This window comes from Streptomyces sp. NPDC007907, from assembly GCF_042959365.1.
GTDB lineage: Bacteria > Actinomycetota > Actinomycetes > Streptomycetales > Streptomycetaceae > Streptomyces > Streptomyces indiaensis.
The window spans coordinates 742,372-950,945 of sequence record NZ_JBIBKR010000004.1; the positions used below are offsets into that span (position 1 = coordinate 742,372).

A 208,574-nucleotide genomic window follows, 5' to 3' on the forward strand; every position below is an offset into this window, starting at 1 on the left:
CGGTGTCGTCGCCCGTCAGGAGGGGGCCGACCTCTCCGGTTCGACCGTGACCGCGAAGGTCGGCCTCGGCAAGAACGGGGACGGCTTCGGGATCATCGTCGAGATCTCGGCGGACATCCCGAAGACGGACCGGGGAACCGCCCGGTCCCTTATCGAGAAGGCCCACGAGGTCTGCCCGTACTCGAAGGCGACCCGCGGCAACATCACCGTGACGCTGGTCTGACCACGCTCGTTGCGTACGCGGAGGCCGCACCCTTGGACGTGGGGTGCGGCCTCCACCCTTGCCCGGGCCCCCGGGGAGCCAGGCGCCCCCGGCCCCCTCACCGGAGAGCCAGCGCCGCCGCGTGCACCGAGCGGGCCAGTCGGTCGTTCTCCGGGGCCGCACCGCCCGGGAAGGCGAACCGCCGGCGCGTGTAGCCGTAGGCGAGGCCGCTCCACGGGTCCGCGAAGGCCTGGGAGCCACCCGCGCCGCTGTGCCCGATCGTCCCGGCCCCGAGGAACGGGTGCCACGTGTCAGCCGTCGTCTGGAAGCCCAGCCCGAACGACTTGTGGGCCCGGGCCACCAGGTCGTAGCCGACCGAGTGGAACTGCCCGAACTCCGCGACGGTGTCCGGTTTCAGCAGCGCCGGCTGTTCGCCCATGCCGCTGATCGCCGCCGCGTACATCCCCGCCAGGCCCCGCGCGGACGCCACCCCGCCCACCGACGCCGGGCCCTTCGCCCGGATCAGCGGCGTGTTGGGGAGACAGGCGAGGTCGGTCGGCTCCGGCGTGTTGCGGTTGAACGCGATGGAGGCCAGCGAGTGCGGGCCTGTGGGCGTGGCGTCGAGCACGGCCCGCTGCTCGGGGGTCGGCTCCATCGGCTGGGTGGTGCGGAAGCGCGGCTCCTCGGACGCGGGCAGACCGAGGTGGAAGTCCAGCCCGTACGGGGCCCTGATCCGCTCCTGGTAGACCTCCTGGAGCGGGCGGCCGGTCGCCCGGCGTACGACCTCGCCGACCAGGGCGCCGGCGACCAGCGCGTGGTAGCCGAAGGCCGTACCGGGGCGCCAGAACGGCCGCTGGTCGGCGAGGCGCTCGGCGAGCTGGCGGTCGTCTGCCAGCTCCGCGAGCGTGAAGCCGGTGTCCGTGCCGACCACCCCCGCCCGGTGCGCCAGCAGGTCCCGCAGCGTCAGGGCGCCCTTGCCCTCGGCCGCGAACTCCGGCCAGTAGTACGTCACCTTGCGGTCCAGTTCGAGCGTGCCGTCCTGGACGAGCAGAGCCACGACCAGGTAGGCGGCGCCCTTCGTGGACGAGAACACACCGTAGAGGGCGTCGGCGTCGGTCCCCGCCCACAGGTCGACGACCTTCCGGCCGCGGACGTAGGCGCACAGCTGCCCCTCGTAGTCGGCCCGCTCTCCCGCGACGAACGCGGCGAACTCCTCGCGCACCGCCTCGAAACCGTCCGCCACACTGCCGTGGATCTCCTGCGTCATCCGCTCTCCTTGACTGAAGCGCTCTGTGCCCCTGCGATCATTTCCCCTGCCACCTGCGGGAATTCCCCCTCGGAAGGGTCCCGGAAGAGTGGTTCGACGCCGCATCGGCGAGGGTGCCGGTGCCGGGGAGGGCGGCGATCGGCGACGGTCTCGCAGGAACGGTTCTCGTGGTGCGCACGCCTACCTCCTCCTGGGGCTTGTCGAGATCGGTACGGCACGGCGCACCGGTTCGACTCAACGGCACGACGAGCGCGTCGGCGTCCCCGGCGACCCGGACGGCCCGCCCCGGCGCGTCCGGCCTGACCTGCGCGGCCTGTGACAGCGGTGTGACCGGAGCGCGTCAAGCACGCGACACGGGCCCGGATAGGGTTTCCCCATGCGCGATCTAGGGACGGGTTTCCGGTACCTCCTGAAGGGCCAGCGATGGGTGGCCCGGCACGGCAGAAGCCTCGGCTTCGGGCTGCTCCCGGGGCTGATCACCCTCGTCCTGTACGCGGCGGCGCTCGTGGCGCTGGCGCTGTGGGGCGAGGACGCCGTCACCTGGGCGACGCCCTTCGCCGACGACTGGTCCAGCCCGTGGCTCGCCCTCTTCCGCGGCTTCCTCACCGCCGTGCTGTTCGCCCTCTCCCTGCTCCTCGCCGTCGTGACCTTCACCGCGGTGACCTTGCTGATCGGGCAGCCCTTCTACGAGAACCTCTCGGAGAGGGTCGACCGGGACGTCTCCCCGGACGGGCACGCCCCCGAGTCGGGGCTGCCGCTCTGGCGCGAACTGTGGATCTCCGCCCGGGACAGCCTCCGGATCGTGGTGCGGGCCGCCCTGTGGGGGGTGCTGCTCTTCGCGTGCGGTTTCCTCCCGGTGGTCGGGCAGACGGCCGTCCCGGTGATCGGGTTCTTCGTCACCGGGTTCTTCCTCACCGAGGAACTGACCGCCGTCGCCCTCCAGCGCCGCAGCGTCGAACTGCGCACCCGCCTCACCCTGCTGCGCTCCCGCAAGACCCTCGTCTGGGGCTTCGGCACGCCGCTCGCCGTGGCGTTCCTGGTGCCGGTCGTCGCGGTGTTCCTGATGCCGGGCGCGGTGGCGGGCGCCACCCTCATGGCACGTGACCTGCTGGGCGAGGACATCCGTGAGGGCGGCGAGGAGGACGACCAGGCGGTCACGACGCTTCCGCAGCCACCCTCAGAATGGCCCTCACCTGGGCGATGATGTCCAGCCGGTTGCGCACGAACTCCGGGTCGGTGACCTCGGTGGTGTTCCCCGCGCCGAATTGCAGCACCGGTGTGTGCACATGCCCGCCCGGCAGCGTGTCGCGCAGCCCCAGCCGGTCGCGCAGCAGCGTCGCCCGGTAGGCGATCTCGTTGGAGAGGTAGTCCCCGCCGCCGCCCGCGCGTGCGGTGGAACCGGGCGTCGGTCCGTCGGGGCGGACGACGGGCTGGGAGCCGCCGGCCGGGATCTCGGTGACGGTGGTGTTGTCGTAGACCGGGAAGCGGCCGGTGCTCGCGGTGACGATCGCCGCGTGGGGCAGCGTGGTCGTCGTCCACTGCGGCTGCGAGGCCGGGTCGGAGACCGGCACGGTCTCGGTGCGGCCGATGTTGTCGTTGTCCCCGAAGCCGCCCCGCCAGGCCCCGTTGGTCCGCTCGATGTCGAACCGCCCTACCCGGCCCTGGCTCACCGTCGTGAACAGGTCGGTCCGCGGCAGGTGCGGCCGCAGTGCCCGCTCCACCGTGCCGTCGGTGAAGTCCTGCCAGCGCACCGGGAACACCACCGTCTCCACCCGGGCCGGGCCGTCCGCCGTGTCGAGCACCGTGCCGTCCAGGGCCAGCGCGGTGGCGCCGGACGGGTTGGAGATGCGGATGTCCCGGTCCAGGGTGAACGGGTCGAATCCGGTGAGCAGGATCCGCTTCAGGTCCTTGCCGTGCGGATACCGGACCGAGTCCTGACCGCGCGAGGTGCGCTCCAACTCGTCGAGCAGCGCGGCCCGCTCCCGGTCCGTCAGGCCGAACCGCGGCTCCCACGTGCGCACTTCACGCGTCATCCCGAGCCGCGCCCAGTACAGCGGCCGGTCGTCGTCCCGGCTCAGGTCGCCGCCGTCCGGGCCACGCCCCTGCGCCCGGTCGACCGCATGCCGCCACAGCCCCGAGCCCTCGCGTGCCACCGCCCGGCGGGCCTCGCCGTAGGAGCGGGCCGAGTCGAGGGCCCGCGCCAACCGCGGGGCCAGGGCGTCGAATCCGGAGCGACGCAGGATCTCCTGGGGCGCTGCCCGGTCGAGCCGCTGCTCCTCGACGGTGGGAGAGGGGGCCGCCGGGGCGGCGCTCGCGGCCGTCGGGGTGGCGAAGCCGGTCAGCAGGGCGAGACCGAGCAGGCCGAGGCGAACGCATATGCGTGTCAAGGGGGTTCAGGCCTTCCGTCGTGGTGGGGGGTCGGTGCCGGACGGCCGCAGTATCGCGTGACGGACGGGGGCCACGCCATGGGTGGGACTCAGCCGGCGATCCCCGCCGCGGCCTCCCGTAGCGCGTCCGGGAATGCGGTGGGGCTCAGCCGGGTATCGCCGCCGCGGCGTCCCTCGTCGAGGTGGAGGTGGTGGTCGCCGTACCGGCCCGCTGGTCGCCCTTCGGTCACGGCCTCGGCTACACCGACTGGACCTACGACTCCGTCGAGGTGGAGGAGACCGCCGGGACGGTCACCGCGACGGTCCGCCTCCGCAACACCGGCGACCGGCCCGGCTGCGAGGTCGTCCAGCTCTACATCGCCCCGGGTGCCCCCGACCCCGCCCGCCCGGCACGCCGGCCGGCCGGCTTCGTGTGTGTCGAGGCCGGTCCCGGCGAGAGCGCCGAGGCCACCGTCGACCTCCCGTGCCGCGCCTTCGAGATCTGGGACGAGGTGACCGGATCATGGTCGTTTGTGAAGGGTTCGTACGAGATCCAGGTCGGACGCTCGATCACGGACCGCAGGATCACGGCGACGATTAACGTCTGATCCGGGACACGTTCCCCACCAGGCAGCCCCGGTCCGGGACCTGACCTCCGGACCGGGGCTCGTGGTCTGTCACGGGGTGGCTCAGCGGGTGCCGAACCGGTACAGCGTCTCCGAGCGGAACACCTCGCCCGGCCGCAGCACGGTCGTCGGGAAGTCCGGCCGGTTCGGCGAGTCGGGAAAGTGCTGGGTCTCCAGCGCGATGCCGTCCCCGGGCGCGAAGGGCTCGCCCAGGTGGTCGGCGGTGTACAGATGGAGACCGGGCTCGGTGGTCGCCACCGTCAGCACCCGCCCGGACGCCGGGTCGTACAGTTCGGCGACCTCGACCGGGGTGTCCGTCACCCCCTTGTCGAGTACGAAGTTGTGGTCGTACCCGGAGCCGGTCTTGCGTGCCTCGCGGAAGTCGAACCGCGTACCGGTCACCTCTTCGGGAGCGCCGGCGGGAATCAGGTCCGCGTCGACCGGCGTGTACCGGGAGGCGGCCAGCCGCAGTTCGTGGCCGCCCGCGTCACCGGAGCCGGCCAGGTTGAAGTAGCTGTGGTGCGTCAGGTTCACCACGGTCGGCGCGTCCGTCACCGCCTGGTACGCGATCCGCAGCGACCCGCTCTCGTCGAGCGTGTACGTCGCCGTGACCTCCAGGCGCCCCGGGAACCCCTCCTCGCCATGCGGGCTGATCCGGGTCAGCCGCACCCCGTGCTCCACGGGCTCCGCCTCCCACCCCCGCTTGTCGAAGCCGTTCGGGCCGCCGTGCAGCGAGTTCGGCCCGTCGTTCGGTTCCAGTGCGTACGTCCGCCCGTCCAGGGTGAAGCGGGCGCCGGCGATCCGGTTGGCGTACCTCCCGACCAGAGCGCCCAGGTACGACTCCGGACGGGCCAGGTACCCGTCGAGGTCCGGGAACCCCAGCACCACGTCACCGGCCCGGCCCTCCCGGTCCGGCACCTCCACGGACTGCACGATCCCGCCGTACGACAGCACCCGCACCCGTACGCCCGCCCTCGCCAGGGTCCAGCGCTGCACCGGGGTCCCGTCGGAAAGTGTTCCGAGGAGTTCGTTCATGTGCGGAACTCTAAGTCAGGGGGCCTTTCGCGGTGACGGTGCGGTACGCGATCTCCGCCAAGCGGGCCTGTCCGTTCACACTGGGGTGGAAGTAGTCCCAACGGCTCAACTGGGCGGTGCCGAAGCGGTAGTCGTACACCGCGCCCCCGTCGTAACGGCAGCGCTCGTCCTCGGCGCAGACCTCCTCCAGGACCTTGTTGTAGTCCTCCACCCGCTTGTGCACCGTCTCCCGCCGCAGGGTCGCCGCCGAGTCCAGGGCGTCCGCGTCACCCAGCATCGACGGGCAGATGCCCAGCTTCCACACCTGCTTGCCCAAGGGACTGGTGCGGCCCTCCGACCACAGCCGCTTCAGGTTCGGCACGCTCGCCACGAACACCTGCGCCTTCGGCAACGCCTTGCGCAGGGATTTCAGGGAGTCCTCGAAGTCGGCCCGGAAGGCGGAGACCGGGGTCATCGCCGAGGGCGTGGACCGGCAGGCGTCGTTGGCCCCCACCATCACCGTCACCAACTGGGGCGCGCGCCGCACCGCCCGGGCCACCTGCCCGGGCAGATCGGCCATCCGCGCCCCGGTCACGGCGTAGTTCCAGCTCCGCTCGGCGGCCCCGGTCCTGCCCAGCAGCCGCACCGCGAGCGAGTCGACCTCGGGACTGGCACCGGTCGCCCAGGACGCCTCCGGGCAGTCCGACAGCACGTCACAGGCGTCGAACCCGCGTGTGATGGAGTCCCCGACGGCCGCGACGGACGCAGGGCTGCGGTCCCACAGGGGAGTGGGCTTCGGCGACGGCTTCGCGCTCTCGGACGGCGCGGCGGAATCACCCCCCACGGCATCACACCCGGCGACGCCCAGCACGGCCGCCGCGACCACGGCCAGAACGCCCCGTGTACGCCGGCCCCGCATCCGCATCCCTGGTCCATCCCCTCGCCACGCCGTGCCTGTCTCCCCAACCCATAACAACGCACGAGGGTTCCCGACCGATCAGGTGCAACGGCTCACACCCGTACAAGCGTCCCCCTGGGTGAATGGCGGGCGTTTCCGGGCCCCTGGACCGACCGTACGTCACACTCCTTGCGCCACCGCACGGTAGCCTCGCCCTCAACGTGACCCGCCCGGTCACAGCCGTTCCGCCCGTTTGCACCATGTCCCGCTCTGCCCGGAGGTTCCGGTGACGACACGTGGAGTTCTGTACGTGCACTCCGCGCCGCGCGCGCTGTGCCCGCACGTCGAGTGGGCCGTCGCCGGGGTGCTCGGCACACGCGTCAGCCTGGACTGGATCCGCCAGCCGGCCGCCCCGGGCACCTGGCGCTCGGAATTCTCCTGGCAGGGCCAGGCGGGTACGGCGTCCAAGCTGGCCTCCGCACTGCGCGGCTGGCACCTGCTGCGCTTCGAGGTCACCGCGGAACCCTGCCCCACCGCCGAGGGCGAGCGCTACAGCTGCACCCCCGACCTCGGCATCTACCACGCCGTCACCGGCATCCACGGCGACATCCTCATCCCCGAGGACCGCCTGCGCGCGGCCCTGCAACGCAGCCGGCTCGGCGAGACCGACCTGGAAGCCGAGATCGGCAAACTCCTGGGCAAGCCCTGGGACGACGAACTGGAACCCTTCAGATACGCCGGCGAAGGCGCCCCGGTCCGCTGGCTGCACCAGGTGGTGTGAACACCCTGAGGGAACGTGCCGTCGGGGGCGCGGGGAACTGCGCGAACGACCCCCACCGGCCGACACCCGGCACACGACGCAACACAAAACGGCGAGTGGCCCGAACTCAAGAAGAGTCCGGGCCACTCGCCGTAAGGCGAAGATCAAACCGTCCGGAACGCCAGCACCACGTTGTGCCCACCGAACCCGAACGAGTCGTTCAGCGCGGCGATACGCCCCTCGACGGGCAGCTTCCGGGCCTCACCCCGCACGACATCCGCGTTGGCCTCGGCCTCGGGGTCGAGGTTCTCCACGTTGATCGTCGGCGGAGCCACCCGGTGGTACAGCGCGAGCACGGTCGCCACCGTCTCCACACCACCCGCACCACCCAGCAGATGCCCGGTCATCGACTTCGTCGCGGACACCGCGAAGTGGTCGGCGTCGTCCCCGAACACCTTCCGCAGCGCCTTCAGCTCGGCGATGTCCCCGGCCGGCGTGGACGTCGCGTGCGCGTTGACGTGCACGATCTCCGCCGGGTCCAGGTCGGTGCCATCCAGCAGGTTCTGCAAGGCGTGCGAGATGCCCCGCCCCTCCGGCTCCGGCTGCACGATGTCGTGCGCGTCGGCGGAGATGCCCTGCCCGACCGCCTCGGCGTACACCCGGGCCCCGCGCCGCGCGGCGTGCTCGGCGGACTCCAGGACGACGACACCGGCGCCCTCACCGAGGACGAAGCCGTCCCGGGCGGTGTCGTAGGGACGCGACGCGCCCTGCGGGTCGTCGTTGTTCTTGGACATCGCCATCATGTTGCCGAACGCGGCGATGGGCAGCGGGTGGATCGCCGCCTCCGTGCCACCCGCGACGACGACGTCGGCGCGGCCGGTGCGGATCATCTCGATGGCGTAGCCGATGGCCTCGGCGCCGGAGGCGCAGGCGGAGACCGGCGTGTGCACGCCCGCCCGGGCGCCCACGGCCAGACCCACGTTGGCCGAGGGGCTGTTGGGCATCAGCATGGGAACGGTGTGCGGGGAGACGCGGCGGACGCCCTTCTCCTTCAGCACGTCGTACTGGTCGAGCAGCGTCGTCACGCCGCCGATGCCGGAGGCGATGACCGCGCCGAGCCGGTCGGGGTCGATGTTCGGGTCCTCGCCGGCCTTCGCTTCGAAACCGGCGTCGGCCCAGGCCTCCTTGGCCGCGATCAGCGCGAACTGCGCCGAGCGGTCCAGTCGGCGGGCCTGCGGCCGCGGGATGACCTCGGTCGGCTCCACGGCGACCGGGGCCGCGATCTTGACGGCCTGGTCGGCCGCCCAGTCCTGCTCCAGGGGCTTGACGCCGGACTTGCCGGCGATCAGGCCCTCCCAGGTAGAGGCTGCGTCGCCACCCAGCGGTGTGGTTGCGCCGATACCGGTGACGACCACGGTGCGATTGGTCGAGTTCACGGGAATTCTTTCTCCAACGGAATCGAGGATTAAGCGGCGCCACCGCCGGGTGGCGGGGCAGTCAGCCCGGAGGGCCGGATCGGCTGCTCAGCCCTGGTGCTTGAGGATGTAGTCGGTCGCGTCGCCGACGGTCTTGAGGTTCTTGACGTCCTCGTCGGGGATCTTGACGTCGAAGCGCTCTTCGGCGGCGACGACGACCTCGACCATGGACAGCGAGTCGACGTCCAGGTCGTCGGTGAAGGACTTGTCCAGCTGGACGTCCTCAACCGGGATGCCGGCGATCTCGTTCACGATCTCGGCGAGACCGGCGACGATCTCTTCCTGAGTGGCGGCCATGTTGGCGCTCCTTCGTAGATATCCAGAGGGTGTGGCGGGTATTTCCTCGCGCACCGGATCGCATGATCCGGCACGGAGTGCCTAGGGGAGGGTAACGACAGTCGCGGCGTAGACGAGACCCGCCCCGAAGCCGATGACGAGCGCGGTGTCGCCGCTCTTCGCCTCGCCGGTCGCCAGGAGCCGCTCCATGGCGAGCGGGATCGAGGCGGCCGAGGTGTTGCCGGTGGTGCGTACGTCACGGGCGACCGTGACGGACTCCGGCAGCTTGAGAGTCTTCACCATCGAGTCGATGATCCGCTCGTTGGCCTGGTGCGGAATGAAGACGTCCAGGTCCTCCGCGGAGATGCCGGCGGCGTCCAGCGCCTCCTTGGCGACCTTCGCCATCTCGAACACGGCCCAGCGGAACACCGCCTGGCCCTCCTGCGTGATGGCGGGGAACTTGGCGACCTCGCCGGAACGGTAGTCCGTCCACGGCACGGTCTGCTTGATCGTCTCGGACTTGTCGCCCTCGGAGCCCCAGACGGTGGGGCCGATCCCGGGCTCCTGGGCCGGGCCGACCACGACCGCGCCGGCACCGTCACCGAACAGGAAGGCCGTCGCGCGGTCCTCCAGGTCGGTCAGGTCGCTCAGCCGCTCCACGCCGATCACCAGGACGTACTCGGCCGAGCCCTCGACGATCATGCCCTTGGCGAGGGTCAGGCCGTATCCGAAGCCCGCGCAGCCGGCCGAGATGTCGAAGGCGGCGGCCTTGGCGGTGCCGAGCTTGTCGGCGATCTCGGTGGCGACGGCCGGGGTCTGCTTGAAGTGCGAGACGGTCGAGACGATCACGCCGCCGATCTGCTCGGCGGAGATCCCGGCGTCGGCGATCGCCTTGCCGGACGCCTCGATCGACATCGCGGCGACCGTCTCCTCGTCGTTCGCCCAGTGCCGGGTCTCGATGCCGGAGCGCGAACGGATCCACTCGTCGGACGAGTCGATCGTCTCGAGGATCACCTCGTTCGGCACGACCCGGGTCGGGCGGTAGCCGCCGACGCCGAGGATGCGTGCGTACGGGGCGCCCTTGCTGGGCTTGATCTTCGCCATGCGGGCGGCTCCTTGGGGGCGGCGGTCAGGCGTGCTCGGCGATGAGCTCGCGAGCCGCGTCGAGGTCGGCGGGGGACTTCAGGGCCAGCGTCTTCACCCCGGGCAGGGCCCGCTTGGCGAGGCCGGTGAGGGTGCCACCGGGGCACAGCTCGAGCAGAGCCGTGACACCGAGCTCCTTGAAGGTCTCCATGCACAGGTCCCAGCGGACCGGGTTGGCGACCTGGCCGACCAGGCGCTCCAGCACCTCGGCGCCGCCGGCGACGGTCCGCCCGTCCTTGTTGGAGACGTAGGCGACCTTCGGGTCGCCGGGAGCCAGGGCCTCGGCGGCCTTCGCCAGCGTCTGGACCGCCGGCGCCATGTGGTGCGTGTGGAACGCGCCGGCGACCTTCAGCGCGACGACCTTGCGCACGCCCTCGGGCTTGTCCGCCTCCAGCGCGGCGAGCTGCTCCTTGGTGCCGGCCGCGACGATCTGGCCCGCGCCGTTGATGTTCGCCGGGGTCAGGCCCAGCTTCTCCAGGTGCGGGACCGTGACGGCGGGGTCGCCGCCCAGCAGCGCCGCCATGCCGGTCTCCGTGACGGCGGCGGCCTCGGCCATGCCGAGCCCGCGGGTGCGGACCAGGCGGAGCGCCTCCTCGTGCGGGAGCACCCCGGCGAGCGACGCGGCGGTGATCTCACCGACGCTGTGACCGGCGATCGCGCCGACCTTCTGCGCCAGCTCGGCCGGGTCGTCGAACAGCAGGTTCGCGGACGCCAGTCCGGCCGCGACCAGCAGCGGCTGCGCCACCGCGGTGTCGCGGATCTCCTCCGCGTCGGCCTCGGTGCCGTAACGGATCAGGTCGATCCCCGCGGCGTCGGACCAGGCCTCGAGGGCACCGCGAACACCGGGGAGGTCGAGCCATTCGGTCAGGAAGCCGGGCGTCTGAGCGCCCTGGCCGGGAGCGACGAGTACGAGCACTCTCACACTCTCTCTTGGGGACGGGCACAACCGCCCGTGGGGACAGGGACGAAGAACACGGAGGGGTTTTGTCGAGCTTCGACAAAACCTTAGGACTGAGGATCTCCATCGACCAGACGCCCCAGGATCAGAGCGATCCGCAGGGTGAACGCAGATCGTACATCGGAGGGTGACCATCCGGTGACGTCAGTCACACGTCGAAGCCGGTAGCGGACGGTGTTGGGATGGACGAAGAGCATCCGGGCCGCCCCCTCGAGGCTGCTCGCCTGTTCGAGGTAGACGCTGAGGGTCTCCAGGAGCGCGGCTCCGGCCTCCTCCAGCGGTCTGTAGATCTCCTCCACCAACTGCTCGCGGGCCGAGGGGTCACCGGCCATTGCCCGCTCCGGGAGCAGATCGTCGGCCAGGACCGGGCGCGGGGCGTCCTGCCAGGCGGAACACGCCTTGAGCCCGGCGGCTGCGGCCTGCGCGGACCGGGTCGCTGCCAGCAGGTCCGGCACGACCGGGCCCGCCACGACCGGCCCGGCCGCGAACGGGCCGATGAGCGACTTGGCGACGGCCAGCGGGTTGTCGCTGCCTCCCGCGATGACCACCAGGCGGTCCCCGAGCACCCCGGTGAGCACCTGGAGCTTGGCGTGCCGGGAGGCCCGCCGGATCGCCTCCACGGTCAGTTCCGAGTCGCCGTCGGGCGCCGTGCCGAGGACCACGCACACGTGCTCGGGCGAGTTCCAGCCGAGCGCGGCGGCCCGCGACACGGCACCCTCGTCGGCCTCGCCGCTGAGCACGGCGTTCACCACCAGGGACTCCAGCCGGGCGTCCCAGGCACCGCGTGCCTCGGCGGCCTGCGCGTACACCTGGGCCGTGGCGAAGGCGATCTCCCGGGCGTAGACGAGCAGTGCCTCGCGCAGCACCCGCTCGTCGCCGGGGGCCGCGACCTCGTCGATCGCGCTCTCCATGACCTCGATGGTGGTGCGCACCATCTCCACGGTCTGGCGCAGGGTGATCGCCCTGGTCAGCTCGCGCGGCGCGGTGCCGAAGACGTCGGTGGAGATGGCCTGCGGGGCGTCCGGATGCCGGAACCACTCGGTGAACGCGGCGATACCCGCCTGTGCGACCAGACCGATCCAGGAACGGTTCTCCGGGGGCATGGCCCGGTACCAGGGCAGCGTCTCGTCCATCCGCGCGATGGCCTGCGCGGCGAGCGACCCGGACGACTTCTCCAGCCGCTTCAGCGTCGCGGCATGCGGATGGACGTCGTGGGCTGCGGCTTCGTTCTTGCTGGTTTCGGGTTCGGGCACAGGGACAAGACTGCCTTATCCGGACGGGAAGCCGGTCCGCAGGGCCTACCGTGGACGTCGTGATGGACGTCAGGCGCGCGGACGAGCGCTACCCCGGAGGGGACGCGGCCGCTGGGATCGAGTCGTGGCACGCCTTCTCCTTCGGGCCGCACTACGACCCGGACAACCTCCGCTTCGGCGCGGTGCTCGCGTGCAACGAGGAGCGGCTGGCGCCCGGGGCCGGCTTCGACGAGCATCCGCACAGCCACACCGAGATCGTGACCTGGGTGGTCGAGGGCGAGCTGACCCACCGGGACTCCACGGGGCGCGAGTCGGTCGTACGCCACGGCGACGTGCAGCGGCTCAGCTCGGCCGGCGGGGTGCGGCACGTGGAGCGCAACGACGGTCCCGGGCCCCTGACCTTCGTCCAGATGTGGCTGGCCCCGCTCGAGCCCGGCGGCGACCCGTCCTACGAGGTCGTCCACGGCATCGCCGATTCGACGCCGTACGCCGTCCCGGAGGCGGGCGCGATGCTGCACGTGCGGCGCCTGGGACCGGGGGAGCGGACAGCGGTGCCGGACGGGCCGTACGCCTACGTCCATGTCGTACGCGGCGAGGTCCGCCTGGACGGCGAGGAACTGGGACCCGGTGACGCGGCCCGGATCACGGACGCCAAGGGCCTGGAGGCCGAGGGCGTGCGTGACGCGGAGCTGCTGATCTGGGAGATGACCCAGGTCGTGTCCGCAACCTAGTGCCGCGGCAGGCAACGTTCGCCCCGTCGCGACGCCCGGCACGCCCTCTCGCCGTACCGGCCGAAAGCCCAAGTATGTCCAGTACGAGGGCTTCCGGCCGGCACTCCCCCAAGCTCTTCGAGCAGGGGGCACCCCCAGAGCACGCACCGGACGCCGCTCCTTCACGGGCAAACGTTGCCTGCCGCGGCACTAGAGCTCGGCCAGCACCGCGTCCGTGAACGCCGGCCATGCCTCGATCGCCCACGGCCCGAACGCCCGGTCCGTCAGCGCCACGCAGGCCGCTCCCGCGTCGGGGTCGATCCACAGGAACGTACCCGACTGACCGAAATGCCCGAAGGTGCGCGGAGAGGACGACGAACCCGTCCAGTGCGGCGACTTGGAGTCGCGGATCTCGAAGCCGAGCCCCCAGTCGTTCGGGTTCTGGTGGCCGTACCCCGGCAGGACGCCCTTGGTGCCCGGGTACTGCACACTCATCGCCTCGGCGACCGTACGGGGGTCCAGCAGTCGCGGCGCCTGCACCTCGGCCGCGAACCGCAGCAGGTCCTCCACCGTCGACACCCCGTCCTTGGCCGGGGAGCCCTCCAGGGTCGTCGAGGTCATGCCCAGCGGCTCCAGCACGGCCTGCCGCAGGTACTCGGCGAAGGGGATGTCGGTGACCTTCGCGACATGGTCGCCCAGCTGCTCGAAGCCGGCGTTGGAGTACAGCCGCCGCTCCCCGGGCGGGGCCGTGACCTTGTGCTCGTCGAAGGCGAGGCCCGAGGTGTGCGCGAGCAGGTGCCGGACCGTCGACCCGGCGGGACCCGCCGGCTCGTCGAACTCGATCGCCCCCTCCTCGTACGCGACGAGCACCGCGTAGGCGGCCAGCGGCTTGGTCACCGACGCGAGCGGGAACCGCTGCCCGGCCGGCCCGTGGAGGCCGAGGACGGTGCCGTCGGCTCGCACGGCACCCGCGGCGGCGGTGGGAACCGGCCAGTTCTCGATCAAGGCGAGGCTCTTCAGCGACATGCGTGCGAGCCTATGCGCTCAGAGGGCGAGCTCCAGCAAAGGGTCGGGCGGGGGGCGGAAACGGAGGGAGACGTGCAACACCAAGCCCACCCTGCCCTGCGGGTCGGACGCCTTGCCGATGCGGTGGTCGATGGTGCCGGCCACCGGCCACCGGACAGGCCAACGCCACCGGCCGCTCCGGATGGTCGACGACGAACGCCGTGAAGTCCCCGCCCGCCTGTGCCGGTTCGGCCCTGAGCGGGGGCAGCGACTCCCCGTGCCAGGCGAGGGAGGGGTCGGAGGCGAACAGCGAGTCGATCAACCTGGCCCAGCCGCAGGACTTCCTCGGCGTCTTCGGGCAGGGCCCGACGTACGACACTCATGAGTCCGTACGCCAGCCAGCCAGCCAGCCAGCCAGCCAGCCAGCCGGATCGGGAGACGTCCTGCCGATTTCTTACCGTCGGCGCTTGCTTGGAGTGCACTCCAAGGTTCTAGCGTGGGGGCCATGACGGTGATGGAGACCACGGCGACCGGGACCGACACCTGTGCCGGCCCGCCGCAGCAGAACCGGCGCCCGGACGGCCAGGACCGCTACACGATCAGCGAGGTCGTCGCCCTGACCGGCCTGACGGCTCACACCCTGCGCTGGTACGAGCGCATCGGTCTGATGCCGCACATCGACCGCTCTCACACCGGTCAGCGCCGCTACACCAACCGCGACCTCGACTGGCTCGACCTGGTCGGCAAACTCCGCCTGACGGGCATGCCGGTGGCGGACATGGTCAGGTACGCGGAACTGGTGCGCGAGGGCGACCACACCTATGTCGAGCGCTTCGAGCTGCTGAAGACGACCCGCGAGGACGTCCTGGCCCGGATCGACGAACTCCGCGGCACGCTCGCCGTGCTCGACCGGAAGATCAGTTTCTACGCGGACGCCGGGCGTGCCCTGGCGTCGGAGAGGTCCCGATGACGGACGGCAGGATCACGACGGCGAAGCTCGGCGACCACGGTCCCGAGGTGAGCGTCCAGGGCCTGGGCTGCATGGGCATGAGCTTCGGCTACGGTCCCGCGGACGCGGACGCGTCCCGGGCCACGCTGGAGCGGGCGCTCGAACTGGGCGTCACCCTCTACGACACGGCCGACGCGTACGGCGCCGGTGAGAACGAGCGGTTCCTGTCGCCGTTCTTCAAGGCCCACCGCGACGAGGTCGTCATCGCCACCAAGTTCGCCCTGTCGATCCCCCCGGACGACCCCACGCGCCGGATCGTCCGCAACGACCCGCCCTACATCCGCGAGGCCGTCGAGGCGAGCCTGAAGCGCCTGGACGTCGACGCCATCGACCTCTACTACATGCACCGGCGCGATGTGAACGTGCCGATCGAGGAGAGCGTCGGCACCATGGCCGACCTGGTCCGCGAGGGCAAGGTCAAGCACCTCGGGCTGAGCGAGGTCACGGCCGGGGAACTGCGCGCCGCCCACGCCGTCCACCCCATCGCCGCCGTGCAGTCGGAGTGGTCGCTGTTCAGCCGGGACATCGAGACGCATGTCGTCCCCGCGGCCCGTGAGCTGGGTGTGGCCCTCGTGGCGTACTCGCCGCTCGGCCGCGGCTTCCTCACCGGCTCCTTCAAGAACGCCGACCAGGACCTGACCGCCGGTGACTTCCGCCGCCAGCAGCCCCGCTTCACGGGCGACAACGCCACGGCGAACGCGACCCTGCTGGAGCTGATCCGCGCGGTGGCCGAGGCACACGACGCGACCCTGGGTCAGATCGCCCTGGCCTGGGCGCAGCAGCAGGCGACGATCCACGGCCTCCCGGTCATTCCGATCCCCGGCACCCGCAAGCCCGCCAGGGTGGAGGAGAACACGGCGGCGACCAGGATCGTCCTGACCGACGAGGAACTGGACCTCCTGGACGGCATAGCGGCCCAGGTGGCAGGCACCCGCTACGCGGACATGGCGTTCACTTCGGCAGGCAGGGAGTAGCGCGGCGCCCCCAGGGGCGCGCCCTCAGGGGCGCGGGGCTGTGTCGAGGTGCGGCTCCGCCGCGTGGCGGGATCAACCACGCACGCACCCGCGCCCGCTGACGGCGAGGTCCCGGCAGACGCTAAAGCTCCGCCAACAACTCGGCCTTTTTGACCGAAAACTCCTCATCCGTCACCAATCCGGCCTGATGCAACTCGCCCAGGTGACGAATCCGCTCGGCGATGTCCGCGGGGTCACGCCGCGGCCCGCCGGTCGGCACGGCCGGCACCGGACTGGACGTCCGCACCGCGGCCAGCACCGCCGCCGCGAACGGCAACGACTCGTGCACGGGGCCGTACCCCAGTCCGAACACCACCGCGGCGGGATCCAGATCGGCCTGGCTCGGCGCCGCCACCGACGTATCCCGGCGCAAAAGCCGCAAATGCCCCTCGAAGACCTCCGGCGACCGCCACTCCACCCCGTTCAGCTCTCCGACGGAGAAGCTCTGGTCGCCCGCCTTCCACTTCGCCGACGACGCCCCCGTCCAGAACCACCGGAAGTTCACGGTCCGTCCGTCGAAGCTCGCCTTCCCGTCGTACGCCTTGAACGACAGCGGCCCCTCGGGCGGCTTCACGAGGAACCGATCGGTCGGCCCGGACTCCGTCAGCAGCGTCCGCAGTTCGTCGGCGTAGTACTCGGCGAGGACCTCGCGGTCGGCGGGCAGCACCAGCCGGTAGGGGTCGCCGCTCTCCTTCAGCTGCCCGGCGGCCGCCTCCATCAACGGGTCCGCTCCGGGACGCGGTTCGACGCGCAGCACGACCGTGCCGCGTTTCCCGCGGGTCAAGGTGACCCCCGCTATCGCCTCCAGGGGCACGCGACGCTCCCCGAGGGCCTGGAAAAGCTTGGGTGTTCGAATCCCCCGTTCGTAACGGATGAGCACGGAGTCGGACTCGAACTCCCAGACGGCATGCAATCCGGCCAGTACGTCACCCATGCGGCTCATCGTATGCGGCACGCGCTCCTCCGTCCCCCTCCCGAGCAGACCGCAATTCTTTCGGCCTCTACGCGCGTCAGGCCGCTGCCGTGCCGGACAAACCGGTGCGGCAGACGCCGTCTTCGTGCGCGCAGTGCACCGAGCGGTATGCGCCGACGCCGATCTCTGCGAAATTGAACAGACTTGCCGTTCCGGGCTCGAAGTAGCCCGCGTGCCCCTTTGCGCCCGCTGCCGACAGCACCCGTGCCCCGAACCCGGAGGACACCGGGTCCGCGCCGTGGCCCAGTCCGCCGACCTCCAGGTAGGGCACGTCCTGGATCCAGTCGTCGGAGTCCCGCATCGCCCACACCCGGGCGCCGGTCTGCAGCTGGGCCGCCTTCTCGACCCGCATGCCGGGGCTGCCCGCGACCGCGATGTCGGACACCCGGCCCGGCAGCGCGTGCGCCGCGACCCCGCACACCACGGAACCGTAGCTGTGGCAGAACAGCGAGACCGGTGAGCCACCCGGCAGCGCACGCACCAGCGCGTTGAGCCGCACGGCACCCTCCTGGGCACGCATCGCCGTGGCCGAGTCGATGCCGAGTCCGCTGGGCGCCGTGTAGTCGGCCCAGGCGATGACGGCCGTACGGGTCGAGGGGCTCACCTGCCGCTCGGCCGCGTACAGGGACTTGGCCATGCCGACGGGCGCGGAGTACTTGCGCTGGGTGCGCTGGAAGGTGAGCAGGTCGGTGTCGACGCCGGGGACGACGACCGAGATCCGCTCCGCCCTGCGCAGGTTGCCGAAGACCTCCGCCACCCGGCCCGAGCCCTCGGGGTCGAAGGCCAGGATGTGCCGGCCCGGCTCCATGAGGTCCTCGAGGCGGTGCATCCTGCGGCCCGCCTCGTGCTGCCCGGACGGGGTGAGGCGCTCGTCGTGCATGCGCTCACGCTCGACCTTGCGCGCCTTCGCGAGGGCGAGATGGTTGGCGCGGTAGCGCAGCTCGACCGGCGCGCCGTTCATGTTGCCCACCGCGAGCGGGTACGTGCGGACCAGGGACGAACGCTCCTGCTCGGTGAGCGAGGAGAAGAAGCGGGCCAGCTTCGTCGGCTCGGACCGCGGGTCCGGCAGCCGGTGCCCGCCGATCCGGCCGTGCTCCCAGGCGGAGAGCGAGGCTTGGAGCGGCGTGTCGCCCCGCTGGTTGCGCAGGGCCGTCCAGCCGGTGGTCGCGAGCATCACGAACACGACGGCCAGAGCGAGCAGTGCGCGCCAGACGTTCAGTTGCGGGGAGGTGTCGAAGGAAGTCACTGAAAGGACACACTAGGAGAACGAGAGGGTCTCGCGTTAACCAAGTGACCGGGATCACGTTTCGGTGGATCTGTTAAGGGGACGGCCTCGCACGCCAGTTCCCGGCCAGTGCGGGGCCCACCTGATCCAGGTATGTGGTGGTGAGTTGGCGCATTCCGTCGAGGGTGACGTCGTCCCCCGCGGACCACAAGCGTTCGGTGACGCGAATCACCCCGCCGAACAGGGCCACGACGATCCTCGGCCGGGGGTCCAGGTCCACGTCGAGCCCCTCGCGCTCGGCGATGATGCACGCGAGCTGTTCCTCCAGCTCCGCCGAGCGCCGCAGATGGGCGGCGAGCAGTGCGGGCGTCGACTCGATCACCCGGTAGACGCGCATGTGGAGTTCGATCGGCACGAGCTCCACCACGGCCTCGTTGATCGCGTCCCAGCTCTCCAGCACGGCCCGGCGCAGCGCCTCCAGCGGCGCCTCGTCCGGCGGGCGGGTGCGCAGGGCCTCGACGACGAGCGTCTCCGCGAGGCGCGGCACGAAGAACGCCGTCTCCTCCTTGCCGGCGAAGTAGCGGAAGAAGGTGCGCTGCGAGACGTCCACGGCGGCGGCGATGTCGTCGACGGTCGTCTCCTCGTACCCGCGCGTGGCGAAGAGCTCCAGCGCGGCCCGCAGCAGTGCGTCCCGGGTGCGCCGCTTCTTGCGTTCGCGCAGGTTCAAGACGTGCCTCTCGTCCTCGGTGTTTTCCCAGTTCAGGCTATACGGAAGAGTCGTGTCAGTTACCGACTGGTGAATTGGTTTGTCAACTGTCAGTGGCTGTCACTAGCCTCCCGGTATGACTAGTCAGACCACCATCGACACGACGGGGTCGGGGGGCAAGGCACCGGCGGGTCCCTCGGACGCGACGCCGGGCAAGGGGCTGCGAGGGCACCCCTGGCTCACCCTCATCACCGTCGCTGTGGGGGTCATGATGGTGGCCCTCGACGGCACCATCGTGGCCATCGCCAACCCGGCGATCCAGAAGGACCTCGGCGCCACGTTCGCCGAGGTCCAGTGGATCACCAACGGATACTTCCTCGCCCTCGCGGTCTCCTTGATCACCGCGGGCAAGCTCGGCGACCGCTTCGGTCACCGGCAGACCTTCCTCATCGGCGTCGTCGGCTTCGCCGCCGCCTCGGGCGCGATCGGCCTGTCCGACAGCATCGCGTTCGTCGTCGTCTTCCGCGTCCTGCAAGGTCTGTTCGGCGCGCTGCTGATGCCGGCCGCGCTCGGCCTGCTGCGGGCCACGTTCCCCGCCGAGAAACTGAACATGGCCATCGGCATCTGGGGCATGGTCATCGGCGCGTCCACCGCGGGCGGCCCGATCCTCGGCGGCGTGCTCGTCGAGCACGTCAACTGGCAGTCGGTGTTCTTCATCAACGTGCCGGTCGGTGTCCTCGCCGTCGTCCTCGGCGTGCTGATCCTGCGCGACCACCGCGCCGAGAACGCCCCGCGCTCCTTCGACCTGCTGGGCATCGCCCTGCTGTCGACCGCGGTGTTCTGCCTGGTGTGGGCGCTCATCAAGGCCCCACCGTCCGAGTGGGGCTGGGGCGACGACAAGACGCTGTCGTTCCTCGGGGCTTCCGTCCTGTGCTTCGCGGCCTTCGCCTTCTGGGAGACGAAGGTGAGGGAGCCGCTGATCCCGCTGGCCCTGTTCCGTTCCGTCGCGCTGTCCGCCGGTGTGGTGCTGATGGTGCTGATGGCCATCGCCTTCATGGGCGGCCTGTTCTTCGTGACGTTCTACCTCCAGAACGTGCACGGGATGAGTCCGATCGACGCCGGTCTGCACCTGCTGCCGCTCACCGGCATGATGATCGTCGGCTCGCCGCTGGCCGGCGCGATGATCACCAAGCTCGGCCCCCGGGTCCCGCTCGCGGGCGGCATGGCGCTCACCGCGATCGCCATGTACGGGATGTCGACGCTGGAGACGGACACCGGCAGCGCCATCATGTCGCTCTGGTTTGCCCTGCTGGGCCTCGGCCTCGCGCCGGTCATGGTCGGTGCGACCGAAGTCATCGTCGGCAACGCCCCGATGGAGCTGTCGGGCGTCGCGGGCGGCCTCCAGCAGGCCGCCATGCAGATCGGCGGCAGCCTCGGTACGGCGGTGCTCGGTGCCGTCATGGCCTCCAAGGTCAACAGCGACCTGGCGGGCAACTGGCAGAAGGCGGGCCTCCCGCCGCTCACGCCGGAACAGGAGCACCAGGCCTCCGAGGCGGTCCAGGTCGGTGTCCCGCCGGTGGCGCCGGGCACGCCGGACGCGATCGCCGCGAAGATCACGGGTGTCGCGCACGACACGTTCATCTCCGGCATGAGCGCGGCCTCGCTCGTCGCCGCCGGTGTCGCCGTCGTGGCCGTGTTCGTCGCCTTCCTCACCAAGCGCGGCGCGAACGCCGAAGCCGGTGCGGGCGCGGCGCACATCTGACGCTCTGCGGCGGCCCGTTCGCTCATCAGGGTGAACGAAGCCGCCGAACCCTCCCCTCCGGCCCATGCCGCAGGTCACAGTGGGTCAAGTCCTCCGCAGGGCATGGAGGACGGACGCTGCGGCGCGCTGCCGGAGGGGGGCAGCGCGCAGGCAGCGGCATTGAAGCGTGCCGACGGGGTACACGCCATCTCATACCCGAACCGAACCCCAACCGACCGAGGGTTTACGGGAGTCGATGATGGCGAGCTTCGGACATGGCACGCGCAGGCACCCCCGCTCACGTGGCCGGACGTGGTCACGGGCCGGGACGGATCGCGCGACACTCGGACTCATCGGAGTCATCTGCGCCGTGGCAGGCTTCTTCGTGCTGGGGATCGTCCTCGGTCCCGCCGCGATGGTCTGCGGCTGGCTCGCCATGGGCCGCACCTGGTCGGGGTCCCGCCCCACCGCGGCCGTGATCGCCCTGGTCCTGGGCGCCATCGACACGCTCCTGGCCGTCATCTGGCTGTCCGGAGCGGCCACACCGGGCATGGGCTTGTTCTGACCCGGGTGAAGCATGTGGGAAGAGCCCCCGGCCGCCCGGCCGGGGGCCCTCTCATGGCTCCACCGAGGTCCCCTTCCATGGCTCCACCGAGGTCCCCTTCAGAGCCGCCAACTCGCCCCGCAGCGCCCGCACCTCCTCCGTCAGCTCCCGTATCGCCTCGGTCTGCCGCCGCTCCTCGATGTCGTCCTTCTCGAAGCGGGCGATGAACCAGGCGGCGATGTTCGCCGTCACCACACCCAGCAGCGCGATCCCGGACAGCATCAGCCCGACCGCCAGCATCCGGCCGAGCCCGGTGGTCGGTGCCATGTCCCCGTACCCCACGGTGGTCATCGTGGTGAACGCCCACCAGACCGCGTCCCCCAGGGTGTGAATGGAGGCGCCGGGCTCGTCCCGTTCCACCTCCAGCACGGCCAGCGCACCGAAGACGAGCAGTCCCAGACATGACCCCGCGACGTATGTGGTGACGTGCACCTGCGACGCCATCCGCGCCCGCTGCCCGGCGAGGAACAGCATCGACACCAGCTTCAGCAACCGCAGCGGCTGGGCCAGGGGCAACACCACGGCCAGCAGCGCCAGCGGATTGCCGCGTACGAACCGCAGCCGGTCCTCGGCCAGCCACAGGCGGACCAGATAGTCGGCGGCGAAAGCGGCCCATACCGCCCAGTTGGTGACATGGCATGTGGTGAGCAGGTCCTGCGGAGCCCTGGGGGCCACGATCGGTATGGCATAGGCGATCGCGAAGAGCACGGCCAGTGCCAGCAGCGGACCCTGGGTGCGCCGTTCCCAACGGGCCAGAGTGGTCGAGGCGGTCATCGGGAGCGTCATGGAAGCATGGTAGGAAACGCGCGGGGCGGCACCCCTCGGGTGCCGCCCCTGCGGATTCGGTCCTCGATGTCCTTACGCGTCGCCGCCCGCGGCTCCCGGGTCGGCGGCCGACACATCGAGCAGCTGGTACCGGTCGATGGCCTGCTTGAGCACGGAGCGGTCGACCTTGCCCTCACGAGCCAGCTCGGTCAGCACACCCACCACGATCGACTGCGCATCGATGTGGAAGAACCGCCGGGCCGCGCCCCGGGTGTCGGCGAAGCCGAAGCCGTCCGCGCCGAGCGACTGGTACGTCTGGGGCACCCAGCGCGCGATCTGGTCCGGCACCGCCCGCATCCAGTCGGACACGGCCACGACCGGCCCCTGCGCGTCCGCGAGCTTGCGCGTCACGTACGGCACCCGCTGCTCCTCCTCGGGGTGCAGCAGGTTGTGCTCCTCGCAGGCCACGGCCTCGCGCCGCAGCTCGTTCCAGGAGGTCGCCGACCAGACGTCCGCCTTGACGTTCCAGTCCTCGGCCAGGATCTTCTGCGCCTCGACGGCCCAGGGGAGCGCGACACCGGACGCCAGGATCTGCGCGGGGATCGAGCCGGCCGTGCCCTCGCTGAACCGGTAGAGGCCCTTGAGGATGCCGTCGACGTCCACGTTCTCGGGCTCGGCGGGGTGCTGGATCGGCTCGTTGTAGACGGTCAGGTAGTAGAAGACGTCCTCGCCGTGCGGGTGCTCCTCGGAGCCGCCGTACATCCGGCGCAGGCCGTCCTTGACGATGTGGGCGATCTCGAAGCCGAACGCCGGGTCGTACGCCACACAGCCCGGGTTCGTGGACGCCAGCAGCTGGGAGTGGCCGTCCGCGTGCTGGAGGCCCTCACCGGTCAGGGTCGTGCGGCCGGCGGTCGCGCCCAGGACGAAGCCGCGCGCCAGCTGGTCGGCCATCTGCCAGAACTGGTCGCCGGTGCGCTGGAAGCCGAACATCGAGTAGAAGACGTAGACCGGGATCAGCGGCTCGCCGTGCGTGGCGTAGGCCGAACCGGCGGCGATCAGCGAGGCGGTGCAGCCCGCCTCCGAGATGCCGTCGTGCAGCATCTGGCCGTTCGGCGACTCCTTGTAGGCGAGCAGCAGGTCACGGTCGACCGACTCGTACTGCTGGCCCAGCGGGTTGTAGATCTTCGCGCTCGGGAAGAACGAGTCCATGCCGAACGTGCGGTACTCGTCCGGCGCGATCAGCACGAAGCGCTTGCCGATCTCCTTGTCCCGCATGAGGTCCTTGAGGAGCCGGACGAACGCCATCGTCGTCGCGATGGACTGGTGGCCCGAGCCCTTCTTCACGGTCGCGTACGTCTTGTCCTCGGGCAGCGCCAGCGGCTTGGAGCGGACCACGCGCGTGGGGACGTAACCGCCGAGACCCTTGCGGCGGTCGTGCATGTACTGGATCTCCTCCGAGTCCCGGCCCGGGTGGTAGTACGGCGGCACGCCGGACTCCAGCTCCTTGTCCGGGATCGGCAGGTGCAGACGGTCGCGGAAGCGCTTGAGGTCGTCGACCGTCAGCTTCTTCATCTGGTGCGTGGCGTTGCGGCCCTCGAAGTTCGGGCCCAGCGTCCAGCCTTTGATCGTCTTGGCGAGGATCACCGTCGGCTGGCCCTTGTGCTCCACGGCCGCCTTGTAGGCCGCGAAGATCTTCCGGTGGTCGTGACCGCCGCGGCCCAGGTGCAGGATCTGGTCGTCGGACATGCCCTCGACCATCGCGCGCAGCCGGTGGTCGTCCCCGAAGAAGTGGTCGCGGATGTACGCGCCGGTCTCCGTGGCGTACGTCTGGAACTGCCCGTCCGGCGTGGTGTTCATCCGGTTGACCAGCACGCCGTCGCGGTCCTGGGCGAGCAGCGGGTCCCAGCTGCGGTCCCACACCAGCTTGATCACGTTCCAGCCGGCGCCGCGGAAGATCGACTCCAGCTCCTGGATGATCTTGCCGTTGCCGCGCACCGGACCGTCGAGGCGCTGCAGGTTGCAGTTGACGACGAACGTGAGGTTGTCCAGGCCCTCGCGGGCGGCGATGGACAGCTGGCCCAGGGACTCCGGCTCGTCCATCTCGCCGTCGCCGAGGAACGCCCAGACGTGCGACTTGGAGGTGTCGGCGATCCCGCGCGCCTCCATGTAGCGGTTCATCCGCGCCTGGTAGATCGCGCCGATCGGGCCGAGGCCCATCGACACCGTCGGGAACTCCCAGAAGTCCGGCATCGACCGCGGGTGCGGGTACGACGACAGCGCGTACGGGGCCTTGGACTTCTCCTGGCGGAAGCCGTCCAGGTGCTGCTCGCTCAGCCGGTCCAGCAGGAACGCGCGGGCGTAGATGCCCGGCGAGGCATGGCCTTGGAAGAAGACCTGGTCGCCGCCGAGGCCGTCGTCCTTGCCGCGGAAGAAGTGGTTGAAGCCCACGTCGTAGAGGGACGCGGAGGACGCGAACGTGGCGATGTGGCCGCCGACGCCGATGCCCGGGCGCTGGGCCCGGGAGACCATCACCGCGGCGTTCCAGCGGGTGGCGTTGAGGACCTTGCGCTCGATGTCCTCGTTGCCCGGGAAGAACGGCTCGCTCTTGGTCGGAATGGTGTTCACGTAGTCCGTGCTGCGCATCTCGGGCACGGCCACGCGCTTCTCACGGGCCCGCTCGATCAGCCGCAGCATCAGATAGCGGGCCCGCTCCCGGCCGCGCTCGTCGACGGCGGCGTCGAGGGAGTCGAGCCACTCCTGGGTCTCTTCGGGATCGAAGTCAGGAACCTGACTCGGAAGGCCGCCAATGATGATCGGGTTGCGATCGGATGCGGAAGCCACGCTGTTCCTTACCTGTCAGAGGGCCTGCGAGGGCCGCTGTTTCGCTGTCGTCGCCGGGGCGTCGTCGCTGGGGGGCGCGCCGCTGTCCATGGTCCACCTCGGGGCCGGGAAACGTCATCTCTACCGACCGGTAACCCAGACGTGAGATCGACTCCGTGACGTAGGGGGCGAATCCCTTCGAGTCTCGTACCCACAGACGATTCCCAAACGCCCAAAGGGGGCAGAAAGGTGTGGTGTGCATCACCTCGGACCATGATGGTGTGCCTGAAGTTGCGGTGACACGGCCAGGAACGTCACCGTTTCGGCGGTCTGAACGGCCGGGTACTTGCGCGATCCGCCCCGCCCGTGTGGACTACGGCCAATGCTTCGCGCACGCGCGTGGCTGAGTTATTCCCAAGACATGATCAGGAGGCAACCCGTGAGCGCGACCGCGGACCACGCGGAGGAGCGGACGAACCCTGCCGCCAGGCTGGGGTTCCAGCCCGGGCAGGTGGTCCAGGAGATCGGCTACGACGACGACGTGGACCAGGAGCTCCGCAAGGCCATCGAGGGCATCATCGAGGCCGACCTGGTGGACGAGGACTACGACGACGTGGCCGATGCCGTTGTGCTGTGGTTCCGTGACGACGACGGCGACCTGACGGATGCGCTGGTGGATGCCACCACGTACATCGAAGAGGGCGGCGCGATCCTGCTCCTGACGCCGAAGACCGGCCGTTCGGGGTACGTCGAGCCGAGCGACATCTCGGAAGCCGCCACCACGGCGGGTCTGACGGCGTCCAAGAGCGTCAGCGTCGGCAAGGACTGGAGCGGCAGCCGGCTGGCGACGCCCAAGGCCGCCAAGTCCAAGCGTTAGCCGTACGGCGGTGCGGCGGGCCGGCGCTGTCGGCCCGCCCACCGGCCTGTACCGGTGCCTGCGTAGGGTGGTCCCACCCGAAAAGCCCCACGAAGGGACACCCACAGCGATGGCGATCCAGGTCGGCGAGAAGGCCCCCGACTTCGAGCTCAAGGACAACCACGGCGCGCCCGTGCGGCTGTCCGACTTCCGGGGCCGGAAGAACGTCGTGCTGCTCTTCTACCCCTTCGCCTTCACCGGCGTGTGCACCGGCGAGCTGTGCGAGCTGCGCGACAACCTGCCGCAGTTCTCCGACCGCGACACCCAGCTGCTCGCCGTCTCCAACGACTCCATCCACACCCTGCGCGTCTTCGCCGAGCAGGAGAACCTGGAGTACCCGCTGCTGTCGGACTTCTGGCCGCACGGCAACGTCTCGCGCGCCTACGGCGTCTTCGACGAGGACAAGGGCTGCGCGGTGCGCGGCACCTTCGTCATCGACAAGGAGGGCGTCGTGCGGTGGACCGTCGTCAACGGCCTGCCGGACGCGCGCGACCTGAACGACTACGTGAAGGCGCTCGACTCCCTGTGACGCCGGTCGGGCGGCACGCGCCCGACACCCGCTGAATTCGGGACCTCAGGGCCTGGGTGAGGCGGGAACCCGTCACTAGGATCGACTCGTTGATCCGACATCCGAGCACAACGGGGCATCCCGCCCCTGGACACCAATGGAGGACTCGTGGGAGTCAGCCTCAGCAAGGGCGGCAACGTATCGCTGACCAAGGAGGCGCCGGGCCTGACCGCGGTCATCATCGGTCTGGGGTGGGACGTCCGCACCACGACCGGCACGGACTTCGACCTGGACGCCAGCGCGCTGCTGCTGAACAACTCCGGCAAGGTCGGCAACGACCAGCACTTCATCTTCTTCAACAACCTCAAGAGCCCGGACGGCTCCGTCGAGCACACCGGTGACAACCTCACCGGTGAGGGCGAGGGCGACGACGAGCAGATCAAGGTCGACCTCGCCGGTGTCCCGGCGGACATCGAGAAGATCGTGTTCCCGGTCTCGATCTACGACGCGGAGACCCGCCAGCAGTCCTTCGGGCAGGTGCGCAACGCGTTCATCCGCGTCGTGAACCAGGCGGGCGGCGCCGAGATCGCCCGGTACGACCTGAGCGAGGACGCCTCCACCGAGACCGCCATGGTCTTCGGCGAGCTCTACCGGCACGGCGCGGAGTGGAAGTTCCGCGCCATCGGCCAGGGCTACGCCTCGGGCCTGCGCGGCATCGCGCAGGACTTCGGTGTGAACGTCTGATCACCTCACGGGCCCCGGCACCGGGGCCCGAAGGTCCTCTCGTCCGGCGCCGCACGGTTTACGTGCGGCGCCGGACGTGCAGGACCACCTCGGTAACACCATCGGGCCTGTGGCCCCAAGGGGAGGGACAGCAACATGGGCGTCACGCTCGCCAAGGGGGGCAACGTCTCCCTGTCCAAGGCCGCACCCAACCTCACCCAGGTGATGGTCGGGCTCGGCTGGGACGCGCGTTCCACCACCGGAGCGCCCTTCGACCTCGACGCCAGCGCGCTGATGTGCAGCAGCGGGCGCGTGCTCGGGGACGAGTGGTTCGTCTTCTACAACCAGCTCAAGAGTCCGGACGGCTCGGTCGAGCACACCGGTGACAACCTCACCGGCGAGGGCGACGGCGACGACGAGTCGCTCCTGATCGACCTCTCCAAGGTGCCGCCGCAGTGCGACAAGATCGTGTTCCCCGTCTCCATCCACATGGCCGACGAGCGGGGCCAGACCTTCGGCCAGGTCAGCAACGCCTTCATCCGCGTGGCCAACCAGGCCGACGGCCAGGAGCTCGCCCGCTACGACCTGAGCGAGGACGCCTCCACGGAGACCGCGATGATCTTCGGGGAGCTCTACCGCTACCAGGGCGAGTGGAAGTTCAGGGCCGTCGGGCAGGGGTACGCGTCGGGCCTGCGCGGCATCGCGCTGGACTTCGGGGTCAACGTCTCCTAACGCGTTATGAGCAAAATCCGGGCCCGATGGGGGTGCGGAGGGGGTCCGACTAGACTTCGGCTTCAAAAGTTCGTAAAGCCGGGTACGGCGCGGGGGAGCCCCGTACACACACGATTGGGTAGCCAGTGGTTCTGAAAACCTTCGGGTGGTCGTTCGCGGTCACCGCGCTCGGCCTGGTCGCGGCGGTGCTGTTCGGCGGGTGGACCGCGCTCGGCATCGTCGCGATCCTCTCCGTCCTCGAGATCTCGCTGTCCTTCGACAACGCGGTGGTCAACGCCGGGATCCTGAAGAAGATGAATGCCTTCTGGCAGAAGATCTTCCTCACCGTCGGCATCCTGATCGCCGTCTTCGGCATGCGGCTGGTCTTCCCCGTCGTGATCGTCGCCATCAGCGCCCAGCTGGGCCCGATCAAGGCTGTCGAACTCGCCCTGAACGACAAGGACCGCTACCAGCAGCTGGTGACCGACGCCCACCCGTCGATCGCCGCCTTCGGTGGCATGTTCCTGCTGATGATCTTCCTGGACTTCATCTTCGAGGACCGGGACATCAAGTGGCTCGGCTGGCTGGAGCGCCCGCTGGCCAAGCTGGGCAAGATCGACATGCTGTCGGTCTGCATCGCGCTGATCGTCCTGCTGATCGCGTCGATGACCGTCGCCACCCACGCCCACCAGCACGGCGGCACCCACGTCGACAAGGCGGAGACCGTCCTGCTCGCCGGCATCGCCGGTCTGATCACGTACATGATCGTCGGTGGTCTCTCCGGCTACTTCGAGGACAAACTCGAAGAGGAGGAGGAGCGCGAGCACGAGGCCGAGGAAGAGGCCGAGCGCACCGGCAAGCCCCGCTCGGCGGTCCAGCTGGCCGGCAAGGCCGCCTTCTTCATGTTCCTCTACCTCGAGGTCCTGGACGCGTCCTTCTCCTTCGACGGCGTCATCGGCGCCTTCGCCATCACCAACGACATCGTCCTGATGGCCCTCGGCCTCGGCATCGGCGCCATGTACGTCCGGTCGCTGACGGTCTACCTGGTCCGCCAGGGCACCCTCGACGACTACGTCTACCTGGAGCACGGCGCGCACTACGCCATCGGCGCCCTCGCCGTGCTCCTGCTGGTCACCATCCAGTACCAGATCAACGAGATCATCACCGGCCTCATCGGCGTCGTCCTGATCGCCGCCTCCTTCTGGTCCTCCGTCCGCCGCAACAAGGCGCTGGCGGCGGCCGAGGGAAAGACCGGTTCGGACGAGAAGACTGAGGTCTCGTCCGGGGTGTGACACCCCTGCGGGTGAGGAACGCTCTGTGCGGGGCGGCCACCGAGGACTCCTCGGTGGCCGCCCCGTCGGTCTTCATGGACCGTGGGTACGGCGGTGACCTGCGGTCTCCGAGTGAAACGTGGGGGGCGGAATGGGCCTGTTCGACGGACTCCGGCGCGGCGAGGCGCAGTTCGACTCGGGCGACGCGGCGACCAACGCGATCGAGCTGACCAGGCGGCGCGCGCAGATATCGCTCACCAAGCAGGGCGCGGCCACCGGCCACCTGCGCGTCAACCTCAGCTGGCGGATGCGCACCTCCGACATCGGCGGCTCCCAGCGCGAGAGCCTGCTGCGCCACCCCTTCCGGGCCCTCAAGCCCCCCGAGGTCGTCGGCCACAGCCAGAGCATGGTCAACGTCGACCTCGACCTCGGCTGCCTCTACGAACTCCAGGACGGCACCAAGGGTGTCGTCCAGCCCCTCGGCGGCTACTACGGCGACGTCAACGCCCCGCCGTACGTCAAGCTCAGCGGTGACGACCGGTTCGGCTCCGGCTCCGGCGAGACGATGTACATCAACCTGGACCACCGCGACGACATCAAGCGGCTCCTGGTCTTCGTCTACATCTACGACCAGACCCCCGCCTTCGACCGCACGCACGCCAGCGTCACGCTCTATCCGAGCAGCGGGCCGCGGATCGAGATCCACCTCGACGAACGCCAGCCTCAGGCCCGCTCCTGCGCCGTCGTCATGATCGAGAAGGTGAAGAACGAGATCGTCGTCCGCCGCGAGGCCAAGTTCGTCTACGGCTTCCAGGCCGAGCTGGACCGGCTGTACGGGTGGGGGCTGCAGTGGGGGCGGGGCTACAAGTCGAAGGTCGACCGCTGACCCCGCGGCCCCGGCGTCCGCCGGGTCCGGGTCCGGCTAGCGTCCGACGAACTGCGGGCCCTGCGGGGGCAACCGGAAGTCCGGGTCGGGGGCCGCGGTGACCGGGGGCGGGTAGCCGTAGCCGGGCTGCGCCCCCGCCGCGTCCGCCGTGGCCGGCGCCGGGGGGTACCCGTACGCGGGCCGGCCCGCGGGCTGTGGGTAGCCGTAGGCCGGCTGCGTCGTCGGCGGCGCTTGCGGATACCCGTAGCCGGGCTGCGTGGGCACCGCGTTCGGCTGCTCCGGGGGCAGCGGCAGGGAGACCTCGGGAGCCTGCTGCGACGGGCCGCCGGTCGTCGGCTGCGCGGGCGTGTTCGTGGTGGGAGGCGCGGGGACCGTCGTGGTCGGCTCCTCCGCCGCCTCCGACTCGTCCACCGAGATGCCGAAGTCGGTCGCGAGGCCCTTCAGCCCGTTCGAGTAGCCCTCGCCCAGCGCCCGGAACTTCCAGCCCTCGCCGCGCCGGTACAGCTCGCCGCAGATCAGCGCGGTCTCCTCGCCCGTCTCCGGCTTGACGTCGAAGTACGCCAGCGCCTCGCTGCCGGTGGCCGCCGCGTCGTACAGCAGGATGCGCAGGGCCTGTACGCGGTCGAACGTCACGCCGTCCGCCGATGCGACCAGCAGAATCCGGCTGACCTCGGACTCGACACCGGTCAGTTCCGTCTGGATCGTGTCGGTGAGGCCCTCGGCGATACGCTTCTTGCCCAGCCGCCACACCTTTCCGGCCGGGTGCCGGGGCTGGTTGTAGAAGACGAAGTCCTCGTCGGAGCGCACACGACCGTCGGGGCCGAGGAGCAGCGCGGAGGCGTCGACGTCCGGAACCCCCTGCCCGGGTGTCCAGCGCAGCACGGCGCGCACCGTGGTGGCTTCCAGCGGGACGTTCGACCCCTTCAGCATCGCGTGCGTCATGCGGTCATCCTGCCTTCTCGGTCCTGCTCACGACAACGCGGGGGCCGCTGTCGCGAGCGGCGCCGACGGCCGCGGCGGACTACCGTCGTCATGGCCGAGCCTGGCTGTGATTGCCCGCGTTACCTGAAATTCATGCCTGATGGGAACCTCCGACATGGACTTCTACGTACTATTACCGGCCACCTATCGTCGATTCGCAGGCCGCACAAACACCACGGGGGAGATCCATGCGTCATTTCGGGCACATCGCCCCTGAGGTGCGGAAGCGTCTCTTCTTCCGCGAGCCCTGCGCGTTCACCCCGGACTCCCCGGCCCGCCTGCTCGCGGCGGCCCTGGGCGCCACGCTGTACAGCCCGGCCACCCGGCCGCGCCTCGCCGACGACGTCCTCAAGCAGGCCGGGCGCGGCGTCGTCTCGATGGTGCTGTGCCTGGAGGACTCGATCGACGACGCGGACGTCGGCCCCGGCGAGGCGAACCTCGTCGGCCAGCTCACCGCCCTGGACGACCTCCCCGACGCCGACCTGCCGCTGCTGTTCATCCGGGTCCGCGCCCCCGAGCAGATACCCGACCTGGTACGACGGCTCGGCCCCGCCGTCCGGCAGCTGTCCGGCTTCGTCCTGCCCAAGTTCACCGAGGAACGCGGCATCCCCTTCCTCGAAGCCCTCGCGACCGCCGAGGCCGAAAGCGGCCGTCGCCTTTTCGCCATGCCCGTGCTGGAGTCCCCGGAACTGCTCTACCGGGAGTCGCGGGTGGAGACCCTGGAGGGCATCTCCCGCGCGGTCGACAAGTACCGCGACCGCGTGCTCGCCCTGCGCCTCGGCGTCACGGACTTCTGCTCCTCCTACGGGCTGCGCAGAGGCCCCGACATGACGGCCTACGACGTGCAGATCGTCGCCTCCGTGATCGCCGACGTGGTGAACATGCTGGGCCGCGCCGACGGCACCGGCTTCACCGTGACGGGGCCGGTGTGGGAGTACTTCAGGGTCCAGGAGCGCATGTTCAAGCCGCTGCTGCGGCAGAGCCCCTTCCTGGAGGTGCAGGCCGCGGAACTGCGCGAGAAGCTGATCGAGCACGCCATGGACGGCCTGCTGAGGGAGATCTCCCTGGACCAGGCCAACGGCCTGCTGGGCAAGACCTGCATCCACCCCTCGCATGTGCTGCCGGTGCACGCCCTGTCGGTCGTCAGCCACGAGGAGTTCTCGGACGCCCAGGACATCCTGCGCCCCGAGCGCGGCGGCGGGGGTGTGCTGAGATCGGCGTACACGAACAAGATGAACGAGGTGAAACCGCACCGGGCCTGGGCTGAGCGGACCCTGCTGCGGGCCGAGGTTTTCGGCGTGGCGAACCAGGACATCGGCTTCGTGGAACTGCTGGCCGCGGGACTGCCCGGCTGACCGTACGGTTTCCGAGAAAATCGAAGGGTTCATGAAGAAAGCCGCGAAGGCCGCGAAGGCCGCGATGGCCGAGATGGCCGAGATGGCGGAGAAGGCGGAGAAGGCAGTGAACGAGGGGGAGCATCCCGAGGTGCGCGCCGACGCGGCGCCCGGGCCGGCCGACGCGGCCGACGGCGTCTGGTCCGGCGACTGGGTCGCCGAGCGGCTCGGCGTCGAGCTCGCCGGCGACGACGCGCTGACCGGCCTGCTGGGGCTGGCGCTGCGCCGCAACCCCAAGCGGGCCCATCTGCTCGTGTCGAACGTGCTGGGCAAGCACGTCCCGCAGTCGCCGTCCGTCGTGTACGGCTACGGGTGGGAGCTCGGGCGCCGGGTGCGTGAGCTGCTGGGCGACGAGGACGCCCGCAGGGCCGTCGTCCTCGGCTACGCGGAGACCGCGACCGGCCTCGGCCACTGTGTCGCCGACGGGCTGGGCCTCGCCCCCTACCTGCACTCCACCCGCCGCCCGGTCGCCGGTGTCGACGCGGCCGGCGGTTTCGAGGAGTCCCACTCCCACGCGACCTCGCACCTGCTGCTGCCCGCGGACCCGGGCCTGCTCGCCGGTGACGGGCCGCTGGTCCTGGTCGACGACGAGTTCTCCACGGGCAACACGGTGCTGAACACCGTCCGTGACCTTCACGGACGGTATCCGCGGCGGCGGTACGTCGTGGTGGCGCTGGTGGACATGCGGTCGCCCGCCGACGCGGGGCGCCTCGCGGAATTCGCCGAGAAGATCGGAGCCCGGGTCGACCTGGTCACGGCGGCTTCGGGGACCGTGCGGCTGCCCGAGGGGGTGCTGGAGAAGGGGCAGAAGCTGGTGGGGCGGTACGAGGCGGAAAGTGCGGCGGAGGGTTCGTCGGCGGGTGCGGCGACGTCGGGACCGTTCGCGCAGTTCCCCGCGCCCCCGAACAGCGGCGTTGCCGAGACGTCCCTTTCAGGGGCGAGGGGAACTGCGCGAACGGCCCCCACCGGCCCGCACCCGCACGACAACGGCACCGCCCCCCACGCCACCCGCATCGACCTGCACTGGCCCGCCGGCCTTCCCGACGGGGGCCGACACGGCTTCACCCCCGCCCATCGGGAACGCCTGGAGGCCGCCCTCCCCGCGATGGCCCGCCGCCTGGCGCACGCGCTGCCCCACGGCGCCCGCCGCGTCCACATCCTCGGCTTCGAGGAGCTGATGTACGCGCCGCTGAGGCTCGCCCGCGAGCTGGAGCGCGACACCGGCCTCGAGGTCCGCTACTCCACCACCACCCGCTCACCCGTCCTGGCCGTCGACGACCCCGGCTACGCCATACGCACCCGCCTCGCCTTCCCCGCCCACGACGACCCCGCCGACGGCCCCGGCGAGCGGTACGCCTACAACGTCGCGGGCGCCGGATTCGACGCCGTCGTCGCCGTCGTCGACTCGGCCGCGGACACGCCCGCCCTGCACGCGCCCGACGGTCTGCTGGCCCGCCTCGCCGCGCACACGCCGCGCGTCCTCCTCGCCGTCGTACCGTCGTACGCCCCCGAAAGGCCCTCCATGCTGCCCGAGCCCCTCCGCGGCCCCGACTTCTCCTCGTACGCGCCCGAGGAGGTCGGCTGGCTGCTCCAGGACCTCTCGGACGTGACCCTGGAGGCGCCGACCGAGGAGCGCGAGGAGGCGATCCAGAGCGGCGGCGCGCACTACGCGGAGTCGCTGCCCGTGGAGTACCAGCCCAGCGAGCAGTACCAGGCGCTGTTCCACGCCGCGCTGGACGACTCGGCGGCCCGCATCGCCCGGGCGGTCGGTGTCGTCACCGAGACCGTCCTCGCGGAGCGCTCCCCGCGTCCCGTCCTGGTCTCGCTGGCCCGCGCCGGCACCCCCGTCGGCATCCTGATGCGCCGCTGGGCCCAGCACCGGCACGGCCTCGACCTGCCGCACTACGCCGTGTCGATCGTCCGCGGCCGGGGCATCGACGCCAACGCCCTGCGCTGGCTCGCCGAGCACCACGACCCCCGGGACGTCGTCTTCGTCGACGGCTGGACCGGCAAGGGCGCCATCACCCGCGAACTCGCCCAGGCCCTGGAGGAGTTCGAGAAGTCCGACGGCATCGGCGGCTTCAGCGCCGAGATCGCGGTGCTGGCCGATCCGGGCTCCTGCGTGCGCACCTACGGCACCCGCGAGGACTTCCTCATCCCCTCCGCCTGCCTCAACTCCACCGTCTCCGGCCTGATCTCGCGGACCGTGCTGCGCGCGGACCTGGTCGGCCCGCACGACTTCCACGGCGCGAAGTTCTACCACGAACTCGCCGCCACGGACGTCTCGGTGGCCTTCCTGGACGCCGTCGCCGCCCGCTTCCCGGAGGTCGCCGACGCGGCCTGCGCGCAGGCCAAGGAACTGCTGGCGACCGACCGCTCGCCCACCTGGGAGGGCTGGGCCGCCGTCGAGCGCATCAGCGAGGAGTACGGCATCCACGACGTGAACCTCGTCAAGCCCGGCGTCGGCGAGACCACCCGGGTCCTGCTGCGCCGCGTGCCCTGGAAGGTCCTGGCACGAGCCGGGGCGGGCAGCGACCTCGACCACGTGCGCCTGCTGGCCGAGCAGCGCGGCGTGCCCGTCGAGGAGGTCGACCGGCTTCCCTACACCTGCGTCGGGTTGATCCACCCGAAGTACACTCGCGGCGCGACCGGCGCCGACGGCAAGGCGGTGACCCTCTGATGCCCGCGCTCGTCGCAAGCGACCTCGACCGCACCCTCATCTACTCCGCCGCGGCCCTGGCGCTCACCATGCCGGACGCGCGGGCGCCCCGGCTGCTGTGCGTGGAGGTGCACGAGAGCAAGCCGCTGTCCTACATGACGGAGACGGCGGCCCGGCTCCTCACCGAGCTGGGCGACGCGGCCGTGTTCGTGCCGACGACCACACGCACGCGCAAGCAGTACCTGCGCATCAACCTGCCGGGCCCCGCGCCAAGGTACGCGATCTGCGCGAACGGCGGCCACCTCCTGGTGGACGGCGTCTCCGACCCCGACTGGCACGCGCAGGTCACCGCCCGGCTGGCCGACCAGTGCGCGCCCCTGGCCGAGGTGCAGGAGCATCTGCTGCGGACCGCCGACCCGGTCTGGGTGCGCAAGCACCGGGTCGCCGACGACCTCTTCGCCTACCTCGTCGTCGAGCGTGAACTGCTGCACGAGGACTGGGTGAAGGAACTCGCGGCGTGGGCGGAGAACCTCGGCTGGACCGTGTCCCTCCAGGGCCGCAAGATCTACGCCGTGCCGAAGCCGCTCACCAAGAGCGCGGCGATGCGGGAGGTCGCCCGGCGGACCGGGGCGGATCTCACCCTCGCCGCGGGTGACTCCCTGCTCGATACCGACCTGCTCCTCGCGGCGGACCGGGGCTGGCGGCCCGGCCACGGGGAGCTGGCCGACACCGGCTTCACGGCTCCCTCGATCAGAGTGCTTCCCGAGCGGGGCGTTCTCGCCGGGGAGCGGATCCTGCGGGAGTTTCTGGAGGCAGTGCGGGGCGCCTGAGGACTCGGGTGTCCTGGTCGTCGTGCGGGTGCGGCGCCGTCGTGGCCGATCGCGCAGTTCCCCGCGCCCCTTCGGGGCGCTTCTCCTTGGGGCGCCGCAGGAGCCGCACCCCGACGAAGACCACCACCGCCAGCGCCGCCACGGCCAGGACCACCTTCGAGTAGGCGGAGACGATGTCCGAGACCTGGTGCCAGTTGGCGCCGAGGAAGTAGCCGGAGAGGACGAACGCCGTGTTCCAGATCGCGCTGCCCAGGGTCGTCAGGCCCAGGAACACCGGCAGGCGCATGCGTTCGACGCCCGCGGGCACGGAGATCAGGCTGCGGAAGATCGGGATCATCCGGCCGAAGAACACGGCCTTGGTGCCGTGCTTCAGGAACCAGGCCTCGGTCTTCTCGATGTCCGAGACCTTCACCAGCGGCAGCCGGGCCGCGATCGCCACCGTCCGGTCACGGCCGAGCAGCGCGCCGACGCCGTACAGCGCGAGCGCGCCGATCACCGAGCCGGCCGTCGTCCACAGCAGCACGGCGAGCAGGCTCATCCGGCCGCTGCTCGCGGCGAACCCGGCGAGCGGCAGGATCACCTCGCTGGGCAGCGGCGGGAACAGGTTCTCCAGGGCGATGGCGAGACCGGCACCCGGCGCGCCCAGCGCGTCCATCAGGTCGTTGACCCACTGCGGCCCGGCGTCCGCTGCGATGGCTGTCATGCCGCCACGCTAGGGAACCGAAGCTGAAGGGTTCCTGAGGAAACGGGACAGCCGCGTCAGCCGCAGCAGCCGCCTCCGCAGCAGCCGCCGCCCGAGCGTGGTGCGGGGGCCGGGGCGGAGCCGCCGACCGCGACGGTGGAGAGGAGCTTCACGGTGTCGTCGTGGCCTGACGGGCAGGCCGCCGGCTCGGAGGACTCGGCCATCGGACGGCTCAGTTCGAAGGTGTCGCCGCAGGTCCGGCAGCGGTACTCGTAGCGAGGCATGAGGACAGGTTAATCCGCGCCGACGTAAATGCCGCCTTTCGCGAATCTTTTGGCCGCCGTTGCCGTACCGGTGTGGAGGACCTGTAAAAGCCGCTGATAACTTTCGAACGCGCGAGGAGCCGAACAGGTGGGGGATGACGAGGGATCGCTGCCGTCGACCACTGCAGCCAAGCCCTTCCGCGCGAGCACCACCGTAAGCGGGGAGGGAGACACAGCCGTGTCGAAGGCTGGGCGGGAACCGGACGAGACCATGCAGTTGAAGGTCCCCGACTCCGTGGCCGCGGACGAGACCATGATGTTGCGCGTCGTCGGGGCGACCGGGAACGACAAGGCGGACACGGCGTCCGGCGCGGCGAAGGACGGGAGCGCACCGGACAGATCGCGCCGGCGGCGCAGGGCCCCGCGGCCCTCCCCCCTGAGCCGTCTCACCGCCACCGCCCCCGGGCTGACCCGGCTCGCCGCCCGCCTCGCGGCCGAGGCCCGCCGCCTCCGGCCCCGCTACCCGCACGCCGACCGCACCGGCTGGCGCCGCTGGGCGCCCTCCTGGCGGCAATGGCTCGGTGCCGCGGCGACGCTCACCGGCCTGATCGTCGTCCTCCTGGGCTCCGCCTACGCCGCCACCGACATCCCGGAGAACCTCAACTCCTACGCGACCCAGCAGGACAACGTCTACTTCTGGTCCGACGGGACGCCCATGGCCCGCACCGGCTGGGTACGGCGGCAGGCGATGCCGCTGAAGGACATACCCGAGGACGTCCGCGGGGCGGTGCTGGCGGCGGAGAACGCGAGCTTCTACAGCGACCCCGGCATATCCTTCAGCGGCCTCACCCGGGCCCTGTGGCGCACGCTGGGCCAGGGGGAGACCCAGGGCGGCTCCACCATCACCCAGCAGTACGTCAAGAACGTCTACCTCAACCAGGACCGCTCGGTCGGCCGCAAGTTCACCGAGGCGATGCTCGCCCTCAAGCTCGACAACGAGATGAGCAAGGACGACATCCTGGAGGGCTACCTCAACACCAGCTGGTTCGGCCGCGGCACCTACGGCATCCAGCGCGCCGCCCAGGCCTACTACGGCAAGGACGTCGGCGAACTCGACGCAGGCGAGGCCGCCTTCCTCGCCTCCCTCCTCAAGGGCGCCTCGCTCTACGACCCGTCCGTGAGCAAGGCCAACCACGACCGGGCGGTGGAGCGCTGGTCCTGGATCCTCGACCGCATGGTCGACACCGGCGCGCTGTCGAAGTCGGAGCGCGCCCGGTACAAGGACTTCCCCGAGCCGCTGAAGCGGGCGCCCGGTTACGACACCGGCAAGCAGAGCGACTACCTGGTGGAACTGGCCGCCCAGTACGCCAAGAAGGCGGCGCACCTGACGGCCAGGGAGTTCGACCTCGGTGGCTACCAGATCTACACGACCTTCGACCGCAAGCAGGAGACCGCGCTCACCGACGCCGTGAACACGGCCCGCAAGAAGGCGCGCAAGGACCATCCGGGCAAGGCGAAGGCCCTGCACTTCGGGGCCTCCTCGGTGGCCGCCGACGGGCGCATCCTCGCCGTCCACGGCGGCCCCGACCACCGCGAGCAGGGCTACAACGAGTCGAACGCGACCACCGTCCCCGCCGGTTCGGCCTTCCAGCCGTTCGTCTACGCCGCCGCCCTGGAGAACGGCGTGCACACGACCCGGGACGGCGCCGCGACCGAGGTCACCCCGCAGACGCTCTACGACGGGGACGACGGCATCGCCGTGCGGACACCCGAGGGCCCCTACTGGGACCGCGGCGGCAAGCAGGTCACCTCCCGCAACGACGGCGGGAAGTCCTACGGCCGGATCGGCCTCGGCCGGGCGCTCGCCCTGTCGGTGAACACGCCGTTCATGCAGCTCGGCATGGACACCGGCCTGGACACGGTGCGGGCGACCGCCCAGCGGGCCGGCCTGCTCCCCTCCAGCTTCGGCCCGCAGGTGCCCGCGATGTCCCTGGGCAGTGCCACGCCCAGCGCGATCCGCATGGCGAGCGGGTACGCCACGTTCGCCGCCGCCGGCAAGCACGTCGAGCCGTACTCGGTGGCCCGGATCACCCGCAACGGCTCCGCGGTCGAGCTGACCAGGCCCGCGTCCCGCCGCGCGGTGAAGGCGTCCGTCGCCGAGGCGGTCCAGTCCGCACTCCGGGACGCCTTCCGCGCCGCCCGCCCGGGCGCGGCCGCGACCGTCCCGGTGGCCGGGAAGGCGGGCACCACGCAGGACGACACCGCCGCCTGGTACGTCGGCACCGCCAACTCCGTGTCGACGGCCGTGGTGGCCTACCGCATCGACCTCACCAAGAGCCTCGAACCACTGCCCCTGGACGGGATCGCGGGGACTCCCGGCGACAGCGTCCCCTACCGCATATGGTCCGGTGCCCGAGGCATCGGCTGACCGAGCCCGATCCCCTCTTGCCCCCTCGCAGAATGAGCCGCGCATGAAACAGCCGTCCGGCCGCCGCCGTCGATCCCCCGCACCCCGCCGCGCCACGCCCCCGCGGGTGCTCACCCTGGCGGCCCTCCTGGTCGTGGCGTCCCTGGTCGGCGGCTACATGGTGCTGACCCGCTCGGACTCCACCACCCCGACCGCCTCGTCCGGCGCCCGCAAGGACACCCCCGCGAAGCGGGACGAGGAGCCCCGGTGGGACGGCAGGACGAAGGTCCTCGGGGACGGCTCGACGTCGTACACCGGCCCGCAGAAAGGGCAGTTGAAGCCGGTACCGCTCAAGCCGGGTGAGAAGCCGCCCCAGTTCGTGGTCTTCTCCTGGGACGGCGCGCTGCAGGGCGACGACGGGCTCTTCTCGCACTACCAGGAGCTGGCGGCGGAATACGACGCCCACATGACCTTCTTCCTCACCGGCATCTACCTGCTGCCCAAGGCCAAGAAGGAGCTCTACGCGCCGCCTCAGCACGCCAAGGGCTCGGCGGCCATCAGCTTCGCCACCGACGAGCACATCCGCACCACGCTGGAGCAGCTCGGCAAGGCGTGGCAGGGCGGGAACGAGATCGGCACCCACTTCAACGGCCACTTCTGCGGCAAGAAGGGCGGCGGCGACTGGAGCGTCGAGGAGTGGAAGAGCGAGATCGACCAGTTCTACGCCTTCACCGAGAAGTGGAAGACCAACACCGGCTTCACGGACCTCGCCCCCCTGCCGTTCGACGTCAGGAAGGAGGTCACGGGCGGCCGCGCGCCCTGTCTGGAGGGCCAGAAGAACCTGCTGACGGCCGCCAAGGACTACAAGTGGCGCTACGACGCCAGCTCCGCGGGCGACTTCCAGATATGGCCCGGCAAGAAGGACGGCATCTGGGACTTCCCGCTGCAGATGCTCCCGTACGAGGGCGGCAAGTACCAGGGCCTCTCGATGGACTTCAACTTCCTCTACAACCAGTCCGAGGGGGAGACCGAGGGCGACCCGGCGAAGTACCCCGAGTGGGAGGAGCAGACCGTCGCCTCCTACATGTCCGGCTTCAACCGCGTGTACTACGGCAGCCGGGCCCCGCTGTTCATCGGCAACCACTTCGAGGACTGGAACGGCGGCATCTACATGCGGGCCGTCGACCGGGTCGTCAAGGACCTCTGCACCAAGAAGGGCGTCAAGTGCGTGTCCTTCCGGGAACTGGCCGACTGGCTCGACGTGCAGAAGCCCGTGACCTTGCAGCGGCTGCGCGGTCTGGACCCGGCGCAGTCGCCCGACTGGTCGACAGTCGTGAAGTGATCACGCCAAAGTAACGGCGGCAGCACCCTTCACAGAAGCCCCACACTCCATGCGAAGATCTCGTACCCCGGCACCTCTTTGGCCGGGGCAAGAGGGGAAAACACCAGTGAAATCAAGGAAATTGCGCGGTACGCGCCGCCGCGTCACGATAGTCGGGGCCGCGGCGACCTCGGTCGTCGCCGGAGTCGCCCTGCTGCCCAACTGGAGCGCGGGCGCGACCGTCGTCGACGATCCCACGGTGGACGCGCGGACCAAGGCCACCTTCCAGCGGCTGGCGGACGCCGTCTTCACCGACCGCACCAACGCCCTGGTCGCCGGCGGACGGGCCGACGCCGGAAAGCCGCTGACCGACGGCTTCTCCGGCGACGTCGCCCTGTCCTCCGGTACGGCCCGCACCGAGGACGCCACCCTGTCCGAGCTCGGGCAGCGGCGGCAGCAGCTGGCGAAGGCCGGCGAGACGTACGGCAAGGCCAGCACCACCGTCACGCTGGACGCGACAAGGGTGACGGGCCGCACGGCCAAGGCGGAGGTCACCGAGACCACGACCCTGACCTACGCCGAAACCCGCGGGAACGCCCCGAAGACCACCGGATTCCAGGCCCGGCACGAGCTGACCTTCAAGGCCGACCGGCACGGCGACTGGCGGCTGACCGGCATCCGCGACACCGACCAGGGCGGTCTCGCGGTGAACACGCTGTCCAAGCCGGCCCCCGTCAAGCCGGCCCCCGCCCCGGACAACACCACCCCGGACGCCCCGCGCGCGGCGATCACCCGCAACCCGGCCGCCGCCCCCAAGACCGCAACGACGTACGACTACAAGGCCATGGCGGCCTATGCCGAGAAGTACTGGAACGTCTACAACAAGGATTACCCGGACTTCAACGGCCACGGCGCCGGCGGCGACTGCACCAACTTCGTCAGCCAGGCCCTGAAGGCGGGCGGCTGGAAGCACGCCCCCGGCTACGTGTACGACTACACCAAGTGGTTCGGCAACGCCGACATCCAGTCGGACTCCTTCGTCGGCGTCAACGAATGGTCCTGGTTCGCCCAGAACTCCAAGCGGACCACGCCGCTCGCCAACGTCTTCCAGCTCGAGGTCGGTGACGTCCTCCAGATGGACTTCGACCGGGACGGGTCCAAGGACCACACGATGATCGTCACGTACAAGAGCGGCGGTGTGCCGTACGTGACCTACCACTCCAACAACACCCTCCGCAGGTCGGTGGCGAGCCTCGTCGCGTCGTACCCGAACGCGTACTACTACGCCTACCGCACCTGAGCACGGTGGGGGCCGGGCTCAGTGTCCGGCCCCTCGCTCCTCGCGGATCGCGGAGACCACACCGGCCACCGCCCGGCGGACCGCTTCCGTCTCCGTGAGGAAGTGCCAGTAGTCGGGGTGGCGGCCCTCGAGGCCGGCGACGGCACGGTCCAGACGGGCCACGGCGTCGTCCAGGGGGCGGGCGTGCCGCGGGTCGGGGGTGTTGCGGCCGGCCATGGCGAGGCGCTGGGCGTCCCGGATGGCGAAGCGCGTGCGGTCGATCTCCTGCTGGGGGTCCTTCTGCACGGCGTTCAGACGGTGCAGCCGGTCGCCCGCGGCCGATACGGCCTCGTCGGTGCTGTTCAGCAGGGCCCGTACGGTCGACAGCAGGGCCGTCGCGTCGGCCCAGCGCTGTGCGCCGCGGGCGGTCTGGGCCTCGGCCAGTTTCGCCTCGGCCCGGCGGACGTTCTCGGCGGCGGAGTCCGGGACGTGCTGCAGGTCCTGCCAGCAGGCCGCGGTGAAGCGGCGGCGCAGCTCGCTCAGGGTCGGTTCGACCTGCTCGGAGCGGGTGGTGAGGGCCTGGGCGCGGGTGCGCAGGGAGACCAGGCGGTGGTCGATCTCCGCGGCGCGGTCCGGCAGCCGCTCGGCCTCCACACGGACCGCCTCCGCCTCACGGCTGACCCGCTCGGCCCGCTCCAGGGTCTGCGGGACGCCGTGCTGTCCGGCGCCCTGGTTCAGCCTGGTCAGCTCCGGGGACAGGGCGGCGAGCCGGGCGGCGAGGTCGTCGGCCCGCAGCCCGGACGCGCGGACGGAATCGAGGGCGTCGGAGGCGGCGAGCAGGGCCTGGCGGGCCCGTTCGACCGCGGGGGCGAGGCGGGCCAGCTGCGTCTCGGCCTTGCCGAGCAGGGGCCCGAGGCCGTCGGTGAACCGGTCCAGCTCCTGCTTGACCCGGCCGAGTTCCTCCCTGGCGGCGGTCAGCTCGGCTCGGGCGCGGGAGGCGGCGGAGGCCTCCAGGTCGTCGCGGTCGAGGTCGTGGGCGTCGACGGCGTCGATGTAGCGGTGGCTGACCTCGTCGATGCGGCGGCCGAGGGCGTCGAAGTCGGCGACGGCGCGACGGGCGGCGGGCGAGTCGTCGACGGCGGTGATCGTCTCGATCGAGATGCGCAGGTCGCGCTGGGCGGTGTCGAGCTCGTAGAACGCGGCCGCGGCGGCGTCCTTCGCCGCCTGGGCCTCGGCCCGCTGGTTCTCGGCCCGGCCGCCGAACCAGCGCCGGGTGCCCCCGCCCGCGAAGGCGGCCGGCAGCGCCAGCGCGGCCACCAGCGGCAACGCCATCAGGGTCAGCGCGTCCCGGAGCGGACGGCCCGGGGTGCGGGAGGAGGCGGGGCGGCGCGGGCGGTGTGCACGCGGCACCGACGGCGAGTCCGGCTGTCCTGGTGTCGCCGTCACATCCTTCTCCCGTGCTGTGGTCCGCCCTGCCCGGTGTCATTCTCCCACCGGTTGAAGACGAACACACGGGCCGTTCAGTTCGCCGTGCGGACCGTCACTTTGCCGTCGCCGTCCTCGGCCTTCACGGTGACGCCGCGGGGCACCTCGATGCGGTGCCTGGCCGAGCAGTGTGCGGCCCCGGAAGGAACGGTGGCCGGGGTCGGTGTCGTCCCCGGCGAGGGCGGTGGCGCGGGCAGGGGCGGTGCGTGCGGTCATGACGATCTCCCCTGGAGGGACGACGGGCACCTCGAAGACGCTCTACGACCGTAGGGATCGGGGCCCCTCGGGGGGACCCGGGCCACTCCCGGATCCGGGGTGGGGCCGGCCCCCGGCGCGGAACCGGAGGCGGCCCCCCGCTACGGGTTTGCCGGACTGTGCCCCGGGCCATGTAGGCTGTCGACTCGACCTGGGCGTGTCCCGGGATCCGGGTGCGTAGCTCAGGGGTAGAGCGCCTGCCTTACAAGCAGGATGTCGGCGGTTCGAAACCGTCCGCGCCCACCACACCGAGTTCCACGACACAGGCCCTCCAGGGATGTTCCCGGGGGGCCTCTGTGACGCCGGGGGCGGATCCGCCGCGGCAGGGGTCAGACCTACGTCCACCCTGGGGCGGTGCCGGGGCGGGGCTGTCCCTACGATGAGCCTGTGAACAGTCCCCGCCGGCGTGCTCCGCGACTCGTCCTGAGGCCGTGGCATGTGCTGGGCGTGCTGGGGCTGTTGGCGGGGTTGCTGGGAATGCACGGGCTGGCGCCCGGTGGGGGGCTGCCCGGGGCCGCGCACGGGCAGCACATGGACGCCCTCACGGTGCGGACGCAGTTTGTGCCCTACGCGCACTGCGGTGACGGGCACGTCCAGCACGCCGACGCGACCTGTGCGTCGGGTGCCGTCAGTGGCGGGCCGGTGCTGCCTCCGCTCGTCCCGGACCCGGTTCCCGCTGCCGTGCGGGAGAGCGCCGTTCGGGCGTATGCCGTCGTGGACACGGAGGGTGCGCGGGCCCCGCCTTCGCTCTCCGAGCTTCAGCTTCTGCGGATCTAGAGAGGGCACGTCACGCCGGCCGGTGCCGACCGGCGGCGGCGTGACGTCTCGTCGTGTCCGCACATCCCAGTTCCTTGCAGAAGCAGGAGTTCACCCATGAGCAACCTTCGTACCCTGGCGCGCCGCGCCACCCTGGTGGCGGCGACGGGTGCCGCGGCCCTCGTCCTCGCGGCCTGTGGCGGTGACGGTGCCGACCGCGCCGCCGGCGGTTCCGGTCACGGCGACGCCGGAAGCCACAGCCCCGCCGCGACCCCCTCGTCCGCCGGCGCCCACAACGCCCAGGACGTCGCCTTCGCGCAGGGCATGATCCCGCATCACCGGCAGGCGCTGGAGATGGCGCGGCTGGCCGGGGACCGGGCCTCCTCGGACACGGTGAAGGACCTCGCCGGGCGGATCGAGAAGGCGCAGGATCCGGAGATCCGGACCATGACCGGCTGGCTGAAGAGCTGGGGCGAGGACGTCCCCGCTTCCTCCGGCGGCGCCATGGACCACTCCGCGTCCGGCCACTCCGGCATGCCCGGCATGATGGGTGCCGAGGACATGGACGCCCTGGCGAAGCTGACGGGCAAGGCGTTCGACGTCCAGTTCCTGACGATGATGGTCGAGCACCACGAAGGGGCCGTGGAGATGGCCCGGACCGAGCAGGGCAAGGGCCGCCACGGCCAGGCCAAGAGCATGGCCGAGGACATCGTCACCGCCCAGAACGCCGAGATCACCGAGATGAACAAGCTCCTCGGCAAGAGCGCGAGCAAGAGCGACAGCAGCCAGGGCTGATCCGACAGCCGGGCCTGATCCGACAGCCGGGGCTGGTCACGAGGCTCCGCCGGTCTCCTCCGGCGGGGCCTCGTGCGCGTGCTTCAGGTCCGAGCGGGCCGTCACCCGGTCCGGGCCCGAGAGTTCGGACCAGTAGCGGTGGGTGCTGACGAACACCGCGAGCTCGTGCTCGCGCCGCCTGAGCTTCTCCACTTCGGCCTGTTCGTCGGCGCTCCAGCCGGGGGAGGCGGGCCGTTCCACCTTGCGCCAGCCGTTGTCGTCACTGAAGCCGTCCAGTGGCTCCACCGACCACGGGAGCCGCTTCAGCAGGGCCGACAGCTCGGCCCGGACCTGATGGAGTTCCTCCTGACCGGCCAGGAGGTCACTCGGAAAGTCGTAGGTCGCAGCCACGCCTCAATGATACGCCTGTTCGAATATGGCAGGCGAGTTCCTTCCTGGGGCTCATGCGAACGGGCGCACCTCGCTCACCACCCGCGCGGTCACCGGAGCGGGGATCCCGTGCCGCTCGGCCGCGCGCAGCAACGCTCCGCCGATGGCGTCCAGTTCGAGGGGCCGGTCCGCCTCCGCGTCGCGCTGCATGGAGGACTTCGTCGCCGGCGGGAAGGCGTCGTAGCGGGCGAGGGCACGGGCCGGGTCCGCCGGGCCGCCGCACGCGTGGCTGATCGCGGCCGTCTCCTCCACCAGGGCGGTCAGCTCCTCACGATGGCGGGTGCGGACCTCGCCGAGGGGGAGGCCGTACCGCGTGGTGAGCAGGGCGAAGGGCGCCAGGAACGACATCTTGGCCCAGAGGGCCGCCGTCTCGTCCTCCAGCACACGGGTGGCCGGACCGGCCTCGGCGAAGGCCCCGGCGAGGGCGTCGAGGCGGGCCCGGGGCACGTCCGTACCGGTCAGGTCGATCTCCGCGAAGGGGCTGCCGTGTTCGATCACGCCCGGAGCGACACGGGTCGACTCGACGCGGATCACGGCCGGGGCCACACGGTCCGCCCGGTACCGGGCACGCAGGGCCGCCGGATGCTCGACACCGTTCAGAAACGGCACGAGGAGACCGTCGGACAGCACCGGCGCGGGCACCCGTGCCAGGGCGGCGTCCAGGGCCGTGTGCTTGACGGTGACCAGGCACGCGTCGACCGGCTCCCGCAGCGCGGTGTCCGCCTCGACGCGGGCCGTGAAGTCGCCGAAGCGGGCGCTGTCGACCCGGATGCCGTCGGTGCGCAGGGTCTCGGCGGTCTTCTCGCCGGACAGGCAGATCACGCGGTGGCCGGTGCGGGAGAGCAGGGCGGCGAGCAGACCGCCCACGCCGCCGGGGCCCAGGACGGCCACGGTGAGTTCGTTCGCCACGAGGGGTTCCTCTCGTCGGTCGGCCCCGGGATGGTGGCCGCCTCGTAGCGATCATGGCAGGAGCCGCTGTCGTGCGAGGGGCGAAGGGGTGAGACTGGGGGCATGTGCCGGAGTATCAAGACGCTGCGCCCGCCCGCGATGCCCGAAGAGGCCACCGAGGCGGACGTGCGCGCTGCCGCCCTGCAGTACGTGCGGAAGGTGTCGGGCTTCCGCGCCCCCGCCGCTCACAACCAGGAGGTGTTCGATCGCGCCGTGGAAGCGATCACGCAGGCGACGGCCGAGTTGCTGGACGGCCTGGAGGTCCGGGGCGCGGGGGCCCGGAAGGCGAGCTAGTGCCGCGGCAGGCGACGTTCGCCCCGTCGCGACGCCCGGCACGCCCTCTCGCCGCACCGGCCGAAAGCCCAAGTACGTCCAGTACGAGGGCTTCCGGCCGGCACGCCGAGAGCACGCACCGGACGCCGCTCCTTCACGGGCAAACGTTGCCTGCCGCGGCACTAGCCGGCCAGCCGGCCCCGCTCCCGGCCGTGCGGGCTCAGACCGCCGGCTCCGGCTGGGGCTCGGGGCGTGGCGCGGGGACGGTCCGCGCCTCCCACAGCCTGGTCGTCCGCCGGTAGCCGTGGACCACCGACGCCATCGCCAGCAGGAGCAGCGGCGCGAAGAGCCACGGGTACGCGGCCATCTCCAGGGGCAGGAAGCGGTAGGACGCCAGCAGCACCGCGAAGACGACCGTCCCGTAGCCGACCAGCCGCAGACCGGCCCGGTCCCAGCCGCGGTCGTACGTGCGCAGCGCCGCCTCGACCGTGTACGCGAACACCACGCCGGCGATGAGGTCCACGCCGTAGTGCCAGCCGAACCCCAGCGTCGCGGCGAGGGTGGCGATCAGCCAGAACGTGCCGGCCAGACGCAGGGCGCGCGGTCCTCTGCGGGAGTGGATGAAGATCGTCGTGGCCCACGCCGTGTGCAGGCTGGGCATGCAGTTGCGCGGCGTGATCCCGTCGAACGGCATCGCGTACGGGGTGGTGACCGGCGGCAGCGTGTCGGGCCAAAGGTCGGCCGCCGCCCAGTGCCCGCCCTCGGGGCCGTAGGCGAACATCGGCCCGACCACGGGATAGATCATGTAGACGGCCGGTCCGAGCACGCCGATCAGCAGGAACGTCCGCACCAGGTGGTGGCGTGGGAAGCGCCGCTCGGCCGCCACGTTGCGCAGCTGGTACAGCGCCACACAGACCGCGGCCACCGCGAGCTGGGCGTAGACGTAGTCGAGGGCGTGCTCGCCGACCGGGCCGCTCGCCCTCAGGAGCCGGCCCGCCAGCCACGACGGGTTGCCGAGCGCGTGATCGGCCATGGCGATGTACGGGTCGAGGACGACCGGGCGGGTCTTCGACGTGATCAGCAGCCAGGTGTCCCCGGTCTTGCGGCCGGTCACCAGCAGCAGGCCGAGCCCTACACCCTTCAGCATCAGGAGGCGTTCCGGGCCGGTGCGGCGGGTGAGGGCGATGATCCCGCAGCCCAGGATCACCCACAGCGCGCCGTTGCCGAACGGGTGGCCTTCGTCGGGATAGGTGCCGGTCGCCCAGCGGACCAGCAGGAACACGACGTCGATGCCGATCGCGGTGCCGAGCGCGAGGAACCGTTGCCGCCAGGTGAGCACCACCATCGTCAGCGCGAGGCTGGCGTACAGCAGGAACCCGGACTTGGGGGCGTAAACGACCTCGCGGGCCTGCGTGGTGATCGGACCGGGTATGCCGAGCCGGTATGCGGCGATCTGGAGCGCGACGAGGAATCCGAGCGTGAGCACGCCGGCCGCGGCCCACAGCACGGTCCGTGGGTGCCGCTTCGCGGCGGAGGCGATCCGTCCAGTGCGAGAGGCTTCCCGCGACGCCGTCGTCGTCAATGTCTCAGCCGCTTCCCGGTCGTGGTGGTCGTGGTGGTGAGCCGGAGCCGGTCTACGAGGTCCGCGGCTCGCGCCGCATCAGGTACGCAGCCCCCGCCCCGGCACCGAACAGTGCCGCCACCGACACCGCCGTCGCCAGCCAGGTCGCCCCCAGCCAGTGGGCGCCGAAGTAGCCGAGGGCGACGCTGTAGACGGCCCAGGTGAAGCCGGCCAGGGCCGACCAGGGCAGGAAGTCGCGGGCGCGGCGGTGGGCGGCGCCCGCGCCGAGGGAGACCACCGAGCGGCCGGCGGGAGCGAAACGGGCCACGACGACGAGGGCGCCGCCGCCGCGGGCGAGTGCCGCGCCGAGACGTTGCTGTGCGGTGGTCAGCCGCCGGGAGCGGGATATCGCCCGGTCCAGCCGGGCGCCGCCGCGCCAGGCGAGGCGGTAGGCGGCCAGGTCCCCGAGGACGGAGGCGGTGGCGGCGCAGAGCGTCAGGGCGAGGATGTCGGGTACGTCGGTCGCGGTGCCCGCTGCCGCCGCCGTGGCCGCCGTGATCACCAGGACGCCGCTGGGCAGCACCGGCAGGAACACGTCGAGCAGGACGGACAAGGCCACCACCGCGTAGATCCACGGGCTGCCGATCGGCAACCCCACTTGCTCCAGCACCGCGACTCCCCGTGACTCCCCCGTGGGCCAGACCGTGCCGCGATGGCGCGGGGGACGGCAGGAGTGGCCATGACAGCCATACAGCGTACGCCCGGGGGGTGACGGGCGGTTCACGGGGGGCTCATACGTTCGGTGCGGACTGTTCACCTCGCGGCGACTTGTCCTGAGTTGCTGCGATATGCAAACAGAACCCGCGAACAGAACGGCGCCGGCCCGCGAAGGGGCAGGCGCCGCTCTCGTGTCCGGCGGTTCGGTCGGCTCAGGCGGCCACGGGGGTCTGGTCGGCGGAGCGCCGCTCCTGCGCCGAGGTGCGCTTGGACAGCAGCCGGTCCAGGCCGAACGCGCCGGAACCGGTGAAGATCAGCAGGAACATGGCCCAGCAGTACATGGCCGCGCCCTCGCCGCTGTTCTCGATCGGCCACAGCCCCTCGGGCTGGTGGACCTTGAAGTACGCGTACGCCATCGCGCCGGAGGAGATGAACGCCGCGATGCGGGTGCCGAGACCCAGCAGCACCAGGATGCCGCCGACGAGTTCGATCACGGCCGCGTACCAGTTGGGCCAGGCGCCGGTCGGGGCGGTGCCGCCCTTGCCGTCCGCGCCGCCGAGGACGCCGAAGAGTGCGACGGCGCCGTGGCAGGCGAACAGCAGGCCGACCACGATCCGGAACAGTCCGAGCGCGTACGGCTGGGCGCCGTTGAGGCGAGCGGTCATGTGGGGGGTCTCTCCTTCGGTTGGCCGGCCCTGGGGAGGCCGGTCGGGGACGGATACCGCGGAGTAGCCCACGTTAGGTGTGCCTAATTGATGCTTGCAAGTTCAACATTTAGCCACGCCTTTGCCCGTCGATGGCACGCAATCCCTGGCGCAGCCGCACGTGGAGCGGCTTTCGCCGCCGCGTCCGCGCCCGAAAGAGTGACCGAATCCACTCCCGGCCGACCTCCCCTGGCGGCCGTCCCGTGCCTGTCTTCTGTCGGCATGCCGACCGTGAACTGTCTTGTGCGTGCAACTCATTGAGGAACCATCAGGCGGCACGAACACGGTTCACGGCGCAACGGGCAGGCGGAGCAGCCGGGTTACGGGGCCAGTTCCGTGTCCAGCAGGGTGGTCAGGCGGGGGCCCGCCCCCTGGCGGGTCTTGGCGTGCTCCAGGCGCAGCCGGGCGGAGCGGCCGCGCATGGTCAGGGTCATGAGCTGGTTGCCGAACCAGGGGCCGCCCGTCTTGCGCCAGTCGACCGGCGGCCGGGGGAGACGGCCGTGCCGGGCGAGGCCGCGTCCGAGACGCCGTGCCAGCCCGCTCCAGCCGATGCGGAAGGCCAACCGCATCGACAGCGGGACCGAGTTGTGCACGGGGGAGCAGACCAGCTGCACCACCCGGGCGTCCGGGCCCGCGCCCGGCCACGAGGGCTCGGCGATGTAGGCGTGGTGCACGTCCCCGGACAGCACGCACACCGTCGCCGGCGCGTCCCGGCCCGAGCCCGCCTCGGCGATCAGCTCCGCCAGCCCGGCGAAGGACGCGGGGAACGCCGACCAGTGCTCCAGGTCGGCCGCGCGCCGCACCTTCTCCCCGAACCGTGCCCAGCGCTCGCCCCGTTCACCGCCGCACAGCGCCGCGTTCCACCCCTCGGCGTCGTGCACCAGGTGCGGAAGCAGCCAGGGCAGCGAGGTGCCGATCAGGAGGTGGTCGTAGGTGTCGGGCCCGTCCAGCACCTGCTCGCGCAGCCACGCCTCCTCGCCCGGGTCGAGCATCGCGCGCTCGTCCTCGGCCAGGACCCGGGCGGCCCTGCTGTCGACCATCACGAGGCGTACGCGCCCGAAGTCGCGCCGGTAGCTCCAGCGGGCCGTGGCCGCGTCGGCGTCGGCCCGGGCGGCGAAGTCGCGCAGCGCGTCGGTGCCGTCGGGGACCTTGCACACCGCCTCGTACACCGGGTCGGCCGCCAGCTCCTCCAGGGAGAGGTTGCCCAGGTGCTGGTGGACCCAGTACGACATCAGGCCGCTCAGCAGCCGCTCCTGCCACCAGTCGGTGGAGCGCATGTCGGCGAGCCAGGAGGCGGAGGTGTTCCAGTCGTCGATCACGTCGTGGTCGTCGAAGATCATGAAACTGGGCACGGTGGACAGCAGCCAGCGGATGCGCGGGTCGAGCCACGACTCGTAGTAGAGGTGGGTGTACTCCTCGTAGTCCGCGACCCCGTTGCCCGGCCCCTCCTTCAGGTCGCGGCGGCCCGCCAGCCAGCGCTGCGTGGAGTCGGAGGTCTCGTCTGCGTACACCTGGTCGCCGAGCAGCAGCAGCACGTGCGGCCGCTCGCCGTCGGGGTCGGCGGCGAGACGGGTGGCGAGGGCGTCCAGGGCGTCCGGGCCGACGGGGTCGTCGCCGCCGGCCGGCGGGGAGGCCCAGCGGCAGGAGCCGAAGGCGACGTTGAAGTCGCCCTCCGGGCCGGGGGCGTGGATCGCCGAGGGCGGGAAGGGGGAACCGTCCAGTGGCCACACCCGGGTGCCGTCGAGGAACACCTCGTAGGTCGTGGTCGTGCCGGCCGTGAGGCCCGTCACCGGGACCAGGGCGTAGTGGTGGCCCGCGATCTGGAAGCTGCCGGCCGTGCCGCCGGCGCCGTCGGCGCAGCGCACCTCGGCGGTGCACGGACGGCTCGTCTCGACCCACACGGTGGCGGACGAGCCGTCGGTGTACCTCAGCAGCGGTCCGAGGCGCAGTGCGCTCATGTCGTTCCCCTCTCCGTCGCCCCGTACGGTACGCAGCGACGGAGGTCAGCGGGGAGGTCCCGGCGTGATTCAGCGTGTCAGCAGCTCGCGAGGTGGTTCGTCAGCGCGGACTTCTCGGCCGAGTCGACGGAGAGGCCGTAGTAGTACTTCACCTGCACCCAGGCGCGCACGTAGGTGCAGCGGTACGCCGTCCGGGACGGCATCCAGGTGGCCGGGTCCTGGTCGCCCTTGGCCTGGTTGACGTTGTCGGTGACCGCGATGAGCTGCGGGCGGGTGAGGTCGTTGGCGAACGACTGGCGGCGGGACGTCGTCCAGGCGTCGGCGCCGGAGTCCCAGGCCTCGGCCAGCGGGACCAGGTGGTCGATGTCCAGGTCGGAGGCGGCGGTCCAGGTGGCGCCGTCGTAGACGGAGTACCAGCTGCCGCTGGTGGCGGCGCAGGAGGAGTCCTGCTGGACGTTCGTGCCGTCGCGCTTGAGGACGACCTCGCGGGTGTTGCAGGCGCCGGACTGGGTGATCCAGTGCGGGAAGAGGTCGCGGTCGTAGCCGGTGCGGTCCTCGGGCGCCACGGTGAGCGAGGCGAGGTAGGTGCGGGCGGTGGCGGCGCTCACGGGGGTGGGGAGGGCAGCGGAGGCCGTGGGGGCGTTGAAGAGGGCCACGGAGGATATGAGCGCGGTGGCCGCCGCGGCGACGCTCAGACGTCGACGCGCGTAGAACCTGGGCATGCGAACTCCCTGGGGAGAGGGGGGCGTTGGCTGCGAGCGAAGGAATGCTCGCGCTGCCGTGTGACGCACAGATGTGCGCCCGGTGAGAAGTTAGTGACGCGGCCATGACATGACAAGATTCAAGGCGGAACTTTTCCCTCCAGGCGCGTCCCGTACCATGGACGGCGCAGAAGGGGAGTAGCTCTTCGCCGGACCGTCGACATACTGCTCAGCCCGCCTGAGCCGGCGCCCGGAGGCCGGTCCTTTCCCGGACCTGCCAGCGAGACCTTCGGCTAAGCAGTGCACACCCGTGCCTCCCGGCACGGGTTCCGAGTGTGCTGCCGTGCCGAGGTGTCGCGTGCGAAGTCCAGCACTCTCGGTGGGGCAGCCCCGACCGATTGAGGCACCCTTGATCAGCCTGACCGTCACGGCCGTCGTCTTCGGCGTCGTCTTCCTCGCGGAACTGCCGGACAAGACCGCTCTCGCCGGCCTCGTCCTGGGCACCCGCTACCGCGCCTCCTACGTCTTCGCCGGTGTCGCCGCCGCCTTCGCGCTGCATGTCGCGCTCGCCGTCGCGGCCGGCAGTGTGCTCACGCTGCTGCCGCAGCAGATCGTGCAGGCCCTCACGGGCGTGCTGTTCCTGGGCGGTGCCGCGGTGCTGCTGCTGAAGAAGGGCGAGGAGGAGGAAGAGGTCCGCAAGCCCGAGAACCAGTCCTTCTGGAAGGTCTCGGGCGCCGGCTTCATGCTCATCCTGGTCGCCGAGTTCGGTGACCTGACCCAGATCATGACCGCGAACCTGGCCGCCCGCTACGACGACCCGCTCTCCGTCGGTCTGGGTGCGGTGCTCGCCCTGTGGGCCGTGGCCGGACTCGGCATCGTCGGCGGGAAGGCGCTGATGAAGAAGGTGCCGCTGCGGCTGATCACGCAGATCGCGGCGCTGGTGATGCTGGCGCTCGGGCTGTGGAGCCTGTGGGAGGCCGTGACCGGCTGAGCCGGGCGGGCTGAACAGTGGGTGAACGTCCGCAGGGGGCCCCTGGCGCGAAGGCACCCTTGTTTTGTACCGTGGGGGAACAAAGTGGCTCCCGCCCGTTTTCCCTGACCGGCGGGCGGGGCCGCCTTGTCCCCCGGGGCGTGCCGGTCGCGATCCGCCGTCAGCCCCTCTGCCGCGCTGGAACGCGCCCCGAGCCTTGGAGCTGCCGATGACGGCCACCGCCGTGCTCACCGCCCGCGCCCTCCTGCTGGACATGGACGGCACCCTCGTCAACTCCGACGCCTCGGTCGAGCGCGTCTGGCGGCGCTGGGCCGAGCGCCACGGGCTGGACGGGGACGAGGTCATGAAGGTCGTCCACGGCCGGCAGGGCTACGCCTCCATGGCGCTGCTGCTGCCCGACCGGCCGATGGAGCAGAACCACGCCGACAACGCCCGGATGCTCGCGGAGGAGACCGCCGACACCGAGGGTGTCGTCGCCATCCCCGGGGCGCCGGAGTTCCTGGCCTCGCTGCGGGGGGTGCCGCACGCGCTGGTGACCTCCGCGGACGTGCCGCTCTCCACGGCGCGGATGGCCGCGGCCGGGCTGGAACTGCCCGGGGTGCGGGTGACGGCGGAGTCCGTCGGCGCGAGCAAGCCCGACCCCGAGGGATTCCTGAAGGGCGCCGCGGAGCTGGGGATCGCCCCCGCGGACTGCGTGGTGTTCGAGGACTCCGGAGCGGGGATAGCGGCCGGCCGCGCCGCCGGGATGACGGTGGTCGGGATCGGGCCCCGGGCCGCGGCGCACGAGCCGGACGTGGTGGTCGAGGACCTCACCCAGGTGCGGGTGGAGCATGCCGCGGGCGACGGGACGATCCGCCTGCACATCGGCTGAGGCCGATGCCTGGCTGAGGCCGACGTCCGGCTGAGGCCGGGCGCTGGGCTCATGGGGGCGTCCCGCTTATCGAGGCGTCCGGCTCATGGGGTCGTCCGGCTCATGGGGTCGTCCCGTCCACGGGGTCGTCCGGCTCATCGAGTCGTCCGGCTCGTCCTTGCTGCGCGTGAGCGTCACGCGAGTGCGAGCGGAAACACTGTCGCCGGTGGCCGTGGCGTCGGTGTGGGAGCCGTGGCGGCCCCGGCCGTCATGGCTCCCGGGTTTCCGACTCCAGCTTGTTCCGGGTCTCCGCGTCGTACACGCCGAGGTCGTCGTCCCGGATGCCGCGTGACCACTGGTAGGTGCGGACCGCGTCCTCGACGCGGTCGTCGAAGGTGCCGTCGGCGTCGTCGATGTACAGGTTCAACTGACGCAGACGCAACTGGAGTTCGGTGACCTCCGGCCCGCGGTCGCCGAGGCGCAGGACGGTGGGGCCGCCCTTCTGCCGGGAGTTCTCCGGGGGAGCCTGGTCGCCACCGGTCGCCGGTGCCGATGTCCGCGGCGCCGACGGGGAGGGCGACTGGGACGGGCTCGCCGAGGCGCTCGGCGCGGACGGCGAGGGTGAGGCGGACGGGCTCGCACTGCGGGAGGGCGACGGCCGGGGTGCCGCCGGGGCCGGCCCGACCGCCGTGGCGCTGCCCGCCGGAGTGGTGGGCGCCGCGCTGCTCGACGGGGCGTCCGGCACGCTCGCCCTGATGTCGTCCGGCAGGGCGGTGTCCCGGGACGGGTTCTCGTAGGAGAACAGCCCGGTCGCGTACCCGGCCGCCGCGACGACGGCGACACAGGCTCCGGCGGCGGCGACCAGAAGGGTGCCGCGGCGGCGCGGCCGACGCTTGCCGCTCTCGCGGGGCTCGGGTGCGCCGCGGTCCGTCCCGCCGGCGCCGTCGAACATCCGCAGGTCGGTGACGCTCGGCTCGGTCGCGACGGAGGCCAGGGGAGCCGGGACCGCGGGGGCGGCGGAGGTGCCGGCGCTGCCGGAGGTGCCGGAAGCGGCCGGCAGTACGGCGGTCGCGCCCGGGTCGACGGCCGGCAGCGGCGCGGTGACGTCGGCGGGGGAGGCCGGCGGGGCGCCGCTCGCGGGGGGTGCGGCCTCGGGGTGCGGGGCGGTGGCCCGGGGAGCCGACCGGTCGGCGCTCCCGCGGTGTACGGCATCGGCGTGCGGGACGGGTGCCGTCACGTCCGCTGCGGCGGCCCGATCCGGAGGGCCGGCGGCCGAGGGCTCGGCGGCCCGGTCGGCAGTGGCCCTCTGCCCCGGCGGGGCGTCGGCGGCGGCTCGTGCCTCCGCGCCGCTTCCGGGCGGCCGGTTGGCGGCGGCACGGGCCTGCGCCGACCTGTCTGCCGCAGCGGAGGGCTGCGGGGGTGCCGTGGGCGAGTCGGCTCGCCCGTCGGAGGCCTGCCCGTCGGCGGCCTGCCCACCGGTGGCCTTCCCCGCGTCGATTTCCACGTACGGGCGAATGCGCAACGGGTCGAAGTCCTCCGCTGCCGCTGCCTGGGTCGTGCGGGCGTCGCGCAGGGCCTCGGCGGCGCGGTGGGTGCAGGCGCAGGTGGGGGTGTTGTCCCGCTGTCTGGGCGCGCCGCACTCCGGGCACGGGTGACCGTTCGGCGGTTCCACGCGTTCCTCCCTCCCCTCGCGAACTCCAGAGATTATCCAGATCTTCTCCACAGCGTCGTGGACGAGCCCCCGGAACCACCGCTTCCAAAAGGTCCCGGCGGGCCATAACAGGTCACAGCGGTCACGATGGAAAATGTCACAGCGGACGCGGGAGGTCGGATGGCCGAGGACGGGAACGCCACCACGCTGACGCCCCAGGGCGTGGCCCTCCGGGAGCAGGTGCCCGGAAACGTCCTGGTCTCCATCGGAGCGCTGCTCCTCGGCATGCTGCTCGCCGCCCTCGACCAGACCATCGTGTCCACCGCGCTGCCCACGATCGTCAGCGATCTCGGCGGGCTGGACCATCTGTCCTGGGTGGTCACCGCGTACCTGCTGGCCGCGACCGCCGCCACCCCCCTGTGGGGCAAGCTCGGCGACCAGTACGGGCGCAAGCGGCTCTTCCAGACGGCGATCGTGATCTTCCTGGTCGGATCCGCGCTGTGCGGCGCCGCACAGGACATGGCCCAGCTGATCGCGTTCCGCGCCCTTCAGGGGCTGGGCGGCGGCGGACTGATCGTGCTGTCGATGGCGATCGTCGGCGACCTGGTGCCCCCGCGCGAACGCGGCCGCTACCAGGGGCTGTTCGGAGCCGTCTTCGGCGCGACCAGCGTGCTCGGACCGCTGCTCGGCGGTCTGTTCACCCAACACCTGAGCTGGCGCTGGGTGTTCTACGTCAATCTGCCCGTCGGCGTCGTCGCGCTCGCCGTGATCGCGACGGTCCTGCACCTCCCGCGCACGTCACAGCGTCACGTCATCGACTACCTCGGCACCCTCCTCATCGCCGCCGTCGCCACCTGCCTGGTGCTGGTCGCCTCGCTCGGCGGGACGACCTGGGCGTGGGGGTCCTGGCAGATCGTCGGACTCGCGGTCCTCGGTGCCGTCCTCGCCGTCGCCTTCGTCGCCGTCGAGCGGCGGGCCGCCGAACCCGTCCTGCCGCTCCGGCTGTTCCGCGTGCGGACCTTCACGCTCGCCGCCGTGATCAGTTTCGTCGTCGGGTTCGCCATGTTCGGTGCCATGACCTACCTGCCGACCTTCCTCCAGGTCGTGCAGGGCATCAGTCCGACCATGTCGGGCGTGCACATGCTGCCGATGGTGCTGGGCCTGCTGCTCGCGTCGACGGCCTCCGGGCAGATCGTCAGCCGGACCGGCCGATGGAAGGTGTTCCCGATCGCCGGAACCGGCATCACCACGCTCGGGCTGCTCCTGCTCCACCAACTCGACGAACACAGCTCCACCGCCGAGTTGAGCGGCTTCTTCTTCGTCTTCGGCCTCGGACTCGGCCTGGTGATGCAGGTCCTCGTGCTCATCGTGCAGAACGCCGTGCCCTACGCGGACCTGGGCGTGGCCACCTCCGGCGCGACCTTCTTCCGCTCGATCGGCGCTGCGTTCGGCGTCTCCGTCTTCGGTACGGTCTTCGCGGGCCGGCTGGGCGACCAGCTCACCGACGCGTTCCGGGGCGCCACGCTGCCGCCCGGCACCTCCGTGGACACGCTGGAGGCGGACCCGCGCGGCATCGCCGCCCTGCCGTCCGAGCTGCGCCCGCCGGCCCTGCACGCCTACTCCGTGTCCATCACGGACGTCTTCCTGTACGCCGCCCCCGTCGCGCTCCTCGGCTTCGTCCTGGCCTGGTTCCTGAAGGAGGACCGGCTGCGCGGCTCGGTCACCGCCCCCGACGCCACCGAGACCCTCGCCAGCAACCCGGTGCAGCGGTCCTCGTACGACGAGGTGTGCCGCGCGCTGTCGGTGCTCGGCACCCGCGCGGGGCGGCGCGAGGTCTACCGCCGGATCACCGTCCGGGCGGGCTACGACCTGCTGCCCGCGACGAGCTGGCTGCTGCTGCGGATGCGGCGCCACGGCTCGGTGGAGCCGGGCGTGCTCGCCGACACCATGCCCGTGCCGCTGACCGTGATCATGGAGGCTGCCCGGCAGGCCGAGGAACGCCGCCTGGCCGTGCGCCGGGGCGTCGACATGGTCCTCACCGACGAGGGACGCGAGGTCGCCGCGCGGTTGGCGGCCGCCCGCGAGGAGTCCCTCGCCGAGCTGCTCGGCGACTGGTGGGGACCGGACCGGCCGGCCGACCTGGAGCATCTCGTACGGGAACTGACCGGCGAACTCTGCGGATCACGACGCGAACGGCCCTACCGCGTGCGGTCCGTGGAGGAGCGCACCTGAGGTCAGGTCAGCTTCTTGCTGAACCAGTGTTCCGCGTAACGGTCGTCGTTGTGCGGCTCGGTCTCCGTGTAGCCGAGGCGGGCGTAGAGGGTGCGGGCCTCGACGAGGTCGCCGCGGGTGTCGAGGATCATCCGGGTGGCGCCGAGCGCGCGGGCGGTGTCCTCGGCGGCGGCGACCAGGAGCGGGGCACCGCCCCGGCCGCGCATCGGCTCGTACAGGAAGACCCGCGTCAGCTCGGCGGTCGTGTCGTCCAGCATGCGCACGCCCGCGCTGCCGGCCGGCTCACCGTCGTACCGGGCGACGAGCAGCCGCCCGCGCGGCGGGGCCAGTTCGGCACCGCTCCGGGCGGCGATCTCCCGCTCCAGCTCGGCCGGGTCGGTCCGGCGCCCGTCGTGCAGCAGGTACCAGCGGTCGCTGACCTCGGTGTAGTACGCCCGCCACAGCGCGGCGGCGGCAGGGGAGTCGAACGGTTCCGGCGTCACGGTCCACATCACGAAACGCATTCTCCGCAGGCGCCCCGTCGGACACGCAACCGAATAGTTCCGGCCACCGTATGCGCCCCGGATACGGCCGAACACCGTTTGGAGACGGACTTCGGGGCTACCCGATGAGTGAACCGGTCCGCGAGGAGGGCCGGTTGGGCCGAGAACCCGGAAGGCATTCATGTCCACTGGCCTGATCATTGCTCTGATCGTGATCGCGGCGGTCGTCATCATCGCGGCCGTCATGACCCTGCGTGCCCGTGGCCCTCGGCAGGGCCCCGGTCTGAAGCGGCGCTTCGGACCCGAGTACGAGCGGGCCGTCGCCCGGCACGACGGTGACGCCAAAGCGGCCGAGCGCGAGCTGACCGAGCGCGTGCAGCGCCACGGCGACCTGCGCCGGCGGCCGCTGGAGCCGGCGCAGCGCGAGCAGTTCGAGGCGCGCTGGACGGCCGCCCAGGAACGGTTCGTCGACTCGCCGCGCGATGCCGTCGCCGAGGCGGACCGGCTGCTCGCCGAGGTCGCCGGCGCCCGGGGCTTCCCGGACGGCGGGCAGTACGAGGAACAGCTGTCCGCGCTGTCCGTGCACCACGCCCACCACGTCGACGGCTACCGGCGCGTGCACCGTGCGGCGCACCTGCGCGCGGAGGACGCCCGTGACGGCGGCCAGGGTACGGAAGACATGCGTGAGGCCTTCGTGGCGGCCCGTGCCCTGTTCGAGGAACTGGTGAAGCCGGCCCGCCACGACGACGGCGGCCGGCACGACAGCGGTCGCGAGCGCGCCGCAGCGAACGGCGGCCGCAAGGCCCCGACCCGCGGCGGGCACCTGCCGTGGGCGATGAACCGACGTCAGGCGAAGGAGAGTTGAGGCAATGACCGACATGACCCGACCGTCCGGCGGCCAGACGCCGGACACCCCTGACGCCCGCGGCGAGAGCGCCCTGGGCACCGGCCGCCACGTCCCGCCCGGCACCGACGCGGACCGCGCCGCGGCGCACGGCACCGATGTGCCCGTCACCGATGTGCCCGGCACCGACCGGCGCGCGGACCGGCCCGACATCGACCGGCACGACGCGGACCGGCGTCTCACCGACCCGTACGACACGGACCGGCATGACACGGACCGGCACCTCACCGACCGGCACGACACGGACCGGCTGGGGTCCGGAGCGCCGCGCGGCGACCACGGCACCGGCTCCGACAAGGCCGGTTCCGCCAAGCACCGGGCCCACCTCCTCGCCGACGAGGAGTGCGACAAGCTCGGCGGGCAGCTGCAGCACGCCGTCGCCGGGTTCGTCGACGGGCCCAGGACCGCCGTCGAGGAGGCCGACCACGTCCTGGAGGAGATCGCGGCCCGCTTCACCGAGGCCGTCACGCAGCGCCGTCGCACCCTGCGCCACTCCTGGCAGTCCGTCGAGGGCGGCGAGAGCAGGGCCGTGTCGTCGGCCGACACCGAGCAGCTGCGGCTGGCCCTGAAGGACTACCGCGAGCTGGCCGAACGGCTGCTGCACGTGTGACCGGGGCGATTGCCCCGGTCGGCGATCCGGTCGGCGAACCGCTCAGCGATCCGCCCGGCGCTCCCGCCACTGCCGTACGACGTCCTCGACGTCGTACGGCTTCTTTTCCAGCGGGGGCCCGGGCGGCGGCTTGAACATCATCTCGCGGATCTTGACGTTGACCTCGTCGATGATCTTCCGCACGATCCGCTCCGACGGGGCCGCGAGCGCGGCCTGAAGCGCGTCCTCCGCCTCCTTGCGCAGGGCCAGCGTCGGCGGGAGGACGGAGAAGCCCTCGCGGGCCATCTTCCGCTTGACCCACCACAGTTCGTCGTAGGTGCTCTCGATGTCGCGGGGGAGCGGTTCGCCCGCGCCCGGCAGCCGGTCGAACTCCCCGCGTGTCTCCGCGTCACGGATCTGCTTGTCGACCCAGGACTCGAAGCCGACGCCCGGTGGCTTTCGCTCGGTCATGAGGCCATTGTGCCGGACACCGCGCAGCCGGGCGTTTTATCATGCGGCGGGCCAGGAACCTGTCTGGCCCCCGGGGACGGCCCGGGACTTCTCAGAAGGAGCGCACGTGCTCGAACTCACCATGGCCACCGTCGCGGAGGCGGAGGCGGGCGCCACGGCCGGCATGCTCATGGCCGACGCGCCCAGCGAGCCGGGCGCGGTGCTGCGGGTGGGCCGCGACAAGTCGGTGTGCCGGCTGAGCACGCCGGACGACTGGCTGTTCGTCTCCCGCGTCCACCTGGAGTTCCTGTGCGGTCCGGACGGCACCTGGCAGCTCACCTGGCTGCGCGGCTCCCAGCCCGACCCGTCCTCCGAGGTGCGGCTGACCATGGGGGAGTACGTCCAGCCGCTCGCCTACGGCGGCACGGTCCCGCTGCCCAGGGGCGGCAGCGGCGAGATCATCATCCAGGACCGCACCGCCCCGCGCAGCGTCAACGTGGGCTTCTACCACGAGGTCTGACAGGTCTCACAAGTCCGGCCGGATCGCGGCGGGCCTCACGCCAGCACGCGTGCCAGCGCGAACCCGTCGTAGCCCTTCATCCCCACCGTCTGGATCGCGGTGCCGCTCAGCCTCGGATGACCGGCGATCAGCTCGATCGCCGCGCGGGTGCCCGTCACGTCCGGGGCGGTGCTGTCCGCGTCGACGACCCGGCCGCCCCGTACGACGTTGTCGAGGACGATCAGGCTGCCCGTGCTGGTGAGCTTGACCGCCCACTCCACGTAGTGCGGGTTGTTGGCCTTGTCGGCGTCGATGAAGACCAGGTCGAACGGGGGCGGGTTCTCGTCGGCCAGCTTGGGCAGCGACTCCAGGGCCGGGCCCACCCGCACTTCGACCTGCTTGTCCAGGCCGGCGCGGGCGATGTTGCGGACGGCGACCTCGGCGTGCCGGGGGTCGTACTCCAGGGAGACCAGCCGCCCGTCGGCGGGCAGGGCCCGCCCCAGCCAGATGGTGCTGTAGCCGCCGAGCGTGCCGATCTCCAGGATGTGCCGGGCGCCCTGGATCTGGGCCAGGAGCTGGAGCAGCTTGCCCTGGTTCCCGGCGACGTTGATGTGCGGAAGCCCGGCGGCGTCGCTGTCCCGCAGGGCGGCCGCCAGGGCTTCGTCGTCGGGGGCGAGGTGGGCGGTGAAGTAGGCGTCGACCTCGTCCCAGACGTGCGACTCGCTCATGCACCTCTACCTTTCGTCGGCATAGTTAGCATCCCTAACTACTGGCGCTGACGAAGATAGTTGGTGCGCGCGACGCTGTCAGCGGGTTTTCACTCGGCGTGTCGACCCGCCACCGAGGGCGCCGAACCGGGCAGCGGACGCCCCGCTGACTCCGCCATGCGCCACACCGCGAATCCGCCGACGACGGCCGCCGCCATCATGTAGTAGGCGGGCATCATCATGTTCCCGGTCGCGCCGATCAGGGCGGTGACCACCAGCGGCGTCGTGCCGCCGAACAGGGACACCGAGACGTTGAAGCCGATCGACAGCGAGCCGTAGCGGACCTTCGTCGGGAACAGCGCCGGCAGTGCCGAGGGCATCGACGCGGTGAAGCAGACCAGCAGCAGGCCGAGGGCGCCCATGCCGAGCGCGACGGCGAGCAGGCTGCCCTCGCGGATCAGCAGCAGGGCCGGGACGGACAGCAGCAGGAAGCCCGCGCACCCGGTGGCGATCACCGGACGGCGGCCGACCCGGTCGGTCAGCGCTCCGACGAACGGCTGGGCGACCATCATCACGGCCATCACGGCGAGGACGACCAGCAGACCGTGCGTCTCGTCGTAGTGGAGCTGGCCGGTCAGGTAGCTCGGCATGTACGACAGCAGCATGTAGTCGGTGACGTTGAAGACCAGCACCAGGCCGACGCAGAGCAGCAGCGCGCGCCACTGGCCCGCGACCATCTCGCGCAGCGGCGTCTTCGGGCGGTTGTTCTCGGCCTTCTCCGCCTCGGCCGCGAACGCCGGGGTCTCCTCCAGGCGCATCCGCAGGTAGAGGCCGATGATGCCCATCGGGCCCGCGATCAGAAACGGGATGCGCCAGCCCCATGAGGTCAGGTCGTCGGCGGAGAGCAGGGCGGTCATGATCGTGACCAGGCCGGCGCCGCCGATGTAACCGGCGAGCGTGCCGAACTCCAGCCAGCTGCCGAGGAAGCCGCGCCGCTTGTCGGGGGCGTACTCGGCGATGAAGGTGGAGGCACCCGCGTACTCACCGCCGGTGGAGAAGCCCTGCACGAGCCGGGCGACCAGGAGCAGGATCGGCGCGCCGACACCGATCGTCGCGTACGACGGGATCAGACCGATCGCGAAGGTGCCCGCCGCCATCATGATCATGGTGAGGGCGAGGACCTTCTGGCGGCCGACGCGGTCGCCGAGCGGGCCGAAGACCATGCCGCCGAGGGGGCGGACCAGGAAGGCCGCGGCAAAGGCGCCGAAGGTGGACAGCAGCTGGGCGGTGGGGTTGCCCGAGGGGAAGAAGACCTTGCCGAGGGTGACGGCGATATAGCTGTAGACGCCGAAGTCGAACCATTCCATCGCGTTGCCCAGCGCGGCCGCCTTCACGGCGCGCCTGACGAGCGCGGGGTCGGTGACGGTGGGGTCGGGGGTCTTCGCTGTGCGGGACTTCACGAGGGAACCGGGGGCGACGACTGAGGCAGTCGACAAGGCTGACTCGCCTACCTTTCGACGGGGACAGGGACGCGGTCCCGCGCGGCGGCGCTGTCGTACGGGCCCGAAAGGGCGACGATAGGCGGCTTTGCTCCGCTTACGGGCGGTACGGAAGTCGTTGCAGGCTGCACGTAAACCGTCGCTGTACTGGCGCTTCCGCCCGCTCGCAACCGCTTCTCATGTGATCTTCCTGTGGCCCTTGTCGCTTCCGTCGCAGGGTGACCATCAGCCGTTCCGTGCCTGTCGTGCCTTCCGTCTCGCGTTTGCCGCGCCTTCTTCCCCGGGGGTGCCCGCTCCCCATAGGGTTCGTGGGAGATATCACCGCATTCTGGACATGTGGGACGTACTGCTGCGGAAGGCCGATGAGGCGTGGCGAATGCGGATCACGGCGGACGACCGGCGGAGGGCGTCGGAGCGACGGCCGCCGACGGGGTCCGCACACGCCTGCGCGCCGCCCGCCTCGGGCTGTGGCTGATCGCCGCCCTCCTCGCCGCCCGGCAGGTGGCCGCCGTCCTCGCCACCCCACGCGGTGAGCGGCTCACGGACCTGGAGACCTGGGTCGGCCCGAACGGCGTGCTGCACGTGAACGGCTCGCTCTACGACTCCACCCGGTTCACGGGCACGCCCTTCGGAGGCCTCGTCCTCAAACCCCTCACCCGTTCGGCCGAACAGGCGCTCGGCTGGGGATGGACCTTCGGCACGCTGCTGCTCGTCGTCGCCCTCGGCCTGATCGTCGCTCGCGCCCTGCCCCAGCCGGTCAGCCGCCGTACGGCCCTTCTGGCCGCCCCGGTCGCCGTCAGCCTGCTGATGCTGTCCTTGCCCGTCCGCAGCACCCTGTCGCTGGGCCAGACCAGCATCATCCCGGTCCTGCTGGTCCTGCTCGGCTGCTTCACCGCTCGCGGCCAGCGGACCAGCGGGCTGCTCATCGGCGTCGCGGCGGCGCTCCAGCCCACCCTGCTGCTGTTCGCGCCGCTGTTGTGGTGCACCGGCCGCAGACGCGCCGCGCTCGCCACGGGCGTCACCTTCGCCGCCGGCACCGGGCTCGCCTGGGCCGCGATGCCGCACGACTCCTCTCGCTACTGGGTCCACCACCTCGCGGGCGCCGGCCTCGGTGGGCGGGCCGACGACCTCGCCAACCAGTCCCTGCACGGCGCCCTGCTCCGGCTCGGCCCGGACGGCCCCGTGGAGATCGCGCTCTTCCTGGTGCTCGGCGCGACCGTCGTCGTCCTGGCGCTGCGCCGGGCCGTGCGGTACTTCGACGACGGCCAGCTGCTGCTCGCCGTCGCGATCACCGGCTGTGCCGCGATCGTCGTCTCGCCCACGGCGTGGGAGCACCAGCTGCTGTGGGTGCTGCTCGCGATCGTCGGCCGGGCCGGCACCCGCGCCTCGGACCGCTACGTCTGGCCGGTCGCCGTCGTCCTGGTCATGACCCTGCCGGCCCGGATGCTGCTGCCGGACATGGCGTTCCTCCGGCCGCTGCGTGACAACCTCGTCCTGCTGGGCGCGCTCGCCGCCGCCACGGCCGTGCCGTTCCTGTCCCGTTCCTCGCCCGCCTACCGGTCACCGGCACCGCCCGCCCCCGCGCCCGTCGCCCCGGCCCGCTTCCGGCACGTGCCGCTGGTGCCGTTCCTGCGGAGGGTCCTCAGCCGGCCCAACCTCCTGCTCGAACTGCTCCTGCTGCGCGTCACCTACGCCGCCTACTCCCAGATCCGGCTCGCCGCCACCGGGGGGAGCAACTCGGCCGGGCGCGCCGAGGCCGAGGAGCACGGCATGCAGGTCTACGACGTCGAACGCGCCCTCCGTATCGACGTCGAGCGCCGGCTCAACCACACCGTCGTCACGGTCGACTGGCTGCGGGACTTCCTCGACTTCTACTACACGTCCCTCCACTTCGTGGTCCCGCTGGCCGTCCTGGCGGTCCTCTATTGGCGCCGCCCCGGCGACTACCGCTGGGCCCGCTCCGCCCTGGGATTCGCCACGCTGCTGGCCCTGGTGGGCTTCTGGCTCTACCCCCTGGCCCCGCCCCGGCTGATGCCGACGCTGGGCTTCATCGACACCGTGCACGGCACGCAGGACTTCTCCCGGCCCGACTACGGCACGCTCACGGCCCTCACCAACCAGTACGCGGCCATGCCGTCCCTGCACTTCGGCTGGGCGCTGTGGTGCGGCCTGGTCATCGCGGTCCTGGCGTCCCGGTGGTGGATCAAGGCGCTGGGCCTGCTGCATCCGCTGCTCACCGCGCTCTCGATCGTCGCGACCGGCAACCACTGGGTGCTGGACGCGGCCGGGGGAGCGGCGGTGGTGGCGGCGGGCTTCGCCCTCACGTACGTCCTTCAGGGGCCACGGGCACGCACGGTGACGACGGCCGCCGTGCTCGGCAGCGGGGCGGAGGACCGGCGGAGGGACCGTACGCCCAGGTGATCCGCTACGGGCGACATGACGGGGCCGGACTTTCACCCCCGGGGTGAACACGCCGAGGTCGTCGCCGAAGGCGCAGGCGGCAGGCCGTCGTCGCTGAAGGAGACGGCGCTGCACGGGCCGGGCAGACGGATGACGTCGAGGGTCGTGCGGTGCTCCGGGTCCCAGATCGGCAGGGCGTGTCGGCGGAGCCGCCACTTCCCCACCCCGTGCACACCGACCATCCGCGCCATCGCACTCGTCCCCCGAGTTCAGCAGCACTGTTCACTTCAAGGAGACGACATCGCCTCCGCATTCGAACCACACGGTCTTCCCGCCCCCGGACCACGGCGACACTCCCCACTTGTCGGTCATCGCGTCCAGCAGGAGGAGGCCGCGGCCGTTCTCCGCCTCCGTGTCCGACACCTGCGGGATGCGCGGCAGTTCATCGCTGCCGTCCGTGACCTCCACGCGTACGCCGGTGCGCTGCCGCAGCAGCAGTAGTGCGCAGCGGCGGTCCGGGACGTGGCGTACGACGTTGGCGAGCAGTTCCGTCACGCCCAGCTCCACGGCGTCCGACAGCTCGGGCATGTGCCACTCGTCCAGGAAGGAGCGGACGATGCGGCGGATGTGCCGGGGGGCGTGCGCGCCGACAGTCAGACGCATCGCGTACTGGGCCGGAATGTATTCGTTCACGAGACGAGGCTGACGTGCGGTGACTACCCTCGGCTACGGAACGAATACAACCGGTTCCGTTGTGGACCGCGTTGCGCGAGAGGGGCTTTCGTCGTGACCCACATCAACTCCCTCGACCCGGGTGCGTCGCCGCTCGACTACTACGGTTTCGAGCTGCGGCGGCACCGGGAGGCCGCCGGGCTGACGCAGCGGCAGCTGGGGGACATCCTCAACTACACCGGCTCCCTGGTGGGCCAGATCGAGACGGCCCGGAAGCTTCCGACGCCGGAGTTCAGCGAACGGGCGGATGCGGCGCTGGGCACGGACGGAATGTTCTCCCGCCTCGTCGAGTTGGTGTTGCGGAGTCGGCTTCCGGCGTGGTTCCAGCAGGTGGCGGAGCTGGAGGGCAGGGCTCTGGAGATCTGCACGTTCCAGACCCACGTGGTGCACGGGCTCCTGCAGGCACGCTCATACGCCCGTGCCGTCCTCGGAGTGCTGGATCAGACCGACCTGGATGATCGCACTGCCGTACGGCTGGCCCGCCAGCGCATCTTCGAGAAGGAGATGCCCCCGGTCCTGTGGATGGTCCTTAGCGAGGCGGCGCTGCACCAGGAAATCGGCGGTGCTGAAACCATGCGGGGTCAACTGGGCCACCTGTTGGCTTTCGAGCGCAACTCCCGGATCAACATCCAGGTGCTCCCGTTCTCGGCCGGTGCGCACGTCGGGCTTGAAGGCGCATTCAACCTCTACCGATTCGAACGCGACCCGGACATTGTCTATACCGAGGGGTATGGCAGCGGGCATCCGACCGCAAACCCGGACACCGTCAAGGACTGCTCGCTCCGTTACGATCATCTTCGTGCCGCCGCGCTTTCCCTCAAGGACTCGGCGGAGTTGATCCGGCGCGTAATGGAGGAACGCTATGGCCAGCACGGCGGGGATCCTGTGGCGTAAGTCCAGCTACAGCGGTGACCAAGGCGGTGATTGTGTAGAGGTCGCCGAAACCTCTGCCATCATCGCTGTGCGCGACTCCAAGACCCCGGCGGGACCGATCCTCACCCTCGATCCCGCCGCCTTCACCGCCTTCGTCAACTGGACGTCTACAACCGCTGAATGATCGTGCCGGTGGCCAAACCGCCCCCCGCACACATGGTGATCAGCGCGAACTCCTTGTCCGCGCGCTCCAGTTCGTGAAGTGCCGTCGTGATGAGCCGGGCCCCGGTCGCTCCCACCGGGTGCCCGAGCGCGATCGCGCCGCCGTTGACGTTGACCTTCGACAGGTCCTGGTCGAAGACCCGCGCCCAGCTCAGCACCACGGACGCGAACGCCTCGTTGATCTCCACGAGGTCGATGTCCTTCAACGACATCCCGGCCTTGCCCAGCACCGCGTTGGTCGCGTCGATCGGGCCGTCGAGGTGGAAGTGCGGGTCGGAGCCCACCAGCGCCTGGGTCACGATCCGGGCCCGGGGCCGCAGCTTCAGCGCCCGGGTCATCCGCTTCGACGCCCACATGATCGCCGCCGCCCCGTCGGAGATCTGGGACGAGTTGCCGGCCGTGTGCACCGCCGTCGGCATGATCGGCTTCAGCGCGGCCAGCGCCTCCGCCGTCGTGTCGCGCAGGCCCTCGTCCTTGTCGACCAGGCGCCACATGCCCTGCCCGGCGTGCTGCTCCTCCTCGGTGGTGGGGACCTGGACTGCGAACGTCTCCCGTTTGAAGCGCTCCTCCGCCCAGGCGTGCGCGGCCCGTTCCTGGGAGGCGAGGCCCAGCGCGTCGACGTCGTCGCGGGTCAGGCCCCGGTGCCGGGCGATCCGCTCGGCCGCCTCGAACTGGTTCGGCAGGTCCACGTTCCACTCGTCGGGGAACGGCTTGCCCGGCCCGTGCTTCGAGCCCGACCCCAGCGGCACCCGGGACATCGACTCCACCCCGCAGGAGATGCCGACGTCGATCACGCCCGCCGCGACCATGTTGGCCACCATGTGCGAGGCCTGCTGGGAGGACCCGCACTGCGCGTCCACGGTCGTCGCGGCCGTCTCGTACGGGAGCCCCATGGCCAGCCAGGCCGTGCGCGCGGGGTTCATGGACTGCTCGCCGGCGTGGGTGACCGTACCGCCGACGATCTGCTCGACGCAGTCGGCGGGGATGCCGGTACGGCCCAGGAGTTCGCGGTAGGTCTCGCCCAGGAGGTAGCCGGGGTGGAGGTTGGCGAGCGCGCCGCCGCGCTTGCCGATGGGGGTGCGTACGGCTTCGACGATCACGGGTTCGGCAGCCATGGGTGCGGGTCCTCTCCGGGAGGCTCAGCGGAACTAGTACGCGTTCTAGTTCTGCATGCAGTGTGCTGAGGGCCACTCGATGACCGCAATAGTCGTGCGGGCAATTGGCAGGCCCGTGCCTCTTGCTACTTGTAGAACCCGTTACTACCGTCGCCGCAACTCCGCACAGCTGATGGGCCGTCAGACCGATGAGTCGGTACGAGTGGTGGGAGCCGCCCATGCCCTGTCCCGCGCTGCCCGAGGGGTTCGACTTCACCGACCCCGACCTGCTGCACCACCGGGTGCCCCTGCCGGAGTTCGCCGAGCTGCGCCGCGCCGAACCCGTCTGCTGGGTGCCGCAGCCGGCCGGTCTCGCCGGCTTCCAGGACGAGGGCTACTGGGCGGTCACCCGGCATTCCGACGTCAAGTACGTCTCCACGCACCCGGAGTTGTTCTCGTCGTCCCTCAACACGGCGATCATCCGCTTCAACGAGCACATCGAGCGCGACGCCATCGACGCGCAGCGGCTGATCCTGCTCAACATGGACCCGCCGGAGCACACCCGGGTCCGGCAGATCGTGCAGCGCGGCTTCACGCCCCGGGCGATCCGGGCGCTGGAGGGCAGGCTGCGGGCGCGGGCCCACTCCATCGTCGACAGCGCCCGCGCGCACACCGGGCCGTTCGACTTCGTCACCCAGGTCGCCTGCGAACTGCCCCTCCAGGCGATCGCCGAGCTGATGGGCGTCCCCCAGGAGGACCGGGACAAGATCTTCGACTGGTCCAACAAGATGATCGCGTATGACGATCCCGAGTACGCCATCACCGAGGAGGTCGGCGCCGAGTCGGCCACGGAGATCATCGCCTACGCGATGAACATGGCCGCCGACCGCAAGCAGTGCCCGGCCCACGACATCGTCACGCAGCTCGTCGCGGCGGAGGACGAGGGCAACCTCAGCTCCGACGAGTTCGGCTTCTTCGTCCTGATGCTGGCCGTCGCCGGCAACGAGACCACCCGCAACGCCATCACCCACGGCATGCACGCCTTCCTCACCCACCCGGACCAGTGGGAGCTGTACAAGAGCGACCGCCCGGACACGGCGGCGGAGGAGATCGTGCGCTGGGCGACGCCCGTCGCGGCCTTCCAGCGCACCGCCACGCAGGACACCGAACTCGGTGGCAAGCGCATCCGCGAGGGCGACCGGCTGGGGCTGTTCTACGCCTCGGCCAACCACGATCCCGAGGTCTTCGACGACCCGGACACCTTCGACGTCACCCGCGACCCCAACCCGCACCTCGGCTTCGGCGGCGGCGGTCCGCACTACTGTCTGGGCAAGTCCCTCGCCGTCCTGGAGATCAACCTCATCTTCAACGCGATCGCCGACGCCATGCCCGGGCTGAGGCTCGTCGGGGATCCACGGCGCCTGCGGTCGGCGTGGATCAACGGGGTGAAGGAGCTGCCGGTGAGCATCGGTTGAGGGAGGACCCCGCCGGTGGGGCCGAGTTCACAGCGGCGTTCTCGCCGAGCACATCCACGGCAGCCGGGAGATCAGCCAGCCGTCGCCCAGGGGGGCTCCTTCGGCGGTGAGCAGGATGCCCGAACGCGCCCGTACGGCGTCCGCCAGTGCCGTTCCGCGCGGTGCGTGATCCTCGGCCACGGCCTGCGCGAGTGCCGTGAGAGCGGCTCTGGCGCGGCGTACCGCGCACGTCTGGGGGTGGACGGCCCACACCTCGCGGTCCGATGCCGCCCGGCGCAGGTGAGCGAACGAGACCAGCCCACAGTCCGTCGGCGTGAGGACGGGACCCGTACCCCTGAGGAAGCGCGCGAACCGGTCCTGCGGCGCCAGCACCGCCAGCGCGCCACCGGGGCCCGGCGCGAGCCCCGCTTTGCCGGCCTCCTCGACGACCGAGCGCCCGAGCGCGCGCCAGCGGGGTTCCTCGTCCGGGGCGACGGCGAGCGCGCTCACGCCGAGGGCCGTCGCCGCCTCCACGATCCGGCGGGCCAGCACGTCCCCGTCCGGTGCCCAGCTCAGCGCGGGCGCCCCGGCCCTGACGAAGGGAAGCAGACAGGGGAGCCGGGCGGCTCGGTACACCGGCAGGGCCCTGCGGGCGCCCTCCGTGTCGCTGTGGCCGACGACCGCCGCGTGTCCGGCGCAGACCACGGTCCGGGCGACCTCCGGCGCCTCGTCGTAGACGTGCCACTCGGCGGCGTCCGGGCGGGCCCTTCGGATCCGTTCCAGCTGGCCGAGGAGGGCCGCTCCCCAGTCCGTGCGCGGCCCGGTCAGCGGTGCGACGACGGCGATGCTCGGTCTGGCCACCCGGTCAGCCCCAGATCAGTGAGTCGCCGCTGGTCACGACGGCCCGGGTCGCGGTCTCGGTGTCCGCGGCGCACTGCACGCCCCCGAGGACGAGGGCGGCGGCGAGAAGTGCGAACAGGCCACGGAGCAGATGAGAAGCGGGCATGAGGGTCCCCCTGGATGATCGTCGCTCGACAGGTGTCGAGTCGCTGGTCGGCCGGTGCGTGGTCGGCGGCGACCGCTGGGCGATCATCATGTTCCGGCGGAGCCGTCCGCGGCCATCCGGAGGGAGTTCCGGCACCGGCCATGGCCAGGGGCGGACGGCCGGCGGAGCAGGGTGCAGTCCATCGCTGTCCGTTCCGCCGTCGGTACGGCGGTCCGAAGGGCGGTCCGAATGGCGGACCACGGGTTTCCCGCTGCGGGGGACCCTTCCTAAGATCCCCGAGGGAGCGCTTCACGGGGGACAGCGCTCGTCACTCAGTAGGGGGACCCATTCCGGTGGACGTGCGTGCCCGAGCCCAGGAGCTCTACCGCTTCGCTCTCGACAACGCGGACTGGAACCCGCAGACCCTCACCGAACACCGCGGCTGGAGCGGGAGCGAGCTCGCCGGCGCTCTCCAGCTGCTCGGCGAACTCGGCCTGTTGGTGCCGTCGTCGGGCCACCACAGCGGCTGGACGGCCCTCGCCCCGGACACCGCACTGCGCAAGCTGCTCCTCGACGAGGAACAGCACACGGACGCCCTGCTGAGCGCCGTCCGACGGACCCGCTCCGCGCTCGCCCAGGTGTTGGCGGACTTCCAGCCTGTGCACGCCCGGGAGTTGGCCTCCGTTCAGATGGAGGTGGTGGATGGTATGGCCAATGTGTCCGCGGTGCTGGAGGACGCCTCACGGCGGGCGGAGGAGGAAGTGCTGTCCCTGCACCCCGGTCGCCCGCTGCCCGCGGAGATGGTGAAGGCGGGGCTCGAACGCGACCGGCTCGTGCTGGGCCGCGGCGTGCGGATGCGGACGATCCATCTGCGCTCGGCGGCCGCCGCCTCCCACATGACGGCGTATCTGCGGCGGCTGAACGGGTCGGGCGCCCAGGTCCGCACTGCGCACACCCTGCCCATGCGGCTCATCGTGGTGGACGGCTCGCTGGCGATCGTGCCGGCGTCCCGGACCGCGGACGGGGAGATCGCCGCCATCGTGCTGCGCGGCGAGACGCTGGTCGGGGTGTTCCGGGGGATCTTCGAGCACAGCTGGGAAAGCGCCGCCGTGCTGACCGAGTCGGCGACCGACAGCCCCGAGGGCGACTGGCGCCCGACCGGCCGCCACCGTGAGCTGGTGCGGATGCTCGGGGGCGGACTCACCGACGAGGCGATGGCCCGCAAGCTCGGGGTCTCCGAGCGCACGGTCCGTCGCCTCGTCTCCGAGCTGACCGAACGGCTAGGAACGGCCAGCCGGTTCCAGGCCGGTGTCTGCGCGGTCCGGCTCGGCTGGCTCGACGACTGACGTCTGCCGCGGGGCGGCCGCGCTGCGGCCCCACGCCGTGCCCGCGAGCACGAGGAGCGCGCCCAGCAGCCCCAGCCAGCCCGGCCGGTCGCCCGCGAGGGTGACCCCCACGACGGCGGCCCACACCGGCTCGGTGCCCAGCAACAGGCTGACCCGGGACGGCGACGTACGGCGTACGGCCCACATCTGCACGAAGAACGCGAACAGCGTGCAGAACACCGACAGGTAGAGCAGCCAGAGCCAGTCTCCGGCGTCCAGTTCCGCCGCGGCGGCCCACGTGGTGCTGCCGGTGCCGGGCAGCGTGGACAGCACCGCGAACACCACGACCGCACCGCCGAGTTGAACCGTGGTCATCGACATCGAGTCCGCGCCCTGCACCGACCGCATGCGCGACATCGCCAGCACGTGCACGGTACGGGCCACGGCCGCGCCCAGCATCAGCAGATCACCGAGGGACGGCGCGGTGAACCCGGCGCCCTGCGTGAGGAGCAGAACACCCAGCACCGAAAGACCCGCCGCTGCCAGGAACGCCCCGGAGGGCCGCCTGCCCGTGATCCGGCTCTCCGCGAGCGGCGTGAAGATCATGGTGAGGCTGATGATGAGCCCGGCGTTGGTCGCCGAGGTGTGCACGACGCCGTACGTCTCCAACAGGAAGATCCCGGACAGGATCAGCCCGAGGACACCGGCCCCCCGCAGCTGCGCCCCGTCCAGCGCCTTGAGCTTGCGCCACCCGGTGCCGACCAGGACCGGCAGCACCACACCGAACCGCAGGACCAGCACGGCGAGTACGGTCTGCGCCGTGGTGACCTCCTTGGCGGCGAGGTAACTGGAGCCCCACACCACCGCCACCAGCAGGACGGGCAGATCGGTCAGCCAGGCGCGGCGGGCCGCTTTGACGGTCATGGGGGGGCTCCTAGGGCAGCGGACGGTGGAAGTCGGGAGAGGGGGGCTCAGCGCGCCGTGTAGGCGATCACCAGGACGTCGCGGTGGGCGGCGCGTTCGGGGTCCACCGGGTGCACCGGGGTCACCGAGTGCAGCGTGCGGCGGTCGTCGCCCAGCAGGAGGTCACCGGGCTCGGACAGGGTAGCTGTGATCAGGTGTTCGCCCGCGTCGGTGTAGACGGCGCTCTCACCGCCGGTGACGTTGCTGCGGCCGATGAGCAGCGAGGTGATGAAGGTGACTCCGTCCCGGTGCCGGCCCTCCGGTGCGGGCCGGCCCTGCTGGTCGGCGGACGCGCTGATGCGGTACGGGTGCAGTTTCACGTTCCACGACGCCGTGCCGTCGACGTCGGTGAAGATCCGGCCGAGTTCGACGATGACGGACCGCAGCAGCGGGTCACCGGTGAAGGACTTCGTCAGCGGGTCGAAGACGCGCTCGATGCCGCCGTTGAGCGGATTGATGTCCGACTCCTGACGGTACGGCGCGTGCGGGAGCAGGGTGAGGGCGCCCGCGGCCGGGTCGAGCTCGAACTGGCCGTAGCGGCGGTACCGGTACGTGCCCCCGTCGGCCATGTACGTGTCGAGGGTGAGTTCGTCCCAGTGCGCGGCGAACCGCGCCCAGTCGGTGGCGCCGACACCGGCGAGCGCGGAGAGCTGCGCCGAGGGCATCAGATGACCGCCGTGGCCGGCGAGGGCGTTGACGGCGGCGTCGGCGGCGGGGTGACGGGTGGCGGCAGTGGTCATGGCGTACTCCGTAGGTGAAACCGCGGGTGGGATCCGCGAAGGAAGGGGAAGGGGCGAGCAGCGGGAGCGGAGGGTCAGACGGTGGCGAGGACCGGGGCGGCCGCAGGGGCGAACGGCGCCGACTCCGCGCTGATCGAACGCTCCTCCCACGCCTCCCGGTCGCGCAGATACAGCGGCGCTCCGACGGTGATGGAGCGCGTGTCGGCACCGCCGCTGCGCAGCCGCCAGGTCACGGACCCGGTGGTGCGGGCGGCACAGGCATCGATGAACACCTGTGTGGCGAGCCGCAGTTCGCCGAACCAGCGGCCTTCGAGGGCCTCGCGGGTCCAGACCTGCTCCAGATGCCGCTTCTCGCGGATGAGTTCGGCGTCCAGGCAGGCGCTCTCGATGTGCCGGTAGCCGCTGAGCAGGAGCCAGGCGGCGGGCATCTCCCGGATCTCGAGGACCTTCTCGCCGTCGTCGAGGTGCTCCAGGCCGGAGTAGCGGCCGAGTCCGTACGCGCCGACCCTCCGGTTGAGGCGGTCGATCAGCCCGGTCAGGGGCAGCGGCTCTCCGTCGAGAGCGACGGGCCGTCCTTGCTCGAAGGTGACGGTGAGGGTGTCGGTGTCACCGGGGAGGGCGGTCGGCCGGCTCCAGGTGTACATCTCCTCGGGGACCTCGTGGAGCTCGGGGTCGTCGAGGATGCCCGACTCGAACTCGCGGCACCACAGGTTGGAATCGCCGCTGACGATCCGACCGGCGAGCAGATCGATGCCGGCGTCGCGCAGTTCGGCCAGCTTGTCGTCGCGCGTGACGGGATCGAGGTCGTAGGGGCTGCCGAACACGCCCTCGTACCCGAGCAGCGTCAGCGCCCCGTTGAGGCGGCGCAGGGTGTTCTGGGAGCGGTTGGCGGTGTGCAGCACGGCCTGCGCGCCGAGCGCACGGGCCAGTTCGACCGCGCTGTGGGCGATCAGCGGACGGCTCAGCGTGGAGCTGACGGGATGGATCCCGAGGTACACGGCCTGGGCGGCGATCGCGGGAGCGACGTATTTCTCGGCGAACTCGGCCCGCCGGTGGAGGATGTGGATCGTCGCGCCGAGCGCCTCGGCGACCTGGCGTTTGTACCCACTGGACTCGTCCTCGCCGATGTCCACGCTCACGGCGTGCACCTCGCGGATGCCCATTCGCCGCAGCCGCAGCAGCAGATACGAACTGTCGAGCCCGCCGCTGAACAGCGTCACGACGGGGAGGCCCGGGTCCAGGGAATCGAGCTGCGAGAAGGAACGAATGAGCGGGGAACGCATGGACTCTCCAACCTCTGCACTGGTCACAGGCAAGGAGACTTCCGTGCGGACCCCCGGCCCGACAATGCGTCGCGGCAGTCCGCGCCCGGCCATGACCGGACCCGGACGCGGATCTCGATGCCGGTCACGGGCGAGGCGCCCCTCGAGATCGCCCCACGGGAAAGGCGGCGGCCCAGGGGATCGGAGGCCGCCGCCTCGGGTCCAGAGGAACAGCTACCGAGGCTGCCCGCAAAGCCCTCTCTTGCTAGAAGTGGCCGTATCCGGGACGAGGGTTCCGGCTGTGACCTGGTGCGCTCTCCACGACCTCGCTTCGTACGTGACCCGGGTCATGTGGGGCGCCTCACCGCCGGGACGCCTCGAACGTGACCGGCGTCTCGAAGGCCGCCCGGCGCGTGGCCCTGCGCAACGCCCTGAGGACCGCCGGCCCGACGGTGAGCGTCAGCACGACCGTGACGACCGCCCGGCCCAGGTCCCAGCCGAGCGAAGTGGCGACGCAGTACGCGACGAAACGGGCCAGATTCGTGGCGACCGGCGCGTGCGGGTCGAAGGCCACGTTCGAGGCGAGAGCACCCATGAACGGCCAGCCCGCCATGTTCATCACCGTGCCGTACGCGAACGCGGCGAGGAAGCCGTAACCGGCGAGCATCACGAGCTCGGCCCGGCCGCGCAGCCGGTCGGGGCCCGGCAGCAGACCGGCCCCCATCGCGAACCAGCCCATCGCCAGCATCTGGAACGGCAGCCACGGCCCGACCCCGCCCGTGAGCAGCGCCGACGCGAACATCGTCACCGAGCCGAGGACGAAGCCGAAACCCGGGCCGAGCACCCGGCCGCTCAGCACCATCAGGAAGAACATCGGCTCGATGCCGGCGGTACCGGCCCCGATCGGCCGCAGGGCCGCTCCCGTGGCGGCCAGCACACCGAGCATCGCGACCGCCTTCGGGCCGAGACCGGCCTCCGCCACGGCCGCGCCCGCCACCGCTACGAGCAGCACCAGCAGGCCCGCGAAGAGCCAGGGCGCGTCCTGGGCGTGCGCGCTGAGCCGCGAGGTCGGCGGGGTGAGGAAGGGCCACGTGAAACCGGCGACGCCCACCGCGCTGACCAGGGCCAGGGCGAGGACGGAGCGCGGGCCGAGGCGCACGGCCCGGGCCTGCCGCACGCGGGTCGTCGGGGCGCCCATCAGCCGGCCTCGGGGTGCAGGGCCGCACGGACCTCGGTGACCGTGAGCCAGCGCTGCGGCGCCAGGATCTTCGTGACCTGCGGGGCGAACGACGGCGACGACACCACGATGTCGGCCGTCGGCCCGTCGGCGATCACTTCGCCCTCCGCCAGCAGCACCACCCGGTGCGCCAGCTCGGCCGCGAGCTCCACGTCGTGCGTGGCCAGGACGATGGCGTGCCCGTCGGCGGCCAGTGCCCGCAGGACCGTCACCAGCCGGGCCTTCGCCGCGTAGTCCAGGCCCCGGGTCGGCTCGTCCAGAAGGAGCAGCGGCGGCCGGGCGGTCAGCACCACGGCCAGGGCGAGCGCGAGCCGCTGCCCCTCCGAGAGGTCGCGCGGGTGGGTGCCGTCGGTGACGTCGGGCAGCAGCTCCGAGACCAGGGCCCGGCAGGTGCCGGGGGCCGCGCCCGCGTCCCGGTCGGCCGCCGCGCACTCGGCGGCGACGGTGTCGGCGTAGAGCAGATCGCGAGGCTCCTGCGGGACCAGGCCGACCTTGCGGACGAGGTCCTTCGGGGCGGTGCGGTGGGGCGTGGCCTCGCCCAGGCGGACGGTTCCGGAGCTGGGCTCGACGAGGCCGACCAGGGCGTTGAGGAGGGTGGACTTTCCGGCGCCGTTGCGGCCCATGAGGGCGATGGTCTCGCCGGGGGTGAGGGTGAGGTCGATGTGGCTGAGGGCCTGGACGCGGCCGCGGGTGACCGAGAGGGCTCGTACCTCGCCCAGGGGGGTGGGAGGTGTCGATCGCTTGCGGGTGCGGGATGTCGGTGGCTTGTCGCGCAGTTCCCCGCGCCCCTCGGGGGCGGCGTTGTGCAGCTCGCGCTTGAGATCTCCTGCCTTGCGGCGGGCGTCGCGGACCGTCAGGGGGAGGGGGGTCCAGGCCGCCAGGCGGCCCAGGGCGACCACCGGGGGGTACACCGGCGACACGGCCATCACCTCGGCCGGGGGGCCCAGGACCGGGGCGGCGCCCGGGGCGGGCAGGAGGACGACCTGGTCGGCGTACTGGATGACGCGTTCCAGCCGGTGCTCGGCCATGAGGACCGTCGTGCCGAGGTCGTGGACGAGCCGCTGGAGGACGGCCAGGACCTCCTCGGCGGCCGCCGGGTCGAGCGCGGAGGTCGGCTCGTCCAGGACGAGGACGCTCGGGTGCGGGGTGAGGACCGAGCCGATCGCGACGCGCTGCTGCTGGCCACCGGAGAGGGTGGCGATCGGGCGGTCCCGCAGGCCGGCGAGGCCGAGCAGGTCGAGCGTCTCCTCGACGCGGCGGCGCATCACGTCCGGGGCGAGGCCCAGCGACTCCATGCCGTAGGCGAGTTCGTCCTCGACGGTGTCGGTGACGAAGTGCGACAGCGGGTCCTGCCCCACCGTGCCCACCACGTCGGCCAGCTCGCGCGGCTTGTGGGTGCGGGTGTCGCGGCCGGCGACCGTGACCCGGCCGCGCAGGGTGCCGCCGGTGAAGTGCGGGACGAGCCCGCCGACCGCACCCAGGACGGTGGACTTGCCCACGCCGGACGGGCCCGCCAGCAGGACGAGTTCGCCTTCCGGCACCTCGAAGTCGACGCCCTGGACGGTGGGTTCGTCCGACCCGTCGTAGGTCACGGAGACATCCTCGAAGCGGATCACGACGGCTCCTGGGGGTCGGGGGCGACGAACGAGGGCAGCAGGCCGAGGAGTACGGCCGCGGTCGGCCAGAGGGGGAGGGCGGGGGCGACCAGGGGGACCACACCCGGGTGCAGGGCCGCGGGGTCGCGGGCCGCGGCGAGGGCCAGCAGGGCCGCGACCGCGACGCCCGAGGCGGCGACCAGCCAGGCGCGCACGTCCCAGCGGTCCGGGCGGTAACGGGTGCGCAGGGACCGGCGGCCGCCGAGCTTGAGGCCCGCGAGGGCGGCGGTGAGACCCGCGAGGAGCACCGGCAGGCCGTACGCGGCGCCCTCGGCCGTGAGCAGGCCGTACGTTCCCGCGCAGACGCCCAGCAGACCGCCGAGGGTGAGGGCGGAGGTGGTACGGCGTACGGCGGGCGGGACCCGGGCGGTACGGCCGTAGCCGCGGGCGTCCATCGCGGCGGCCAGGGAGACGGAGCGCTCCAGCGCGCCCTCCAGGACCGGCAGTCCCACCTGCAGCAGGCCCCTGACGCCCCGGTCCGGACGGCCGCGCAGGCGGCGGGCGGCGCGCAGGCGCCGGACGTCGGCGACGAGGTTCGGCGCGAAGGTGAGGGCGACGACGACCGCGACGCCCAGCTCGTACAGGGCGCCCGGGAGGGACTTCAGGAGGCGGGAGGGGTTGGCGAGGGCGTTCGCGGCGCCGACGCAGATGAGGAGGGCGGCCAGTCTCAGACCGTCGTAGAGGGCGAAGGTGAGGGCCTCCGCGGTCACCTCGCCGCCGAGGCGGATGCCCTGGGCCCAGGCCGGGAGGGGGAGCTCGGGGAGGGTGAGGAGGGTGTGCGTGCCGGGGATGGGGGAGCCGAGCACGGTCGCGAAGAGGAGGCGGACGCCGATCACGGCGAGGGCGAGTTTGACGAAGGCGCCGTAGGAGCGGGACCAGGGGGTGTCGGGGCGGCGGGTCGCCACGACGTACGCGGAGACCGCGATGAGGAGACCGAGGAGGAGGGGGTTGGTGGTGCGGGTGGCCGCGGTCCCGAGACCGAGCGCCCACAGCCACCAGGCACCGGGGTGCAGTTGCGCCCGGCGTCGGCGCCCCGGCGGGGGCGGGGGGTCGCCCCCCAACACCCCGGCGGCACGACTGCCCGCAGGCCGGGAGGGACGGATACCCACGCCCTCGCACTCCTCAGCGGCACGGCTGCCCGCGGGCGGGGTGGGGTGGTCACCCACGGGGGCGTACTCCGCTGCGGCGCGGCTGCTCCCAGGCGGAGCGGGGCGGTCACCCGCGCCGTCGTGCTCCTCTGCGGCGCGGCTGCCCGCGGGCGGGGTGGGGTGGTCACCCGCGCCCTCGTGCTCCTCTGCGGCGCGGCTGCCCGCGGGCGGGGTGAGGTGGTCACCCGCGCCCTCGTGCTCCTCTGCGGCGCGCCTGCCCGCGGGCGGGGTGAGGTGGTCACCCGCGCCCTCGTGCTCCTCTGCGGCGCGCCTGCCCGCGGGCGGGGTGGGGCGGTCACCCGCGCCCTCGTACTCCTCAGCGCCCGGACTGCCCGCGGGCCGGGTGGGGCGGTCACCCACGTCGGCGTACCTGCCAGATCGCCGCGCCGCCCAGGATCGCCACCACGCCGATGCCCGCGACCAGGCCCAGGGACGGGCCCTCGTCCGACGCGGTGTCCTGCTCCGCTGCCGGCTTCCGCTTCTCCTCACCGCTCTGCGCGACCTGTTCGCCGCAGCCCTTCTCCGGGTAGCCGGAGATCGCGCACAGCAGGGCGTTCGTGTCGTAGCGCAGGGGCCCCGCCACCGCTGCCAGAGCGTCGGCCGTCGTCGCGTCGGGGGAGACCCGGGCGCAGGCGGTGCGGGCGGCGGGCGGGGTCTCGCCACCGGGTGCGTCCGAGGGCGTGCCGAAGTCGAGGACCAGGGCCACCCGCTTGCTGCCCTCCCGCGCGGGCGTCTTCGCACAGATCGTCGCGAATCCGGCCTTGCCGCGCGGCTGTGCCGCGTCCGCGGAGTCCTCGCTCACGGCGAAGCGGAACCCCTGGACGTCGCCGTCCGAGGGGCGGGCCAGGGACGGGCCCTGGGTGGCGTAGACCCACTGGCCGCCGTCGCGCTCCCAGAACGACCAGTACCGGTACCCGGCGGCCTCGGCCCGGCCCGTGCCCGCGCACAGCAGGAGCGGGACCAGGAGCAGGAGAAGGGCGCGGCGGATCACAGGTGCTGCTGCTTCTTGCGGCCGGTGAACAGGAAGCCGATGCCGATGCCGGCGACCAGGCAGACACCGACGTACCACCAGACCCCGAAGAAGTCCGAGCCGGAGTCCTCCTTCGCGGCCGAGGCCTCGGTCCTCCCGGTGGCCTGCGGGGCCGGGCCCGTCGCGTTCAGCTGCTTGACGAGGTCCGCGCCGCCGAAGTCACGCGGGTTCGTGCCCGTCGCGTGGGCGGCGAGGATCAGCTGGGCGTAGGCGGCCGGACCGCTCTGCGCGGCCCAGGTCGCGGCGTTCTTCGCCAGCCACCGCACGGACGTCTCCGCCTGCGCGGTGTCGCCCTTTGCGGCGAGCGCGACGACCGCGTCGGCGGTGTTGCCGTAGTCGGGCTGGGGCTCGGCACCGGCCAGGGCGGACATCAGGTGCCCGTCGTCCTCGGCCAGGGCGGCGGTCAGCCAGGCGGCTCCGTTGGCCGCCGCCTGCTCCGGCGTCGAGGCCTTCGCGCAGGCGGCACTGGACGGTCCGGAGGCCTTTGTGCCGGGCTCGACGACCATGCCCTTGCCCAGGGCGCCGAGCACACCGGCGGCGGTGGCGTCCGCGTTGGCGGCGAGCTTGCCCTTCTTGTCCGGCTGGAAGGCGAAGGCACCGTCGCCGTCCCCGCCGCAGGGCAGGGCGAGCTTCAGCAGGGCGTCGTAGGGGGACTTGCCGTCCTTCTCGACCCGGTCCGGCTTCTCGCCGGTGGCGGCGAGCGCGCCCGTCACGACCGACGTCGAGTTGGTGTCGCTGGCCCCGCCGGGCGAGTAACCCCAGCCGCCGTCCTCGTTCTGCACGGACTTCAGCCAGTCGACGGCCTTGCCGGTGACGTCGTCGTGCCCGCCGAGCGCGGCCAGGGCCTGTACGGCGGCGGAGGTGGCGTTGGTGTCCCGCATGGTCTTGGCGTCGCACGCGGCGGTGGGGTCGGGCCGGTACGAGGCGAAGGAGCCGTCCGCGCACTGCTGGCGCTCCAGCCACCGCACGGCCTTCGCGGCGGGCTTCACACCCACCGTGTCCTGCGCGAGCAGCGCGAGCGACTGCCGCCACACCCCGTCGTACTTCGGGTCGGTCGAGCCGTACAGGGCGGAGGGGAACGCCTGGGAGGACGACGGGGACGGGTCGGCGACGGCCGGGGTGGCGGCGCCGATCACGGCGACGGCGGCCAGGACCGCGGCGCTGCGGCGAACGTTCATGATCGGCGGGTGCCTCTCCCTGTGGGGGAGCCGGACAGCACGGGACACCCCGGCGGCTCGGCTCCGTGTACCTCGACGGTGCCGTGCACCGGCACGCTGCCGGGCACGTGAGCCGGTCACGACCCGTACGCGGCGATCCGGCTCACCGCCCTGGTGGGCGGTACACGGTTGCGGGGCCAGCGCCGGAATTGCACCGGCTTCCCCCCGTACGGTGTGATGACGACCCGCTTACTGTACCCGCACGTAGGAATCGGCCCGAGGGGGTCCCGGGCGGGCGCCCGGCGTCGCCAAACGCCGCCCACGCCGCCGGGAAAGCGCCGGGCTGGGGCGCCGTGCCGACGTGTACGAGATCGGCGAGGCGTGGGTGCCGCGCCGTGGGTGCGGGCGCCGAGGCCAGAGTGTGGTGAGAGATGACGGGGAACTCGTGTGCGCTGCAATGGAGTTGATCCTCTCCGGAGGCCGGAGCGGATAACGTGGGGCTTCCTCGACCACATACGCAGGAGCGTCCATGACCGACCACGTGGAGAACTCCGAGCAGGAGCCGTTCCCCAAGATCGACACCTCGGTGCCGCACTCGGCCCGCATCTGGAACTACTGGCTGGGCGGCAAGGACAACTACGAAGTCGACCGGGTGGCCGGTGACGCGTTCCGTGAGGTCTTCCCCGGCATCGAGACCGGGGCCCGCGCGGCCCGCTACTTCCTCGCCCGCGCCGTCCGCCACCTGGCCGCCGAAGAGGGCATCCGCCAGTTCCTGGACATCGGCACCGGCCTGCCCAACGTGGACAACACCCACCAGATCGCCCAGCGGGTGGCCCCGGAGAGCCGGATCGTCTACGTCGACAACGACCCCCTGGTGCTGGCCCACGCCCGCGCCCTGCTCACCAGTACGGCGGAGGGCGTCACCAACTACGTGGACGCCGACCTGCGCGATCCGGACACCATCGTCCGGGAGGCCGGGAAGACACTCGACTTCGACCAGCCCGTCGCCCTCATGCTGATGGGCATCCTGGGCCACATCGAGGACCACGACGAGGCCCGCTCGATCGTGCGCCGGCTGGTGGACGCCCTGCCACCGGGCAGCTACCTCGTGCAGTACGACTCCACCGACACCAGCGAGGACTACGTCCGGGCCATCCAGACGTACAACGACGGCGGGTCGATTCCCTACATTCTGCGCAGCCCCGAGCAGATCACGCGCTACTTCGACGGTCTCGAACTGCTCGAACCGGGCGTGGCGTCCTGCTCGCGCTGGCGTCCCGACGCGGCGGCCCTGGGCCTGCCGGCCGAGGTGCACCAGTACGGCGGCGTCGCCCGCAAGAACTGAGCCCTCACGTCTCCTGAAGGATGCGGTGCAGGATGGTCGGAGTCTCGTCGGGCGACTCGGCTTCGACCACCAGCCGGTTCATCGCGTCCCAGTAGCACTCGATCTCGGCCGGCCGGTCGGGATAGAGGGCACCGGTGAGCTGCTCCAGGTAGACCACGTCCGGCAACTGCCCGCCGGGCAGCCGCAGGATGGTCACCGGACCGCCCTCCGCGGCGTGGGCGCCGACGGCGAACGGCAGGATCTGCACCGTGACGTGCGGCAGCGCGCAGCTCTCGATGAGATGCCTGAGCTGCTCCCGCATCACGCGGCTGCCGCCCACCGGGCGCCGCAGCGCCGCCTCGTCGATCACGGCCCACAGCCGGGTCGCCGGCTGCCGGTGCAGGATCCGCCGGCGGGCCATGCGCAGCTCCACCCGGCGGTCGGTCTCCGCCGCCCCGGCGTCCGGGTGCGCGAGCCGCACGGCGGCCCGCGCGTAGTCGGCGGTCTGCAACAGGCCGGGGACGCGCTGGACGCGGAAGGAACGGATGAGGCTCGCCGCCTGTTCGGCCCCGAGGTAGGTCTGCATCCAGGCGGGCACGACATCGCTGTACGACCGCCACCAGGCGGGGGTGTTGGCCTGCTCGGCCAGCGCCAGCAGGGTGGCGCGCTCGGCCTCGTCGGTGACGCCGTAGAGCGTCAGCAGGTCGGCCACGTCGCGCAGTTTGAAGCCGTGGCGGCCCGCCTCCATGCGGCTGATCTTGGAAGGGGAGGCGCGGATGACGTACCCCGCCTCCGCCCGGCCGATGCCCCGCTCCTCCCGCAGCCCGCGCAGTCGCGCGCCCAGGGCCAGCCGCGGCACCATGGGCCCGGCCGATCTCTCGTCCATGACTCCGCTGAAGGGCGAGGTAGTGGCGGCCTCTTCGGTGCCCATGGGCATGTCTCCTCGCGGTGGAACGCAACTCCGCACGCGCTGAAGCGTCGCGGCACGTCATCCTAGGGGCGATGCCCCGACGCCATCCGGAGTATGCCGAAGGCGCGTGCACGCCCGGGCGGGTGGAGCGCCGGGGCGCGGGCGCGGTGGCCGGTTCTCAGCCCCCGGCGGCCAGCTTGTGTCGGTAATAGCTCTCGGCCGCGTCGGCGAATTTGGAGACGAAGAAAGCGTTGATCCCCGCCCCGGCGAGGGCGCCCAGGACCGGAACGAAGCCCGTCACCGCTTTCGATCCCAGAACCGCGGAGAATTTTATCGCCGCTTTCTGCGCGATCTTGTTGATGAACGGCTTGCTGAGTTTCGCGGCGGCCTTGGCACCCTTCTTCCCGACGATCTTCCCCCCGACCACGGACACACCGCTGCCCGCGCCCAGGGCGAGTGCCTTGGCCATCACGGCGGTTCCGTACGTCGGATACGCGACGTTGAACGCGATGAAGCCCGCCGATGCCGCGGCCCCCGCCGAGGTCACGCTCAACGCGTCCGGCTCCAGGGCGTCGGCCCAGAGGGCGAGGATGACGGCGAGATCGTCCTCGCCGTCCACCGTGGCGCCCATCTTGAAGCCGATGCCCCACGCGCAGACGGACATCTTGTGCAGCAGGAACGCCACATCTCCGACCATGGCCACCGCGTGCGCCCCCGGCACCGCCATCGCGGCCGCACCCGCCGCGGCCACCTGCCCGGTCTGCGAATTGCGCCAACTCCGCACCGATGAATACCCCGCGGCTCCCCGCTGCGCCATCGATGTGTCCCAGCCGAGCCGATGGAACGCGGAGACGAATATCTCCGCGGACATGCTTCCCCCCACGACAAGCCCCCCATGCACTTTCCGGTGATCGCGTGCTGGTGACCGCACCCCGCCGGGCACGCTATCCGGACAGTTGGCCGATGGTCAGGGGCGTGCGAAGGGCGCGTTTTGGTGCTTCAGGGGCGTGCACCGCTGCGCGCGCACCTGCCTGTCACGACCTGCACGCCTCTCCGCGCTCCGTACTCGGATCACCACGTACGTCAGATCACCACGTACGTCAGGCCGCCATGTACGTCAGACCGCCACGTACGTCACCGGCTCGCTCCCCGGGACCGCCTCAGCGCGCCCCAGCTTCACCAGGCGCCGCAGATGCGCCTCGGCCTCGGAGACGGCGATGTTCCGGGAGCCGTAGGGGATCTGGCCCCAGGGGCGGTTCCACTCCATGCGTTCGGCGAGCTGCCAGGGGGTGAGGGGCTCGGCGAGCAGGGCCAGCAGGTCGTTCAGGCGGGACTCGTGGTGGGTGAGCAGCGCGCCGACGCGGGCGGCGGTGTCGGAGAACGGGTGCTGGTGGGCCGGGAGCACCTCGGCCGGGGCCAGGCGGCCGACGCGTTCCAGGGAGTCCAGGTAGTCGCCGAGGGGGTCGGTGACCTCCCCCAAGCTCTCGGTTTCGCTCGCACAGGGGGTACCCCCGTCGTCGTCCGGGTCCTCGTAGAGGCCGATGTGCGGGGTGATGCCGGGCAGGAGGTGGTCGCCGCTGAACAGGCGGCCGTGCCCCGGGAGTTGCGTCGGGTGGGTCTCCTCCAGGTGGAGGCAGACGTGGCCCGGCGTGTGCCCGGGGGTCCAGATCGCGCGCAGCCGGCGGCCGGGCAGCTCCAGGAGCTCGCCCGGGACGATGTCGCGGTCGGGCAGGGCCGGGGAGAAGCCGGGAAGGGCGCGGGGCCGGGCCCGGCGCAGCGGCGCGATGTGCTCCTCGGGCGCACCGGCCGCGGCGAGCTTGTCCGCCATGTATGCGTACCAGCGCTCAGGACGGGCCTCGCGGGTGCGTCGTACGACCGCGATGTCCGCCGCGTGCATCGCGATCCAGGCGCCCGACGCCTCCCGGACCCGGCCGGACAGGCCGTGGTGGTCGGGGTGGTGGTGGGTGATGACCACGCCGTGGATCCCGGCGACCGAGGTGCCGCAGGCGGTGAGGCCCTGCGTGAGGGTGTCCCAGGACTCCGGGTCGTCCCAGCCGGTGTCGATCAGCACCGGACCCCGGTCGGTTTCGACGACGTACACCAGGGTGTGGCCGAGCGGGTTGTCCGGGATCGGGACCCGGAGCGACCGGACGCCTCCGCCGTGGTCGGTCACCTGTGTCATGGGCTCCCCTGTCGCCGGCTCCCGTCACTATAACTAGAACGGGTTCCAGCGAGGAGTCTCCCGTGGTGCGCGGTCCGTGGACTCCTCGGGGCGGGGCTGGTATCAGTGGGCATATCTGATGAGCCGTCAGAGAATGCTCCCGGGGAGGCAGTCGGCCATGACCGAACTCGTGGAACACGGACAGCTGTTCATCGGCGGGGAGTTGACCGACCCCCTGGGCCGGGACGTCATCGAGGTGGTCTCGCCGCACACCGAGGAGGTCATCGGACGCGTCCCGCACGCCTCCACGGCGGATGTGGACCGGGCCGTGGCGGCGGCGCGGCGGGCCTTCGACGAGGGGCCCTGGCCGCGCATGACCCTCGACGAACGGATCGAGGTCGTCGGGCGGATCAAGGACGCCATCGCCACGAGGCACGACGAGATCGCCCGCGTGATCTCCGCCCAGAACGGCTCGCCGTACTCCTGGAGCGTCCTCGCCCAGGCCCTCGGCGCGGTCATGGTCTGGGACTCGGCGATCACCGTCGCCCGGAACTTCACCCACGAGGAGCCGCGGGACGGCGTCCTGGGCAGGATCCTCGTACGCCGCGAGCCCGTCGGGGTCGTGGCCGCCGTGGTCCCCTGGAACGTCCCGCAGTTCGTCGCCGCCGCCAAGCTCGCCCCGGCCCTGCTCACCGGCTGCACGGTCGTCCTCAAGCCCTCGCCCGAGTCGCCGCTCGACGCGTACCTGCTCGGCGAGATCGCCCGCGAGGCCGGGCTGCCGGAGGGCGTGCTGTCGATCCTGCCCGCCGACCGGGAGGTCAGCGAGTACCTGGTCGGGCACCCCGGCATCGACAAGGTGTCCTTCACCGGGTCGGTCGCGGCCGGCAAGCGCGTGATGGAGGTGGCCGCCCGCAACCTCACCCGCGTGACGCTCGAACTGGGCGGCAAGTCCGCGGCGGTCGTCCTGCCCGACGCCGACCTCGAGACGGCCGTGGCGGGCATCGCCCCCGCGGCCTGGATGAACAACGGACAGGCCTGCGTCGCCCAGACCCGCATCCTCCTGCCGCGCTCCCGCTACGACGAGTTCGCCGACGCCCTCGCCGCCGCGGCCGGCGCCCTGACGGTCGGCGACCCGCTCGACCCGGCCACCCAGGTGGGCCCGCTGGTGGCCCGGCGCCAGCAGCAGCGCAACCTCGACTACATCCGCATCGGCCAGGAGGAGGGCGCCAAGATCCTCACCGGCGGCGGACGTCCGGCCGGGCTGGACCGGGGCTGGTACGTCGAACCGACCCTCTTCGGCGACGTCGACAACTCCATGCGCATCGCCCGCGAGGAGATCTTCGGCCCGGTGATCTGCCTGCTGCCCTACGACGACGAGTCCGACGCCGTGAAGATCGCCAACGACTCCGACTACGGGCTGAGCGGCAGCGTCTGGACGGCGGACGTCGAGCACGGCATCGACATCGCACGGCAGGTCCGTACCGGCACGTACTCCGTCAACACCTTCAGCCTGGACATGCTGGGGCCCTTCGGCGGCTACAAGAACTCCGGCCTGGGGCGGGAGTTCGGCCCCGAGGGGTACGGCGAGTACCTGGAGCACAAGATGATCCACCTCCCGGCGCAGGCCTAGCGATGGGCGACCGCTGGCACGTCGAGGTCGACCGCTCCCTGTGCATCGGCTCCGCGCAGTGCCTCCACCACGCGCCGGACGGCTTCCGCCTGGACTCCGCCCGCCAGTCCCGTCCGGCGGCCCCGGACATGGACGCCAGCGAGCGGGTGCTGGAGGCGGCCGAGTGCTGCCCGGCGGAGGCGATCGTGATCACGCTGAGGGACAGCGGGGAGGCGGTGTTCCCGCCGGGGGAGTAGGGCCCGAAGAATCATGATGAGAGGGGTTTCATTCCGCTTTGGGCGTTTCTATGCTGGAAGTCGGCCTACGAGGCGAGTGAGGGAGTCCGACCGGAGTAGCCGACGTCGGCAGGAAGTGCAGTTGAGGCTTCCGCTGGTGCCGACTGCGACGGTAGGGCTGAGAGGCCGGAAGGACGCAGGGCCGCGAGGCCCGGCGACCCGAAGGCGACCCCCATCACCTGATCCGGACCATGCCGGCGAAGGGAACCCGTCTCGTAGGTCCTCGGCGTCCGCGGCGGGCTACGGGGCGGTCAGGTCGATCAGGCGGCACACCGTCTCGATGTCGATCTTCACCTGCGCGATCGAGGCCCGGCCCGACAGCCAGGTGATCAGCGCCGAGTGCCAGGTGTGCTCGATGACCCGGACCGCCGAGAGCTGCTCGGGCGTCGGGTTCTCCTGGCCCATCGCGTCCAGGATGATCGCCGTCGTCTGGCGGGAGACCTGGTCGACCTCCGGGCTCACGCTGCGGTCGGCGAACGTCAGTGCGCGGACCATCGCGTCCGCCAGATGCGGCTCGCGCTGCAAGGCCCGGAAGGCCCGCATCAGCGTCTCGGCGACCCGCTCGGCCGCCGTCTCGCCCTGCGGCGGCTTCTTCCGCAGCGTGCCGTGCATGTGCTCCAACTGGTCCTGCATCGTGGCGACCAGCAGGTGGATCTTGGACGGGAAGTAGCGGTACAGCGTGCCGAGCGCCACCTGGGAGGACTCCGCGACCTCGCGCATCTGCACGGCGTCGAAACCGCCCCGGCTGGCCAACTGCGCACTCGCGTGCAGGATGCGGCGGCGGCGGGCCTCCTGTCGCTCTGTGAGGGGCGGGGAGGCGGGGGCTGCCGCTCTGGCTTCCACCTTGGCCGGCTTGTTCACCTTGGCGCTCACCTTGGCTTCCGCGGGCATGTGTCGGTCCCGTTCCGTGACCGTCCGTGAGGACGAGTGATCGCACAGCATGGCACGGCGCCGGTCGTGGCGTGAATCACCTGATCCACTGCTCACAGCGCCCTTACCTGCCGGTAGATTCAGAGCCTCCGAACGATCAAGTCTGAAACTTGTTCTAGATTAGCGTCCCGGCGTAATCTCGCGGGACAGTGCAGGGAGAAGGGGGCCCAGGGTGACCGCAGAGGCCAGGGAGGCCGGGGCTCCTCAGGCCCCCGCCGCCGACGGCTCGCGACCGCTCCGCATCGCGCTCCTCACCTATAAAGGGAACCCGTTCTGCGGCGGACAGGGAGTCTACGTCCGGCACCTCTCGCGTGAACTGGCCCGCCTGGGCCACCGGGTCGAGGTCATCGGAGCCCAGCCCTACCCCGTCCTCGACGAGGGCCACGACGGACTGAGCCTCACCGAGCTGCCCAGCCTCGACCTGTACCGCCAGCCGGATCCCTTCCGCACGCCGGGGCGCGGCGAGTACCGCGACTGGATCGACGCGCTGGAAGTGGCGACGATGTGGACCGGCGGCTTCCCGGAACCGCTGACGTTCTCCCTGCGCGCCCGCCGCCACCTGCGGGCCCGGCGCGGCGCGTTCGACGTCGTGCACGACAACCAGACCCTCGGCTACGGCCTGCTGGGCGATGTCGGCGCGCCCCTGGTGACGACCATCCACCACCCCATCACCGTCGACCGGCAGCTGGAGCTGGACGCGGCGGACGGCCGGCGGCGGCGTTACTCGGTGCGGCGCTGGTACGCCTTCACGCGCATGCAGAAGCGCGTCGCGCGCCGACTGCCCTCCGTGCTCACCGTGTCCGGCACCTCGCAGCAGGAGATCATCGACCACCTCGGGGTCCGGCAGGACCGCATCCACGTGGTCCACATCGGCGCCGACACCGACCTGTTCTCGCCGGACCCCTCCGTGCCCGTCGTGCCGGGCCGGATCGTGACGACGTCCAGCGCGGACGTGCCGCTGAAGGGCCTGGTGCACCTCGTCGAGGCGCTCGCCAAGGTACGCACCGAGCAGCCCGCCGCGCACCTCGTCGTCGTCGGCAAGCGGCCCACCGAGGGGCCGGTCGCCCAGGCGATGGAGCGCTACGGCCTCGAAGGCGCCGTGGAGTTCGTCAAGGGCATCACCGACGCGGAGCTCGTCGACCTCGTGCGCTCGGCGCAGGTCGCGTGCGTGCCGTCGCTCTACGAGGGTTTCTCGCTGCCGGCCGCGGAGGCCATGGCGACCGGGACACCGCTGCTCGCCACGACCGGGGGCGCGATCCCCGAGGTCGCCGGGCGGGACGGCGAGACGTGCCTGGCGGTGCCGCCGGGGGACTCCGGGGCCCTGGCCGCGGGGCTGGGCCGGCTGCTGTCCGACCCGGACCTGCGCGCCCGCCTCGGCGCGGCCGGGCGGGAACGGGTGCTGCGGCACTTCACCTGGGCCAGGGCCGCGGAAGGGACGGTGGCCCGCTACCGCGAGGCGATCGCCCGCTCCGAGGGCGGCACCGGCCGTTCCCCGGCCGCCACGGCGACCCGGCCGGCCGGGGTGCCGGGTGCCGGTCCCGCGGCCGGTCCGGCTTCCGGCACGGAGGCCGGGTCCGCGGCCGCGTCCGCTGCCGGGGCCGTGACCCCGGCGGGCACCGTGCCCGCCGTTCCCACAGATGTAGAAGGCGCCAACTCCGAAAGCAGGGCCACGTGCTGACCGTCGACTTCTCCCGGTTCCCGCTCGCCCCGGGGGACCGGGTCCTGGACCTCGGCTGCGGTGCCGGGCGGCACGCGTTCGAGTGTTACCGGCGCGGCGCGCAGGTCGTGGCGCTGGACCAGAACGCCGAGGAGATCCGCGAGGTCGCGAAGTGGTTCGCGGCGATGAAGGAGGCCGGCGAGGCCCCCGAGGGCGCCACCGCCACGGCCATGGAGGGCGACGCCCTCGCGTTGCCCTTCCCCGACGAGTCCTTCGACGTCGTGATCATCTCCGAGGTCATGGAGCACATCCCGGACGACAAGGGCGTCCTCGCGGAGATGGTGCGCGTCCTCAAGCCCGGCGGCCGCATCGCCGTCACCGTCCCGCGCTACGGCCCAGAAAAGGTCTGCTGGAGCCTGTCCGACGCCTACCACGAGGTCGAGGGCGGCCACATCCGCATCTACAAGGCGGACGAACTGCTGCAGAAGATCCGCGAGGCCGGCCTGAAGCCCTACGGCACCCACCACGCCCACGCCCTGCACTCGCCCTACTGGTGGCTCAAGTGCGCGTTCGGCGTCGACAACGACAAGGCGCTGCCGGTGCGGGCGTACCACAAGCTGCTCGTCTGGGACATCATGAAGAAGCCGCTGGCCACCCGGGTCGCCGAGCAGGCGCTGAACCCGCTGATCGGCAAGAGCTTCGTGGCGTACGCGACCAAGCCGCACCTGCCGCGCCTGGCCGACAACGGGGCGGACGCCACGTGACCACTCCCCGGACGGAACACCTGGTCCTGCCCGGGGTCCTCACCGCCGGTCAGGCCGCCGCCACCGTCGCCGGCATCCTCGCCGTGCAGCGCGAGGACGGGGCGATCCCGTGGTTCCGGGGTCACCACCTCGACCCCTGGGACCACGTCGAGGCGGCCATGGCCCTCGACACGGCCGGCGAGCACGAGGCCGCCGAGCGGGCCTACCTGTGGCTGGCCCGGCACCAGAACGAGGACGGTTCCTGGTACGCCGCCTACACCGACGGCGAGTTCGACGCCGTCACCGACCGCGGCCGGGAGACCAACTTCGTCGCCTACATAGCCGTCGGCGTCTGGCACCACTACCTCTCCACCGGCGACGAGGCGTTCCTGGACCGGATGTGGCCGGCGGTGTACGCGGCGGTGGAGTTCGTGCTTCAGTTGCAGCAGCCCGGCGGGCAGATCGGCTGGCGGCGCGACGACGACGGCACGCACACGACGGACGCCCTGCTGACGGGCAGCTCCTCCATCCACCACGCGCTGCGCTGTGCGCTGGCTATCGCCGAGCAGCGGGAAGAGGCCCAACCGGGCTGGGAGTTGGCGGCGGGCGCGCTGCGGCACGCCATTCGCCTGCACCCCGAGCGGTTCCTCGACAAGAACCGGTACTCGATGGACTGGTACTACCCGGTGCTGGGCGGCGCGCTGACCGGCGCAGAGGCCAAGGCCCGGATCGAGGAGGGCTGGGACCGGTTCGTCGTCCCGGGGCTGGGCGTGCGGTGCGTGGTGCCCAACCCGTGGGTGACGGGAGGTGAGTCCGCCGAACTCGCGCTCGCGTTGTGGGCGATGGGCGAATCCGACCGGGCACTGGAGATCCTGCAGTCGATCCGGCATCTGCGGGATCCGGAGAGCGGGCTGTACTGGACCGGGTACGTCTTCGACGACCAGGCGATCTGGCCTCGGGAGTTGACGACGTGGACGGCCGGGTCGTTGTTGCTGGCCGTGGCCGCGTTGGGCGGGCACGAGGCGACGTGCCAGGTGTTCGGCGGGGCAGAGTTGCCTTTCGGGCTCGAGTCGGACTGCTGCGCCTAGGAGCTCGGGGGCTCGCCTGGTGCGCGGGCGCGGGTTGGGCGTGGCTTGTCGCGCAGTTCCCCGCGCCCCTGAAGGGCGAGCCCCTTGAGGCGATCTCAGTGCCGGTGTACCCGGTTGGCGATCGCGTGGCCGATGAACAGGTAGACCACCGCTGCCAGGCCGTAGCCGCAGACCACTCGGGCCCATGCCTCGTCGAACGTGAACAGGTCGTGCGACCAGCCGGCGAGCCAGCGGGCCGCGTCGTGGATGAACTGGACGAACGAATTGCCCGGGTTGGCGTCCAGCAGGTACATCAGGATCCAGAGACCCAGGATGAGGGCCATGATGTCGGCCACGACCGCGACGATCGTGCCGGCTTGATTCGCACCGTTGCGATATCGAGGGGACATAGTCTCCGGATTGCCCTTGAACTCTGGATGAAACCCGGGGAATCGCTCAGGAGTTCAACTCGGCGAGGACCCGCAGCGTGTGCGGGTCGGGGCTGAGGGCGAGGAGGTCCGTCACCGGGCCCTTGCGCCACGACTCCAGCCGCTCGGCGATCCGTTCGCGCGGACCGACCAGGGAGATCTCGTCGGCGAAGGCGTCGGGGACCGCCAGGACGGCCTCCTCCCGGCGGCCGGACAGGAACAGCTCCTGGATGTGGCGGGCCTCGGCCTCGTAACCCATGCGCGCCATCAGGTCGGCGTGGAAGTTGCGGGCCGCGTGGCCCATGCCGCCGATGTAGAAGCCGAGCATCGCCTTGACGGGCAGCAGGCCCTCGGCGACGTCGTCGCAGACCCGGACCTGTGCCATCGGCGCCACCATGAACCCCTCGGGCAGCTCCGCCAGGGCCGGGCCGTAGACCTCGGGCCGGGTCGGCGCCCAGTACAGCGGCAGCCAGCCGTCGGCGATCCGGGTCGTCTGGGCGACGTTCTTCGGGCCCTCCGCGCCCAGCAGGACCGGCACATCCGGGCGCAGCGGGTGAGTGATCGGCTTGAGGGGTTTGCCGAGGCCCGTGGCGTCCGGCCCCCGGTAGGGGTGGGCGTGGAAGCGGCCGGCCAGTTCGACGGGGGCCTCGCGGCGCAGCACCTGCCGCAGGACGTCGACGTACTCGCGGGTGGCCGTCAGCGGCGAGGCGGGGAACGGGCGGCCGTACCAGCCCTCGACGACCTGCGGACCGGACAGGCCGAGGCCCAGCAGCACGCGGCCGCCGGAGAGGTGGTCCAGGGTGAGGGCGTGCATCGCGGTCGTGACCGGGGAGCGGGCCGCCATCTGCGCGACCGCCGTGCCCAGCCGGATGCGGGAGGTGTGCGCCGCGATCCAGGTGAGCGGGGTGAACGCGTCCGAGCCCCAGGACTCCGCCGTCCAGACCGAGTCGTAGCCGAGCCGCTCGGCCTCCTGCGCGAGGCGCACATGGTCGGGGGAGGGGCCGCGGCCCCAGTAGCCGAGCGCGAGACCGAGCCGCATACCTGACTCCTGACGGCGTGTCAGTTGACGGGACGCCGACTGTACGGCAACGGCCCCCCGCCCGGAAGGGCGAGGGGCCGTGTGTGACCGTGGGGCTCAGCCGCGCTGGATGCCCGACGTGTCCTGGAGGACACCGCGACGGCCGTCCTGCGTCTGCGCGACCAGGGCCGCTCCGCGCTGCTCGACCGCCAGGTACCAGGTACCCGGGGCGAGTTCGGCGATCGGCGTGGGCGAGCCGTCCTCCGCGAACAGCGGCCGCGGCACCGGCACCGCGAACCAGAACGGGGAGAAGTCCCCGGCCGGCGGCTGCGGAGCCTGCGCCTGCTGCGGCTGCGGCTGACCGCCGTACGGCTGCCCCGGCTGCGGCTGGCCGTACCCACCGGGCTGCTGCGCGCCCGGGTAGCCGTAACCACCGGGGGGCTGGGCGCCGTAGGGCTGCGGGGCGGCCGGACGGGGCGCCGGGAGCAGGGCGCCCTTGAGAGCGGGGACGAGGGGGGTGGCGATGGCGGCGGCGGCCATCAGCAGCGTGGCGATGAGGGCGAGGATGATGCCGATGCCCGGGCTCGGAGCGCCCGAGCTGCCGTTCTCACCGATGTTGTCGAATCCACCGGGCACGTCGACGATGTTGCCGAGCGCGCTCCAGGCGGCGAACACCGTGAAGGCGACGCCGAACGGGACGAGTTCCAGCCCCGCGATCTTCGGGGCCTGCGGCAGGCCCCGGCCGACGACGACGAGTGCGGCGCCGATGATCCCGGCCAGCACGACGCTGAACACGACCGGGCCGCTGCCCCACAGCATGGGGAGGTCGACGCTGTCGGGGACATTGTCGAACGAGTAGAGGTCGAGGAACGACGCGATCAACAGCAATACCGCTGCTCCGATCACCACGCCGTCGCCCCGAGTGAGGGAGCGGATATTCACTTCAGGTCCTTCGTAGGTCGTCTCATCGTCGGTAGAGGCGTCGCTGTCACCATGCCGCCGTCCGGACTCGGTGTGAAGCGCGGGGGTGGCCCCTCATCGTAAGGAGGACCCTATCGTCCGCCCGGTCAGGGTGTCCGCCGGGATCTGCCGGTCCGGGACTACCCGCGCAGAAAACTCACGATTCCCTCGGAGATCCCTTGCGCCGCCTTCTGTCGCCACGCGCCGCTGGTGAGCAACGCCGCGTCCTTGCTATCGCGCATGTTGCCGCACTCGATGAACACCTTGGGAACCGTTGACAGATTGAGACCGCCCAGGTCCTTCCGCGTGACGAGACCGCCGTCGCCGATGTAGTTGGACGGCGCGCTGCCGGTGACCGCGACGAAGCGGCCCGCGAGGCGCTCGCCGAGATCGCGGGAGGGGCCGACGATCGGCCGGGTGTCCGCGGCGCCCGCGTGCACCGCGCCGGGAAGGATCACATGGAAGCCGCGGTTGCCGGCGCCCGAGCCGTCCGCGTGGATCGAGACAACGGCATCGGCCTTCGCCTGGTTGCCGATCCGGGCCCGCTCGTCCACGCACGGGCCGAACGGCCGGTCGCCGTCCTGTGTCAGCTTCACCGTGGCGCCCTGCTCCTGAAGGAGTGTGCGCATCCGGTGCGCGACGTCCAGCGTGAACTTCGCCTCGGTGTAACCGTCGTTGGTGGACGTGCCGGTGGTGTCGCACTCCTTCGCGTTCGTCCCGATGTCCACCTTGCGGTTGATCTCGGAGGCGTGCCGGAAGTTGCCCGCGTTGTGCCCCGGGTCGATGACGACGACCTTGCCCTTGAGCGGGCCGGAGGCGGCGGGCGCGGAGGCCGAGGGCGTGGCGGTGGGTGTCGGCTCCGGAGAGGCGCTCGGCTCCTTGGCGTCGTCGGAGGGCGCGTTCGACGCGGCGGGCGAGGAGGACCGTACGGTCGCCCGCCCCGAACCCCCCTCGTCTCCCGAGCCGCCGACCGTTTCGTACACCAGCCAGCCGAGCAGCGCCCCCGGCACCAGCGCTGCGAGCGCGACGGTCAGGGGGCCGCGGCGGGGGCGGCGGTTCTGGGGAGGTTCGAAGTCCGGGCCTGCGTACGACACGCCTGCCACCCTAGCGGCCGTCGGTGGGGGCGGCGGGCCGGCGACGTCCCGACGGGGGACGGCTACGCCCCGTTCCCGCCGTCGTCCCCGTGCCGTACCGCCTCCTTCACCCGCGCCTCCACCTCCTGGCGCGGGGTGCCCTCCTGCTTCGCGTACCCGGTCACCGCCGCCTGGACGTCCCGGGCGAGATCGCGCCAGGCCCGCCAGGCCGTCTCCCAGGTGCTGGTCTGCTGGTCGCTCCACTTGGTCTGGGTGGGCGGCCCGTAGGCCTCCTGCAGATGACGCACGCGGGCGTACGCCTCGTCCGCCGCGCGCTGCTTCTCCACGAGCTCTTCGAAGGTGTGTGCCACGCGCCCGGATCCTTGGGCAGCGGCGGCCGGGCGCCGACGCGCCACGCCGCCCGTGGGCCGACCGGGCGGGGGTGGACGGGGCGCAGTTCACCCGCCCAGCCGTTCCGTCGGACACCCGGGCCCGTGCGGCGCGGGACCGCCGGGAGGGAGGGCCGGTGCGTCAGATGCCTGGGCCGGTGCGGCGCAGGACCCGCAGCGAGTCCGTCGCCGAGACCTCCGTGAACGCGCCGGAGGCGAGGGCCCGGAGGTAGACGCGGTACGGGGCCTGGCCGGTGAACTCGTCCTCCGGCTCGGGGAAGACGTCGTGGATGAGCAGCAGCCCGCCCTCGGCGACGTGCGGCGCCCAGCCCTCGTAGTCGGCCGTGGCGTGCTCGTCGGTGTGACCGCCGTCGATGAAGACGAACCCCAGCGGCGTCCGCCAGAACGCGGCGATCTGCGGGGACCGGCCGACCAGCGCCACCACGTGCTCCTCCAGGCCCGCCCGGTGCAGCGTGCGGCGGAACGTGGGCAGCGTGTCCATCAGGCCGATCTCGGGGTCGACCGTCTCCGGGTCGTGGTAGTCCCAGCCCGGCTGCTGCTCCTCGCTGCCCCGATGGTGGTCCACGGTGAGCGCGCTGACCCCGGCCTCGCGGGCGGCGTCGGCGAGCAGGATCGTCGAGCGGCCGCAGTACGTGCCGACCTCCAGCAGCGGCAGTCCGAGCCGCCCGGCCTCCACGGCCGCCGCGTACAGCGCCAGGCCCTCACCGGTGGGCATGAATCCCTTCGCGGCCTCGAACGCGGCCAGGATCTCGGGCTTCGGCGCCGCGGGCATGGGGTTCCTCTCGGTCGTACGACGGTCAGGGCGCCATCGTGCCGTACCCCCTGCCGCGGGGACGACAGGGGGTACCGGTGAGTAAGGAAACGGGGGGGCAGGTCAGGCGGGAACCGTCCCGCCGGGCAGCGACAGGTCCAGGTCGACCGGGCGCTCGTCGCCCGCGTGGGTCGCGGAGGAGGCGAGCGGGCCGTGCCCCGTGGCCCGGGCGGCCACGACATAGGAGCCCCGGTCGGGGACGGCGAGCGCGTAGCTGCCGTCCTCGGCGGAGAGCGTCGCCCCGGCCCGGCGGCCCCGGCGGTCGATCAGCGTGACCTTGGCCCGGGCGACCGGGGAGCCGTCGGCGCCCAGCACCCGGCCGCGGAAGCCGCGCAGCACCTGCTCGGCACGCTCCAGCGCCGCGTCCTCCTCGCTGCTGGCCCGCAGCTGCGGCTTGCCGGACGGACGCCGGCCCGGCAGGAACAGCGCCAGGATCAGCCCCACGGCCACCGCGCCCGTCGCGATCAGGAAGGAGAGCCGGAAGCCGTGCATGGTCGGGATCTCGACCCCGCCGACGCTGTTCGCGGTGTTCGCCAGCACCATGCCGATCACGGCGCTCGACACCGAGGTGCCGATGGAGCGCATCAGGGTGTTGAGGCCGTTCGCCGCACCCGTTTCCGACGCCGGGACCGCGCCCACGATCAGCGCGGGCAGCGAGGAGTAGGCCAGGCCGATGCCCGCGCCCAGCAGGACCGAGATGACCAGGCTCTGCCAGGCGGCGCTCATCAGGCCGAGTCCGGCGCCGTAGCCGATCGCGATGATCAGCAGGCCGATGATCAGAGTGACCTTGGGCCCGTACTTCGCGGACAGCCGGGCGTAGACGGGCGCCGTGAACATCATCGTCAGGCCGAGCGGGGCGACGAGCAGGCCGGCGACGACCATCGACTGGCCGAGGCCGTAGCCGGTGGACGTCGGCAGCTGGAGCAGCTGCGGCAGGACCAGGGAGACGACGTAGAAGGAGACGCCGACCATGATCGAGGCGAGGTTGGTGAAGAGCACGGCCGGGCGGGCCGTGGTGCGCAGGTCCACCAGCGGGGCCTTCACGCGCAGCTCCATCACGCCCCACAGCACGAGCACGACCGCCGAGGCGGCGAACAGGCCGAGTGTGGTGCCGGAGGCCCAGCCCCAGTCGCTGCCCTTGGTGATCGGCAGCAGGAACAGCACGAGCCCGGCGGACAGGCCGACCGCGCCCGGCAGGTCGAAGGTGCCCTCGGCGCGCATCGGGGACTCCGGCACGACGAGGAGGGTGAGGGCGATGGCGAGCAGGCCGAGGCCGGCGGCGCCGTAGTAGAGGGTGTGCCAGTCGCTGTGCTGGGCGACCAGGGCGGCGGCGGGCAGGGCGAGACCGCCGCCGACGCCTATGGAGGAGCTCATCAGGGCCATCGCCGAGCCGAGCTTCTCGCGGGGCAGCATGTCGCGCATCAGGCCGATGCCGAGCGGGATCGCGCCCATCGCGAAGCCCTGGAGCGTCCGGCCGGCGATCATCAGCAGCAGATCACTGGTGAGCGCGCTGACCAGGGCGCCGACGACCATCACGGCCAGGCTCAGGATCAGCATGCGGCGCTTGCCGTAGAGGTCGCCCAGGCGGCCCATGATCGGGGTGGCCACCGCGCCCGAGAGGAGAGTCGAGGTGAGGACCCACGTGGCGTTGCTGGGGGCGGTGTCCAGCAGCTGCGGCAGATCCTTGATCACCGGCACGAGCAGGGTCTGCATCACCGCGACAACGATGCCCGCGAAGGCGAGCACCGGGACCACGGCACCACTCGCTCTGCCGGCCGGGCGGTCTGTCGTCGTCTGCGTCATCGAGGAGGGCCTCCAGGCCGGGGAGCGTCGGGTACGTGGGATCTGAACCTCGTATGTCCAGGCAACTATTCCGTTGCTTCGGCACCCTAATGAAAACTTGACCTTCCCTTGGTCTCGGCGGGAGGTTTTGGGATGGTTCGTGGGGATTTTCTCCCAGGCCTAGGTCTCCGGACCGATAACCGGGCCCGGCGAAATCCCGATGCAAGGGGCGCAACGCGGTTGAGAGCATGACACCCATGCTCGAATCCGCGGACACCGCCACCGCCCGTCCGTCCCAACGCTCCCGCCTGCGGGCACGCGGGGCGCCGCCGATGTGGCTCGTGGTGGCGCTCACCTGCGCCGGGCAGTTCCTCGTCGTCCTGGACGTGTCCGTCGTCAACGTGGCACTGCCGTCGATGCGGACCGGACTGGGACTCGGCGAGCAGGGCCTGCAGTGGGTGGTGAACGCCTACGCCATCGCCTTCGCCGGATTCATGCTGCTCGGCGGACGCGCCGGGGACCTCTACGGCCGCAAGCGGATGTTCCTCGTCGGGCTCGGCCTGTTCACCCTGGCCTCCGCCGCGGGCGGACTGGCGCAGGACGACTGGCAGCTGCTGGTGGCGCGGGCCGTGCAGGGTCTCGGCGCGGCGGTGCTCGCGCCCTCGACGCTGACGATCCTCACGGCGTCGGTGCCGGAGGGTGCCGCGCGGGCGCGGGCGATAGGGACCTGGACGGCGGTCGGGGCCGGCGGCGGCGCGGCGGGCGGTCTGGTCGGCGGGCTCCTGGTGGAGACGCTGTCCTGGCGCTGGGTGCTGCTGATCAACGTGCCCGTCGGGGCCGTGGTGCTGTGCGCCGCCGCCTGGTTCCTCACGGAGGGCCGGGCCGGGGACGGCCGCCGCCTCGACCTGCCCGGCGCGCTGCTCGTCACGGCCGGTCTCGGCATGCTGGCCTACGGCATCTCCCAGACGGAGGCGGCGGGCTGGACGGCACCGGCCACCCTGCTGCCGCTGCTCGCCGGTCTCGTCCTGCTCGGGGCGTTCCTGGCGGTCGAGGCCCGCACGGCGAGCCCGCTGATGCCGCTCGGCCTCCTGCGCGTGCGCTCGGTGTCCTCGGCGAACGTCTCGATGTTCCTGTGCGGGTCGGCGATGTTCTGCATGTGGTTCTTCATGACTCTCTACGCACAGAACGTCCTCGGCTACACCCCGGTCGAGGCCGGTCTCGCCCTGGTCCCGAGCTCCCTCGCCGTCATCCTCGGCTCCAAGCTCGCACCCCGCCTGATGCGGCCGGTCGGCCCGCGCAACGTCGCCGTGCTGGGCACCCTGGTCGCCGTGGCCGGTTTCGCCTGGCAGTCCACGATGACCGCCGACGGCTCCTACACCACGGCGATCCTCGTCCCCGGGGTCCTCATGATGCTCGGCGCGGGCCTGGCGGCGACCCCTCTCGCCTCCCTGGCCACGTCCGGCGCCGCCCCCGAGGAGGCGGGCCTGGTCTCCGGCCTCGTCAACACGTCCCGCACGATGGGCGGTTCCCTGGGCCTGGCGATCCTGTCCACCCTGGCGGCAGCCGAGTCGGCGGGCAGCACGACCCCCGAGTCCCTGACAGCGGGCTACGCCCTCGCGTTCCGCGTGGGCGCGGCGGTCCTGACGGCCGGGGCCGCACTGATGTGGGTGTGGCTGCCACGGCGGGCGGCCCAAGTGCCCTGAGGCGCGGAGGTCACAGCCGGCCTGCCGCCCGCCACTCGGCCCTGAACCGGAACGGCTGATCTGACACGGCGTCAGCCGTCTTCACAACTGCCGGGGCCTCGGCTATACAGAGGGCGCAGGACTGGAACGCGTTTCAGTTCGTGTACCGGTCCGCTCCCAGACGGCCTCGGTGCGGCCGACGGTGCGGACGGCCGTACCGAGGTCCTTCCTCCGGCGATCAGGAGCCCCATGCCCATCGACGCAGCCAAGGCGCTCGCCGCCCCGCCCCGGACCGGCGAGATCTCCTGGGACCACAAGGACGTGCAGCTCTACCACCTGGGCATCGGCGCGGGCCGTCCCGCCACCGACCCCGACGAACTGCGCTACACCCTGGAGGCCCGGCTGCACGTCCTGCCGAGCTTCGCCACCGTCGCGGGCGGCGGGAAGCCCGGCGTGACCAGCGGGCTGTCCATGCCCGGCATCGAGGTCGACCTGGCCCGCGTCCTGCACGGCGGCCAGAGTCTCGTCCTGCACCGGCCCCTGCCGGCCGCGGGCACCGCCACCGCGACCAACAGGATCGCCGCGGTGTACGACAAGGGCAGCGCGGCCGTCCTGGTGCTGCGCACCGAAGTCGCCGACACCGAGGGCCCGTTGTGGACCAACGACGCCCAGATCTTCATCCGCGGGGAAGGCGGCTGGGGCGGCGACCGCGGCCCCTCGGCCCGCCTCGAACCCCCCACCGGCGCACCCGACCGGACCACCGAACGGCCGGTCCGCGAGGACCAGGCCCTGCTCTACCGCCTCTCCGGCGACTGGAACCCGCTGCACGCCGACCCGGAGTTCGCCAAGGTAGCCGGGTTCGAGCGGCCCATCCTGCACGGCCTGTGCACCTACGGCATCACGCTCAAGGCGGTCGTCGACACCCTGCTCGGCGGGGACGTGACCCGGGTACGGTCCTACGCCACCCGGTTCGCCGGGGTCGTGTACCCGGGCGAGACCCTGCGGATCCGCATGTGGCACACCCCCGGGTCCACCCGGGTCGCCGTCAGCGCCGTCGAGCGTGAGGACGCGCCCGTCCTCGCCGACACCGTCGTCGAACACACCTGACCCAGCACGCCGTACGAGGGGAGCCCGCACCATGCGCGCAGCCGTACTGCACGAGATCGGCCAGGACAAGCTGGAGGTCCTCGACGACGTCGAGGCGGTGGGGTTCGGGCCCGGCAAGGTCAGGATCCGGGTGCGCGCCACGGGGCTGTGCCACTCGGACCTGTCCGCGATGAGCGGGGTGCTCCCGCAGCCGGCGCCTTTCGTGCCCGGGCACGAAGGGGCGGGCGAGATCGTCGAGGTCGGCGAGGGCGTCACGCACCTGAAAGCCGGCGACCGGGTCGTGGTGTGCTGGCTGCCCGCCTGCGGCGCCTGTCCCGCCTGCAAGCGCGGGCAGACCGAGCTGTGCCTGGCCGGGTTCATGAACGCGGGCACACCCAACTTCAAGCGCCCCGGCGGTGACCTCTTCGGCTTCGCCGGCACCGGCACCTTCACCGAGGAGGTCGTCGTCGACGCCGGATGCGCGGTGCCGATACCCGACGATGTGCCCTTCGACATCGCCGCCCTCATCGGCTGCGGGGTGACCACCGGCCTGGGCGCCGCGCTCAACACGGCCGACCTGGAGGCCGGTTCCTCGGTGGCGGTCATCGGCTGCGGCGGCGTCGGCATCTCGGTCATCCAGGGCGCCCGGCTGAAGGGCGCCGCCGAGATCGTCGCCGTCGACCCGGTGGCCTCACGCCGCGAGTCGGCCCTGAAGTTCGGCGCGTCGCGGGCCGTCTCCCCGGAGGAACTGCCCGACGCCAAGCAGCAGGTGACCGGCGGCGAGGGCTTCGACCACGTCTTCGAGGTCGTCGGCCGGTCCGCCACCGCCCGCACCGCCTACGACACCACCCGGCGCGGCGGCACCCTCGTCATCGTCGGCGCGGGCGCCATGGACGACTTCCTCCAGCTCAACATGTTCGAGCTGTTCTTCGACGAGAAGCGCATCCTGCCGTCCATGTACGGTGGCGGAGACGTGCTGCGCTCCTACGAACGCACCATCGCCCTGTGGCGCGCGGGCCGGATCGACCTGGCGGGCCTGATCACCCACCGGGTCCCGCTCGCCGACATCAATGAGGCCCTGGACCAGATGCGCACCGGGACCGCCCTGCGTACGTGCGTAGAGATCTGAGGACGCCACCGATGTCACTGCCACTTGAAGGGCTGTCCGCCGTCGTCACGGGCGCCGGCCGGGGCCTCGGCCGGGCCGAGGCGCTGGAACTCGCCCGGCTCGGCGCCACCGTCGTCGTCAACGACTACGGGCAGCCCGGCCGCGACGGCACCGGCGAGGCCTCGGCCGGGCCCGCCGAGGAGGTCGCCGCCGAGATCCGCGCGGCGGGCGGCAGCGCCCTGGCGCACACCGGCGACGTGTCCGACTTCGCGCAGGCCCGCGCCCTCGTCGAGGCGGCCGTCACCGCCTTCGGCAAGCTCGACATCCTCGTCAACAACGCGGGCATCCTGCGCGACCGCATGGTGTTCTCGATGGCCGAGGAGGAGTGGGACTCCGTCCTGCGCGTCCACCTCAAGGGGCACTTCAACACCACACGGTTCGCCGCCGCGCACTGGCGGGAGCGGTCGAAGAGGGCCGGGGAGCCGGTGTTCGGGCGGATCGTGAACACCTCCTCGGAGGCCTTCCTCGCGGGTTCCGCCGGTCAGCCCAACTACGCGGCCGCCAAGGGCGGGATCGTCGGCCTCACCACCTCCACCGCCCTCGCCCTCGGCCGGTACGGCGTCACGGCCAACGCCATCTGCCCGCGCGCCCGCACCCGTATGACCGAGGACGTCTTCGCGGGCGTCACCCGGCCCCCGGGCAGCGGACTCGACCCGCTCGCCCCCGAGCACGTCGCCCCGCTCGTCGCCTATCTGGCCTCACCCGCCGCCGCCCACGTCAACGGGCAGCTCCTCGTGGTGCACGGCGGCATGGTCGCCGTCGTGGAACGGCCGCGGGTGGCCGCCAAGTTCGACAGCAAGCAGGACACCTTCACCTACGACGAACTGGAGGCCGTCCTCGGCCCGTACTACGCGGACCGGCCGGCGGGGGAGACGTTCGCTGCGGCGGAGGTGCTGGGCCTCAAACGCGGGTGAGGCGCGGGGGAGATGCGGGTGAAAGACACTGAGACGCGGGTGAAGACACGGAACGGCCCTCCCCGCTTGTGGCGGGAAGGGCCGTTCGCCGTTCGGTGACCGGCGTGCCGTCAGGCCGCCGTCACAGCCTGCTCGGTCTCCGCCACCGGCTTGCGGTGACGTCCGCGCGGAGCCGTCTCGCCGTCCTGCGTGGAGACCTCACCACGGTGCCGGCCGGGGCCGGTGGAGGGCTGCTGGACGTCGGCGTTGCGCGGCTGGTTCGTGCTGGCGTCGCTCATCGGATGGAATTCACCCCGTCAACATGATCTTTTTTACAGCCGGGTGAGTCTAACCGGCACTCCTGAGCGTGGATCCAGGCGGCCATGCCAACCGGCACTAGTTCGTTACAAGGCGTCCCAACGGCGCTTCCTGAAGGGGCACAGGGCGTGGCGCGGAAGGCGCCGGAGGCTCGGTGGGCCGAGCCGGCGGGGCGGGCTCTTCCGGTTCCGAGGACCGGTCGGAGTGCGGTGCCACCGGAGCCACCGGCTCCGGCCCCGGGGGCGACGCAGACGTGACACCCGGCTGCGTCGCGGCCCCGTGCTCCGCTCCGATGGCCGGCGGCGGGCTCACCCGCGCCACCCCGCACGGCACGGCCTCCGTCGCGTACGGCAGCCGCAGCACCCCCTCGGGCGTCCACAGTCCCGCGCCCGTCAACCACCCCTCCGGCGCGGCGAGATGGTGCATCCGCCGCTCGGCGGGACGCCAGACACCGACCCAGCTGCCCGTCGGCCCGTCCACCCGCAGCGCCACCGCGCAGCTCTCCGGTGTCAGCACCTGTCCCGGCTGGACGGCGAACGGCGTGACGGTGCAGTCCGGCACCCGCAGGCACTCGGGGAAGCGCACCGGCAGGGAGCTGCCGAGGATGCCCCAGCCAAGCCGGTGCTGCCCCGGCGAGGGCGCGTCCGAGCGGACGATCAGCAGCCCGCTGTCGTGGTCCGCGAGCAGCAACCGGTCGTCGCTGTCCGCGGCGATCTGCAGCAGCGGCGACACCTCACCGCCACACTCCAGGTCCACCACGACGGACTTGGTGCGCCCGCCGCTCTCCCGGTCCAGCGCCAGCAGCCGGGCCGACCGGTCCAGCCAGACCCCGCCCGAGCAACGGCCGGGCAGCTCCGCCAGCCGCTCGGGCCCGAAGGCGCCGCCCGCCACCAGCCACACCGACGTCGTACGCGGCCCGACGGCCAGGGCGTAGGCCCGCTCCCCGTCCGGGGCGGGTGGCAGCAGCCGCAGCCGGGCGCTCCTGTCCGCGCATCCCACCGCGCCCAGGGGCAGCTCGCCGGTGCCCGGCCCGGTCGGGTACAGCAGCGAGAAGGCGTGCCGCCCGGCCACCACCCGGTGGATCAGTACCCGCCCGTCGCCCATCGGCTGCACCTCGGTGCCGGGCTCCTCGGGCTGGTTGCGGGGCAGGGGCACCGCGTACGGCTCCGGGCCGTCCAGGGTCCAGCGCTCCGGGAACCAGGAGCCGCCGGCTGACGCCAGACGCGCGCCGTAGGCACCGTCCGCGGTGAGCGTGCAGCCGGCCGGCGCGGGCCCGTCCCCGTCCCCCTCCTCGTCATCGTCCCCGCATCCCACCGAAGGCTCGATCGCACAGACCGTCATCGTTCGGTCACCTCCAGTGACGAAGGTAGTTTTCGCCCGCAGGACATGGAATCCGCGGCCGCAGGCTTCACACATAAGGGTGTTCCAGGAACGATTCGCCTGAGGGGAAGGGGGCGATTGTGCTGAGCGGGGCGACGGGGGCCGTGAGCGGGCGGCGGCGGTGCAACGCCACAGATCAGACGGGTAGCCTTGCTCCCGTGCCCCGTCTGTCTGAAGTCATCGCCGCGCTGGAGACCCTGTGGCCCGCCGAGCGGGCCGAGTCCTGGGACGCCGTCGGCACCGTCGCGGGCGACCCCGACCAGGAGGTCACGCGGGTCCTGTTCGCCGTCGACCCGGTCCAGGAGATCGTCGACGAGGCGGTGAAACTGGGCGCCGACCTGCTCGTCACCCACCACCCGCTGTACCTGCGCGGCACGACGACGGTCGCGGCGACCCACTTCAAGGGCCGCGTCGTGCACACCCTCATCAAGAACGACATCGCGCTGCACGTCGCCCACACCAACGCCGACACCGCCGACCCGGGCGTCTCCGACGCCCTCGCCGGCGCGCTGGACCTGCGGGTCACCGGTCCGCTCGTGCCGGACCCCACCGACCCCGAGGGCCGCCGCGGCCTCGGCCGCCTCTGCGCCCTCGACCACCCGGTGACCGTCCGCGAGTTCGCCGCCCGCGCCGCCGAGCGGCTGCCCGCCACCGCGCAGGGCATCCGCGTCGCCGGCGACCCGGAGGCGCTGGTGCGCACGGTCGCCGTCAGCGGCGGCTCCGGCGACAGCCTCTTCGACCACGTCCGGGCGGCCGGCGTCGACGCCTTCCTCACCGCGGACCTGCGCCACCACCCGGTCTCCGAGGCCCGCGCCCACAGCCCCCTCGCGCTGCTCGACGCGGCGCACTGGGCCACCGAGTGGCCCTGGTGCGAGCTGGCCGCGAGCCAGCTCGACGAGATCTCCGACCGGCACGGATGGGACCTGCGCGTCCACGTCTCGAAGACGGTCACCGACCCCTGGACCGCGCACGCGGCCTCACCCCCTTCTGATCCCCTTGGAGCCCCGAACTGAACGCCGCGCCCGCCGACCAGATCCGTCTCCTCGACGTCCAGGACCTCGACGTCCGCCTCCAGCAGCTCGCGCACAAGCGCAAGTCGCTGCCCGAGCATGCCGAGATCGAGTCGCTGACCAAGGACCACACCCAGCTGCGCGACCTGCTCGTGGCCGCGCAGACCGAGGAGAGCGACACCGCCCGCGAGCAGACCAAGGCCGAGCAGGACGTGGACCAGGTGCGCCAGCGCGCCACCCGCGACCAGCAGCGCCTCGACTCCGGCGCCGTCACCTCCCCCAAGGACCTGGAGAACCTCCAGCGTGAGATCGCCTCCCTCGCCAAGCGGCAGGGCGATCTGGAGGACGTCGTGCTGGAGGTCATGGAGCGCAGGGAGTCCGCGCAGGAGCGGGTCGCCGAGCTGACCGAGCGCGTCTCCTCCGTCCAGGCGAAGATCGACGACGCGACCGCGCGCCGCGACGCCGCCTTCGAGGAGATCGACGGTGAGATCGCCACGGTCACCAAGGAGCGCGAGGTCGTCGCCGGTGCCGTCCCGGCCGATCTGCTCAAGCTCTACGACAAGCTGCGCGAGCAGCAGGGCGGCATCGGCGCGGCGAAGCTGTACGCGCGCAGCTGTCAGGGCTGCCGGCAGGAGCTCGCCATCACCGAACTGGCGGAGATCCGCAAGGCCGCGCCCGACACGGTGGTGCGCTGCGAGAACTGCCGCCGCATCCTGGTGCGCACGTCCGAGTCCGGTCTCTAGGCCTTCAGGGAGCCCATCCGGTGCGGGAGTTCATCGTCGAGGCCGACGGCGGCTCGCGGGGCAACCCCGGGCCCGCCGGCTACGGGGCCGTGGTCAGCGACGCGGCGACGGGGGAGACCCTGCGGGAGACCGCCGAGTACATCGGTGTCGCCACGAACAACGTCGCCGAGTACCGCGGCCTCCTCGCCGGCCTGCGCGCCGCCCGTGAACTGGACCCGGACGCGACGGTCCACGTCCGGATGGACTCCAAGCTCGTCATCGAGCAGATGTCGGGCCGCTGGAAGATCAAGCACCCCGACATGAAGCCCCTGGCTGCCCAGGCGGCCCGGGTCTTCCCGCCCGGGCGGGTCACCTACGAGTGGATACCGAGGGAGCGGAACAAGCACGCCGACCGGCTGGCGAACGAGGCGATGGACGCGGGGGCCAGGGGCGAGCGGTGGTCGGAGGCCGAGTCGACGGCGGAGCTGGACACGGCGGCCGGGGCCGACGCCGGGGATTCCGGTGCCGGGGGTGCCGGGGGTGCCGGGGCCGCTGTTCCGCCGGAGCCGCCCGGTGATGCGGCGGCGGGTGCGGCAAGGGCGCGCGCGGCGCTGGCGGAGGGCCGCGCGGCGGCCGCGGCGGCCGACTCGGGCCTTGACGCCGCTGGGGCCTCGACGGGATCCGGCCGGGGCGTCCCGGCCGCGGCGGCCGGCTCGGGCCCGGACGTCACGCAGGCCGACGCCGATGCTCGTGCATCCGTCCGCGCCGCGAAGACCGACACCGATGCCCGTGCCGCGAAGGTCGGGGCCGACACCCGTGTCGCCCAGGCCGCGAAGGGCGGTGGGGACACCCGTGCCGCTCAAGCTGCGAAGGCCGACACCGAAGCTCGTGGCGATGTCCGTGCCGCGAAGGCCGGCGCCGACGCCCGTGCCGCTCAAGCCGTCGCCGCCCCCGGCTGGGCCCCTGCCGACATGGGCGCACCCGCCACCTTCGTGCTGCTGCGGCACGGCGAGACCCCGCTGACGCCCCAGAAGCGGTTCTCGGGGAGCGGCGGCACCGATCCCTCCCTCTCCGACACCGGCCGGGAGCAGGCCGAGCGGGCCGCGGCGTTGCTCGCCCGGCGCGGCACCATTCAGGCCGTCGTGTCGTCGCCGCTCGCCCGGACGCGGGAGACCGCGGGGATCGTCGCCGCCCGGCTCGGCCTCGACGTGAGCATCGACGACGGACTGCGCGAGACCGACTTCGGCGATTGGGAGGGCCTCACCTTCGGCGAGGTGCGCGAGCGCCACCCCGACGACCTGAACGCCTGGCTGGCCTCGCCGGACGCCGAACCCACCGGCGGCGGCGAGAGCTTCGCCGCGACGGCCACGCGGCTCGCCGCCACCCGCGACAAGCTGCTCGCGGCGTACGCGGGCCGCACGGTCCTGCTCGTCACACATGTGACCCCGATCAAGACGCTGGTCCGCCTCGCCCTGGGCGCCCCGCCGGAGTCCCTGTTCCGCATGGAACTGTCGGCCGCGTCCCTGTCGGTGGTGGCCTACTACGCGGACGGCAACGCCAGCGTCCGCCTCCTCAACGACACGTCGCACCTGCGCTGAGCGCAGCCGCCGCACGGGCCAGCGCCTCGACGCGCCCCCAGTCGCGGGCGGCGACCGCCTCCGGCGGCAGCATCCAGCTCCCGCCCACGCAGCCCACGTTGGGCAGCGCCAGATAGTCCGGGGCCGAGTCCGGGCCGATCCCGCCCGTCGGGCAGAAACGGGCCTGGGGGAGCGGCCCCGACAGCGACTTCAGATACGCCGTACCGCCCGCGGCCTGCGCCGGGAAGAACTTCATCTCCCGTACCCCGCGTTCCAGCAGCGCCACGACCTCGGACGCCGTGGACACCCCCGGCAGGAACGGCACCCCGGAGGCCCGCATCGCCTCCAGCAGCCCGTCCGTCCAGCCGGGACTGACCAGGAACCGGGAGCCCGCCGCCACCGCCTCCGCGACCTGCCCGGGCCGGACCACCGTCCCGGCCCCGACGACGGCCCCGGGCACCTCCCGGGCGATCTCCCGGATCGCCTCCAGGGCCACGGGCGTCCGCAGCGTCACCTCGATCGCGCACAGCCCACCCGCGACCAGCGCCCGCGCCAGCGGTACGGCGTCGCCGACGTCCTCGACGACGACCACGGGCACGACGGGCGCCAGGTCCAGCACGGAAGAAGGCAGGGGAGAGGGGGCCATGGCGTCATCCTGCCGTCGGTGTGCAGGGTGCGCAAAGGCCGTTGCGAATATTGCAACGCATGCGTCGCCGCCTACTAGTGCACCTCGTCCACCAGCACGTCCAGCGACCAGGCCTGCCCCGGCTTCGCGGGCGCCTGCGCCTCCACGGCGTACCCGAGATCCCGGAGCGCCTCCACCAGCTCGGCCGGGCCCTTCGGGTCGGTCCCGGAGGTCAGCAGACTGCGTACGATCCGCCCCTTGGTCGCCTTGTTGAAGTGGCTGACCACCTTCCGGGTGGGGGCGTGCAGCACCCGCACGGACGCCGTCCGCCCGGCGACATCGCCCTTGGGCTTCCAAGCGGCGGCGTACGCGGCGGACCGCAGATCCAGCACCAGCCCGCCCCCGGCCACCTCGGGCAGCACCGACGCCATCGGCGTACGCCAGTGCGCGCCCAGCGCCCCGAGCCCCGGCAGCTTCACCCCCATCGAGCACCGGTAGGACGGAATCCGGTCCGTCACCCGCACCGCGCCCCACAGCCCGGAGAACACGAGCAACGACCGCGCGGCACGCCGCTTGGCAGCCGTGTCGAGGGACGCCAGCCCGAGGGCGTCGTACAGCACGCCGGTGTAGATCTCCCCGGCCGGCCGGGCCCCCGCCGTGCGCAGCTCGGCGTTCTTCGCGACCTCGCCCCGCAACCCCTCACTCAGCCCCAGCACCTCGCGCGCCTTGTCCTCATCCCCCGAGCACAGCTCGACCAGCTCGGTGAGCACCGCCTCCCGGGCGTCGGCCAGCCCCGGCAGCGACAGCGACTCCGGCTTCAGCGGGGCACCGCGGCCCGAAGAGGCCTTTCCTTCGGACGGCGGCAGCAGGACAAGCACGCGTACTCCTTCGATCGAACTCCGCCCGACAGCGTACGGGGAGCTCAGACGCGGGCCCGGCCGAGGGCGTGCACGAGCCCCTCGGGATCGTCGGTGTGGAAGCGGACGACCCGCACCTCCCGGCGCCGCCCGAGGAAGGTGACGTGCGTGACCGGTTCGGTCAGTTCGAGGGTGACGGTGGTCTGCGAGCCGACCTCCACGTCCAGCTCGCCCTCGGCCCGCTCGTGGGCCATCCGCAGCTCACGCCGCACGGAGCGGATCCGCGCCAGCGGAACGCACAGATCGACGTGGACGTACCGCCGTATCCGCAGGGTGCCGGCGGCGGTGTCCAGCACATGCGGACGGACGACGGACGAGGCGTGCAGCGCCACGACGAACACGATCGTGTACACGTCCAGGAAGAGGAACGCCGCGTGCACGGCGGGCCAGTCCCGCAGCAGCACGGACAGCGCGACCGTCTCGACGACGCACACCAACGCGAACCCGGCCGTCATCGCGCCCTGCCCGCGCGCGTACCCGAAGGCCGAGCCGCCGCCCGTCCCGTGCGTACGCCGCGCCACCCACAGGGCGAGACTCACCAGCAACCGCGCCTCGTGCCGGACCAGCAGCCACCCGACCCTCATCGCCGCTCCTCGGCGAGCATCCGCAGCGCACGGCGGACGGCCTCCGCCTGGGCGGGGGAGAGGTCGTCGTAGAAGGCGCGCAGCACCTCGTCCTGCTGGTCCAGCTCACCGATCTCCGGGAACAGCGTCGGCGGAATGCAGTCGACGAGCGCCCGCGCCGCCCCGTCCACCCGCGGATCGCAGGGCTCGGCACCGGCGAGCGCGTCGAGCAGCGCGTAGACCTCACCGGCCCGCGCCACGGCCCCTGGAGTTCCCAGCGCCTCACTCACCGAGGAAACCAGCCGCTCCCGTTCCCCGGCCGGTACGGTCGTCTCCAGGAACGCGAAGATCTCACGGTCCTTGACGGCCATGGGCGAGCCCGACAGGTGCGCGGTCCCGGCGAACAGGGCGGCCAGCTCGGGCGACACCGGCCCCTCGGGCGGCATACCGCCGTCCGCGTCCAGCAGGGTCCGCAACCGCGCCCGCCGCTCCCGCAGGGCCTCCTCCTGCCGCGCCAGATCCTCGTCCAGCTCGGTCAGCACCTCGACGAGGTCCTTGACCGCGTCGTCCGCGAGGACGTCCCGCACCTCCGCGAGCCCCAGACCCAGCTCGGTCAGCCGCCGGATCCGCGCCAGCACGACGGCGTGCCGCAACCCGTAATCCCGGTACCCGTTGGCCCGCCGCTCCGGCTCGGGCAACAATCCCAGATGGTGGTAGTGCCGCACGGCCCGCGTGGTGACGCCGACGACCGCGGCGAGTTCTCCGATCCGCATGCGACCAGTGAAGACGTTGACGCTGCGGCAAGGTCAAGTGAGCCGTCCGGCCTTCTGACGACGACCGTGATCGTGTGCCACGATCGAGGGAACGGTTCCCGATCTCACGGACGGGTGGTTCGGCGATGTCCCAGTCTGGCGGGCGACAGAAGGAGGGGCGCGACATGACTGCCATGGCCCACGAGCCGCTCTCCCAGGAAGAGGTCCTGCTGGAGGGCTTTCTGGCCCTGGACACCCCGGAGGGTTTCCGGGCCGAGCTGATCGAGGGGGAGATCGTTGTGACGCCGCCGCCGGACGGGGATCACGAGAAGTACATCAGCCGGATCGTGAGGCAAGTGATCAGGCGCTCGCGCACCGACATGGACTTCTCGGGGAACAAAGGGCTGAAGCTGAGGAGCGGGGGAGCCTGCCCCAAGAACCACCTGGTTCCGGACGTCACCTTCGGCCCCATCGAGCGCGACCTGTTCGGCGGGGCCGAATCCTGGATGCCCTGCGACGGCGTCGCCATGGTGATGGAGGTGACCTCCACCAAGCCGCAGGCGGACCGCGAGGCCAAGCGCCGCTGCTACGCCCGCGCTGGCATCCCGCTCTACCTGCTGGTAGACCGGGACACGGCCCAAGTCACCGTTTTCAGTGAGCCGAAGGAAGACGACTACCGCGAGCACTGCGCCCGCCCCTTCGGCAAGACGGTCACCCTGCCGGAACCCTTCGCCTTCGATCTGGACACGACGGACCTCCTCTGATCCCCTGTGGGCGGGGGTACGCCATGGGGAGACGGGAACAGGCCAGCTGGACGCGGGCACGACTCGGGCGCGCCGGCCCGCCGCTCGACCTCCTCACCGCCCACTTCGACCAGCACGTCTACGCGCCCCACGCCCATGACGAGTTCACCGTCGGCGTCACCGTCGGCGGCTCGGAGGTCATCGCGTACCGCGGTGGGCACATCCACTCCTACCCCGGCTCGATCGTCGTCCTGGACCCGGGCGAGATGCACACCGGAGGCCCGGCCGCCTGCGACGGCTACGCCTACCAGGCCCTTTACGCCGATCCGTCCCTCCTCACGGACGGCATCCTCGGCGGAGGCCTCCCGCACTTCCGTGACCCCGTCCTGCACGACCCGGAACTCGCAGCAGCCCTGCGCGCCGCCCACAGCGACATCAGCGCCTGCCCCGACCCGCTGGAGGCCGAGTCCCGGCTGCCCTGGCTGCTCACGGCCCTGGCCCGCCGCCACTCCACGGCCCGCGCCACCGGCGACGTCGTGCCCGGGGCCGCCGGCATCGCCAGGACCGTGCGCGACCGCCTCGCCGACGAGCTCCTGGACCCCCCGTCCCTGGCCGCCCTCGCCACCGACCTGGGCCTGTCCCGCTACCAGCTCCTGCGCGCCTTCCGCCCGACGGTGGGCGTACCGCCGTACGCCTGGCTCGCCCAGCACCGGGTGGCCAGGGCCCGGGGCCTCCTGGAAGCCGGGCTGCGCCCGGCCGAGGCGGCGGCCCTCGTCGGCTTCGCCGACCAGGCGCACCTCACGCGCTGGTTCCGCCGCGTGCTGGGGGTGACCCCGGCGGTGTACCGCAACAGCGTTCAAGACGGGGCGGGGTGAGCGGGCCGAGACTCGTCGCATGACTGCACGCGGCTGGTTCCTGTTCTCCCTGATGGGAGTGGTCTGGGGCGTCCCCTACCTAATGATCAAGGTGGCGGTGGACGACCTGTCCCCGTCCATGGTGGTGTTCGCGCGCTGCGCACTCGGCGCGGTACTGCTGCTCCCGTTCGCCCTCCGCCAGGGCGGCTTCGGCCGTACCGTCCGGACCCACTGGAAGCCGATGCTGGCCTTCGCCGTCATCGAGATCATCGGCCCCTGGTGGACCCTGACCGACGCCGAACGCCATCTGTCCAGCTCGACCGCCGGACTCCTGATCGCGGGAGTACCGATCGTCGCCCTGCTCCTGGCCCGCTTCTTCGGCGCGGGGGAGCGGGTGGGTGCACGCCGCGTCACGGGCCTGGCCCTCGGCCTCGCGGGTGTCACCGTCCTGACGCTGCCGCACCTCACCGGCGGCGACGCCCTGTCGATGGCCGAGGTGCTGGTGACGGTCGTCGGCTATGCCACGGCCCCGCTGATAGCGGCCCGGTACCTCAACGCCGTCCCGACCCTCCAGCTGATCACCCCCTGCCTCACACTGGCCGCCGTCGTCTACGCCCCGGCGGCCATCCTGACCAGGCCCGCCACCATGCCGTCGGGCGAGGTCCTGGCGGCGCTCGCCGGCCTGGGCGTGGTGTGCACGGCGATCGCGTTCGTGGCCTTCCTGGAGCTGATCAAGGAGGTCGGTCCGACGCGGGCGGGTGTGATCACGTATGTCAACCCGGCGGTGGCGGTCGCCGCGGGCGCGATCTTCCTGGACGAGAAGCTGACGCTGGGCATCGGTGTGGCCTTCACGCTGATCCTGGCGGGCTCGGTCCTGGCGACGGCCGCGGCGCCGAAGCGCGATGTCCGCCGGGTACCATGGTCGACACGGCAGACGAGCCGGGCGGACGGCCGCGTGGAGTCCCCGTGAGGGGGCTTCCCGAGGAACGTCCGGGCTCCACAGGGCAGGGTGGTGGCTAACGGCCACCCGGGGTGACCCGCGGGACAGTGCCACAGAAAGCAGACCGCCGGGGACCTCGGTCCTCGGTAAGGGTGAAACGGTGGTGTAAGAGACCACCAGTGCTTGAGGTGACTCAGGCAGCTAGGTAAACCCCACCCGGAGCAAGGTCAAGAGGGAGCACCTCGGTGCTCCTGCGCGGACGATCGAGGGCTGCCCGCCCGAGTCCGCGGGTAGACCGCACGAGGCCGGTGGCAACACCGGCCCTAGATGGATGGCCGTCGCCCCGGGCTCCGCGAGGAACCCGGGGAACAGAACCCGGCGTACAGCCCGACTCGTCTGCCTCCATGGCCCCGACCCGGGAGTTCACCCGGGTCGGGGCCATGGGGCAACGCCGCCCCTGACCAGGAATCGGACATTCCTGGATCCGGAATGCGCCGCACAGGAACGCGATGTCCGAACGCGACCTCTTGGTCCGCGTGCTGACCCGACCAGTCAGCCGTGATCAAGGGGGATTTCATGCGCATGGCGCATCACAGACGTGTCCTCACCGGAGCCGCCGCCTCGGCCGCAGCCACGATGCTCGTGCTCACCGGTACCCCGGCGGACGCCCAGCCCGCGTCTCCGGTGGCGGCCTCGTCGGCGAGCGTCGACACCACCGCTCTCACTCGGCTCGCCGAGCGCTATCTGCAGCAGCGGGCCGACATGCTGACGACGACTCGTCCGACGGCCGGAGCCGCGACCGCCCGCGTCGAGGCCACGCGCTCCATGACCGCGCAGGTGCAGGATGATCTAGCCGCGCTGGTGGAGAAGGGCAAGCGCTACAAGGAAGTCGACGGCGGTTACACGAAGGCCCAGGTCGAAGTGGAGGTGACCGGAACCTCCGTCACCGGCCAGTCGGCAACGCTCCAGCTCACCGAGCAGACCCGCCTCCACCTCCCGTTCACGCCCCAGGAGGTCGCGGACGGCGCCCCGGAGTACGAGGAACTGTCCGTACCGCACACCGTGAAGTTCACCCAGGGCTCCGACGGCACCTGGCTGTTGTCGTCCGACACGACCGATACGGAGGGCGGCCCCACGCCGACCACGCAGGTGTCCGACGTGGACGCCGCTGACGGCACCGATGACGGCATCGATGACGGCGGCGGAAAGGCGGACGAGGACGAGGGAGACAAGGACGCCGCTTCCGGCACTGCTCCTCTTCCCGGCGACAGCGAGGACTCCGGCGACAAGCCGATGGCATGGAGCCGCTACAGCTACGGGAAGATGGTCGCCTACGCGGACAGGTACTGGAAGCACCACAACAGCGCCTGGCGCACGTACGGCACCGACTGCACCAACTTCGTCTCCCAGGCGATGCATGCCGGCGGCTGGGGCCCCAAGGGCGGCGCGATCATCCAGAGGCCCAGCAACAAGTACTGGTTCTACGGGCCGACGAAGTGGACCACCAGCTACACATGGGCGGCTGCGGAGAACTGGTACTGGTTCGCGAAGAAGCACTCGAAGCGGACCAAGATCCTCGACAACGTGTGGAAGATGGCCAAGGCGGACGTTCTCCAGGCCGACTGGGGCCGCGACAAGAACATCGACCACACGATGATCGTCACGAAGAAGTACCGGGGTACGCCATACCTGACGTACCACACCAGCGACACCCACAACAAAAGCCTGAAGAAGCTCCTGTCGGACCATCCGCGTGCCTGGTGGTACGCGCACCGCACCTGACAGGCTGCTGATCCCCCTCACAGGAACCACATAGGAGTGCGCTGTGGAGCGTCGACATCTTCTGGCTGTGCCGGCCGCTCTGGCCGCTCTGGCCTTCGCGGCCGGCTGCTCGTCCGGTGACGACGAGAACAAGTCCTCAAGCCCTTCGGTCCCTTCGGCCCCCTCGGTCCCTTCGGCCCCTTCGGCCTCGGAATCGTCCGTGGGGGCCCGCGAGGCCGTCGTGGCGTACGTGGACGCCCTGAACTCCCGCAGCGTCGCCGGACTGATCGAAGTCGGGGGCGTGAAGGACGAGAAGTGGTCCAGGCAGGAGGCCGGGCAGATCCTCGCGGACAGGGGCGGGCGAGGTTGGAAGATCAAGAACGTGCGGGTCGAGCAGGACATGGGCCCGGACACCGGCTCAGCCCGCCTGATGGCCGAGGACAAGAACGGAAAGACCATGCGGGACACCTTCACCGTGACGCGGGAGGACGGTACCTGGCACCTCGCGGTCTTCACACACCAGCCCGCGGAGCCCGGCAAAACCCCCGCCTCCACCGACAAGCCGAGTTCCTGACACTGCTGCCAAGTGGCAGAACCCCGACGGGCTGCCGCGAAAGAAGCACGAGATCGACACGACGCCGCTCCCCGACCAGGGTGACCCGGCTGAGCACCGTCCGGCTATTGGTCGCCGAACGACTCAAGCACCCCGTTGACATCACGCGTTCGAACCTGTCATCGAGAAGTTGAGGTAGAAGGGGCAGCCGTGCTGGGGGAGTTGTGATCTGAGGATGGCACAGCCCGAACTGGCTTGATCTCGTGCAGGGATGGCAGCTCCGGGGACAGAACCAGGCGTGCAGCCCGACTCGTCTGGTCGCTGCTGCACACGTTCGTTCCGACGTGTGATCCCACACACGGCACACGCGTCTACGGCGACGAGGCGGCCTGCGCGTAGGGGTTCCAGTCGTGCTGCCGCGAGGAGCCCTGGATGTGTCCGACCCTTTTCGGAGCGGCCCAGCCCCTCATCACCCGGCTGCGGAATCCTTCGTAGGCACCGTGCGCAATTCCCGCGACGGACCCCCCGCCCTCCCCCGTAGAGCAGACGACAGACAGTTCACAGGGAGGGGAACAGGACGTGGCAGGGCACAGGGGTAGACGTGTCAGGGGTACGGCGGCCGTGGTGGTGGCGATGGCGGCGCTCACCGCGTCGCAGGGGCCGGGGTTGATCCCGGCGCGGGCCTCCGTACCGGCGCCCGGTCAGGTACCGGGCGAGCACGGACCGAGCGTGTCCGGCGACGCCCCGTACCGCACGGAGCTTCCGCCCCTGCGGACCGGGAAGCACGCGGGTGGCCGGGCGGCCGTGGAGGTGGGTGGCGCGCTGCCGGCGAGTGTGTTCACTGCCTATCGCAGGGCTGAGGACCGGCTCGCGCGCGAGGCTCCCGGCTGCCGGCTGCGCTGGCAGTTGCTGGCGGCGATCGGGCAGGTGGAGTCGGGGCAGGCGCGGGGCGGCAGGGTGACGTCGGACGGTACGACCGTGGCACCGATCCTCGGGCCGCGGCTGGACGGCGTGGCCTTCGCGCTGATCCGGGACACCGACGGCGGTGTCCACGACGGGGACACGGCGTACGACCGCGCGGTCGGGCCGATGCAGTTCATCCCGTCGACCTGGGCCCGCTGGGGCGCGGACGGCAACGGTGACGGGCGTACGGATCCGAACAACGTCTTCGACGCGGCCCTCGCCGCCGGACGGTACCTGTGTGCCGGCGGCCGGGACCTGTCCGTCCCCGCCGAGCTGGACCGGGCGATCCTCGGCTACAACCACTCGGCGGCCTATCTGCGCACGGTCAGGGCCTGGTACGCGTACTTCACAGAAGGGCACCGGGTGGTGCCGGACGTCTCCGCCGGGTCCTCCTCCGCGCGCCCGGAGCCGTCGCGGCCGGCCGCCACACCGAAGCCGTCGCGGACACCCTCCGCCCGCCCGAGTGCCCCGCCGTCCCGGACCCCGTCGACCCCCGCCTCCTCCCCGGCCCCGGCCGGAACCGGCCCGGCCACCGAATCCGAGAAGCCGGACGAGCCGCAACTTCCCGCCCCCGACCCGGACATGGAGCTCCCCGGCGAAAACCTGCTGCCCAGCGGCGCCCCACTCACCAGTAACAGCGCGGACTCGATGACGCTCTCCCCCTCCACAACCGCCGATACTGGGCGGTAATGTCGCCCCCCGCCGGACAGCACGAGGCCGGTGGGTGAGCGCGAAGGGGTCCTCATGGCGACGGACATGCCCGCAGAGACGCCTGCGGAGATGCACGCGGCCGACGAGCGGTGGCGCCACATGTGGAGCCACCGCGAGCATTTGCTCAAGGTGGCCCGGCGCCGGTCGATGAGTGCGGAGGACGCCGAGGACGCGGTGCACGAGGCGATGCTGCGCGCCGCCGAGCGGCCCGATCTGGACGAGGAGCGGCTCGCGGCCTGGCTGACGACGGTGACGATGCGGCTCTGCGTCGACCGCTATCGGCAGGTGCACCGCGAGGCCGAGGTGCGTACCAGTCCGACGCTCGTCACGCCCGGCCCGGTGCCCGTCGAGGAGGCGGTGTGCGACCGGGCCGAGGCGAAGTGGCTGGCGGTGCGCAGTGGTGAGCTGCCCGCGCGGCAGGCCGAGGCGCTGCGGCTGAAGTCGGAGGACCTGGACGTCGGCCAGGTCGCCGTCCGGATGGGGCTGAGTTACCGGACCGTCGAGTCGCTGCTGGCCCGGGCCCGGCGGACGCTGCGGCAGTCGCTGGCCGCCACGCTCGGGTGCGTGCTGTTCCTGATCGGGCGGGGGCGGCCGCGCGGGGTCGGCAGGGCACAGACCGTGGCGGTCGCCTCGACCGCGGCGTCTCTGGCGGTGGCGGGGTTCGTACTGCCGTACGCGCTCGACGGCAGCGGAGGCGGGGGCGGCGCGGCGCCTCGGCCCGCGGTCGCCTCGCCGGACGCGGAGACGATGCGGCCGGACGGCGCCGGCGAGGGCCGTACGCCTCGGGGGACTGAGCCCACGACTGCCGCCGTAGAGCGCGGAGCGGCGGGGGCTCCCGCCGGCGAATCGTTCCTCCCGCTGTCCGTGCCGTCGCTGCCGGAGGTCCCGGTCGTCGCGCAGGTCCCGGACGTTCCGGAGGTCCCGGCGCCCACGCTGCCCGGGCTGTCCGCGCCGGAGGTCCCGCAGGTGACCGAGGTCCCCGACCTGCCGGTGGAGGTCTCCGCGGTGCCGACGGACACGGTGGCCACGGCCGTCCCGGAAGCCCCTGAGACTTCCGATGCGCCGTCCCCCTCGTTCCCCGAGCTCACGGCGAGCCCGCTTCCGTAGCGCTACCAGAGAACCTCCCCGAGAGCGCTGCCCGCCGACCGCCCAGGTGCTCGCCTGAAACCGGCCCGGTAGCGCTGCCCGGCGACCGTCCGAAGGTGCTGCCCGCCGACCGCCCAGGTGCTCGCCTGAAACCGGCCCGGTAGCGCTGCCCGGCGACCGCCCGAAGGCGCTGCCCGGCGACCGCCCGAAGGCGCTCCCCCGAAACCGGCCCGAAAAAAATCCGTCACACGAGCGACGGACGCCCGGCCCCTCCCCGTAGAGCAGATGTCAGAGCTGCTCCGCGGGCTGAAGGGTGGACCGGATGGGTGTCGAGATCTGCGTGGAAGGGCTGACCAAGTCCTTCGGTCACCAGGTCATCTGGCAGGACGTCTCGCTGACGCTGCCCGCCGGGGAGGTCTCGGTCATGCTCGGCCCCTCGGGCACGGGCAAGTCGGTGTTCCTCAAGACGCTCGTCGGCCTGCTGAAGCCGGAGCGCGGCTCGATCACGATCCAGGGCCGGGACATCACCAAGCTCCGCGAGCACGACCTGTACGAGGTGCGCAAGCTCTTCGGCGTGCTGTTCCAGGACGGCGCCCTGTTCGGCTCGATGAACCTGTACGACAACATCGCCTTCCCGCTCCGCGAGCACACCCGTAAGTCCGAGAGCGAGATCCGGCGCATCGTGCTGGAGAAGATGGACATGGTCGGGCTGATCGGTGCCGAGGGGAAGCTGCCCGGCGAGATCTCCGGCGGTATGCGCAAGCGCGCCGGGCTGGCCCGGGCCCTGGTCCTGGACCCGGAGATCATCCTCTTCGACGAACCCGACTCGGGCCTGGACCCGGTGCGCGTCGCCTACCTCAACCAGCTCATCGTCGACCTCAACGCCCAGATCGACGCGACCTTCCTGATCGTCACGCACGACATCGCCTCGGCCCGCCAGGTGCCGGACAACATCGGGCTGCTGTTCCGCCGCGAGCTGGTGATGTTCGGGCCGCGCGCAGAGCTGCTGACCAGCGACGAGCCCGTCGTACGGCAGTTCCTGAACGGCCGGATGCAAGGCCCGATCGGCATGGCGGAGGAGAAGGACGCCGCGCAGGTCGAGCAGGAGCTCGCGCAGATCGACGACAGCCCGCGCGTGCAGGAGCTGACTCCCCGCCTGCTGCCGGGACCGGGCATCACCCGCCCGCCCCGCTGGCAGGCGATCGCACGGCGCGAGGCCCAGCTCCACCAGAAGGAGGTGGCCGGCGCATGAGCCTGTCACCGGCCGGAGCGCTGCGGCACTCCGGCAGCCTCTTCGCGATGGCGCTGGACGTCGTCCGGACGATCCCCCGACGGCCTTTCCAGGCACGGGAGTTCATCCAGCAGGCGTGGTTCGTCGCGAGCGTGACGATCCTGCCGACGGCCCTGGTCTCCATCCCGTTCGGGGCGGTCATCGCGCTTCAGATCGGCAGTCTGACCCGGCAGCTCGGCGCCCAGTCCTTCTCCGGGGCCGCCTCCGTGCTCGCCGTGCTGCGCGAGGCCTCGCCGATCGTCACCGCGCTCCTGATCGCGGGAGCCGGCGGCACGGCGATCTGCGCCGATCTCGGGGCGCGGAAGATCCGCGACGAGATCGACGCGATGCAGGTGCTGGGCATCGACCCCATCCACCGGCTGGTCGTTCCCCGCGTGCTGGCGTCGATGCTGGTGGCGGTGCTGCTCAACGGCCTGGTGTCGGTGGTCGGCGTGGCAGGCGGCTACTTCTTCAACGTCGTCCTCCAGAACGGCACCCCCGGCGCCTACCTGGCCTCCTTCACCACGCTCGCCCAGCTCTCCGACCTGTGGGCGGCCGAGGTCAAGGCGCTCGTGTTCGGTGCGATCGCCGGAATCGTCGCCTCCTACAAGGGGCTGACCGCGAAGGGCGGACCCAAGGGGGTGGGCGACGCGGTGAACCAGTCGGTGGTGATCACCTTCATGTTGCTGTTCGTGACGAACTTCGTGATGACCGCCGTGTACTTCCAAGTCGTTCCGCAGAGGGGCTGAGGCATGGCGCTGCTGAGTCGTCTCGAGGAGCTGGGTGCCCAGCTGTCCTTCTACGGGCGGTCGCTGGCCTGGACCGGCCGCACCCTGCGCCGCTACAAGAAGGAGATCCTGCGGCTGCTCGCCGAGGTGAGCTTCGGCCGCGGCGCGCTCGCCGTCGTGGGCGGCACGGTCGGCGTGATCGCCTTCCTGTCGTTCTTCACCGGCACGGAAGTGGGGTTGCAGGGGTACGCCGCGCTCAACCAGCTCGGCACCTCCAACTTCGTGGCGTTCCTCTCGGCGTACTTCAACACCCGTGAGATCGCCCCGCTGGTGGCCGGGCTCGCCCTCTCCGCGACCGTAGGCGCCGGGTTCACCGCCCAGCTCGGCGCGATGCGGATCAGCGAGGAGACCGACGCGCTGGAGGTCATGGGCGTGCCCTCGTTGCCGTTCCTCGTGACGACCAGGATGATCGCCGGGTTCGTGGCCGTCGTCCCGCTGTACGTGATCGGCCTGCTCTCCTCGTACCTGGCCGCCCGCACCATCACCACCGGCTACTACGGGCAGTCCACGGGCACGTACGACCACTACTTCCAGCAGTACCTGCCCCCGGTGGACGTGCTGTGGTCCTTCGGGAAGGTGCTGGTCTTCGCCGTCCTGATCATCCTGGTGCACTGCTTCTACGGCTACTACGCGAGCGGCGGCCCGGCGGGGGTCGGCGTCGCGGTGGGCCGTGCGGTGCGGACCTCGATCGTGGCGATCAACGTCCTGGACTTCTTCCTGTCGCTGGCCATCTGGGGCGCCAGCACGACCGTACGGATCGCGGGGTGAGCCGCCGCATGAAGGTGTGGAGACTGAGGTTGTACGGCGTCGTCTTCATCGCCGTGCTCGCACTGCTGCTGTCCCTGTCCGTCGCCGTCTACCGCCAGGTGTTCACGCCGGTCGTGCGGATCACGCTGGAGGCCGACAGCCTCGGCAACCAGCTCGATCCGCGCGCCGACGTCAAGCTGCGCGGGCTGCTGGTCGGCGAGGTCCGCGAGGTGCGGGCCGACGGGACGAAGGCGACGCTCGACATCGCGCTGAAGCCGGAGCACGTCGCCCGGATCCCGTCCGACGTGCACGCGCGCCTGCTGCCCAAGACGCTGTTCGGCGAGAAGTACGTCGACCTCGTCCCGCCCGAGCGCCCCGTGTCCTCTTCGGCCCGGCCCATCCGCGCCGGTGACGTCATCACCCAGGACCGCACCCGCGTCGGCATCGAGGTCCAGCAACTGATGAACGACCTGCTGCCCCTGCTGCGGACCGTGCAGCCCGGCAAGCTCAACGCCACGCTCTCCGCGTTCGCCACCGCCCTCGACGGCCGCGGCGACCGGATCGGCGACAACCTCACGCGAGTGGAGGCCTACCTGCGCCGCCTCAATCCGCACCTGCCGTCCCTGAAAGAGGACATCGCACGCTTCGCCGACGTCGCCGAGGTCTACGGCGACGCGGCGCCCGACCTGATGGAGATCCTGCGCAACACCGTCACCACCAGCCGCACGATCGTCGAGCAGAAGGACCGGCTGGCGGAGGCCCTGAGGTCCACGGCGACCGTCGCGGGCACCGGCGAGGACTTCCTCGACGCCAACGGCGACCGGCTGATCACCCTCGGCCAGGTCTCCCGCCCCACGCTGGAGCTGTTCGCCCGCTACTCACCCCAGTACCCCTGCCTGCTGGCCGGTCTGGTCCGGCAGGAGAAGGCGTCCGAGGAGGCGTTCCGGGGCGGGAAGATGCACATCACGCTGGAGGTCGTACGACCGCAGGGTGCGTACGAACCGGGTGAGGAGCCGCGCTACGGCGAGCGGTCGGGCCCGAACTGCCGTGATCTGCCGCATCCTCCGGTGCCGGCACCAGGGGCCCGCCTCGACGACGGTTCGAAGCCGGGGAGTCCGTCCTCGGGCGGGCACGGAGTCTCCGCCACCCGGGCCGAGCAGCGGGCCGTCGGCTCGCTCGTGGCGCCGGTGCTGGGCGTGCCCGCTGACGAGGTGCCGCCGGTCGCGACGCTGCTGTTCGGGCCGATGGCACGCGGGACGGCGGTGAGCGTCGCATGAGCACCACAGGAGCCCGGCAGACCGCCGCCCCGCTGGTCAAGTTCAGCCTGTTCGCCCTGGTGACGCTGGTGGCGACGGCCCTGCTCGCCGCCACCATCGTGAACATCTCCTTCACTCCCGGACACGAGTACCGCGCGGTCTTCAGCGACGTCACCGGCCTGGAGGAGGGCGACGACATCCGGGTGGCGGGAGTGCGGGTCGGCGAGGTCGAGGGCATCCGGATCAAGGAACGGACGCTGGCCGAGGTCACCTTCACCGTCAGCCGGGACCGGCCGCTGCTCACCAGCACGGGCGCCGTCATCCGCTACCGCAACCTGGTCGGGCAGCGGTACCTCGCGCTGACCGAGGGCGCCGGCGACGGCACCCGGCTGCGTCCCGGCGGCACGATCCCGCTCGCGCGCACCCAGCCCGCCCTCGATCTGAACGCGCTGCTGAACGGCTTCAAGCCGCTGTTCGCCGCGCTCAGCCCGAAGGACGTCAACCAGCTGGCCACCGAGATCATCAAGACCCTCCAGGGCGAGGGCGGCACCGTCAACAGCCTGCTGACGCACACGGCGTCGCTCACCACGACGCTGGCCGGCCGCGACAAGCTGATCGGTTCGGTGATCGACAACCTCAACACCGTGCTGAAGACGCTCGACAAGCGCGGCGCCCGCTTCTCCGGACTGATCAAACAGCTGCGCCGGGTCATCTCCGGCCTGTCCGCCGACCGCAAGCCCATCGGGGAGTCGCTGGTGAGCATCGGAGACCTGACGGAGGCCACCTCGGGCCTGCTGAAGGACGCGCGCCCGCCGCTCAAGGACGACATCGCGGAACTGACCGACCTCACCGGGACGCTGAACGACAACGAGAAGACTGTGGAGGGCGTGCTGAAGAGGCTGCCGAACAAGCTCAACGAGCTGACGGGGACGGCGTCCTACGGCTCGTGGTTCAACTTCTACCTGTGCGACTTCGACGGCCGGATCGTGCTGCCGAAGACGAAGCAGGTGCTCACGCCCGAGATGCACGTGGCGAGGGCGAGGTGCGGGGGATGAGCCGCAAGCGCCGCCCGGAGCCGCTGTTCACGGTGCGCGTGGAACCGCCCAGGCTGCCGAGAGTACGGCTGCCGGAGGTACGGCTCCTGCCCCGCCGCAAGCCGCGTCCAACTCCGCTGTTCAAGGTCCGTGTCGACCCGCCGAAGCTGCCGAGGATACGGCTCCGCCGTCCGCACCTCGGCCCCTTCCGCGAACGCAGTCCCCTCGTCATCGGCGCCGTCGGGCTCACCGTCCTGGCGTTGCTGACCGCGGCCGCGTTCAACGCCGACCGCCTGCCGGTGATCGGCGACGGCGACACGTACAGCGCCGCCTTCACGGAGGCAGGCGGTCTCAAGCCGGGTGACGAGGTGCGGATCGCCGGGGTCAAGGTCGGCAAGGTCGAGGAGGTCGACCTGGACGGCGACCACGTGAAGGTCACCTTCAAGATCAAGGACGAGCCGGGGTTCGGCACCGAGACCGGCGCGTCGATCCGGGTCAAGACGATCCTCGGCGCCAAGTACCTCGCCCTGCACCCCAGGGGCCGGGGCCAGTTGGAGCCCGGCAGCGAGATCCCGCTGCGGCGGACCGTCCCCGCCTACGACGTCGTGCAGGCGTTCAGCGATCTCACCACCACGACGGAGAAGGTCGACACCGACCGGCTGGCGAAGGCGCTGGACACCATCTCGACGACCTTCGAGGACTCACCCGCCGAAGTGCGCTCGTCCATCAAGGGCCTGTCGCGGATCTCCCGGACCGTGGCCTCGCGCGACAAGGCCCTCAGGGAACTCCTCGACCACGCGAACGGCGTGACGGGCGTACTCGCCGACCGGTCGAGCGACTTCTCCGCGCTGGTCGAGGACGGCGACAAGCTGTTCAAGGAGATCAGCAAGCGGCGTACGGCGATCCACAAGCTGCTGAAGACCTCCGCCGCGCTCGGCATCCAGCTCTCCGGCCTGGTCCAGGACAACGAGAAGGAGATCGGGCCCGCGCTCAAGGGCCTGAACACCGTGGTGAAGATGCTCGAACGCAACCAATCCAGCCTGGACCGGAGCATCGCGCTCCTGGCCCCCTACGTGCGGGTCTTCACCAACACCCTCGGCAACGGCCGCTGGTTCGACTCCTACGTCCAGAACCTGGTCGCCGCCCCGCTGGTGCCCCGAACGGGAGGCACACCGTGAGCAACCGCTGGAACAAGCGCCTGGCCCTGCTGACCGCGCTGACCCTGGTCGTCGCGCTCGTCTGCGTCCTGTGGCCGCGGACCGAGACCGCCCGCGTGACGGCGTACTTCCCTCGCACCGTCGGCATCTACCCCGGCTCGGACGTCCGTGTGCTGGGGGTACGGATCGGCGAGGTCAAGAAAATCACGCCGGAGGGCGGCCGGGTGCGGGTGGAGCTGGAGTACGACGCGGACCGCAAGATCCCGGCGGACGCACAGGCCGCGATCATCAACTCCTCGGTGGTCAGCGACCGTTACGTGCAGCTGCTGCCGGTGTACCGGAGCGGCCCGGTCCTGCGGGACGGGGACGAGATACCCGAGTCGCGCACGGCCGTACCGGTCGAACTGGACCGCGTCTTCGACAGCCTGCACACCACGGCCGAGGCGCTGGGACCCGAGGGCGCCAACAAGGACGGCGCCCTGTCACGGTTGCTCGACGTCAGCGCCGACAACCTCGACGGCCAGGGCGAGAACCTGCACCGGACGGTGGAGGACCTCTCGGAGGCGGTCACGACCCTGTCCGACGGCCGCACGGACCTGTTCGGCACGGTCCGCCACCTTCAGGTGTTCACGGCGGCGCTGGCCGCGGACGACAAGAGCGTGCGGTCGTTCAACAGCAGCCTGGCCAAGGTCGCCGGGCAACTCGCCGGCGAGCGCAAGGACCTGGCGGCCGCGCTGAAGAACCTCGGCACGGCGCTCGGTGACGTGTCCGCCTTCGTGAAGAAGAACAAGAAGTCCCTGACGTCGAACGTGGAGGGCCTGAGCAAGGTGACCAAGGTGCTCGTCACCCAACGGGCGGCGCTGGAGGAGCTGCTGGAGGTCGCGCCGACGGGCGTGTCGAACCTGCACAACGCCTACAACCCTTCCGCCGGCACCCTCGACACCCGCAACAACCCCGACCATCCGCAGGATCCGGCCTCACTGCTGTGCTCGATCCTGAAGACGACCGGGGAGAAGACCGACTGCGGGGACCTGAGGGACCTCTTCGACTCCCTGCCCGAGGTGCCCCGGGGAACCTCGGGCACCGGCACGGTCGACCGCACCCTCGGCGGAATCCTGGGAGCGAACGCATGAGGCCCCCGCGCAGGGGCGGGGCCGTCGCGTGGGCGGCCGTCGCGACGGTGCTCCTGTCGGGCTGCGAGTTCAACGGCTGGTACGACGTCCCGCTGCCCGGCGGGGCCGCCGCCGACGGCCACGCCTACCACGTCACCGTCGAGTTCCGCGACGTCCTCGACCTGGTGCCGCAGTCGTCGGTCAAGGTCGACAACGTCACGGTGGGCGCGGTGGAGAAGGTCGAGCTGAAGGGCTGGCACGCGAGGGTCCGCCTTCGGGTCGCCGACTCGGTGAAGCTGCCCGCCAATGCCATCGCCGAGCTGCGGCAGACCAGCATGCTCGGCGAGAAGTACGTGGCGCTGTCCGGGCCGCCGGAGAGCGCACCGGTCGGCCGGCTCCGCGACGGAGATGTGATCCCGCTGTCCCGCAGCGGCCGCAACCCGGAGGTCGAGGAGGTGCTGTCCGCGCTGTCCGCCCTGCTCAACGGCGGCGGCGTGGCCCAGCTCAAGACGATCACCACGGAGCTGAACAAGGCCCTGGACGGCCGGGAGAACCGGGTCAAGTCCCTGCTCAAGGAGCTCGACACCTTCATCGGCGGCCTGGACGACCAGCGCCAGGACATCGTCCGCGCGCTGAAGGCCGTGGACCGGCTGGCCAAACGGCTGGGCAAGGAGAAGACGACGATCGCCAAGGCCGTCGACACGATGCCGCCCGCCCTGAAGGTCCTGGCCGACCAGCGCCGCGACCTGACGAGGATGCTCACCGCCCTGTCCAGGCTGGGCAAGACCGGCACCAAGGTGGTCAACGCCTCGCACGACGACACGGTTGCCAACCTCAAGCAGCTCCGGCCGATCCTGCACCAGCTCAACAAGGCGGGCAGCGACCTGCCCAACTCCCTGGAACTGCTGACCACCTACCCCTTCCCGCGCAACACGGTGGACGCCATCAAGGGTGACTACGTCAACCTGCACGTCACGGCGGACCTCGATCTGGCCGGCATCTACGGCAACCTGACGGACGAGCCGGGCGGCCGAAACGGCGGGGACCCCCGGGTGCCGGAGCTTCCCGAGCCCCCCGACCTGCCGGACGTACCGGATCTTCCGGACGTGCCGGATGCGCCGGACGTGCCGGGTGTGCCGAAGCCCACGGCGCTACCGAGCAGGCCGAGCGTGCCGTCGTCCCCGTCCGCCCCCTCCAGCAGCGACCCGCTGTGCCCGCCGGTGTGCACCGCCGGCTACGGCCCGGGCGGCTACCGGACCGGGGGCTACCGGACCGAGGGGATCAACCTCGAACTCGCCGAGCTGATGCTGAAGGGGGTCCAGCCGTGATCACCCGTACGGTCAAGGCGCAACTGATCGCCTTCGCCGCCCTCACCGCCGTGGGGGTGTCGTACGTCGGCGCCGAGTACACGGGCCTGGTGGACGTGGTCCTGGACCGCGGCTACACCGTGCGGGCCGATTTCGCCGACTCCGGGGGCGTCTTCCCCGGCGCCGAGGTCACCTACCGCGGCGTGCCGGTGGGCAAGGTCGGCGCCCTGCGCCTGGCAGGCCGGGACGGCGTCTCGGTCGCGCTCGACATCGAGGACGGGGCGCCGCGCATCCCGGCGGACACGCTGGCCGTGGTGGCGAACCGTTCGGCGGTGGGCGAGCAGTACGTCGACCTCCAGCCCCGCTCCTCCCGCGGCCCGTACCTGCTGAACGGCAGCACGATCCCGCGCGAGAGCACGCGGGTGCCGCTGTCGACGACGGACATGGTCCTCGGCCTGGACCGCCTGGTGAACTCGGTCGGCAAGGACGACCTGCGCGTCACGGTCGACGAACTGGGCAAGGCGTTCGCCGGCACCGGCCCGGACCTGGGCCGCCTGGTGGACTCGGGCAACACCCTGGTCGAGTCGGCGTCCGAGGCGCTGCCGGAGACGACCGCCCTGATCGAGGACTCCCGGAAGGTCCTGAAGACGCAGGCCGACCAGGGCTCTTCGATCAAGTCGTTCGCGCGCGATCTGGCGGCGCTGTCGGCCCGGTTGAAGGCCAGCGACGGGGACCTGCGCAAGCTGATCGGCAACGCGCGGCCGGCGGCGCAGGAACTGAACTCGCTGCTGAAGTCGACCGGGCCGCAGCTGTCGGTCCTGCTCGCCAACCTGATCAGCGGCGGCCAGGTCACGCTGGCCCGCCTTCCCGGCGTGGAGCAGGCCCTCGTCACCTTCCCGCTGACGGTCGCGGGCAGCTACACGGTCGTCCCCGGCGACGGCACCACCCACTTCGGCCTGGTGCTGAACGCCGACGAACCACCGGCCTGCACTCAGGGGTACGGCACGACCCGTCGCGATCCGGCGGACACCAGCACACGCGAGGCGAATACCGGCGCCCGCTGCACGCTCCCGCGCGGCAGCGAGTCGTCGGTACGCGGCGCACAGAACGCCCCGGGCGCGTCGACCACCGGCGGCGGCGCGAACCAGGCGGCGTACGTCACCCCGTACGACCCGGAGACCGGCACCACCACCGGCCCGGACGGAAGGAACGTCGAGGTCGGCTCGGCGGGCGGCCAGCAGGCCGCATTCGGAAAGGAGTCGTGGCAATGGCTGCTCGTCGGCCCCATGGCATGAGGCAGATACGACCCCGGGTGATGACGGCGGGACTCGTCGCGGCGACCGTCATCACCACGGCACTGGCGCTCTGGCTGGCCTTCGGGATCCACGCACAGAACGAGGCGGACCAACGCCGCCAGGGCATCCTGGCCGCGGCCCGCCAGTCGGCACTGAACTTCACCTCCCTCGACTACCGGCACTACGACCGCGACAGCGCGAATGTCCTGGCGGGCGCGACGGGCGACTTCAAGAAGCAGTTCACCGCCCAGACGGAGCAGTTGACGAAGCTGGTGGCCCAGAACAAGTCCGTGTCCGAAGGCCAGGTCCTGGAGGCGGGCATCGTCCGCTCCGACGAGGACTCGGCCCGTGTGCTGGTGGTCGCCGACAGCAAGGTGACCAACACCGCCGTGCCCGGGGGAGAGGCGCGCACGTACCGGCTCCAGCTCGACCTCGTCCACAAGGACGGCCGCTGGCTGACGTCCGACGTCGAGTTCGTCGGCTGATTCACGAGCCGATTCGCCGACCGACAAGCACCGACGAGGAGTACCACCATGCCGAAGACGACCACCGGCCGCGCCGCCGGTCCCGGCGCCCGCCGCACCATGACGGCGGCTGCCCGCGCGGCGGCGAAGCGCGCGGAGCGGGGCCACCGCGAAGCGGGCGCGGTCACGGCCACCGACGAGGAGTCCCCGCGCGGGGCCGAGCGGCCGCTCGCCGGACGCACCGTCCTCATCGAGGCTCCGAAGAACGGCTGGGACGACCCGCCGGAGCCGTCGCCGGAGTCGCTCGGGGAGGAGGGTCCGCAGGAGCGCAGCGAGCCCGGCTCCGGCGGACGGCGGAAGCTGCTCACCTTGCTCCTGGCCGTCCTGCTCGTCGCCGGCCTGGTCGCGCTGGCCGCCCTGGCACGGCAGTACCGTGACGGCCGCCTGACGGAGACCGCCCGGACCGAGGCGCTCACGGCCGCGCGCACAGCGGCCCCGATCGTCCTGTCGTACGACTACCGCCACCTGGACAAGGACTTCTCGCGTGCCCGCGCCCACCTGACCGGCGACTTCCGCGACGAGTACGGCAAGACCACGAAGACCGTGGTCGCCCCGACGGCCGAGAAGTACCACGGCGTCGTGAAGGCAAGGGTCGCCGCCCCCGGCTCCGGCGGTGCCCCGGCCGCCTCCGTCGTCTCGGCCTCCCCCGACAAGGTCGTCGTCCTGCTCTTCGTCAATCAGGTCACCGAGAGCACTCAGGTGTCGGGGTCCCGCGTGGACCAGAACCGGGTGCGGATGACGATGGACCGTACGGGTGACGCATGGAAGGTGAGCGCGGTGGACGCACTGTGAAGGCGGACAGAGGAGCCCGTCGGTGACACCCGGCCGGGCCGGGACCGGGGGTTACGCGGTGATCAGAGCGACTGGCGCGGAACGTCCGCCTGTGCCGAGGACACCGTGGACCGTCGTGCCACCCGCTCCAGGTGCCCTGCCAGGACCTCTCGTGCCTCCGGCGTCAGCGTCCGCAGCGCCACCAGTGCCGTGATGACCACATCGCACAGCTCAGCCTGCACGTCCTCCCATGAATGCGTGATCCCCTTGCGCGGGTTCTGCCCCGTCGCCCCGATCACCGCCTGGGAGACCTCGCCGACCTCCTCGGTCAGTTTCAGGATGCGCAGGAGGACCCCTTCGCGGCCCTCGATCGGCCGGCTGTGGTCGAGCCACTCGTGGAGGGCGTCGATGGTGGCCCACAGGTCGGGGCCGGGCGGTGGCGGTGTCCGGTGGTCGGTCATGGGCGCAGCGTGGCACGAGGGTCTGACAACGCCCGGTCCGGACCCCGGCCGCCGCCCCTACTCCATGGACTCCTCCTCGAACAACGCCTCCTGCTCCCCCTCCTTCGCCGTCCGCAGGCGCCTCGCCCTGGCACCCACCACCGCCGCCGTGCCCGCCGCCGTCGCCGCGAAGGCCGCTGGGATCATCCAGCCGCGGTTCACCGCGTGGCCGAGCAGGTGGTCGACGGAGAAGCGGCCCGGGCCGGTGATGGCCAGGCCCGCCGCCGTGAGGCCCAGCGTCGCCGCGTACTCGTAGCCGCCGCCCTGGTTGAAGAAGCCGTTCGGGGTGTGCACCGCCGCCGCGCCCGCCATCGCGCCGGCCGCCGCCGCACCCGCTGCCGGGGTCGCCAGGCCCAGCGCCAGCAGCGTGCCGCCGCCCGTCTCCGCGAGGCCCGCCGCCGTCGCGCTCGCCTCGCCGGGGGCGTAGCCGACGGACTCCATGAACTGGCCGGTGCCCTCGATGCCGTGTCCGCCGAACCAGCCGAACAGCTTCTGCGTGCCGTGGGCCGCCAGCACACCGCCCACCCCCAGCCGGAGCAGCAGCAGACCCAGATCACGTCGGTCGTCACGCTTCACGTCGTCTCCCGGAGCAGGCGGCAGGAACAGGTGTACTCATCTCGTCGCCTGTCCACCGTCTCACCCCTCGCACCTCACGACACCCGGCGGATCGTCCGGCGACGCCGTTCGGGTGGCACCGGTGGCGTCGGGCCGTGGCCGGTACGAGTGTGGCTCGTATGACGATTCAGACCACGCGCCTCAGGGATCCGGCCGTCCGGGCCTTCGTGGCCGCCGTGAACAACCACGACCGCGAGAGCTTCATGGAGCTCCTCGCGCCGGGCGCGACCATGACGGACGACGGGTCCGACCGTGACCTCGCCGACTGGGTGGACCGGGAGATCTTCTCCTCCCACGGCCACATGGAGGTCGACAACGAGTCCGACGGAGGCCGTTCCCTCCTCGCCCGCTACAGCAACGACACCTGGGGCGAGATGCGCACGCGGTGGAGTTTCCAGGTGGACGAGGACGGCAGGATCACGCGCTTCGAGACCGGGCAGGCCTGAACCACCTGCACAAAAGTAGCGGCAGTCGTTCCACGCGCACCGGTGCGTATTCCGCGGTCCCTCGCGGAATCCACCCCCACCCGGTGCCGTGGAACGACTGCCGCCCCCCCTGGATGTGGCCGACGGAAGCGCTCCACTCCAACTGTGAAGCTTTCGTGTAGGAGAGTTGAGCATAATTCCCCTACCGGCCGCAATGGGGCGGAGGTTCCTATTCCGTTTGTGCAGGTTGACGAGTTGACGAACTCGCCGCGCCCTCAGCCGCGTCCGACGTACGGCATCGCCGTCGCCAGTACGGTCGCGAACTGCACGTTCGCCTCCGGTGGCAGTTCGGCCATGTGCCGCACCGTGCGCGCCACGTCCGCGACGTCCATCACCGGTTCCGGGGCGACCTCCCCGTTTGCCTGCAGCGCTCCCGTCTGCATACGGGACGTCATGTCGGTGGCCGCGTTGCCGATGTCGATCTGCCCCACCGCGATCCCGTACGGCCGGCCGTCCAGGGAGAGGGACTTCGTCAGGCCCGTCAGCGCGTGCTTCGTCGCCGTGTAGGCCACCGACATCGGACGGGGCGTGTGCGCGGAGATCGAGCCGTTGTTGATGATCCGGCCGCCCTGCGGATCCTGCTCCTTCATCTGCCGGTACGCCGCCTGCGCGCACAGGAACGCCCCGTTGAGGTTGGTGTCCACCACGTGCCGCCAGGCCTCGTAGGGCAGTTCCTCGACCGGCACGCCGCCGGGCCCGAAGGTGCCGGCGTTGTTGAACAACAGGTCGACCCGGCCGAAGCGCTCGACGGTGGCGGCGAACAGGGCGTTCACGTCCTCGGGGCGTGCGACGTCCGTGCGCACCGCCAGGGACGCGGCACCGGGCGCCAGCGCCGCCGTCTCCTCCAGGGTCTGCACGCGGCGGCCCGCCAGCGCCACCGACCAGCCCGCGCGCAGCAGTTCCACGGCGACCGCCCGGCCGATCCCGGAACCCGCCCCGGTCACGACAGCGATCGCCTGTGCCCTGGCACTCTGCTCGGCACTCTCCTTGGCATTCATGGCCCCGCAGCGTACGGGAGCGCCCCGACGCGGCCCGGGTGTCAGGCCGGCGTGAGTTCCGGCTCACCCGTCTCGTCGGGGTAGCGGACGCCGACGCGGTCCCGGATCGCGTCGAGCGTGCGCATCACGGCGAGCGTCCCGTCGAGCGGGACCAGCGGGGACTCGGTCTCCCCGGCCCGCACGGCCCGCATGACCTCGAGCGCCTCGTGACGCATGCTGTTGCGCGGCCCGTCCACCGGATCGGCCGTGAACTCCTCGGCGTCGTGGCCGTCCCGGTGCAGGACGAAACGGTCCGGGAAGAAGAAGCCGTCCGGGACGTCGATCCGGCCCCGGGAGCCGGTGACCGACGCGGACGTCGCCGTACCGCCCACGATGGAGCAGTGCACCGAGCCGAGCGCGCCGCTGTCGAACGAGAGCACCGCCGCCGTCTGCAGGTCGACGCCCTCCTCGGAGAGCACCGCCCGCGCCGCGACGTCCGACGGCTCCCCGAGCAGCAACTGCGCGAACGACACCGGGTACACGCCCAGGTCGAGCAGCGCGCCGCCGCCCAGCTCAGGGTTGCGCAGCCGGTGCGAGGGCGGGAAGGGGCCGGCCAGCCCGAAGTCGGCCTGGACGCTGCGCACCTCGCCGATCGCCCCGTCGTCGACCAGCGCCTTGAGCCGCCGGACCAGCGGGTTGCAGTACATCCACATCGCCTCCATCAGGAAGCGCCCGTGCTCCCGCGCCAGCGCGACGAGTTCGCCGGCCTCGTGCACGTTCAGCGTGAACGGCTTCTCGCACAGCACGTTCCGCCCGGCCGCCAGACACAGCCCGGCCGCGGCCCGGTGCGCCGTGTGCGGGGTGGCGACGTAGACGACATCGATGTCCGCGTCCTGCGCGAGCGCGTTCCAGTCGCCGTAGGCCCGGGGTATCCCGAACCGCTCCGCGAACGCCTTCGCCGCGGCCTCGGAGCGCGAGGCCACCGCCACGACCTCCGCGTCCGGCAGGTCGATCAGATCCGCCGTGAACGCCGCCGCGATCCCCCCGGTCGCCAGGATCCCCCACCGCACCGTGTCCGCCGTCATACCGCCCCGCCTCCACCTCGCGCCCCCGAGCACTGCGTACGAGCTGAGAGCATAGGTGGCGATCGACTCGGAGAGGGAGGGACTCATGCCCGAGGGTGGGGCGTCCATATCGAACACCGCGCAGGGGGCCGCAGCCGGGACGGAGCGGCCCGACCGCACGCCGCACCGCCGCACCGGGCTCCTGGTCACCTTCCTGCTCGGCAGCCTGACCGCCGTGCCTCCGCTGGCGATGGACATGTACCTCCCGTCCCTGCCGCAGGTCACCCGGTCCCTGCACGCGCCCGCCGCGACCGTCCAGCTCACGCTCACCGCCTGCCTGGCCGGCATGGCGCTCGGGCAGCTGGTGGTCGGACCGATGAGCGACCGCTGGGGACGCCGCCGCCCGCTGCTCGCCGGACTCGCCGTCTTCGTCGTCGCCACCGTCCTGTGCGCGCTCGCGCCCACCGTGGAGCTGCTGGTGGCGTTCCGGCTGGCCCAGGGCCTCGCGGGCGCCGCCGCCATCGTCATCGCCCGGGCCGTCGTCCGCGACCTCTACGACGGCATGGCCATGGCCCGCTTCTTCTCCACCCTCATGCTGATCTCCGGCGTCGCCCCGATCGTGGCGCCGCTCATCGGCGGACAGGTCCTGCGCGTCACGGACTGGCGGGGCGTGTTCGTCGTCCTCACCGTCATCGGCGTGCTGATCGGGATCCTGGTCTGGACGAGGCTGCCCGAGACGCTGGAGCCCGCCGAGCGGCACAGCGGCGGCGTCGGCGAGGCCCTGCGCGCGATGCGCGGCCTGCTCGCCGACCGCGCCTTCGCCGGCTACATGCTCACCGGCGGCTTCGCCTTCGCCGCCCTCTTCGCCTACATCTCCGCCTCCCCGTTCGTCATCCAGGAGATCCACGGCGCCTCCCCGCAGACGTTCAGCCTGCTGTTCGGCGTCAACTCGGTCGGACTGGTCCTCGTCGGCCAGATCAACGGCAAGGTCCTGGTCGGCCGGGTCCGCCTGGACCGGGTGCTGGGCGTCGGCCTCGCGATCGTCATCACCGCCGCGACCGCGCTGCTGCTGATGTCCCTGGGCGTCTTCGGCGAGGTCGGTCTGGTGCCGGTCGCCGCCGCGCTGTTCGTGCTGATGTCCGCGATGGGCGTCACCCTCCCCAACACCCAGGCGCTCGCCCTGATGCGCACCAAGCACGCGGCCGGCTCCGCGTCGGCTCTGCTCGGCACGTCCTCGTTCCTGATCGGCGCGATCGCCTCCCCGCTCGTCGGCGTCGCCGGGGAGGACACCGCCCTCCCGATGGCCGTCGTCCAACTGGCGGCCGCACTGGTGGCACTGGCCTGCTTCATGGGAATGTGCCGACCCTGGAAGAAGGAGAGCAGCCGCCCGAGCGCGGAGGGAGCAGTCAGCTGAGCGCACCGAGACTGCGCGACGGCACGCCGGAGCGGGCCGGACTCGACCCCGGGGAAATGCGTCACCTCGTGCGGGAGGTCCACGTCCTCACCACCGGGCAGCGCCCCTGGGCACCGGGCGCGGTCCTGGTCGTCGGGCGCGGCCCGGTGATCGCGGTCGAGGAGGCGGCGGGATGGGCCGTGCGCTACGCGGCCTACGACCCCGAGGCCGACGCCGGGGTGGAGCTGCCCGCCGGGGAACGGGTCCCCATGACCGTCGGCACGCCCTTCGACCTGGCGTCCCTCACCAAGCTGTTCACGTCCGTGGCCGCCATGCAGCAGATCGAGCGGGGCACGCTCGGCATCGACGCGAAGGTCGGGGCGTACCTGCCCGACTTCACCGCGGCCGCCCGGCACGGCATCACCGTACGGCAGTTGCTCACGCACACCTCCGGGCTGCGGCCCGAACTGCCGTTGCACGACTGCCCCGACGACGCGCAGCGGCTGGCGATGCTCCAGGCGGAGCCGCCGGTGGGGGCGCCGGGCATGTACCGCTACTCGGACCTGAACATGCTGCTCCTGCAGCACGTCCTGGAACGCGTCAGCGGGCGGACGCTCGACGTGCTCTTCCGTGACGGCATCACCCGGCCGCTGGGGATGACGGCGACGGACTTCGGGCCGTGCCCGGGCGCCGCGGCGACGGAGGACCAGCGGCGGCCCTGGGCCAAGGCGGACCGCGGGATGCTGCGGGGCGAGGTCCACGACGAGAACGCCTGGGCGCTCGGGGGTGTGGCCGGCCACGCGGGCCTGTTCTCCACCGGCCGGGACCTCGCGGTGTTCTGCCGGACCCTCCTCGCCGGCGGATCGTACGGCCCTGCCCGCATCCTCGGCCCCGACTTCGTCGAGCTCCTCTTCACCCCGCCCGGCCTCGGCTTCTCCCTCGACCAGCCCTGGTTCATGGGCGACCTGGCGGGCCGCGGCGCGGCGGGCCACACCGGCTTCACGGGTACGTCCCTCGTCCTGGACCGGGCCACGGACACGTTCCTGATCCTCCTCGCCAACGCCGTCCACCCACGCCGCCGCCGCCCGGACAGCGCACCCAGAGCGGCAGCGGCGTCCCGGGTGGCACGGGTGGTGCGGTGACGTCCGGGGCCGGGGCCGGGGGAGAGGGGCGCCCGGGCGCGTGATCCGGGCCCTGTGCGGGCGACGGGCGGGGCCCCGCCTGGGCTCCCTGGTGGGCGACGGGAGGTCCCGCCGGCGCACCGCCCGGCGTCCCCCGCCCGCCTCGTAGAATCGCCGGGTGAACGCCCCCGCACCCCCGGCCGAAAACCTCCGTGCCGCCCTCGCCGGTCTGCTCGACGGGCTGCCGCCGCGGCAGGCCGCGCAGGCCGTGGAGCGGCTGATCAGCAACTACCGGGGGGCCACCCCGACCGACGCCCCCATCCTCCGGGACCGGGCCGACGTCGCCGCCTACGCCGCCTACCGGATGCCCGCGACCTTCGAGGCCGTGCGGGCCGCGCTGGAGGCGTTCGCCGAGGCCGCGCCCTCGTGGGTGCCGGGTGGGCACACCGACCTCGGCGGCGGCACCGGTGCCGCCGCCTGGGCCGTGAGCGCCGTCTGGGGCGGGAGGCGGCCCGTCACCGTGCTCGACTGGGCCGAACCCGCGCTCGCCCTGGGACGCGAGATCGCCGCGGCCAACCCGGAGCTGAAGGACGCCCGCTGGCAGCGCTCCCGGATCGGGGCGGCCCTCACCCTGGAGAGCACGGACCTCGTTACCGTCTCGTACGTCCTCAACGAGCTGACCGCCGCCGACCGCACCGCCCTCGTGGACGCCGCCGCGGCCGCCGCGCAGGCCGTCGTGATCGTCGAACCCGGCACCCCCGACGGCTACACCCGCCTCATCGAGGCCCGGGACCGGCTGATCACCGCCGGCTTCCGGATCGCCGCCCCCTGCCCCCACAGCGCCGCCTGCCCCATCGCCCCCGGCACCGACTGGTGCCACTTCTCCGCCCGGGTCAGCCGCTCCTCCCTGCACCGCCAGGTCAAGGGCGGCTCCCTCGCCTACGAGGACGAGAAGTTCGCCTACGTGGCCGCCGCCCGCTTCCCCGTCGAACCGGCAGCCTCCCGGGTCGTCCGGCGCCCCCAGATCCGCAAGGGCCAGGTCCTCCTCGACCTGTGCGAGAGCGAACCGTCCCTGCGCCGCGCCACCGTCACCAAACGCCACGGCGACCTGTACAAGGCCGCCCGGGACGCCGACTGGGGATACCCCTGGCCGCCCTCGTGATCCAGGGTCCCGACGGATCTGCGCGGCGCCTCAGTCCTGCCCCGCCCAGCGGGCCAGTGTGTCCTGTGCCCAGGCCCGGTCGGTGGGGGACAGGTCCGCGAGGTCGGCGCCGTGGTTCCCGCCCCGCACCCACAGCAGCCGTGAGTCCGGCCCGCCGGGGCGGAAGTGCTCGGCGACGGCGGGGTCCTGGGTGCCGTTGACGAACAGCAGCCTGCTGCCGCGCCGCCGGACCCAGCGGTCGATGTCGGGCATGGCGGTCCGGTCGAAGCGCAGGGGGACGTCCCGCGGGACGAAGCTGCGTGCCTCGGCGGCGCCCGGGTGGCGGAGCAGGTCCGCGAGGTGGGCGGTGGGGAGGCTGCCGTACCCCAGCTGCGTGCCGATCTGGTACCAGTACGGGATGTGGTTCCGGGCCGACGTGTCGGCGTACAGCGCCAGACCCGTCGTGTCGTTCAGCCACGTGTACAGCGCCTCGGCCGTCGCCCCGGGACCGGGGATCGCGGCGACGTCGTCCGGGGTGCCGCGCTGCCAGAACATGAACGGCACGCGCAGGACGGCGATCTCGAGGGCCCGGTCGGCGCTGCCGACGAGCCGGAAGGTGTCGCCGGTGGCGGCCGCCCAGGCCTCGTAGCGGCCGGCCAGTTCGGCCCGGTGCAGCAGGATCGCCCGCTGGACCCCTTCGAGGGCCTCCCGGGCCGCGGGGGTGCCGACCGTCGCCAGGAAGCGCAGGTACGCGGAGTCGTCGCGGTCGTCGACATTGTTCGGGGCCGAGTGGACCAGCGTGCCGTTCACGTCGTGGGGATGGAAGCGGCGGTGGTAGACGGCCGCCATGCCGCCCTTGCTGCTGCCGGTGGAGATCCACGCGCCGGGGTAGAGCCGGCGGAACAGCCGGACGACGCGGTGGTGGTCGTCGGCGGCCTGGCGGACGGTGAGGTGGGTGTAGCCGGGGTCCGCGGGGCGTGAGGTCCCGAAGTAGCGGTGCTCGACCTGGAGTTGGTTCGCGCCGAGCAGCACCGCCGCTTCGGTGCGGCGTGGGGTGAGGACGGCGTGGTAGCCGGTGCCGAACAGCACGGTGGGACGGTCGGCGGCGCTGTGGAGCAGGGTGAGGCGCTGCTCGAAGCTGCCGGCGGCCGGGTTCGTGTGGTCGACCGGCTGACGCAGGCCCAGCACGAAGTGCCGGTACCCGGGTTCGGCGTCGTACCGCTCCTCGATCAGACGCAGCCCGGGCAGGGCCCGCAGCGCGTCGGCCACGTCGGCGCTCCCTGGAGGGGCCGGCGCCGCCGCCCGCGCGAGGGGGGCCGTCGTGGCGGCGAGACCCACCGCCGGGACGGCCGTGACCGCCGAGGTGAGCAGCCGTCGTCTGGTCCATGCGGTCATGAGCCGAGTCCTCCCGGGTGTCCGTGGGATGGATGTCCGTCGTCGCCGGCCGCGACCGTCCCAGTACATCCGCCGGACCGCCCGGGAGGATCCCGCGCGCGGGGGTGCGCTCTCCCTCGCGCGGGGGAGGCTCACGAACTCTCGCCGGTCGTGCCTTCCTCCCGTGCGTCCCGCTGCTGTCGGTTCTCCTGGAGCTTGCGCAGCAGTTCGCGCTTCCGGGCCTGCGGGTCGAGACCGCCGCCGACCCGGCCGCCCCGGCCGTCGCCGCGCAGCGCCCTGCGGCCGAGGTTCCTGCGCGCACCGCCGACACCCAGCATGTTTCCGGCTCCGCCTCGGGTCATCCCGGGCTCCTTCCGTCACCACTCTCGCGACGAGACGGTTCGTCTCGCGCTGGTCGCTCCACTGTCCGCGAGACGCTCCGTCTTGTCAACTGGTAAATTCGGCCCATGGCCGTCCAGAAGTCCACCCAGCCCGCCACCGGCAAGTCCGCCCCCGACTCCACCCGGCGCAGCGAGAAGTCCCGTCGCGCCATCTACGACGCCGCCCTCGCGCTCGTCGTCGAGGTCGGCTACCCGAAGACCACCATCGAGGGCATCGCCGCCCGCGCCGGCGTCGGCAAGCAGACGATCTACCGCTGGTGGTCGTCCAAGGCGGACGTCCTGATGGAGGCGTTCCTCGACCTGGCCGAACAGTCCGTGCAGGAGCCCGGCCCGACGCCCTCCGCCTTCCCGGACACCGGCGACATCGCCGCCGACGTCAAGGGCGTGCTGCGCGCCACCGTCGACCAGATGAACGACCCGCGGTTCGACGTGCCGTCCCGCGCGCTCGCCGCCGAGGGCGTCGTCAACGAGCAGCTCGGGCGCGAGCTCGTGGCCAGGCTCATGCAGCCCTCACTCGACCTCTACATCCACCGGCTGCGCGCCGCCCAGGACGCCGGCCAGGTGCGGGCCGACGTCGACCCCCGCATCGCGCTGGAGTTCTTCATCTCGCCGCTCGCCCAGCGCTGGCTCCAGCACACCGGCCCCATCTCCCACGAGTACACCGACACCCTCGTCGACTATGCCCTTCACGGCCTCGCCCCGCGCTGAGCGGCCCGGGCGAGGCGCCCCGGCGCGTCCGTGATCACGCCGTCGCAGCCCAGCGCCAGCACCCGGTCCCGCTGCGCGTCCGTCACCACGGTGTGCGCCCACACCCGCGCGATCCCCGAGCGCACCGCCCGCACCAGATCCGCGTCCCGCGCCCGGTGGTCCACGTCCAGCAGGTCCACGTACGACCGCCAGCGCTCCGGGCGGTCCGTGCGCAGCTGCTGCGCCGAGCGCCACACCTGGGAGAGCAGGCCGAGGCGGTGGACACGCCGGGCCACCTCCGGGTCGTTGGAGTTCACGAACACCGAGCGGGTCAGGCCGCGGGCCCGGATCAGCCCGGCCAGCCGGTCGAGGCTGCGCGGGTCCTTGGCCTCCAGCATCAGCACGATCCGACCGCCGAAACGGTCCAGCACCTCGGCGACCGTCGGCGGCCGCTCCGACCGCCAGCTCCCGGGCAGCCGGTCCTTTGGGCGCAGCCGTACACCCTGCCACTCCCGGGCGTCCAGGCCGCGTACCTCGCCGCCCAGATAGGTCATACGGTTCAGGGTCTCGTCGTGGAACACCACGGGCGTGCCGTCGCGCAGCAGCCGCGTGTCGAAGTCCAGCACCTGCGCTGTCCCGCGCTGGTAGGCGGCCGTCAGCCCCGCCATGCTGTTCTCGGGCACCTCACGGGCGCCGCCGCGGTGCGCGACGTACGTGATCCGGGGCAGGGCCGCCACGGTCAGCGGGCCCGCGCCCCACTCCAGCGGGACCGGCGCGCGGTCGCCCGGTCCCGTCAGGATCAGTGAGACCAGGGACGCCACGGAGGCCAGACCCGACAACGCGATCCTTGTGACCATGGTGATCACGGTAGGACGGCATGTCCCGGCAAAGCAGGCAATGACACCCGATCACGGTGGAGAGCAGGGCACGCCCCTCTCCTCCCGCCGGGCGCCCCGTGCGCGGTGCGTCCGTCCTGTCCCGGATGTGGGCACTGGCCCCCCGGTGCGCGGGAAGATGGGACGATGAGGCATGCTGTTCCGCACGACGGCGAGGCGAGGGGATAGATGAGCGCGCAGTTCGGCGGCCGGACCGGCCTGCAGGGCAAACTCAGCCAGTGGCTGCGCGCCGGGCGCCGGCCGAAGGAGACCGCCGGGGACGGTGGCCGTGAGGCCCTGCTGCTCGCCGCCTCCGACGCGGGACTGCCCCTCGCGCCCGCCGCCCACCCCGCCGGCTACCGCTGCTCCTGCGACCGGGTCGGCTGTCCCACCCCCGCCCGGCACCCGGTGTCCTTCGCCTGGCAGACGCAGTCGACCACCGACCGCGCCCAGATCGAGCGCTGGGCCCGCCACCAGCCGCAGGCCAACTTCATCACCGCGACCGGCATGATGCACGACGTCCTCGACGTGCCCCTCGATGCCGGTCGCGACGCGTTGGAGCGGCTACTCGCCGCCGGTGTCGAGGTCGGGCCGGTCGCCGAGAGCGACGACGGCCGCATGCTGTTCTTCACACTGACCCGGGGCACGCCCGAGGACGAGGACGAGTGGTGGCCGTGCGAACTGGACTGCCACCCCGAGACGATGGACGAACACCCCGGGCTGCGCTGGCACTGCCGGGGCTCCTACGTCCTGGTGCCGCCGGCGCGGCTGCCCGGTGAGGAGCAGGGGGTGCGGTGGGTGCGGGGGCCCGAGCACGCGCTGCCCGACCCGCTGAGCCTGCTGGAGGTGCTCACGGAGGTCTGTGGGCGGTACGCGGGTGAGGACACCGGCCGGGCCGGCGAGGCGGCCTGGCCCCTACGGCACTGAGGCCGACGGCCGTGCGGTGACCTACGAGCCTTCCGCCGACGTCAGTCCCTGGATCCTGCCCAGGATCGTCACCTTGCCGGGGCCCCTGGGGTCCAGTGCCACCTCGTTGGAGACGAACTCCATCGTGAGGGACTGCTTGATCTCGCCCTTCGTCAGGGCCAGGACGTCCTTGTTGGGGGCCGGGACGGACGTGCCCGCGGCGGCGGTCTGCTTCTCGTAGTGCCGGGTCGTGAAGAACACCAGCGCCCCGCCGTCCGTCGTGCGCAGTGCCAGCGGTGCGTAGTCGCCGTTCGTCAGCGGCTCGTCGATGTACTGGGTGACCATGCCCGGCTTCTTGCCGTTCTTCTCGCGCAGGGCGCGCCACTGGCTGGTGTGGGCGCCGTCCGTGAAGGTCTCTCCGCCGTTCTTGAGGTACGTCGTGTACGACCGGCTGAGGTCGCCGGGGGCGGTGGCCAGGCCGGTGGAGTCGACCGGGACGGACTCGGCCCAGCCGTCGGCGTCCTTCTTGAACTGCGGGACCTTGTCCGGGGCGACGAGCGTCAGGTACGCCACCTGGAAGGGGTCGTCCAGGCTGCTGCGGGTGAAGACCAGGAGCCAGCGGGCGGTGCCGCCCTTGTTGCCGGCCGCGTCGGCGACGAACCAGCGGGGCCAGCCGGCCTTCTTGGGGATCGTGAACGTCGCGTCCGTCAGTTCCAGCGGGGTGTGACGGGGGTTGCCGTCCGGGTTGTTCGCCTTGCCGGCCTTGAGGCGGGCCGAGTCGATGTCGGCGAGGGCACCCGTGGTGTGGTCGGCGTCCAGCGTGCCGTCGTAGGCCTTGTCGGCCTCGTTGTAGGCGGTGGTGAACTCCTGGAGGGCCTTGGCGGCTTCGGCGCGGGTCGTGGACGGGAGGACTTCCCGTTCGCCGTGCACGACGACGCATCCACTGGCCGTCAGCGACAAAGCGGTCACCGAGGTTGCTATGAGGGCGCTCCGGGTGGGCCTGCGGAGCGTTCGAGGGTCGCGATCCCTGCTCATCGGGTGCCTTCACCTTCCCCTTTCCGGAGGCGAACCCTACCGGGTGCCTCCGGCGGTTGGGCCGGGGCGGGTGGGAGTGTGGGTGGTGGTGCGGGTGTCGTGCGGTGCCTGCGCCTGACGCCGGGTGGGGGTCGGGGCCTCGGAACGGCGCGATGGGTGTGCCGACTGACTGTTCGTCGACGCGCCAACCACTGCGGGCGGACACCCCCCGACACGGCCCCTTGCGTCGTCCGGCGGGTGCGGGCCGCCGCAGCTGCGGGCATGCGTGCTGCTAGGGGCGGCACGGGTGGGCGCAGCGGCACCGTTAAGCCGGGCTGCGTACCCCCCCGGGCCTCGGCCGCTACGCCCCGTCGCGTACCGGCGCCTTCGCCGGGGTTCGGGGCGGGGCCAGGAACAGGGCCAGGGTCGGGATCAAGTACAGGAGCCAGACCGCGACTTGGAGAGTGGTGGGGTCGGGCTGGAAGTTGAAGACGCCCTTGAGGAGCGTGCCGTACCAGCTGTCCGGCGGGATTGTGCCGGAGATGTCGAAGGCCTTGTCGGTGAGGCCGGGCAGGAAGTCAGCCTCCTGGAGGTCGTGGAAGCCGTAGGCGAGGACACCGGCCGCGACCACCACCAGCATGCCGCCGGTCCACGTGAAGAACTTCGCCAGGTTGATGCGCAGCGCGCCCCGGTAGAACAGCCAGCCCAGCAGGACCGCCGTGAGGAGGCCCAGGGCGACGCCGAGCAGCGGGCGGGGCGTACCGTCGCTCGCCGCGTGGACCGACGCCCAGACGAACAGGGCCGTCTCCAGGCCCTCCCGGCCCACCGCGAGGAACGCCGTGGCCACCAGTGCGCCGGTGCCCATCGCGAGGGCGGCGTCGAGCCGGCCGTGCAGTTCCGACTTCAGGTGGCGGGCTGTGCGGCGCATCCAGAACACCATCCACGTCACCAGGCCGACCGCGAGGATGGAGAGGGACCCGCCGAGCGCCTCCTGTGCCTGGAACGTGAGTTCCTGGGAGCCGAATTCGAGGAGGCAGCCGAAGCCGAACGCGAGGGCGATCGCGACGGCTATGCCGGTCCAGATCGGCTTCAGGGCGTCCTTGCGGCCGGTCTTGACGAGGTAGGCGATGAGGATGCAGACGACGAGGCTCGCCTCCAGGCCCTCCCGCAGACCGATGAGGTAGTTGGAGAACACCGGCTCAGGCCTCCTTGGAGAACAGCGTGCGGCCCCACCAGTCGTCCTTGTCGCGGACGCCCGGCGGGACGGCGAACAGCGCCGAACCCACGTGCTGGATGTACTCGTTGAGCGCGTCGGTGGCCAGGCTGCGCTGGATGGGGATGAAGCCCTTGCGGACGTCGCGCTGGAACGCCAGGAAGAACAGGCCCGCGTCCAGGCGGCCGAGGCCGTCCGTGCCGTCGGTGAAGGAGTAGCCGCGGCGCAGGATCGTCGCCCCGTGGTTGCTGTCGGGGTGTGCGAGCCGGACGTGCGCGTCGGGCTTCATCGCCTTGAGGAACGGCTCGTCGCGCTCCTTGGCCTTGCCGACCGGGGCGCCCTCGCCCTTGTCCCGGCCGAAGATGTCCTCCTGCTCCTGGAGCGAGGTGCGGTCCCAGGTCTCGATGTGCATGCGGATACGGCGGGCGACCAGGTAGGAGCCGCCCTCCATCCAGGAGGGGCCGTCCTTGCCGTCCACCCAGACGAACTTCTCCAGGCGGTCCGTCTCCGTGCCCGCGATGTTGCGGGTGCCGTCCTTGAAGCCCATCAGGTTGCGCGGTGTCTGTGCCTCGGGCGTGGTGGAGGAGGTCTTGCCGAAGCCGAGCTGCGACCACTTGATGACGACCTTGCCGAAGCCGATGCGCGCCAGGTTGCGGACGGCGTGCACCGCGACCTGGGGGTCGTCGGCACAGGCCTGGATGCACAGGTCGCCGCCGCTGCGGTTCTTGTCGAGGTTGTCGCCCGCGAACTTCGGCAGGTCGACCAGGGCCTCCGGGCGGCGGTCCGCGAGGTCGAACTTCTCGAACAGCGACGGGCCGAAGCCGATCGTGAGCGTCAGGCGGGAGGGCTTGAGGCCGAGCGCCTCGCCCGTGTCGTCCGGGGGAGCCTCGGCCAGACCGCCGTAGGCGCCCTCGCCGACCGGGTGTCCGGCCGTCATGCGCCGGGCCGCCTCGGTCCAGTCCTTCAGCAACTGGACGAAGACCTCACGGTCGTCGGTCGTCACGTCGAACGCGGCGAAGTGCAGGCGGTCCTGGACCGGGGTGGCGATGCCCGCCTGGTGAGGGCCGTGGAAGGCGATCGCCGAGCCGGCCGCCGCCGGTGCGGTGTCGTCCTCGGTGCGGGCCATCGCCACCGCGCCGCCCGCCGCGGCGGCGCCGAGCGCCAGGCCGGCGCCGCCCCAGCCGAGCAGGGAACGGCGGCTGGGGGAGGGGGAGTTGGTGTCCGTCATCGTTACTTCACCACCGCCGCGGCGAGCTTCGACAGCGGCTCCGCCAGGGCGTTGACCGCGTCGGAGAGCTCCTTGCGGTCGGCCTTGCCTACCTTGTCGTAGGAGGTGAAGTCGTACGACGTCGGGGTGGGGCGGTACTGGTCGAGCAGCTTGTCCAGGGCCGCGAACTGCTCGTCGAGTTCGGTGACGAGGGCCGCGTCGTTCTCCTTGGCGACCGGCTTCAGCAGGTCGTAGGACTTCTGCGCGCCCTCGACGTTGGCCTTGAAGTCGACCAGGTCGGTGTGCGAGTAGCGCTCCTCCTCGCCGGTGACCTTGCCCGTGGCGACCTCGTCGAGGAGTTCCTTGGCGCCGTTGGCCATGGAGGTGGGGGTGATCTCGGCCTTGCCGACCCGGTTCTGCCAGTCCTTCAGGTCCTTGATCAGCAGGCCGGCGAGGTCCTTCTCGCGGGTGCCGATCTTCTTGTCCTGCCAGAGGGCCTTCTCCAGGCGGTGCCAGCCCGTCCAGTCGGTGGCGGGGTCCTGGCCGTCCTCCAGGCCGTCCTCGCGGACGTCGACCTTGGGGTCGATGTCGCCGAACGACTCGGCGACCGGCTCGGTGCGCTCCCAGCCGATGCGCGAGGGGGCGTAGGCCTTCTTCGCCGCCTCCAGGTCGCCGTCCTGGACGGCCTTGGCGAACGCCTCCGCCTTCGGCAGGGTCTCGTCGGCCTGCGCTTGCACGTAGGCGCGGTAGGCGGCGACGGCCTTGTCCAGGCGCGGGTCGCGCTGGACGGCCTTGCCGCCGGTGGCCTTGACGGCCTGGCGGATGCCGTCGCCCTTCATGCCGGGCTTGCAGGCGATCTGGTAGTCGCCGGCCTTCACCTCGGCGGTGACCCGCTGCTTGGTGCCGGGGCCTATGTTCTCCCGCTCGGTGACGACGCGGTCGTCGGGGAAGAGCACGTAGACCTCGGTGACCTTGGAGCCCTTGTTCTCGACGGCCAGCTCGACGTGCCCGGCCGGGAACTCCTTCTTCGACACCTGGCACTTGTCGTCGGTCGCCGTCACGTTGATCACGTGATCGCCGTCCTGCGCGTCGCTCTTCTCCGTGCACCCGGTGATGGCGGCCAGCGCCGCGGCCACGGCGATCGCGCTGGCGGCATGGAGAGATCTGACGGGTCGCATACGGGCTCCAAGGCGTGGCCGAAAACAGTTCGTGGTCCACCCTAATACAGGGTAGGTGAGGCTCACCTAACGCCCATAAGGATGACCTAAGTAGGGCAAAAGCGATGCCAAGAGTTAGTCAAGGAGAGGTCAAGGGGTGGCGGGTGCGCGGGGCCTCCCCGGCGATGTTTGAATTCCCTCCGTGACTGACTACGACGTGCTCCGCGTCTTCTGCGGGCCGAACGGTGGGTACGGCAACGAGCTCGGGGTCGTGCGCGAAGGGTCCGTGATGCTCGGGCGGGACGAGCGGCAGGGGTTCGCCGCGAAGGTCGGGTTCAGCGAGACGGTGTTCGTCGACGACCCCGAGCGCGGCGTGATCGACATCTACACGCCCACGCTGCGGCTGCCCTTCGCCGGGCACCCCTGTGTCGGCACGGCCTGGCTGCTCGACGTGCCCGAGCTGGTCACGCCCGCCGGCCTGGTCGGGGCCCGGCAGGACGGCGAGTTCTGCTGGATCGAGGCCCGGGCGGAGTGGGTGCCGCCCCGGACGCTGCGGCAGTACGCCAGTGCCGCCGAGGTCGACGGCCTGGCCGTGCCGCCGCCGGGGGAGTGGCTGTACGCCTGGGCGTGGGAGGACGAGCCCGCCGGGCGGATCCGGGCCCGGGCCTTCCCCGGCCGGGACGACGGCGTCGACGAGGACGAGGCGACCGGGGCCGCAGCCCTGCTGCTCACCGACCGGCTGGGCCGGGCCCTCAACATCACCCAGGGGGCGGGGTCCCAGATCCTCACCGCCCCCCAGCCGGGCGGGTGGACAGAGGTCGGCGGCCGGGTGCGTCTGGAACGCTGACCCGGGCGGGTGGAAAGTGTGTGCGGCTCTCTCCCGAGCCGGAGCCCGGGCCCCCTCGCCGCGCGCGAAGGGGCTCCGCCCGTTCACGCCGTCAGCGGGAACTCCTCGCCCAGCGCCTCGAACATCCCGTTGTTCAGCGCGTACGCCCGCTTGCACTCGGCCACGGTCCGCTGCCGCTCCAGCTCGTCGCCGGGCAGCGCGTCCAGCAGTTCGCAGTAGGCCCGCTTGAAGGCGGCCGGGTTGGGGATCTCCTCGAAGACGTAGAAGCGGACCCCGTCACCCTTCTTCGGGAAACCCCACGTCCTCTCGGCCGTGTCCCGGATGATCTGCCCGCCGGAGAGATCGCCCATGTAGCGCGTGTAGTGGTGGGCGACGTACCCGGCGGGCCAGGTGCGGGCACAGACGCTGATCCGCTCCGCGTACTCCAGGGTGGCCGGCAGCGCGCCGGCCGTCCTCCGCCAGCCGGGGCCGCGCAGATGCTCCAGGTCCCGCTCCAGCGCCGCCCTGCGGAACAGCTCCGGGCGGACGAAGGGGCCCGCCACCGGGTCGGCCGCCAGGTGCCGGGCCCCGGCTTCCAGCGCCCCGTAAACGAACCACAGCTGCTCCGTGTAGCGGGCGAACGCCTCCACCCCGAGCTTGCGCCCCAGCAGGTCGCCGATGAAGGACGAGCCCCTGACCTCCTCGTGCTGCTCGCGCGAAGCCGTCCGAAGAAGCGTCGAGAAGGATTCCGATTCCATGGCCCCATCTTTTCCCGACGACGTGTCGGTAAAAACCCCGGTGCGGAACCCGGGGTGCGGAAAGGAGAGCGGCCCGCCCTCCGAGGAGAGCGGGCCGTGCGGGAGTGTGCCGGTTACGGGAGGGTGAGGATCTCCGCGCCCGAGTCCGTGACCACCAGCGTGTGCTCGAACTGGGCCGTCCGCCTGCGGTCCTTCGTGACGACCGTCCAGCCGTCGTCCCACATGTCGTACTCGTGCGTGCCCAGCGTCAGCATCGGCTCGATCGTGAAGGTCATGCCGGGCTGGATGACCGTCGTCGCGTGCGGGCTGTCGTAGTGCGGGATGATCAGGCCCGAGTGGAAGGACGAGTTGATGCCGTGCCCGGTGAAGTCCCGGACCACCCCGTAGCCGAAGCGCTTGGCGTACGACTCGATGACCCGGCCGATGATGTTGATCTGCCGGCCCGGCTTGACCGCCTTGATCGCCCGCTCCAGTGACTCCCGGGTCCGCTCTACCAGCAGCCGCGACTCCTCGTCGACGTCACCCACCAGGTACGTGGCGTTGTTGTCGCCGTGCACCCCGCCGATGTACGCCGTGACGTCGAGGTTGACGATGTCGCCGTCGCGCAGGACCGTCGAGTCCGGGATGCCGTGGCAGATGACCTCGTTGACGCTCGTGCACAGCGACTTGGGGAAGCCGCGGTAGCCCAGCGTCGAGGGGTAGGCGCCGTGGTCGCACATGTACTCGTGCGCCACCTTGTCCAGCTCGTCCGTGGTCACCCCGGGTGAGATCAGCTTCGCCGCCTCCGCCATCGCCCGGGCCGCGATCCGGCCGGCGACCCGCATCGCCTCGATCGTCTCGGGCGTCTGCACCTCCGGCCCGGTGTACGGCGTCGGCGCGGGCTTGCCGACGTACTCGGGGCGACGGATGTTTCCGGGCACGGAACGGGTGGGGGACAGCTCCCCCGGTACGAGCAGCGACTGGCCAGACATGCCAGCGAGTCTAACCAGCGGCCATGGGGGAACATGACGATGGCGAGAGGAGCTGGTCATGGCCCTGTTCAAGAAGCGCACGGTCGGCAAACCGGGCGAGTGGTACTACTGCCTGGAGCACAAGAAGGTCGAAGAGGGGCCGGAGTGCCCCAACAAGGACCGGTTCGGGCCGTACGCCTCCCGCACGGAGGCCGAACACGCGATGGCGACCGCCCGCGAGCGCAACCTCCAGTGGGAGAACGACCCCAAGTGGCACGACGCTCCGGCGGTCAGCCGGGACGAGGAGAACTGATCGCCGCGGATGCCCCGGGCCGTGACCGTGCGGCCCGGGGCATCCGTACTGTCGGGGCGCCTCCGCCGGATTCTGGGGTCACCAGCGGGCCGGTGGCGGTGCCGTCAGGTGCTCCGCCAGCCACGCCACCCGGTCCCGCAGCCGGCGCCGCCCCCGCGGGGTGGGCAGGAAGTTCTCCCCGGCCGCGGCACTGACCAGGTGCTGCACCGTGTCGAGGTCCAGTTCCGGGCCGTCGGGGACGGCCAGGGTCTCGTGCGCCATGGACGGGAGGTCGCCCTCGCCGGGGCCCAGGGCCAGGACCGTCGCTCCCGCGCGACGGGCGCCGGACACCCGTTCCAGAAGTGGCGCCGCGGGCCCCTCGGGGGCGACCACCAGCAGCGTCTCGCCCCGCCGGGCCGCCTCCAGGCGGCCCAGGCCGACCGCCAGATGCGCCGGATCGGAGGGCCGCGCGTCGTGCCGTACCAGCGTGGGGGCCAGCTCCGGCGTGCCCGACCACGCGGCCTCGTCCACCAGGTGCGCGGCCAAATGCCACGGCTCGTACTCCCGTGTGCCGACGAGCAGCAGTCCGCCGCCGTGCGAGACCACCGAGCCGCGCAGCACCCCGGCGAACCGCCGCGTGGCACCCAGCCACTCCGTCCCGGCGAGCACTTCCCGCAGCAACGCGACCCGTACCGCATCCATGGGACCGCATCCTGCCCCGAGCGCTCCCCGGTCACGCGGGGTTCGCCGCGCGTTCGCCCGGCCCGGGGAGGACGACCGGTCACCCGTGCCGCTGTCGAACGACCGGCCGATCCCGGCGCGACGAGGCGGTCGTAGAGTCGGGGCCATGACCTCTACCGACAGTGCTGCCACCGACAACGCCCAGAAGGCTCCCGCCAAGGACCCCTGGGACCTGCCCGACGTCTCCGGACTCGTGGTCGGGGTGCTCGGCGGAACCGGGCCGCAGGGCAAGGGCCTGGCCTACCGGCTCGCCAAGGCCGGCCAGAAGGTGATCATCGGCTCGCGGGCGGCCGAGCGTGCCGAGGCCGCCGCGACGGAACTCGGCCACGGGATCGAGGGCGCCGACAACGCCGAGACCGCGCGCCGCAGCGACATCGTGATCGTCGCCGTGCCGTGGGACGGCCACGGCAAGACCCTCGAATCCCTGCGCGAGGAACTGGCGGGCAAACTCGTCGTCGACTGCGTCAACCCGCTCGGCTTCGACAAGAAGGGCGCCTACGCCCTCAAGCCGGAGGAGGGCAGCGCCGCCGAGCAGGCCGCCGCCCTCCTGCCGGACTCCCGGGTCACCGCCGCCTTCCACCACCTGTCGGCCGTCCTGCTCCAGGACCCGGAGATCGACGCGATCGACACGGACGTGATGGTGCTCGGCGAGGTCCGGGCGGACGTGGAGATCGTCCAGGCCCTGGCCGGCCGCATCCCCGGCATGCGCGGCGTCTTCGCCGGACGGCTGCGCAACGCCCACCAGGTGGAGTCGCTGGTGGCCAACCTGATCTCCGTGAACCGCCGGTACAAGGCGCACGCGGGGCTCCGCGTCACCGACGTGTGAGCCGCTGAGACACATGGGGGACACTGGACGGCACCAGCAGTGCCAGCAGTGTCCCCCTGACAGGAGCCGACCCCCATGCCCCGCCTCGCCGTCTACGCCCTGATCGTCTGCGTGCTCTCCGTGGCCGCCGCCGTGGTCTCCTTCGTGCGCGGAAGCTTCCTCGGGGTCGTCTGGGTGCTGCTCGCCGGCCTGTCGTCGAACATGGCCTGGTACTACCTCAAGCGCGCCAAGGCGCAGAAGTCGGTCACGCCCTGACCGCTTCCGTCACGGCGCCGCCTGGCAGTACTCGTTCGAACCCTGCCAGAAGCGGTACAGCTCCTGACCGCAGTACGTCTCGAAGTCACTGATCCCGAGGGACTTCAGGATCGTGTCGATCACGTCGAAGAAGACGCCGTTGACCGCCGGCAGCCACAGCAGCGCGAACACGAACAGCAGGCCGAACGGTGCGAACGGCTCCACCTGACGCCGGATGTCGTACGACAGCCAGGGCTCGATCACGCCGTAGCCGTCCAGGCCCGGCACCGGCAGGAAGTTCAGCAGCGCGGCCGTCACCTGGAGCAGCGCGAGGAAGGCGAGGGCGAAGCGGAAGTCGTCCGGCACCCCCTCCAGCGCGCCCAGCCAGAACGGGGCGGTGCAGACCACGGCGAACAGCACGTTCGTCAGCGGACCCGCCGCCGAGATCAGACTGTGCCTCCAGCGGCCCCGGATCCGCCCCCGCTCGATGAACACCGCACCGCCGGGCAGGCCGATCCCGCCCATGATCACGAAGATCACCGGGAGCACGATGCTGAGCAGCGCGTGCGTGTACTTCAGCGGGTTCAGGGTCAGATAGCCCTTCGCACCGACCGAGATGTCACCGCTGTGCAGGGCGGTGCGCGCGTGCGCGTACTCGTGCAGGCACAGGGAGACGATCCACGCCGCCGTCACGAACAGGAACACGGCGACGCCGGGCTGCTCGGCGAACCCGGTCCAGGTCGCCCATCCCGTGACCGCCGTCACGGCGAGGATCCCGACGAACACGGGACTGATCCGCCGCTCGCTGTGGCGGGTGGTGGCGGTGGTCATGGGGCTCCCTGCACTCGTCGACACGGGGTGGGACGGCCCGACGGTACCGGGCGCAGGTGAAAAACGTCTCGCGCGGGGCGGTCGGTTCCGGGGAGGGTGGGGGAATGGGGCTGTGGCACGTGATCTACGAAGACTGGCAGATGGAGTGCTGCGGCACACCGTTCTCGGTGGGGGACGAGGTGAGCTGGCCGCTGCTCCTGGAGGACGCCGACCGGGTGTTCGGCGGCGGCTGGCACGACCAGCTCAGCAAGGTGTGCGGGCCGGTGGAGGACGTCGGCGGTGTCCGGGTCGTACGGGAGGAGACCGGCCTCACGGCCGCCCTGGGCGGGGACCCCGACGAGGACGAGGACCGGCGGCCGCTGCCGGGTGAGCGGATCCGGTCGGTCGGGCTGCTGTCCGTCGAGCGGCACGGGGCGCGGTGGCCCGAGGCCGGCGGGCGGGTGCGGGCCGTGCAGGTGCTCACGCAGGCCTACCGGGAGACCGCGCCGGGCTCGCGCACGTGGGAGCCGGTGGCGGGGGAGCGGCGGCTGCGGCTGGTGGAGCGGTGCCCGAAGCGGTTCACCGAGGGGCCTCGGGAACAGGGGCGGCAGTGGAGGGAGTCGGGCGTGCTGGTGACCCTGGACGTGCCGGGCACGGACTCCTGGCTCTCCCATGCCCTGCGCGAGGCCCGGGGCATCCCGCACCAGGGTGCCGCGCCCGGCACGGAGACGGAGGGCCTGCCCGCGGCGGAACTGGCGCTCCTGCTGGAGAAACTGAGCACGACGACGACCCCGCCGAAGCACCGCGACCGCCCGAGGCGCCGACATGGGTGAACACGCTGCCGCCCTTCCTCCCACCGCCCGCACGGCCTGTCTCCGCAGACCGGTCGACGGCCGTCTGCCCTCCACACCCACCGTCAGCCGCCACCCCGTCGTGCTCACCGGCCCGGCGGCCGGTCTCGGCGGGTGGGTTGGCGGTCGCTCGCGTATGCCGGTCGTCGGCTGTCTCCCTGTCGGGTTCGCCGGTCTGGCGGCCGGTCTCGGCGGGTGGGTTGGCGGTCGCTCGCGTATGCCGGTCGTCGGCTGTCTCCCTGTCGGGTTCGCCGGTCTGGCGGTCGGTCTCGGCGGGTGGGTTGGCGGTCGCTCGCGTATGCCGGTCGTCGGCTGTCTCCCTGTCGGGTTCGCCGGTCCGGTGGCCGGTCTCGGCGGGTGGGTTGGCGGTCGCTCGCCGCACACGCCCACCGTCGGCCACCTCGTCGGCGGCCCGGCCGGCCGTCCCCGCAGGCCGGTCGACGGCCGCCCGCCCCGCATCCCCCACAGTCGTCGTCCCGCCGTCGGTTCGTCGTGAGCGGCCTCATGTCACCGGAGACAATGGACCCCGTGCGCTACCGCATCCTCGGCACCACGCAGGCGCTCCGCAGTGACGGGACGGTCGTTCCGGTCGGCGGGGCGCGGTTGCGTGCGCTGCTGACCGTGCTCGCGCTGCGGGCCGGACGGACGGTGCCCGTGGGACTGCTCGTCGACGAGGTGTGGGGCGGGCAGCCGCCCGCCGACGCACCGGGGGCGCTGCAAGCCCTCGTCGGGCGGCTGCGCAGGGCGCTCGGCGCCGACGCGGTCGCCTCCGTCGAGGGCGGGTACCGGCTCACCGCCGCGCCCGACGATGTCGACCTGCACCGGTTCGATCGGCTGGCCGGCGAGGGGCTGCGGACGCTGGCCGACGGCGACCCCGCCAAGGCGGCCGTGATCCTCGACGACGCCCTCGCCCTGTGGCACGGCCCCGCCCTCGCCGACCTGCCCGACCGCACCGCCGAGGCGGCCCGCCGGGACACCCGCCGCCTCGACGTGCTGCGCGCCCGCCACACCGCCGCTCTTCACCTCGGCCAGGCCGAACAGTCCCTGCCGGAACTGACCGCCCTGTGCGACAGCCACCCCCTGGACGAGCCCCTCCAGACCCTGCGCCTGCGCGCCCTGCGGGACGCCGGCCGTACGGCGGAGGCACTGGACGCCTACGCGGACGTGCGGCGCCTGCTCGCCGACCGTCTCGGTGCCGACCCGGGACCGGAACTGCGTGCCCTGCACGCGGAGTTGCTCCGCCTCGGCGACACCCCCGCGCAGGTGCCCGCGGCCCAGGGGCGCAGCGGCCCCGCCGGGAACCTCCGGGCCCGCCTCACCTCGTTCATCGGCCGGGAGACCGACATCGAGACGATCCGCGGGGATCTCGCGGCGGCCCGGCTGATCACCCTGCTCGGGCCCGGCGGCGCCGGGAAGACCCGCCTGTCGCAGGAGGCCGCCGAGTCCGTGCGCCCGGCCATGCCCGGCGGCGTGTGGCTGGCCGAACTCGCCCCGGTCGACGACCCCGACGCCGTCCCCGAGGCCGTGCTCACCGCCCTCGGCGCCCGCGAGACCGTGCTGTACGGCGCCGGCGCCGAGGGCATCCGTGCCGCCGTCGCCGACCGGCTCGACGACCCCGTCGAGCGGCTCGCCGAGCACTGCTCCCGGCCCCGCATGCTGCTGATCCTCGACAACTGCGAGCACGTCGCCGACGCCGCCGCCCGCCTCACCGAGGAGCTGCTGGCACGCTGCCCCGACCTCACCGTCCTGGCCACCAGCCGGGAACCCCTCGGAGTGCCGGGGGAGTTGCTGCGCCCGGTGGAGCCGCTGCCCGAGCCGGTCGCGCTGCGGCTGCTCGCCGAGCGGGGCGCGGCGGCCCGGCCCGGCTTCCGCACCGAGGAGGATCCGGGGGCGTGCGCCGAGATCTGCCGGCGCCTCGACGGTCTGCCGCTGGCCATCGAACTCGCCGCCGCCCGCCTGCGGATGCTGACCCCCCGCCAGATCGCCGACCGGCTCGACGACCGCTTCCGTCTCCTCACCTCCGGCAGCCGCACCGTCCTGCCCCGCCAGCAGACCCTCCGAGCCGTCGTCGACTGGTCCTGGGACCTGCTCGACGAGGACGAACGGGACGTCCTGCGGCGGCTGTCGGTGTTCGCCGGCGGCTGCGACCTGCCCGCCGCCGAGGCGGTGTGCGGACCGGCCGCCCTGGAGGCGCTCGGGTCCCTCGTCGACCGCTCCCTGGTCGTGGCCGCCCCGCCCGGCGAGTCCGCCGAGGGGGAGATGCGCTACCGGCTCCTGGAGACCGTCGCCGAGTACGCCGCCGAACGGCTGGACGAGTCCGGGCAGCGCGCCGGCACCGAACGCGCCCATCTGACGTACTACCGCGAACTCGCCCGCACCGCCGACCCCTTGCTGCGCGGCCGGGACCAGCTCACCGCCATCCGCCGGCTGGAGCGCGAGTACGAGAACCTGCGCACCGCGCTGCGCCACGCCGTCGTCCTGCGCGACGAGCAGGAGGCGCTGTGCCTGGCGCTGTCCCTCGTCTGGTACTGGCAGATGCGCGATCTGCGCATCGAGGCCCGCAACTGGTGCCGCGAGGTCATGGCGCTCGGCCCCGACCCCTTCACCGAGCCCGTGCGCCCCGCCGCCGCGGTGTGGCAGCGCTGCACCGACGCCCCGCCCCCGATGACCGGCGAGATCCTGTGGGAGGCCCGGCGCGGCATCCACCTGGCCCATCTGGCCTGCATGGACACCGAGCTGGACGCCTGGCAGAACGACCGGTCCCAGCAGAAGCTGCGGACCATCGCCGCCACGTACGAGCCCGGTCTCCCGCAGAACTGCCGCATGCCCGGCCTGCTCTGGTTCTTCGCCGTGATGCTGACCGGCGACATGGACCGGCTGCGCGTCATCATGGACGCCTCCATCCGGACCTGCCGGCAGGCCCCGGGCTTCGACTGGGAGCTGGCCTCCGGCCTGCAGATGCGGGCCAACTTCCTCGCCAACCGATCCGACTGGGCGGGCGACGCCGCCCGTGACGCCGACGAGGCGCTGGAGATCTACCGGCGCCTCGGTGACGCCTGGGGCACCGCCGAGGCGCTCTCCGCCCGCGCCGAGGCCCACGAACGCAAGGGCCACTACGCCCTGGCCGCCGCCGACTACGAGGCGGCCGTCGCGCACGCCGAGCAGCTCGGCGCCCGCGCCCAGGCGGCGGTGCTCAGTGCCCGGCTGGGCAGCGCGCTGCTGGAGGCGGGTGACGGCGAACGCGGTGAGCGGCTGCTGCGCGAGGTGATCGCCCAGCGCGAGGACTCGCACAGCGAGGCCATGCCCGCCGCCCGGCTGTTCCTCGCGGGCCGGCTCGGCGTGACGGGCCGCTTCACCGAGGCCCGCGAGCAACTGCGGCGGCTGCGCCAGGACTTCCGGATCGCCAACTTCGTCGTCTTCGACGCGTTCATCCTCGGGGCGGAGGCCTGGCTGGACGCCGCCGAGGAACGCTACGACGCGTGCCTGGACCGGGTCCGCTGGGCGCTGGAGCGGGCCGCCGATCCGCTGGCCGCGGCCATCGCGCCCTATATGCGCGCCGTGTACCTGACCGTGGGGGCGGGAGCGCTGGCCGCCGTCGAGGGCGGGCGCCGCGCGGCGGACGCGGCCCGCTGCCTCGGCGCCGCCGACGCCCTGCTGCCCCCCGGCCACGTTGCCCCGCTGCAGGAGCGCGAGGCCCGCGAGCGGGCGGAACGAAGGGCGCGCGCGGCCCTCGGCGACCCGGCGTACGAGAGCGCGTACGCGCAGGGCGGCGGCCTCTCCCCCGAGGAGGCCGCCGCCCTGCTGTGACGCGCACCGGGCGTGTCCGGTCAGCTCTTGGTCCGGAACTTGTGGATCGCGACGGGCGCCATCACCGCCGTGATGGCCACCGACCAGCCGAGCGTCACCCACAGGTCGTGGGCGACCGGCCCGCCCACCATCAGTCCGCGCGCGGCGTCCGCGAGCGTGGACAGCGGGTTGTAGTCGGTGAAGGTCTGCAGCCAGCCCGGCATCGACGTCGTCGGTGCGAAGATCGACGAGCCGAACTGGAGCGGGAACAGCACCAGGAAGCCCATCGCCTGCACGGACTGGGCGCTCTTCATCATCACGCCCAGGGTGAGGAACACCCACATGATCGACGAGGCGAACGCGGTGGACAGGGCCACGGCCGCGAACAGCCCGGGCCAGTTGGTGATGTCGAACCCGACCGCCACAGAGACGATCATGAGCACGGCGGTCGCGAACAGCATCCGCAGCAGTTCCACGGAGATCTTCGCGAACAGCACCGAGCCGCGGCCGATGGGCAGGGACCGGAAGCGGTCCATGACACCGGAGTTGAAGTCCTGGCTGAAGCCGGTGCCGACGCCCTGGGACAGCGTCATGCTCATCATCGCGATCATGCCGGGGATCACGTACTGCACGTACTGGTCCTGCCCGCCGCCCAGCGCCTGCCCGATCGAGCCGCCGAAGACGAACACGAACAGCAGGGTGAAGATGACCGGCATCAGCAGTGCGTCGGCCATCGACTCGGGGTCCTGGCGGATCCACAGCAGGTTGCGGCGGACGAGGGCACCGGTGTGCCGCAGGTGCCCGCGCAGCGAGATGCGCGCGTCGCCGGTGGTCGCCGGGCTGGGAAGGGTGGTGGCGCTCATACGGCGACCTCCTCGCGGTCCTCGGTGGGCGTGGCGTCCTGCGGGGCACTGGCACGGTGGCCGGTGAGGGACAGGAACACCTCGTCCAGGCTGGGCAGTTCGGTGGTGACGGCGGCGAGCGTGATGCCGCGGGCCGTGACGGCGCCGACGACGGCGGTCAGCTGCTCGTCGCTGAGGATCGGGACGAGGAGGGTGCCGGAGTCGGTGTCCACGGTGGTGGCCGCGAGTCCGGTGATGCCGAGATCGTCGAGGTGGGCGGCGAGCGGCCGCAGGTGGAGGGCGTCGGCGGGCCGGATCCGCAGGGTCCGCCCGCCGACCCTCGCCTTGAGCTCCTCGATGCCGCCGCCCGCGACGACCCTGCCCTTGTCCACGACCGTGAGCTCGGAGGCGAGCTGCTCGGCCTCCTCCATGTACTGGGTGGTCAGCAGGACGGTCACGCCGTCGCCGACCATGGCCTTGACCTCGTCCCACACCTCGTTGCGGGTGCGCGGGTCGAGCCCGGTGGTCGGTTCGTCGAGGAACAGCACGTCGGGCCGCCCGATCATGGAGGCCGCCAGGTCGAGGCGGCGTCGCATGCCGCCGGAGTAGGTGCTCGCGGGCCGCTTGGCGGCCTCGGTCAGCGAGAACCGCTCCAGCAGTTCGTCGGCCCGCGCGCGGGCCTCCTTGCGGGGCAGGTCGAGCAGCCGGCCGATCATGTACAGGTTCTCCCAGCCGGGCAGCTTCTCGTCGACGGAGGCGTACTGCCCGGTGAGCCCTATCACCCGCCGCAGCTGCCGCGGCTGCCGTACGACGTCGTACCCGGCGACCGTGGCCTGTCCCGCGTCGGGCGCGAGCAGTGTGGACAGGATCCGCACGAGGGTGGTCTTCCCGGCCCCGTTCGGCCCGAGCACCCCCATCACGGTGCCTTCCCGCACGTCCAGGTCGACCCCGTCCAGGGCCTTGGTCTCCCCGTAGTGCTTCACCAGCCCCCGCACGGTGACAGCGGCGCCGCCGGTTCGTGTGTCGATTCGCGTCATGGCACAGACGCTCTCAGTCCCCACCGACAAACCACCGACAAGCCACCGACAGGCCACCGACAGGCACCGCCAGCCCTTGTCGGTGGTGTCGGTGCAGGGGGAGGGCCCTGTCGGTGGCCCGGCCGGAAAGGGGACAGCCCGTCGGCTGGGGGAAGGCCGACGGGCTGTCGTGGTACCGCTGTGGCTCTCTAGTGGACGGAGTTCTCCTCCTGCGGGAACGTTCCGCCGACGACCTCGTCCGCGAACGCCTTCACCGCGTCGCCCATGACCTCGCGCAGGTTGGCGTACTGCTTCACGAACTTCGGCACCCGCCCGCCGGTCAGACCCAGCATGTCGGTCCACACCAGCACCTGCGCGTCGGTCTCGGGGCCCGCCCCGATGCCGACGGTCGGGATGTGCAGCACCCGCGTCACCTCGGCGGCCAGCTCCGCGGGAACCAGCTCCAGCACCACGGCGAACGCGCCCGCGTCCTGCACGGCCTTCGCGTCCCGCAGCAGCTGCTGTGCGGCCTCCTCGCCCCGCCCCTGCACGCGGTAGCCCATGGCGTTGACCGACTGCGGGGTCAGCCCGATGTGGGCCATGACCGGGATGCCGGACTCGACGAGCAGCCGGATCTGCTCGTGCGACCGCTCGCCCCCCTCCAGCTTCACGGCCTGCACGCCCGCCTCCTTCACCAGCCGGGTCGCCGAGCGCAGCGCCTGCACCGGACCCTCCTGGTAGGAGCCGAAGGGCAGGTCGCCGACGATCAGGGCCCGCGAGGTGCCCCGTACGACCGCCGCCGACAGCATCGTCATCTCGTCGAGGGTGACGGGCACGGTCGTCTCGTACCCGAGGTGGCAGTTGCCCGCCGAGTCGCCGACGAGCATCACCGGGATCCCGGCCTCGTCGAACACGGACGCGGTCATCGCGTCGTAGGCGGTGAGCATGGGCCACTTCTCGCCGCGCTCCTTGGCGGCGGCGATGTCGCGCACGGTGATGCGGCGGGTGCCCTTGCCCCCGTACAGCGCCTTGCCGCCGTCGGAGGGCTTCTTCTGAGCAGTCTGGGCAGCCGGAAGCTGCGTCATGGCACGGCTCCTATCACGTCATCTCGAGGCGCCCTGACGGCGTCCCCGGACCACGTCCATGGTGGCACCTCGTGCCACCGAGGGCTAGGTCGTGTCCGCAAAGTCCCATCGTCCGCCCCGAGGGCGGGGCAGGCAGGACTCTGGCGACACGACACGCTCCGGGCCCTCGGCCATGTCGGCAGGGGGGCGGCCTACGCCCTACACGGTCTGGTGCGCCAGCAGGGCCGGGCAGCCCCCGTGCGTTCCGCGGCTCCCCGAGGCCCGCACCGCATGAGCCGCGTAAGATCTCGGTAAGAGATTTCCGATACGAGACGGTCTCGTATCGAAACACCTCTAGGCTCGCCTCCATGACTACTCCTGCCGACCCGGCCGCCCCCACCGGCCCGCGCGTACCGGAAGCGGTGCACCGGCGCCGCTGGGCGATCCTCGGCGTGCTGATGCTGAGCCTGCTGATCGTCGTGCTCGACAACTCGATCCTGAACGTCGCCATCAAGACGATCTCCACCCCGGCCCCGACCGGCCTGGGCGCCACGCAGAGCGAGCTGGAATGGGCGATCAACTCCTACACCCTCGTCTTCGCGGGCCTGCTGTTCACCGCCGGGCTGCTGGGTGACCGGCTGGGCCGCAAGAAGGTGCTGCTCGGCGGTCTCGCCGTGTTCGGTCTCGGCTCGGCGTTCGCCGCGTTCTCCGGCTCGCCGGGCGAGCTGATCACCTTCCGGGCGGTGATGGGCCTGGGCGCCGCGTTCGTGATGCCCGCCACCCTCGCCGTCCTCATGAACGTCTTCGAGCGCGACGAGCAGCCGAAGGCCATCGGCATCTGGGCGGGCGGCGTCGGCCTCGCCATCGCCATCGGCCCGATCACCGGCGGTGTGCTGCTCGACCACTTCTGGTGGGGCTCGGTCTTCCTCATCAACGTGCCGATCGTGCTGCTCGCGCTCGCGCTGATGCTCTGGCTGGTGCCCGACTCGCGCGACCCGCACCCCGGCCGGGTCGACCCCGTCGGAGTGGTGCTGTCCGTCGTCGGCCTGGTCCTGCTCGTCTACGGCATCATCAAGGGCGGCCAGCTCGCCGACTTCACCGACGTCACCGTGCTGTCCACCATCGGTGCCGGTCTCGCCGTGCTCGTCGCGTTCGTCGTCTTCGAGAAGCGCAGCGACCACCCGTCGATAGACGTCACGTACTTCAAGAACAAGGTCTTCTCGGCCGCCATCGCCGCCATCGCGCTGGTCTTCTTCGCTCTGATGGGCGTGACCTTCTTCTCCGTCTTCTACACGCAGAGCGTGCGCGGCTACTCGCCGCTGCAGACCGGTCTGCTGATGCTGCCGCTGGCCGCCGCCCAGATGATCTTCGCGCCGCGCGCCCGGCTGGTCGTCGACCGCTTCGGCAACAAGGCCACGACCACGGCCGGTCTGCTCGTCATCGCCGCCATGCTGGCCGCCTTCGCCGCCCTGGATGCGGACACCCCCATCTGGATGCTGGAAGTGATCTTCTTCCTGATGGGCGCCGGCATGGCCCACATCATGACGCCGGTCAGCGTCGTCATCATGCAGGCCCTGCCCCGCGAGAAGGCCGGCTCCGCCTCCGCGCTCAGCAACACCTTCCGGCAGCTCGGCGGCGCCCTCGGCATCGCCGTCCTCGGGTCGGTGCTGTCCACGGCCTACCGCACGGGCATCGAGGACAAGCTGGGCGCGCTCCCCCCTGCGCTGCGGCACACCGCGGGCGAGTCCATCGAGGCCACCCTCGGCATCGCGGACAAGCTGGGCCCGCGGGGCGCGTCCCTGATCGCCCCGGCCCATGACGCGTTCCTGCACGCCATGCACATCACCGCCCTGTGGGGCGCGGGCGTCGCCGTGCTCGGCGCGGTCGTCGTGGCGCTGTTCCTCCCGGGCAAGCCCCCGGCGGCCCAGGGTGCGCAGGACGGCCAGGAGTTGTCGCACACCAGGTCGTAGGCCTGAGGGACGATGGACTCCCGCCCGCCAGGGACGGCCGGCACCGGTCAGGAAAGGAAGCAGCGACGTGAGCCCCGCCGAACGGCAGCCCCCGCACGACGGTCCCGCCAGGGGACGTCCCAGAAGCGAGGCCGTCGAGCGCGCCATCATCGAGGGCGTGATGAAGCTCCTGGAGGAGGGCGTGCCCCTCGCGGAGCTGTCCATCGAGCGCATCGCCCGCACCGCGGGCGTCGGCAAGGCCACCATCTACCGCCGCTGGAGCGGCAAGGAGGAACTCTTCGTCGACGTCGTGCGCGCCGCCGAGCCCCCCGACCCGCCGCTCCCCGGCACCTCCATGCGCGACGACCTCGTCGTCCTGCTGGAGCAGGTGCGCCGGCGCGGCCTGGCCAACCGCTCCTCGGCGATCCTGCACAGCGTCCAGGCCCAGATGAAGAGCAGCCCGAAACTCTGGGCGGCGTACCACGCGACCGTCGTCGCGCCGCGCCGGCAGCTCGGCCTGGAGATCCTGCGGCGCGGCCGGCAGAACGGGGAACTGCGCACGGACCTCGACCTGGAGCTGCTCAACGACCTGTTCGTCGGCCCGATGCTCGTGCGGGCCGTGCTGCGCACCGACGCCGATCTCCCCGACGACCTCGCCGAACAGGTCGTCGACACCCTGCTGGAAGGGCTGCGCCCGACCGGCTCACCCTCTGTCAGTTCGGCTCCGCAGGGCTCCTAGTGTGCGCGTTTCGTCACAGAGGGCGCTTTCGCCGGGGCTGATCGGAACTCGTCGCGGGGACTCGAACGTCATCGCCCCCGTACGGCCGTCGAAGGACGGCGGGAACGGAACGGATCATCCCCTAGGGTCGTAAGGACACGGGGGCGATGGTGTGCACGGCAGGCAGTGAGGCGACGGTATGGCGCAGCAGGCGTACATGACGGAGACGGACAACGGCGGCTCGGGGCCCGAGCACCGGGGGCCCCGGCTTCGGCGCCTGTTGGACCGGCTGGCGGGCCCCTGGCGGGGCGACCCGCGGATCTGGCGGCGCGGACTGCTCGTCGCGATGTGCGCGGTGCTGCTGGCCCTGGTCATGCTGCTGCACTCGCACATCCCGAACACGATCGGCAACCTGGGCAGCCTCACCGAGACGTTCCTGCCCTGGCTGGGCCTGTTCGTCCCGGTGCTGCTCGCCCTCGCCCTGTTCCGCAGGTCCGCGACCGCGCTGATCGCGGTGGTGCTGCCGTCCGTGGTCTGGCTGAACCTGTTCGGCGGTCAGCTCAGCGACAAGACGGCGCCCGGCGGGGACCTCACGGTGGTCACGCACAACGTCAACGCCGAGAACCCGGACCCGGCCGGCACCGCCCGTGACGTGGCCGCCTCGGGCGCGGACGTGCTGGCCCTGGAGGAGCTGACGCCGGCCGCGGTGCCCACCTACGAGAAGGCGCTGGCGTCGACGTACCGCTACCACTCGGTGCAGGGCACCGTCGGGGTGTGGAGCAAGTACCCGCTGACCGGGGTGCGGGACGTCGACCTCGACATGGGGTGGACCCGCGCGATGCGCGCCACCGTGACCGCCCCGGCCGGGCAGGTCGCCGTCTACGTCGCCCATCTGCCGTCGGTGCGCGTGAAGATGGAGGCCGGCTTCACGGCCCGGCAGCGCGACCGCAGCGCCGACTACCTCGGTGAGGCCATCGCCCGTGAACCGCTGAAGAACATCGTCCTGCTCGGCGATCTGAACGGCACGATGAACGACCGCGCGCTCAACGCCGTCACCTCGCAGATGCGTTCCACGCAGGGCGCGGCCGGCAACGGCTTCGGCTTCAGCTGGCCCGCGTCGTTCCCGATGGCCCGCATCGACCAGATCATGGTGCGGGGCCTGAAGCCGGAGAGCTCCTGGACCCTCCCGCAGACGGGAAGCGACCATCTGCCGGTCGCCGCCCGTGTGAGTGTCACCACAAACGGTTCCTGAAACCCCCTGGTCACGGCCCTGCCGTCAGAAAACCGCGCCAGAGGCGGCAAGGCGGGGAACAGCGCGCCTGAGAGACTTTGTTCCGTACTTGAACATACGCGTACGGATCTCCAAGCAAGTCTCGAAAGGCTCACTCATGCCCCTGGCCCTGCTCGCCCTCGCCGTGGGCGCCTTCGGCATCGGTACGACCGAGTTCGTGATGATGGGGCTGCTGCCCGACGTCGCGGACGACCTGAACATCTCGATACCCGGCGCCGGCCATCTGGTGTCGGCGTACGCGCTGGGCGTCGTCATCGGCGCCCCGCTGCTGGCCGCGGTCACCGCCAAGATGTCCCGGCGCACGGTCCTGATCGGCCTGATGGGACTGTTCGTCGTGGGCAACGCCCTGTCGGCCCTCGCGCCCGACAACGGCTGGCTGCTGGCCGCCCGCTTCCTGAGCGGACTGCCGCACGGCGCCTTCTTCGGCGTCGGAGCCGTCGTCGCGACGAACATGGTCGCCCCCGAACGCAAGGCGCGCTCGGTCTCGTTGATGTTCCTCGGCCTGACGGTCGCGAACGTCGCTGGTGTGCCGGTCGCGACCCTGATGGGCCAGCACCTCGGCTGGAGGGCGACCTTCCTCGGCGTCAGCGCCATCGGCCTGGCGGCCATCGCGGCGCTCGCGCTCCTCATCCCGCACGACCACGAGCACACCACCGCCAAGGGCCTGCGCGGTGAACTCGCCGCGCTGCGCTCGCTGCCGGTCTGGCTCTCGCTCGGCACGACCGTCGCGGGCTTCGGCGCGCTCTTCGCGGCCTACAGCTACATCACGCCGATGCTCACGGACGCCGCCGGCTACGCCGACGCCAGCGTCACCCTGCTGCTGGCTCTGTTCGGCGTCGGCGCGACCGCGGGGAACCTGCTGGGCGGCCGCCTGGCCGACCACTCCCTGCGGGGCACGCTGTTCGGCGGACTCTCCTCGCTGGTGGCGGTCCTGGCGCTGTTCCCACTGCTGATGCGCACGGAGGTCACGGCCGCCGTGGCCGTGACCCTGCTCGGCATGGCGGCCTTCGCCACCGGCTCCCCGCTCCAGCTGATGGTCATGGAGAAGGCGTCCTCGGCCCCGTCCCTGGCCTCCTCGGCCAACCAGGCCGCCTTCAACCTGGCCAACGCGGGCGGCGCGTGGATCGGCGGCCTCGCCCTGGCCGCGGGCTTCGGCGTCACCTCCCCGGCCCTCGCCGGTGTGGCCCTGGCCGTCCTCGGCCTGGCCGTGGCGTCGCTCGCCTACGCGGTGGACCGGCGCCAGGCGCCCGTGGCCGGACGCGAGCGGATCGTGGCGAGCCATGTCCCGCAGGAGGCGGAAGCAGTGCGCCACTGACGCCTTCCGGCACGCGGCAGCCCGTGGGTCACCGACCCACGGGCTGCCGTTCTCACGTCTGTCGCGGCCCCTGCCGCCGCGCCGCGATGAGCGCCGAACTGGTCGGCGTGGTGAGGACCTCGGCCGCATCCAGCTCCGGATGCGTCAGGTAGAACAGGCGCAGCTCGTCCACCTCGCCCTCGAACCGGGGCGGCCAATCGGCCGAGGGGGTGAAGTCGTCCAGGACGAGGATCCCGCCCGGGGCGAGCAGCTCGACGACCCGGCGCGGATCGTCCCGCTTGCCGCCGCCGTCGCAGAAGAACACGTCGAAGGGGGCATGCCGTTCGAGCAGCCGCCAGTCCCCGGTCAGCACGCTGACGCGCTCGTCGTCGGCGAAGATCGCGGCCGCACCACGGGCCAGCTCCTCGTCCCGTTCCACGGTCACCAGCCGCGCGCCGTCCCCGAGGCCGCTGTGCAGCCAGGCGGTCCCCACTCCCGACCCGGTGCCGCTCTCGGCGACCACCCCACCCGGCTTGGCGGCGGCGGCCGTCCTCAGAGCCTGCCGACCTCGGCGATGCAGCTCTTCGCGAACCCCGCCTCGGCGGCGAGGCGTTCGGCGTCCAGGACACGCGCCGGAACGACGCGGTCACTCGTGATCAGCTCACTCATGATCCCCTCCTCGGTCGCGCCGAAGGTAGCTGACCGCCTGTCAGTACATCGGCGGATCGGCCGCGTTCGGTGCCACCGGCGGGCGCGCCGCAGGTCTACTCCTGCGGCTGGGTCTCTACTCCTGCGGCTGGGTCGCGATCTGGATCAGATTGCCGCAGGTGTCGTCGAAGACGGCCGTGGTCACGGTCCCCATGTCCACGGGCTCCTGCGTGAAGCGGACACCGAGGCCGCTCAGGCGCTCGTACTCCGCGCGGACGTCGTCGACGGCGAACTGCGCCACCGGGATGCCGTCGGCGGCGAGCGCGTCGCGGTACGGCTTGACGGCCGGGTGACCGGCGGGCTCCAGCAGCAGCTCCGTGCCGCAGGGGTTCTCGGGGGAGACGACGGTCAGCCAGCGGTCCGTCTCGCCCACCGGCACGTCGTACTTCTTCACGAAGCCGAGGACCTCGGTGTAGAAGCGCAGGGCCTTGGCCTGGTCGTCGACGAAGACACTGGTCAGATGGATCCTCATGGCGGGCTCCCCGGGTAGCGGTCGTGGAGGTCCGGTCCCGGCGGGTCCGGAGGTCTCCCACGCCGTGCGGCGCGCGAGACCTCCGGACCTGGGAGGCCGGGCCGTACCTGACGACCCTGGCCCGTCAGAGCGACTCGCGCCACCCGTTGGTGATCGGCAGCCGCCGGTCCTTGCCGAACCCCTTCGGGGAGATCTTCGTGCCCGGCGGGTACTGGCGCCGCTTGTACTCGGCCGTGTCGACCATGCGCAGTGTCTTCGCGACCAGCTCCGCGTCGAACCCGGCCGCCACGATCTCGTCCGCGCCCCGGTCGCGGTCGACGTACAGCTCCAGGATCGCGTCCAGCACCGGGTAGTCGGGCAGCGAGTCCGTGTCGACCTGGCCCGGGCGCAGTTCCGCGCTCGGGGGCTTGGTGAGGGAGTTCTCCGGGATGGGCGGGGTCTGGCCGCGTTCCCGGGCGGCCCGGTTGCGCCACTCGGAGAGGCGGAAGACCGACGTCTTGTACACGTCCTTGATGGGCCCGTACGCGCCGACCGAGTCGCCGTACAGCGTCGAGTAGCCGACCGCCAGTTCCGACTTGTTGCCCGGGGCCAGGACGATGTGGCCCTCCTGGTTGGAGATCGCCATGAGCAGCGTGCCGCGCAGGCGGGACTGGAGGTTCTCCTCCGCCAGGCCCGTCAGTCCCAACGCGCCCATGTACGCGTCGAACATCGGCTCGATCGCCACGGTCCGGTAGTTCAGACCCGTACGGCGGGCCAGTTCGGCCGCGTCGTCCTTGGAGTGGTCCGAGGAGTACTTCGACGGCATCGACACGCCGTACACGTTCTGCGCGCCCACCGCGTCACACGCGATCGCCGCCACCAGCGAGGAGTCGATGCCGCCCGACAGGCCGATCAGGACCGACGAGAAGCCGTTCTTCGCGACGTACGCCCGCAGGCCCACGACCAGCGCCGAGTAGACCTCCTCGTCGTCGTCCAGCCGGTCCGCGTAGCCGCCCGTGAGCTCGGGCTCGTAACGGGGCAGCGGCTCCTCCGACAGCACCACGCGGTCGATGCGCAGCCCGTCGTCCACCACGCCGGTGGGCGCGTCCGGCGACGCGGCCGGCAGGTCCAGGTCCAGGACCACGCAGCCCTCGGAGAACTGCGGGGCCCGCGCCACGACCTCGCCGTCCTTGTCGACCACGATCGAGTCGCCGTCGAACACCAGCTCGTCCTGACCGCCGATCATGGCCAGGTATGCCGTGGTGCAGCCGGCCTCCTGGGCCCGCTTGCGGACCAGCTCCAGGCGCGTGTCGTCCTTGTTGCGCTCATACGGGGAGGCGTTGATCGAGACCAGCAGGCCCGCCTGCGCCGAACGGGCGGCGGGGACGCGGCCGCCGTCCTGCCACAGGTCCTCGCAGATGGCCAGGGCGACGTCCACGCCGTGCACCCGCAGCACCGGCATGCTGTCGCCGGGCACGAAATAGCGGAACTCGTCGAAGACGCCGTAGTTCGGCAGGTGGTGCTTGGCGTAGTTCAGGACCACCTTGCCGCGGTGGAGCACCGCCCCGGCGTTCTGCGGAGCGCCGGCCGGCTGGCCGTACTTCGGCTGGGCCGTGGCGCTGCGGTCGAGGTAGCCGACGATCACCGGCAGCTCTCCGAAGCCCTCCTCGGCCAGACGCGTGGCGAGAGCGCGCAGCGCCGCGCGAGAGGCCTCGACGAAGGACGACCTGAGCGCCAGGTCCTCGACGGGATACCCGGTCAGCACCATCTCCGGGAACGCGACGAGATGCGCTCCCTGTTCGGCGGAGTGCCGGGTCCAGCGGACGATCGACTCGGTGTTGCCGGCGAGGTCGCCCACGCGGGCGTCGATCTGGTTCAGGGCGAGACGTAGTTGAGGCACGCCGCCCAGTGTAATCGTCAGTGCGACACAATGGGGTGGTGTGGGTCACCCCGCACCACCCCATGTCCCCATGCGGACGTCAGCGGCGGCCGACAGACGCCAGTGGCCCGCCGGCGGACGTCAGCGGCGCCGGTACGACTCGACGCAGCCCTTCCCGGGCGAGCCCACGCCGGTGACGTCGTCGTGCTCCTTCACGGCCGCGAGCGAACTGTCCCCTAGGACCGCGGTGCCGCACCCCGCGCCTTGAGCATGTCCGCCATCAAGGAGATCTCCGACTGCTGCGCGTCCACCATGCCCTGGGCGAGCCGCTTCTCCACGCCGACCGCGCACGCGCGCACACATCCCTCGGCCATGTGGATGCCGCCCCGGTGATGGTCCGTCATCAACTGCAGGTAGAAGACCTCCGCCCGCTTCCCGCTGAGCTCCCCGAGCTTCTTCATCTCGGAGTTGGTCGCCATGCCCGGCATCAGCGCGCCGTCCTTGCCGGAAGCCATCCCGCCCATGTCCATCCAGGTCATCGGCGGTTCGGAGGACACCTTGGGCAGGCCCCACAGGTCCAGCCAGCCGAGGAGCATGCCGCGCTGGTTGGCCTGCGTCTGCGCGATGTCGTACGCGAGCCGCCGGACCTCCTCGTCCTTCGTGCGGTCGCGCACGATGTACGACATCTCCACGGCCTGCTGGTGGTGCACCGCCATGTCCCGCGCGAAACCGGCGTCCGCGGACTCGGCCGACGGGGTCCTGCCGCCGCCGTCGTCCCCCGCGACGGCGTAGGTGATCGCCCCGGCGGCGACCAGCGCCGCCGCCGCGGCCCCGGCGATCAGGCCGACATGCCTCACTTGGACAGCCCGTTCGTGCAGGCGGCTCCCGGCTCGGGGGTCTGCGCGCCCTGGACGAACTTCTCGAAGAACGCGTCCACGTTCGGGTCCTTCGCACCCGTCACCGTGCGCTGGTGGCCCCACGCCGACAGCATGATCGGGTCCTTCTGGTCGTCCACCGGGCTCATCAGCGTGTACGGCGTCTTCTTCACCTTCGCCGCGAGCGCGTCGACGTCGGCCTTCCCGGCGTCGGCGTTGTACGTCACCCACACCGCGCCGTGCTCCAGCGAGTGCACGGCGTTGGTGTTCTTCAGCGGCTCCGTGTAGACGTCGCCGTTGCAGTTCATCCAGACCGGGTTGTGGTCCCCGCCGACCGGCGGTTCGGAGGCGTACTTCACGGCCTTGGTGACGTGGTTGCGGGACAGCTTGCCCTCCCACGTCCTCACGCCGTCCTTGCCCGTCACGAACCTGCCCTTGCCCGAGGAATCGCTCGTCGCGACGTCACCGCCCTTGTCGCCCTGGGACCGCACGAGCACGACACCGCCGGCCACGAGCCCGGCGACGGCCACCACACTGGCCCCGATGACGAGGACCCGGTTGCGGCGCTCACGGGCCTGCTCGGCGCGCCGCATCTCCTCTATGCGCGCCCTGCGGTCCGTGCTGCTCTTGTTGGCGGAGCCCATGAGGTGTCCTTCGTGGGAAGAGTGACGGTCGGGTGAGCTGATCGTAGTGGGGGAGACGGGGCGCCCCGTAGGGCAGCCGGGGAATGGGCCGAATCGATACGGCCCCGACAGCGGGACGACGGCTTCGCCGGTCCCGGGCCCGACGGCCCGCTCGTGGACCTCCGATAATTTGAACCGCCGATGCGCATTACCTACGCTGCCCGCATGCGGCTGCTGCGCTCCACCGACCTCGCCCTGCGGGTCCTGATGCGGCTCGCCGTCGCGGGCGGATCGAGTCCGACGACCCGGGACGTCGCGGACGGCATGGACGTGCCGTACACCCACCTGGCCAAGGTCGTCGCCGAGCTCCAGCACATGGGCCTGCTCGAGGCCCGCCGAGGACGCGGCGGCGGCCTCACGCTCACCGAGAAGGGCCGTACGGCCTCGGTGGGCGCCGTGGTCCGCGCCTTCGAGGGCGGCGGCGACGTCGTCGACTGCGAGGGCCCGACGCCCTGCCCCCTCAACTCCGCGTGCCGCCTGCGCGGCGCCCTGCGCCGGGCCCAGGAGGCGTTCTTCACCTCGCTGGACCCGGTCACGATGGAGGACATCGTGGCGGAGCCGACCGGTGCGCTGCTCCTGGGGATCTCCCGGGGCCCCGATCGCCCTGCTTCCTAGGGCCTGTCGTTTGGATCATGGCGCAGGGCATCGGCAGCACCTGTGAACGCCGGTGAGCGGGGCCTGGTGCGTGCGGCTGCAAGGCGGAGGAGGGAGTCGATGCGGAACATCGGCGAGTGACGACAACGCGGCAGATGCGCGTGCCGGGCCCCGCGTCTGCGTCATGATCCAAACGACAGGCCCTAGTCCTGCCCCGCCAGCCACAGGTCCGGGCCGAACACCTCGTAGTGGATGCCGGCGGGGGCCACGCCCTTCGCGATCAGCTGGGTCCGCACCGCCCGCATGAACGGGAGCGGGCCGCACAGGTACGCGCGCGTGCCCGGGGCCACGGTGACGCCGGTGAGGTCGACCAGCCCGGAATGCGTGCCCGCCGGGGCGTCCTGCTCGTACCAGAGGTGGACGGCCGCATCGGGCAGCTTGTCGGCGTAGGCCTGGTGGTCGGCGCGCAGGGCGTGGGTGGCGGGGGAGCGGTCGCCGTGCACGACGGTGACCGGGGCGCGGTGCCCCGAGTCGGCCAGGTGCGCCAGCATCGCGGTCATCGGGGTCACACCGATCCCGGCCGAGGCCAGCAGCAGCGGCGTGCCGGGGCCGCAGTCCAGGACCAGGTCGCCGTACGGCTCGGACAGCTCCAGGACGTCACCCACCCGTACGCGCGCGTGCAGGTGGTTCGAGACCTCGCCCTCGGGGGCGCCGGTTTCGTGCACACGCTTGACGCTGATCTGCCGCAGGCCGGTGCCGGGCACCCCGGACAGGCTGTACTGCCGTATCTGCCGGGCGCCGTCCGCGAGGGCGACGCGGACGGAGACGTACTGGCCCGCGAGGAACTCGCGCACCGGGCCGCCGTCGGCCGGCCGCAGCCGGAACGTGGCGACGTCGTCGGTCTCGGCGACCCGCTCGACGACCTCCCAGGGCCGCCAAGTGTGCCCGCCGCGCTCCTCGCGCAGCCGCTGCTCCACGGCGATCAGGGCGTTCGCCATCAGCCAGTAGACCTCGTCCCAGGCGGCGGCGACCTCGGGCGTGACGGCGTCGCCGAGCACCTCGGCGATCGCGGCGAACAGGTGCTCGTGGACGACGGCGTACTGCTCCGGCGCCACCCCGAGCGAGGCGTGCTTGTGGGCGATGCGCCCCAGCATGGCGTCCGGCCGCTGCCCGGGGTGCTCCAGCAGGTGGGTCGCGAACGCGGCGACGGATCCGGCGAGCGCCCGGCGCTGGGTGCCGGAGGCCTGGTTGCCCCGGTTGAACAGGTCCCTCAGCAGCTCGGGGTGGGCCGCGAACAGCCCGGCGTAGAAGCGCTCGGTGATCGTGTCGAGGGCGGCTCCGACGGCGGGGAGCGTGGCACGGACGGTGGCGGCGGACTGCTCGGACAGCATCAGGCCTCCTCAAGGCTCGGCTGTGCGCACGCTATCTTAAAGTTGCATCTGAGATGCAAATTAAGTGGGCGGTCCAGGACAGGAACCGGCCGTTACGGATGTCGGTGCGAGCAGGCACTATGGGCGGCAGAGCAGTTCACCGCCGGACGTGAGGCGTTCGACCCCGGACCAGCCGGGCGATCATGGTTGGCAACGCGTTCGAAACGGTGGTGTGGTGGGATGCTCAGGTGCCCGACCGCCTCCCGTGGTACGGAAGACAGGCGGCCTGACCAGCAAGGATGGGGAAGCGGAAGATGGACAAGCAGCAGGAGTTCGTGCTCCGGACGTTGGAGGAGCGCGACATCCGGTTCGTACGCCTGTGGTTCACGGACGTGCTGGGCTTCCTCAAGTCCGTCGCCGTGGCCCCGGCCGAGCTGGAGCAGGCCTTCGACGAGGGCATCGGCTTCGACGGCTCCGCGATCGAGGGCTTCGCCCGGGTCTACGAGTCCGACATGATCGCCAAGCCGGACCCGTCGACCTTCCAGATCCTGCCGTGGCGCGCGGAGGCCCCGGGCACGGCCCGGATGTTCTGCGACATCCTCATGCCGGACGGCTCCCCGTCCTTCGCGGACCCGCGCTACGTCCTGAAGCGCGCCCTGGCCCGCGCGAGCGACCTGGGCTTCACCTTCTACACGCACCCGGAGATCGAGTTCTTCCTGCTGAAGGACCGCCCCCTGGACGGCTCCCGCCCCACTCCGGCCGACAACTCCGGCTACTTCGACCACACGCCGACCAACGTCGGCATGGACTTCCGCCGCCAGGCGATCACCATGCTGGAGTCGATGGGCATCTCGGTCGAGTTCTCCCACCACGAGGGCGCGCCGGGCCAGCAGGAGATCGACCTCCGCTACGCCGACGCGCTGTCCACGGCCGACAACGTCATGACGTTCCGCCTCGTCATGAAGCAGGTGGCCCTGGAGCAGGGCGTGCACGCCACGTTCATGCCGAAGCCCTTCTCGGAGCACCCGGGCAGCGGCATGCACACCCACCTGTCCCTCTTCGAGGGCGACCGCAACGCCTTCTACGAGTCGGGCTCCGAGTACCAGCTCTCCAAGGTGGGCCGCTCCTTCATCGCGGGCCTGCTGCGGCACGCGGCGGAGATCTCCGCGGTCACCAACCAGTGGGTCAACTCCTACAAGCGCATCTGGGGCGGCGCGGAGCGCACGGCGGGGGCCGGTGGTGAGGCGCCGTCGTACATCTGCTGGGGCCACAACAACCGCTCGGCGCTGGTCCGCGTCCCGATGTACAAGCCCGGCAAGACGGGCTCGGCCCGGGTCGAGGTCCGCTCCCTCGACTCCGGCGCGAATCCGTACCTGGCGTACGCGCTGCTGCTGGCCGCCGGCCTCAAGGGCATCGAGGAGGGCTACGAACTCCCGCCGGGCGCGGAGGACGACGTCTGGGCCCTCTCCGACGCGGAGCGCCGCGCGATGGGCATCGAACCCCTCCCGCAGAACCTGGGCGAGGCCCTGACCCTCATGGAACGCAGCGACCTGGCCGCCGAAACCCTCGGCGAACACGTCTTCGACTTCTTCCTGCGCAACAAGCGGCAGGAGTGGGAGGAGTACCGGTCCGAGGTGACCGCGTTCGAGTTGCGGAAGAACCTTCCGGCGCTGTAAGGGCAGGTCGGGGCGGGTTTCCCGCTGGCTCGGCGAACGGGGCCGACGGTAGTGGACCGTCGGCCCCGTTCGCGTCTCGCAGAGTCTGGGCCGTCTCTGGGCCGTCCGGGCAGATCTCCGTTGCGCCGTCCGGCCCCGGCGGCCTGCGTTGGTGCCCACCCGCGACCACGAGATCGCAGAGCAGTCGAAGAACTACCGCTACTCCACCAATCACCAGGTGGTCATCGACGCCGACACCCGCCTGGTCGTCGTGGTCGGCCACCCATGCCCGGCAACCGCAACGACTGCCGGGCCTGGAGCGAGTCCGGCGCCGAGACCGCCGTCGGCGCCACGACCACCATCGCCGACGGCGGCTACCAGGGAACAGGGCTGGTCATCCCACATCGCCGCCATGCGAAGGACGACGAACTGCCCTCCTGGAAGCAGGCGCACAACAGGTCCCACAAGCAGGTCCGGGCCCGTGTCGAGCACGTATTCGCCCGCATGAAGACGTGGAAGATCCTTCGCGACTGCCGACTGAAAGGCGACGGCGTCCACCACGCGGTGCTCGGCATCGCCCACCTGCACAACCTCGCACTCACCGGATGACGGCGACGGTGTTCATCTCACGGACCAGGCTCCGCCGTTAGTCCGGCGGCGTGTGGCGGGGCCATGGCACGCCCGTGCGGTCGATTGCGGCGGCCCGCAAAAGCTCCAGCAGATGGCAGCCCGGGTATGTGCCGAACATGGGGAACTTCCACCGGTAGTAGCAGGACCAGTAGCTCACCACCCGGCGCTCGGTCCGCGCGAAGAACCCCGGATTCCGCGCGATGAAGTCCCCGTATGCCATCCGCTGGGCAGACCGCTTGGAGGGCAGGTCGGAAAGGCCGTGCTGGATGGACTCCAAGATCTCCAAGACGTACTCGCCGGCCAACTGCACCACGAACGGCACCACCCACAGTTCGTCGGAACTGGCGATTCGCTCCAGGTGACGCTGGCGGACCAGCCCGTCGCAGTGCCGCGAGTACAGACAGTGCAGGATCGCCTGCTGTACCACCGTCAGCGAGCACACCACGTCGGCCGGCAGCTCGTCCTGATAGATCCGATACGGAATGGCGACGGCTTCATCGCCCACGTACACCGGGAACGGCGACGCAGGTGCGATCCGGGCCTCCGGCATGACCGCCAAGACCGCGCGAACGTCATTGGCAAGCTGGCGCGGGAAAGCCGCAACCAGGTCACTGCCGGTCATCGCCATGGGTCGAGGCTGCTGCATGGCGGAAGCATAGGCGGTCCGCTTGCCCCACCCTTCGCCTCCGCTGACAGCAGATCCTCCGCCTCGTTGCAGCCAACCGAGCAATGCGAGACAGCCCTTAGCCTCTATCTTTCGCGGGGGGCGTCGAGGGCCAATCACGAAAGATCGAGACTAAGAGGATCACACTGGTTATGAATTCTTGCCGAGCTCTTTGATCTCTTCTGGAATCTGTGAGCCGGAGTAGACCGCGAAGAGTTTCGCCGTCTTGGCATTCTCCCCGACGGCGATGGCTACCGTCGGGGAGATGCCGGAGACCCTATAGGCGTTTTTCTTCTCGAGGTCTCTAAATTCGGTTCCCTTTCCCGTATCGTTACAGGGGGGTTGCGTGGCATAGCCCAGTTTGCTCGTGGCGGTGAACTGACGGTTCGCGATGCCTTTGTAGTCACGGCCCTCGTAGACATAACGGGCGGCGCACGCCTCCGTTCCTCTGTCGCGACTTTCAGGCACCGCTGTTTCGTCGCCCTTTTCCGCACAGGCGGCTGACGAGAGCATGAGGCACGCGAGGATCGTCGCACGCAGACACCTGGAACGGTTCATAGGTAGGGAAACCTCGCTCAGTAGATTGCTTCAAGCGTTCTCATGTCTCCCCTGCCTAATGTGCGAGCACTCTTGTCGCACGGGCCTATGCCAGGAGCCATGGTCAGATTGTCGTGCCCGGAGGGGGCGTGGTCGAGACCGAAGACATGGCCTGCCTCGTGCGTACCCACTGCTCGGACGTCGTAGTGGGCGGTGCACGAACTGGTGGGGTCGTTGGTGAAGTCGTGATCGGTCGTGTTGTAGCGCACGTCCGCCTCTATCAGGTCCTCGCTGCCTCCCCTGTTGGTCGTCCACCCGCAGGTAGCGGCGAGCCACCCGCTTTGAAGATCGCCCGCATCCCACGTGCTCTGCTTGTCCCGTGGTGTGCAGTTGCCCTTATTATCCAGGTCAGCCTCGAAGCTCGAGGTTCCCATGTACCGGTGTCCGGCGTCTATGGTGTCGGCTATTCCGCAATCGTTATAGCCACCGGTTATGTTATTGATTGCATCCTTGAAGGCAGTGGCCGCTGCAGCCTGGGACAGAGCTGCTGGCATACCTCCATCACCGACATACCATTCATAGTAGTCGAAATCCTCCCAGGCCCAAGGGAGCATGATGTTGTCCGAGCAGGCGGACGGGGCTGCCACCCGGGCGCTGTCAGCAGCAGCCTTCTTCGTGTCTGCCGGTTCGGCGGCGGCGTCACCGGACAGTTCCAGGTCGTAGAATATGCTGCCTTTTTCGGTGACGCCTAGCGAGAAACCGTGCACTTCAGTGCCGTATGCACTCAGTACTTCGAGTCTGACGGTCTCGCCCGGTCCGGGAACTGCAACCCCCATGCCGTCATGTACCACGATGCGCCCTGCCAGGTCACAATCCTGCGTTAGCACACCTTCCGGAACCTGTTCGACGGTCAGCTCTCCGGCTTGGGGGATGGCGGCGCAGTCTGCGGAAATACCCCCGCCCTGCGTCGGGGCGGCTGCGGCTGATACGGCACAGGTGAGGGATAAAGCGACAGTTACTCTGGACGCGACTCGGCTAAATCTAGACATTGAACCCCCGTTGACGCTGCATAAACGATCAATATTGATCGGAACTCGCTGATCTTAGGAAATATTAGAAGGTGGACGCAACGATTCCGCGTAGGTGAATTTCGGCCACCTGAAATCCTCGGGCTAAGGGCTGTCCCGAACTTCTGATCATGGGTGAGAGGATCTTGCCGCGTCTGGTGTGGTCACGGGGTCAGAGCCGTCCTGGATAGCCCCGTTCACCGGGCTGAGCGCGCGACAGTTCGGCAAGATGATCGCCGCTCTGCGACGCGAGGGTGCGGACCCGGTCCGCAAGGGCCGGCCGTGGAGCCTGCCGCATGGAATACCAGGCCCTGCTGGTCGCGAATACTGGGGGATCAAGCTGACCTGCGCCAGCCCGCGCCGCTGTTCTTGTGCGGGGAGCATGCCGATCACTCCGGCACGGTCCCAGACCACTCCCGGCGCCGGGAGTCGAGCCGTCTACGGGGCCGTGGCTGGCGTGATCCGGGCCCTACTTCGACGCTGGCCCGAGACGGTGCTCGAGAAGTTGTCCGCTGTCGAATCCAGTCCACCGGCTTTCATGCCAGCGGCCCTAGGGGTGCTTCGTTACCTTGAGTGATCCCGGCTGGCTGTGGGCAGCCTCCCAGCAACTGCGCCCTGTCGGCGATACGTGATCAGCTTGGGGTGTGAAACATCATCGCCAGTGCCATAGCCGTACTGGGATCGGTCAGAGTCGTGTCCGGGGCGGGCCGCACCGCAAGCGCACCAGATATGGCGGGGAGCAATGGGGAGTCACGATGAAAGCTGTCCAGCCTGAGGGGGCGGTAATCGGGGGCGTTCCTCCAGGTCATTGCCCGGGCGGGCTCGAATGATCGCAGCTTCCCAAGCTGATGGCGTCGACGTGCGCCCGCGCGCATCCAGCGATCCGGCACGCGCCTTCCCTGGCGGCGGCAGCCGAGACACGGTTCTTAAGAGCTCCACGTACTGCGTTTCGAGACCGGAGGGGGAGGCAGCGTGGCCAAGTGTGGTGCGCCGACCAAGACAGGCGGGCGATGTCAGCGGAAGGTGGTGACCGGCACCTCCCGGTGCCCAGTCCATCAGGGACCCTGGTCCGCGTACGGTGTGGCGCAACGCAAGGATAAGGAAGCCAAGGAGAAGAAGCGCAGGATCCGCAATAAGGGCTAGATCCGGCTGACATCCACAGCTCAACGGTGGCGGAGGTGGGTACCCCTGCTCGGCCCGATGCGGTCGACCCGCCGGGTGGTAGCGCCACTGGGCCGCGCTCGGATCGAACTCATGAATCGGTGTCCGCCAGGGCCGGGGTACCGCTCGGCTCGACGACCTACCACTTCAGCGGCATCGACGAGCTGCTGCGGGAGGCCTTCACCCGGTTCGCCGATCACATCGTGGCCGTATTCGAGCGCTGCCTCGGCTCCGCCGAGACACCCGAGCAGGTCCGTGAAGCCGTCACGGACCTCGTCCACGCCCTGTCCGAGGGACCCCGGCGTGACCCCGTCTTCGCCCACGAGCTGTACACGCTCGCCGCCAGACGGCCCGAGTACCGCGAGCTGACACAGCGCTGGATGCGCCGCAGCCGCCTGCTCCTGGAGCAGCACGGCACGTCAGCTGGACGCGCTGATCGAAGGACTGACCCTGCACCGCTCCCTCGACGGCGAGCCGCACAGCCGCGAACTGACGCGGCTGGCGGTGACCCGTCTGCCGGCGGCGTCGTCCTGAGGCCCGCCTCCCTCACACCGACGCGCTCTGCGAAGCCGTCGTCCACGTGAAGCCGTCCGGGTCCGTGAACTGCCCGGCGTCGCTGCCGATGGTGAGGCGGTGGGAGCCCGTGCCGTCGGGGGTGACGCCGGCGACCTTGGCGAGGCCGCGGCGCTTGTACAGGGCCAGTTTGACGGGACCGTCGGCGGCGAACTCCACGTACTTGGAGCCGAAGCTCTTGCCCACGGCCAGGCCGTGATCGACGTAGAACTGCTTGCTGGCCTTCACGTCCTCCACCCCGAGCAGGAGCACGAAGTCGTCGACCCGCCCGGTCGCCGGGCCGGTGTTCTTCTTCGACGACGACGCGAGCTGCCAGATCGTCCCGTCGGGGGCCTGCACGACACCCCCGTAGCCCCACAGCGACTTGGCGGCGGGCTTCAGCGTCGTCGCGCCGGCCCGCACCGCCGCCTCGACGAGGGCGTCCACGTCGGCCGGCTGGGGGACCACGAGCGACAGCGTGAATCCGCGGAAGCCGGAGGTCGGTGCCTCCGATGCCCGCAGGCGCAGCCGGTCGCCCAGACCGAAGGCGGCGGAGTAGAAGCGGTCGGCGGCGGGGTCGGCCACCTCGAGGGTGACGGATGCGATGGAAGTCATGACAACGACGCTAAGCGCGCCCGGCGAGACGTGCTTCTTGATTCCTGACCGGGTTCCCCCGGGCCCTCAGGCCTGCTTGCGCTTCAGGTCCGCCAGCAGCTGGTGCAGCGGCTCCGTGGCCCTGCGCCGGTACTCCTGCACCGCCCAGCCGTTGCCGTCGGGGTCCTGGAAGTGCATGAACGTGGCGCCGTCGTCCGGGGAGTACTGGACCGGCTCCGACACCTCGAGCCCGCGGGCGACCAGCTCCGCGTGGGCCGCCTTGATGTCGGCGACGCACAGCTGCAGGCCCTGGTAGGTGCCCGGAGCCGGGGTGGGGCCGGGTGTCATCTCCCAGATCGACGCGCCCAGGGCGATCGAACAGCCGGAACCCGGAGGGGTCAGCTGCACGATCCGCATCCCCGGCATGACCTCCTGGTCGATGTCCACGTGGAAGCCGACCTTGTCCCGGTAGAAGTCCCGGGCACGGTCGATGTCGGACACGGGCAGCGGGATGACTTCGAGGGTGATGTCCATGGCGTGACTCCTTCGTCCGGCCTGATGAGAACCGCCACCGCGTCCGGCCGAAGCCGACCGATGCCTGCTGACGCAGACTGACGCCGACCGCCACCGACTGACACCGGTGGGTGGCGGCCGACGCCGACTTTCATCGCCTGACACCGGCGGACGGCGACCGACGCCGACTGTGATCGACTGACGCCGGTGGATGACGACCGACGCCGGCCGAAGGCGACTGGCGCCGACCGACGCCGGCTGAAACGGCTCCCCCTCACCGAAGCCGAAATCGCCCGGCGGCGCCACCGAGTAGACGGCGACCGGACCCGTGCCGTGGCCGAAATGGCCCTCCCGTCCCCGCAAACGCCGCCAACCGCCGTACCCATGCCCCCGCCCCCACGACCGGCCGGCGTAGCCACGCCCGCACCCCACCACCCCCTGCGGCCAGTCGCCGTAGCAGGCACACCCCCCGGTCCGCGGCCGGCCCGCCCCGTCACCCGCCCCCGGTTTGCGGCCGGCCCGCCTCGCCACCCACACACCCCGTCCGCCCGCCAAATGCCTCGGCCCGTCCACCCCCAACCCACCCCCACCCCGCCCGGCTCCACCCACCCCCGTCCGACTCCCCGTCCACCCCCATCCGCCCGCCCCAGCCCAAGCAACGGCCCAGCTCGTGCACCGCACGTCCGCCTGCCGAACTCCCCGGCGCTTCCCCCGGCCCGGGCGGTTAGGCTCAAAGCCGTAGGACCTTGATCCGATGTATCCGATGCATGTCCGAGGAACAGTGCGAGGGAGGCCCGGATGACGGCGGTGCCGGGGCGCAGGAGCAGCACCTTCACACGACTGCTGCGGCACGGCTTCACCGACGCCTCCGCCGCCGAGCGGCTCCTGGACAGCCCCGAACTCGCACCCCTGCGCGACGACCCGGTCCTGCTGGAGGCGCTGGGTGCGACCGCCGACCCCGATCTCGCCCTGCTCGGGCTGGTCCGGCTGCTGGAGGCCCAGCAGAGCTCCGGCGCCCGCCGGGAACTGCTCGACACGCTGATCTCCTCCAAGCCGCTGCGCGACCGTCTCCTCGGCGTCCTCGGCGCGTCCACCGCCCTCGCCGACCACCTCGCCCGGCACCCGGACGACTGGCAGGCCCTCGTCATGTACGAGGCGTACGACCTGCACCCCGGGGTGGAGGAGTTCGAGGCCGGGCTCGCGGAGGCCACCGACCCCGTCTCCCTGCGCGTCGCCTACCGGCGCTGCCTGCTGTCCATCGCCGCCCGGGACGTCTGCGGCACCACCGGCGTCGCCGAATCCGCCGCCGAGCTGGCCGACCTCGCCACCGCCACGCTGCGCGCCGCCCTCGGGATCGCCGAGGCGGCCGCGCCCGAGGACGCCGCCCTGTGCCGCCTCGCGGTCATCGCCATGGGCAAGTGCGGCGGCCACGAGCTGAACTACGTCTCGGACGTGGACGTCATCTTCGTCGGGGAGGCCACCGAGGGGGCCGACGAGACCAAGGCCGTACGCGCCGCGACCCGGCTCGCCTCGCACATGATGCGGATCTGCTCCGAGACCACCGTCGAGGGCTCCATCTGGCCCGTCGACGCCAACCTCCGGCCCGAGGGCCGCAACGGCCCCCTCGTGCGGACCCTCTCCAGCCACCTCGCCTACTACCAGCGCTGGGCCAAGACCTGGGAGTTCCAGGCACTGCTCAAGGCCCGCCCGGTGGCCGGCGACCTCGACCTCGGCGAGGAGTACGTCGCCGCCGTCCAGCCCCTGGTGTGGAAGGCCGCCGAGCGCGAGAACTTCGTCCCCGACGTGCAGAAGATGCGCCGCCGGGTCGTGGAGAACATCCCCGCCGGTGAGGTCGACCGCCAGCTGAAGCTGGGACCGGGCGGTCTCCGGGACGTCGAGTTCGCCGTACAGCTGCTGCAGCTGGTGCACGGCCGGGCCGACACCTCCCTGCGCAGCGGTACGACCCTGGACGCGCTGGAGGCCCTCGCCGCCGGGGGGTACGTCGGCCGCGCGGACGCCGCCCAGCTCGACGAGGCCTACCGGTTCCTGCGCTCCATGGAGCACCGCATCCAGCTGTTCCGGCTGCGCCGCACCCACCTCGTCCCCGAGGACGAGGCCGAGCTGCGCCGCATCGGCCGCTCCCTCGGCATGCGCAAGGACCCCGTCGCCGACCTGCACCGCGAGTGGCGGCGGCACGCGGGCGTCGTACGCCGTCTGCACGAGAAGCTCTTCTACCGGCCGCTGCTCGACGCGGTCGCCCAGCTCGCCACCGGGGAGGCCCGGCTGAGCACCGAGGCGGCCCGGGAACGCATGGTCGCCCTCGGCTACGCCGACCCCGCCTCCGCGCTGCGCCACCTGGAGGCCCTGGCCTCCGGCGTCACCCGCAAGGCCGCCATCCAGCGCACCCTGCTCCCGGTGCTGCTCGGCTGGTTCGCCGACTCGGCCGACCCGGACGCGGGCCTGCTGGGCTTTCGCAAGGTCTCGGACGCGCTCGGCAAGACCCCCTGGTACCTGCGGCTGCTGCGGGACGAGGGCGCCGCCGCGCAGAACCTCGCCCGGGTGCTGTCCGCCGGCCGGCTCGCGCCCGACCTGCTGATGCGCGCACCGGAGGCGGTCGCGCTGCTCGGCGACGGGGACGGCGGCGGACTGGACCCCCGGCCGCGCGACCACCTGGAGCAGGAGATACTCGCCGCGGTGCGGCGCGCCGACGGTGTCACCCAGGCGGTCACGGCCGCCCGCGGCGTGCGCCGCCGCGAGCTGTTCCGCACGGCCGCCGCGGACATCGTCGGCTCCTACGGCACCGAGGAGCAGCCCGCGGAGGCCGACCAGGGCGCCCTGGTGGACCGGGTCGGCGGCGCGATCTCGGACCTGACCGCCGCGACCCTGGCCGGCACGCTCCGCGCGGTCGTGCGCGACGGCTGGGGCGACGACCTGCCCACCCGGTTCGCGATCATCGGCATGGGCCGTTTCGGCGGCCACGAGCTGGGCTACGGCTCCGACGCGGACGTGCTGTTCGTGCACGAACCGCGCGACGGCGTCGACGAGCGGGAGGCGTCCCGGGCCGCCAACAAGGTCGTCTCCGAGATGCGCCGCCTGCTGCAGCTCCCTAGCGCCGACCCGCCCCTGCTCATCGACGCCGACCTGCGCCCCGAGGGCAAGTCCGGGCCGCTGGTGCGCACCCTCCCCTCGTACGAGGCCTACTACCGCCGGTGGGCCCAGACCTGGGAGTCGCACGCGCTGCTGCGGGCCGAGCCCGTCGCCGGTGACGAGGACCTCGGCCGTCGCTTCATCGAGCTGATCGATCCGCTGCGCTACCCGGCGGCCGGGCTCGCCGAGGAGGCCGTGCGCGAGATCCGGCGGCTGAAGGCCCGCATGGAGTCCGAGCGGCTGCCGCGCGGCGCCGACCCCAAGCTGCACGCCAAGCTGGGGCCGGGCGGCCTGTCCGACGTGGAGTGGACCGTGCAGCTCATGCAGCTGCGGCACGGCTCGACGGAGCCGGGCCTGCGCACCACCCGCACCCGGCAAGCCCTGGCCGCCGCCCGCGCCGCCGGGCTCATCACGGACGAGGACGCGGCGATCCTCGACGAGGCCTGGGTCCTCGCGACCCGGGTCCGCAACGCGGTGATGCTGGTCCGCGGCCGGGCCGGCGACACCTTCCCGACGGAGCCCCGGGAGCTGGCCGCGGTGGGCAGGTACCTGGGATTCGGCCCGGGCCACGCGGGCGACATGCTGGACGCGTACCGGCGCACGGCCCGCCGGGCGCGCGCCGTGGTGGAGGAACGGTTCTACGGCAGCACCGAGCGCTAGGTGTATTGATCACGAGCGTTGTTGACACTGGCCGGGGACCTGGACCCGTCGCGCCGGCGCTCCGGTGCCGTCCTCGGCAGGGCGTACGGCTGCCGTCCGTACCAGAGCCGCGCGACCGCGAACCCGAACGCCAGGCACAGCACGCCGCCCACCGCGTCCAGCCAGAAGTGGTTGGCCGTCGCGACGATGACCACCAGGGTCAGCGCCGGGTACAGCAACCCCAGCACCCGTACCCACGGGACCGTGGCCAGGGCGAAGATCGTCAGCCCGCACCACACGGACCAGCCGATGTGCATGGACGGCATCGCGGCGTACTGGTTGGACATGTGCTTCAGGTCGCCCGAAGCCATCGAGCCCCAGGTCTGGTGGACCATGACCGTGTCGACGAAGCCGCCGCCGGTCATCAGCCGCGGGGGCGCCAGCGGATACAGGTAGTAGCCGAGCAGGGCGACCGCGGTGGTCGCGAACAGCACCAGGCGCGTCGCCGCGTAACGGCCGGGGTGGCGACGGAACAGCCACACGAGCACACCCAGCGTCACCACGAAGTGCAGCGTCGCGTAGTAGTAGTTCATCCCGACGATGAGCCAATGCACCGAGTTGACCGCGTGGTTGACCGCACCCTCGACGGCGATGCCCAGATGGTGCTCGACCCGCCAGATCCAGTCGGCGTTGCGCAGCGCCTCGGTCCTCTGCTCGGGGACGGCGTTGCGGACGAGCGAGTACGTCCAGTAACTCACCGCGACCAGCAGGATCTCGAACCAGAACCGGGGCCGGCGCGGGGCGCGCAGCCGGCGCAGCGGGCCACGCCCCGCATCAGCCGCAACGGGGTCCGGGAGGGCGGCTTCCAGGCCCTCCGGCTTCGTTACGGTCGTTTCACCCATAGGCGCAGAGTCTGCCAGAAAAGGACTTCTGCACCGATCATCCCGCGGCCCCGTCCGGACCGCATGTCCTACGGCGACTTCAGGCCGCGGACCTCAGGAACGACCACGTTCCCCAGGGGCCGAAGCGGTCGAACCGCGCACCACCAGTTCGGGCATGAAGACGAATTCGCTGTGCGGCGCGGGCGTCCCGCCGATCTCCTCCAGCAGCGTGCGCACGGCCGCCTGCCCCATGGCCGGGACCGGCTTGCGGATCGTGGTGAGGGGCGGGTCGGTGAAGGCGATCAGCGGGGAGTCGTCGAAGCCGACCACGGAGATGTCCTTCGGCACGTCCAGACCGAGCTGCCGGGCCGCCCGGATCGCCCCCAGCGCCATCATGTCGCTGGCGCACACCACGGCCGTGCAGTCGCGGTCGATCAACGCCGTGGCCGCCGCCTGACCACCCTCAAGGGTGTACAGCGAGTGCTGCACCAGCTCCGACTCGACGGTCTCGGCGCGCAGGCCCAACTGGTCCTGCATCGTGCGCACGAACCCCTCGATCTTGCGCTGCACCGGCACGAACCGCTTGGGCCCGAGGGCCAGACCGATGCGGTTGTGCCCGAGGGACGCGAGGTGGGTGACCGCGAGGCTCATCGCCGCCCGGTCGTCGGGGGAGATGAACGGCGCCTGCACCTTCGGCGAGAAACCGTCGACCAGCACGTAGGGCACGCCCTGGGCGCGCAGCCGGTCGTAGCGCTGCATGTCGGCGGTGGTGTCGGCGTGCAGCCCGGAGACGTAGATGATGCCGGCGACCCCGCGGTCGACGAGCATCTCGGTGAGCTCGTCCTCGGTCGAGCCGCCCGGGGTCTGGGTGGCCAGTACCGGCGTGTAGCCCTGCCGGGTCAGCGCCTGCCCGATGACCTGCGCCAGGGCCGGGAAGATCGGGTTCTCCAGCTCCGGGGTGATCAGGCCGACCAGGCCCTCGCTGCGCTGACGCAGGCGCACCGGGCGTTCGTAGCCCAGGACGTCGAGAGCGGCCAGTACGGACTGGCGGGTGGTGGCGGCGACGCCGGGCTTCCCGTTGAGGACCCGGCTGACGGTCGCTTCGCTCACCCCCGCCTGCAACGCGATGTCCGCAAGCCGTGTGGTCACAGCACTGGACTGTAGCGGCCGGGGTTCTCCTTGCACACCGACGGGACGCCTGATGCGCGCCGTCGCACGGCCCGCTGCGGGTGGCTTGGTCATCGCGGTCCCTCAAAAGTCGTGGTCGGCGTCCGATCCGCAACGGATGATTCTCCCGGCGGACACGGATGGCAAGTGCTTGCAGAGTCTTGCACAACCGTGCGACTGCCCGCCCAGCAGGCGGAAATCAAGGCCTCGGGGCGATCGAAGGGAGGTCACGGCGGGATAACCATCCGCACCCCTTGCAACTTTTTGCTGCAAGGTCTTTCGCAACTCGTTGCAGCGCGGCTAATGTCACCGACGCCCGGCGGCCAACGGCGCAGTCGGCAGCACGAAACGGGCTTCACCCTCAAGGAGAACTCATGCGGCGTGGCATAGCGGCCACCGCGCTGGTGGCGTCCCTCGCCCTGGCAGCGACGGCGTGCGGCGGAAGCGACAGCGGCGACAAGGCCGACGGTCCCGTCACCATCACTTGGTGGGACACCTCCAACGCCACCAACGAGGCGCCGACCTACCAGGCCCTCGTCAAGGAGTTCGAGGCCGCCAACAAGGGCGTCAAGGTCAAGTACGTCAACGTCCCCTTCGACCAGGCACAGAACAAGTTCGACACCGCCGCCGGTTCCAAGGGTGCTCCCGACGTGCTGCGCTCCGAGGTCGGCTGGACGCCCGCCTTCGCCAAGAAGGGCTTCTTCCTGCCGCTGGACGGCACCGACGCCCTCGCCGAGCAGGACAAGTTCAAGCCGAACCTGATCAAGCAGGCGCAGTACGAGGGCAAGACCTACGGCGCGCCGTTCACCACGGACACCCTCGCCCTGGTCTACAACAAGGCCCTGTTCAAGAAGGCCGGCGTCGAGGCCCCCAAGACCTGGGACGACCTGAAGAAGGCCGCGGCCACGATCAAGGACAAGACCGGCGTCGACGGCTACTGGGGCTCGACCCAGTCCTACTACGCCCACTCCTTCCTCTACGGCGAGGGCGCCGACACCGTCGACGTCGACGCCAAGAAGATCACCGTCACCTCGCCCGCCGCGAAGAAGGCCTACGGCACCTGGCTGAGCCTGTTCAAGGGCAAGGGCCTGCACAAGGCCGACACGACCGCCGACGCCTACGCCCACATCCAGGAGGCGTTCGTCAGCGGCAAGGTCGCCTCGATCGTCCAGGGCCCGTGGGAGATCACGAACTTCTACAAGGGCTCGGCGTTCAAGGACAAGGCCAACCTCGGCATCGCCACCGTCCCGGCCGGCTCCTCCGGCAAGGCGGGCGCCCCGACCGGCGGCCACAACCTCTCGGTGTACGCGGGCTCGGACAAGGCCCACCAGGAGGTCTCGCTGAAGTTCGTGAAGTTCATGACCTCGGCCAAGGCCCAGGAGACCATCGCGCTGAAGAACAACACGCTGCCGACGCGCGACGACGCCTACACCGGCCAGGTCAAGGCCGACCCGGGCATCGCCGGCTACCAGGGCGTCCTCGCCGCCGCCCAGCCGCGGCCGGAGCTGCCCGAGTACAGCTCGCTGTGGACTCCGCTGGACGACGAGCTGCTCGCGATCGCCGGGGGCAAGAAGTCCCTGGACCAGGGGCTGAAGAGCGCCGAGACCTCCATCGCCAAGCTGCTCCCGGACTACAGCAAGTAGGCCCGCGTGGCCGCCGGATCCTCCAGCACAGAGGGGGAAGGATCCGGCGGCCATCGGCCTGTGTGCCGTACCCCCTGATCTCCAGCTGATCTCCAGTTCGCGAAGAAGGTTGTCGAACATGACAGTCGCCATCGACCGAGCGACCGGCAAGCGGAGCGGTGACCGCGGTCCCCGGTCCGGGCTGGGCCGGCGCCTCAAGCACAGCTACCAGAAGCACTGGTACGCCTACGCGATGATCGCGCCCGTGGCCGTCGTGCTCGGCGTCCTCGTGCTGTACCCCCTGGCCTACGGCCTCTACCTGACGCTCACCGACGCGACCAGCCTCAACACGGCCCGGACGATCGGCGTCAACGAGATCGAGGCCACCTACAAGTTCATCGGCTTCGACAACTACGCCGACATCCTGTGGGGGGAGACCTCCTACGACCGCTTCTGGTCGCACTTCATCTGGACGATCGTGTGGACGGCCCTGTGCGTCGCCCTGCACTACTCCATCGGCCTGGGCCTGGCGCTGCTGCTCAACCAGAAGCTGCGCGGGCGCACCTTCTACCGGCTGATCCTCATCCTGCCGTGGGCCGTGCCGACCTTCGTCACGGTCTTCGGCTGGCGCTTCATGCTCGCCGACTCCGGCATCATCAACTCCGCCCTGGAGACCCTGCACCTGCCGAGCCCGGCGTGGCTGGAGGACACCTTCTGGCAGCGCTTCGCCGCGATCATGGTCAACACCTGGTGCGGTGTGCCGTTCATGATGGTCTCCCTGCTCGGCGGCCTGCAGTCCATCGACTCCTCCCTCTACGAGGCCGCCGAGATGGACGGCGCCAGCCGGTGGCAGCAGTTCCGCTACGTCACCCTGCCGGGCCTGAGGTCGGTCAGCTCCACCGTGGTGCTGCTCGGCGTGATCTGGACGTTCAACCAGTTCGCCATCATCTTCCTGCTGTTCGGCAACACCGCCCCGGACGCGCAGATCCTCGTGACCTGGGCCTACCAGCTCGGCTTCGGTCAGCAGCCGCGCGACTTCGCGCAGTCGGCCGCCTACGGCATCCTGCTGCTCGGCATCCTGATCGTCTTCACCTCCTTCTACCGCCGCTGGCTGAACCGCGATGAGCAGCAGCTCGCGATCTGAGGCAGGAGTCCCCATGAGCACCACGACCGTCCAGCAGTCCGCGGGCGGGGCTCCGGTCCCCGCGCTCGCCCCCGCGTCCGCCCCCGCGCGCCGGCGCGGCCGGCGGGGCGCGGCCGGGAACATCGTCTCCCACGGCCTGCTGATCCTCGCGAGCCTGATCGCGCTCTTCCCGATCGTCTGGCTGGTCTACCTGTCCCTCGGCCCGGACAAGGACGACTACCTGCACCCAGGCGGCATCTGGTCGAAGATGACCCTGGACAACTACAGCTTCGTGCTCCAGGAGACCGCCTTCTTCCACTGGCTCCAGAGCACGCTGATCGTCTCCCTGGGAACCACGCTCGTCGGAGTGGTCATCGCCGCCACGACCGGGTACGCGGTGTCCCGCATGCGCTTCCCGGGCTACAAGAAGTTCATGTGGGTGCTGCTGTGCACGCAGATGTTCCCCATCGCCGTGCTGATCGTGCCGATGTACCAGATCCTGTCGAGCCTGCAACTCGTCGACACCTACCTCGGCCTGATCCTGGTCTACTGCTCGACCGCGGTGCCCTACTGCGCCTGGCTGCTGAAGGGCTACTTCGACACGATCCCGTTCGAGATCGACGAGGCCGGCCGCGTCGACGGACTGACGCCCTTCGGCACGTTCTTCCGGCTGATCCTGCCGCTCGCCCGGCCGGGTCTGGCGGTGGCCGCCTTCTACAGCTTCATCACCGCCTTCGGTGAGGTCGCCTTCGCCACCGTGTTCATGCTGGACGACGAGAAGTACACCTTCGCCGTCGGTCTGCAGAGCTTCATCAGCGAGCACGACGCCCAGCGCAACCTGATGGCCGCCACCGCGGTGCTCATCGCGATACCCGTGTCCGCGTTCTTCTACCTCGTGCAGAAGAACCTGGTGACCGGGCTCACCGCCGGCGGCACCAAGGGGTGACCCCCGCCGAGCGATCGGCCGCGGCGCCGTCGTGGTCGCTCGCGCCACGCGGCGGAGCCGCAGACCGTCAGAGTCCCGCGCCCCTTCGGGGGCGTGGGTGGGGTGGCCGTGGTGCCCATCCGACCCCGCTGTGCCACGGCCGCCCCACCGCCCACCCACGCCTTCCATGACCGCTTTCCTGTTACGCATCAAGGACGACATGAGCCAGCACTCAGCTGCACCTGCCCCCACCCCCGCGTCCGCCGTCGCCGTCGCCAAGCGCCGCGACTGGTGGCGGGACGCGGTGATCTACCAGGTGTACCCGCGCAGCTTCGCCGACAGCAACGGCGACGGCATGGGCGACCTGGAGGGTGTCCGTACCCGTCTTCCCTACCTGCGCGACCTCGGCGTGGACGCCGTGTGGCTCAGCCCCTTCTACGCCTCGCCACAGGCCGACGCCGGCTACGACGTCGCCGACTACCGTGCCGTCGACCCCATGTTCGGCAACCTCCTGGACGCCGACGCCCTGATCCGCGACGCCCACGCGCTGGGCCTGCGCATCATCGTCGATCTGGTGCCCAACCACTCCTCCGACCAGCACGAGTGGTTCAAGCGGGCCGTCGCCGAGGGCCCGGGCTCCGCGCTGCGGGACCGCTACCACTTCCGCCCCGGCAAGGGCGAGAACGGCGAACTGCCGCCCAACGACTGGGAGTCGATCTTCGGTGGCCCGGCCTGGACCCGCGTCACCGAACCCGACGGCACGCCCGGGGAGTGGTACCTGCACCTCTTCGCCCCCGAGCAGCCCGACTTCAACTGGGAGCACCCGGCGGTCGGCGACGAGTTCCGCTCCATCCTGCGCTTCTGGCTGGACATGGGCGTCGACGGCTTCCGCATCGACGTCGCCCACGGCCTGGTGAAGGCCGAGGGGCTGCCCGACCTTGGATCCCACGACCAGGTGAAGCTGCTGGGCAACGATGTCATGCCGTTCTTCGACCAGGACGGTGTGCACGAGATCTACCGGCAGTGGCGGCTGATCCTCGACGAGTATGCGGGCGAGCGCATCTTCGTGGCCGAGGCCTGGACCCCGACCATCGAGCGCACCGCGCACTACGTCCGCCCCGACGAGCTGCACCAGGCCTTCAACTTCCAGTACCTCAGCACCCACTGGGACGCCGCCGAGATGCGTGAGGTCATCGACCGCACCCTGGAGGCCATGCGCCCGGTCGGCGCCCCCGCCACCTGGGTGCTGTCCAACCACGACGTGACCCGGCACGCCACCCGGTTCGCCAACCCGCCCGGCCTCGGCACCCAGATCCGCCTGGCCGGCGACCGCGAACTGGGGCTGCGCAGGGCCCGGGCCGCGAGCCTGCTCATGCTGGCGCTGCCCGGCTCGGCGTACGTCTACCAGGGCGAGGAGCTCGGTCTGCCCGACGTCGTCGACCTGCCGGACGAGGTGCGCCAGGACCCGGCGTATTTCCGGGGCGCCGGTCAGGACGGCTTCCGCGACGGGTGCCGGGTGCCGATCCCGTGGACCCGGACGGGCTCGTCGTACGGCTTCGGCGACGGCGGCAGCTGGCTGCCGCAGCCCGACGGCTGGGGGGAGCTGAGCGTCGAGGCGCAGAGCGGCGAGGCCGGTTCGACCCTGGAGCTGTACCGGGCCGCGCTGCGCGTGCGGCGCGAGCAGCCCGACCTCGGCGCCGGCACCTCCGTGGAGTGGCTGCGCGCGCCCGAGGGCGTGCTGGCCTTCCGCCGCGGGGAGTTCGTATGCGTCGCCAACACCACCGGGGAGTCGGTGGCGATGCCCGCGTACGGCCGGGTGCTGGTGGCGAGCGGTGAGATCGTGCAGGTCGACGACGAGGCGAAGGTGCCGGCCGACACCACGGTGTGGTGGACCACCGCGCGTGCGGAGTCCCGCGCCTGATTTCCTTTGAATTTCGCACGGCCCGCTGCCCATTCGGGCGGCGGGCCTCTACTATCTGCGTCACCGCAAGGTTTCTGAACCTTGCAGCAAGAACCTTCAACGAAGAAGGAAACCCCACATGGCACGCAGATACCTCGCCATCGCCGTCGCGCTCGCCGCGGCTTCGATTGTCATGAACCCGACTGGTGCGCAGGCCTCCCCGCCTGGCACCAAGGACGTCACGGCCGTCCTCTTCGAGTGGAACTTCGCCTCGGTCGCCCGCGAGTGCACCACCACCCTCGGACCCGCCGGGTACGGCTACGTCCAGGTCTCCCCGCCCGCCGAGCACATACAGGGCTCGCAGTGGTGGACCTCGTACCAGCCGGTCAGCTACAAGATCGCCGGGCGGCTCGGTGACCGGACGGCCTTCCAGAACATGGTGAACACCTGTCACGCGGCCGGGGTGAAGGTCGTCGTCGACACCGTCGTCAACCACATGGCGGCGGGCAGCGGCACCGGCACCGGCGGGTCGTCGTACACCAAGTACACCTACCCCGGCCTGTACTCGTCGTTCGACTTCGACGACTGTACGAGCCAGATCACCAACTACCAGGACCGCTGGAACGTCCAGCACTGCGAACTGGTCGGCCTCTCCGACCTCGACACCGGCGAGGACTACGTCCGCCGGACCATCGCCGGGTACATGAACGACCTGCTCTCCCTCGGCGTGGACGGCTTCCGCGTGGACGCGGCCAAGCACATGCCCGCCGCCGACCTCGCGAACATCAAGTCCCGGCTGAGCAACCCGTCGGTGTACTGGAAGCAGGAGGCCATCCACGGCGCCGGCGAGGCGGTCCAGCCCACCGAGTACACCGGCAACGGCGACGTCCAGGAGTTCCGCTACGCCTACGACCTCAAGCGGGTCTTCAACAACGAGAACCTCGCCTACCTGAAGAACTACGGCGAGGGCTGGGGCTACATGAACAGCGGTGTCTCGGGCGTCTTCGTCGACAACCACGACACCGAGCGCAACGGCTCGACCCTCAGCTACAAGGACGGCGCCACCTACACCCTGGCCAACGTCTTCATGCTGGCCTGGCCCTACGGCGCCCCCGACATCAACTCCGGCTACGAGTTCACCGACCAGGACGCCGGCCCGCCCAACGGGGGCCGGGTGAACGCCTGCTGGCAGGACGGCTGGAAGTGCCAGCACAACTGGCCCGAGATCAAGTCCATGGTCGGCTTCCGCAACGCCACCCGGGGCCAGGCCGTCACCAACTGGTGGGACAACGGCGGCGACGCCATCGCCTTCGGCCGGGGCAGCAAGGGCTTCGTGGCCATCAACCACGAATCGGGATCGCTGAGCCGTACGTACCAGACGTCGCTGCCGGCGGGGACGTACTGCGATGTGCAGAACAACAGGACCGTGACGGTGAACTCCAGCGGGCAGTTCACGGCCACCCTCGGCGCGAACACCGCCCTGGCGGTCCACGCGGGCAAGTCCAGCTGCTGAGCGGCCGCCTGAAAGTTTTTTCCGGTGGTTTCAAGCCTCTTGCTGTAAGCGTTGCGGCGGCGATACGGTCGCGCGGGGTCGGACCCGAAGAGCCGTAATCGCAAGGAGCCCATCTGTGATACCGAGATGGCCGACGCCGTCGAGGCGCCGAACCACCCATGCCGGACGGGTCGCTGCGGTCACCGTGACCGCGCTGGCCGCAGCGCTCGTCCAGCCCATCGCGGCGCGGGCCGGCACACCGCCTCCGCCCCCCTCCGACGCCAAGCTGGCCGCCCAGCCCGCCCGGCACGACGCCACCCGTGAGCAGTTCTACTTCGTCCTGCCGGACCGTTTCGCCAACGGCGACCCGCGCAACGACAAGGGCGGCCTGACCGGTTCACGCCTGTCGACCGGCTACGACCCGACCGACAAGGGCTTCTATCAGGGCGGCGACCTCAAGGGCCTGACCAAGCGGCTCGACTACATCAAGGGCCTGGGCACCACCGCCCTCTGGATGGCCCCCCTCTTCAAGAACCAGCCCGTGCAGGGCACCGGGGCCAACGCCTCGGCCGGCTACCACGGGTACTGGATCACGGACTTCACCCAGGTCGACCCGCACTTCGGCACCAACAAGGACCTCGAGACCCTCATCGACAAGGCCCACGCCAAGGGCATGAAGGTCTTCTTCGACGTCATCACCAACCACACCGCGGACGTCGTCGACTACGAGGAGAAGTCCTACGACTACCTCTCCAAGGGCGCCTTCCCGTACCTGACCAAGGACGGCGTGCCCTTCGACGACACCGACTACGCCGACGGGCGGCGTGCCTTCCCCGCCGTCGACCGGGACTCCTTCCCGCGCACCCCCGTCGTCACCAGGAAGAACAAGGTGCCGTCGTGGCTCAACGACCCGACGATGTACCACAACCGCGGCGACTCCACCTTCGCCGGTGAGAGTTCCACCCACGGCGACTTCTCCGGGCTCGACGACCTGTGGACCGAGCGGCCCGAGGTCGTCGACGGCATGGAGAAGATCTACCGGCGCTGGGTGCGGGACTTCGACGTCGACGGCTTCCGGATCGACACCGTGAAGCACGTCAATATGCAGTTCTGGACGCAGTGGGCCACCGCCCTCGACGCCTACGCCGCCAAGCGGGGCCGGGACGACTTCTTCATGTTCGGCGAGGTCTACTCGGCCGACACGGACATCACCGCCCCGTACGTCACCCAGGGCCGGCTCGACGCCACCCTCGACTTCCCCTTCCAGGAGGCGGCCCGCCAGTACGCCTCCCAGGGCGGCAGCGCCCGCAAGCTCGCCGGCGTCTTCGGTGACGACTACAAGTACACGACCGGCAAGGCCAACGCCTACGAGCAGGTCACCTTCCTCGGCAACCACGACATGGGCCGCATCGGGTCGTTCCTGAAGCAGGACAACCCCCAGGCCACCGGCGCCGAGCTCCTCGCCAAGGACGAGCTCGCCAACGAGCTGATGTTCCTCAGCCGCGGCAACCCCGTCGTCTACTACGGCGACGAGCAGGGCTTCACCGGCCCCGGCGGCGACAAGGACGCCCGGCAGTCCATGTTCGCCTCGCGCACCGCCGACTACCTCGACGACGACCGCATCGGCACCGACCGCACCCACGCCGAGGACGCCTACGACACCAAGGCGCCCCTCTACCGGCAGATCAGCGCCCTCGCCAAGCTCCGCAAGGCCAACCCGGCCCTCACCGACGGCGTCCAGCAGGAGCGGTACGCGGCCGACGGCCCGGGCGTCTACGCCTTCTCCCGCACGGACGCGAAGACCGGCACCGAGTACGTCGTCGCCTTCAACAACGCCGGCGAGAGGAAGACCGCGACCTTCCCGACGGGCTCGGCCGGCATGACCTTCAAGGGCATCCACGGCACCGCCGCGACCCTGAAGAGCGACGGCGACAAGAAGGTCACCGTCACCGTCCCGGCCGGCTCCGCGATCGTCCTCAAGGCGTCCGGAAAGCCCGCGAAGCCCGCCACGGCCCCGACGCTCACCCTGAAGGCCCCCGCGGCCGGCGCCACCGGCACGGTGGACCTCACCGCCGACGTCGACGGCGGGCAGCTCAACCGAGTCGTCTTCGCCGCCCAGACCGGCAACGGGAAGTGGCAGGTCCTCGGCTCCGCCGACCACGCCCCCTACAAGGTCACCCACACCATCGGCAACGACGTGGCACCCGGCACGGCCCTGCGCTACAAGGCCGTCGTGGTCGACTCGGCCGGCCGCACCGCGAGCGCCCTGGCCGCCTCCACCACCGGCACCCCGCCCGCCCCGGAACCGCCCACCGCGTCCTCCCGCGACTACGCGATCGTCCACTACAAGCGCACGGACGGCGACTACGCCGACTGGGGCCTGTACGCCTGGGGCGACCTCGCCGAGGGCGAGGCCACCGAATGGCCCAAGAGCCACCCCTTCACCGGCCGGGACGCCTACGGCGCCTTCGCCTGGGTCAAGCTCAAGCCCGGCGCCTCGAACGTCGGCTTCCTCGTCATCGACAAGGACGGCACCAAGGACGTCTCCGCCGACCGGACGATCGACGTCACCAAGACCGGTGAGGTCTGGATCGAGCAGGGCAAGGACACCGTCACCACCGAGCGGCCCGACCACCCGGCGCCCGACAAGACCAAGGCCGTCCTGCACTACCACCGGGCCGACGGGAACTACGACGGCTGGGGACTGCACGTCTGGACCGGCGCCGCGAACCCCACCGACTGGTCGAACCCCCTGAAGCCGGTCAAGACTGATGCCTATGGCGCAGTCTTCGAGGTACCGCTCACCGACGGAGCCACCAGCCTCAGCTACATCCTCCACAAGGGCGACGAGAAGGACCTGCCCACCGACCAGTCGCTCGACCTCAAGGCGAACGGCCACGAGGTGTGGCTGGTGAACGGCCAGGAGAAGTATCTGCTCCCGCAGCCCGCGGGCAGTGCCGCCGCCCTCGACCTGACCACCTCCAAGGCGGTCTGGATCGACCGGAACACCCTCGCCTGGAACGGCTCCGACGCCGCCGCCTCCACGCAGCTGCTGTACTCCCGTGACGGCTCGATCAAGGCCGAGGACGGCACCCTGACCGGCGACGCCCAGTGGCTGCGCCTGGCCAAGGGGGAGCTCACCGACGCCCAGAAGGCGACGTTCCCGCACCTCAAGACGTACGACGCCTGGACCGTCGACCCCCGTGACCGCGACCGGGTCCGTGAGGCCCTGCGCGGCCAGGTCGTCGCCACCCAGCACGCGGCCAACGGCGCCGTGCTCGCAGCGACCGGCGTGCAGATCGCGGGCGTCCTGGACGACCTGTACCCCGGCGCCACCAAGGCCGACCTCGGGCCCACCTTCTCCCAGGGCCGCCCCACCCTGTCCGTGTGGGCACCGACCGCCCGGTCCGTCGCCCTCGAGCTCGACGGCAGGACCGTCGCCATGCGCCGCGACAGCGCCACCGGCGTCTGGTCCGTCACCGGCCCGCCGTCCTGGAAGGGCAAGCCCTACCGCTACGCCGTGAAGGTCTGGGCGCCCAGCGTCCGCAAGGTCGTCACCAACAAGGTCACCGACCCCTACGCCCTCGCCCTCACCACCGACTCCGAGCGCAGCCTCGTCGTCGACCTGGACGACAAGGCGCTGAAGCCGTCCGGCTGGTCGTCGTACACCAAGCCCAAGGCCGTGCCGCTGCGGGACGCGCAGATCCAGGAGCTGCACATCCGGGACTTCTCCGTCGAGGACCGCACGGCGAAGCACCCCGGCACCTACCTCGCCTTCACCGACAAGGCGAGCGACGGCAGCAAGCACCTGCGCGAACTGGCGAAGGCGGGCACCTCCTACGTCCATCTCCTGCCCGCGTTCGACATCGCCACCATCCCCGAGAGGAAAGTCGACCAGGCGAAGACCGACTGCGACCTGGCATCCTTCCCGGCCGACTCGGACAAGCAGCAGGAGTGCGTCGGCAAGATCGCCGCGAAGGACGCCTACAACTGGGGATACGACCCGTACCACTACACGGTCCCCGAGGGCTCCTACGCCACCGACCCGGACGGCACCGCCCGCACGGTCGAGTTCCGCAGGATGGTGAAGGCTCTCAACGACGACGGACTGCGGGTCGTCATGGACGTCGTCTACAACCACACCGCCGCGAGCGGCCAGGCCGGCACCTCCGTCCTGGACCGGATCGTGCCCGGCTACTACCAGCGCCTCCTCGCCGACGGCTCGGTCGCCAACAGCACCTGCTGCGCCAACACGGCCACCGAGAACGCCATGATGGGCAAGCTGGTCGTCGACTCCATCGTCACCTGGGCCAAGGAGTACAAGGTCGACGGCTTCCGCTTCGACCTCATGGGCCACCACCCCAAGGCCAACATCCTCGCGGTCCGCGAGGCCCTCGACGCGCTCACCCCCGCCAAGGACGGCGTCGACGGCAAGAAGATCATCCTGTACGGGGAGGGCTGGAACTTCGGCGAGGTCGCCGACGACGCCCGGTTCGTCCAGGCCACGCAGAAGAACATGGCCGGCACCGGCATCGCCACCTTCTCCGACCGGGCCCGTGACGCCGTGCGCGGCGGCGGTCCCTTCGACGAGGACCCCGGCGTCCAGGGCTTCGCGTCCGGCCTGTACACCGACCCCAACTCCTCCGGGAACAACGGCACCCCCGCCGAGCAGAAGGCCCGGCTCCTGCACTACCAGGACCTCATCAAGGTCGGCCTCTCCGGCAATCTCGCCGGGTACCGCTTCACCGACACCGCCGGCAAGGAGGTCAAGGGCTCCGACGTCGACTACAACGGCGCCCCCGCCGGATACGCCGACGCCCCGGGCGACGCCCTCGCCTACGCCGACGCGCACGACAACGAGTCCCTGTTCGACGCCCTGGCCTTCAAACTGCCCGCCACGACCAGCGCGTCCGACCGGGCCAGGATGCAGGTCCTCGCCATGGCGACGGCCACCCTCTCCCAGGGCCCGGCCCTCTCCCAGGCGGGCACCGACCTGCTGCGCTCCAAGTCCCTGGACCGCAACTCCTACGACAGCGGCGACTGGTTCAACGCCGTCCACTGGCGGTGCGAGGACGGCAACGGCTTCGGCCGCGGACTGCCCATGGCGGCCGACAACACCGACAAGTGGCCGTACGCCAAGCCCCTGCTGACCAAGGTCGAGGTGGGCTGCGAGCAGATCGAGGGCACCTCGGCCGCCTACCGCGACCTGCTGCGGATCCGGAGCACCGAGAAGGACTTCTCCCTGGGCACGGCCGCACAGGTGCAGTCCCGGCTCTCCTTCCCGCTGTCCGGCACGGACGAGACACCCGGCGTGATCACCATGCGGCTCGGTGACCTGGTCGTCGTGTTCAACGCCACGCCCGAGCGGCAGGAGCAGCGCGTGTCCGCACTCGCCGGGACCGGCTACCGCCTGCACCCGGTGCAGGCGACGGGCGCGGACGCCACCGTGAAGTCCTCCGCCTACACGCAGGAGTCCGGCACCTTCACCGTGCCGGCGCGCACGGTCGCGGTCTTCACCCGGACCGCGGGGTAACGCACCCGGTGCGGGCGGGGCGGACCGCGACCGGCGGCCCGCCCCGCCCGCGGCTAGGGTGAGCACACCGACCTGGAACAGGAGTGCTGATGCCGCAGATCACCGTCGACTATTCCGCCGACCTCGGCGGCGGCTTCGACCGGCCCGGATTCGCCAAGGCGCTGCACGAGGCGACGGTCGAGATCGCGGCCGCCAAGCCGCCCGCCTGCAAGACCCGGTTCCGCCCGACCGAGGACATCGTGGTCGGCCCCGAGACCGAGGGCCACGCCCACGTCCACATCCACATCGCGCTGCTCGCCGGCCGTACCGACGAGACCAAGGCCCGGCTCACCGAGGCCGCGCTGGAGCTGCTGCGGACCCACCTCAAGCAGCCCGAGGGTCTCGCCCTGCACGCCTCCGCCGAGGTCCGCGACCTCGACGCGTCGTACGCGAAGTACGAGAGCTGAGACCGCTCAGCTCGCCAGGGCCATGAGCCGGCCGACCAGGTGCGCGAACGGGCCGTCGGCCGGCTCGTCCTTGAGGGCGCCGCGCAGCAGCTCCGCCATCTCCTCGTCGTAGGCGGCGCTGACGGCGGCGAGCGCGGCGAAGTCGTTGACGAGCTGCGGCTCCAGCTCCTCGCGCGGGATGCGCCGGCCGTCCAGCCAGATCAGCGCCGTCGACTCGGCCAGCGAGATCCAGGAACGGACGACCAGTTCGAGGCGCGCGGGCGGATCGGTCACGCCCAGGTGCGAAAGGATCTGGACATACGCGGCCTGCCGTACGGAGTCGACGAGCGCGTTGGTCGTCGAGGAACCGACCGCCGGACCGCCGCGCATCAGCGCGGAGAAACCCGGCCCGTGCTCGTCCACGAAGTCGAAGTAGCGGCGCATCACACGCAGCAGCCGCGTCCCGAGCGGACCCTCGTGGGGCTCCACGAACCGGGCTGCCAGATCGTCCGAGGCCCGCTGCAACGCGGCCTCGTACAGGCTGAGTTTGCCGGGGAAGTAGTGGTAGACCAACGGGCGTGAGATGCCCGCGGCCGACGCTATCTCGTCGATGGACACGTCGTCGGGCGAGCGGCGGCTGAACAGTTCGAGGGCGACGCCGATCAACTGCTGCCGCCGTTCCTCGACTCCCATTCTGCGGCGAACCCCGGTAGTCATACGAACACCTTACCGATCGATTCCAGCCTCGAACGGGCCGGATCGATCACCCGGTCCCACCGTCCGCACCGGACGGGCCCGGAATCCGCCCCGGTCAGCGCAGCCCGCGGAGTGAACGCCCGTCCTTCAGTGTCCCCTTGAGCTGAGCCTGCGCCCCCTGCTCGGCCGGCACGGTCAGCAGACTGCTCCGTGCCTGCCCGTTCACTCCGCCCGTCGCCCGGACCGACGCCGTGTCCCGGCCGCCGGCGGCGAGCAGGTACCAGTCGCCGGCCTTCGACTTCCACAACACTCCGGCCAGCACATGCGGATCACGCGGCCCGCAGGCCGGCACGTTCTCGGCCTGCGCCGCGGCCGCCCCGTACGCACCGCCGGGAGTGTGGAACTGCGCCAGCACCCGCGCCCCGCCGCCCCGCCAGGTCTCGGCCCGCGTGCACACCCACGCCGCCGAGCCGCTCGCGTCGGGCAGCGGCTGTTCGTTGAACGCCCACGCGTTGACGCCGCGCACCCCCGCCGAGCGCATCGTGCCCAGCGAGCAGGCGAACGGCTGCCAGGTGCGCAGCGCCGAAGCCCCCGACACCTCGCCCGGGGAGCCCGGCCGTCCGGTGGTGAGCCTGGCCGGGACCAGCTCGCCGAGGTCGGTCAGCATCCGGGTCCGGCCGCCGTCGGTCACCTGCAGCACGTTCCACGAGGTGCACGGGCCGGACCGCAGGGCCGGGCTGGCCAGCGGCGCGGTCACACCGTCGGTGAGGGTGAGGTCCATCGCGCCGGAGCCCGGCTTCATCAGGTCCCGCTCGGCGGCCTTCCTCACCCAGGGGGCGAGCAGGTAGCGGACGTTGCCGTCGGACCGGCCCAGGACCACCGCGCTCGCCTCGGCCCGCCCGGCCCCGTCGACCCGGGCGAAGTCGAGGGCGGCGCCCTGTGTGCCGTCCACCGGCTCCGCGTACCGGGCGATCCGCAGACCGTCGTAGAGGATCACCACGCGGGCCGCGTCGAGCGTCCCCGCGTACAGCAGCTGGGGCGGTCCGGCCGGGCCGCCGGAGAGGGTGCCGGGGGTCACCGACACCTGGACCGTCTCGCCGGGGCGGGCCCACACGGCCAGCGCGCGGCGCAGCAGGGCCCGGTCGCCGGTGAGGTCGCCGCGGGCCGGCCACACGGAGAAGTCGGTGCGCGCCGAGCTGCGCCACGCGGTGGGCGGCACCCGGGTCAGCTTCGCCGGGTCCAGCGCGGCCTGCGCGGCCGGGTTCCGTGCGTACGGGGGTGCCGCCGCGCCCTCCGGGCCCCAGCCCTCACCGGGCAGGCCGAGCAGTGCCCCGCACATCAGCAGGGCGGCACCTGCGGCCAGCGCCGCCTTCAGGTGCTGGCGGCGGCGCATCAGGTCGGTGGGCCGGGCCTGGAGCGAGCAGGGGTCGAACTCGGGGGAGTGGAGCAGCCCGTACTCGGCGGGGATCCCGCCGGCCTCCAGCACCGCGCCCTCCGGGTCGGCGACGCCCACCGTGGCGAGGACCTCGCCCACCCCGTCGTCCGTGAGCCGCTCCAGGCCGCGCAGCGCGTAGGCGGCGCGGGCCGGGCCGGACAGGGTGGACAGCCTTTGGTCCAGGGCGAGTTCGTCGGCGCCGCCGGAGCGCGGGAACAGCTTCAGACCCCACACGCGCGGCAGCAGCGGCGGCAACTGGGCCCGCTTGGGCCAGGCCTTCGCCCTCAGCGGCAGCCCCGCCTCCAGCGCCGTGCGCAGCACCTTCAGCCGGACCAGGGTGTAGCCGGGGTCGCCGTCCCGCCCGGTGGACTGCGCCGGGATCACCGGGGCGGGGGTGCGGTTGCGGGGGAGCGCCCGCTGGACGAGGGAGTGTGCGGTCAGGACGCGGCGGCTGCGGCCCAGCCCGGGTGGCAGGACCAGGTAGGCCAGCCGGACGAGCCGCGGGTAGTACTCGACGAGCGCGGCCTCGGCCTGCTCGACGTCGACGACCGGGCCGGTGAGGGAGAGGGGTGCGTCGCGCTGGGCGACATCCTGTGACTGCACGTTCAGCAGAACGAGCGAATCGTTGGTTGGTCACCTGGGCGCGGAGCCTCACGCCCCCGGGTGCATCCCGGGTTCCACCAGCAAACGGGCGTAGTTCGCCATGGACCGCTGGTAGCGCGGCAGGTGCGGGGCCAGGGCGCCCAGGGCCAGCGCCAGCGCCTCCCGGTCGCGGCCGAGACTCGACAGGCACAGGGCGAGACAGGCGCGTACCGGGTCGTCCAGTTCGTCGGACGGCGCGAGAAGCTCGGGCGTCAGCAGGGCGACGCCCTCCTCGGCCCGGCCGATGTTCCGCAGGGAGCTGGCCAGCTGGATCTTCGTCCGGCGGGCCTTGTAGGGACTGACGTCGGCGAGGCCGGTCGCCAGCGCCTCCTGGTACAGGGGGACCGCCTGGTCGCTGTGGCCCGTGGAGTCCCAGGCGCAGGCCCGCTCGAAGGGGCCGAGCGGACTGCCCTCGGGCAGCTCGGCGACGAGGGCGTCGACGTCGGCGCGGAAGCGGGCCTCGTCCTCCTGCGTCTCGGCATAGCCGTCGAAACGGTCCCACAGGGCGGCCACACGGTCTTCCCAGTCCTGATCCACCTGCCCACCCTCGCACGGGAGTGCCTGCCGGGGCAGTGGGATTTTGAGCACGGCGGGCTCCGCAGCCGTATCGAAGGCGAGAGCCTCTTGCCGGGGCTCCGTGCGGCATGCGTCCGGATTCGTGCCGTGACAGGGACCGTGCCGACAAGGACCGGAGGAACAGATGAGGGTGACCCGACCGATGCTCGCGCTGAGCGGCGCGGTGGCGATACTGGCGCTGGCCGGCTGCGGCGGATCCGGCGACAAGGACGCGGCGGCCGTTCCGAAGGAGGTGAGCGGCAGCCTGGAGCACATCGCGGCCGAGGCCGACTGCAAGCCGAACATGCAGACCGACGCGGACACCATCCGCCAGGCGCTGTGCAAGAAGGGCAAGGAGAAGTACGTCCTCGCGACCTTCTCCACGGACCGCGGCCAGCGCGAGTGGCTGAACAGCGCCAAGGACTACGGTGGCTACTACCTCGTCGGCCGCAAGTGGGTCGCCGTCGGCCAGCAGAAGACGGTCACGGCGCTGCAGGGCACCCTCGGCGGCACCATGGAGGAGGGCTCCGAGCACATGAACCCCGGCGGCAGCCACAACAAGAACGGTCACGACGGCGGCAGCGGCCATCACGGCTGAGCACGAAGGCCCGAGCAGCAGAAGGCCGGCGGTGGGAATTCCCACCGCCGGCCTTCCGCGCTACCGGTTCAGGATTACTGGCAGTCCTGGCCGCTGTTGATGCACTGGACCATCTCGTTCATCACGTTCTCGTCGAAGAAGTTGATGAAGTCGTTGTGGTCGGTGATCGCCTTGTGCAGCTGCTCCGGGAAGGAGTCGACCGCGAAGGCGTTCTGCACCTGCCCGTTCTCGATCTGCGGCGCCTGGACGTCGTAGACCAGGCGGACCTGGAGCTGCGGGATGGCCTTGAAGCCGTTCGAGCAGCTGCCGTCCGCCTCCACGAAGTCCACGTGGGTGCGGTGGTTGGCGCTGTCGATGTTCTGGCCGTCCCAGCAGCTCTGGAAGTTGGACGTCCGCACCACGGAGCTGCCCTCGGGGCAGAGCGGGTACTTGTCCGTCACCTGACGGTCCTCGAAGCCGGTGCAGCTCCAGGAGGTGTTGGCGTTGTTCAGGCCGTTGGTGAGGGACTTGGCATCACCGGTGATGATGCGCAGGGCCTTCGGCATCGCGACCACGTCGCTGGTGCGGTTGCCGACGAACTTCAGCTGGGCCTCGGCCGGCTCGACGATCTTGCCGACGTTGCCGTCCTGGCCGCCGCCGGGCTGACCGGCGTCGATGTCGTCCGAGCCGTCCTGGATCCTCAGGACCGGCCAGAAGTACGAGGACTTGTCGCCCTGGTTCTGGCAGGAGGTGTCGGCGTTCGCCAGGTCCTCGTCGCTCGCGAAGGCGTTGTTGCTCTGGTTGCCGACGTAGTCGTGCTGGTGCTGCGCACCGTTGGACACGCCGGGCGCCACGATCACGTTGTCCGAGTTGCGGTTCTCGTTCTCGTTGGTGCCGCACTGCGTGGTGAACGTGCCCGTCGAACCGCCGTCGCCGTTCGCGGCGAGACCGTTCGGCAGGTTGCGGGAGTTGGGCTGGACGTCCTCGATGTTGATGAAGTCGTCCGCCGCCGGGCCGTTGCCGGCCTGCCCGCCGTTGCCGCCCTGCCCGTTGTCCTGGCCGCCGTCGTTCTGACCGCCGTCCTGGTTCTGACCGCCGTCCTGGTTCTGGCCGTCCTGGTTCTGACCGTCCTGGTTCTGGCCGTCCTGGTTCTGACCGTCCTGGTTCTGACCATCGCCGGCCTGGCCGTCCGTGGTGTTGGCGGCGTCGGCAGCCATGCCCTGACACGAGGCCATCTGCTCGAGGTTGGCCGGAGCCTTCCCGCCGACCCGCCGGATGTTGATGCCGATCCGGTCGATGACCGCGGTCCGCTTCGACTTCAGCGGGCCGAGGATGGCGTTGTCGACGAAGCCCGCGTCACCGGCCTGGGCCTGGCGGGTGGAGGCGAGCCGGGTGTAGGCCTCGCTGATCTGCTTGTCGAGGTTGGCCAGCTCCTTGTCCACCCCCTGGCGAGCGCCGTCGGGCACATCGGTCAGCTTCTGTCCGACGTCCGGGCACTGGATCGTGGCGATCTGCGCGCCCGCGGACTTCGTCTGGTTCGCCGAGTTCTCCTCGTGCGCCGAGGCGTAGAAGTTTGCCCAGATCAGCCCGCCCCCACCGAGCGCTAGGGCCGCCGATGCGGCAATGGCCTTGGTGGCCAGCGGCGTACGGCGTTTTCTTGTGTTGCGTCCCATGGAACTCCTCTGACTTCCTTTTTCGGGGGCATCGAGGCGCCCGACAGGAGTGAAGCGGCTCCCTTCCATACGGAGCGCGTCCCACGGGTGTTCAGAGGTCCCGGAAATTGATGCGAGGTTCGTGAGGACTCCGTGTCCTCAACAGCCGCTCGAGCACCGGGAGTTGTTGATCCCCCACCAGGGGTGAAGGGCATCGTCCGGTTTCACCGGCCGTGGTCGAGATACGCGAGAACCGCCAGCACGCGACGGTTGTCGTCGTCCGAGACCTCCAGCCCCAGTTTGGCGAAGATGTTGGCGGTGTGCTTGGCGATCGCCCGTTCCGTCACGACCAGTTTCCCGGCGATCGCCGCGTTGGACCGGCCCTGCGCCATCAGCTCCAGCACCTCCGTCTCCCGGGGCGTCAGCCGCGCCGGCGGCCGGTCGTCGCCCGAGCGGCGGGCGAGGAGCTGCTGGATGACCTGCGGGTCCATCGCCGTACCCCCGGCGGCGACCCGCCGTACCGCGTCCACGAACTGCTCGGCGTCGAACACCCGGTCCTTCAGCAGGTACCCGACCCCGCCGGTGCCGTCGGCGAGGAGCTCACGGGCGTACAGCTGCTCCACGTGCTGGGAAAGCACCAGCACCGGCAGTCCGGGCCGCTTCCGGCGGGCGTCGAGCGCGCACTGCAGGCCTTCGTCGGTGTGCGTGGGCGGCAGACGGACGTCGACCACGGCGACGTCGGGATCCAGTTCGGCCAGCGCGGCGGCCAGTTCGGGCCCGGTCTCGACGGCCGCGGCGATCTCGAAGTCGTATGCCCGGAGCAGCCGGACGAGTCCGTCGCGCAGCAGGAAGAGGTCTTCGGCCAGGACTACGCGCAAGGGATCTCCATGGTGACCATGGTGGGGCCGCCCGGGGGACTGCTGACGGCCAGGACGCCGTCGAATGTACCCAGTCGCCGCTCCACCCCGGCCAGTCCCGACCCGGCCCCGATCACCGCACCGCCCTTGCCGTTGTCCGTGACGGTCGCCCGCAGCATGCCGTCCGCCTGGTGCAGGTCGACCCAGATACGGTCGGCTCCCGCGTGCTTCACGGCGTTGGTGAGCACCTCGCTCACGGCGAAGTACGCCGCCGACTCCACGGGCGGCTCGGCCCGCCCTGGCAGCTCCACGCTCACCTCGGTGGCCACCGGCAGCCGCAGCGCCAGCGCCCGTACGGCGTCGCCCAGACCGCGCTCGGCGAGGACCGGCGGGTGGATGCCGCGCACCAGCTCGCGCAGCTCGGTCAGCGCCTCCACCGAGGACTTCCGGGCCTGCGCGATCAGCTCCTTCGCCTGCGCCGGGTCCTTGTCGAGGAGCGCCTCGATGGTGCCCAGGTCCATGCCGACGGCGACCAGCCGGGCCTGGGCCCCGTCGTGCAGGTCCCGCTCGATGCGCCGCAGTTCGGCGGCGGAGGCGTCGACCGCGTCCCGCCGGGTCTCGGTCAGGACCCGCACCCGCTCGGCCAGTTCCCCCTGGCCGGAGCCGAGCACGGCCCGGGTGAGCCGGAAGTGGACGTCCAGCAGGCGCGGGGTCAGGAAGTGCGCGAGGAACAGCAGCACCAGCCCCAGGGCTCCCGCACCCAGCGCGGACGCCTGCCCCGTCACCGGCACGAACCCGTACCAGTACGGGTCGGGGAGGACCCGCCACAGCCCGAGCGCGAGGGCGAACCCCTCCAGCGGGTAGAGCAGCAGCACGGCCGGCAGCAGCGCGGTGACGAACCCCGCGGTCATGTCGACCGGCAGCCACATCAGGTCCCGCCAGGTCGCCGGGTCGCGCAGCATCCCGAAGGTGCGGGCCCAGGGATTGGCGTCCTCCGGCAGCGGCCGGTACGCCGGGGGGATCCGCACCCCGCCCCACTCCGCCGCCAGCACCCGGCGGGCGTTAGTGAACGCCCGCACCCCCGTCAGTACGTACGGCGTGGTGACGATCCCGACCCCGATCGGGATCAGTGCGATCGACACCAGGGACAGGCAGAAGCACAGCACCGCCCCCGGCAGGGAGACGAGGGCCAGCGCGAGCCCCCGCACCGCGGCGAGCCCGATGCCCCGTCCTGTCGTCCGGCCGGTGCGGTTCTTCGTGTCCGTGGTCATGGCGTCAGTCTCGCCGAGCGCGCCGACCCGGTCACGGGGCCGGGCACCCGGCCCGGAGGTGGTGCTACCTCCACCTCGGCGGGCAGAAGGGGGTACGAGGGGGCGACCACGAAGGGCGGTTACGGGCAGGTGCTGACGAGGGGCGGTTCACGCACCCGCGCCGGACGCGAGGACCTTCGCCTCCACCTCCGGGTCGAGGCCCGAGCGTGGCCGGTCCGGGCGCTGGGGTGCCACGCCCCCGACGTCCTGGAGCCACCGCCAGGTGTCCGCCACCGTCTCTTCGACCGGCCGGCAGACCAGTCCGGCCCCGACCGCCCGGGAGACGTCCGCGTTGTGCAGGGCCTCGTACAGGTCGCTGCCCGGCGGCACCCACACCGGCAGCTCGGTCCACGGCTCGATGCCCGCCTCCAGGATCACCCCCGGCTCGGTCCAGCGGAGTTCGGCGGCGCCGCCGGTGACCCGCACGCAGGCCTCCAGCAACGCGCCCATGGTGGTGTGCCCCTGCGGACCGACCAGGTTGTACGGGCCGCTCAGTTCCCGCTCGGCCGCGAGCACGATCCACTCGGCCAGGTCACGGACGTCCACGTACTGCAGGGGCAGGTCACGCGGGCCCGGCGCCAGCACCGGACCGCCGCGCGCCGTACGGCCAAGCCACCAGGGCAGGCGGCCGATGTTCTCGTACGGGCCGAGGATCAGCCCGGCCCGTACGAGCACCGACCGGTCCGCGCCGTAGGCGTCCAGCACGGCCAGTTCACCGCCCCGCTTGTCCTGCGGGTAGGCGGTCTGCTCCGCGTCGGGCGACGCCCCCTCCACCAGGGGCGCGTCCTCGTCGAACCTGGCGGGCCGGCCCCATGCGTACACCGAGCGACTCGACACGTACACGTACCGGCCGGCGCGGCCCCGCAGCAGCCGCGCCGTGTCCCGTACCGCTCGCGGCGCCGCCGACCAGGTGTCGACGACCACGTCCCACTCGCCTGGGTCGTCGGCGAGGGCGGTCAGACCGCCGGGTGCGGTGCGGTCGCCTCGCAACGACCGTACGCCGGGCGGCGGGTCGTGCCGCCCGCGGTGGAAGACCGTCACCTCCCAGCCCCGCCCCAGCGCCGCCTCCACGACGGCCCGCCCCACGAACTCCGTACCGCCCAGCATCAGAAGCCTCATGCCGGTGACTCTGCCCGCTGGGGCGAGAGCACGGAACGGGGATCTGCTCACAGCAGACGGGCCGGACAGCCGCCCTGAGCGGGACCCCGGGGGCGGTGCAGGGCAGGGACTCGGTTCAGTCCGCCGTCGGCGGGACGTACTTGTAGCCCACGCGGCGCACCGTGCGGATCGCATCGCGGTGCTCCGCGCCCAGCTTGCGGCGCAGCCGGGCGATGTGGACGTCGACCGTGCGGCCGTCGCCCACGTGCCCGTAGCCCCACACCGTGCCGACCAGCTGGTCGCGGGTGTGAACCCGGCCCGGGTGCGCCACCAGGTGGGCCAGCAGCTCGAACTCCAGGTAGGTGAGGTCGAGCGGCTGCCCGGCCACCCGGGCGGTGCGCTGCACGCTGTCGACCCGGATCAGCGGCTCGCCGCCCGGCTCGGCGCCGGGCCGCGGGTCCGCGTCCTGCGGCAGGTCGGGCACCGCCACCGGGAACGGCGGCTGCTGGTCGGCCGGGACGAGCACCAGGTAGCCGATCATCGGCGGCTGCCCAGGCAGCGTCGGCAGGGTGTGCGGCGGGGCCGGCAGCCAGGTGGCACCCGGCGGCAGCAGGTCCGCGACCGTCACCACCTCGTCCCGGTCGACGGCGCGGAGCCGATGCCGGGGGCCGTGCGGCGCGGGGGCGTTGAGAGGGGCGGCGGTGGACAGGGAACGAGTGGTCGCCATGAGAGGTCAGCTCTTTCGCGCGAGGAGTTCGTCGGGGAGGTCGACGGCCGCGATTCGTGGTCGGGCTCGCCGAGGGACGTACGCGGTTCGCGCGCTGGCCGAAGGCCGGGGTGTACGGCTTTAGAGGGCCGGCGCGTTCGTCGCGCGGCAACACACCCGGTCGAAGTCGTGGTCCTGGCGGGACGGCCAGAAGGGCTCGAGGTCATGGCGACCCGTCGCGATGCACTTCTGGTAGCTGGCCATGACTCCATTGAAGCAGAGCTGATCCCGCACCGGGACCCTCCTCTCACTGCTTGGACAATCGCGCCACGTCACAGGGCGCGGGGAGCCGCGTGAAGCGCCACGACGGCGCGGCAGGCAAAAGGGGACGCTCACCGCGAACGGTGAGCGCCCCCTTCAGGAACGCGCGGGGCGGATCAGACCTGGCCGGCCTTCTCCAGCGCCGAGCAGCAGGTGTCGACGAGCAGACGCGTCACCACGTACGGGTCGACGTTGGCGTTCGGGCGGCGGTCCTCGATGTAGCCCTTGCCGTCCTTCTCGACCTGCCAGGGGATGCGGACCGAGGCGCCGCGGTCGGAGACGCCGTAGGAGTACTTGTCCCACGGAGCGGTCTCGTGCAGGCCGGTGAGGCGGTCGTCGATGCCGGCGCCGTAGTTCTTGACGTGGTCGAGCGGCTTGGAGCCCTCACCGAGCGACTCGGCCGCGGTGATGATCGCGTCGTAGCTCTCGCGCATCGCCTTGGTGGAGAAGTTGGTGTGCGCGCCGGCGCCGTTCCAGTCGCCCTTGACCGGCTTGGGGTCGAGGGTGGCGGCGATGTCGAAGTCCTCAGCGGTGCGGTAGAGCAGCCAGCGGGCCACCCACAGGTGGTCGGAGACCTCCAGCGGGGAGACCGGACCGACCTGGAACTCCCACTGGCCGGGCATGACCTCGGCGTTGATGCCGGAGATGGCGAGGCCGGCCTTCAGGCAGTTGTCCAGGTGCGCCTCGACGACGTCACGGCCGAAGATCTCGTCGGCGCCGACACCGCAGTAGTAGCCGCCCTGCGGGGCCGGGAAGCCGCCCTTGGGGAAGCCGAGCGGGTAGCCGTCCTTGAAGAACGTGTACTCCTGCTCGATGCCGAAGATCGGCTCCTGCGCCGCGAACTTCTCGGCGACCTCGGCCAGCGCCGCACGGGTGTTGGTGGCGTGCGGGGTGAGGTCGATGTTCAGGACCTCGCACAGCACGAGGATGTCGTCGCCGCCGCGGATGGGGTCCGGGCAGGTGAAGACCGGCTTGAGGACGCAGTCCGAGGAGTGGCCCTCGGCCTGGTTGGTGGAGGACCCGTCGAAGCCCCAGATCGGCAGCGCGTCCAGACCGGCGGGAGAGCCCGTGATGATCTTGGTCTTGGAACGCAGTTTGGCCGTCGGCTCGGTGCCGTCGATCCAGATGTACTCAGCCTTGAAGGTCACGGGCCACATCCTCGGGTGTGTCTGGGCGCGTATCGCGGGTGCGTGCGGCGCAGCGGCACCGGTGCGCCGCGTCTGCTGCCCGGCAGCCTGGCAACAGGCGATTTCCCGGCCATTGCTCGCATGTGAACCCCGTGTTACCTGGCGGCACTGTGCCGCACTTCACGCCGAGAGGATGTTTCGCGCGTGCGGCGCCGGGGGGCCCCGCCCCCCCCCCGCCCCCCCGGGCCCCCGCCCCCCCCCCCCCCCCCGCCCCGGCCCGGCCCCCCCCCCCCGGGCCCCCGGCCCCCCCGGCCCCGCGGCGGGGGGGGCCCGGGG

192 protein-coding genes, 1 tRNA gene, 1 other RNA gene, 6 pseudogenes and 1 riboswitch (1 of these 201 running past the window's edge) are annotated in these 208,574 nt (G+C 71.5%); of the genes and pseudogenes, 98 read left to right on the forward strand and 102 right to left on the reverse strand.

The features are described from left to right. A protein-coding gene (locus ACFZDI_RS19630) for an organic hydroperoxide resistance protein (protein ID WP_234845241.1) crosses the window boundary here: on the forward strand, nt 1-223 show its 3' portion. 197 nt of this gene lie to the left of the window's left edge; only the last 223 of its 420 coding nucleotides appear in the window; its start codon lies beyond the left edge, outside the window; its stop codon occupies nt 221-223. Between the two features lie 97 nt (nt 224-320). Here ACFZDI_RS19630 and ACFZDI_RS19635 read toward each other — a convergent pair whose 3' ends face one another. Further along, nucleotides 321-1,469 (reverse strand): serine hydrolase, encoded by a 1,149-nt coding sequence (locus ACFZDI_RS19635; protein ID WP_391252014.1) that lies wholly within the window; start codon nt 1,467-1,469, stop codon nt 321-323. A gap of 376 nt (nt 1,470-1,845) precedes the next feature. Between ACFZDI_RS19635 and ACFZDI_RS19640 the strand changes: the two genes are divergently transcribed. Continuing rightward, the gene (locus ACFZDI_RS19640; RefSeq protein WP_391252016.1) at nt 1,846-2,673 is read left to right on the forward strand and encodes an EI24 domain-containing protein; all 828 of its coding nucleotides are present in this window, start codon (nt 1,846-1,848) and stop codon (nt 2,671-2,673) included. On the opposite strand, the gene ACFZDI_RS19645 is transcribed toward ACFZDI_RS19640, so the two are convergent. Then, a complete protein-coding gene (locus ACFZDI_RS19645) occupies nt 2,624-3,856 on the reverse strand; it encodes a pyroglutamyl peptidase (protein WP_391252018.1) in 1,233 nt (410 codons plus the stop codon). The genes ACFZDI_RS19640 and ACFZDI_RS19645 overlap by 50 nt on opposite strands. 218 nt (nt 3,857-4,074) lie before the next feature. On the opposite strand from ACFZDI_RS19645, the pseudogene ACFZDI_RS19650 reads away from it, so the two are divergent. Further along, nucleotides 4,075-4,443: pseudogene (locus tag ACFZDI_RS19650) on the forward strand (fibronectin type III-like domain-contianing protein); the annotation flags it as partial. Between the two features lie 81 nt (nt 4,444-4,524). Here ACFZDI_RS19650 and ACFZDI_RS19655 read toward each other — a convergent pair. Together ACFZDI_RS19655 and ACFZDI_RS19660 are read right to left on the reverse strand one after the other, a co-directional pair. Further along, entirely contained in the window at nt 4,525-5,496 is a 972-nt protein-coding gene (locus ACFZDI_RS19655; protein WP_391252020.1) for a galactose-1-epimerase, read from the reverse strand. Nucleotides 5,497-5,506: 10 nt separating this feature from the next. Then, entirely contained in the window at nt 5,507-6,400 is an 894-nt protein-coding gene (locus ACFZDI_RS19660; protein ID WP_391252022.1) for an SGNH/GDSL hydrolase family protein, read from the reverse strand. A gap of 259 nt (nt 6,401-6,659) precedes the next feature. Between ACFZDI_RS19660 and ACFZDI_RS19665 the strand changes: the two genes are divergently transcribed. Next, nucleotides 6,660-7,154, forward strand: coding sequence for a DUF3145 domain-containing protein (locus tag ACFZDI_RS19665; protein ID WP_361121258.1), 495 nt, complete (start codon nt 6,660-6,662; stop codon nt 7,152-7,154). A gap of 143 nt (nt 7,155-7,297) precedes the next feature. Here ACFZDI_RS19665 and fabF read toward each other — a convergent pair whose 3' ends face one another. The 5 genes from fabF to fasR form a co-directional block, all read right to left on the reverse strand. Beyond that, nucleotides 7,298-8,569, reverse strand: coding sequence for a beta-ketoacyl-ACP synthase II (fabF, locus tag ACFZDI_RS19670; protein ID WP_234845248.1), 1,272 nt, complete (start codon nt 8,567-8,569; stop codon nt 7,298-7,300). Between the two features lie 87 nt (nt 8,570-8,656). Further along, on the reverse strand, nt 8,657-8,905 hold the full coding sequence (locus ACFZDI_RS19675; RefSeq protein WP_003989952.1) for an acyl carrier protein: 249 nt from the start codon (nt 8,903-8,905) through the stop codon (nt 8,657-8,659). A gap of 81 nt (nt 8,906-8,986) precedes the next feature. Beyond that, nucleotides 8,987-9,988, reverse strand: a complete 1,002-nt coding sequence (locus ACFZDI_RS19680) for a ketoacyl-ACP synthase III (RefSeq protein ID WP_234845249.1) — start codon at nt 9,986-9,988, stop codon at nt 8,987-8,989. A 25-nt stretch (nt 9,989-10,013) separates the two neighbouring features. Further along, nucleotides 10,014-10,943, reverse strand: coding sequence for an acyltransferase domain-containing protein (locus tag ACFZDI_RS19685; protein ID WP_391252025.1), 930 nt, complete (start codon nt 10,941-10,943; stop codon nt 10,014-10,016). Between the two features lie 89 nt (nt 10,944-11,032). Beyond that, the gene (fasR, locus tag ACFZDI_RS19690; RefSeq protein WP_234845251.1) at nt 11,033-12,238 is read right to left on the reverse strand and encodes a fatty acid biosynthesis transcriptional regulator FasR; all 1,206 of its coding nucleotides are present in this window, start codon (nt 12,236-12,238) and stop codon (nt 11,033-11,035) included. Nucleotides 12,239-12,300: 62 nt separating this feature from the next. Between fasR and ACFZDI_RS19695 the strand changes: the two genes are divergently transcribed. After that, a complete protein-coding gene (locus ACFZDI_RS19695) occupies nt 12,301-12,969 on the forward strand; it encodes a pirin family protein (protein ID WP_361121273.1) in 669 nt (222 codons plus the stop codon). A gap of 189 nt (nt 12,970-13,158) precedes the next feature. Here ACFZDI_RS19695 and ACFZDI_RS19700 read toward each other — a convergent pair whose 3' ends face one another. Further along, nucleotides 13,159-13,974 (reverse strand): serine hydrolase domain-containing protein, encoded by an 816-nt coding sequence (locus ACFZDI_RS19700; protein WP_361119017.1) that lies wholly within the window; start codon nt 13,972-13,974, stop codon nt 13,159-13,161. An 18-nt stretch (nt 13,975-13,992) separates the two neighbouring features. Then, a complete protein-coding gene (locus tag ACFZDI_RS19705; protein WP_391252028.1) occupies nt 13,993-14,118 on the reverse strand; it encodes a hypothetical protein in 126 nt (41 codons plus the stop codon). 340 nt (nt 14,119-14,458) lie between these two features. Between ACFZDI_RS19705 and ACFZDI_RS19710 the strand changes: the two genes are divergently transcribed. Together ACFZDI_RS19710 and ACFZDI_RS19715 are read left to right on the forward strand one after the other, a co-directional pair. Further along, the gene (locus ACFZDI_RS19710) at nt 14,459-14,923 is read left to right on the forward strand and encodes a MerR family transcriptional regulator (protein ID WP_234845253.1); all 465 of its coding nucleotides are present in this window, start codon (nt 14,459-14,461) and stop codon (nt 14,921-14,923) included. Then, entirely contained in the window at nt 14,920-15,936 is a 1,017-nt protein-coding gene (locus tag ACFZDI_RS19715) for an aldo/keto reductase (protein ID WP_391252030.1), read from the forward strand. Before ACFZDI_RS19710 ends, ACFZDI_RS19715 begins: the two co-directional genes overlap by 4 nt. Nucleotides 15,937-16,057: 121 nt before the next feature. Here ACFZDI_RS19715 and ACFZDI_RS19720 read toward each other — a convergent pair whose 3' ends face one another. From ACFZDI_RS19720 to ACFZDI_RS19730, 3 genes are all read right to left on the reverse strand, one after another. Continuing rightward, complete coding sequence (locus ACFZDI_RS19720; RefSeq protein ID WP_234845255.1) at nt 16,058-16,909, reverse strand: DUF4429 domain-containing protein; 852 nt, start codon at nt 16,907-16,909, stop codon at nt 16,058-16,060. Between the two features lie 76 nt (nt 16,910-16,985). Further along, nucleotides 16,986-18,194: an alpha/beta hydrolase gene (locus ACFZDI_RS19725; RefSeq protein ID WP_391252033.1), complete on the reverse strand. Its 1,209-nt coding sequence runs from the start codon at nt 18,192-18,194 to the stop codon at nt 16,986-16,988. A 73-nt stretch (nt 18,195-18,267) separates the two neighbouring features. Further along, nucleotides 18,268-18,900, reverse strand: coding sequence for a TetR family transcriptional regulator (locus ACFZDI_RS19730; protein WP_234845257.1), 633 nt, complete (start codon nt 18,898-18,900; stop codon nt 18,268-18,270). A gap of 115 nt (nt 18,901-19,015) precedes the next feature. Between ACFZDI_RS19730 and ACFZDI_RS19735 the strand changes: the two genes are divergently transcribed. Next, nucleotides 19,016-20,641 (forward strand): DHA2 family efflux MFS transporter permease subunit, encoded by a 1,626-nt coding sequence (locus ACFZDI_RS19735; protein WP_391252035.1) that lies wholly within the window; start codon nt 19,016-19,018, stop codon nt 20,639-20,641. A 235-nt stretch (nt 20,642-20,876) separates the two neighbouring features. Next, the gene (locus ACFZDI_RS19740; RefSeq protein ID WP_391252037.1) at nt 20,877-21,185 is read left to right on the forward strand and encodes a small hydrophobic protein; all 309 of its coding nucleotides are present in this window, start codon (nt 20,877-20,879) and stop codon (nt 21,183-21,185) included. A 51-nt stretch (nt 21,186-21,236) separates the two neighbouring features. On the opposite strand, the gene ACFZDI_RS19745 is transcribed toward ACFZDI_RS19740, so the two are convergent. Both ACFZDI_RS19745 and aceE read right to left on the reverse strand, forming a co-directional pair. Next, entirely contained in the window at nt 21,237-22,010 is a 774-nt protein-coding gene (locus ACFZDI_RS19745; protein WP_234845260.1) for a potassium channel family protein, read from the reverse strand. A 72-nt stretch (nt 22,011-22,082) separates the two neighbouring features. Continuing rightward, a complete protein-coding gene (aceE, locus tag ACFZDI_RS19750) occupies nt 22,083-24,830 on the reverse strand; it encodes a pyruvate dehydrogenase (acetyl-transferring), homodimeric type (RefSeq protein ID WP_234845261.1) in 2,748 nt (915 codons plus the stop codon). Nucleotides 24,831-25,248: 418 nt separating this feature from the next. On the opposite strand from aceE, the gene ACFZDI_RS19755 reads away from it, so the two are divergent. The 6 genes from ACFZDI_RS19755 (at nt 25,249) to ACFZDI_RS19780 (ending at nt 29,824) form a co-directional block, all read left to right on the forward strand. After that, nucleotides 25,249-25,686, forward strand: coding sequence for a DUF3052 domain-containing protein (locus ACFZDI_RS19755; protein ID WP_062926619.1), 438 nt, complete (start codon nt 25,249-25,251; stop codon nt 25,684-25,686). Nucleotides 25,687-25,795: 109 nt separating this feature from the next. Continuing rightward, nucleotides 25,796-26,254 carry a peroxiredoxin gene (locus tag ACFZDI_RS19760; RefSeq protein ID WP_234845262.1) on the forward strand — a complete coding sequence of 153 codons (459 nt, stop codon included), beginning with the start codon at nt 25,796-25,798 and terminating at the stop codon, nt 26,252-26,254. A gap of 147 nt (nt 26,255-26,401) precedes the next feature. After that, nucleotides 26,402-26,977, forward strand: a complete 576-nt coding sequence (locus ACFZDI_RS19765; protein ID WP_234845263.1) for a TerD family protein — start codon at nt 26,402-26,404, stop codon at nt 26,975-26,977. A gap of 135 nt (nt 26,978-27,112) precedes the next feature. Continuing rightward, nucleotides 27,113-27,688, forward strand: coding sequence for a TerD family protein (locus ACFZDI_RS19770; protein ID WP_234845264.1), 576 nt, complete (start codon nt 27,113-27,115; stop codon nt 27,686-27,688). Between the two features lie 125 nt (nt 27,689-27,813). Next, the gene (locus ACFZDI_RS19775) at nt 27,814-28,959 is read left to right on the forward strand and encodes a DUF475 domain-containing protein (protein WP_234845265.1); all 1,146 of its coding nucleotides are present in this window, start codon (nt 27,814-27,816) and stop codon (nt 28,957-28,959) included. Nucleotides 28,960-29,089: 130 nt separating this feature from the next. Continuing rightward, on the forward strand, nt 29,090-29,824 hold the full coding sequence (locus ACFZDI_RS19780; protein WP_234845266.1) for a Tellurium resistance: 735 nt from the start codon (nt 29,090-29,092) through the stop codon (nt 29,822-29,824). A 36-nt stretch (nt 29,825-29,860) separates the two neighbouring features. On the opposite strand, the gene ACFZDI_RS19785 is transcribed toward ACFZDI_RS19780, so the two are convergent. Beyond that, complete coding sequence (locus ACFZDI_RS19785) at nt 29,861-30,766, reverse strand: TerD family protein (RefSeq protein ID WP_234845267.1); 906 nt, start codon at nt 30,764-30,766, stop codon at nt 29,861-29,863. Nucleotides 30,767-30,993: 227 nt separating this feature from the next. Between ACFZDI_RS19785 and ACFZDI_RS19790 the strand changes: the two genes are divergently transcribed. From ACFZDI_RS19790 to ACFZDI_RS19800, 3 genes are all read left to right on the forward strand, one after another. Further along, the gene (locus tag ACFZDI_RS19790) at nt 30,994-32,160 is read left to right on the forward strand and encodes an HpcH/HpaI aldolase/citrate lyase family protein (protein ID WP_361119038.1); all 1,167 of its coding nucleotides are present in this window, start codon (nt 30,994-30,996) and stop codon (nt 32,158-32,160) included. Nucleotides 32,161-32,242: 82 nt separating this feature from the next. Beyond that, nucleotides 32,243-34,879 carry a phosphoribosyltransferase domain-containing protein gene (locus ACFZDI_RS19795; protein ID WP_391252278.1) on the forward strand — a complete coding sequence of 879 codons (2,637 nt, stop codon included), beginning with the start codon at nt 32,243-32,245 and terminating at the stop codon, nt 34,877-34,879. Continuing rightward, on the forward strand, nt 34,879-35,688 hold the full coding sequence (locus ACFZDI_RS19800; protein ID WP_234845269.1) for an HAD family hydrolase: 810 nt from the start codon (nt 34,879-34,881) through the stop codon (nt 35,686-35,688). The genes ACFZDI_RS19795 and ACFZDI_RS19800 overlap by 1 nt, the downstream gene beginning before the upstream one ends. On the opposite strand, the gene ACFZDI_RS19805 is transcribed toward ACFZDI_RS19800, so the two are convergent. Both ACFZDI_RS19805 and ACFZDI_RS19810 read right to left on the reverse strand, forming a co-directional pair. Beyond that, nucleotides 35,609-36,391, reverse strand: a complete 783-nt coding sequence (locus ACFZDI_RS19805) for a VTT domain-containing protein (RefSeq protein WP_391252044.1) — start codon at nt 36,389-36,391, stop codon at nt 35,609-35,611. The genes ACFZDI_RS19800 and ACFZDI_RS19805 overlap by 80 nt on opposite strands. A gap of 56 nt (nt 36,392-36,447) precedes the next feature. Then, nucleotides 36,448-36,654: a zinc ribbon domain-containing protein gene (locus tag ACFZDI_RS19810; RefSeq protein WP_234845271.1), complete on the reverse strand. Its 207-nt coding sequence runs from the start codon at nt 36,652-36,654 to the stop codon at nt 36,448-36,450. Nucleotides 36,655-36,904: 250 nt separating this feature from the next. Between ACFZDI_RS19810 and ACFZDI_RS19815 the strand changes: the two genes are divergently transcribed. The 3 genes from ACFZDI_RS19815 (at nt 36,905) to ACFZDI_RS19825 (ending at nt 41,661) form a co-directional block, all read left to right on the forward strand. Further along, nucleotides 36,905-39,061, forward strand: coding sequence for a transglycosylase domain-containing protein (locus tag ACFZDI_RS19815; RefSeq protein WP_391252280.1), 2,157 nt, complete (start codon nt 36,905-36,907; stop codon nt 39,059-39,061). 43 nt (nt 39,062-39,104) lie between these two features. Beyond that, complete coding sequence (locus ACFZDI_RS19820; protein WP_391252046.1) at nt 39,105-40,382, forward strand: hypothetical protein; 1,278 nt, start codon at nt 39,105-39,107, stop codon at nt 40,380-40,382. A gap of 106 nt (nt 40,383-40,488) precedes the next feature. Further along, on the forward strand, nt 40,489-41,661 hold the full coding sequence (locus ACFZDI_RS19825) for an amidase domain-containing protein (protein ID WP_234845273.1): 1,173 nt from the start codon (nt 40,489-40,491) through the stop codon (nt 41,659-41,661). 18 nt (nt 41,662-41,679) lie between these two features. Here the strand turns inward: ACFZDI_RS19825 and ACFZDI_RS19830 are convergent, their stop codons facing one another. Further along, on the reverse strand, nt 41,680-43,086 hold the full coding sequence (locus tag ACFZDI_RS19830) for a hypothetical protein (protein ID WP_391252048.1): 1,407 nt from the start codon (nt 43,084-43,086) through the stop codon (nt 41,680-41,682). Nucleotides 43,087-43,551: 465 nt separating this feature from the next. Here ACFZDI_RS19830 and ACFZDI_RS19835 point away from each other — a divergent pair. From ACFZDI_RS19835 to ACFZDI_RS19845, 3 genes are all read left to right on the forward strand, one after another. Then, a tRNA-Val gene (locus tag ACFZDI_RS19835) sits at nt 43,552-43,626 on the forward strand. 141 nt (nt 43,627-43,767) lie between these two features. Beyond that, a complete protein-coding gene (locus ACFZDI_RS19840) occupies nt 43,768-44,157 on the forward strand; it encodes a DUF6153 family protein (protein WP_391252050.1) in 390 nt (129 codons plus the stop codon). A gap of 96 nt (nt 44,158-44,253) precedes the next feature. Then, nucleotides 44,254-44,931 (forward strand): DUF305 domain-containing protein, encoded by a 678-nt coding sequence (locus ACFZDI_RS19845; protein ID WP_234845275.1) that lies wholly within the window; start codon nt 44,254-44,256, stop codon nt 44,929-44,931. A 36-nt stretch (nt 44,932-44,967) separates the two neighbouring features. On the opposite strand, the gene ACFZDI_RS19850 is transcribed toward ACFZDI_RS19845, so the two are convergent. Next, on the reverse strand, nt 44,968-45,321 hold the full coding sequence (locus ACFZDI_RS19850) for a hypothetical protein (RefSeq protein WP_361119056.1): 354 nt from the start codon (nt 45,319-45,321) through the stop codon (nt 44,968-44,970). Nucleotides 45,322-45,372: 51 nt separating this feature from the next. Continuing rightward, the gene (locus ACFZDI_RS19855; RefSeq protein WP_391252052.1) at nt 45,373-46,269 is read right to left on the reverse strand and encodes a 2-dehydropantoate 2-reductase; all 897 of its coding nucleotides are present in this window, start codon (nt 46,267-46,269) and stop codon (nt 45,373-45,375) included. A gap of 102 nt (nt 46,270-46,371) precedes the next feature. Between ACFZDI_RS19855 and ACFZDI_RS19860 the strand changes: the two genes are divergently transcribed. Further along, complete coding sequence (locus ACFZDI_RS19860) at nt 46,372-46,602, forward strand: DUF2277 family protein (protein WP_391252054.1); 231 nt, start codon at nt 46,372-46,374, stop codon at nt 46,600-46,602. 199 nt (nt 46,603-46,801) lie between these two features. Here the strand turns inward: ACFZDI_RS19860 and ACFZDI_RS19865 are convergent, their stop codons facing one another. The 5 genes from ACFZDI_RS19865 to ACFZDI_RS19885 form a co-directional block, all read right to left on the reverse strand. Continuing rightward, the gene (locus tag ACFZDI_RS19865; RefSeq protein WP_391252056.1) at nt 46,802-48,088 is read right to left on the reverse strand and encodes a DUF5933 domain-containing protein; all 1,287 of its coding nucleotides are present in this window, start codon (nt 48,086-48,088) and stop codon (nt 46,802-46,804) included. Between the two features lie 127 nt (nt 48,089-48,215). Continuing rightward, on the reverse strand, nt 48,216-48,812 hold the full coding sequence (locus ACFZDI_RS19870) for a VTT domain-containing protein (protein ID WP_391252058.1): 597 nt from the start codon (nt 48,810-48,812) through the stop codon (nt 48,216-48,218). Nucleotides 48,813-49,071: 259 nt separating this feature from the next. Next, nucleotides 49,072-49,524 carry a DoxX family protein gene (locus ACFZDI_RS19875; RefSeq protein ID WP_234845281.1) on the reverse strand — a complete coding sequence of 151 codons (453 nt, stop codon included), beginning with the start codon at nt 49,522-49,524 and terminating at the stop codon, nt 49,072-49,074. A 359-nt stretch (nt 49,525-49,883) separates the two neighbouring features. Then, entirely contained in the window at nt 49,884-51,521 is a 1,638-nt protein-coding gene (locus tag ACFZDI_RS19880) for an alkaline phosphatase D family protein (RefSeq protein WP_234845282.1), read from the reverse strand. Between the two features lie 77 nt (nt 51,522-51,598). Continuing rightward, nucleotides 51,599-52,243 carry an HNH endonuclease family protein gene (locus ACFZDI_RS19885; protein WP_234845283.1) on the reverse strand — a complete coding sequence of 215 codons (645 nt, stop codon included), beginning with the start codon at nt 52,241-52,243 and terminating at the stop codon, nt 51,599-51,601. A 388-nt stretch (nt 52,244-52,631) separates the two neighbouring features. Between ACFZDI_RS19885 and ACFZDI_RS19890 the strand changes: the two genes are divergently transcribed. Further along, a complete protein-coding gene (locus ACFZDI_RS19890) occupies nt 52,632-53,213 on the forward strand; it encodes a TMEM165/GDT1 family protein (protein ID WP_234845284.1) in 582 nt (193 codons plus the stop codon). A gap of 208 nt (nt 53,214-53,421) precedes the next feature. Next, nucleotides 53,422-54,084, forward strand: coding sequence for an HAD-IA family hydrolase (locus tag ACFZDI_RS19895; protein ID WP_234845285.1), 663 nt, complete (start codon nt 53,422-53,424; stop codon nt 54,082-54,084). A gap of 247 nt (nt 54,085-54,331) precedes the next feature. Here ACFZDI_RS19895 and ACFZDI_RS19900 read toward each other — a convergent pair whose 3' ends face one another. Beyond that, on the reverse strand, nt 54,332-55,735 hold the full coding sequence (locus ACFZDI_RS19900; protein ID WP_391252062.1) for a peptidoglycan-binding protein: 1,404 nt from the start codon (nt 55,733-55,735) through the stop codon (nt 54,332-54,334). 159 nt (nt 55,736-55,894) lie between these two features. Between ACFZDI_RS19900 and ACFZDI_RS19905 the strand changes: the two genes are divergently transcribed. Then, the gene (locus ACFZDI_RS19905) at nt 55,895-57,946 is read left to right on the forward strand and encodes a DHA2 family efflux MFS transporter permease subunit (RefSeq protein WP_391252064.1); all 2,052 of its coding nucleotides are present in this window, start codon (nt 55,895-55,897) and stop codon (nt 57,944-57,946) included. Between the two features lie 2 nt (nt 57,947-57,948). Here the strand turns inward: ACFZDI_RS19905 and ACFZDI_RS19910 are convergent, their stop codons facing one another. Then, nucleotides 57,949-58,449 carry a GNAT family N-acetyltransferase gene (locus tag ACFZDI_RS19910; protein ID WP_391252066.1) on the reverse strand — a complete coding sequence of 167 codons (501 nt, stop codon included), beginning with the start codon at nt 58,447-58,449 and terminating at the stop codon, nt 57,949-57,951. A gap of 160 nt (nt 58,450-58,609) precedes the next feature. On the opposite strand from ACFZDI_RS19910, the gene ACFZDI_RS19915 reads away from it, so the two are divergent. Together ACFZDI_RS19915 and ACFZDI_RS19920 are read left to right on the forward strand one after the other, a co-directional pair. After that, entirely contained in the window at nt 58,610-59,293 is a 684-nt protein-coding gene (locus ACFZDI_RS19915; RefSeq protein ID WP_234845288.1) for a hypothetical protein, read from the forward strand. Nucleotides 59,294-59,297: 4 nt separating this feature from the next. Then, the gene (locus ACFZDI_RS19920; RefSeq protein ID WP_391252068.1) at nt 59,298-59,942 is read left to right on the forward strand and encodes a hypothetical protein; all 645 of its coding nucleotides are present in this window, start codon (nt 59,298-59,300) and stop codon (nt 59,940-59,942) included. 42 nt (nt 59,943-59,984) lie between these two features. On the opposite strand, the gene ACFZDI_RS19925 is transcribed toward ACFZDI_RS19920, so the two are convergent. Next, nucleotides 59,985-60,392, reverse strand: coding sequence for a DnaJ family domain-containing protein (locus ACFZDI_RS19925; protein ID WP_391252070.1), 408 nt, complete (start codon nt 60,390-60,392; stop codon nt 59,985-59,987). A 106-nt stretch (nt 60,393-60,498) separates the two neighbouring features. On the opposite strand from ACFZDI_RS19925, the gene ACFZDI_RS19930 reads away from it, so the two are divergent. Then, nucleotides 60,499-60,891: an FHA domain-containing protein gene (locus ACFZDI_RS19930; protein ID WP_190898339.1), complete on the forward strand. Its 393-nt coding sequence runs from the start codon at nt 60,499-60,501 to the stop codon at nt 60,889-60,891. Nucleotides 60,892-60,926: 35 nt separating this feature from the next. Here ACFZDI_RS19930 and ACFZDI_RS19935 read toward each other — a convergent pair whose 3' ends face one another. Then, complete coding sequence (locus ACFZDI_RS19935; RefSeq protein ID WP_361119080.1) at nt 60,927-61,598, reverse strand: O-methyltransferase; 672 nt, start codon at nt 61,596-61,598, stop codon at nt 60,927-60,929. Between the two features lie 89 nt (nt 61,599-61,687). Further along, nucleotides 61,688-63,073, reverse strand: coding sequence for a glycine betaine/L-proline transporter ProP (proP, locus tag ACFZDI_RS19940; RefSeq protein WP_234845292.1), 1,386 nt, complete (start codon nt 63,071-63,073; stop codon nt 61,688-61,690). A gap of 372 nt (nt 63,074-63,445) precedes the next feature. Between proP and ACFZDI_RS19945 the strand changes: the two genes are divergently transcribed. Beyond that, a complete protein-coding gene (locus ACFZDI_RS19945) occupies nt 63,446-65,497 on the forward strand; it encodes a phosphatase PAP2 family protein (protein ID WP_391252072.1) in 2,052 nt (683 codons plus the stop codon). Nucleotides 65,498-65,758: 261 nt separating this feature from the next. Here ACFZDI_RS19945 and ACFZDI_RS19950 read toward each other — a convergent pair whose 3' ends face one another. Continuing rightward, nucleotides 65,759-66,169 carry an ATP-binding protein gene (locus ACFZDI_RS19950; protein WP_391252074.1) on the reverse strand — a complete coding sequence of 137 codons (411 nt, stop codon included), beginning with the start codon at nt 66,167-66,169 and terminating at the stop codon, nt 65,759-65,761. A 93-nt stretch (nt 66,170-66,262) separates the two neighbouring features. On the opposite strand from ACFZDI_RS19950, the gene ACFZDI_RS19955 reads away from it, so the two are divergent. After that, on the forward strand, nt 66,263-67,102 hold the full coding sequence (locus tag ACFZDI_RS19955; RefSeq protein ID WP_391252076.1) for a Scr1 family TA system antitoxin-like transcriptional regulator: 840 nt from the start codon (nt 66,263-66,265) through the stop codon (nt 67,100-67,102). Beyond that, a complete protein-coding gene (locus tag ACFZDI_RS19960) occupies nt 67,071-67,265 on the forward strand; it encodes a DUF397 domain-containing protein (RefSeq protein ID WP_391252078.1) in 195 nt (64 codons plus the stop codon). The genes ACFZDI_RS19955 and ACFZDI_RS19960 overlap by 32 nt, the downstream gene beginning before the upstream one ends. On the opposite strand, the gene ACFZDI_RS19965 is transcribed toward ACFZDI_RS19960, so the two are convergent. After that, the gene (locus ACFZDI_RS19965) at nt 67,249-68,418 is read right to left on the reverse strand and encodes a steroid 3-ketoacyl-CoA thiolase (protein WP_391252080.1); all 1,170 of its coding nucleotides are present in this window, start codon (nt 68,416-68,418) and stop codon (nt 67,249-67,251) included. The two genes, ACFZDI_RS19960 and ACFZDI_RS19965, sit on opposite strands and share 17 nt — an antisense overlap. A 218-nt stretch (nt 68,419-68,636) precedes the next feature. Here ACFZDI_RS19965 and ACFZDI_RS19970 point away from each other — a divergent pair, with 218 nt between their 5' ends. After that, entirely contained in the window at nt 68,637-69,872 is a 1,236-nt protein-coding gene (locus tag ACFZDI_RS19970) for a cytochrome P450 (RefSeq protein ID WP_391252082.1), read from the forward strand. A 27-nt stretch (nt 69,873-69,899) separates the two neighbouring features. Here the strand turns inward: ACFZDI_RS19970 and ACFZDI_RS19975 are convergent, their stop codons facing one another. Both ACFZDI_RS19975 and ACFZDI_RS19980 read right to left on the reverse strand, forming a co-directional pair. Then, nucleotides 69,900-70,712, reverse strand: coding sequence for a hypothetical protein (locus tag ACFZDI_RS19975; protein WP_234845299.1), 813 nt, complete (start codon nt 70,710-70,712; stop codon nt 69,900-69,902). 4 nt (nt 70,713-70,716) lie between these two features. Then, nucleotides 70,717-70,857 (reverse strand): hypothetical protein, encoded by a 141-nt coding sequence (locus ACFZDI_RS19980; RefSeq protein ID WP_234845300.1) that lies wholly within the window; start codon nt 70,855-70,857, stop codon nt 70,717-70,719. A 338-nt stretch (nt 70,858-71,195) separates the two neighbouring features. On the opposite strand from ACFZDI_RS19980, the gene ACFZDI_RS19985 reads away from it, so the two are divergent. Continuing rightward, on the forward strand, nt 71,196-72,182 hold the full coding sequence (locus tag ACFZDI_RS19985; RefSeq protein ID WP_391252085.1) for a LuxR C-terminal-related transcriptional regulator: 987 nt from the start codon (nt 71,196-71,198) through the stop codon (nt 72,180-72,182). Here ACFZDI_RS19985 and ACFZDI_RS19990 read toward each other — a convergent pair. The 8 genes from ACFZDI_RS19990 to ACFZDI_RS20025 form a co-directional block, all read right to left on the reverse strand. Further along, complete coding sequence (locus ACFZDI_RS19990) at nt 72,117-73,085, reverse strand: EamA family transporter (protein WP_391252087.1); 969 nt, start codon at nt 73,083-73,085, stop codon at nt 72,117-72,119. The genes ACFZDI_RS19985 and ACFZDI_RS19990 overlap by 66 nt on opposite strands. Nucleotides 73,086-73,132: 47 nt before the next feature. Further along, nucleotides 73,133-73,864 carry a 2OG-Fe dioxygenase family protein gene (locus ACFZDI_RS19995; protein WP_391252089.1) on the reverse strand — a complete coding sequence of 244 codons (732 nt, stop codon included), beginning with the start codon at nt 73,862-73,864 and terminating at the stop codon, nt 73,133-73,135. Nucleotides 73,865-73,938: 74 nt separating this feature from the next. After that, a complete protein-coding gene (locus ACFZDI_RS20000; RefSeq protein ID WP_234845304.1) occupies nt 73,939-75,147 on the reverse strand; it encodes an argininosuccinate synthase-related protein in 1,209 nt (402 codons plus the stop codon). A 340-nt stretch (nt 75,148-75,487) separates the two neighbouring features. After that, nucleotides 75,488-76,324, reverse strand: a complete 837-nt coding sequence (locus tag ACFZDI_RS20005) for an ECF transporter S component (RefSeq protein WP_391252092.1) — start codon at nt 76,322-76,324, stop codon at nt 75,488-75,490. After that, nucleotides 76,324-77,979 carry an ABC transporter ATP-binding protein gene (locus tag ACFZDI_RS20010; protein WP_234845306.1) on the reverse strand — a complete coding sequence of 552 codons (1,656 nt, stop codon included), beginning with the start codon at nt 77,977-77,979 and terminating at the stop codon, nt 76,324-76,326. The genes ACFZDI_RS20005 and ACFZDI_RS20010 overlap by 1 nt, the downstream gene beginning before the upstream one ends. Further along, complete coding sequence (locus ACFZDI_RS20015; RefSeq protein ID WP_391252282.1) at nt 77,976-79,082, reverse strand: CbiQ family ECF transporter T component; 1,107 nt, start codon at nt 79,080-79,082, stop codon at nt 77,976-77,978. Before ACFZDI_RS20015 ends, ACFZDI_RS20010 begins: the two co-directional genes overlap by 4 nt. A gap of 436 nt (nt 79,083-79,518) precedes the next feature. After that, nucleotides 79,519-80,157: an SCO2322 family protein gene (locus ACFZDI_RS20020; protein WP_391252094.1), complete on the reverse strand. Its 639-nt coding sequence runs from the start codon at nt 80,155-80,157 to the stop codon at nt 79,519-79,521. Beyond that, nucleotides 80,154-81,374: a prenyltransferase/squalene oxidase repeat-containing protein gene (locus ACFZDI_RS20025; RefSeq protein WP_391252096.1), complete on the reverse strand. Its 1,221-nt coding sequence runs from the start codon at nt 81,372-81,374 to the stop codon at nt 80,154-80,156. Before ACFZDI_RS20025 ends, ACFZDI_RS20020 begins: the two co-directional genes overlap by 4 nt. A 110-nt stretch (nt 81,375-81,484) precedes the next feature. After that, nucleotides 81,485-81,621, reverse strand: a riboswitch (cobalamin riboswitch). A gap of 261 nt (nt 81,622-81,882) precedes the next feature. Between ACFZDI_RS20025 and ACFZDI_RS20030 the strand changes: the two genes are divergently transcribed. Next, the gene (locus tag ACFZDI_RS20030) at nt 81,883-82,698 is read left to right on the forward strand and encodes an SAM-dependent methyltransferase (RefSeq protein WP_391252098.1); all 816 of its coding nucleotides are present in this window, start codon (nt 81,883-81,885) and stop codon (nt 82,696-82,698) included. 4 nt (nt 82,699-82,702) lie between these two features. On the opposite strand, the gene ACFZDI_RS20035 is transcribed toward ACFZDI_RS20030, so the two are convergent. From ACFZDI_RS20035 to ACFZDI_RS20045, 3 genes are all read right to left on the reverse strand, one after another. Further along, nucleotides 82,703-83,608, reverse strand: coding sequence for a helix-turn-helix transcriptional regulator (locus tag ACFZDI_RS20035; protein WP_234848018.1), 906 nt, complete (start codon nt 83,606-83,608; stop codon nt 82,703-82,705). Nucleotides 83,609-83,765: 157 nt separating this feature from the next. Next, on the reverse strand, nt 83,766-84,458 hold the full coding sequence (locus tag ACFZDI_RS20040; RefSeq protein WP_391252101.1) for a hypothetical protein: 693 nt from the start codon (nt 84,456-84,458) through the stop codon (nt 83,766-83,768). 246 nt (nt 84,459-84,704) lie between these two features. Continuing rightward, nucleotides 84,705-85,769, reverse strand: coding sequence for an MBL fold metallo-hydrolase (locus ACFZDI_RS20045; RefSeq protein WP_391252103.1), 1,065 nt, complete (start codon nt 85,767-85,769; stop codon nt 84,705-84,707). 157 nt (nt 85,770-85,926) lie between these two features. Between ACFZDI_RS20045 and ACFZDI_RS20050 the strand changes: the two genes are divergently transcribed. Both ACFZDI_RS20050 and ACFZDI_RS20055 read left to right on the forward strand, forming a co-directional pair. Beyond that, nucleotides 85,927-87,378: an aldehyde dehydrogenase family protein gene (locus ACFZDI_RS20050; RefSeq protein WP_391252105.1), complete on the forward strand. Its 1,452-nt coding sequence runs from the start codon at nt 85,927-85,929 to the stop codon at nt 87,376-87,378. A gap of 2 nt (nt 87,379-87,380) precedes the next feature. Beyond that, on the forward strand, nt 87,381-87,614 hold the full coding sequence (locus ACFZDI_RS20055) for a ferredoxin (RefSeq protein WP_391252106.1): 234 nt from the start codon (nt 87,381-87,383) through the stop codon (nt 87,612-87,614). Between the two features lie 279 nt (nt 87,615-87,893). On the opposite strand, the gene ACFZDI_RS20060 is transcribed toward ACFZDI_RS20055, so the two are convergent. Beyond that, nucleotides 87,894-88,544: a TetR family transcriptional regulator gene (locus ACFZDI_RS20060; protein ID WP_234848013.1), complete on the reverse strand. Its 651-nt coding sequence runs from the start codon at nt 88,542-88,544 to the stop codon at nt 87,894-87,896. Between the two features lie 211 nt (nt 88,545-88,755). Between ACFZDI_RS20060 and ACFZDI_RS20065 the strand changes: the two genes are divergently transcribed. From ACFZDI_RS20065 to ACFZDI_RS20075, 3 genes are read left to right on the forward strand one after another with little or no spacing between them, the layout of a single operon-like run. Continuing rightward, complete coding sequence (locus ACFZDI_RS20065; protein WP_391252108.1) at nt 88,756-90,261, forward strand: glycosyltransferase; 1,506 nt, start codon at nt 88,756-88,758, stop codon at nt 90,259-90,261. Beyond that, nucleotides 90,255-91,004, forward strand: a complete 750-nt coding sequence (locus ACFZDI_RS20070; protein WP_234848011.1) for a class I SAM-dependent methyltransferase — start codon at nt 90,255-90,257, stop codon at nt 91,002-91,004. The genes ACFZDI_RS20065 and ACFZDI_RS20070 overlap by 7 nt, the downstream gene beginning before the upstream one ends. Then, a complete protein-coding gene (locus tag ACFZDI_RS20075; protein ID WP_391252110.1) occupies nt 91,001-92,071 on the forward strand; it encodes a prenyltransferase in 1,071 nt (356 codons plus the stop codon). The genes ACFZDI_RS20070 and ACFZDI_RS20075 overlap by 4 nt, the downstream gene beginning before the upstream one ends. A 95-nt stretch (nt 92,072-92,166) precedes the next feature. Here ACFZDI_RS20075 and ACFZDI_RS20080 read toward each other — a convergent pair whose 3' ends face one another. The 7 genes from ACFZDI_RS20080 to ACFZDI_RS20110 all read right to left on the reverse strand — a co-directional run bounded on the left by ACFZDI_RS20080 (nt 92,167) and on the right by ACFZDI_RS20110 (nt 98,553). After that, nucleotides 92,167-92,460 (reverse strand): hypothetical protein, encoded by a 294-nt coding sequence (locus ACFZDI_RS20080; RefSeq protein WP_031131495.1) that lies wholly within the window; start codon nt 92,458-92,460, stop codon nt 92,167-92,169. Between the two features lie 46 nt (nt 92,461-92,506). Further along, complete coding sequence (locus ACFZDI_RS20085) at nt 92,507-93,517, reverse strand: LLM class F420-dependent oxidoreductase (protein ID WP_361119134.1); 1,011 nt, start codon at nt 93,515-93,517, stop codon at nt 92,507-92,509. Nucleotides 93,518-93,613: 96 nt separating this feature from the next. Continuing rightward, nucleotides 93,614-94,438, reverse strand: a complete 825-nt coding sequence (locus ACFZDI_RS20090) for a hypothetical protein (protein ID WP_391252113.1) — start codon at nt 94,436-94,438, stop codon at nt 93,614-93,616. A gap of 158 nt (nt 94,439-94,596) precedes the next feature. After that, complete coding sequence (locus ACFZDI_RS20095; protein WP_391252114.1) at nt 94,597-95,550, reverse strand: N-acetylmuramoyl-L-alanine amidase; 954 nt, start codon at nt 95,548-95,550, stop codon at nt 94,597-94,599. A 62-nt stretch (nt 95,551-95,612) separates the two neighbouring features. Continuing rightward, nucleotides 95,613-95,900, reverse strand: coding sequence for a hypothetical protein (locus ACFZDI_RS20100; RefSeq protein WP_234848006.1), 288 nt, complete (start codon nt 95,898-95,900; stop codon nt 95,613-95,615). A gap of 160 nt (nt 95,901-96,060) precedes the next feature. Then, complete coding sequence (locus tag ACFZDI_RS20105) at nt 96,061-96,711, reverse strand: class I SAM-dependent methyltransferase (RefSeq protein WP_391252117.1); 651 nt, start codon at nt 96,709-96,711, stop codon at nt 96,061-96,063. Between the two features lie 102 nt (nt 96,712-96,813). Then, on the reverse strand, nt 96,814-98,553 hold the full coding sequence (locus tag ACFZDI_RS20110) for an MFS transporter (protein ID WP_391252119.1): 1,740 nt from the start codon (nt 98,551-98,553) through the stop codon (nt 96,814-96,816). Nucleotides 98,554-98,780: 227 nt separating this feature from the next. Between ACFZDI_RS20110 and ACFZDI_RS20115 the strand changes: the two genes are divergently transcribed. The 4 genes from ACFZDI_RS20115 to ACFZDI_RS20130 all read left to right on the forward strand — a co-directional run bounded on the left by ACFZDI_RS20115 (nt 98,781) and on the right by ACFZDI_RS20130 (nt 103,382). Continuing rightward, the gene (locus ACFZDI_RS20115) at nt 98,781-100,235 is read left to right on the forward strand and encodes a DHA2 family efflux MFS transporter permease subunit (RefSeq protein ID WP_391252121.1); all 1,455 of its coding nucleotides are present in this window, start codon (nt 98,781-98,783) and stop codon (nt 100,233-100,235) included. A gap of 228 nt (nt 100,236-100,463) precedes the next feature. Further along, complete coding sequence (locus ACFZDI_RS20120) at nt 100,464-101,321, forward strand: MaoC/PaaZ C-terminal domain-containing protein (protein WP_391252122.1); 858 nt, start codon at nt 100,464-100,466, stop codon at nt 101,319-101,321. A 31-nt stretch (nt 101,322-101,352) separates the two neighbouring features. After that, nucleotides 101,353-102,429, forward strand: coding sequence for an alcohol dehydrogenase catalytic domain-containing protein (locus ACFZDI_RS20125; protein WP_391252124.1), 1,077 nt, complete (start codon nt 101,353-101,355; stop codon nt 102,427-102,429). An 11-nt stretch (nt 102,430-102,440) separates the two neighbouring features. Continuing rightward, nucleotides 102,441-103,382, forward strand: coding sequence for a 3-oxoacyl-ACP reductase (locus ACFZDI_RS20130; protein WP_234848000.1), 942 nt, complete (start codon nt 102,441-102,443; stop codon nt 103,380-103,382). 110 nt (nt 103,383-103,492) lie between these two features. Here ACFZDI_RS20130 and ACFZDI_RS20135 read toward each other — a convergent pair whose 3' ends face one another. Next, entirely contained in the window at nt 103,493-103,660 is a 168-nt protein-coding gene (locus ACFZDI_RS20135) for a hypothetical protein (RefSeq protein ID WP_391252126.1), read from the reverse strand. 97 nt (nt 103,661-103,757) lie between these two features. After that, entirely contained in the window at nt 103,758-105,020 is a 1,263-nt protein-coding gene (locus ACFZDI_RS20140; protein WP_391252128.1) for a hypothetical protein, read from the reverse strand. A 197-nt stretch (nt 105,021-105,217) separates the two neighbouring features. Here ACFZDI_RS20140 and ACFZDI_RS20145 point away from each other — a divergent pair, with 197 nt between their 5' ends. Genes ACFZDI_RS20145 through ACFZDI_RS20155 form a run of 3 tightly spaced genes read left to right on the forward strand, consistent with a single transcriptional unit; the run spans nt 105,218 to nt 108,389 of the window. Beyond that, nucleotides 105,218-106,072 carry a Nif3-like dinuclear metal center hexameric protein gene (locus ACFZDI_RS20145; RefSeq protein WP_361119158.1) on the forward strand — a complete coding sequence of 285 codons (855 nt, stop codon included), beginning with the start codon at nt 105,218-105,220 and terminating at the stop codon, nt 106,070-106,072. Next, the gene (locus ACFZDI_RS20150; protein ID WP_308287424.1) at nt 106,069-106,812 is read left to right on the forward strand and encodes a C4-type zinc ribbon domain-containing protein; all 744 of its coding nucleotides are present in this window, start codon (nt 106,069-106,071) and stop codon (nt 106,810-106,812) included. Before ACFZDI_RS20145 ends, ACFZDI_RS20150 begins: the two co-directional genes overlap by 4 nt. Before the next feature lie 20 nt (nt 106,813-106,832). Beyond that, entirely contained in the window at nt 106,833-108,389 is a 1,557-nt protein-coding gene (locus ACFZDI_RS20155; protein WP_391252130.1) for a bifunctional RNase H/acid phosphatase, read from the forward strand. Here ACFZDI_RS20155 and eda read toward each other — a convergent pair. The 4 genes from eda to ACFZDI_RS20175 all read right to left on the reverse strand — a co-directional run bounded on the left by eda (nt 108,364) and on the right by ACFZDI_RS20175 (nt 111,246). Continuing rightward, on the reverse strand, nt 108,364-109,014 hold the full coding sequence (eda, locus tag ACFZDI_RS20160) for a bifunctional 4-hydroxy-2-oxoglutarate aldolase/2-dehydro-3-deoxy-phosphogluconate aldolase (RefSeq protein ID WP_234847994.1): 651 nt from the start codon (nt 109,012-109,014) through the stop codon (nt 108,364-108,366). The genes ACFZDI_RS20155 and eda overlap by 26 nt on opposite strands. Nucleotides 109,015-109,088: 74 nt before the next feature. Further along, on the reverse strand, nt 109,089-109,871 hold the full coding sequence (gene yaaA / locus ACFZDI_RS20165) for a peroxide stress protein YaaA (RefSeq protein ID WP_391252132.1): 783 nt from the start codon (nt 109,869-109,871) through the stop codon (nt 109,089-109,091). Nucleotides 109,872-109,915: 44 nt separating this feature from the next. After that, nucleotides 109,916-110,494, reverse strand: coding sequence for a hypothetical protein (locus tag ACFZDI_RS20170; protein WP_391252133.1), 579 nt, complete (start codon nt 110,492-110,494; stop codon nt 109,916-109,918). After that, on the reverse strand, nt 110,491-111,246 hold the full coding sequence (locus ACFZDI_RS20175; RefSeq protein WP_391252135.1) for a MerR family transcriptional regulator: 756 nt from the start codon (nt 111,244-111,246) through the stop codon (nt 110,491-110,493). The genes ACFZDI_RS20170 and ACFZDI_RS20175 overlap by 4 nt, the downstream gene beginning before the upstream one ends. A gap of 164 nt (nt 111,247-111,410) precedes the next feature. Between ACFZDI_RS20175 and ACFZDI_RS20180 the strand changes: the two genes are divergently transcribed. From ACFZDI_RS20180 to ACFZDI_RS20270, 19 genes and pseudogenes are all read left to right on the forward strand, one after another. Further along, the gene (locus ACFZDI_RS20180; protein ID WP_234847990.1) at nt 111,411-111,989 is read left to right on the forward strand and encodes a Uma2 family endonuclease; all 579 of its coding nucleotides are present in this window, start codon (nt 111,411-111,413) and stop codon (nt 111,987-111,989) included. A gap of 23 nt (nt 111,990-112,012) precedes the next feature. Continuing rightward, nucleotides 112,013-112,843 carry an AraC family ligand binding domain-containing protein gene (locus ACFZDI_RS20185; protein ID WP_391252138.1) on the forward strand — a complete coding sequence of 277 codons (831 nt, stop codon included), beginning with the start codon at nt 112,013-112,015 and terminating at the stop codon, nt 112,841-112,843. 82 nt (nt 112,844-112,925) lie between these two features. Further along, a pseudogene (locus tag ACFZDI_RS20190) lies at nt 112,926-113,642 on the forward strand (DMT family transporter); the annotation flags it as partial. A 115-nt stretch (nt 113,643-113,757) separates the two neighbouring features. Further along, an RNA gene (rnpB, locus tag ACFZDI_RS20195) (RNase P RNA component class A) lies at nt 113,758-114,161 on the forward strand. Between the two features lie 183 nt (nt 114,162-114,344). Continuing rightward, on the forward strand, nt 114,345-115,544 hold the full coding sequence (locus tag ACFZDI_RS20200; RefSeq protein ID WP_391252139.1) for an amidase domain-containing protein: 1,200 nt from the start codon (nt 114,345-114,347) through the stop codon (nt 115,542-115,544). A gap of 199 nt (nt 115,545-115,743) precedes the next feature. Beyond that, the gene (locus ACFZDI_RS20205) at nt 115,744-116,097 is read left to right on the forward strand and encodes a hypothetical protein (RefSeq protein ID WP_391252141.1); all 354 of its coding nucleotides are present in this window, start codon (nt 115,744-115,746) and stop codon (nt 116,095-116,097) included. A 612-nt stretch (nt 116,098-116,709) separates the two neighbouring features. Next, the gene (locus tag ACFZDI_RS20210; RefSeq protein ID WP_391252285.1) at nt 116,710-117,729 is read left to right on the forward strand and encodes a lytic murein transglycosylase; all 1,020 of its coding nucleotides are present in this window, start codon (nt 116,710-116,712) and stop codon (nt 117,727-117,729) included. A gap of 54 nt (nt 117,730-117,783) precedes the next feature. Beyond that, nucleotides 117,784-118,857 carry a sigma-70 family RNA polymerase sigma factor gene (locus tag ACFZDI_RS20215; protein ID WP_391252143.1) on the forward strand — a complete coding sequence of 358 codons (1,074 nt, stop codon included), beginning with the start codon at nt 117,784-117,786 and terminating at the stop codon, nt 118,855-118,857. Between the two features lie 301 nt (nt 118,858-119,158). Beyond that, entirely contained in the window at nt 119,159-120,088 is a 930-nt protein-coding gene (locus tag ACFZDI_RS20220) for an ABC transporter ATP-binding protein (protein WP_361119197.1), read from the forward strand. Continuing rightward, a complete protein-coding gene (locus ACFZDI_RS20225; RefSeq protein ID WP_104783856.1) occupies nt 120,085-120,855 on the forward strand; it encodes an ABC transporter permease in 771 nt (256 codons plus the stop codon). The genes ACFZDI_RS20220 and ACFZDI_RS20225 overlap by 4 nt, the downstream gene beginning before the upstream one ends. A gap of 3 nt (nt 120,856-120,858) precedes the next feature. Further along, entirely contained in the window at nt 120,859-121,662 is an 804-nt protein-coding gene (locus ACFZDI_RS20230; RefSeq protein ID WP_010036859.1) for an ABC transporter permease, read from the forward strand. An 8-nt stretch (nt 121,663-121,670) separates the two neighbouring features. Beyond that, entirely contained in the window at nt 121,671-122,918 is a 1,248-nt protein-coding gene (locus tag ACFZDI_RS20235; RefSeq protein ID WP_391252146.1) for an MCE family protein, read from the forward strand. Next, nucleotides 122,915-123,952: an MCE family protein gene (locus ACFZDI_RS20240; RefSeq protein ID WP_234850035.1), complete on the forward strand. Its 1,038-nt coding sequence runs from the start codon at nt 122,915-122,917 to the stop codon at nt 123,950-123,952. The genes ACFZDI_RS20235 and ACFZDI_RS20240 overlap by 4 nt, the downstream gene beginning before the upstream one ends. Continuing rightward, nucleotides 123,949-125,109 carry an MCE family protein gene (locus ACFZDI_RS20245; RefSeq protein ID WP_391252148.1) on the forward strand — a complete coding sequence of 387 codons (1,161 nt, stop codon included), beginning with the start codon at nt 123,949-123,951 and terminating at the stop codon, nt 125,107-125,109. Before ACFZDI_RS20240 ends, ACFZDI_RS20245 begins: the two co-directional genes overlap by 4 nt. After that, nucleotides 125,106-126,221, forward strand: a complete 1,116-nt coding sequence (locus ACFZDI_RS20250) for an MCE family protein (RefSeq protein ID WP_391252150.1) — start codon at nt 125,106-125,108, stop codon at nt 126,219-126,221. The genes ACFZDI_RS20245 and ACFZDI_RS20250 overlap by 4 nt, the downstream gene beginning before the upstream one ends. Further along, on the forward strand, nt 126,218-127,528 hold the full coding sequence (locus ACFZDI_RS20255) for an MCE family protein (RefSeq protein ID WP_391252153.1): 1,311 nt from the start codon (nt 126,218-126,220) through the stop codon (nt 127,526-127,528). The genes ACFZDI_RS20250 and ACFZDI_RS20255 overlap by 4 nt, the downstream gene beginning before the upstream one ends. Continuing rightward, entirely contained in the window at nt 127,525-128,802 is a 1,278-nt protein-coding gene (locus tag ACFZDI_RS20260) for an MCE family protein (protein ID WP_391252156.1), read from the forward strand. The genes ACFZDI_RS20255 and ACFZDI_RS20260 overlap by 4 nt, the downstream gene beginning before the upstream one ends. Then, nucleotides 128,799-129,287, forward strand: a complete 489-nt coding sequence (locus tag ACFZDI_RS20265) for a hypothetical protein (protein WP_234850040.1) — start codon at nt 128,799-128,801, stop codon at nt 129,285-129,287. The genes ACFZDI_RS20260 and ACFZDI_RS20265 overlap by 4 nt, the downstream gene beginning before the upstream one ends. A gap of 48 nt (nt 129,288-129,335) precedes the next feature. Continuing rightward, complete coding sequence (locus ACFZDI_RS20270; RefSeq protein WP_234850041.1) at nt 129,336-130,118, forward strand: hypothetical protein; 783 nt, start codon at nt 129,336-129,338, stop codon at nt 130,116-130,118. 62 nt (nt 130,119-130,180) lie between these two features. On the opposite strand, the gene ACFZDI_RS20275 is transcribed toward ACFZDI_RS20270, so the two are convergent. Both ACFZDI_RS20275 and ACFZDI_RS20280 read right to left on the reverse strand, forming a co-directional pair. After that, nucleotides 130,181-130,558, reverse strand: coding sequence for a MazG-like family protein (locus ACFZDI_RS20275; protein WP_391252158.1), 378 nt, complete (start codon nt 130,556-130,558; stop codon nt 130,181-130,183). Nucleotides 130,559-130,615: 57 nt separating this feature from the next. Continuing rightward, on the reverse strand, nt 130,616-131,173 hold the full coding sequence (locus ACFZDI_RS20280; protein ID WP_391252160.1) for a DoxX family membrane protein: 558 nt from the start codon (nt 131,171-131,173) through the stop codon (nt 130,616-130,618). A 158-nt stretch (nt 131,174-131,331) separates the two neighbouring features. On the opposite strand from ACFZDI_RS20280, the gene ACFZDI_RS20285 reads away from it, so the two are divergent. Beyond that, nucleotides 131,332-131,658: a nuclear transport factor 2 family protein gene (locus ACFZDI_RS20285; RefSeq protein ID WP_234850044.1), complete on the forward strand. Its 327-nt coding sequence runs from the start codon at nt 131,332-131,334 to the stop codon at nt 131,656-131,658. Between the two features lie 254 nt (nt 131,659-131,912). Here the strand turns inward: ACFZDI_RS20285 and ACFZDI_RS20290 are convergent, their stop codons facing one another. Further along, nucleotides 131,913-132,695: an SDR family NAD(P)-dependent oxidoreductase gene (locus tag ACFZDI_RS20290; RefSeq protein ID WP_391252163.1), complete on the reverse strand. Its 783-nt coding sequence runs from the start codon at nt 132,693-132,695 to the stop codon at nt 131,913-131,915. 41 nt (nt 132,696-132,736) lie between these two features. Further along, nucleotides 132,737-133,759: a Gfo/Idh/MocA family oxidoreductase gene (locus ACFZDI_RS20295; protein WP_391252165.1), complete on the reverse strand. Its 1,023-nt coding sequence runs from the start codon at nt 133,757-133,759 to the stop codon at nt 132,737-132,739. An 85-nt stretch (nt 133,760-133,844) separates the two neighbouring features. Here ACFZDI_RS20295 and ACFZDI_RS20300 point away from each other — a divergent pair, with 85 nt between their 5' ends. The 3 genes from ACFZDI_RS20300 (at nt 133,845) to ACFZDI_RS20310 (ending at nt 137,414) form a co-directional block, all read left to right on the forward strand. Beyond that, on the forward strand, nt 133,845-135,152 hold the full coding sequence (locus tag ACFZDI_RS20300) for a Bcr/CflA family efflux MFS transporter (RefSeq protein WP_391252167.1): 1,308 nt from the start codon (nt 133,845-133,847) through the stop codon (nt 135,150-135,152). Between the two features lie 56 nt (nt 135,153-135,208). Beyond that, nucleotides 135,209-136,273: a serine hydrolase gene (locus ACFZDI_RS20305; protein ID WP_391252287.1), complete on the forward strand. Its 1,065-nt coding sequence runs from the start codon at nt 135,209-135,211 to the stop codon at nt 136,271-136,273. 157 nt (nt 136,274-136,430) lie between these two features. Beyond that, nucleotides 136,431-137,414 (forward strand): small ribosomal subunit Rsm22 family protein, encoded by a 984-nt coding sequence (locus tag ACFZDI_RS20310; RefSeq protein WP_391252169.1) that lies wholly within the window; start codon nt 136,431-136,433, stop codon nt 137,412-137,414. Between the two features lie 30 nt (nt 137,415-137,444). On the opposite strand, the gene ACFZDI_RS20315 is transcribed toward ACFZDI_RS20310, so the two are convergent. Continuing rightward, complete coding sequence (locus ACFZDI_RS20315) at nt 137,445-138,788, reverse strand: S28 family serine protease (protein ID WP_391252171.1); 1,344 nt, start codon at nt 138,786-138,788, stop codon at nt 137,445-137,447. A gap of 131 nt (nt 138,789-138,919) precedes the next feature. Then, a complete protein-coding gene (locus tag ACFZDI_RS20320; RefSeq protein WP_391252173.1) occupies nt 138,920-139,129 on the reverse strand; it encodes a DUF6243 family protein in 210 nt (69 codons plus the stop codon). Nucleotides 139,130-139,234: 105 nt separating this feature from the next. Here ACFZDI_RS20320 and ACFZDI_RS20325 point away from each other — a divergent pair, with 105 nt between their 5' ends. Then, nucleotides 139,235-139,876: a TetR/AcrR family transcriptional regulator C-terminal ligand-binding domain-containing protein gene (locus ACFZDI_RS20325; RefSeq protein WP_391252175.1), complete on the forward strand. Its 642-nt coding sequence runs from the start codon at nt 139,235-139,237 to the stop codon at nt 139,874-139,876. On the opposite strand, the gene ACFZDI_RS20330 is transcribed toward ACFZDI_RS20325, so the two are convergent. Next, a complete protein-coding gene (locus ACFZDI_RS20330; RefSeq protein WP_391252177.1) occupies nt 139,855-140,712 on the reverse strand; it encodes a glycerophosphodiester phosphodiesterase family protein in 858 nt (285 codons plus the stop codon). The two genes, ACFZDI_RS20325 and ACFZDI_RS20330, sit on opposite strands and share 22 nt — an antisense overlap. 207 nt (nt 140,713-140,919) lie before the next feature. Here ACFZDI_RS20330 and ACFZDI_RS20335 point away from each other — a divergent pair, with 207 nt between their 5' ends. Beyond that, nucleotides 140,920-141,657, forward strand: a complete 738-nt coding sequence (locus ACFZDI_RS20335) for a bifunctional DNA primase/polymerase (RefSeq protein WP_391252178.1) — start codon at nt 140,920-140,922, stop codon at nt 141,655-141,657. Nucleotides 141,658-141,678: 21 nt separating this feature from the next. On the opposite strand, the gene ACFZDI_RS20340 is transcribed toward ACFZDI_RS20335, so the two are convergent. The 4 genes from ACFZDI_RS20340 to efeO all read right to left on the reverse strand — a co-directional run bounded on the left by ACFZDI_RS20340 (nt 141,679) and on the right by efeO (nt 146,248). Continuing rightward, complete coding sequence (locus tag ACFZDI_RS20340) at nt 141,679-142,671, reverse strand: hypothetical protein (RefSeq protein ID WP_391252180.1); 993 nt, start codon at nt 142,669-142,671, stop codon at nt 141,679-141,681. A 340-nt stretch (nt 142,672-143,011) separates the two neighbouring features. After that, nucleotides 143,012-143,845, reverse strand: coding sequence for an iron uptake transporter permease EfeU (gene efeU / locus ACFZDI_RS20345; protein WP_391252182.1), 834 nt, complete (start codon nt 143,843-143,845; stop codon nt 143,012-143,014). Between the two features lie 4 nt (nt 143,846-143,849). Further along, entirely contained in the window at nt 143,850-145,091 is a 1,242-nt protein-coding gene (gene efeB / locus ACFZDI_RS20350) for an iron uptake transporter deferrochelatase/peroxidase subunit (protein ID WP_234848608.1), read from the reverse strand. Nucleotides 145,092-145,093: 2 nt separating this feature from the next. Next, a complete protein-coding gene (gene efeO, locus ACFZDI_RS20355; protein WP_234848607.1) occupies nt 145,094-146,248 on the reverse strand; it encodes an iron uptake system protein EfeO in 1,155 nt (384 codons plus the stop codon). 181 nt (nt 146,249-146,429) lie between these two features. On the opposite strand from efeO, the gene ACFZDI_RS20360 reads away from it, so the two are divergent. After that, the gene (locus ACFZDI_RS20360; protein WP_391252185.1) at nt 146,430-147,074 is read left to right on the forward strand and encodes a PhzF family phenazine biosynthesis protein; all 645 of its coding nucleotides are present in this window, start codon (nt 146,430-146,432) and stop codon (nt 147,072-147,074) included. Between the two features lie 83 nt (nt 147,075-147,157). On the opposite strand, the gene ACFZDI_RS20365 is transcribed toward ACFZDI_RS20360, so the two are convergent. Both ACFZDI_RS20365 and map read right to left on the reverse strand, forming a co-directional pair. After that, entirely contained in the window at nt 147,158-147,811 is a 654-nt protein-coding gene (locus tag ACFZDI_RS20365) for a biliverdin-producing heme oxygenase (RefSeq protein WP_391252187.1), read from the reverse strand. A gap of 113 nt (nt 147,812-147,924) precedes the next feature. Next, nucleotides 147,925-148,782, reverse strand: a complete 858-nt coding sequence (map, locus tag ACFZDI_RS20370; RefSeq protein WP_391252189.1) for a type I methionyl aminopeptidase — start codon at nt 148,780-148,782, stop codon at nt 147,925-147,927. 58 nt (nt 148,783-148,840) lie between these two features. Between map and ACFZDI_RS20375 the strand changes: the two genes are divergently transcribed. Then, nucleotides 148,841-149,074 carry a hypothetical protein gene (locus tag ACFZDI_RS20375; protein WP_391252191.1) on the forward strand — a complete coding sequence of 78 codons (234 nt, stop codon included), beginning with the start codon at nt 148,841-148,843 and terminating at the stop codon, nt 149,072-149,074. Nucleotides 149,075-149,152: 78 nt separating this feature from the next. On the opposite strand, the gene ACFZDI_RS20380 is transcribed toward ACFZDI_RS20375, so the two are convergent. Next, nucleotides 149,153-149,755, reverse strand: a complete 603-nt coding sequence (locus ACFZDI_RS20380) for a hypothetical protein (protein ID WP_391252193.1) — start codon at nt 149,753-149,755, stop codon at nt 149,153-149,155. A gap of 145 nt (nt 149,756-149,900) precedes the next feature. Between ACFZDI_RS20380 and npdG the strand changes: the two genes are divergently transcribed. Together npdG and ACFZDI_RS20390 are read left to right on the forward strand one after the other, a co-directional pair. Beyond that, nucleotides 149,901-150,620, forward strand: a complete 720-nt coding sequence (npdG, locus tag ACFZDI_RS20385; protein ID WP_234848601.1) for an NADPH-dependent F420 reductase — start codon at nt 149,901-149,903, stop codon at nt 150,618-150,620. A gap of 75 nt (nt 150,621-150,695) precedes the next feature. Continuing rightward, nucleotides 150,696-150,875, forward strand: a complete 180-nt coding sequence (locus ACFZDI_RS20390; protein WP_234848600.1) for a hypothetical protein — start codon at nt 150,696-150,698, stop codon at nt 150,873-150,875. A 9-nt stretch (nt 150,876-150,884) separates the two neighbouring features. Here the strand turns inward: ACFZDI_RS20390 and ACFZDI_RS20395 are convergent, their stop codons facing one another. Continuing rightward, nucleotides 150,885-151,685, reverse strand: coding sequence for a site-2 protease family protein (locus ACFZDI_RS20395; RefSeq protein ID WP_391252196.1), 801 nt, complete (start codon nt 151,683-151,685; stop codon nt 150,885-150,887). Nucleotides 151,686-151,804: 119 nt separating this feature from the next. Between ACFZDI_RS20395 and ACFZDI_RS20400 the strand changes: the two genes are divergently transcribed. Continuing rightward, on the forward strand, nt 151,805-152,497 hold the full coding sequence (locus tag ACFZDI_RS20400; RefSeq protein ID WP_391252198.1) for a DUF6578 domain-containing protein: 693 nt from the start codon (nt 151,805-151,807) through the stop codon (nt 152,495-152,497). A gap of 537 nt (nt 152,498-153,034) precedes the next feature. Then, nucleotides 153,035-156,322 carry a BTAD domain-containing putative transcriptional regulator gene (locus ACFZDI_RS20405; protein ID WP_391252289.1) on the forward strand — a complete coding sequence of 1,096 codons (3,288 nt, stop codon included), beginning with the start codon at nt 153,035-153,037 and terminating at the stop codon, nt 156,320-156,322. A gap of 20 nt (nt 156,323-156,342) precedes the next feature. Here ACFZDI_RS20405 and ACFZDI_RS20410 read toward each other — a convergent pair whose 3' ends face one another. The 3 genes from ACFZDI_RS20410 to panB form a co-directional block, all read right to left on the reverse strand. Beyond that, the gene (locus tag ACFZDI_RS20410; RefSeq protein ID WP_391252199.1) at nt 156,343-157,164 is read right to left on the reverse strand and encodes an ABC transporter permease; all 822 of its coding nucleotides are present in this window, start codon (nt 157,162-157,164) and stop codon (nt 156,343-156,345) included. After that, complete coding sequence (locus tag ACFZDI_RS20415) at nt 157,161-158,180, reverse strand: ATP-binding cassette domain-containing protein (protein ID WP_234848596.1); 1,020 nt, start codon at nt 158,178-158,180, stop codon at nt 157,161-157,163. The genes ACFZDI_RS20410 and ACFZDI_RS20415 overlap by 4 nt, the downstream gene beginning before the upstream one ends. Nucleotides 158,181-158,368: 188 nt before the next feature. Beyond that, entirely contained in the window at nt 158,369-159,244 is an 876-nt protein-coding gene (gene panB / locus ACFZDI_RS20420) for a 3-methyl-2-oxobutanoate hydroxymethyltransferase (protein WP_234848595.1), read from the reverse strand. Nucleotides 159,245-159,591: 347 nt separating this feature from the next. Here panB and ACFZDI_RS20425 point away from each other — a divergent pair, with 347 nt between their 5' ends. The 4 genes from ACFZDI_RS20425 (at nt 159,592) to ACFZDI_RS20440 (ending at nt 164,496) form a co-directional block, all read left to right on the forward strand. Beyond that, nucleotides 159,592-161,193 (forward strand): DHA2 family efflux MFS transporter permease subunit, encoded by a 1,602-nt coding sequence (locus tag ACFZDI_RS20425; protein WP_391252203.1) that lies wholly within the window; start codon nt 159,592-159,594, stop codon nt 161,191-161,193. A 67-nt stretch (nt 161,194-161,260) separates the two neighbouring features. Beyond that, nucleotides 161,261-161,911 carry a TetR/AcrR family transcriptional regulator gene (locus ACFZDI_RS20430; RefSeq protein ID WP_361119263.1) on the forward strand — a complete coding sequence of 217 codons (651 nt, stop codon included), beginning with the start codon at nt 161,261-161,263 and terminating at the stop codon, nt 161,909-161,911. Between the two features lie 325 nt (nt 161,912-162,236). Beyond that, nucleotides 162,237-163,142 carry an endonuclease/exonuclease/phosphatase family protein gene (locus tag ACFZDI_RS20435; RefSeq protein ID WP_391252291.1) on the forward strand — a complete coding sequence of 302 codons (906 nt, stop codon included), beginning with the start codon at nt 162,237-162,239 and terminating at the stop codon, nt 163,140-163,142. Nucleotides 163,143-163,278: 136 nt separating this feature from the next. Then, the gene (locus ACFZDI_RS20440; protein WP_234848591.1) at nt 163,279-164,496 is read left to right on the forward strand and encodes an MFS transporter; all 1,218 of its coding nucleotides are present in this window, start codon (nt 163,279-163,281) and stop codon (nt 164,494-164,496) included. A 52-nt stretch (nt 164,497-164,548) separates the two neighbouring features. Here the strand turns inward: ACFZDI_RS20440 and ACFZDI_RS20445 are convergent. From ACFZDI_RS20445 to ACFZDI_RS20465, 5 genes and pseudogenes are all read right to left on the reverse strand, one after another. Beyond that, nucleotides 164,549-165,144: pseudogene (locus ACFZDI_RS20445) on the reverse strand (O-methyltransferase). A 115-nt stretch (nt 165,145-165,259) separates the two neighbouring features. Beyond that, nucleotides 165,260-165,655, reverse strand: coding sequence for a VOC family protein (locus tag ACFZDI_RS20450; RefSeq protein ID WP_391252206.1), 396 nt, complete (start codon nt 165,653-165,655; stop codon nt 165,260-165,262). 124 nt (nt 165,656-165,779) lie between these two features. Continuing rightward, entirely contained in the window at nt 165,780-167,534 is a 1,755-nt protein-coding gene (locus ACFZDI_RS20455; RefSeq protein ID WP_391252208.1) for an NAD+ synthase, read from the reverse strand. Nucleotides 167,535-167,749: 215 nt separating this feature from the next. Next, nucleotides 167,750-168,370 carry a DUF305 domain-containing protein gene (locus tag ACFZDI_RS20460; RefSeq protein WP_391252210.1) on the reverse strand — a complete coding sequence of 207 codons (621 nt, stop codon included), beginning with the start codon at nt 168,368-168,370 and terminating at the stop codon, nt 167,750-167,752. Continuing rightward, nucleotides 168,367-169,032 carry a DUF3105 domain-containing protein gene (locus ACFZDI_RS20465; protein WP_391252212.1) on the reverse strand — a complete coding sequence of 222 codons (666 nt, stop codon included), beginning with the start codon at nt 169,030-169,032 and terminating at the stop codon, nt 168,367-168,369. The genes ACFZDI_RS20460 and ACFZDI_RS20465 overlap by 4 nt, the downstream gene beginning before the upstream one ends. A 204-nt stretch (nt 169,033-169,236) precedes the next feature. Between ACFZDI_RS20465 and ACFZDI_RS20470 the strand changes: the two genes are divergently transcribed. Beyond that, on the forward strand, nt 169,237-169,686 hold the full coding sequence (locus tag ACFZDI_RS20470) for an Rrf2 family transcriptional regulator (protein WP_234848585.1): 450 nt from the start codon (nt 169,237-169,239) through the stop codon (nt 169,684-169,686). A gap of 182 nt (nt 169,687-169,868) precedes the next feature. Here the strand turns inward: ACFZDI_RS20470 and ACFZDI_RS20475 are convergent, their stop codons facing one another. Beyond that, a complete protein-coding gene (locus tag ACFZDI_RS20475; RefSeq protein ID WP_391252214.1) occupies nt 169,869-171,056 on the reverse strand; it encodes a globin domain-containing protein in 1,188 nt (395 codons plus the stop codon). Nucleotides 171,057-171,349: 293 nt separating this feature from the next. Between ACFZDI_RS20475 and glnA the strand changes: the two genes are divergently transcribed. Together glnA and ACFZDI_RS20485 are read left to right on the forward strand one after the other, a co-directional pair. Beyond that, the gene (gene glnA / locus ACFZDI_RS20480) at nt 171,350-172,711 is read left to right on the forward strand and encodes a type I glutamate--ammonia ligase (protein WP_234848583.1); all 1,362 of its coding nucleotides are present in this window, start codon (nt 171,350-171,352) and stop codon (nt 172,709-172,711) included. Between the two features lie 148 nt (nt 172,712-172,859). Then, a pseudogene (locus ACFZDI_RS20485) lies at nt 172,860-173,299 on the forward strand (transposase); the annotation flags it as partial. A 37-nt stretch (nt 173,300-173,336) separates the two neighbouring features. Here ACFZDI_RS20485 and ACFZDI_RS20490 read toward each other — a convergent pair. The 3 genes from ACFZDI_RS20490 to ACFZDI_RS20500 all read right to left on the reverse strand — a co-directional run bounded on the left by ACFZDI_RS20490 (nt 173,337) and on the right by ACFZDI_RS20500 (nt 175,357). Next, nucleotides 173,337-173,948 (reverse strand): hypothetical protein, encoded by a 612-nt coding sequence (locus ACFZDI_RS20490; protein ID WP_391252216.1) that lies wholly within the window; start codon nt 173,946-173,948, stop codon nt 173,337-173,339. 186 nt (nt 173,949-174,134) lie between these two features. Then, complete coding sequence (locus ACFZDI_RS20495; protein WP_391252218.1) at nt 174,135-174,542, reverse strand: DUF6281 family protein; 408 nt, start codon at nt 174,540-174,542, stop codon at nt 174,135-174,137. Between the two features lie 17 nt (nt 174,543-174,559). Then, complete coding sequence (locus ACFZDI_RS20500; protein WP_234848580.1) at nt 174,560-175,357, reverse strand: matrixin family metalloprotease; 798 nt, start codon at nt 175,355-175,357, stop codon at nt 174,560-174,562. A 391-nt stretch (nt 175,358-175,748) separates the two neighbouring features. On the opposite strand from ACFZDI_RS20500, the pseudogene ACFZDI_RS20505 reads away from it, so the two are divergent. Then, nucleotides 175,749-175,987 (forward strand): annotated as a pseudogene (locus ACFZDI_RS20505) (IS5/IS1182 family transposase); the annotation flags it as partial. 851 nt (nt 175,988-176,838) lie between these two features. Beyond that, nucleotides 176,839-177,283: pseudogene (locus ACFZDI_RS20510) on the forward strand (TetR/AcrR family transcriptional regulator); the annotation flags it as partial. A 12-nt stretch (nt 177,284-177,295) separates the two neighbouring features. Here the strand turns inward: ACFZDI_RS20510 and ACFZDI_RS20515 are convergent. Together ACFZDI_RS20515 and ACFZDI_RS20520 are read right to left on the reverse strand one after the other, a co-directional pair. Continuing rightward, complete coding sequence (locus ACFZDI_RS20515) at nt 177,296-177,916, reverse strand: glyoxalase (protein WP_391252220.1); 621 nt, start codon at nt 177,914-177,916, stop codon at nt 177,296-177,298. A 66-nt stretch (nt 177,917-177,982) separates the two neighbouring features. After that, nucleotides 177,983-178,429: a VOC family protein gene (locus ACFZDI_RS20520; protein ID WP_234848578.1), complete on the reverse strand. Its 447-nt coding sequence runs from the start codon at nt 178,427-178,429 to the stop codon at nt 177,983-177,985. Nucleotides 178,430-179,206: 777 nt separating this feature from the next. Here ACFZDI_RS20520 and ACFZDI_RS20525 point away from each other — a divergent pair. Further along, a complete protein-coding gene (locus ACFZDI_RS20525; RefSeq protein ID WP_391252223.1) occupies nt 179,207-182,215 on the forward strand; it encodes a bifunctional [glutamine synthetase] adenylyltransferase/[glutamine synthetase]-adenylyl-L-tyrosine phosphorylase in 3,009 nt (1,002 codons plus the stop codon). On the opposite strand, the gene ACFZDI_RS20530 is transcribed toward ACFZDI_RS20525, so the two are convergent. Both ACFZDI_RS20530 and ACFZDI_RS20535 read right to left on the reverse strand, forming a co-directional pair. Then, entirely contained in the window at nt 182,212-183,096 is an 885-nt protein-coding gene (locus ACFZDI_RS20530; RefSeq protein WP_391252224.1) for a phosphatase PAP2 family protein, read from the reverse strand. The two genes, ACFZDI_RS20525 and ACFZDI_RS20530, sit on opposite strands and share 4 nt — an antisense overlap. A gap of 93 nt (nt 183,097-183,189) precedes the next feature. After that, nucleotides 183,190-184,224, reverse strand: a complete 1,035-nt coding sequence (locus tag ACFZDI_RS20535) for a LacI family DNA-binding transcriptional regulator (RefSeq protein ID WP_361119289.1) — start codon at nt 184,222-184,224, stop codon at nt 183,190-183,192. 392 nt (nt 184,225-184,616) lie between these two features. Here ACFZDI_RS20535 and ACFZDI_RS20540 point away from each other — a divergent pair, with 392 nt between their 5' ends. From ACFZDI_RS20540 to ACFZDI_RS20570, 7 genes are all read left to right on the forward strand, one after another. Beyond that, nucleotides 184,617-185,885: an extracellular solute-binding protein gene (locus ACFZDI_RS20540; RefSeq protein ID WP_391252227.1), complete on the forward strand. Its 1,269-nt coding sequence runs from the start codon at nt 184,617-184,619 to the stop codon at nt 185,883-185,885. 118 nt (nt 185,886-186,003) lie between these two features. After that, entirely contained in the window at nt 186,004-187,008 is a 1,005-nt protein-coding gene (locus tag ACFZDI_RS20545; RefSeq protein ID WP_234847570.1) for a carbohydrate ABC transporter permease, read from the forward strand. Between the two features lie 13 nt (nt 187,009-187,021). Next, nucleotides 187,022-187,933: an ABC transporter permease subunit gene (locus tag ACFZDI_RS20550; protein ID WP_391252230.1), complete on the forward strand. Its 912-nt coding sequence runs from the start codon at nt 187,022-187,024 to the stop codon at nt 187,931-187,933. Between the two features lie 199 nt (nt 187,934-188,132). After that, complete coding sequence (locus tag ACFZDI_RS20555; RefSeq protein ID WP_234847568.1) at nt 188,133-189,833, forward strand: glycoside hydrolase family 13 protein; 1,701 nt, start codon at nt 188,133-188,135, stop codon at nt 189,831-189,833. A 118-nt stretch (nt 189,834-189,951) separates the two neighbouring features. Continuing rightward, on the forward strand, nt 189,952-191,325 hold the full coding sequence (locus ACFZDI_RS20560; protein ID WP_391252232.1) for an alpha-amylase family glycosyl hydrolase: 1,374 nt from the start codon (nt 189,952-189,954) through the stop codon (nt 191,323-191,325). A gap of 115 nt (nt 191,326-191,440) precedes the next feature. Further along, nucleotides 191,441-196,837, forward strand: a complete 5,397-nt coding sequence (pulA, locus tag ACFZDI_RS20565; RefSeq protein WP_391252233.1) for a pullulanase-type alpha-1,6-glucosidase — start codon at nt 191,441-191,443, stop codon at nt 196,835-196,837. A gap of 89 nt (nt 196,838-196,926) precedes the next feature. After that, nucleotides 196,927-197,283 (forward strand): 5-carboxymethyl-2-hydroxymuconate Delta-isomerase, encoded by a 357-nt coding sequence (locus ACFZDI_RS20570; protein ID WP_391252235.1) that lies wholly within the window; start codon nt 196,927-196,929, stop codon nt 197,281-197,283. 6 nt (nt 197,284-197,289) lie between these two features. Here the strand turns inward: ACFZDI_RS20570 and ACFZDI_RS20575 are convergent, their stop codons facing one another. From ACFZDI_RS20575 to ACFZDI_RS20585, 3 genes are all read right to left on the reverse strand, one after another. After that, nucleotides 197,290-197,979, reverse strand: a complete 690-nt coding sequence (locus ACFZDI_RS20575; protein WP_234847564.1) for a TetR/AcrR family transcriptional regulator — start codon at nt 197,977-197,979, stop codon at nt 197,290-197,292. Nucleotides 197,980-198,073: 94 nt separating this feature from the next. Beyond that, nucleotides 198,074-199,996 (reverse strand): hypothetical protein, encoded by a 1,923-nt coding sequence (locus ACFZDI_RS20580; RefSeq protein WP_391252238.1) that lies wholly within the window; start codon nt 199,994-199,996, stop codon nt 198,074-198,076. A gap of 48 nt (nt 199,997-200,044) precedes the next feature. Further along, nucleotides 200,045-200,572, reverse strand: coding sequence for a tetratricopeptide repeat protein (locus tag ACFZDI_RS20585; protein WP_234847562.1), 528 nt, complete (start codon nt 200,570-200,572; stop codon nt 200,045-200,047). A gap of 163 nt (nt 200,573-200,735) precedes the next feature. Here ACFZDI_RS20585 and ACFZDI_RS20590 point away from each other — a divergent pair, with 163 nt between their 5' ends. Then, nucleotides 200,736-201,188 (forward strand): hypothetical protein, encoded by a 453-nt coding sequence (locus ACFZDI_RS20590; protein ID WP_234847561.1) that lies wholly within the window; start codon nt 200,736-200,738, stop codon nt 201,186-201,188. A 74-nt stretch (nt 201,189-201,262) separates the two neighbouring features. Here ACFZDI_RS20590 and ACFZDI_RS20595 read toward each other — a convergent pair whose 3' ends face one another. The 7 genes from ACFZDI_RS20595 to glnII form a co-directional block, all read right to left on the reverse strand. Beyond that, a complete protein-coding gene (locus ACFZDI_RS20595) occupies nt 201,263-202,840 on the reverse strand; it encodes a DUF1996 domain-containing protein (protein ID WP_391252240.1) in 1,578 nt (525 codons plus the stop codon). A gap of 203 nt (nt 202,841-203,043) precedes the next feature. Beyond that, nucleotides 203,044-203,697 (reverse strand): LuxR C-terminal-related transcriptional regulator, encoded by a 654-nt coding sequence (locus ACFZDI_RS20600; RefSeq protein WP_391252243.1) that lies wholly within the window; start codon nt 203,695-203,697, stop codon nt 203,044-203,046. Further along, nucleotides 203,688-204,947, reverse strand: coding sequence for a sensor domain-containing protein (locus tag ACFZDI_RS20605; protein ID WP_391252245.1), 1,260 nt, complete (start codon nt 204,945-204,947; stop codon nt 203,688-203,690). Before ACFZDI_RS20605 ends, ACFZDI_RS20600 begins: the two co-directional genes overlap by 10 nt. A 147-nt stretch (nt 204,948-205,094) precedes the next feature. After that, nucleotides 205,095-206,105 (reverse strand): NAD-dependent epimerase/dehydratase family protein, encoded by a 1,011-nt coding sequence (locus tag ACFZDI_RS20610; protein WP_391252247.1) that lies wholly within the window; start codon nt 206,103-206,105, stop codon nt 205,095-205,097. Between the two features lie 115 nt (nt 206,106-206,220). Beyond that, on the reverse strand, nt 206,221-206,811 hold the full coding sequence (locus tag ACFZDI_RS20615; RefSeq protein WP_234847556.1) for a winged helix-turn-helix domain-containing protein: 591 nt from the start codon (nt 206,809-206,811) through the stop codon (nt 206,221-206,223). A gap of 120 nt (nt 206,812-206,931) precedes the next feature. After that, entirely contained in the window at nt 206,932-207,054 is a 123-nt protein-coding gene (locus ACFZDI_RS20620; RefSeq protein WP_344368936.1) for a hypothetical protein, read from the reverse strand. A gap of 173 nt (nt 207,055-207,227) precedes the next feature. Further along, complete coding sequence (glnII, locus tag ACFZDI_RS20625; protein ID WP_234847555.1) at nt 207,228-208,259, reverse strand: glutamine synthetase; 1,032 nt, start codon at nt 208,257-208,259, stop codon at nt 207,228-207,230. Nucleotides 208,260-208,574: the final 315 nt, after the last annotated feature.

What these genes read in the sequence shown, in the direction of transcription:
- ACFZDI_RS19635 (WP_391252014.1), bottom strand. Translation starts at nt 1,469, where the DNA reads ATGACGCAGGAGATCCACGGCAGTGTGGCGGACGGTTTCGAGGCGGTG.
- ACFZDI_RS19640 (WP_391252016.1), top strand. Translation starts at nt 1,846, where the DNA reads ATGCGCGATCTAGGGACGGGTTTCCGGTACCTCCTGAAGGGCCAGCGA.
- ACFZDI_RS19655 (WP_391252020.1), bottom strand. Translation starts at nt 5,496, where the DNA reads ATGAACGAACTCCTCGGAACACTTTCCGACGGGACCCCGGTGCAGCGC.
- ACFZDI_RS19660 (WP_391252022.1), bottom strand. Translation starts at nt 6,400, where the DNA reads ATGCGGATGCGGGGCCGGCGTACACGGGGCGTTCTGGCCGTGGTCGCG.
- ACFZDI_RS19675 (WP_003989952.1), bottom strand. Translation starts at nt 8,905, where the DNA reads ATGGCCGCCACTCAGGAAGAGATCGTCGCCGGTCTCGCCGAGATCGTG.
- ACFZDI_RS19680 (WP_234845249.1), bottom strand. Translation starts at nt 9,988, where the DNA reads ATGGCGAAGATCAAGCCCAGCAAGGGCGCCCCGTACGCACGCATCCTC.
- ACFZDI_RS19695 (WP_361121273.1), top strand. Translation starts at nt 12,301, where the DNA reads ATGGACGTCAGGCGCGCGGACGAGCGCTACCCCGGAGGGGACGCGGCC.
- ACFZDI_RS19700 (WP_361119017.1), bottom strand. Translation starts at nt 13,974, where the DNA reads ATGTCGCTGAAGAGCCTCGCCTTGATCGAGAACTGGCCGGTTCCCACC.
- ACFZDI_RS19710 (WP_234845253.1), top strand. Translation starts at nt 14,459, where the DNA reads ATGACGGTGATGGAGACCACGGCGACCGGGACCGACACCTGTGCCGGC.
- ACFZDI_RS19715 (WP_391252030.1), top strand. Translation starts at nt 14,920, where the DNA reads ATGACGGACGGCAGGATCACGACGGCGAAGCTCGGCGACCACGGTCCC.
- ACFZDI_RS19720 (WP_234845255.1), bottom strand. Translation starts at nt 16,909, where the DNA reads ATGGGTGACGTACTGGCCGGATTGCATGCCGTCTGGGAGTTCGAGTCC.
- ACFZDI_RS19735 (WP_391252035.1), top strand. Translation starts at nt 19,016, where the DNA reads ATGACTAGTCAGACCACCATCGACACGACGGGGTCGGGGGGCAAGGCA.
- ACFZDI_RS19740 (WP_391252037.1), top strand. Translation starts at nt 20,877, where the DNA reads ATGATGGCGAGCTTCGGACATGGCACGCGCAGGCACCCCCGCTCACGT.
- ACFZDI_RS19745 (WP_234845260.1), bottom strand. Translation starts at nt 22,010, where the DNA reads ATGACGCTCCCGATGACCGCCTCGACCACTCTGGCCCGTTGGGAACGG.
- ACFZDI_RS19760 (WP_234845262.1), top strand. Translation starts at nt 25,796, where the DNA reads ATGGCGATCCAGGTCGGCGAGAAGGCCCCCGACTTCGAGCTCAAGGAC.
- ACFZDI_RS19770 (WP_234845264.1), top strand. Translation starts at nt 27,113, where the DNA reads ATGGGCGTCACGCTCGCCAAGGGGGGCAACGTCTCCCTGTCCAAGGCC.
- ACFZDI_RS19780 (WP_234845266.1), top strand. Translation starts at nt 29,090, where the DNA reads ATGGGCCTGTTCGACGGACTCCGGCGCGGCGAGGCGCAGTTCGACTCG.
- ACFZDI_RS19785 (WP_234845267.1), bottom strand. Translation starts at nt 30,766, where the DNA reads ATGACGCACGCGATGCTGAAGGGGTCGAACGTCCCGCTGGAAGCCACC.
- ACFZDI_RS19790 (WP_361119038.1), top strand. Translation starts at nt 30,994, where the DNA reads ATGCGTCATTTCGGGCACATCGCCCCTGAGGTGCGGAAGCGTCTCTTC.
- ACFZDI_RS19795 (WP_391252278.1), top strand. Translation starts at nt 32,243, where the DNA reads ATGGCGGAGAAGGCGGAGAAGGCAGTGAACGAGGGGGAGCATCCCGAG.
- ACFZDI_RS19800 (WP_234845269.1), top strand. Translation starts at nt 34,879, where the DNA reads ATGCCCGCGCTCGTCGCAAGCGACCTCGACCGCACCCTCATCTACTCC.
- ACFZDI_RS19805 (WP_391252044.1), bottom strand. Translation starts at nt 36,391, where the DNA reads ATGACAGCCATCGCAGCGGACGCCGGGCCGCAGTGGGTCAACGACCTG.
- ACFZDI_RS19810 (WP_234845271.1), bottom strand. Translation starts at nt 36,654, where the DNA reads ATGCCTCGCTACGAGTACCGCTGCCGGACCTGCGGCGACACCTTCGAA.
- ACFZDI_RS19815 (WP_391252280.1), top strand. Translation starts at nt 36,905, where the DNA reads ATGCAGTTGAAGGTCCCCGACTCCGTGGCCGCGGACGAGACCATGATG.
- ACFZDI_RS19820 (WP_391252046.1), top strand. Translation starts at nt 39,105, where the DNA reads ATGAAACAGCCGTCCGGCCGCCGCCGTCGATCCCCCGCACCCCGCCGC.
- ACFZDI_RS19845 (WP_234845275.1), top strand. Translation starts at nt 44,254, where the DNA reads ATGAGCAACCTTCGTACCCTGGCGCGCCGCGCCACCCTGGTGGCGGCG.
- ACFZDI_RS19860 (WP_391252054.1), top strand. Translation starts at nt 46,372, where the DNA reads ATGTGCCGGAGTATCAAGACGCTGCGCCCGCCCGCGATGCCCGAAGAG.
- ACFZDI_RS19875 (WP_234845281.1), bottom strand. Translation starts at nt 49,524, where the DNA reads ATGACCGCTCGCCTCAACGGCGCCCAGCCGTACGCGCTCGGACTGTTC.
- ACFZDI_RS19880 (WP_234845282.1), bottom strand. Translation starts at nt 51,521, where the DNA reads ATGAGCGCACTGCGCCTCGGACCGCTGCTGAGGTACACCGACGGCTCG.
- ACFZDI_RS19885 (WP_234845283.1), bottom strand. Translation starts at nt 52,243, where the DNA reads ATGCCCAGGTTCTACGCGCGTCGACGTCTGAGCGTCGCCGCGGCGGCC.
- ACFZDI_RS19895 (WP_234845285.1), top strand. Translation starts at nt 53,422, where the DNA reads ATGACGGCCACCGCCGTGCTCACCGCCCGCGCCCTCCTGCTGGACATG.
- ACFZDI_RS19905 (WP_391252064.1), top strand. Translation starts at nt 55,895, where the DNA reads ATGGCCGAGGACGGGAACGCCACCACGCTGACGCCCCAGGGCGTGGCC.
- ACFZDI_RS19910 (WP_391252066.1), bottom strand. Translation starts at nt 58,449, where the DNA reads ATGCGTTTCGTGATGTGGACCGTGACGCCGGAACCGTTCGACTCCCCT.
- ACFZDI_RS19915 (WP_234845288.1), top strand. Translation starts at nt 58,610, where the DNA reads ATGTCCACTGGCCTGATCATTGCTCTGATCGTGATCGCGGCGGTCGTC.
- ACFZDI_RS19920 (WP_391252068.1), top strand. Translation starts at nt 59,298, where the DNA reads ATGACCGACATGACCCGACCGTCCGGCGGCCAGACGCCGGACACCCCT.
- ACFZDI_RS19925 (WP_391252070.1), bottom strand. Translation starts at nt 60,392, where the DNA reads ATGACCGAGCGAAAGCCACCGGGCGTCGGCTTCGAGTCCTGGGTCGAC.
- ACFZDI_RS19935 (WP_361119080.1), bottom strand. Translation starts at nt 61,598, where the DNA reads ATGAGCGAGTCGCACGTCTGGGACGAGGTCGACGCCTACTTCACCGCC.
- ACFZDI_RS19960 (WP_391252078.1), top strand. Translation starts at nt 67,071, where the DNA reads ATGGCCAGCACGGCGGGGATCCTGTGGCGTAAGTCCAGCTACAGCGGT.
- ACFZDI_RS19965 (WP_391252080.1), bottom strand. Translation starts at nt 68,418, where the DNA reads ATGGCTGCCGAACCCGTGATCGTCGAAGCCGTACGCACCCCCATCGGC.
- ACFZDI_RS19970 (WP_391252082.1), top strand. Translation starts at nt 68,637, where the DNA reads ATGCCCTGTCCCGCGCTGCCCGAGGGGTTCGACTTCACCGACCCCGAC.
- ACFZDI_RS19980 (WP_234845300.1), bottom strand. Translation starts at nt 70,857, where the DNA reads ATGCCCGCTTCTCATCTGCTCCGTGGCCTGTTCGCACTTCTCGCCGCC.
- ACFZDI_RS19990 (WP_391252087.1), bottom strand. Translation starts at nt 73,085, where the DNA reads ATGACCGTCAAAGCGGCCCGCCGCGCCTGGCTGACCGATCTGCCCGTC.
- ACFZDI_RS19995 (WP_391252089.1), bottom strand. Translation starts at nt 73,864, where the DNA reads ATGACCACTGCCGCCACCCGTCACCCCGCCGCCGACGCCGCCGTCAAC.
- ACFZDI_RS20000 (WP_234845304.1), bottom strand. Translation starts at nt 75,147, where the DNA reads ATGCGTTCCCCGCTCATTCGTTCCTTCTCGCAGCTCGATTCCCTGGAC.
- ACFZDI_RS20005 (WP_391252092.1), bottom strand. Translation starts at nt 76,324, where the DNA reads ATGGGCGCCCCGACGACCCGCGTGCGGCAGGCCCGGGCCGTGCGCCTC.
- ACFZDI_RS20025 (WP_391252096.1), bottom strand. Translation starts at nt 81,374, where the DNA reads ATGAACGTTCGCCGCAGCGCCGCGGTCCTGGCCGCCGTCGCCGTGATC.
- ACFZDI_RS20030 (WP_391252098.1), top strand. Translation starts at nt 81,883, where the DNA reads ATGACCGACCACGTGGAGAACTCCGAGCAGGAGCCGTTCCCCAAGATC.
- ACFZDI_RS20035 (WP_234848018.1), bottom strand. Translation starts at nt 83,608, where the DNA reads ATGGGCACCGAAGAGGCCGCCACTACCTCGCCCTTCAGCGGAGTCATG.
- ACFZDI_RS20040 (WP_391252101.1), bottom strand. Translation starts at nt 84,458, where the DNA reads ATGTCCGCGGAGATATTCGTCTCCGCGTTCCATCGGCTCGGCTGGGAC.
- ACFZDI_RS20045 (WP_391252103.1), bottom strand. Translation starts at nt 85,769, where the DNA reads ATGACACAGGTGACCGACCACGGCGGAGGCGTCCGGTCGCTCCGGGTC.
- ACFZDI_RS20050 (WP_391252105.1), top strand. Translation starts at nt 85,927, where the DNA reads ATGACCGAACTCGTGGAACACGGACAGCTGTTCATCGGCGGGGAGTTG.
- ACFZDI_RS20055 (WP_391252106.1), top strand. Translation starts at nt 87,381, where the DNA reads ATGGGCGACCGCTGGCACGTCGAGGTCGACCGCTCCCTGTGCATCGGC.
- ACFZDI_RS20060 (WP_234848013.1), bottom strand. Translation starts at nt 88,544, where the DNA reads ATGCCCGCGGAAGCCAAGGTGAGCGCCAAGGTGAACAAGCCGGCCAAG.
- ACFZDI_RS20080 (WP_031131495.1), bottom strand. Translation starts at nt 92,460, where the DNA reads ATGTCCCCTCGATATCGCAACGGTGCGAATCAAGCCGGCACGATCGTC.
- ACFZDI_RS20085 (WP_361119134.1), bottom strand. Translation starts at nt 93,517, where the DNA reads ATGCGGCTCGGTCTCGCGCTCGGCTACTGGGGCCGCGGCCCCTCCCCC.
- ACFZDI_RS20105 (WP_391252117.1), bottom strand. Translation starts at nt 96,711, where the DNA reads ATGCCCGCGGCGCCGAAGCCCGAGATCCTGGCCGCGTTCGAGGCCGCG.
- ACFZDI_RS20110 (WP_391252119.1), bottom strand. Translation starts at nt 98,553, where the DNA reads ATGACGCAGACGACGACAGACCGCCCGGCCGGCAGAGCGAGTGGTGCC.
- ACFZDI_RS20115 (WP_391252121.1), top strand. Translation starts at nt 98,781, where the DNA reads ATGACACCCATGCTCGAATCCGCGGACACCGCCACCGCCCGTCCGTCC.
- ACFZDI_RS20120 (WP_391252122.1), top strand. Translation starts at nt 100,464, where the DNA reads ATGCCCATCGACGCAGCCAAGGCGCTCGCCGCCCCGCCCCGGACCGGC.
- ACFZDI_RS20125 (WP_391252124.1), top strand. Translation starts at nt 101,353, where the DNA reads ATGCGCGCAGCCGTACTGCACGAGATCGGCCAGGACAAGCTGGAGGTC.
- ACFZDI_RS20130 (WP_234848000.1), top strand. Translation starts at nt 102,441, where the DNA reads ATGTCACTGCCACTTGAAGGGCTGTCCGCCGTCGTCACGGGCGCCGGC.
- ACFZDI_RS20135 (WP_391252126.1), bottom strand. Translation starts at nt 103,660, where the DNA reads ATGAGCGACGCCAGCACGAACCAGCCGCGCAACGCCGACGTCCAGCAG.
- ACFZDI_RS20140 (WP_391252128.1), bottom strand. Translation starts at nt 105,020, where the DNA reads ATGACGGTCTGTGCGATCGAGCCTTCGGTGGGATGCGGGGACGATGAC.
- eda (WP_234847994.1), bottom strand. Translation starts at nt 109,014, where the DNA reads ATGGCCCCCTCTCCCCTGCCTTCTTCCGTGCTGGACCTGGCGCCCGTC.
- ACFZDI_RS20170 (WP_391252133.1), bottom strand. Translation starts at nt 110,494, where the DNA reads ATGAGGGTCGGGTGGCTGCTGGTCCGGCACGAGGCGCGGTTGCTGGTG.
- ACFZDI_RS20175 (WP_391252135.1), bottom strand. Translation starts at nt 111,246, where the DNA reads ATGCGGATCGGAGAACTCGCCGCGGTCGTCGGCGTCACCACGCGGGCC.
- ACFZDI_RS20180 (WP_234847990.1), top strand. Translation starts at nt 111,411, where the DNA reads ATGACTGCCATGGCCCACGAGCCGCTCTCCCAGGAAGAGGTCCTGCTG.
- ACFZDI_RS20185 (WP_391252138.1), top strand. Translation starts at nt 112,013, where the DNA reads ATGGGGAGACGGGAACAGGCCAGCTGGACGCGGGCACGACTCGGGCGC.
- ACFZDI_RS20200 (WP_391252139.1), top strand. Translation starts at nt 114,345, where the DNA reads ATGGCGCATCACAGACGTGTCCTCACCGGAGCCGCCGCCTCGGCCGCA.
- ACFZDI_RS20210 (WP_391252285.1), top strand. Translation starts at nt 116,710, where the DNA reads ATGGCGGCGCTCACCGCGTCGCAGGGGCCGGGGTTGATCCCGGCGCGG.
- ACFZDI_RS20215 (WP_391252143.1), top strand. Translation starts at nt 117,784, where the DNA reads ATGGCGACGGACATGCCCGCAGAGACGCCTGCGGAGATGCACGCGGCC.
- ACFZDI_RS20220 (WP_361119197.1), top strand. Translation starts at nt 119,159, where the DNA reads ATGGGTGTCGAGATCTGCGTGGAAGGGCTGACCAAGTCCTTCGGTCAC.
- ACFZDI_RS20225 (WP_104783856.1), top strand. Translation starts at nt 120,085, where the DNA reads ATGAGCCTGTCACCGGCCGGAGCGCTGCGGCACTCCGGCAGCCTCTTC.
- ACFZDI_RS20230 (WP_010036859.1), top strand. Translation starts at nt 120,859, where the DNA reads ATGGCGCTGCTGAGTCGTCTCGAGGAGCTGGGTGCCCAGCTGTCCTTC.
- ACFZDI_RS20235 (WP_391252146.1), top strand. Translation starts at nt 121,671, where the DNA reads ATGAAGGTGTGGAGACTGAGGTTGTACGGCGTCGTCTTCATCGCCGTG.
- ACFZDI_RS20240 (WP_234850035.1), top strand. Translation starts at nt 122,915, where the DNA reads ATGAGCACCACAGGAGCCCGGCAGACCGCCGCCCCGCTGGTCAAGTTC.
- ACFZDI_RS20245 (WP_391252148.1), top strand. Translation starts at nt 123,949, where the DNA reads ATGAGCCGCAAGCGCCGCCCGGAGCCGCTGTTCACGGTGCGCGTGGAA.
- ACFZDI_RS20255 (WP_391252153.1), top strand. Translation starts at nt 126,218, where the DNA reads ATGAGGCCCCCGCGCAGGGGCGGGGCCGTCGCGTGGGCGGCCGTCGCG.
- ACFZDI_RS20265 (WP_234850040.1), top strand. Translation starts at nt 128,799, where the DNA reads ATGAGGCAGATACGACCCCGGGTGATGACGGCGGGACTCGTCGCGGCG.
- ACFZDI_RS20270 (WP_234850041.1), top strand. Translation starts at nt 129,336, where the DNA reads ATGCCGAAGACGACCACCGGCCGCGCCGCCGGTCCCGGCGCCCGCCGC.
- ACFZDI_RS20275 (WP_391252158.1), bottom strand. Translation starts at nt 130,558, where the DNA reads ATGACCGACCACCGGACACCGCCACCGCCCGGCCCCGACCTGTGGGCC.
- ACFZDI_RS20285 (WP_234850044.1), top strand. Translation starts at nt 131,332, where the DNA reads ATGACGATTCAGACCACGCGCCTCAGGGATCCGGCCGTCCGGGCCTTC.
- ACFZDI_RS20290 (WP_391252163.1), bottom strand. Translation starts at nt 132,695, where the DNA reads ATGAATGCCAAGGAGAGTGCCGAGCAGAGTGCCAGGGCACAGGCGATC.
- ACFZDI_RS20295 (WP_391252165.1), bottom strand. Translation starts at nt 133,759, where the DNA reads ATGACGGCGGACACGGTGCGGTGGGGGATCCTGGCGACCGGGGGGATC.
- ACFZDI_RS20300 (WP_391252167.1), top strand. Translation starts at nt 133,845, where the DNA reads ATGCCCGAGGGTGGGGCGTCCATATCGAACACCGCGCAGGGGGCCGCA.
- ACFZDI_RS20305 (WP_391252287.1), top strand. Translation starts at nt 135,209, where the DNA reads ATGCGTCACCTCGTGCGGGAGGTCCACGTCCTCACCACCGGGCAGCGC.
- ACFZDI_RS20315 (WP_391252171.1), bottom strand. Translation starts at nt 138,788, where the DNA reads ATGACCGCATGGACCAGACGACGGCTGCTCACCTCGGCGGTCACGGCC.
- ACFZDI_RS20320 (WP_391252173.1), bottom strand. Translation starts at nt 139,129, where the DNA reads ATGACCCGAGGCGGAGCCGGAAACATGCTGGGTGTCGGCGGTGCGCGC.
- ACFZDI_RS20325 (WP_391252175.1), top strand. Translation starts at nt 139,235, where the DNA reads ATGGCCGTCCAGAAGTCCACCCAGCCCGCCACCGGCAAGTCCGCCCCC.
- ACFZDI_RS20330 (WP_391252177.1), bottom strand. Translation starts at nt 140,712, where the DNA reads ATGGTCACAAGGATCGCGTTGTCGGGTCTGGCCTCCGTGGCGTCCCTG.
- ACFZDI_RS20335 (WP_391252178.1), top strand. Translation starts at nt 140,920, where the DNA reads ATGAGCGCGCAGTTCGGCGGCCGGACCGGCCTGCAGGGCAAACTCAGC.
- ACFZDI_RS20340 (WP_391252180.1), bottom strand. Translation starts at nt 142,671, where the DNA reads ATGAGCAGGGATCGCGACCCTCGAACGCTCCGCAGGCCCACCCGGAGC.
- efeB (WP_234848608.1), bottom strand. Translation starts at nt 145,091, where the DNA reads ATGACGGACACCAACTCCCCCTCCCCCAGCCGCCGTTCCCTGCTCGGC.
- efeO (WP_234848607.1), bottom strand. Translation starts at nt 146,248, where the DNA reads ATGCGACCCGTCAGATCTCTCCATGCCGCCAGCGCGATCGCCGTGGCC.
- ACFZDI_RS20365 (WP_391252187.1), bottom strand. Translation starts at nt 147,811, where the DNA reads ATGGAATCGGAATCCTTCTCGACGCTTCTTCGGACGGCTTCGCGCGAG.
- map (WP_391252189.1), bottom strand. Translation starts at nt 148,782, where the DNA reads ATGTCTGGCCAGTCGCTGCTCGTACCGGGGGAGCTGTCCCCCACCCGT.
- ACFZDI_RS20375 (WP_391252191.1), top strand. Translation starts at nt 148,841, where the DNA reads ATGGCCCTGTTCAAGAAGCGCACGGTCGGCAAACCGGGCGAGTGGTAC.
- ACFZDI_RS20380 (WP_391252193.1), bottom strand. Translation starts at nt 149,755, where the DNA reads ATGGATGCGGTACGGGTCGCGTTGCTGCGGGAAGTGCTCGCCGGGACG.
- npdG (WP_234848601.1), top strand. Translation starts at nt 149,901, where the DNA reads ATGACCTCTACCGACAGTGCTGCCACCGACAACGCCCAGAAGGCTCCC.
- ACFZDI_RS20390 (WP_234848600.1), top strand. Translation starts at nt 150,696, where the DNA reads ATGCCCCGCCTCGCCGTCTACGCCCTGATCGTCTGCGTGCTCTCCGTG.
- ACFZDI_RS20395 (WP_391252196.1), bottom strand. Translation starts at nt 151,685, where the DNA reads ATGACCACCGCCACCACCCGCCACAGCGAGCGGCGGATCAGTCCCGTG.
- ACFZDI_RS20405 (WP_391252289.1), top strand. Translation starts at nt 153,035, where the DNA reads ATGGACCCCGTGCGCTACCGCATCCTCGGCACCACGCAGGCGCTCCGC.
- ACFZDI_RS20410 (WP_391252199.1), bottom strand. Translation starts at nt 157,164, where the DNA reads ATGAGCGCCACCACCCTTCCCAGCCCGGCGACCACCGGCGACGCGCGC.
- ACFZDI_RS20415 (WP_234848596.1), bottom strand. Translation starts at nt 158,180, where the DNA reads ATGACGCGAATCGACACACGAACCGGCGGCGCCGCTGTCACCGTGCGG.
- panB (WP_234848595.1), bottom strand. Translation starts at nt 159,244, where the DNA reads ATGACGCAGCTTCCGGCTGCCCAGACTGCTCAGAAGAAGCCCTCCGAC.
- ACFZDI_RS20425 (WP_391252203.1), top strand. Translation starts at nt 159,592, where the DNA reads ATGACTACTCCTGCCGACCCGGCCGCCCCCACCGGCCCGCGCGTACCG.
- ACFZDI_RS20435 (WP_391252291.1), top strand. Translation starts at nt 162,237, where the DNA reads ATGTGCGCGGTGCTGCTGGCCCTGGTCATGCTGCTGCACTCGCACATC.
- ACFZDI_RS20440 (WP_234848591.1), top strand. Translation starts at nt 163,279, where the DNA reads ATGCCCCTGGCCCTGCTCGCCCTCGCCGTGGGCGCCTTCGGCATCGGT.
- ACFZDI_RS20450 (WP_391252206.1), bottom strand. Translation starts at nt 165,655, where the DNA reads ATGAGGATCCATCTGACCAGTGTCTTCGTCGACGACCAGGCCAAGGCC.
- ACFZDI_RS20465 (WP_391252212.1), bottom strand. Translation starts at nt 169,032, where the DNA reads ATGGGCTCCGCCAACAAGAGCAGCACGGACCGCAGGGCGCGCATAGAG.
- ACFZDI_RS20470 (WP_234848585.1), top strand. Translation starts at nt 169,237, where the DNA reads ATGCGGCTGCTGCGCTCCACCGACCTCGCCCTGCGGGTCCTGATGCGG.
- ACFZDI_RS20475 (WP_391252214.1), bottom strand. Translation starts at nt 171,056, where the DNA reads ATGCTGTCCGAGCAGTCCGCCGCCACCGTCCGTGCCACGCTCCCCGCC.
- glnA (WP_234848583.1), top strand. Translation starts at nt 171,350, where the DNA reads ATGGACAAGCAGCAGGAGTTCGTGCTCCGGACGTTGGAGGAGCGCGAC.
- ACFZDI_RS20490 (WP_391252216.1), bottom strand. Translation starts at nt 173,948, where the DNA reads ATGGCGATGACCGGCAGTGACCTGGTTGCGGCTTTCCCGCGCCAGCTT.
- ACFZDI_RS20495 (WP_391252218.1), bottom strand. Translation starts at nt 174,542, where the DNA reads ATGAACCGTTCCAGGTGTCTGCGTGCGACGATCCTCGCGTGCCTCATG.
- ACFZDI_RS20500 (WP_234848580.1), bottom strand. Translation starts at nt 175,357, where the DNA reads ATGGGGGTTGCAGTTCCCGGACCGGGCGAGACCGTCAGACTCGAAGTA.
- ACFZDI_RS20515 (WP_391252220.1), bottom strand. Translation starts at nt 177,916, where the DNA reads ATGACTTCCATCGCATCCGTCACCCTCGAGGTGGCCGACCCCGCCGCC.
- ACFZDI_RS20520 (WP_234848578.1), bottom strand. Translation starts at nt 178,429, where the DNA reads ATGGACATCACCCTCGAAGTCATCCCGCTGCCCGTGTCCGACATCGAC.
- ACFZDI_RS20525 (WP_391252223.1), top strand. Translation starts at nt 179,207, where the DNA reads ATGACGGCGGTGCCGGGGCGCAGGAGCAGCACCTTCACACGACTGCTG.
- ACFZDI_RS20530 (WP_391252224.1), bottom strand. Translation starts at nt 183,096, where the DNA reads ATGGGTGAAACGACCGTAACGAAGCCGGAGGGCCTGGAAGCCGCCCTC.
- ACFZDI_RS20540 (WP_391252227.1), top strand. Translation starts at nt 184,617, where the DNA reads ATGCGGCGTGGCATAGCGGCCACCGCGCTGGTGGCGTCCCTCGCCCTG.
- ACFZDI_RS20545 (WP_234847570.1), top strand. Translation starts at nt 186,004, where the DNA reads ATGACAGTCGCCATCGACCGAGCGACCGGCAAGCGGAGCGGTGACCGC.
- ACFZDI_RS20550 (WP_391252230.1), top strand. Translation starts at nt 187,022, where the DNA reads ATGAGCACCACGACCGTCCAGCAGTCCGCGGGCGGGGCTCCGGTCCCC.
- ACFZDI_RS20555 (WP_234847568.1), top strand. Translation starts at nt 188,133, where the DNA reads ATGAGCCAGCACTCAGCTGCACCTGCCCCCACCCCCGCGTCCGCCGTC.
- ACFZDI_RS20560 (WP_391252232.1), top strand. Translation starts at nt 189,952, where the DNA reads ATGGCACGCAGATACCTCGCCATCGCCGTCGCGCTCGCCGCGGCTTCG.
- ACFZDI_RS20570 (WP_391252235.1), top strand. Translation starts at nt 196,927, where the DNA reads ATGCCGCAGATCACCGTCGACTATTCCGCCGACCTCGGCGGCGGCTTC.
- ACFZDI_RS20575 (WP_234847564.1), bottom strand. Translation starts at nt 197,979, where the DNA reads ATGACTACCGGGGTTCGCCGCAGAATGGGAGTCGAGGAACGGCGGCAG.
- ACFZDI_RS20590 (WP_234847561.1), top strand. Translation starts at nt 200,736, where the DNA reads ATGAGGGTGACCCGACCGATGCTCGCGCTGAGCGGCGCGGTGGCGATA.
- ACFZDI_RS20595 (WP_391252240.1), bottom strand. Translation starts at nt 202,840, where the DNA reads ATGGGACGCAACACAAGAAAACGCCGTACGCCGCTGGCCACCAAGGCC.
- ACFZDI_RS20605 (WP_391252245.1), bottom strand. Translation starts at nt 204,947, where the DNA reads ATGACCACGGACACGAAGAACCGCACCGGCCGGACGACAGGACGGGGC.
- ACFZDI_RS20610 (WP_391252247.1), bottom strand. Translation starts at nt 206,105, where the DNA reads ATGAGGCTTCTGATGCTGGGCGGTACGGAGTTCGTGGGGCGGGCCGTC.
- ACFZDI_RS20615 (WP_234847556.1), bottom strand. Translation starts at nt 206,811, where the DNA reads ATGGCGACCACTCGTTCCCTGTCCACCGCCGCCCCTCTCAACGCCCCC.
- ACFZDI_RS20620 (WP_344368936.1), bottom strand. Translation starts at nt 207,054, where the DNA reads ATGGCCAGCTACCAGAAGTGCATCGCGACGGGTCGCCATGACCTCGAG.